Source organism: Streptomyces sp. NPDC056373 (genome assembly GCF_042262425.1).
In the GTDB taxonomy this organism is placed as follows: Bacteria; Actinomycetota; Actinomycetes; order Streptomycetales; family Streptomycetaceae; genus Streptomyces.
In genome coordinates, this window is the sequence record NZ_JBHJPX010000017.1 from 1 (window position 1) to 207,548 (window position 207,548).

The following is a 207,548-nucleotide window of genomic DNA, read 5'->3' on the forward strand; positions in this document are numbered from 1 at the left end:
AAGCTAAGCCTTTCAGCGCCGATGGTACTGCAGGGGGGACCCTGTGGGAGAGTAGGACGCCGCCGAACAATTTTTGGGAAAACCCCCGCATCTTCGGATGCGGGGGTTTTCTGCGTTTCAGGACCTTTACGACGGCTGAACCAGCTTCGCGTCGTACGCCAGAATGACTGCCTGAATGCGGTCACGGGATCCGGTCTTCGCGAGAATGCGGCCCACGTGGGTCTTCACCGTCGACTCGGCGAGATGAAGCCGCGTGGCTATCTCCGTGTTCGTCCAGCCCTGGCCGACGACCGTGAGGATTTCGCGTTCCCGATCGGTGAGGGAGGCCAGGCGGGCGTCCTCCTGTGTGCCGGCCTCCGTGCCGGGGCCGGCCGGGAGGTGATGGACGTAGGCGTCCAGGAGGCGGCGGGTCAGGCTGGGAGCGACGACCGCGTCGCCGGTGGCCACCGCGCGGATACCGGCGAGGAGCTCCTCGGGCTGGGCATCCTTGACGAGGAAACCGGAGGCGCCCGAGCGGAGGCCGGCATAGGCGTACTCGTCCAGATCGAAGGTGGTGACGATCAGGATGCGGGTTCGGTCGCCGGCGGCGGTGATGCGGCGCGTCGCCTCGATGCCGTCCAGGCCGGGCATGCGGACGTCCATGAGGACGACGTCGGGGTGGAGCTCGGCGGCCATGCGCACGGCTTCGCTGCCGTTCGTCGCCTCGCCCACGACCGTCATGTCGTCCTGGCTCTCCAGCAGCATGCGGGAGCCGAAACGCTGAAGGGGCTGGTCGTCGGCGATCAGGACCGTGGTCACTGCGGGGATTCCTCCGGGAGGTGTAGACGGACGCGCCAGCCCCGCTCGGGGTGGGGGCGCGGGCCGGCCTCAAGTGTGCCGCCGTACAGGGCCGTTCGCTCGCGCATTCCGGGAAGTCCCCGGCCACCGCGGTCGCTTTCGGGCCCGTCGGCAGGGTGGCCGTGGCCCGTGTCCGTGATCGTGACGGTGACGGAGGCCCTCTCCTCGTAGGAGAGCTCTATCGAGGCGGTGGCGTCGGGGCCGCCGTGCTTGAGGGTGTTGGTGAGGGCTTCCTGGACGACGCGGTAGACGGTGAGCTGGCGGCCCGGAGGGAGAGTGGGGCTGCCGTCGACGGTGGTGCTGACGGGGAGGCCCGCGGAGCGCACTCCGTCGAGGAGCCCGTCGAGGTCGGTGAGGCCGGGCTGGGGGGACAGGTCGGGCTGGTCCGTCTCCTCCTCGCGCAGGACGTCGAGGAGGCGGCGGAGTTCGGTGAGGGCCTGACGGCTGGTGCCGGCGATGGCGTCGAGAGCCTGGGCGGCGCGTTCCGGTGACTTGGCGGCGGCATAGCGGCCGCCGTCGGCGAGGCCGGTGATGACGGACAGGTTGTGGCCGATGATGTCATGCATCTCGCGGGCGATGCGGGCACGTTCGGCGGCGGTGGCGAGCTGTGCCTGCTGGTCGCGTTCGGTCTCCAGGCGGCGGGCACGGTCCTCCAGCGCCTCCGTGTGGCCGCGGCGGGTGCGGACCGTGACACCGATGAGGACGGCCACCGTGACGGACATCAGGTGGGAGCCGATCTGCTGGTCCCAGGTGCCCTCCCCGTGGCGGGCTGCCGACACCAGGACCGGGGCGAGGACCAGGGCCGTCGCCCACCACAGGTCGCGCAGGGGGCGGCGCAGGGCGAGATGGTAGACGAGGACCAGCTGCAGCAGGGCCGCTTGGAGGGCCGCGCCCGTCCAGGCGTTGGCGACGGCGAAGGGGATCGTGACGGCCAGGGCGGCCCCGGGGTGGGTACGGCGCAGGACGAGAGGGGCCGAGAGGCCGAGGCTCATGGTCAGGAGCAGCCAGCCGGGCACGTCGAGACTGTGGGCGTTGTGGCGCCAGCCGCCGCCGGCGTAGTCGATCAGGGCGGCTGTCACCCAGAAGGCGGTGAAGTGCAGGTCCCACAGCAGCGGGTGGCGTCGGTCGAAGGCGCGCACCCTGCGGGTGAGGCGGTGGGCGTACTCGGTGAGGGGCTCCGGCGCCCGGTTGTCCGTCACGGCATCCATCGTGCGGGATCCGGTGCCGGGCGGCGTCGGACCGGTGGGGTAACCGGGGTGAGGGGGGTCGTACCCGGGTACTACCGTGGCCTGCATGAGCTATGTGATCCGGTCCGTTCGTGCCGATGAGTGGCCTGCGGCGAAGGAGCTGCGGCTCGTGGCGCTGCGGGACCCGGTGGCGCATCTGGCCTTCCTGGAGACGTACGAGGAGGCCGTGGCCCGGCCGGACTCCTTCTGGCAGGAGCGGACGGCGGGGGCCGCCGAGGGGATGGACAGGGCGCAGCAGATCATCGCCGAGGGGCCGGACGGGCAGTGGGTGGGGACGCTGACCGTGCTCGTGGAGGAACCGGGGACGTCCGACTGGGCCGGGTTTCCGGTGGAGCGGAAGCAGGGCCATGTGGTCGGCGTGTTCGTGCGGCCGGAGGAGCGCGGGAGCGGGCTGACGGAGGTGCTGTTCGACGCGGCGCTGGAGTGGTCGTGGGCTCAGGGGCTCGAGCGGGTGCGGCTCATCGTGCACGAGGAGAACGGGCGGGCGCAGCGGTTCTACCGGCGGGCTGGGTTCCTGCCGAGCGGAGTGATCGTGCCGCTCGGGGACGCGGGGGAGCGGGAGCTGGAGTTCGTGCTCGAGCGGGAGTGAGCCTGTTGGGGGGCTTTTTCGGGGTGGGCCTGTTTCGTGGTGCGCCTGTTCGGGTGGGCCGGTTCGTGGTGGGCCTGTTGAGGGTGGGGGCTCAGACCGGGAGTTCGTCGTGCGGCCAGCGGGCGCGGCCCTGTTCGCGGGACCGGAGCAGGGCCAGGGTCGGCATGCCCCGGTCCGCTCCGGTGGCCAGCAGCTCCGGCAGCTGGGGAAGCGGGGCCACGGCCGCGACGTCGTCCAGGACGAGCGTCATTGGTGGGTCGAGGCGACCGGCCGATGACCGTTCGGCCATGTGCCGGCCGCGCTCGACCACGCTCGAGACGAGGGCCGTCAGGAAGGGCATCGCGCCCGGGTTGGTCCTGGGGTCCTCGATGGATTCCCCCACCACATAAAGCGTGCCCCCTTCGTGGACGAAGGAATCCAAGGCGAGGGCATCATTTCGGTTGGGAGTGCAGGCTTCGCGGACGTTGACCGTGGAGAGGGCGGCGAGGGCACGGGTCGTCAGCTGCTGGGCCATGTCACGGCGTTCGGGGTGGGCCGTGAGGGCGCCTTCGAGTTCGCCCGCGGAGCCGGGGGCCGCCTTGGGGTTGGTGCGGAGGATGCGTACGGCGTCCTGGATCTGGGTGCCCTGGGACCAGCGGTGGACGTGGCGGAGGGTGCGGCCGTCGATCGCCGCGGCGTGCAGGTAGCTCCGCAGGAGGGTGGTGGCCGTGTCGCTGAGGGCCTGGTCGAGTTTGGCCGTGGGGCGGACGGGGGTGAGGAGGGCGGTGGCGCGTTGGGCTGCCGTCGCCTTGTCCTCGCAGCCGGTGGTGGGGGACCAGTGGAGCCGGGAGGGGGTGTCGCAGAGGTGGGTGGGGTCGTAGAGGTGGGTGGGGCCCAGTTTGGCTCTGGCGTCTTTGGTTTCCTGCCAGAGGGTGGGGTTCGAGGTGACGACCAGGGCGGGGCCCTCCGCGTCGCGTACGGCCTGGCCGGCGGTGGCTTGGCGGGTTTCCCTCGGGGCCACGAGGATTTTCGCCCACCCGCCCACCCGTTCCTGCCCGAACGGAGACGCCGGGGCCGCGGGGACGATCGCCGACCGGGGGGAGCCGGCCGGGCTGGGCGTGGAGTCCAGGAGGCTTGCCGTGGAGCCGACGGGGCTCGCCGTGGAGTCCTGAAGGCTCGCGGGGTCGTAGGGCGAGCGGCGAGGGGTCGGGACCTCGTGCTGAGCCGAGAGGGATCCGTGGTGCTGTCCCGGTGCCGGGGCCTCGTGTCGGGCCGACGTGAGGCCGTGGTGCTGTCCCTCGCCCGGGACCTCGTGCCGGGTCGGCGTGGGGCCGTGGTGCTGTGTAGGGGCCCGGAGCTCGTGCTGTGCGGGTTCGTGTGCCTCGTACGTGGTGACTCCCCGGGCCGGTGCACCGGACACTGTCGGCTTCTGAGCCGCTGTCGCCCTTCCCTCCCGGTTCCTCGCCCGCACCGCCCGCCAGCGGGCCAGGGTGCCCATCACGAACACCGTCACGACGACGAGGATCATCAGCTGGCCGATGAGCAGGCCCCAGAACAGGCCGTAGCCGGAGAGTTCGGCGGGGGGTGTGCCGGGCCAGGCGCCGGGGATGTCGTGGGGCCGGGCGACGAGGTCGCGCATGGCCAGGGGTGTGCGGGCGAAGGTGACGCCGGACGGCCAGGAGCCGTGGGCGAACCAGGCGGCGAGGCCGGTGGCCGTCCACACCAGCAGGGTCATGCCGAGGAGGAACGCGAGTATGCCGATCAGCAGGCCGTCGGGGATGCCTCCCTGGCCGGCCCGCCGGTCGTGACGGTCGTCCGGTCTCACGCGTCCTCCCCTGCCGTCTACGCCACCGTTGATTCGGAGTCGCCCAGATGGTGCTCCACGAAGGCCGCGGCCCGTTCCTCCGCCTCGAGTTCGGCGGCGTGCAGGGCGTCGTCCGTGAGGTCGTGGGAGGACTCGGTCATCGCGCGGTCGGTGAAGACCAGGGGGCGTTCGGTCTCGGTGATCAGGTGTTTGACGACCTGGACGTTGCCGTTGACGTCCCAGACGGCGATGCCGGGGGTGAGGGTCGGGATGATCTCGACCGCCCACCTGGGCAGCCCGAGCACCCGTCCCGTCGCCCTCGCCTCGTCCGCCTTCTGGGCGTAGATCGTCCTGGTGGAGGCCATCTTGAGGATCGCCGCCGCTTCCTTGGCGGCGGCTCCGTCCACGACGTCCGACAGGTGGTGGACGACCGCCACGAAGGACAGGCCCAGGCGTCGGCCGAACTTCAGCAGGCGCTGGAACAGCTGGGCGACGAAGGGGCTGTTGATGATGTGCCAGGCCTCCTCGACGAGGAAGATGCGCTTCTTCCGGTCGGGGCGGATCCAGGTGTGCTCCAGCCACACGCCGACGATCGCCATGAGGATGGGCATGGCGATGGAGTTGCGGTCGATGTGGGACAGGTCGAAGACGATGAGCGGGGCGTCGAGGTCGATGCCGACGGTGGTGGGGCCGTCGAACATGCCGCGCAGGTCACCGTCGACCAGGCGGTCCAGGACCAGGGCGACGTCGAGGCCCCAGGCCCGTACGTCGTCTATGGCGACGTTCATCGCCTCGGCCGACTCGGGTTCGGGGTGGCGCAGCTGCTCGACGATGTCGGTCAGGACCGGCTGGCGGTCGACGATGGTCTCGTTGACGTAGGCGTGGGCGACCTTGAGGGCGAAGCCGGAGCGTTCGTCCAGGCCGTGCCCCATGGCGACCTCGATGATCGTGCGGAGCAGCGCGAGCTGGCCCGTCGTGGTGATCGCGGGGTCGAGCGGGTTGAGGCGGATGCCCATGTCCAGGGCCGCCGTCGGGTCCAGACGGATGGGGGTTATGCCCAGCTCCTCGGCGATGAGGTTCCACTCGCCGACGCCGTCCTCGCCCTGGGCGTCCAGGACGACGACCTGGCGGTCGCGGAAGCGGAGCTGGCGCAGCACGTACGTCTTCTCCAGCGCCGACTTGCCGTTGCCGGACTCGCCGAGGACGAGCCAGTGGGGGGCCGGGAGCTGTTGGCCGTAGAGCTGGAAGGGGTCGTAGATGTAGCCCTTTCCGGAGTACACCTCGCGGCCGATGATGACGCCGGAGTCGCCGAGGCCGGGGGCGGCGGTCGGGAGGTAGACCGCCTGGGCCTGGCCCGTGGACGTGCGCACCGGGAGCCTGGTCGTCTCGACCTTCCCGAAGAGGAAGGAGGTGAAGGCGTCGGTGAGGACGGACAGCGGGTCCCGCATCAGGTCCTACCTCCGAATGCCGGTGGCGAAGGGAAGGGTGTTCACGAAGGCGCGGTGGTGCTCGCGGTCGCACCATTCCAGCTTGAGGTACGACTTTCCCGCCGAGGCCCTTATCGTCCGCTTGTCGCGGGCGAGGGCGTCGGGGGAGCGGGAGCTGACGGTGATGTAGCCGACGAGGTTGACGCCGGCGGCGCCGCTGGCGAGGTCCTCGCCGCGCTGGTCGAGCCGGGAGTGGGCGGCGACGTCGCGCGGGTCGACGGTGCGGTTCATCTTGGCGGCGCGGGACGCCTCGGCCTCGTCGTTGGTCTTCTCGGTGAGCATGCGCTCGATGGCGACCTCGGTGGGTTCGAGGTCCATGGTGACGGCGACCGTGCGGATGACGTCCGGGGTGTGGACGAGGAGCGGGGCGAGGAAGTTGACGCCGACGGGGGTCATCGGCCACTCCTTCACCCAGGCGGTGGCGTGGCACCAGGGGGCGCGGGTGGAGGACTCGCGGGTCTTGGCCTGGAGGTAGGTGGGCTCCATGGCGTCCAGTTCGGCCGGCCAGGCGTTGCGCTTGGTCATCGCCTGGATGTGGTCGATGGGGTGGTCCGGGTCGTACATGGAGTGGATCAGCGAGGACAGCCGTCCCTGGCCGAGGGGCTGGCGGACACGGATGTCGGCTTCCTGCAGGCGCGAGCAGATGTCGGTGAGCTCGCGGGCCATGACGACGGCGAGTCCGGCGTCCCGGTCGACCTTGCCGCCGTGGGCGCGGGCGGCCCGGGCCATCGCGTTGGCCTCGGCGGCGAGTTCGCGGGTGTAGTGCATGCAGGCGACGAGGTAGGCGCGGTGCTGCTCGCTGCTGGTGGACACCATCGACTGGAGCTGGTCGTAGGAGTCCTGGAGCCACGGCAGGGCCTTGTCGTCGCCGCGGACGGCGACGTCCTTGGCGTGGGCGTCCGGGTCGGCCGGGAGGGTTCGGGCCAGCATCTGGATGCGGGTGACGAAGCCGTCGCCGTTGGCCACGTGCTTGAGGAGGGTGCCGAAGCGGTCGACGAGTGCTTCCTGGTCCTCGCTGTCGCGCAGGCCGACGCCGGGGCCCTCGATCTCGATGGCGGCGGTGACGGTCTTGCGGTCGGCGTGCAGGAGCACGGCGATCTCGTCGGGGCCGAAGGGGGCGGCCAGCCAGGTGATGCGGCCGATGCCCGGGGGCGGGCCGACCTCGATCTCCTTGCCGTCCAGCCGGGTGCCGGCCTCGATCGCGGTGGAGCGGTAGGTGGTGCCCTGCTTGAGGGTCCGCTTGTAGCTGCGGTTGATCTCGAACCACTTGTAGAAGGTGCGGTGCTTGTACGGCACGTACACCGCGGCCAGCGCCAGCATCGGGAACCCGGCGAGCAGCACGATGCGCAGTGACAGGACCGGGACGAGGAGCCCGCACATCATGCCGAGGAACGCGCCCACGACGATCAGGGCGATCTCGCCGGTCTCGCGGTTGCGGCCGATGATCGCGTTCGGCCGGGCACGGCCGATCAGATACGTCCGGCGGGGCGTGACCGGATGGGACACGTGGGACTCGGTCGTCAACGCCCTTCACCTCCCGTGCGGTTGTTGCTGCTGTTGCGGGTGTTGCTGGCGTGGGGAGTGTTGACGGGGCTGCTCGAACGGGGGGCGGGTGCGGCGGAGGGGACAGATCCGCCGCCGCCGTTCGAGGTGCGCGCGCTGTGCGCGGCGACGCCGCCGGAGGCGGGGTTGCTGGGGCGGGGTGCGGAGGACTGGCTGCCTCCGCCGTTGTTGTCGGCGCGGGAGCTGTGGGTCTTGATGCCCTGCGCGACGAGGGACGCCGGGGAGCTGATGACGGCGGCGGCCTTGCCTTCGGCGCCCTGCATGAGGCGGTTGTTGCGGGAGCCGGCGATCTCGTCGCCGAAGCCGGGGACGAAGCGGTAGATCATCGCGCTGGCGAAGATGGCGAGCAGGATGATGGCGAGGCCGGAGACGACGGCGGAGAAGGCGTTCGGGCCGTCGTCGGCGGAGAGCGCGCCGGCGAGGCCGAGGACGATGACGATCACCGGTTTGATGAGGATGACCGCGATCATGATGCCGGCCCAGCGGCGGACGTGGCCCCACAGGTTCTTGTCGACGAGGCCGGCGTAGACGACGGTGCCGAGGAGGGCGCCGACGTAGAGGAGCGCGGCCCTGATGACGAGCTCCAGCCAGAGGACTCCGGCGGCGAGGATGCTGACCAGGGAGACGACGATCAGCATGATCGGGCCGCCTCCGATGTCCTCGCCCTTCTTGAGGGCTTCGGAGAAGGTGCCGAAGAACGCGTCGGTCTGGTCGCCGGTGGCTTTGGCGAGGACCTCGGTGACGCCGTCGGTGGCCGATACGACGGTGTAGAGGATCAGCGGGGTGAAGGCGGAGGCCAGCACCGTGAGCCACAGGAAGCCGATGGCTTCGGACAGGGCGGTGGTCAGGGGGACGCCGCGGACGGCTCGCTTGGCGACGGCCAGGAGCCAGAGCAGGAGCGTGAGGATCGTCGAGGCGGCGAAGACGACGGCGTACTGCTGGAGGAACTTGGGGTTGGTGAAGTCGACGTTGGCGGTCTCCTTCACGGCGTCGCTGAGCTTGTCGACGGTCCAGGAGGCGGCGTCGGCGCAGCCCTTGGCGAGGGAGGAGAGGGGGTCGAGGGTGGAGGTGGGGTTCAGCCGGGAGGTACCGCTGCCGCTTCCGTTGCCGGTGTCGCCTTCGCAGATTTCCAGGGCCCGGCCGGAGAGCAGGGAGCAGTTGTCGTTGCTGGGGCTGGGGGAGGGCGAGGGTGTGGGAGCGGCTGTGGCCCGGGTGGCGAACAGGACCAGGGCGGTCTGCACGGCGGTGAGGGTTGCGGCGACCTTGACTGAGCGGCGCGGGCTACCGGGCATAAGTGAACCCTCCGAACTCCTCGACGGCCTTCGAGATGGCCTCCGACGTCGACACCCTGTTGTCGCCGTTGACCGGCGCGGGGCCTTCCTTCTGGGAGAAGCTGTCGACCTTCCAGTCGCCGTCGGTCCAGCGCAGCTGGAGGGTCATGGTGAACCAGTCGTTGGTGACCGGGTCCTGTGAGCTCTCCCCCGTCATCCCGAACACACCGGTGCACCAGACCTCGATCGTGGCGGTGTTGCCCGAGTAGTCGGTGACCTTGGTGCCGACCGGCATCGTGCGGGAGACGTAGGTGCTGCCCTTGGGTGCCTCGCCGTTCGCGTCGAGGCCGACCTTCTCCAGGAACGCCTTGCTGTAGACCTGGTCGAGGTTTCTCTCCAGCTCGGAGGCCTTGTCGGCGTCGAACACCTGACGGACGATCTCGGGCCGCCGTGCCGGCTTGAGGATGTCGGCCGAGACCAGTGCGACGGCGTAGTTCGCCGCGGCGCTCTCCGCTCCCTCCTGGTCCTGGGCGAAGCCCGAGGGGATGCCGGCGGCCGACTTGGACTTGACGGGGCGCTGGCCGGAGGGGGCCGTCGCCGTCGAGTCCGGTTTGCCCGAGGAGCTGTCCGCCGAAGAGGACGAGTCGCCGTCCCCCCGGTTGGCGAAAGCGATCGCTGCGATCAGGAGGACCACCACGCCGACCACCGTGACCAGGCTGCGGGACGAGGAGCGGCGGCGGGGGTCGGCGAAGGCGTCGCCGGAGTCGGGCAGGCGCGTGCGGGTCTGGCCCGTGCCGGCGTAACCGCCGGAGGACTCGTGGTCGTCACCGAGACTCATGCCGCGTACGCCCCCTCGACGTCGTGCGGAAACACTTCGTACCGGTCGTACTTCTCATACTCCTCGTACGACGGTAGCCGTGCTGGTTCCCGCGCGGGCGCGGTGTGGTGACTCGACATCAGGGAAACGCAACCTCAGCCGGTGGGCACGACGGGCGGGTGGGATGGAGGAGAGGGGGAGCGAACCGGGCGTTCCGGCGGGCGTACGGGTGCGCCCGGGCTACACGGCCATGCCGTACACGATGGTGAAGAGGGTGCCGAGGGAGCCGATGATGAAGACTCCTGTGAGGCCGGCGATGATGAGGCCCTTGCCCTGTTCCGCGCTGAAGGTGTCGCGCAGGGCGGTGGCTCCGATGCGCTGCTTGGCGGCGCCCCAGATGGCGATGCCGAGGCAGAGCAGGATGGCCACCGCCATCACGACCTCGATCATCACCTTCGCCTCGTTGCCCAGGCTGCCGAAGGGGCCCCAGTCCGGAGCGATCCCGCCGATGATGGTGTTGATGTCTCCCTTGTCGGCCGCAAAGAGCATGTAAGTCACCGCCCCTGTTGGGTAGTTCCGCACCCTCTGCGGTCGTGCAGAGGTCAGGCCTCATTGTCGCCGACAATGACGTCGTCGGATGTCGACTTGGCGTCATTGATTGGCGGGTTTCGTACGAATACCTTGCCACCGTTCCGCTCCTGGCCCTAGGGGAGGAGGCGGGCGGTGCCCGAAGGGTCGTATGGTCACTCTGTGTATCACGGCAGGTCACGCCGGGCAATGAGGCCTGAGCGGAACCTGGTGTGTGGTTCCGTCGTTGTGCCCTCTTGCGGCCTTTCCCACCTTTGGGGGCCGTTTCTGACGGCTGGTCGGGTGAGTGGTCGCGCCGGTGTTCCCCGGGTGAAGGCTACCTGGCACGGCGAAGGGGCCGCGGCTGGGATGCCGCGGCCCCTTCGTTTCCCCGCCGTCCAGGGCCCCCACAGCGCCGGGCGGCGTCCCCCGGGGTGACGGTCCGTCACCGGGGGGGGGGAGGTGCGTCAGCCGGTGAAGGCGCCGAGTCCCTCCGGGGTGCCCAGACCGGTCGGGCCGTCGTAGCCCGTCCGGGCGGTGCAGAAGTAGCTGGTGGTGCAGCTGCCGTTGCTGCCGCTGGTGACGTCGTTCAGGGCGGTGGTCTTCGCGTAGGGGAACCTGGCCGGGTAGGAGCCGGTGGACGGGGTGCCCGCGAGGGCGTAGACGCTCGCGATGATCGGGGCGGAGGCGCTGGTGCCGCCGTAGGTGGCCCAGCCCTGGCCGTCGGCGCCGTAGGTGTCGTACACGGAGACGCCGGTCGCCGGGTCGGCGACGGCCGAGACGTCGGCGATCATGCGCTTGGTGCAGCCGGTGTCGGTCTGCCAGGCGGGCTTGGTGTCGTAGGCGGAGCAGCCGGAGCCGGTGCCTTCGGTGCTGCTGGTCCGCCAGACGCTCTCGGTCCAGCCGCGGGTGGTGGAGGACGTGGAGAGCCTGGTGCCGCCCACGGACGTCACGTACCTGGAGGCCGCCGGGTACTCGGCGCCGTAGCCCGCGTCGCCCGCGCTGACGGTGATGGCGACGCCCGGGTGGTTGAAGTAGGCGGAGTCGTAGGAGGCGTCGGAGGAGGACTCGCCGCCGCCGTAGCTGTTGGAGACGTACTTGGCGCCGAGGGCGACGGCCTCGTTGACGGCGGTGCCGAGGTTGGCCATGGATGCCGACTTCGCCTCGACCAGGGTGATGTGGCAGTTCGGGCAGACGGCGCTCGCCATGTCGAGGTCGAGGGATATCTCGCCGGCCCAGCCGCTGTCGGGGGTGGGGAGGGCGGTGGTGGAGCCGGTCTGGCTCACCTTCTTGAAGCAGCCGTTCGCGGTGGTGCAGGCGGGCAGGCCGTACTGGGAGCGGTAGGCGGCGAGGTCGGACTCGGCGTTGGGGTCGTCGTAGGCGTCGACGATGGCGATGGTCCGGCCGGAGCCGTTGCTCGCGGCGGCGGAGGTCAGTCCGTAGGCGCTGCGGAGGTCGGAGGGGCCGTAGCCGGAGGGGGAGGAGGCGTCGGCCGCTTTGGCGGACATGCCGTGCTGCTGCTGGAAGGCGGTGCGGCCGCCGGTGACGCGCAGGGCGTTGCAGGCCATTTCGCCCTGGTGGCGGGGCAGGGCGCAGGAGCGGGTCCAGGTGACCTTCGCGCTGCTCGGGTCCGTGGCCTGGGCGTGGGCGGCGGTGGTGAGGCCGGTGAGGAGGAGTGCGGCGGTGGCGGTGGCGGCGGAGACCACGCGGTGCCATCTGAGACGGGACGTGGGGGAGTTGAGGAGTGTCGTGCGCAAGGTACAGCCTCCTGGCAGTGGTGGGCAGAGGCCTGCGGGTGGGGGTACCGCCGGTGTGTTTCCCGGCGGGGGCGGCGACCCGCGACGACCATCGCTTGTTGAGTACGTGACAACAAGACGGTGATCGGAATCCTGACTTCCGCCTTACTGAAGAGGGTGCTGCGCTTACTTGTCGCTGACGGCTCGATGGCCCTGTGATGGGGGCGGCTTGACTGATGTTCCTCTCACCTTCGTCGGGCACAGTGGCCCGGGTGAAGCGCGTCCTGACCGTCGCCGTGGTCCTCGTCGCCCTCGTCACCGCGTCCACCGCGACCGCCGACGACGGGGCCGGGCCCTTCGGTGTGACCGTCACCGCCAGCGACGCACGGGTCGGGGTGCTCCTGCGGGCCCCGGGGGGAGGGCACTTCTGTACGGCGTCCGTGGTGGACGCGCCGCGCCGGGATCTGATCGTCACCGCGGCGCACTGCCTGGGCGGCGACGGAGGCCTGGTGTTCGTGCCGGGTTACCGGGACGGGCGTGCGCCCTACGGGGAGTGGAAGGTGCGGCGGCGGTTCCTGCCCCGCGGGTGGGTCGAGGGACGGCACGAGGACAGCGACGTGGGATTCGCCGTGCTCGCACCGTGGGGCGGCAGGGAGGTCCAGGACGTCGTCGGCGGGAACCGGTTCGCGACCGGTACGGCGACGGGGGCCACCGGAGTGACCGTCACCGGTTACCCCGACACCCGCGAGACGCCCGTCGGCTGCACCGACAAGCCGTCCGCGCTCGGCCGCACCCAGCAGCGCATCGCGTGCCCCGGCTTCAGCGGGGGCACCAGCGGCAGCCCCTGGGTGAACGGGGACGGAGAGGTCGTCGGGGTCCTCGGCGGGCACGACCAGGGCGGGACGACTCCCGGGGTCTCCTACAGCGCGGTGCTCGGCGCGGAGGCCCGGCGGCTGTACCGGCAAGCGGCGGGGCTCCCGTGACGCGCCGCGACCTCGTGCGCCGGCCGGAGCTGTCGTGCTCTCGCGGTGCTGTCCGTGACGCGCCGAGCCGCGACCCCGTGCGCCGGCCGGAGCCGTCGTGCTCTCGCGGTGCTGTCCGTGACGCGCCGAGCCGCGACCTCGTGCGCCGGCCGGAGCTGTCGTGCTCTCGCGGTGCTGTCCGTGACGCGCCGAGCCGCGACCTCGTGCGCCGGCCGGAGCCGTCGTGCTCTCGCCGTGCGGTCCGTGACGCGCCCGGTTCCCCTGTCCGCTCCGACTCTTCTCTCGTGATCATTCCCGGGCGTACCGGCCGCCTCTACACTGGCTCACGGACTCCTGGGCGGCGAGGGGCGGTTGACGGTGCGTAAGGCGTGGATCGTGGCGAGCGTTGCGATCAGCTCCGCCCTGGCCTTCGTGATGCTGCTCGTCGTGGGGGTCTATCTCGTCGCCGGGAACCTGGTCAACGGCGTGGGCGGCGGGGCGAAATCGCTGGCCAAGGGGTCGGTGCCCGCCGCGTACGCGGCCCTGGTGCAGAAGTGGGGCAACCTCTGCCCCGCCATCAGCCCGGCCCTGCTCGCCGCCCAGCTCTACCAGGAGAGCGGCTTCAACCCCAGAGCCCAGAGCCAGGCCGCCGCGCAGGGCATAGCGCAGTTCATCCCCGGCACCTGGGCCGGTCACGGCATCGACGGTGACGGTGACGGCGACCGTGACGTGTGGGATCCGAAGGACGCGATTCCCTCGGCCGCCTCCTACGACTGCGAACTCGCCTCGTACGTGAAGAAGGTTGGCGGGAATCCGACCGAGAACATGCTGGCCGCCTACAACGCGGGGGCGTATGCGGTGATCAAGTACGGGGGCGTGCCGCCGTACACGGAGACCCGTAACTACGTGAAGCGGATCACGACGCTCTCCGAGAGCTTCGCCGCGCCGGTCGGGCGGGTCGACCCCTCCGAGCAGGCCGCGGCCGCGATCGAGTACGCGCAGAAGAAGCTCGGCACGCCCTATCTGTGGGGCGGCACCGGCACCGCTGAGCAGGGCGGACGCTTCGACTGCTCGGGACTGACCCAGGCCGCCTACGAGACCGTGGGCATCAAGCTGCCGCGTGTGGCCAACGACCAGTACAACGCCGGCCCGCACCCCTCGCGGGACGAACTGCTCCCCGGCGACCTGGTGTTCTTCTCGGACGACCTCACCAATTCCCGCGCCATCCGGCATGTCGGCATTTATGTCGGAGGCGGGTACATGATCGACGCGCCCCGGACCGGTGCCGTCATCCGGTTCGACCCGATCGACACCCCTGACTACTTCGGCGCCACCCGTGTCACCGAAGATGGCGCGAAAGCACTGCCCACGACCGTGTGAACCGTGCGTGAACCCACCCCCTGAGCTGCGAAGACTTGTCTCTCTTCGATAACGTCTGCGTGATCATTCGGTGGAGTGTGGAACGTATCAACGGGGACCATGCGTTCCTGATGACGTAGCCGAGCAGACGTCCATTGGGCACGCGTCACGCACGCGTGCGGCGGAAGCGGATCTACAACCACGGGGGTGGCAGCAGCGGCGCACGCACGGGTGCGCCGGGACAGACGACGAAGGGGCCGCAGCACCATGGCTGGACTCGCCGATTCCGGGTCGAACCCTGACGTCGACCTGCTCTACGACATCAATGGCCTGGCCAAGGACGCGCCGCAGTGGTTCGACCGCGTCATGGAGTACGTCGGTGAGTACGGGCTGCTGCTCGCCATCGTCCTGCTCGTGGTGTGGTGCTGGTGGTCCGTGCGGCGGCGCGGCGACGAGGACGCGGCGTCCACCGTCGCGGCGCTGGTCTGGGCGCCGTTGGCCGCCGGCATCGCCGTCCTGGTCAACGTGCCCATCCGGGGGTTCGTGGAGCGGCCCAGGCCGTTCCTGGACCACCAGGGTCTTGAGGTGCTGGTCCAGGGCAAGACCGACTACTCGTTCGTCAGCGACCACGCGACGATCGTGATGGCCCTGGCGGTCGGCCTGTTCGTCGCCAACCGGAAGTTCGGGCTCGTCGGGCTCGTGCTGGCGCTTTTCGGCGGGTTCATCCGCGTCTACATGGGTGTGCACTACCCCACGGACGTCGTGGGCGGGTTCGCGCTGGGCACCGCCGTGGCGCTGCTGCTGTCGCCGCTCGCCATGGCCCTGCTGACGCCACTGGTGAAGGCCGTCGAGCGCTCGCCCCGGCTGGGATGGCTGGTGCGCGCCAGGGGGCATGCCGAGGGGGAGGACACGGTGATCCCCGAGGCCCGCAGCGAACGGGCCTCGGAGCGGGATCTCGCCGCGTAAGGGCCTTACAGCGCCTGGGGATACGTGAAGAAGCGGTCGGGGTCGTACTGCTTCTTCAGCTTCGCCAGGCGCGTTGCCGCATCCCCGTAGTACGCCTTGCGCCAGTCGGTCAGGGTGGGGTCCGTGTAGTTCTGGTAGGCCGCCCCCGACGCGTGCGGGCGCATGGCCTTGTGGGCCGAGGCCAGCCAGTCGCGGGCCGTCGCACCGCTCGTGCCGGCCCGCCAGGCGCCGATGTACTGGGCCAGCATGCGCGAACGGCGGTGCACGAACGCGGTGGCGGTGGGGGAGACACGGTTCACCGCGCCGCCCAGGGCCGTGAGGGCGATGCTGCCGGTGCCGCCGCGTACCGAGGCGATCTGTGCCAGCAGCGTGCGGATTCCGGCCGTGGACAGGGAGCGGTCGAAGAAGTCCGACGCCGCGGCGTACGTCTCGCGGCCGAGCGCGCCCTTCGGGGAACGGCCCGGGGTCGAGCCGGGCAGATGGCACTGCGCGTCCGTCGGGAACGAGGAGCAGCCCGCGTACACCTCCATCGACTCCTCGTACGAGCGGCGCTTCAGGGAGACACTGCGGGCCGGGGCGCCGACGCGGTCGGCCAGGCGGTCGACGGCGTTCTTCAGCTCGCCGTAGGTGCCCAGGGAGAACGCCGAGACCGAGACGGTCGGGGTGCCGCCCGCGGCGGCGGCCAGGTGCAGCGACGACCAGATCTCGTCGGGCTGCGACGGGCCCCACTCCTGCCAGGCCTTCACCACCGCGGCCGCCTTCGACCAGGGCCAGGACAGGTACGCCGAGACGCCCTGCGGTGCCGGGTGGGTCTTGAAGTGCAGCTCCGTGACGACGCCGAAGTTGCCGTTGCCGGCGCCGCGCAGGGCCCAGAAGAGGTCCTTGTTCTCGCGGGCGTCGGCGGTGAGCTGCTTGCCGTCGGCGGTGATCAGGGTGGCCCGGGTGAGGCTGTCGCAGGTCAGACCGTAGGCACGGGAGACCACGCCGTGGCCGCCGCCGAGGGTGAGGCCCGAGACGCCGACGGTCGGGCAGGACCCGGCCGGGATGGTGACGCCCTTCGCGGCGAGCGCCCGGTAGACGTCGATGAGTTTGGCGCCGGCGCCGACCACGGCGGTGGTGCCGGAGGCCCGGACGCGGTTGAGTTTCGAGACGTCGACGATCAGGCGGCCGTCACCGGAGGACCAGCCGGCGTAGGAGTGGCCGCCGTTGCGGATCGCCACGCGCAGGGTGTGGGCGCGGGCATAGGCCAGGGTGGTGCGGATGTCGTCCGCGTGGGACACGTACGCGACCGCGGCGGGCTTCAGGTTGTCGAAGCGGGTGTTGTAGAGCTGCCGGGCCGCGGCCCAGTCGGCGTCGCCCGGGCGTATCAGGGGGCCGTCGAGGTCGCGGGCCAGGGCGGACCAGTTCGCCGCGGTCGTTCTCGAGGTGGTGGAGGTGCGCACGGCATCGGTGGCCGTGGCCCCGGAGCGGTTGCCCGACTGGGTGCAGGCGGTGGTGAAGGGGGTCGCGGCCGCGGCGATCGCCGTCGTGCCGGCCGTGAGCAGCGTGCGCCGTTCCATGGGGCCTCCCGGTGGTTCCGTCCTGGGAGACGGGGTGACGGGGGTGAGGGTTCCATGGCCCGGCCCCGGCCGGGAAGTGTCCGCCACGGTCTCGGTCCGTGGCGCGGGTCACGCTCTCGGTTCGTGGCGCGGGTCACGGTCTCGGCCCGTGGCGCGGGTCACGGTCTCGGTCCGTAGGGCGGGTCACGGTCTCGGTCCGTGGCGCCCGTCACGGTCTCAGCCCGTCGCGTGCCGCTCCGCGTCCGTGCGCGCCTGGCTTCTCGCTCTTCGTGCCGGGCCACGCCAGCCACAGATGCAGTGGGCCATGCAGAAGCGGCCCTTCTCCATGGTCGTCGTGCGGTGTTCCGGGAGGTTGGGGGGAAGTTCCAGCCCGTCCTGCTGCGCCACGCCGACAACGTTACCCAGCTCAGGTGAACGGTTCGTACGGCGGTCGGCGCGGGCTCGCGTGACGGGGGCACAAACCCGTCGTTAACCGGAACGACGAGGGGGCCCGTGACGGACGTACCGGCTGGGGGTAGGCAGGCGATGACTGGGCGGCAGCGGGAAGGGCGGCACAGGCCGGCGGGTGCGGCGGTCGTCGCCGCCGTGGTCCTGGCCGGAGCGGGGCTGGGGTCCGCGGGATGCTCCGGGGGCGACGCGGCCGCCGGGGACTCCCGCGGCGGGGAAGCGGTCACCGTGCTGCGGCAGTCCGCCGACCGGCTCGTCGGCGCGGGGAGTTCCAAGGCCCGTACGTCGATGGAGATGGCCGCCGGCGGGACCCGGGTGACCATCCGGGGCGCCGGGGTGTACGACTACCGCGAGCGGATGGGGCGGTTGAAGGTGCTGCTGCCGCAGGACCCCGCGGGGGTGGCCGAGCGCCGGCCGATCACCGAACTGCTCGCGCCGGGTGCGCTGTTCATGAAGAACCGGGGCGCCGGGGTGCCCGCGGACAAGTGGGTGCGGGTGGACACCCGGACCCTGTCCGACGGGAACCTCGTCACCGGCGGGGCCACCGACCCGTTCACGGCGGCCGAGGTACTGCTCGGGACGCGGACGGCGACCTATGTGGGCAGGACGGAGGTCGCGGGAACCGCAGTGCGTCACTACCGGGGGACGGCGGACCTCGCCGACGCGGCCCGGCGGGCGTCGAAGGGGAACGAGGAGCCCCTGAGGGCGGCGGCCGAGGGGTTCGCCACCGCCGAAGTGCCCTTCGACGCCTACCTCGACGACGAGGGACGCATCCGCAAGGTCAGGCACCGTTTCAGTTTCCTCAACGGGCGGCAGAAGAGCCCTGTCGCCGTCGCCTCGACGACGCTGCTCTACGATTTCGGGGCCTCGGTGCGCGTACGGTTGCCCCGGACCGAGGACATCTACGCGGGCCGGATCGCCGAGGAGTGACCGGCGTGAACTAGCCCGTCCGTGCCATGCGCGGTGTGTAGGCCGCTCCCTACTCTAGGAAGTCGGCAACGGCAGAGATGAGGTGATGCACGTGGCTCCGGTCGGCGGTACGGCAGTTCAGGACCACGTGGCCCTCGCCGAGATCGAGCTGTGCGGAGAGCTGATCATCGCGGCCTCGGCCGCCCGCGAGCGGCTCAGCCTGGAGAGCATCGACGAGGTGCTGAAAGTGGCCGAGGAGCGGAACTCCTCCAGGGCCTGACCACAGGACGCGGGGCCCGGTTCACGTCCGCAGCATGCGGGCGATCGCCTGGGTCGCCTCCTTCACCTTCGCGTCGATCTCGTCGCCCCCCTTGAGGGCCGCGTCCGCCACGCAGTGCCGCAGGTGCTCCTCCAGCAGCTGCAGGGCGAAGGACTGCAGGGCCTTGGTGGAGGCGGAGACCTGCGTGAGTATGTCGATGCAGTAGACGTCCTCGTCGACCATGCGCTGCAGGCCGCGGATCTGGCCCTCGATGCGGCGCAGGCGTTTGAGGTGCTCGTCCTTCTGCTTGTGGTACCCGTGCACGCCGTGGTCGTGGTCGGTCGTCGCGTCCGCACCGGCGGTCTCGGCGGTGCCGGTGGTGACATGTGCGACATCTGTTGTGTCGGTCACGTCCGTCATCGCTTCCTCCTGGTGGGCAGTGGGCCGACATATACCCCTGGTGGGTATATGGTACCGAAGTTTGCGGGGTATACGGGCCTGGGAACCGCCCCCGTGCTCACCACTGTGCCCGATGGGCGACACTGGTGGGCGGCCCGATAGCCGTGGCCGGATGTTGCGCCTAGCATCAGCCTGACCGAAACCGAAGCACCCCGAGGACCCCACGTGCGCTTTCGTCTGACCCCCAGGGAGACGAGCTTCTACGACATGTTCGCCGCCTCCGCGGACAACATCGTCACGGGCTCGAAGCTCCTGATGGAACTGCTCGGGGCGGACTCATCCGCCCGGGCCGAGATCGCAGAGCGTATGCGGGCAGCGGAACACGCCGGTGACGACGCCACGCACGCGATCTTCCACCAGCTGAACTCCTCGTTCATCACGCCGTTCGACCGCGAGGACATCTACTCCCTCGCCTCGTCCCTCGACGACATCATGGACTTCATGGAGGAGGCCGTCGACCTGGTCGTCCTCTACAACGTCGAGGAACTGCCCAAGGGCGTCGAGCAGCAGATCGAGGTACTGGCGCGCGCTGCCGAACTGACGGCCGAGGCGATGCCGCATCTGCGCACGATGGACAACCTCACCGAGTACTGGATCGAGGTCAACCGGCTGGAGAACCAGGCCGACCAGATCCACCGCAAGCTGCTGGCGCACCTCTTCAACGGCAAGTACGACGCCATGGACGTGCTGAAGCTCAAGCAGATCGTGGATGTGCTGGAGGAAGCGGCGGACGCCTTCGAGCACGTGGCGAACACGGTGGAGACCATCGCCGTCAAGGAGTCCTGAGCCCTTCATGGACACCCTTGCTCTGGTCGTGACCATCGGGGTCGCGCTCTTCTTCACGTACACCAACGGCTTCCACGATTCCGCGAACGCGATCGCCACGTCCGTATCGACGCGGGCGCTGACGCCGAGGGCCGCGCTGGCCATGGCCGCGGTGATGAACCTCGCCGGTGCCTTCATGGGCTCCGGGGTCGCCAAGACCGTCAGTGAGGGCCTGATCCAGACACCGACCGGCTCGAAGGGGATGGGCATCCTCTTCGCCGCGCTGGTGGGCGCGATCGTCTGGAATCTCATCACCTGGTACTTCGGGCTGCCGTCCTCCTCGTCCCATGCGCTGTTCGGTGGCATGGTCGGGGCGGCGCTGGCCGGCGGGACGACCGTCTACTGGAGCGGGGTGCTGGAGAAGGTCGTCATCCCCATGTTCATCTCCCCGGTGGTCGGTCTGCTGGCCGGTTATCTGGTGATGACCGCGATCCTGTGGATATTCCGGAAGGCCAACCCGCACAAGGCCAAGAGGGGTTTCCGCATAGCCCAGACCGTCTCGGCGGCCGGTATGGCGCTGGGGCACGGTCTGCAGGACGCGCAGAAGACGATGGGCATCGTGGTGATGGCCCTCGTCATCGCCGATGTCGAGGACTACGGCGATCCGATCCCGGTGTGGGTCAAGATCGCCTGCGCGGTGATGCTGTCGCTGGGCACCTACGCCGGTGGCTGGCGGATCATGCGGACGCTGGGCCGGAAGATCATCGAGCTGGACCCGCCGCAGGGTTTCGCCGCGGAGACCACGGGTGCGTCGATCATGTTCACGACGGCGTTCCTGTTCAAGGCGCCGATCTCGACGACGCATGTCATCACCTCGGCGATCATGGGTGTGGGTGCGACGAAGCGCGTGAACGCCGTGCGCTGGGGTGTCGCCAAGAACATCATCCTGGGCTGGTTCATCACGATGCCGGCCGCGGCGGTCGTGGCTGCGGCGTCGTTCTGGATCGTGAACCTGGCGTTTCTGTAGGTCGTGAACCCGGCGTTCCTGTAGGTCGTGAACCCGGCGTTCCTGTAGGTCGTGAACCTGGCGTTCGTGTAGGTCGTGAACCCGGCGTTTCCGTAGCTCGGCGGGTCTGTGCCCGTGCAGCTGTGTGCGTGAAAAGGCCCGCCCCTGGGAGAGGGGCGGGCCCTTTTTCGGCCTCGCGGTGGCACCGCCATGCAGCACCGCGAGGAGACTCGGCAGACCGGATGAGGCGGGGGCGGCTCAGCCGAAGCGGCCGGAGATGTAGTCCTCCGTGGCCTGGACCGACGGGTTGGAGAAGATGCGCTCCGTGTCGTCGATCTCGATGAGCTTGCCGGGCTGGCCGACCGCCGCGAGGTTGAAGAACGCCGTGCGGTCGGAGACGCGGGCCGCCTGCTGCATGTTGTGCGTCACGATGACGATCGTGAAGCGCTCCTTGAGCTCCCCGATCAGGTCCTCGATCGCGAGCGTGGAGATCGGGTCGAGCGCCGAGCAGGGCTCGTCCATGAGCAGGACGTTCGGCTCGACCGCGATGGCCCGCGCGATGCACAGACGCTGCTGCTGGCCACCGGACAGGCCCGAGCCGGGCTTGTTCAGACGGTCCTTGACCTCGTTCCAGAGGTTCGCGCCCTTGAGGGAGCGCTCGACGATGTCGGAGAGCTCGCTCTTCTTGTAGTTGCCATTGAGGCGCAGCCCCGCCGCGACGTTGTCGAAGATCGACATCGTGGGGAACGGGTTCGGACGCTGGAACACCATGCCGACCTCGCGGCGGACCGACACCGGGTCGATGCCCGTGCCGTAGAGGTCCTCGTCGTCGAGGAGGACCTTGCCCTCGACGCGGCCGCCCGAGGTCACCTCGTGCATGCGGTTCAGCGTGCGCAGGAACGTCGACTTGCCGCAGCCGGAGGGGCCGATGAACGCCGTCACCGAGCGCGGCTCGACGGTCATCGAGATGTCCTCGATCGCCTTGTGGGAGCCGTAGTAGGCGGTCAGTCCGCTTACGTCGATTCGCTTGGCCATGACTACTTCACTTCCAAAAAGTCCGGGGGGTCGCTGTGGCCCCGCGCGGCGGTAGCCGCAGGTTGTCGCGTCAGCGACCGGTCTTCGGGGCCTTCCAGCGGGCGATCCCGCGGGCCACCAGGTTCAGGAGCATCACGAAGGCGATCAGGGTCAGCGACGCCGCCCAGGCGCGGTCGTACGCCGCACCGGAGCCCGCGCTGTTCGCGTACTGCTGGTAGATGTACAGCGGCAGCGAGGCCTGCGCCCCCTCGAAGGGGTTGGCGTTGATGAACGCGTTGCCCCACACCAGCAGCAGGACCGGGGCGGTCTCACCGGTGATACGGGCGATCGAGAGCATGATGCCCGTGGTGATGCCGCCGATGGAGGTCGGCAGGACCACCTTCAGGATGGTGCGCCACTTGGGGATGCCGAGCGCCAGGGAGGCCTCGCGCAGCTCGTTCGGGACGAGCTTGAGCATCTCCTCCGTGGAGCGCACGACGACCGGCATCATCAGGATGGCCAGGGCCAGCGAGCCGGCGAAGCCGAAGGGCTCCATGTCGAACATCAGCATGAGGCTGAGGATGAACAGACCCGCGACGATCGACGGGATGCCGGTCATGACGTCGACGAAGAACGTGATGGCCTTGGAGAGGTTGCCCCGGCCGTACTCGACGAGGTAGATCGCGGTCAGCACGCCGACCGGCGCGGCGATCACCGTGGCGAGTCCGACCTGCTCCAGGGTGCCGAGGATGGCGTGGTAGATGCCGCCGCCGGGCTCGGTGTCGGCGACGACGCCCATGGAGTGGGTCAGGAAGTAGATGTCGAGGACCTTCACGCCGCGCACGACGGTCGACCAGATCAGCGAGGCCAGCGGGACGACGGCGAGCAGGAAGGCGACCCACACGAAGGAGGTGGCGATGCGGTCCTTGGCCTGCCGCCTGCCCTCGACGCTCGCGGCGATGGCGTAGGTGCCGGCCACGTAGAGGATCGCGGCGATCAGGCCCCACTGGACGTGGCTGTGCAGGCCGCCGACGAGGCCGATGACGATCGCGAGGGCGATGGAGCCGGCGGCGATGGCGTACGGGGACCACTTGGGCAGGCGGGCGCCGCGCAGGGTGCTGGGGCCCTTCGGGGTGACGGTCGCGGTGCTCATGCGTTGGCCCCCGAGTACTCCTTGCGGCGGGCGATGATCGCCCGGGCCGCGCCGTTGACCAGCAGGGTGATGACGAACAGGACCAGACCGGAGGCGATCAGCGCGTCGCGGCCGAACTCGGTGGCCTCACCGAACTTGCTGGCGATGTTCTGGGCGAACGTGCCGCCGCCCGGGTCCAGCAGGCTGGCCTGGATGTCGAAGGTCGGGGAGAGCACCGTGGCGACGGCCATGGTCTCGCCGAGGGCGCGGCCGAGGCCGAGCATCGAGGCGGAGATGACGCCGGAGCGGCCGAAGGGGATGACCGCCATGCGGATCACCTCCCAGCGGGTGGCGCCGAGCGCCAGGGCCGCCTCCTCGTGCATCTGCGGGACCTGGCGGAAGACCTCGCGGCTCACGTTGGTGATGATCGGCAGGATCATGATCGCGAGCAGGATGCCGACGGTCAGCATCGAGCGGGGGGCGCCGCCCTCCCAGGAGAAGACGCCGGTCCAGCCGAAGTAGTCGTTCAGCCAGCCGAAGAGGCCGGTCATGTGCGGCACGAGGACGAGGGCGCCCCACAGGCCGTAGACGATGGACGGCACGGCGGCGAGCAGGTCGATCACGTACGCGATGGGGCCGCGCATCCGGCGCGGGGCGTAGTGCGTGAGGAACAGCGCGATGGCGACGGCGACCGGGACCGCGATGACCATGGCGACGATCGAGGAGACGACCGTGCCGAAGGCCAGGACGGCGATGCCGAAGTTCGGCGGGACGAGGTTGGTGTCCCACTGGAAGGTCGTGAGGAAGTTGCCGTGGTCCTTGCTGATCGCGAGGGAGGCGCGGTAGGTGAGGAAGACCGCGATCGCGGCCATGATCACCAGCAGCAGGATGCCCGAGCCGCGGGAGAGACCGAGGAAGACCCGGTCTCCGGGCCGGGTGGCCCCGCGCGCGGCGCGCTTGTCGACGGTGGGCTGCGGAGCGGGGGGAGGTGCGTCGGTTATCTGTGTGGGTGTGCCCATCGGGTTCTCCGGTCTGCGGAGCCGTACGCGGGGTACGGCCACTGGCGGCGGTGCACCGGACGGTGCGGCCCGGCCCCGGGGAGGGGACCGGGCCGCACTCGGGTCAGCTCAGGCCCTCGATGGTGGTACGGACCTGGGAGATGATGTCGGCGGGGATCGGCGCGTAGTCGTTGTCCGAGAGGATCTTCTGGCCGTCCTCGGAGGCGATGTAGCGCAGGAACGCCTTGGTGCCGGGCAGGGTGTCGGACTTGTTGCCCTTGTCGCAGACGATCTCGTACGTGACGAGGACCATCGGGTAGGCGCCCTCGGCCTTGGTGCCGTAGTTCAGCTGCAGGGAGAGGTCCTTGCCCGTGCCGACGACCTTGGCCTCGGAGATCGCCTTGGTGGCGTTCTCGACGGTGGCCTTGACCGGCTGGGCGGCGCCCGTGTCGAGGTCGACCGTCTTCAGGCCGTCCTTGGCGTACGACAGCTCGAAGTAGCCGATGGCGCCGTTGGTCTGCTTCACCTGCTGGGCGACACCGGAGGAGCCGGAGGCGGACTGGCCGCCCTTGGCCTGCCAGGTCTTGCCGCCGTCGTAGGGCCAGTCGCTCTTGGCGGTGGCGATCAGGTACTTGGTGAAGTTGTCCGTGGTGCCGGAGTCGTCCGAGCGGTGGAAGGCCTGGATCTTGAGGTCCGGGAGCTTCGCGTCGGGGTTCAGCTTCTTGATCGCCGCGTCGTTCCAGTTGGTGATCTTGCCGTTGAAGATCTTCGCCAGGGTCGGGGCGTCGAGGACGAGGTTGTCCACGCCGTCGACGTTGTAGCCGACCGCGATCGGGCCGCCGACCATCGGCAGGTCGATGCCCTGGCCGCCGGTGCAGACCTTCTTGGAGGCGGTGACCTCGTCGGGCTTCAGCGCGGAGTCGGAGCCGGCGAAGGCGACCTGGCCCTGGGTGAACGCGGTGACGCCGGCGCCGGAGCCGCCGCCCTTGTAGTTGATCTGCAGGCCCTGGCAGGCCGCGGTGAACTGCTTCACCCAGGCGTCGATGGCGTTCTTCTGCGCGGAGGAGCCGTCGGCGAGCAGCTGGCCCTTGGCGTCGTCGCACTTGACGTTGCTCGGCGCGGCGGCGTTGGAGGAACCGCCGCCGTTGGAGGCGCCACCGGTGTCGTCGGAGCCGCACGCCGTGAGGGCCAGGGCGCCGGAGACGGCGAGAGCACCGAGAGCGAGGGCCCGCCGGTTCATGCGCTGAAGCTTCACTTGAGTTCCTTCCAGGAGCCGCCGTCCTGAATCGGCGGCGTGCGAAGACGAGGTGTCGCGGACGCGGTCGCACTCAGCGGGACGGCTCGCGTCGGTAAGGCCGAAATTAGGCAGATCAGGTGAAGGCGCCGATGGCCGCAAATGAACGAGGGGTGAACCCCTGCCTAAGGCCTGGTGAGGTAACGGAATGCTCACGGGGAGAGCACGTCAGCATTCCGCTTTTACGGACGAAACGGGAGCATCCGGTCAGCCACCCGCCCGGGGCAGGTGCAGAACGGCGAGCAGCTCCTCGACCAGGGGCCGGTCATGGGGCTGCGTGAGACGGTCGCGGGCGGCGGCAGGCGTCAGCCACAGCACCCGGTCCACCTCGTCCGTCGGCGAGAACGCGCAGCTCACCGCCTCGGCGGCCCAGTAGCGGACCTGCTTGGGGCGGCCGCCCGCCAGGTAACGCAGGGCGGACAGCTCGGGGCCCGGCACGGCCCGGCAGCCCGTCTCCTCCGCCACCTCGCGCAGTGCTCCGGCCAGTGCGTCCTCGCCACGCTTCAGTTTCCCCTTCGGCCACGACCAGTCGTCGTATTTCGGCCGGTGGACGAGACAGAGTTCCGGCTCGCCGGTGAGCGGGGACCGGCGCCACAGGACGCAGCCCGCCGCCTGGACGGTGGTGTCCTTGGGGGTGTTCACCGTGTTTCACCGCCTCCTGGTGCCGGGCGCCCGGTCATGACGCGCCCACGGTCTCCTTCTGCCAGGCCTGCTGGAACGCGAAGCGCGCCGCCTCCACCTCGTGCCGCTGGTCGGCGTGCAGCACGCCGAGGGCGTATGCCGTGGCCGGGGCGATGCGCGGGGTACGGGCCGCCTGGGCCGCCGCTGCCGCCGCCTCCGAGGCGTCGCGGTGCCGGTTCAGGGCCTGGCCCGCGGAGAGCAGGCGCAGATCCACCACGGCGTTGCCCTTCGGGCCGCTGACGGCCTCGCGGGCGTAGCGGTGCAGGCGCAGCAGCAGCCGGACCTGGTGCCACGGGGCGTCCTGCGGGTGCGGGACGGTGTCCGGGGACAGACCGTGGACGAGGGCCGTGGCGTTGTACGGGTTCCCCGCGGTGAGCAGGGGGAGGGCGGTCACCGCGTCGGCGAGGCGGTCCTCGGCGGCACGGGCCAAGGGGCGCAGGTCGGTGGTGGCGGCGGTCTTGGTGAGGGGGACCTCGCTGGCCAGGACGGCGACCTTGTCCGCGACGGCGTGGAAGCGGCTGCTGCCCAGGGCCTCCAGTGCCGTGGAGTGGGCCCGGGTGCGGGCGAGGGTGAGCTGGCGGTCGAGCAGGGCGCCCGCCTTCGCCGCACCCACGGTCAGGTTGCCGCGTTCCGGTGCGGAGGCCGGGGCGGTGCGCGGTCCGGCGTCGCGGGGTGCCGCCCGCTGCGGGGCGGGTGCCGCCCCGGCGGGACGACCGCCCGCAGCGGGGGCGGCCGGCTGGGACGGGAGGGCCGTGGAGCCCGACAACCGGTGCAGGGCCGCCAACAGGCGTTCCAGGCGGGCCGTGTAGGCGTGCTCCATCGCCAGCGTCCCCGACACCCACGCCAGTTCGGGGCGCATCGTCTCGGACCACTCCGCGTCGAGGAGGGACTGGAACGAGTGCAGGCTGGCGCTGATGCGGCGGGCCGAGCGGCGCAGGGCGCGGGCCGCCTCGGCGGACCCCCCGGAGCCGTTCGGCCCCGACCCCGTCTCCCGGTGCAGGCGCAGCGCCCGGAGGAACTCCGTGGCCTGGGCCCGCAGATAGCCCGCGAGGGCGTCTCCGGTGGGGACGGGCCCGTCGTGCCTGGACCGGGGGTCCGTGGGGTCAAGGTGTTGCTGTGCCACGCCGGCGCCTCCGGGCGTCTATGAGCATCTCCTGGACGTTGCGCAGGGGCTGTCCGTCCGCGTCGGTCGCATGCCGGGTCCAGTCGCCGTCCGGGCCGAGGTGCCAGGAGGCGGTGGAGTCGGACATACCGGTCTCCAGCAGCCGGTTCAGGGCCGCCCGGTGGGCCGGGTCGGTGACCCGGACCAGGGCCTCTATCCGGCGGTCGAGGTTGCGGTGCATCATGTCGGCGCTGCCGATCCACACCTCGGGTTCGCCGCCGTTGCCGAAGCCGAACACCCGGGAGTGCTCCAGGAAGCGGCCGAGGATCGAGCGGACCCGGATGTTCTCCGACAGGCCGGCCACGCCCGGGCGCACCGCGCAGATGCCGCGCACCCAGATGTCCACCGGCACGCCCGCCTGGGACGCGCGGTAGCAGGCGTCGATGACGGCCTCGTCGACCATCGAGTTGACCTTGATGCGGACGTGCGCGGGGCGTCCCGCACGGTGGTGCTGGACCTCCTTGGCGATCCGCGAGACCAGGCCGTCGCGCAGCGACTTGGGGGCGACCAGGAGACGGCGGTAGGTCTCCCGGCGCGAGTAGCCGGAGAGGCGGTTGAAGAGGTCCGAGAGGTCCGCGCCGACCTGCGGGTCGGCCGTGAGCAGGCCGAGGTCCTCGTAGAGGCGGGCCGTCTTCGGGTGGTAGTTGCCGGTGCCGACGTGGCTGTAGCGGCGGAGCGTCTCGCCCTCCTGGCGGACCACCAGCGACAGCTTGCAGTGGGTCTTCAGGCCGACCAGGCCGTAGACCACATGGCAGCCGGCCTCCTCCAGCTTGCGCGCCCACTTGATGTTGGCGTGCTCGTCGAAGCGGGCCTTGATCTCGACCAGGACCAGGACCTGCTTTCCGGACTCGGCGGCCTCGATGAGGGCGTCGACTATGGGGGAGTCGCCCGAAGTCCGGTACAGGGTCTGCTTGATCGCGAGGACGTCCGGGTCGCCGGCGGCCTGCTCCAGGAAGGCCTGGACGGAGGTGGAGAACGAGTCGTACGGGTGGTGCAGCAGGACGTCCCGCTCGCGCAGCGCGGCGAAGATGTCCGGCGCGGAGGCCGACTCGACCTCGGCGAGGTCGCGGTGGGTGCCTGCGACGAACTTGCGGTACTTCAGCTCCGGCCGGTCCAGGGAGGCGATGCGGAAGAGGCCCGTGAGGTCCAGGGGACCCGGCAGCGGGTACACCTCTGCCTCGCTGATCTTCAGCTCGCGCACCAGCAGGTCCAGGACCTCACGGTCGATGGACTCCTCGACCTCCAGGCGCACCGGGGGCCCGAAGCGGCGCCGCATGAGCTCCTTCTCCAGGGCCTGGAGCAGGTTCTCCGCGTCGTCCTCCTCGACCTCCAGGTCCTCGTTCCTGGTCAGGCGGAAGGCGTGGTGCTCCAGGACCTCCATGCCCGGGAACAGCTCCTCCAGGTGCGCGGCGATGACGTCCTCGATGGGGACGTAGCGGCCCGGGGAGCTCTCCAGGAAGCGCGACAGCAGCGGCGGCACCTTCACCCGGGCGAAGTGCTTGTGGCCGGTGACCGGGTTGCGCACGACGACGGCCAGGTTCAGGGACAGGCCGGAGATGTACGGGAAGGGGTGCGCCGGGTCGACCGCCAGCGGGGTCAGCACGGGGAAGATCTGGTGCCGGAACAGGGTGAACAGGCGGGCCTGCTCCTTCTCCTGCAGTTCGTTCCAGCGGACCAGGTGGATGCCCTCCTCCGCGAGTGCGGGGGCGACGTCCTCGTGGTAGCAGGCGGCGTGCCGGGCCATGAGCTCGCGCGAGCGGGCCCAGATCATCTCCAGCACCTCGCGCGGCTGGAGGCCGGAGGCGGAGCGGGTGGCCACGCCGGTGGCGATACGGCGCTTCAGGCCTGCCACCCGGACCATGAAGAACTCGTCCAGGTTGCTGGCGAAGATCGCGAGGAAGTTGGCCCGCTCCAGCAGGGGGGTGTCGGGGTCCTCGGCGAGTTCGAGCACGCGCTCGTTGAAGGCGAGCCAGCTGCGCTCCCGGTCGAGGAAACGCCCCTGCGGCAGCTGGGGCCCGTCGTACGGCGACTCCTCGTAGGCGTCGAGGTCGGCGTCGATGTCCGGTTCCAGATCGGAGACGGCCGCGGCCACCGTGTGGGGGCGGTGGGCTGCTATGGAGCCCACGGAGGGCTGCGCGTGCTGGACCTGTGCCTGGGTGTTCGGCTGGCTCATGGACCCATTCTTCCGCGCCGCGAGCATCACGGGCGCGTCGGACAGCGCGGGCGGGAGCGAAGACGTCACGTGAGTGCTCCCGTTTCCCTCGGGGCCCTCGCGGGACGGGGGAGGCTCGGGCACGGCGGGATTCATTGGCCGAGCTTCGCAAGCCCGTCTGAATCGATGGTTACGGAGACATGACGTGCGGGACACCGGGGGGCGGCCCGCGGGCGTCCACAGGGCCGGGAGAGGCGGCCGGGCCGTCTGCCCACAGGCTGTGGACGGTTCTCGGAGCCGGCGCGGGCCGCGAGGTGTCGTGGTGCCGGCGTCGGTGTGCGTCGCGCGGTGTCACGGTGCCCGCGTCGGCCGTGCGGCATGGAGTGTCACGGAGGCCGGGCGGGCGGCACGGAGTGTCCCCGAAGGGCGGGCCGCGCGTCCATCCCCCCGTGGAAGGACGCGCGGACCGGGTTCAGGGGAGGCGGCGGGCCAGCAGCAGGAAGGCGGCGGCCGTCGCGGTGCCGGCCACGGCCAGCAGCAGGCCGCTCTCCACGTACTGGAGCGGCCAGAAGTGGGACTGCGGGTGGAACGTGGCGTGGCTGATCTGGACGCCGTGCGGGGCGGGGGTGTCCCAGGTGACCTGGAAGGCCGAGCGGGGCAGCTCGATGCTGCCGGGCGCGATGCGGCTGACGGTCGGCCAGAGGTCCTCCCGGTACCGTTCCAGGAGGCTGTGGAGGAGCAGGGAGGCGGCGAGGGCCACCCCCGTGGCGGGCAGGGCCCGGCGCCACACCAGTGCGGCGAGGGCGCCGAGGGCGAGTCCGGCCAGGGCGTAGGCCACGGCCACCGGGCCCGTCGACACGAACGCGTCCGGGTAGTACCAGTCGCCGACCAGGTCGGGGTTGCCGTCGCCGCGGGCCCAGACGTTCAGCGGCACGAGCGCGCCGGTGCCGGCGGTGAGCAGCGCGGCCGGGGCGGCCAGTTTCGCGGCCAGCCAGCGCAGGGGGCGCACGGACTGGGTCCAGGCGAGCTGGGCGGTGCCGCTTTCCAGCTCGCGGCCGATGAGGGCGCCGCCCGCCCAGGCGGCCACGGGGAACATCACCCAGGACAGGGCGGTGGCGATCACGGCGATGCCGTTCGCGTACACCTCGTCGACGGTGATCGCCTCGACCGCCGCGCAGGAGGGGAGCCCGTCAGTGGGGGGCGTGGCGCAGGCGCTCACGCCCGCCCGGGCCTCGTCCCCCAGGGAGTGCAGCCAGACCAGGGCGGCGGTCGCGGCGGCCAGGGCCAGCAGCGACAGGACCAGGGCCGTGCGGTGGGTCCGCAGCACCGCCCGCAGCAGGCCGCCCCGGTGGGGGGCGGGGCGGGCGGCGGGGGCGGTCGCCGCGGTGAGGGCGGTCATACGGCGGCTCCCTGACGGCGCGGTCGCAGGGCGAAGGCGGTCATACGGCGGCTCCCTGACGGCGGGGCCGCAGGGCGAAGGCGGTCATACGGCGGCTCCCGTGCGGCGGCGCAGCAGGACGAAGGCGGTCGCGGCCGCCAGGGCGGCGACGGCGAGGAGGAGGCCGGTCTCCATGAGCTGGAGGGGCCAGAAGTGGGAGGCCGGGTGGTAGTCGGTGTAGTAGTGGGTGATGCCGTTTCTGGCGTCACAGCCGGGCTCGCCCGAGCACGACGGGATCGGGACGCGGGCACCGGAGGCGGTGAGGGCGCCGGTCTCGACGATCATGCTGTCGAGGCTGGGGGTGCCGTCTTCCAGGGTGGTCGCGAGGGTCTGCACCGGCCACAGGTGCGGGCGCAGTGCGTCGGCGACGTAGACGAGTGACACGACGGCCAGGACCGCGACGCCGAGGGCGGGCAGCGCCCGGCGCAGCAGCACCCCCGCCAGGGCACCGAGGGCCAGGGCGGCGAGGGCCTGGGCGGCGGCGATGGTGCCGTTGATCTCGAAGATGCCGTCGTCGTGCCACGCGCGCCATTGCATGAAGCTGATCGGGGCACGGTCCGACAACCACAGCATGCGGTGCAGCAGCGTCAGTGTGAGCGCGCCCGTCACGAGCAGCAGGGCCGGGACCGCGAGCTTGGCGGCCAGCCAGCGGGCCGGGCCGGCCGACTGGGTCCAGGCGAGCTGGGCGGTGCCGTTCTCCAGTTCGCGGCCGATGAGGGCGCCGCCCGCCCAGGCCCCGGCGAGCAGCGGGAGGAGCCTGACGAGGCCGATGCCGACCGCCACGGCGGTCTCGTACCGGCTGTTCGCGGCGCCGGGGAAGTCGCAGCCCGGGTCCGGGCGGGCCGGGTCGCAGCCGATGTCCGTGTACTCGGTCCAGGCGGCGTCCGCGCCCGGGCCCATCGCCCACAGCAGTGCCCCGGCGGCCACCACCACCAGCCCCAGCCAGAACAGCAGCGCCGTGCGGTGCAGTCGGAGCATGGCCAGGACCAGGCCGCGCGACGGCGAGGTGCGCCGGGTGACGGCTGGTGTGGTCACGGCGTCGAGGGCGGTCATACGGCGGCCTCCCGCGCGTCGAGCAGGAGCGGCGGGGCGTCCGGGGAGCGCAGGTGGGCCAGGACCACTTCCTCCAGGGACGGGCGATCGCCCTGGAATCCGTCGCCGAGGGGGCCATCGGGGCGGACCAGGGCGGTCAGCTGGCGGCCGGTGGTGCGCGACTCGACCACCGTGTGCGGGTCGAGGTCCTGGCCCGCCCGGCCGGTGACCAGGGTGTGCGCGGCGAGCAGGTCGTCGAGCGGCCCGGCGAGCCGGACGCGGCCCGAGCCGAGCAGCAGCAGGTGGTCGCAGGAGCCCTCCAGCTCCGCGACGACGTGCGAGGACATGACAACCGTGGTGCCGTGTTCGGCGGCGTCGGCCATGAGCGTGGCCGTCAGCTGGTGCCGGGCGAGCGGGTCGAGGTCGGCCATCGGCTCGTCCAGGAGCAGCAGTTCGGGGCGTTTGCCGAGGGCGAGGGCGAGCGCGACGCGGGTGCGCTGGCCGCCGGAGAGTGTCCGGATCTTGGTGTCGGGGTCGAGGTCGCCCTCGGCGACGATCCGCTCGGCGACGCGGGCGTCCCAGCGCCGGGGGTTGAGGTCGCGGCCCAGCCGCAGGGTCCCGGCGATGGTGAGCTGGGGGTACAGCGGCTTGTTCTGCGCGACGTGGGCGAGGCGCTCGCGGGCCGCTGCCGGGGTCGTGCCGAGTACGGAGACGGTGCCCTCGGTGGGGCGGATCAGCCCGGCGGCCAGGGCGAGCAGGGTGGACTTGCCGGCGCCGTTCGGGCCGGTGAGGGCGCAGACGCGGCCCGCGGGGAGCCGGAAGCTGCAGCCGTCCAGGGCCGGGGCGCGGCGGCGCCCGAACCTCCTGCCCAGCCCGGCCGCCTCGATGGCGGTGTCGGTCATGCGTCCCCCTTGAAGTCTGCGAAATGCGCGTCGAGTACGGAAGTGAAGAGGGCGGCCACGTCCTCGCGCTCCAGGCCGGCCTCGCGGGCCCGGACCGCCCAGGCGTCCAGGTCGGCGCGCAGCGGGGAGTCGGCGGGGGCGGTGCTCAGGGCCTTGCGGACGAACGTGCCCAGTCCGCGGCGGGCCTCGACCAGGCCCTCGCGCTCCAGCTCCCGGTAGGCCTTGAGGACCGTGTTCGGGTTGATGGCGGTGGCCTCCACCACCTCACGGGCCGTCGGGAGCTTGTCGCCCGGCTCCAGCAGGCCCAGGCGCAGGGCCTGTTTGGTCTGCTGGACGATCTGGACGTAGGTGGCGACGCCGCTGCGCCGGTCGATGCGGTACTCGACCACTGCTGCACCACCCTTTCACTAATTGAGTAGTGAAAGGGTGGTGCAAGGGGGTGGGAAAAGTCAAGCGTGGTTTTGTGAACCGTTCGGGCCGGGCCGTCCGATGAGGAGACGTGAGCGATACGAGAAGCGACGGGGAGCTGCTGCGGGCCATAGCCGCGGACGCCGACCGGCGAGCCTTCGAGGAGCTGTACCGGCGCTACGCGCCATGGCTCCGGGCCCGGTTGCGGGGGCGGAGCGCCGATCCCGGGGTCGTCGACGACGTGGTGCAGGAGACGTTCCTCGCGGTGTGGAGGGGCACGGCCCGCCACCGGCAGGAGGGCCACTCCCCGGACGCGGCCGGGTGGCTGTGGCGCATCGCCTCGCGGCGGCTGGTGGACGCGCTGCGGGGCGACGGTGCGCGGGGGCGGATGCGGCAGGCCCTGGCCCGACTGCGGCACCGGGACGAGGCGTCGGCGGAGGAACGCGTGCTCGCGGGGGTGGAGCACGGGGACCTCGCCGGGGCGCTGGTCCGGCTGTCGCCGGAGCTGCGGGCGGTGCTGCAGGCGACCGTCATCGACGGGCTGACCACCCGGGAGGCGGCCGTACTGCTCGGAATACCGCCCGGGACGGTCAAGACACGGGCGATGCGGGCCCGGAAGCAGCTGCGGGAGGCGTTGGCATGAGCTGGCACGTGTCCGAAGAGGAACTGCGCGCCTATGCGCGAGGGGAGTTGCAGGCCCCCGCGCTCTGGTCCGCCGACACACATCTGACGTCCTGCGCGGAGTGCCGCGCGGTGCTCGCCGAGGTCAGCGATCCCGTCGCCCTGGACGCCGGATGGGACCGGCTCGACGCCGAACTCGACGCACCCCGCAAGGGGTTGCTGGAGCTGCTGCTCGTACGGGCCGGGGTGGCCGGGCACACCGCGCGGCTGCTGGCGGCGACGCCGGTGCTGCGGCGGTCCTGGCTGGGGGCGGTCGTCGCCGTGCTGCTGCTGAGCGTGGCGGCTTCCGGGCATGCCGTGGACGGCGGGGGGTTCCCCACCCTGTTCCTGGCCCTCGCGCCGCTGCTGCCGCTGGCCGGGGTGGCGCTGTCGTACGGGCCCGTGCTGGATCCGACGTACGAGATGGCGGTCGTCGCGCCGATGCACGGGTTCCGGCTGCTGATGATCCGGACCGTGGCCGTGCTGGCCGTCGTGCTCGGGCTGAACGGGCTCGCGACCCTCGCCCTGCCCGACTACGGGCTGCGGGCGCTGGCCTGGCTGCTGCCCGGGCTGGCGCTGACGGCGACCGGACTCGCGCTGATGCCCCGTCTCGGGCCGGTGCTCGCACCGTCGCTGGTGGGCGGGGCGTGGGCCGGACTGCTGCTGGCGGCCGACGTGCTGCGGGCCGGGGCGGACGTACCGCTCGCGCCGTTCACCGTGGCCGGGCAGGGCGTGGCGGCGGTCGTCGCCGCGCTCGCCGCCGGGCTGCTCTTCCTGCTCCGTGACCGATTCGACCTCTTTCAGGGACGTGCCGTATGACCACGACCGTGTCCGCCTCCGGGCTGAGCCTCCGCTACGGCGGTACCCGGGCCCTCGACGACGTGTCGCTGCGGCTGAGCGCGGGCGTCACCGGGCTGCTCGGCCCCAACGGCGCGGGCAAGACCACCCTGCTGAGGGTGCTCGCCACCGCCCTGCCCGCCGACCGGGGAGCCTTCACCGTGCTCGGGCACGACCCGGGCACGGCCCGCGGCCGCCAGGAGGTGCGGCGCCGGCTGGGCTACCTGCCCCAGACCCCGGGCTTCCACCCGGACTTCACCGCCTTCGAGTTCGTCGACTACGTGGCGATCCTGAAGGAGATGACCGACCGGGCCGCCCGGCACCGGGAGGTGCGGCGCGTGCTCGACGAGGTCGGTCTGGCGGACGTACGCGGCAAGCGGATCCGCAAGCTGTCCGGGGGCATGCGGCAGCGCGTCGCCCTGGGAGCGGCCCTCGTCGGAGATCCAGGATTCCTGGTGCTCGACGAGCCGACCGTCGGGCTGGACCCCGAACAACGCATGCGGTTCAGGGAGTTGATCGCGGAAGCCGGTGAGGGGCGGACGGTGCTGCTGTCCACCCACCAGACGGAGGACGTGGCGATGCTCTGCCACCGCGTGGTGGTCATGGCCGCAGGCCGGGTGCGGTTCGAGGGCACCCCGGCCGAGCTGATGGCACGGGCCGCGGGGCGCGTGTGGAGCAGCACCGAGCGGGCCCCCGGGGCGAGGGCGGGATGGCGCACCGGGACCGGCACCTTCCGCAACGTGGGGGACCCGCCGCCCGGCGCCGAGCTGCTCGAACCCACCCTGGAGGACGGCTACCTGCTCACGCTCGACGGCACCGGAGCGGAGGTGGCGGCATGACCGCGCTGATGGAGAAACCAGCCGTGTCCGGGACGCGGGAGGAGCGGGGCGGGCCCTGGAAGGCCGTGTTCGCCCTGGCCCTGTTCGAGTCGCGCCGGCTGCTGACCCGGATCCCGGTGCTGGTGGCCTTCGCGGTGTACATCGGCTGGACGGTGTGGCGCAGCGGGAGGGCGTGGGGCGACTACCCGGCCCTCCAGGACGCCGACCGGGCCACCCAGGGCGCGCCGATGCTCGTCGGCCTCGCGGTCCTGCTGTCCGTCAACCTCGCCGCGCTGCGCTCCCGGCGGCACGACACGGAACGGCACCTCGCGGTGCTGGTGCTGCCGCGGTGGCGCCGTACGGCCGCCCACGCACTGTCGGTCGTGGCCGTGGCCCTGCTCACCGCCGTGTGCGTGGCCGGGCAGTTCGGCCGGGAGGCACTGCGGCCCGGTGCGATCGGGCACGGATCGGTGGCCGAACTGCTCGTCGGCCCGCTGACCGTGCTGCTGTTCGGGCTGTTCGGGCTGCTCCTGGCAGGGCTGGTGCGGTCCGCTGTGGCCGCGCCGCTGCTGGTGGTGCTCTTCCTGTTCTTCTTCCTCTTCCTCTCCGGCATGGACCACGGGGTGAGGTGGCTGCTCCCGGCGATCGAGGAGGCGTCCCCCAACACCATGCCGTCGGACCTGATGGGCCGGCCGGCCGCCTGGCACGCCCTGTACCTGGCCGGGCTGGGCCTGTGCCTCGGACTGCTGGCGGTGCTCCTGGCCGGTGCCCGCAAGCCGGCCGTGTTCGCCGGTGTCGCCGGGGCGCTCGCCATGACGCTGACCGGCGGAGTGGCCCAGTCGGCGGGCGACTCCCCCGAGCTGGTCAAGGCACGCGAACGCGCCACCGTGCACCCCGAGCAGGTGCGGACCTGCGCCCGCCGGGACGGATCGACGTACTGTGCGTTCCCCGAGTGGGGGCCGCGGGTGGCGGACTGGGCCGGGACCGTGGACCGGGTCCGGTCCCTGGCCGGGGGCGGCGCCCACGAGCAGGACCTCGTCGTACGGCAGCGGATCGAAGCGCGCTACGGCCTCTCCAGTGACTCCGCTCTGGCCCCGCTGGAGCGGCCGCACGAGGTGACGGTGGGCACCGCGTGGGGCGGCAACCGCGTCCCCGAGTTCTCCGCGGCCGTGGCCGGTGTGCTGATCGCGGGTGACGAGAAGGCCGCGACCTCGATCTGCGACGGCCGCATGGTCCCTCTGATGTGGCTGGCCGTGGGCTGGGAGTCCGAGCCGCTCGACGCGCTGCGCCGCGTGCGCCTCGACGACAGTGTCACCGGCTCCGCCTACGTGCTCCAGCCCACCGATGGTCTGTACATGACCGAGGCCCAGACCGAGGTGCTGCGGGCGCTGCTCGACCTGCCCCGCGGTGAGGCCGGGGCGCGGGTCAAGGACCACTGGGACGAACTGACCGCGCCGAAGGTCACCACGGCCCGGGCCGCCCAACTGCTCGACCTGCCCGTGCCCGAGGGGAAGGACAAGTGCTCGTGATCCGGCAGCTGGTGTTCCCCGTCCACCGGACGGTGCCGTGGGCGGCGATCGGCGCGGCCGGGGCGGCGGGGCTGCTGCTCGCCGCGCTGACCCGGACCGGCGAGACGGCGGAAGGCCTCTCCCTGTACCTGCTGCGGGCCGCGATCCTCGCCTTCGCGGTGGGCCTGACCTTCCTCCTGGACGACCCGGCCCGGCACACCACGTCCACCGTGCCGACCCGGCGCCCGGTCCGCGTAGCCCTGCGGACGGCCCTCGTCGCACCGGCCGCGGCGGCCTGGTGGGCGGTGGCCCTGCTGCTCGTGCCGCCGGGGGTACGGCCCCCGGTCGGCGACCTCACGCTGGAGGCGGGGGCGGCCTTCGTCCTGGCGGTGGCCGGAGCCGCGGCAGCGGTGCGCTTCAGCGAGGTCACCCGGCCCGGACTGCCGGTCACGGGCGCGCTGTTGACCACAGCCGTCCTGACCATGCTGTTCTGGCCCGGCCGGTGGGCCCTGTTCGTGCCGGTGGAGGACGAACGGTGGGTGGCGGCGCACGAGCGGTGGGGCCTGGTGCTTGGTGGGGCGGTGCTGACGGGGGCAGTGTGTTTGATGGAGCCACTGCGGCGGCGGGGGTGGGGACGGGGCAGAGCTCGGAGGTGACGATCGCCACGCGAGGCCGCCGGACACGGAAGGGGCCTGAACCTCGCGCGGTCAGTGACCGGTCGTCGCACTCGGGCGGTGAGTGAAGGCGCCTCGGTAGGCAGCCGGGGTCATGCCGATCTGGCGGCTCAGGTGCTGGCGGAGCGATTCGCCGGAGCCGAGGCCGCTGCGGCGAGCCACCTGGTCGACGGTGAGATCGGTGGTCTCCAGCAGCTCGCGGGCCCGCAGCAGTCGCTGCTGGAGCAGCCACTGGAACGGGGTCACGCCCGTCTCGGTGGTGAAGCGGCGGGTCAGGGTCCGCACACTGACCTTGGCCTGACCGGCCAGGACCTGCAGGGAGATCGGCTGGTCGAGATGTTGCAGCGCCCAGACACGGGCCGCATCCAACGAAGAGTCGGTCCGGGCCGGCAGCGGGGTCTGCACGAACTGCGCCTGCCCGCCGTTGCGCACCGGGGTGACCACGGCGGCGCGGGCGGCCGCATTGGCCACGGCCGCGCCGTAGTCGGAGCTGATCAGATGCAGGCACAGGTCGATCCCGGCGGCTGAGCCCGCGCCGGTGACGATCTGTCCCTCCTGCGCGAACAGCCGGTCCGCGTCCACGCGCACCGCGGGGAAGGCGCGCTGCAGTTCCTCGGCCAGCGCCCAGTGGGTGGTGGCGGCACGGCCGTCGAGGAGCCCGGCCTGGGCGAGGACGAAAGCGCCGCTGCAGATCGAGGCGATGCGCCTGCCCGCGGCGGCCGCCTCACGCAGGGCCTCCAGCGTGGCCGGGTCGGCGTCGTGCCGACTGGCAGTGGAGGGGACGATCACCGTGTCCGCCGCCTCGACCACCCGAAGGTCGTGCCGGATCACCACCTCGATGCCGCCGGAGGCGGCGACCGTACCGGGCACGGCGGTGCACACCGTCACCTCGTAGCCGGGGCGTCCCTCCGGTGCGGCGGCGCCGAGCAGCGTCGACGGCATGGACAGGTCGAAGGGCTTGACTGCCGGGACGGCCAGAACGGCGACACGATGCATGGCTGGATCCTTGGACCTCGTGGCATTCAGGCCACTGACCCTATCGCGTGTCCGCACGGCAGAGTTGAGCTCGCGGTCGGCGCCCCGCGAACCACGCTTCCTTTCGGGAAGCTTCCGATTTTCGAGAGATGACGGAGACAAGGTCATGGCTGAATCAGCAGTCATCGGGGCAGGCGCGACAGGGACCGCGACCGCCAGGCAATTGGCCGACAGGGGCAAGCGGGTCCGCCTCATCACCCGCAGCGGCAGTGGCCCTGACCACCCCGGCATCGAACGGATCGCGCTGGACGCGAACCGCACCGACGAGCTGGCCGAGGCCTTGGTCGGCGCGACCACGGTCTTCAACGCCGCCATGACCGCCTACCAGACCTGGCCGGAGACCATGCCGCCGTTGTTCGCCTCGATCCTCGCCGCGACCGAGCGGGCCGGGGCCGACTACGTGATGCTCGGCAACCACTACGGCTATCAGCGCACTTCCGGGCCGGTCACCGAGCGCACCCCGATGGCACCGCACACCCGAAAGGGCCGGGTGCGGGCGGAGCTGTGGCGGCAGGCCAAGAACGCCCACGACGAAGGGCGGCTGCGTGTCACCGAGGTGCGCGCCGGCCAGTACCTGGGCCCAGGCGCTGTCTCGGCGTTCACGGTGCTGGTCGCGCCTCGGGTCCGGGAGGGTGAACTGGTTCTCCTCCACGGCAATCCCGACGCGCTGCATTCGTACGCGTACACCGAGGACGTCGCAGCGGCGCTGGTCGCCGTGAGCGGGGGTGAGCAGGCGTGGGGGCGGGCCTGGCACGCCCCGGTCATCACCACCACGCCGCGCCGGGCCGCGACCGTTCTCGCCGAGCTGCACGGAGCGCCCGAACCGAGGCTGGAGCCGTTCACCGAACGGGATCTGGCGCTGCTGTCCTTCACCGATCCTCTGTGGCGGGAGTTCGCCGAGATGAGCTACATGTCCGAGCGTCCGTTCGTCGTGGACGACGGCGATATCCAGGACACCTTCGGGCTCAAGCCGTCCACGCTCCGCGAAGCGCTGAAGGCTTGATGCCGTGGCGGGCGGGCGGGTGCTGCCGACCCGCCCGCGCCGGACATGAGTGCGCGCCCCGACTTCTGCACACCTTCGAGCATCTGCACTCCGTATGGTTGTGCAACGGGGTCAAGTAGTTCGACATCCGGCCCATAAGGACCGTGAGCACGACCGTCAATGAGCTGATTGAGAACAACTAGCCTCGTGAAACGCACAACCACATGTTGTGCAACTAGGCTGCCCGCGTGGATCTCAAAGCCGTACGTGCCTTCGTCGCGATCGCCGACTCCGGGCAGTTCCAGAAGGCCGCCGTGGACCTGGCCCTCACCCAGCAGGCCGTCTCCAAGCGGATCGCCGCGCTGGAGAAGGACCTCGGGGTGCGGCTGCTCGTCCGCACACCGCGCGGGGCGGAGCTCACCATCGACGGGCAGGCGCTCCTGCCACACGCCCGCGCCCTGCTCCAGGCCGAGGAGCGGGCGGTGGCCGCCGTGCGTCCCGGGGACCGTGCGCTACGCGTGGACGTCGTGGGGCGCCGGGTCGCCACGGCCGGACTGGTACGGGACTTCCACCGGGCGCATCCGGAGATCGCCCTGGACATCGTCACGCTGTTCGGCGCCGCCGATACGGCGGTGGCCGCCGTGCGGGACGGGGCCGTGGACGCCACGTTCCGTGCCGTCACCATGCCCGGGCACCGGCTCCCCGACGGTATCGAGGCCGTCCCGGTCCTGGACGAGCCGATGCGCCTGTGCGTCGGCCCGGGCCACGAGTTCGCCCGCGCCACGTCGGTGACACCCGCGCAACTGGCCGGGCACCGGATCTGGATGCCGGGCAACGCCCCCGGCACGGAGTGGGCCGCGTACTACGACGAACTCGCCGCGACCTTCGGCCCGACCATCGACACCATCGGCCCCAACTTCGGCATCGAAGCCCTCCTCGACACCATCGCGAGCTCTCCGTCGCTGGCGACCTTCCTCAGCGAACGAACTCCACTCGTCTGGCCGACCGACCACGACCTGCGCCTCATCCCGCTGCGTCACCCGACCCCGGTCTACCCGCACTCCCTCCTCTGGCGCACGGACAACCCGCATCCCGGCCTCGCCGCCCTCCGCGACCACCTCCTGGCAACCCGCCCGCGGTCGACCGAGGGGGAGACCTGGCGTCCGTCGTGGGCCGAGCCTGGCGGGTGAGCGGAGGTCAGCCCCGCCCCTGGGTGCGGGGCTGGGACGGACGCCGGGTGGCGTGGAGGGAGCCGAGGAGGCCCAGGGCCTGGGCGCTGGGGCTGCCGGGCTCGGCGTGGTAGATGACGAGCTGCTGGCCGGGCGCGTCCCGTACATCGAACGCCTGATAGATGAGGGTGAGGGCGCCGACGTCCGGGTGGAGGAGGTGCTTGGCGTCCCGGGTCTTGCCGCGCACGGTGTGGGCGTTCCACAGGCGGGTGAAATCCGTGCTGCGCTCGGTGAGGGTGCGGACCAGTGCCCGGAGCCGAGGGTCGTTCGGGTCGAAGCCCGCCGCGTGGCGCAGGTTGGCGACGGTGGTTTGGGCAGCCCGGTCCCAGTCCGTGTAGAAGTGCCGGCCCGCGGGGTCGAGGAACGTCATACGCGCCAGGTTGTCCGCCGGGTCGAACGGCGCGTAGAGGGCGTCGGCCAGGGCGTTGGTGGCGAGGATATCGAGGGCCCGGTCGAGGACGAGGGCCGGTGTGTGCGGGTAGCCGTCCATCAGCTGGCGCAGCGCGGGGCTGACCGAGTCGGCGGTGTGTACGGCGACCTGATCGCCCGGAGCGGCTCCGGCAAGCCGGTACAGGTGCGCGCGGGCATCCGCGTCGAGCCGCAGCGCGCTGCTGAGGGCGTCGAGCACCTGGGGTGAGGGGTTGCGTTCGCGACCCTGCTCCAGGCGCGTGTAGTAGTCGGCGTTCACTCCGGCCAGGACGGCGACCTCCTCACGGCGCAGCCCGGCGACCCTGCGGGTCCCGTAGCTCGCCATGCCGACGTCCTCCGGCCGCTGATCGGCACGGCGTGCGCGGAGGAAGTCGCCCAGGTGGTTGTCAGCCATGCGTCCAGGCTAGGCATGAGGTCCTGGCGCTGCCTGGGTGTGCCGCACCCAGGCAGCGTGCGGCCTGGGCGATGGCCCTTGACCCGCCCAGTCTCGGTGGAGAACGACAGACGCGAAGAACCGCGCTGATCGAAGGAGCCGAGGAGAGGAGCCCACCATGACCGGGACCGCCGACGGCGACCGGCAGACCGCCGAATTCGCCAGGAAGGTCGCTCTCGTCACCGGGAGCGCACGGGGCGTGGGCCGGGAGACGGTGGCGCTGCTGCACGAGCGCGGCGCCCAGGTCGTCGCCGTCGACGTGCGCCCCGAGACCGAAAGCCTGCCGGAAACGTTTCCCGGCGTCCTGGCGGTGACCGGCGACGTGACGCGTGAGGAGACCGCCGTCCAGGCCGTGCGGACCGCCGTGGACGCCTTCGGCGGGCTGGACATCCTCGTGAACAACGCCGGGATCACCCTGAACAAGCCCGTCACCGACACCACCGCCGAGGACTGGGACGCGGTGATGGCGGTCAACGCCCGCGGTTCCTTCTTCTTCGCCCGCGAGGCCTTCCGGGCCATGAAGGTCCAGGGCGGCGGAGCCATCGTCGGCACCGGCTCCTACACGTGCACGGTCGCCTTGCCCGAAGGCGCCGCCTACAGCGCGTCCAAGGGCGCGCTGGCCCAGCTGACCAAGGTGCTCGCCGTGGAGGGCGGACCGCTGGGCATCCGCGCCAACCTCGTCGCCGCGGGCGTCGTCGAGACCGACTTCCTGGATACGTTCCGCTCCGACAGCCGGGCGTACCTGGCGTCCTTCGCCGGTGCGCAGCCCTTGGGACGGGTGGCACAACCCGCGGAGATCGCCGAGGTCCTGTGCTTCCTCGCGTCACCGCGCTCGAGCTTCGTCACGGGGGCCGTGGTCGCCGCGGACGGCGGTTTCACCGCGCTCTGAACCAGCGGACGGCACACCCCAGTACACGCGACACACCGGCACACGAGACAGGGACGCGAGATGAGTGAGATGAGCACCGCCATGACCGGACGACTGGCAGGAAAGACGGCGCTGATCACCGGCGCGACAGGTGGCATCGGCCGGGCCACCGCGGAGTTGTTCGCGCGCGAAGGAGCGCGGTTGATGGTCACCGACGTTGCCGCCGAGGCCGCGGCGGACCTCGCGGCACGGCTGCGGAGCGGCGGCGCCGAGGCCGTGGGCATCGGTCTGGACGTGTCCTCGGCACAGCAGTGGGGCGAGGCCATCGCCCGGGTCGAGCAGCACTTCGGGCGGCTGGACGTGCTGGTGAACATCGCGGGCGTCGTGGACTGGCCCGGTGTCGAAGGCACCGATCGTCAGGCGTGGGACCGGGTGATCGCGGTCAACCAGACAGGGACCTGGCTGGGCATGAAGGCGGCCATGCCGTTGCTGCGCGCCAGCGGCAACGGCTCGGTGATCAATACCTCGTCCGTCCTGGGGCTGATCGGCAGCGGGGCCGCCGCCGCGTACCAGGCGTCCAAGGGCGCGGTACGCCTGCTCACCAAGACCGCCGCAGTGGAGTACGCGACTCGGGGTGTCCGCGTGAACTCCGTGCACCCGGGCGTCATCGCAACCCCGATGATCCAGGAGATCCTCGACGCGGAGGGGGATCAGCAGCCCGATATCGCCCGGACCCCGATGCGGCGGGCCGGCCGCCCCGAGGAGATCGCACCCACGATGCTGTTCCTGGCCGGCGACGAGTCCTCGTTCGTCACCGGGGCGGAGTTCGTCGTCGACGGCGGACTCACCGCGCACTGATCCGCCGGCTCACCAGTCCTGGCCTCGCCCGGAGCCGTCAGGTCTCCGTCCGGTACATCAGATCCACCTCGTGCGTGACGAACCCCAGCCGTTCGTACACCGACACCGCCGCCTTGTTGTCGGCGTCGACGTACAGCATCGCCGTGGGCAGCCCGCGTCCCGCGAGGTGCCGCAGCCCGATGGTGGTCAGGGACTTGCCGAGGCCGCCGCCCTGCGCGCCGGGGCCGACGCCGAGGACGTACACCTCGCCCAGGCCCTCCTCGGCGTGCACCTTGGTCCAGTGGAAGCCGAGGAGTTCGTCGCCGCGGAAGGCGAGGAAGAAGCCCTCGGCGTCGAACCATGGCTCGGCCTTGCGGTCGTCGAGGTCGCGCTGGGTGAGGGAGCCCTGCTCGGGGTGGTGCGCGAAGGCGGCGGCGTTCACCGCGAGCCAGGCCGCGTCGTCCTTGCCCGGGACGAAGGGGCGGACCGTGACGCCCTCGGGGAGCACCGGCTCGCGTGCATCGAAGTCGGTCAACGAGCGCCGCATCTGGCGCAGTTCACGGAAGAGCGTGAGGCCGAGGACCTGGGCGAGGTGCCGGGCGGCGGAGTGCCCGCCGTGCGCCCACACCCGCAGCCGCTTGCCGGAGGCCGCCAGCAACGCCGACCCGAGCGCCCGCCCGTGCCCGTGCCCGCGATGCCCGGGGTGCACCACCAGCTCGGCGGCCGGCGGCTCCACCGGGTCCGTGTCCTCCAGCTGGGCGTAACCGACCAGTTCCCCGCCGGCGGTGAGCAGCAGATGGGACACGCCCTCCCGCTCCCCACCGCGCAACTGCAACCGGCCCTGTTCGGACACCGCCTGCTGCCCGTCGGTCCGGGCCGCCTCGTCGAGCAGTCCGAGCACGGCCTCGGTCTGCTCCGCGGAGAGCGCGGCAAGGGTCTCGATCGAGCGGGGGTGGCCCGGCCTCACGGTGTCGTCGCTGGTCATGCGTACGAGGGTACGGGGCACCACCGGCAAATCGGCGGCAAAGAAGCAACCAGGCCGTAACCATGAAACACCTGTTGCGCTACGCGCGTTGACTCTAGGCTGCGCCGGACGACATCACTGTCCCAGCAGACCCAAAGGGGGGCGTATGCCAGCCACTTCACCGGCGGACCCGGACCGCCGCAGACGTCGTACGAACCGTTTCGCCGCTCTCGCCGCCGGTGTCGTCACCGTCGGCGCGCTGGCCGCTGCCGGGCTGCCGGGCTCGGCCTCCGCCGGGGAGGAGTACGGCAAGGGCGGGTACGGCCACGGGCACGGCCGCTACCAGGACATCCAGCTGCTGTCCTTCAACGACCTGCACGGCAACCTGGAGCCGCCCGCCGGTTCCTCCGGCCGGGTCACCGAGACGCAGCCCGACGGCACGACGAAGACGATCGACGCCGGTGGTGTCGAGTACCTCGCCACGCATCTGCGGCAGGCCCGCAAGGGCGAGAAGTACTCCATCACGGCCGCCGGCGGCGACATGGTGGGCGCCTCCCCGCTGCTGTCCGGGCTGTTCCACGACGAGCCGACCATCGAGGCGCTGAACAAGCTCGACCTCGACGTCACCTCCGTCGGCAACCACGAGTTCGACGAGGGCGCCAAGGAGCTCGGCCGTCTCCAGAACGGCGGCTGCCACCCGAAGGACGGCTGCTACTCGGACAAGAAGTTCAAGGGCGCCGACTTCCCCTACCTCGCGGCCAACGTCCTCGACGAGAAGACCAAGAAGCCGATCCTCAAGCCCTACTGGGTGTGGAAGAAGAACGGCGTCAAGGTCGGCTTCATCGGCGTGACCCTGGAGGGCACCCCGGACATCGTCTCCGCCGACGGCGTCAAGGGCCTGTCCTTCAAGGACGAGGTCGAGACGATCAACAAGTACGCCAAGGTGCTGCAGAAGCAGGGCGTGAAGTCGATCGTCGCGCTCATCCACGAGGGCGGCTTCCCGGCGTCGACGTCGTACAACTACGACTGTGACTCCCCGGGCGCGGGTGACGGCATCTCCGGCCCGATCGTCGACATCGCCAAGAACGTCACGCCGCAGGTGGACGCGCTGGTCACGGGCCACACCCACAACGCGTACGTGTGCAGCATCGCCGACCCGGCGGGCAAGCCCCGCATGGTCACCTCGGCCGCGTCCTTCGGCCGCCTCTACACCGACACGACGCTGACCTACGACCGCAGGACCGGCGACATCGCCCGTACGGCCGTGAAGTCCGCGAACCGCGTGGTCACCCGGGACGTCCCCAAGGCGCCCGACATGACCGAGCTGATCGCCAAGTGGAACACCCTGGCCGCGCCCATCGGCAACCGCGCGATCGGCTACATCTCCGGCGACATCAACAACACCGGCACCGAGTCCCCGCTCGGCGACCTCATCGCCGACGCCCAGCTCGCGCACGGCAAGCAGCTCGACCCGGAGACCGACCTGGCGCTGATGAACCCGGGCGGTATCCGCGCGCCGCTGACCTACACGGCCAAGGGCGCCGAGGGCGACGGTGTCGTCACCTACGCCGAGGGCTTCACGGTCCAGCCGTTCGCGAACACCGTGAACCTGCAGAACTTCACGGGCGCGCAGGTGATCCAGGCGCTCAAGGAGCAGGTGTCCGGCCCGAACGCGGCGGCCCCGAAGATCCTCCAGGTGTCGTCCGGCCTGACCTACACCCTGGACCTCACCAAGTCCGGCGCCGACCGGGTGGTCACGGACAGCATCAGGCTGAACGGCTCGGCCATCGACCCGGCGGCCACCTACCGCGTCGCGACGAACAGTTTCCTCGCGGGTGGCGGTGACGGCTTCCCGACCCTCGGCCAGGGCACGAACGACGTCGTCGGCAGCGACGACCTGACCGCGCTGGAGCAGTACCTGACGGCCAACTCCTCGGCGTCGAACCCGATCGCGCCGCCGAAGGCGGACCGGATCACGATCGTGAAGTAGGTCGCATACCGGGGGTTCGAGTTGCGGGTGGGGGCGGTGCGCATGGTCGGATGGATCGATGCGTACCCCCCACCACCTCGATGCGCATCCCCGTCCGAACCCGTACGAGGAGCTCGCCGCCCTCGACGACGGGCCTCTGGAGGAGACCCCTCTGGAGGAGTTCCTCCCGGAGGAACGCACTGCGGGCGCCGAGGACGCCTGGGCGCCGCCGGACCATCGCCGCGGCGGCAAGCGGCGTCGGAAGAATCGTTTCGCTGGCCTGCCGTTCGCGGTGAAGGCCGTCGTCGGCCTGGTCGTCCTCGCCTCGTTCGCCGCCCTCGGCGACCGCTGGGCGGTGCTGTACGCCGAGCACCGGGCCGCCGACACCCTCAAGGACCGCCTCGACCTGGCCGCCGCGCCCGAGGTGGAGATCGGCGGCTTCCCCTTCCTCACCCAACTCGCCGACAAGCGGCTGGAGTCGGTGAAGCTGACCGTTCCGGACGTCGCCGCCGACCGCGTCTCGCTCGCGAAGGTGTCGGCCACGGCCCATGACGTGACGCTCAACGCCGACGGGCTGACGTCCGTGCGCGGCGCGGACGTCCCCCGGTTCGACGGGGACGTCATGCTGTCCTTCGAGGACCTCAACCGCGAACTCGGCGCCTCCCAGGTGACCTTCACCGGCGAGGGCCGGGACCGGGTACGGGCGCGCGGCACCCTGCCCGTCGCCGGGCACAACCTGAAGCTGCGGGCCGAGGCCCGGATCCAGCGGCAGGGCGAGCGGGGCATCGCCACCGAGATCGGCGGCATGCGCCTGGACATCGGCGACCTGGCGACCTACCGCCCCGGCAAGCGCCCCTCGGAAGGGCTGCACCTGACGCCCAAGGCGAGCGCAGACCTGGCCCGGGAGACCCGGAAGGCCAGGGCGCTGCTGTCGGTCCCGGCCATCGTGCGGCGGATGGGCGTGCCCGAGGCGACCGTGAACCAGGCCCTGGCCGACGACGGCAAGCTCGCCGAGCTGACCGGCTCCCCGCGCTTCGCCCGCCAGGCCGAACGCCTGAACCTCATCGACCTCGCCCTGGACAACCCCGACGTGCTCAGGAGCCTGGGTCTCGACCCCGACCTCCTCGGGGAGTTGTCGCGCCTGACCCGCCCCGTCCTGGCCGACCGGCTCGCCCTGGCCTTCGAACTGCCGAAGCCGGAGCAGGGAGACGTGAAGCTGGAGGACGTACGGGTGGAGGAGGACGGCATCCGGGTGCGGCTGTCCGGCTCGGGGCTGACGGTGGGCGGCTGAGTCACAGCGGCACGGGAGCCACAGCGGTACGGGGCCCACGCGGTACGGGGCCCACGCGGTACGGGAGCCACAGCGGTACGGGGCCCACGTGGCACGGGAGCCGCAGCGGCACGGGGCCCTTCGCGCAGGGAGGTGTGCCCGGAAGTCTGGCCCGCGGGCGCTGTCCGTACCCCGTGAGCCCTCGGAGACTGGGCCGGGCGCACCGGACCGAGACGAGGATGATGCGGATGCACAGGCACGGCAGGGCCCCGGAATCGGAGGCGGACGCGCGGGCCGGACACCCGCACCGGCCCGCGCTCCGGCCGCACGAGGACGACCCCCGGGCGGCCCGGCTGGCGGCCGGCGGGCAGGTGACCCCGGACACGGCGCTGTCCCTCCAGCGCACCGCCGGAAACGCCGCCTTCGTGGCCGTGCAGCGTATGCCCCGGGGCGGCGACAACGGCGAGGGCCCGGCCGAGGAGAAGCCCATGGACGCGCTGAGCCGGTTGCGCAGGGCCAACGAGCGGGCCAGGAAACGCGGCCAGGAGGCGCCCACGTTCGGGCCCGGCCAGAGCCCCTTCGGCCCGTACACGGTGAACAAGGGCCGCGGGGCCGGGCCGTACATCACGTCGAACAAGAAGGACCAGTACCCGGGGAGCGAGGACCTCGGGACCACGTACAACGAGCTGGTCAAGGCGCTGGACGCCGAGCACGAGCCGATGGTCGCGGCCGCCGCACGCGGTGAGGCGCTGGACGAGGAACTCCTCGCCGGGATGAGCGTCACACAGAAGCGGGCCGCCGCCATGCTCTACGGGATCATGAGGGAGTCCGAGGAGCGCAGGTTCCCCGGGGCCGGCAAGGCCATGCGCAGCGCCCTGACCAAGCAGGGCGACCCCTACCACGAGGCGGATCAGTTCGAGGAGGACTTCCCGATGGCCAAGGACAAGGGCGCGCAGTACTACCGGAGAGTGCTGGCGGGGAACGAGCAGCTCTCGGACAAGGCGCGCAAGAACCTCGAGGACATGTCGTCGTCGTCCTCGGACGGGGAGAAGTCCAGCTGAGGTCGGGTTCCCACCTGAGTGAAACTTTATGTGCTGATGTGTTGACCTCTGTTCGAGAACCCTTCTAGTTTCGTGCTCTCATGAACGGTCCCTCCGGCGACCGCTCACCCTTGCACATGCTCAGAAGGGGATGTCGTGTCCGACAAGAACCAGCGTGGGACTGCCGCCGCGGGGGCGCTCCTGGCCTGCGTCACGGCATTCGGTGGAGCGTTCGCCTCCCCCGCGGCCGCCTCTCCCGCCCACCGTCCCACTCCGCCGCCCGTCAGCGACTTCAAGGGCGTCAACTGGGCCGACCCGCGCGACAACTACGCACACGACGCCGTCGTGCCCTCGGGTCTGTCCACCTCCGACAGCTACGCCACCACCTACGCCAAGTCCAAGGCGATCATCGGCGGATTCTCCAAGCTCGGCGCCAACACCGTCCGCCTCCCGGTCAACCCGACCTCGGTGAACGGGCCGTTCTGGAAGTCGTACCGGGGCGCGATCGACGCCGCCACCGCCAAGGGCTTCAAGGTCATCCTGGGCTACTGGGAGGCCGACAACGCCAAGGACGGCAAGATCGACGACCAGGCGTCCTGGGACCGGATGTGGGCGCGGATCACCTCCGCCTACGCCCGCAACTCCAAGGTGTACTTCGAGCCGATGAACGAGCCGTTCGGCTACACCGCGCAGGAGTGGACCGACATCGCCGCGACGTGGGTGCGGACCCACGGCAACGTGCCCCGCGACCGGATCCTCATCGGCGGCTACAAGTACAGCGAGGACGTCAAGCCGGTCTGTGCCGACCCGCGTCTCAAGGGCGTCCGCCTGGCCCTGCACAACTACGGTTTCTGGCACACCGACTGGACCAGCGTCGACCAGTGGAAGGCCGACTTCAAGAGCCGCATCGGCGACTGTGCCTCCCGCACGATCCTCGACGAGTTCGGCGCCTCGATGACCACCGGCCTGGACTACAACGGCCCGGCCGGCACCTCCAACGAGATCGCCTACATACAGGCCGCGACCGACACCATCCGGGAACTGGGCCTCGGCTCGGTCTACTGGCCCGGCCTGCGCAACGGTGACACCTACTCCCTCACCACGCTCCAGGGCACGGGCACGCGGCTCAGCCTGACGGTGAACAACCAGAGCGGCCTGGACCGGCTGCACTACGCCTGGAAGCAGTGAGCACTCTCGATGTGGTGGCCCTTCCGGGTCCGGCGCCGCTCGTCAGCCGGACCCGGAAGGGAGCCGTTCAGGACGCCGAAGGCGTCCAGCCCGCGAGCCAGTCCGCGACCTCCTGGTTCGCGGCCTGCGCGGCGGTCAGATGCGGCCGGTTCGTACTCGCCGGGCCCGCACCGGCGCCGTGGTTGCCGTACTCGGCGAACCGGTCGTCCTTCCAGGAGAACCCGCTCATGTCGGTCCACGGGGTCGACTTGATCGCGTTGCTCAGGCTGGTGTTGCGGACCGTGGCCTGCGGGTCGAGGGACGCGTCCCCGCCGGCGTGCCAGGGCCGTCCGAGGTAGAAGGTCCCGGCGGAGACATCGCCGTTCACCGTGGAGTCGGCGATCAGGAAGCCCCTGCGGTTCGCGGCGGTGCTCGGCGCGGCGATGTATCCGGCCGAGCTGCCGTCCCAGCGCTTCTTCAGCGTGATCACGGACTTGTCGACGACGGCCGTGGCCCGGCCGAAGATGAAGTCGACGTTGCCGATGACGTAGGAGTTGCCGACGTACACCCGGCCCAGCCGGTCCTTCGACGCGGTGTCCAGCAGCAGGGTGTCCTGGTCACCGCTGACGATGATCCCGTCCAGGAAAACCTTGTCGGCGGCGGTCCGCAGGGCGACGGCCTGCTGGTCCTTGATGTGCTGGTTGGCCTTCTCGTCGAAGTCGTTGGAGATGGTCAGGTTGCGCGCCTGGAAGTCGTCGGCCTCGACGGCGACGGTGGCGCTGCCGCCCGTGCCGTAGGTGCCGCCGCCGGGCTTGGGGGTTCCCGACGCGTTGTTGTAGACGATCGTGGTGTCCTTGCGGCTCCCGCCCGTGCCCTGGATGGTGACGTGCGGCTTGTTGGACGGCACCTTCACCAGTTCCCGGTATGTTCCCGGCTTCACGGCGATCACCACGCGCGCGGGGTTGTTCGCCGGTACGGCGTTCACGGCGGCCTGCACGGTCCTGTACTGACCGCTGCCGTCCTTGGCGACGGTGAGGGTGGTGGCGGCGGCCTTGGTGGAGGTGTCCGCGGCCTCGGTGGTTGTGGCGGAGGCCTGCAGTGCGGTGGAGCCCAGGACGCCGAGGTCGGTGCCGTGGGCGAAGGTGCCGGCGGCGGTCAGGGCGAGGGGGATCCCGACCGCCAGGTGGGCGCGGCTTCTGCGGTGACGGCGGGCCTTGCTGAGCGGCTCACTCATGAGGCGATCCGTTCCGTGTGGGGGAATGACCGCTGAGCAGTCGCCGCACCGCGCGGAAAGGTTGCCGTTTGTTCCTTGCCACGCGCGGGGGCCGGGTACTCCGACCGGTGGAACCGACGCCGACAGACCCCCTTGCGGCCGTGGTATCGCTATGGTGAAGCTATGGCAGAACACACGACGATTCAGGTGTCCCGGCAAACTCGCGATCATCTCGCTCAGGTCGCCAAAGAGCGGGGGGTGACCCTTGGCCAGCTCGTCGAGCAGCTTGCCTTGGAGCAGCCCACAGCCGAGCAGGTCGCCGAGCGGGTCGCTGCGGACCGCCGCGTCGTGCGGGAAAAGATCGGCGTGGACATCAGCGATGTCGAGTTCGACGAGGCGCCCGACATCCTCGGCAACATTTATCGCATCGCCGCAGAGAAGGTCCGTGCGGAGAAGACCCGAGCGGCACGGGGTGCCGCCGCGTGATCATTCTGGACACCGGCGCAACCCTGGCTCTCGCGCAGGGGCACAAGACGCTGAACCTCCTCGCCGGCAACATGGCGCGCACCCCGGGAGACCTCCTGCGGATCCCGGCGCTGTGCCTCATGCAGGCGGAGTCGCAGGACGAGGGAGCCGCACAGCGGGTGCTCGGATTCTCGTCGGTCGCCGTCGACAGCCTCAACACGGCCGCCTCCGTCGCGGTCGGCGTTATGATCCGGGACGGCTACGGCGGCCCGGACGACTGCCACGCTCTGTACTGCGCACTGCCGCGCGCTGATTTCACCGGGATGTCGATCCTGCTCACGGACCGCGAACGGCAGTATCCGCCCGGCGTGGTCACCGTGGACATCGACTCGCCGGGCATGCTCGGCTTCCACTGAGCCCGGGCAGGCTGGGCTCAGGCGACTACCGCCCCGCCCATAGCGCCGCCCACGTCGGCTCCGCGATCAGCCACGTCGTCCGAGGCACCCACCGACCCTCTCGTCAGGCCGGGGCAGGAGGGTCCTCCGGGGGCGGCATCGATGCCCCGGGGAGTCGTACCGTCACCGTCGTGCCGCCGCCCTCCGCCGGGGTGAGAAAGACCTCGCCGCCCGACTGCTGCACCGTGCGCGCCACGATCGAAAGGCCCAGGCCCGAGCCCGGCAGGGACCGGGCGCTCGGGGAGCGCCAGAAGCGGTCGAAGACGTGGGGGAGTTCGTCGGCGGGGATGCCCGGGCCGTGGTCGCGGACCGTGAGGGTGCCCGAGGTGAGGCGTACCTCGATCGTGCCGCCCTCCGGGCTGAACTTCACCGCGTTGTCCAGGATGTTGACCATCGCCCGTTCCAGGGCGGAGGGTTCCGCGCGGACGAACCAGGGCTCGAGGTCCGCCGTGATCGTCAGTTCCGGGCCCCGCAGCCGGGCCCGCCGCAGTGCCGACTCGACCGTGTCCTGCCAGGCGACGATCTGGGTCCGGCCCCCGTGCTGGCCCGTGTCGGGGCGGGACAGTTCCTGGAGGTCGCCGATGAGCGCGGCCAGCTCCGTCATCTGCGCCTTCACCGACGCGAGCAGGGCCTTGCGGTCCGCCTCGGGGATGGGCCGGCCCGTCTCCTCGCTGCGGGTGAGGAGTTCGATGTTGGTGCGCAGGGACGTGAGGGGGGTGCGCAGTTCGTGGCCCGCGTCGGCGATCAGCTGCTGTTGCAGTTCCTGGGAGCTGGCCAGTGCCGACGTCATCGAGTTGAAGGACCGGGACAGGCGGGCGATCTCGTCCTCGCTGTCGTCCTCCACAGGGATGCGGATGTTCAGGTCCTCCGTGCGGGCCACGTGCTCGACGGCCTCGGTCAGCTTGTCGACCGGACGCAGACCGGCCCGGGCGACGGCCAGACCGGCGGCTCCGGCACCGAGGACTCCGACGCCGGAGACCAGGAGGAGGATCAGGGCCAGCTCGTTGAGCGTGGACTGGGTGCCCTTGAGCGGCAGCGCGATGACGAGGGAGTAGTCGGTGGCGACGCCCGTGCCCAGGTCCTCGTCCTTGACGACGACCGCAGTCGTCAGGACGCGCAGCTTGTTGCCGTGTTCGTCCGTGCCGTCACGGATGCGGCCCTGGTTCGGGTCGGGGTTCTTGGCCACGGCCTTGTCGTCGCCGGTGACGCGCACCTGGGTCGTGGAGCTCGGGAAGAGACACAGCTTGCCGTCGACGCGGACCAGCTGCCCGTAGGTCTTGGGCCGCGACCCCATGCCCAGCGAGTCGGAGGGGCTCTGGAGGCACTCGTGGGTGAGCGCCTGGAACTCGCCCGGCCGCAGCGGCGCGACGGACGACTTCAGGTCGTTGTCGATCTCGTCGTACAGCTTCCCCTGCACGATGAACCAGCAGGTCACCGACACCGCCGCCACCGCGAACGCCACCGCCGCCGCCACCAGCAGCGCCAGCCGGGAGCGGATCGGCAGGGCGCGGAACCGCCGTACGACCGTGCGTGAACTCACTCGGCGCCGCCCTGCCGCAGTACGTAGCCCACGCCCCGCACCGTGTGCACGAGGCGCGGCTCACCGCCCGCCTCGGTCTTGCGGCGCAGGTACATCACGTACACGTCCAGGGAGTTCGACGACGGCTCGAAGTCGAAGCCCCAGACGGCCTTGAGGATCTGCTCCCGGGTGAGGACCTGGCGCGGGTGCGCCATGAACATCTCCAGGAGCGTGAACTCGGTGCGGGTCAGCTCCACTTGGCGCCCGCTCCGGGTGACCTCGCGCGTGGACAGGTCCATGCGCAGGTCGGCGAAGGTGAGCGCGTCCTCGTCGGCCGGGTCGGCCGCGCCGACGGCCGCGGCGTAGGAGCTGCGGCGCAGGAGGGCGCGGATACGGGCGAAGAGTTCGTCCAGCTCGAAGGGCTTGACCAGGTAGTCGTCGGCGCCCGCGTCGAGGCCGGTGACGCGGTCGCCGACGGTGTCACGGGCCGTGAGCATCAGGATCGGCGTGGTGTCGCCGGTGGCGCGGATACGGCGTGCCGCGGTCAGGCCGTCCATGCGCGGCATCTGGATGTCGAGGACCAGCAGGTCGGGCCGGTAGGCCGCCGCCTTGTCCAGGGCGTCCGCGCCGTCGACGGCGACCTCGGTCCCGTATCCCTCGAACGCGAGGCTGCGCTGGAGTGCTTCGCGTACGGCCGGCTCGTCGTCGACGATCAGGATGCGCTGCGGGTCACGGTCGCCGTCTGCGGGGCTCATGGCTCGGGGGTCCTCGGGGGTGAAGGGGGACGGGGGCGCTGCTGCTCTGACGCTCTCAGCGTCGCACGCCGACGCGCGGTGGCGGGCGGTGCAGGGAAAGCGGGTCAGCCCCGTGCCGCCCCGCGCCGGGCGCGCACCGACCTGCTCGTTCGGCGCGGCGTCGTGGGCGCCGCCACCTCCGCCGCCCGGCCCGTCGGCGCGTGCAGGGCGTACGCCACCGCCAGGGCCGGCCCGATCGCCGCCGGGTCCTCGCCGCCCGGTTCCGTGTGCACAACCTGCTGGATCATCGCCGTACTCCTCGCTGCCGGGTGCTCGGACTCAGTCGGTCGATCCCGCCCGCAGCTTCGCGAGGTCGGCCTTGACGGTGTTGATCGGGATGGCGAAGCCGAGGCCGACGCTGCCCGCGTCGGAGGACGAGGAGGCCTGGCCGGCCGGCGAGTACATCGCGGAGTTGATCCCGATGATGTTGCCGTTCATGTCGATCAGGGCGCCGCCTGAGTTGCCCGGGTTGAGGGACGCGTCGGTCTGGAGCGCCTTGTACGTCGTGGTGTCGTTGCCGGTGTCGCCGTTGAACTGGCGTCCGCCGAACTCGAACGGCCACTGGTCGCCCTGTCCCTGGCCCTGTCCCCACTGCTGCTGGCCCTGGTCCTGGCCCTCCTCGGTCGGGACGGTGACGTCACGGTCGAGCGCCGAGACGATGCCGCTGGTGACGGTGCCGGACAGCCCTTCGGGGGAGCCGATCGCCACGACCTGGTCGCCGACCTGGAGCCCGGCCGAGTCGCCGAGCGTGGCCGCCTTCAGGCCGGAGGCGTTCTCCAGCTTGATCAGCGCCAGGTCCTTCTTGCTGTCGGTGCCGACGACCTTCGCGGTGTACGACTTGCCGTCGCTGGTCGTCGCCTTGATCTGGGAGGCCCCGGCCACGACGTGGTTGTTGGTGACGATCTCGCCGCCGCTCGTGATGATCACGCCGGAGCCGGTGGAGGACCCGGCGTTGGAGTCGGCGCTGATCTCGACGATGCTCGGGCTGACCGCCTTCGCGACCCCGGCGACCGTGCCCCTCTGGCTGGAGGGGACCACCTCGGTGCTGGTGGAGCTGGAGGCGACGGTGTCGTTGCCGGTCAGTTCCTGGATGCCGTAGGCGGTGCCGCCGCCTATCGCCGCCGCGACGATCGCCACGGCGGCGATCAGGGCCAGGGGGCCGCGGTTGCGCTTCTTCGGATGCGGAGCGTGTGCCGGGGCGTACGCCGGCGGGGGCGGCCACTCGGGGTTCACCGGGGCCTGGTGCTGACCCTCGTAAGGGTTCTGGTGTTCGCCACTGCGGTGGAAGCTCTCGGTCATGGAACAGAGCTTGTCGCCCGACCATGAGAGCTTCCTGAGTGCTCCCTGAGAAGCCCGACAGAACCTCGTATGCCCGATATAAAGAGGCCCGCCGGCCCGGAGGCACCGGAGTCAGGGCCTACGGGCAGCCGCAGGACTGCCGGGTGACCAGGCGCGAGGGGAACACCTTCAGCCGCTCCCGCCGGGTACCGGCGACCCGCAGCCCGTCGTCGAGGACGAGGTCCAGCGCCGCCCGGGCCATGGCCGGACGGTCGGAGGCGACCGTCGTCAGGGGCGGGTCCGCGAGGGCCGCCTCCTTGATGTCGTCGAAGCCCGCCACCGCCAGCTCGCCGGGGACGTCGATGCGCAGCTCGCGGGCCGCGCGCAGCAGGCCGATCGCCTGGTCGTCGGTGGAGCAGAAGATGGCCGGCGGGCGCTCGGGTCCGGAGAGGATCTTCAGGGCGGCCTGGTAGGCGTCGTAGCGGTTGTAGAGGGCCTCGAAGAGCCGGCCCTCCGTGGAGATCCCGGCGTCGTCCATCGCGCGGCGCCAGCCCTCGACGTGGTCGGAGACCGGGTCGCCGACCGCCGGGGTCTCCGCTATGCCGCCCATGCAGGCGACGTACTCGTAGCCGTGCTCCAGCAGGTGGCGGACGGCGAGTTCGGCGCCGCCCAGGTCGTCCGTGGTGACGGCGACGTCGTCGATGGCCTCGGGGCGCTCGTGCAGCAGCACGACGCGGGCGTCCCAGGCCTCGATCTCGGCGGCGGCCAGGTCGTTGAGCGCGTGGCTGACGAGGATCAGGCCGGAGACCCGCATCCCGAGGAAGGCGCGCAGGTAGTGGACCTCGCGCTCGGCCACGTAGTCCGTGTTGCCGACGAGGACCATCTTTCCGCGCTCGGAGGCGGCCTGCTCGACCGCGTGCGCCATCTCCCCGAAGAAGGGCTGGCGGGCGTCCGGGATGATCAGGCCTATGAGGTCCGTGCGCCGGGAGGCCATCGCCTGGGCGACCCGGTCGGGCCGGTACCCCAGTTCCTTGATGGCGGCGAGGACACGCTCGCGCGTGGCCGGGGCGACCGGCCGGGGTCCGTTGTTGATGACATAGCTGACCACGGCAGTGGAAGTCCCTGCCAGCCGCGCCACATCATCCCGAGTCACCTTGGCCACGCGCGGAGTCTACGCGGATATACCGGCTCCGGGCAGGGCGTAAAGGAGGTTCCGTACGATATCCCGACCGGTGTCCGGGGCGCCCTGTGCGGGGAGCGATGCCCAGGTCGGCGCCGCATTACGCCTCTTTACGCCTCGGCGCGGGCGTCGGCGGCCTGAGGGGCTGCCGACTTGTCCGCGGTGTCCTGCTTTGACCTGGCCACCTTGGCCTTCGCCTCCTCGGCGGCGCGCTCCATCTTCTCCGGCTTCTCCGGCGTAACGAATCGATAACCGACGTTCCGGACGGTGCCGATCAGCGACTCGTGCTCCGGGCCGAGCTTGGCGCGCAGCCGCCGTACGTGCACGTCGACCGTGCGCGTACCGCCGAAGTAGTCGTAGCCCCAGACCTCCTGGAGCAGCTGGGCGCGGGTGAAGACCCGGCCGGGGTGCTGCGCCAGGTACTTCAGGAGCTCGAACTCCTTGAAGGTGAGGTCGAGGACGCGGCCCTTGAGCTTGGCCGAGTACGTCGCCTCGTCGACGGAGAGGTCGCCGTTGCGGATCTCCATGGGGGAGTCGTCGCTGACGATCTGCTGCCGTCCCATGGCCAGCCGCAGCCGGGCCTCGACCTCCGCCGGGCCGGCGGTGTCGAGCAGGACGTCGTCGATGCCCCAGTCGGCGGTGACGGCGGCGAGGCCGCCCTCGGTGACGACCAGGACGAGCGGGCAGCCCGGTCCGGTGGAGCGCAGCAGCTGACAGAGGCTGCGGACCTGGGGCAGATCACGCCGGCCGTCGACGAGGATGACGTCGGCGCCGGGGGTGTCGACGAGGGCGGGTCCCTCCGCGGGGGCCACACGCACGTTGTGCAGGAGCAGGCCGAGGGCGGGGAGCACCTCCGTCGACGGCTGGAGGGCATTGGTCAGGAGCAGCAGAGAACTCATACGTCTGGTTCCTCCTCGGTCCCTGCGAGGACGTTTGTTGGCACAGCACCGCTCTGCGATCCCGAAGGCCCCGTACACCTGCGGTTTCCCGCGTCGTATACAACGCTTCCGAAAGCACAAAAGGACCCGGGGGCTACGTTGCCCGAGTCCTCTGCCCAGCAGAATAGCCCACATGAGGTCCGGTCCGGCAGGTCATGTGGCGCGTTCCACCGTTCGTCCGCATGCCGAGACGAACGGGGGAAAGCCTGTGCGGATGTCGTCGCGGGTGTTTCTGCGGACGTCCGACGGTGTGGCGATCGACGCCGTGTACGAGCCGGGAGCGGCGGTGCACGACACCTCCCGGACGCCTTCCGATCGTCCGGTGTTCGTCGTCGCCCACGGGTTCACCGGCGCGGTGGACCGCCCGCACGTGCGTCGGATCGCGGAGGCGTTCGCCCGGTACGGGGGCGTGGTCACCTTCTCGTTCCGCGGGCACGGGATGTCCGGCGGGCACTCCACGGTCGGCGACCGGGAGGTGCTCGACCTGGCGGCGGCGGTGGCCTGGGCGCGCGGTCGCGGGCACGCGCGGGTGGTGACCGTGGGCTTCTCCATGGGCGGCTCGGTGGTGCTGCGGCACGCGGCGCTGCACCCGGGGCGGACCGACGCGGTGGTGTCGGTCAGCTCACCGGCCCGCTGGTACTACCGGGGCACCGCGCCCATGCGGCGGCTGCACTGGCTGGTGACCCGGCCCGAGGGGCGGGTGCTGGGCCGGTACGGGTTCCGTACCCGGATCCACCACCGGGACTGGAACCCGGTGCCCCTCTCCCCGGTGGAGGCGGTGCCGAGGATCGCGCCGACCCCGTTGCTGATCGTGCACGGCGACGCCGACGGCTACTTTCCCGTCGACCATCCGCGCATGCTGGCCGCGGCCGCCGGTGACCAGGGCGAACTGTGGCTGGAGGCCGGTATGGGGCATGCCGAGCACGCGGTGGGCGACGAGCTGCTGGCCCGCATCGGGGAATGGGGCCTCGCCCGGGCGGGCTAGCCTGACGGGGTTCACCGTCGAATTCATTGAGGAAGCAGATGCCAAAGGTCACGGTGCGCTACTGGGCCGCCGCCAAGGCCGCGGCCGGTGTGGCCGAGGAGCCGTACGAGGCGGTCACGCTCGCCGAGGCGCTCGACGGGGTGCGCGAGCGGCACCCCGGTGAACTCGAGCGCGTCCTGCGCCGGTGCTCGTTCCTCGTCGACGGCGACCCCGTGGGCACCCGCGGACATGAGACGGTACGGCTGGCCGACGGCGGCACGGTCGAGGTGCTCCCGCCGTTCGCAGGAGGATGACGATGACCGACCAGCCGAACCACCAGCCCCATCAGCCCCACCAGCCGTACGACGGCTACGACCCCTACGGGCAGCGGTCGCAGGTGTGGCCCGGGCAGGGCTACCAGGGGCACCAGGGGCACCAGGGGCATGAGGACCCGCACGCCGCCCAGCAGTACACGCAGCAGTGGCAGGGGCAGACCTGGGAGACGCAGAACCACCAGCCGGTGTCCCCGCAGGCGGCGGATCCGGAGACGGCGATCCTGACACCCCAGTCGCCCGGGCCGGCCCGGAGCCCCCGCACGCCGCAGGGACCCGCCGCCCCGTCCGCGGGGGAGGCCGCAGACCCCTCCGCCCCCGGCTACGGCCCCGCCACCGTCGGCGGGAACGCGCGCCTCACGGACGCCCAGCGGGCCCGGGCGGAGGGACGCTCCCCGATCATCGAGCCCGGGATGCAGCCGGCCGCGCTGACGGCGCTGCTCGGACTGCTGCTGGCCGGTGCCGCGGCGGTCGGGACGTACGCGCTGCTCGTGCCGCTGGTCGTCCTGCAGGCGGTGACGGCGGCGGGCTGGTTCCGGCTGAACGGGATGTGGCCCGCCCGGCAGGGCATCGCCCTGGGCTTCGCGGGCGCGCTGGCCGCCGACGCCGCGCTGCTGGTCTCGGACCGCTCGCCGTCGGCGATCCTCGGCACGATCGGGGTGTGGGTGCTGCTCGCGCTGGTCCTGCAACTGCGGTCGCACGCCGACCCGGACGAGCGGATGTACGGCCTGATGGCGACGGTCGCGGCCTCCGCGCTGGCGATCGTGGCCGGCGGGTACCTCGCGGCCGCGGCCGACGCGGTGACGGTGGGCGCGGTGGCCGTGGCGGTCGCGGTCCCGGCCCGCGCGCTGCCCCTGCCGACCCCGGCCTCGGTGGTGGTGTCCCTCCTCGCCGCCGCGGGCGCGGGCATCGTGGTCGGGCAGGTCACGGGCCTCGGCACCTCGGGGGCCCTCCTCGGTGCGGGAGCCTCCGCCTGCGCGCTGATCGGCCACCGGGTCGCGAGCTACGACTACCCGTCCCGGTTCGTCCACTTCACGGCGGGCGTGGCCCTGCCCCTGGCCGCGGCGGCCCCGGCGGTGTACGTCCTGGGCCGGGCTCTGGCGTAGCGCGGAGGCCCGGATGCCGGGCTTCCGGTCTGTCACAGATGATCAACAATTCGCCGATCCCCCTTCCGCTCGGCGTTACTCTCACGCCAGGGACGGCCACCGGGTCGTCGAAACACCGGACCGGTGGGGGATTCAACGCATGCGCGCACTGCGAATACTGCTGATCTTCGTCGTGATCCTGGGAGGCCTCTTCGTGATCGCCGACCGCGTCGCGGTCAACTTCGCCGAGGGCGAGGCCGCCGATCGGCTGAAGTCCACGGAGAACCTGTCGGCGACGCCCGACGTGTCGATCAAGGGCTTCCCGTTCCTCACCCAGGTCGTCGGCGGCTCCCTGGACGACATCGAGGTCGGCATCAAGGACTACGAGGCCGCCGCGGGCGACGGCGGCCGGAAGATCCGCATCGACGACCTGCAGGCCGACATGAAGGGCGTCGAGTTCTCCGGCGACTACAGTTCCGCCACCGCCACCAGCGCGACCGGCACCGCGACCATCGCCTACGACGAACTGCTGAAGACGGCGAAGTCCGAGCCCACGCAGGTCGCCCCGGGCGTCACCGCCAACGTCGTCGGCCTCTCCGACGGCGGCAACGGCAAGATCAAGGTCACCGTCGAGGCCACGGTGCTGGGCACCAAGCTCCCGGAGCCGGTCTCCGTGCTCAGCTCGGTGAAGGTGGACAACGGCACGGTCCGCGTGCACGCCGACGGCCTGCCCAAGTTCGGCGGCGTCGACATCGCCGAGAACCGCGTCCGAGCGATCACCGACTTCCAGCAGAAGATCGACGGCCTGCCCGGCGGCATCAAGGTGGACACCGTCCAGGCAGCCCCGGACGGCGTCGAGATCACGGTGAAGGGTTCCGGCGTCCGGCTGGCCGGGTAGGCAGGGTGCGAGGCGCGCCGGACCAGGGGTGTCCGGTGGGCGAGACGGCGGCGTCCGCAGCTCAGCCGTGACGGCGGACCCGTCGGGTCACGGCACGCTCCCTCGGGCCTCGCAGAGCCCTCGGGTCCCACATCGCGGATCATCCCGTCTCAGTATGCGACACACCGGTGACATGCCCGCCCGACCGTCCCTACGATCGACGGTATGAAGCGACAGGCGGACCTCACGAAGCGGCGGGCAGTAGACCTGTGCCGCGTCGCCGCCATGCTCTGTCGCACCTTCTGAGCGATCGCGCCGGCAGTCGCGCCGACGCGCGCATCCCCGCAGCCCCGCATCACGGGCACCCGTGCGCCGCCCTGCCTCAAGGGCGCGCCCTGCAGACCTCGCACGCCCCGCCGTAACTGCCCCGGAGGAGAAGAAGCATGAGCCGCAACGACGTCCTGGTTGACGCCGACTGGCTCCAGGAGCACCTGGACGACCCGACCATCGCCATCGTCGAGGTGGACGAGGACACGTCCGCCTACGAGAAGAACCACATCCGCAACGCGATCCGGATCGACTGGACGCAGGACCTGCAGGACCCGGTCCGCCGTGACTTCGTCGACCAGGAGGGCTTCGAGAAGCTCCTGTCCGACAAGGGCATCGGCAACGACCACACCGTGGTCCTCTACGGCGGCAACAACAACTGGTTCGCCTCGTACGCGTACTGGTACTTCAAGCTGTACGGCCACGACAGCGTCAAGCTGCTCGACGGCGGCCGCAAGAAGTGGGAGCTCGACGCCCGCGAGCTGGTCGCCGGCGACGAGGTGCCGGAGCGTCCGAAGACGGACTACAAGGCCAAGGCCCAGGACACGTCCATCCGCGCCTTCCGCGACGACGTCGTGGCCGCGATCGGCTCGCAGAACCTCGTCGACGTGCGCTCGCCCGACGAGTTCTCCGGCAAGCTGCTCGCCCCGGCCCACCTGCCGCAGGAGCAGTCCCAGCGCCCCGGCCACGTGCCGAGCGCCCGCAACATCCCGTGGTCCAAGAACGCCAACGACGACGGCACCTTCAAGTCGGACGAGGAGCTCAAGGAGCTCTACGCCGAGGAGAGCGTCGACCTGGCCAAGGACACCATCGCCTACTGCCGCATCGGTGAGCGCTCCGCGCTGACCTGGTTCGTGCTGCACGAGCTCCTCGGTGTGGAGAACGTCAAGAACTACGACGGCTCCTGGACCGAGTACGGCTCCCTCGTGGGCGTGCCGATCGAGCTCGGCGCCAACAAGTAACCAACCCCCACCGACCTTTCCAGACTTCAGGAGTACGACATGTGCGGTGCGAAGGCCGGCGGCCCCGACGCCTCGACGATCAAGCCCGGTGAGACCACCATCCAGGGTCAGGTGACCAAGGACGGCGAGCCCGTGGTGGGTTACGTCCGTCTGCTGGACTCGACCGGCGAGTTCACGGCCGAGGTGCCGACCTCGGCGACCGGACAGTTCCGCTTCTACGCGGCCGAGGGCACCTGGACCGTCCGTGCCCTCGTGCCCGGCGCCACCGCCGACCGCACGGTCGTCGCCCAGCAGGGCGGCCTGGCGGAGGTCGCGATCGCCGTCTGACGGCGACCGGATTTCGAAGGGCCGCACTCCTCGGGTTGGACGCCTGGGGTGCGGCCCTTCGGCCTGCCCGGACCTACGCTGGACGTATGTACGCACGGCGGCGTCACACGTACTTCGCGATGATGGGCCTCTGTATCGGCCTCTTCGTGCTGGCCTGGGGTGTCGTGCGGCTGTGGTCCGTTCCCGTCGCCGTCGGGATGTGTGTGGTCGCCATGGTCATCCCGCCCGTGGCGGCCATGGTCGCGAACCGGCGCGGTCCCGAGGACCGGTGGTGGGACGACCCCTCCGGGGATCCCCAGTCCGACGAGTGGTGGGACGAGCTGGACGGCAAGAAGCGCCGGCCCTGAACCGGTCGGGGGGACGACCTGGAGCGGGAGACCGAGCGGGCCGTCGCCGCGGGGGCCCGGCTCGCCGGGTTCCAGCCGCAGGACGACGTGCGGGTGCTGCTTGACCCCGCCGGGCATCCGTTCTGCCTGTACACGGACGCCACGGAGCCTCAGTAGACGAGCGCCTGCGTCCCGTCCGCCGTGGCCTCCTGGACGAACACCTGCGCGCCCGCGATGCGGACACCCTTGATGACGTCCTGCTCCGTGATGTCGCGGCGGGCCGCGCACTGCGTGCACAGGGTGACGCGGCCGCCCGCGAGGAGGGAGTCCAGCAGGTCGGGCAGGGGAGCCGCGTGCGGCAGCTCGAACTCGGCGGCCCGGCCGGGCAGGGCGAACCAGGCGGACTCGCCGGTCAGCCACAGGGAGACGTCGACGCCGCTGGCGACGGCCACCGCCGCCACCGTGAACGCCTGGGAGCACCGCTCGGGGGCGTCGGCCCCCGCCGTCACCTTGATCACCAGCTTCTTCGCCATAGCCGGAATCGTAGTGCCGAAACGGCCCGCGTAAGCTGGGCTCGGCCCTGTGCAACCGTTCGCACCCCCGCTCAAGGAGCACCCCGTGGAGATCTTCTTCGAAATCCTGTTGGTCCTGGTCGCCGTCGGCGTCCTCGCCTTCGCCGGACTGACCGTGAAGAAGCTGTACCAGGGCCAGCGCTGACCCACGTCTAGGAAGTTCCCATGATCGAGATCCCGTCCGACCTCCACAAGGACCTCGTCCCGCTCGCCTTCCTGCTCGGCAACTGGGCGGGCGCGGGCGTGCACGACTTCCCCGGTTCCGAGAAGTGCAACTTCGGGCAGGAGGTCACCTTCACCCACGACGGCCGGGACTTCCTGGAGTACCAGTCGCACAGCTGGGTGCTGGACAAGGACGGCAACAAGGTCCGTCCACTGGAGTCCGAGCACGGCTACTGGCGGATCGACGCCGGCCGCAAGGTCGAGGTGACGATGACCCGCGACGACGGCGTCATCGAGATCTGGTACGGCGAGCTGGCCGACAAGAAGCCGCAGATCGACCTCGTGACGGACGCGGTGGCCCGCACGGCCGCCTCGCAGCCCTACACCGGCGGCAAGCGGCTGTACGGCTACGTCAAGAGCGACCTGATGTGGGTCGGCGAGAAGCAGACCCCCGACGTCGAGCTGCGCCCCTACATGTCCGCCCACCTGAAGAAGGTCGTCACCCCGGAGGAGGTCGAGCGCTGGGCCAAGGCCCTGCCCGATGACATGCCGGACGACGGCATCGCCTTCTTCAAGTAGGCCCGGGCGCCTCAGGCTCCTCAGCGGCCCCGACCGGCACGGTCGGGGCCGCTGCGCGCGTTCCCCCTGAAACAGTTGGAAGGGGTTAACAGATTCCGGCAGCAGTGTACTGCGCTTGCGAGTCGGAAGGTCTTGTGGCTACGGTGGAGACCGCAGCGCCGAGTGGCGTGGTCCTCGCGCGGTGTGTGAAAACGCAGAACCCCCGGACGCACTAGGAGTGCGTCCGGGGGCTGGAAAGCCGTGCCCCGGGTGGCGTGCTGAGCAGAGGCGGGCCCGGGGCGTTCGTCTCCCACCGTAACACGGTGGGTTCTGTCCGTACCTGGACCGGGTCGGGCGAAGCCGTGCCCATAGGGGGGATCACCATGACTGATCAGCTGCCGGAGTGGATGCTGCGCGCGTTTTCCCGGTTGCGGCTGGCGCGCTACGTGGCCTCAGCGCGCGGCAATGCGGCGACGGCTGCGCGGCTCTACTGGTGGAACGTCGAGGCTTCCGCCGCGTTGTACGGCTCGCTCCACTGTCTGGAGCTCGCCCTGCGCAACGCTTTGCACCACCAGCTCTCCCTCGCCTACGGCAGAGACGACTGGTGGACCGTGGCACCGCTCAGTCCCAACGGACAGCGACTCGTGGCCAAGGCGCGCAGCAAATGCGAGCGCCGCGGGCTCGCTCCCGCGCCGGCGGACGACATCGTGGCCGAGCTGTCCTTCGGCTTCTGGGCCTCCCTGGTGAGCGGTGGATCGCGTTACGACCGCCTGTTCTGGGTGCCCACCGTGCACAAGGCCTTCGCGCACTACTCCGGTCGGCGTGACGCGCTCTACGACGGCCTGTGGTCGCTGGTCCTGCTGCGCAACCGGATCATGCACCACGAGCCGATCCACCATCGGGACCTCACGGCGGACCATGCCAAGATCTACCGCATGCTGGGCTACCTCGACCCGCGGATCGCCAAGGAGGCGCAGGCCATGGACCGGTTCCCGGCGGTTCTCGCGAGCCGCGGCGACGTGCTGAGCGGTTCCCGGCCGCCCCGCTTCTGACACTTCGGGCAGGCACTGTGAGTGACATCGACGACGTACTCGTCTCACGCTCCGACATCGCGCGGCTGGCGCTCGTGCAGCGACCCGCCGTGACGAACTGGGAGCGCAGGCATCAGGACTTTCCTGGTCCGGCCGTCGTGGACCGGGCCGACGGATCGGGTGAGATCGAGGTCTTCCGAGCCGCCGAGATCCTGGCGTGGCTGGAGCAACGCACGGTTCCGGCGAACGCCCGGCGGCCCGAGGAGCCGGCCGGGACGACGTACGGGGACCGCTTCCGCGCCGGCCTGGGACGGGCGCGGGCAGGCGCGCTGCTCCAGGCCGTGCAGCGCCTGAGCGGCCCGGAGGCGGAACGCTTCCGCGGAGAGCTCTCCGTCGCGGACTACCTCACCGTGCTGCTCGCCCTTGTCTACGTGCGGGGCTGTCTGCCCGACGAATGGGAGAAAGTATCGGCTGAAGCGGACAAGGATCAGTTCCCGCACTCGGGTGAGCTGCTCGTCCGCTTCCTCGCACAGGCCGTCGAAGAGGGCCTCGGACCCGGCCATGGGCAACTGCTCCTAGGCCTTGCCAAGAGGCTCGGCGACTTTCGGGTGGCCGACACCGTGCGGCTGCTCGACGGTACGGAGCCGACGGAGTGGGCGGAGTACGCGCAGGCCTTCGAATGGCTCCTGGCCCGGTACAGCGAACTCGCGGGCAGGACTGCCGGTGACTTCTTCACTCCGCGTGCCGCGGCCGACCTCGTGTCGAAGTTCGTGGCCGGCGACGCTCAAGGCGTGCGGAGCATCCACGATCCCTTCGTACGCGCCGGTGAGCTGCTGGCCGCCGCACTCGACGGTATGGCGGATGCGCGGGAGGGGGGGCGTCCACCCGAGGCCAGCGGGGCGGGCGTCGGGGAGCACCCACTTGCCCTGGCCGGTATGAACCTTGCGCTGCACGGCCTGCCCGACGCCGAGTTGCGGCCCGGGTACACCGCCCCCTCCGCCGGGCCCGGCCCCGGGCGCCGTGTGTTCGACCGTGTCGTCACGAACCCACCGTTCAACTCCAGGCTTCCGGAGTACCCCGTCGACCCCGCGCACTGGCGCTACGGCAAGCCGCCCCGGCACAACGCCAACTTCGACTGGCTTCAGTACATCGTGGCCTCGCTCGCTCCGGGTGGGCGCGCGGCCGTGCTGATGCCCGACATCGCGGCTTTCTCCTCGAACCCCTCCGAACGCCGGATCCGGTCCGCCATGGTGGAAGACGGCGTGGTGGAGGCCCTGATCGCCCTGCCCTCCCAGTTGTTCACCACGACCAGCATCTCGGTCACGATCTGGCTGTTGCGGTCCCCGGAGCCAAGCGGTGACGGGAGCGACGGCGAAGTCCTTTTCGTCGATGCGAGGCGGTTCGGTTCCATGGTCTCCCGGACGCAGAGAGCGCTTGCCCCGGAGGAGACACAGAGCATTTTCCGGGAGTACGAGTCCTGGCAGGCTGCCAGGGCGGCCGGGCGTCCCTACCCCGGCACCGCGGGAGTGAGCAGGGCTGTGCCCGTCACCGAGATCAGGGCGCGGGACCACACGCTCAGCCCTTCCGTCTACCTGTCGAACGACGTACCGACGGACGTGGGGGCCGCGGACCCGCGAGAACTGAACGTGCTGAGCGAGCGGTTGGCGGAGGCGCACAGTCGGGCCCGCGCCGCGGACGCCGCGGTCGACGAACTGCTGAGGAGGTACGGATCGTGAACGCGGACCGTGGCCAAGGCATCCCGGAGGGATGGCGGACAGTCCCCCTCGGCGACCTCTGCGACATCCAGGCGGGCGGCCCGGCCCTGCGCCGGAGCCAGGCAGTTCCCGACGGTGTTCCTCTCGTCCGTCCGGCCGACCTCCGGCACCGGCGGATCTCGCCGGAGCCGGGGATGCCGCGCGTGCCTCCTGAACGAGCGCGTGACCTCTCACGACACCGGCTTGTCGCCGGCGACATGCTGGTGAGCCGCACCGGGACGGTCGGCCGGGTGGCACTTGTCACCGCGGACGAGCAGGAGTGGCTCTACAACAGTCACCTGTTGCGGGTGCGACCGCACGATCCGGAGCAGACGCTGTACCTCGTCGCATATGTGGCCCGTCGGGCGACAGGCGAATGGCTGGAAAGCCGGGCCGTGGGAACCACCGGCATGAGGTCGATCACCGTACGCACTCTGTTGGACCTGCCGGTCCTGCTCCCTCCGGTGGAACAGCAGCGGGACATCGGTGCCGCCCTGGCCTCGGTCGACGAGAAGATCCGGGCCCATGAGGACATCGTCAGGACGACCGGTGCCCTGCGCGACACCCTCTCGGACCTTCTGATGTCGGGTCGGCTACCACCGCGCCCGTGATCGGGCCGACGCTTCTACACTGGGTGCTGTGGTGAGCACCGACTGGAAGAGTGATCTGCGGCAGCGCGGCTACCGGCTGACCCCGCAGCGGCAACTCGTGCTCGAAGCCGTGGACACCCTGGAGCATGCGACCCCCGACGACATCCTCGTGGAAGTGAGGAAGACGGCGTCGGGGGTCAACATTTCCACGGTGTACCGGACGCTGGAGCTCCTGGAGGAGCTCGGCCTGGTCAGTCACGCGCATCTGGGTCATGGGGCGCCGACGTACCACCTCGCGGACCGGCACCACCACATCCACCTGGTGTGCCGGGACTGCCAGAACGTGATCGAGGCGGACGTCTCGGTGGCGGCGGAGTTCACCGACAAGCTGCGGCAGACCTTCGGCTTCGACACCGACATGAAGCACTTCGCGATCTTCGGCCTGTGCAAGGACTGCGCACTCAAGGCTTCAACTACCGAGTCGTAGGCTTACGGATATGAAGAGCCCCCTGCTGACCCTGCCCGGCGCCGTCCCCGCCGAGGGCGTGGACGAAGGCGTCGCCGCCCACTACGGCGACCTGTTCCGTGAGCAGCGCGCCCTCGCCGACGGCACCGGATTCGTGGACCTCTCGCACCGGGGGGTCGTCGCCGTCACCGGCGAGGACCGGCTGGCGTGGCTGCACCTGCTGCTCACCCAGCACGTCAGCGACCTGCCGGTGGGCCGGGCGACCGAGGCGCTGATCCTCTCCGCGAACGGCCACATCGAGCACGCGCTGTACCTCGTCGACGACGGCGCGACGGTCTGGGCCCATGTGGAGCCGGGCACCCAGGAGGCGCTGATCGCCTACCTGGAGTCGATGAAGTTCTTCTACAAGGTCGAGGTCGCCGACCGCACGGACGGCATCGCCGTGGTGCACCTCCCGGCCGGCTCCATCGCCGAGGTCCCCGAGGACGCCGTCGTGCGGGAGACACCGCACGGCCGGGACCTGTTCCTGCCGCGCGCCGACCTGGAGGCCTACGCGGCGCAGGCCGGGCCGCCCGCCGGGATCCTCGCCTACGAGGCGCTGCGCGTGGAGCAGCACCGGCCCCGGCTCGGTTTCGAGACCGACCACCGCACCATCCCGCACGAGCTGGGCTGGATCGGCTCGGCGGTGCATCTGCAGAAGGGCTGCTACCGGGGGCAGGAGACGGTCGCCCGGGTGCAGAACCTGGGCAAGCCGCCGCGCCGCCTGGTCTTCCTGCACCTCGACGGCAGCGAGGTCCATCTGCCCGTGGCCGGGACGGAGCTCCGGCTCGCGGACGACGGTCCCGACGGCCGGAAGATCGGCTTCATCACGACCTCCGCGCGCCATCACGAGCTCGGGCCGGTCGCCCTCGCCCTGGTGAAGCGCAACGTGGCCGTGGACGCCCCGCTGGTGGCCGGGGACACCGCCGCCGCCCAGGAAGTCGTCGTCGAGCCGTAGGACTTGTAGATCTTTCGGGTCAGATTTCGATCTGCACGGTGAACGGGCCGTCGTTCGTCAGCGATACCCTCATCGCCGCTCCGAAACGGCCCGTGGCCACCGTCGCGCCCAGGGAGCGCAGCTGGGCGACGACCTCGTCGACCAGCGGTTCGGCCACGTCGCCGGGGGCGGCGGCGTTCCAGGTGGGGCGGCGGCCCTTGCGGGCGTCGCCGTAGAGGGTGAACTGGCTGATCACCAGCAGGGGTGCGTCGATGTCGCTGCACGACTTCTCGTCGTGCAGCATGCGGATCGACCAGAGCTTGCGGGCCAGCTGGGCCGCCTTCTCCTTGGTGTCCTCATGCGTGACGCCGACGAGGACGCACAGCCCCTCGCCCTCGATCGCACCCACGGTCTCGCCGTCCACGACGACGCTCGCGCCGTCCACCCTCTGCACCACTGCTCGCATACGTCCATCATGCAGGGCGGTGACATCCGCGCCTCGGCCGGACGGCCCATGGCCCGAAAGGGTGGTTTGCGCGGGCGCCAACAGCCCCTGCACGGACGTATTTTGCTGCTATACCGCCCATCTGGGGTCTATCGGGGGCACTCGTTCCCATAGCGGCCACTTGGGGTGGCACGATGCTTGCACACACCGGTCGAGGGGACGGTCGAGGCACATGAGCACATCAAGTACCGGACAGCAGCAGGCGGCTTTCCGGTCGTCGTACACGGGGATCGGCGCGTCGGAGTACCACCGGCCGCCCACACAGCGCACGGACAGCCCGCGGCTGCCCTCGGACACCTCCGATCCGGAACTGCCCGCGCTGAGCCTGCCCGCGCTGCGCACACTGCGCCGCGAGGCCCAGCGCGACGAGGCCGACCTCAGCTATCTGCGGCGGCTGCTCCAGGGACGCATCGACATCCTGCGCGCCGAGGTGACCCGGCGTGCCCCGGTGGGCGCCGCCTCCGTCGCCGTGGCCGAGGAGACCTCGGTGGTGGAGCGGCTGGCGGAGATCCTGCGGGACGCCCCGGCCCGGCACCGCTCCTCGGCCCGCCACGTCACCCTGGGCACCCCGCAGGGCGAGGAGTACCGGCGGCTGGCCGCGGAGATGCTCGCCGAGGTCGAGCTGTCCGACCTGGGTGCGCGCACGGACCTGGAGCTGAACACGGCGATGGGGCGGCTGGAGCGGCACGAGCAGCAGGTCTCCCGGCGCCGGCAGCGGCTCCAGCGCACGGCCGACGAGTGCAGCGCGGAGATCGCGCGCCGCTACCGCGAGGGGGAGGCGCAGGTCGAGGACCTGCTGGTGTGAGCCGTCCCGGGGCCGGGCCCGGGGGCTGAGCCGAGGGGCGGAGTTCCGGGGGCCGGGCTCGTGGACGGGGTTGCGGGGGCGAGATCCGGGGGCCGGGCGCGGGGGCTGAGCCCAGTTCCGGGGGGCCGGGCTCATGGGCGGAGCTGCGCGGGCGAGATCCGGGGCCGAGTTCCGGGACGGGGCTGCGGGGCCGGGCTGCGGGAGCCCGGGCTCCCGGGCCGCGGTGAGGGCCGGGCGGATATTTACGCGACACCGACCGGCCCTCCGCCTAGCGTGAGGTCATGACCCCCCTGACTCGTGCCGACGCCATCGACGTACGCCCGATCACCGATGGCGAGTTCGCCGAGTGGCTGCGTGCCGTGAACACCGGCTTCCTGCGAGCGGCCGCACTCACCGAGGAGGAGGTCGAGGGCCGGCGCGGGCGGTTCGTCGAGGGCCGTTACCTCGGGGCCTTCGACCAGGGGAGGTGTGTGGCGACCTTCCGCTCCTTCGACCAGGAGCTGACGGCCGTCGGCGGGGCCGCCGTCCCGGCCGACGCGATCTCGGGTGTCACCGTCACCGCCACCCACCGCCGGCGCGGACTGCTCAGCCGGATGATGGCGAAGGACCTGGCGGCCGCGAAGGACCGCGGGGACGTCGTCGCGACGCTGATCGCCGCCGAGTACCCGATCTACGGGCGCTACGGCTTCGGGCCGGCGGCCCGGACGGCGGAGTGGACGGTCGACGTGCCGCGCGCGGGTCTCGACGCCCGGTGGGCGGGCCCGGCGGGCGGCGGCCGGATCGATCTGGTGGAGGGCGAGGACGTCCGCAAGCTCGGCCCCGAACTGCACGAGCGGCTGCGGCGCGGCCTGTCCGGCGCGATCGACCGCGACGAGACGTGGTGGAAGATGAACACCGGCGCCCTGCGCTGGGACCCGGCGTGGAAGCAGCCCTTCCACGCCGTGTACCGCTCGGCGTCCGGCGAGGTCGAGGGCATGGCCGCCTACGAGGTGGACGACAACTGGGGTGACGCCAAGCAGCCGTTGAACACGGCGACCGTGCAGTGGCTGCTCGGCACGACACCGGCCGCGGAACGCGCGCTGTGGGAGTACGTCTGCTCCGTCGACTGGGTCGTGACGGTGAAGAGCGGCCGGCGGGCGCCCGACGACCTGCTCCCGCACCTCCTGCCCGACCCGAGGGCGGCCCGGATCACCTCGCTCGCGGACTGGCTGTGGGTGCGGATCCTGGACGTCGGCCGGGCGCTGGAGGCGCGGACGTACGAGGGCCGGGGGGCCCTGGTGCTGGAGGTCGCCGGTGTCGACGGGCTGACCGGCGGGCGCTACCGGCTGGAGGCCTCGCCCGAGGGGGCGTCCTGCACGCCGACCACCGAGAGCGCGGAACTGGAGCTGGGACTCGGTGAGTTGGCGGAGCTGTGGCTCGGGGACTCGTCGGCGGTGCGGCTGGCGGCGCTGGGGCGGGTGCACGAAGGACGAGTGGGCGCCGCCCGGAAGGCCGACGCCCTGCTGCGTACGTCCAGGCTGCCTTGGTGCCCGGACATGTTCTGAGCCGCTCCCTCCTGCCGGGGTGCCGGCGGTGCCGCTGGTGTGCTGGGGCCCGCATCCGTAGCGAGCTGTTCAGTTGTGGTTGTCGTGCGGCCGTTCCGGCCGGGCGGGACTCCCGGCTCCCCTCCGGAGGGGAGTCCCTGGGCGGGTGGCCAACCCCTTGAAGGTCTGACCATGTTCCCCAAGTTGGCTACCAACTTCTCTGTACTTATCTCCGCCTGGAAGCGGCTCATAACCACCTTTCCCTGAACTGCCCAAAGATGGCGGGAAGTTGTACTGTTCGCTTGTGGACCCGGAACATGCCTCCGTCAACGGACGGAACAGGTCAGGACGGCCACAGAGAACACATCACCAGGTGGCCGACGAGCTGCGCGCCCGGATCAGGTCAGGGGCGCTGCGCCCCGGCGAGCGCATGCCCACCCAGGCTCAGCTGGCTCACGAGTTCGGCGTCGAGCGCGGTGCCGTGCGGCAGGCCCTGCGGATCCTGCAGTCCGAGCGGTTGCTCGTCAACGTGTCCAAGGGCAGCCCGGCGACCGTCGCGCCCGACCCGGTCGGTGCGCTGACCGGCCCGCAAGCGCCGCCGCGGCCCACGACGGTGGCTCTCGCCCCCCGGATCGCGGAGGCGTTCGCGGCGGAGCACGTCGAGATCGACGCCGTGTGCCTGACGTCCATCTCCCTCACGCTGGCCATCGGTGAACCGCTGCGGCAGATCCACGCCGGGCGGCTGAAACCGGCCAAGGTCGACGTCCGGGTGCTGCTGCCGAGCCGGGACATCGACCTGGCCTTCCCGGTGCCGGTCGAGGGCAGCGGGGACGACTGGGTGCACGAGCGGTGGCTGGCGATGCGCAACGCCCAGGGGCAGGTGCTCCAGCACAATCTGCTGGCCCTGCGCGCCACTCACGGCATCGACGTGCACGTCACGTTCCGGGCGCTGCCCTTCACCCCGCCGGTGAAGCTGTACCTGCTGAACGGCGCGGAGGCGCTGTTCGCGTACTACACGCTGACGCGCCGGGAGGCCGAGACCGATCACGAGCAGCCGGCGCTGTACGACGCCCAGGGCACCCAGTCCATGCTGTTCGCCTTCCGGCAGGGCGCCGGGCTGCGCGACACGACGTTCGTGGAGCAGTCGCACCTGTGGTTCAACGCACTGTGGGAGACGATCAGTTCTGAGCTGGTGCTCACGAGCTGACGTCCCCCACGGGTCGTTCCGGGGTGGTGCGGTGACTCATCGGGCGGGGCCCGTGATCAGCAGCGCGAGCACGACGGCTCCCGCGGAGCTGACGGCCGGGCTCTTGGCCTTGACGCCGACGGTGAGAAGGATCAGGCCGACGAGGCCGGCCGGACCGTACTTCCACTGGACGAGCTGTTCGATGGCGACGACGAAGGCGGCGGAGAGGAGAGCGAGGGCGGGCATCGGTGTTCCCCCTTCGGAAGTCCGGAAGCAAAACTTCCGCCAACTCCGAGAAGTTGGCAACCAACTCTGATTAAGTTGTCCCCACTTGGCCCCTAGTTATAAACAACTTTCAAGCAACTCCCGCCAGATGGATCAGAGTTGTAGCGTTTGGTCGTGACCCAGGAGAGCGTGGCGGAAGACGTGGCAGGGAACGGCAGCAGAAGGTCATCGCCCCAGGAGATCGCCGACAGCCTGCGGGAACGCATCCGGGCCGGCGAGCTCAGGCCGGGAGACCGCCTGCCCACCCAGGCCGAACTCGCGGAGCAGTTCGGTGTGGAGCGCGGCGCGGTCCGCCAGGCGCTGCGGGTCCTCCAGGAGGACGGTCTCCTCACCGGGGTCAGCAAGGGCAGCCCGCCGCGGATCGCCACCCCGGCGCCCGCCCGTGGCGAACCCCAGCCGACCATGGTGGGCCTGGCTCCGCGGCTGACCGAGGCGTTCTCGGCCCGGCGCGTCCGCGTCGACGTGGTCTGCCACACGGCGGAGACGCTGATGGTCGCCATCGGTGAGCCGCTGCGCCTGATCCACGAGGGCCGTATCCGCCCCGAGTCGATCGACGTCCGCATCCTGGTGCCGTCCCGGGACATCGAGCTGGCGTTCCCCGTGCCGGTCGAGGCCCACGGCGACGACAACCCGGTCCACCAGCGCTGGCTCGCCATGCGCAACGCCCAGGGACAGGTCCTCCAGCACAACCTGCGGGCGCTGCGCTCGACGCACGGCATCGACGTGCACGTGACGTTCCGGGCGCTGCCCTTCACGCCACCGGTGAAGCTGTACCTCCTCAACGAGGAGGAGGCCCTGATCGGCTACTACATGCTGACCAGGCGCGAGGAGGAATGGGGCAGCCAGACCCTGGACATGTACGACGTCCTCGGTTCCCAGTCCCTGCTCTTCTCCTTCGTGCAGCGGACGGGCAGGCGGGACGCGGCGTTCGTGAAGGAATCCCAGAAGTGGTTCAACGCCCTCTGGGAAACCATCACGACGGACCTGACACTCTCCTAGTGACTCCTGATGCGGCGCAGACTGATGCGGTGACAATCGAGACCGAGAACGATCCGTACGAACTTCGCGATCTGACCAGACGCGCGCGTGTCGTGCTCTGGGACTTCGACGGGCCCATCTGCCGCCTGTTCGCCGGGCACTCGGCGGAGCAGGTGGCGACCGACCTGGTCTCCTGGCTCGAGAGCCGGGGCCTGCACGGCCTGCTGACCGATGCCGAGCGTGAGTCCCTCGACCCCCAGGTGGTGCTGCGGGCGGTGGACCGCCGCCACCCGGGCAGCGACCTGGTCGCCGAGCTGGAGGAACGTCTCACCCAGGAGGAGCTGCGGGCCGCTTCCTCGGCATGGCCGACCGCGTACGCGGACCCGCTGATCCGCACCTGGACGGCGGTGGGCTCCCGCCTGGCGATCACCACGAACAACTCCCCGCGAGTGGTCCGCACGTACCTCGCGAGCCGCGGCCTCGTCGACTGCTTCGCACCGCACATCTACGGCCGGACCCGGGAGCTCCGTCACCTCAAGCCCGATCCGCACTGCCTGAACCGGGCGCTGAACGCGATGGGGGTGGCACCGGGCGACGCCCTGATGATCGGGGACACGCCCTCCGACCACGAGGCGGCCGGGCGGGCCGGGGTGCCCTTCCTGGGCTACGCGCGCAACGGATCGAAGGCCAAGCTCCTGAGGTCGGTCGGCGCCGACGTGGTCCTGGAGTCCCTGGAGCCACTGCTGGACCTGCTGCGCACCTAGGCGCCCACCCGCACCCTTGAGGGGCGAAAACGCACTGGTGAGGTAGGAGAGGGGCGAGGGGCGGCTGGGTGTAGCATTCCCGCACCGTGCAGCGATTGAGTCAAACGCTCGTCCTCGTTCGTATGTGAAAGGGCCAACCGGCCTGCCATCGAACAAGTTTGCGACACCTCATGCAGACGGGTGGCAAACCACCCGTATCGGCTCACTCCGCCGTGCGCGGCACCGGCCGCGAACTTACGGTTTGCCTTACCGTCCCCCCTTCTCGTACTTCCGGAGCGGCCAGTGGGCGCACCCCCTCTTCCCCGTCCTCTTCACGGGGAACGCGCCTCGCACGACGCCATCTGCCGGGCCTTCGTGAAACTGGCCGCCGAACGGGGGCAGGCGACCGGCGGCCACCACAACCGGAACTACGTCCTCCCGCTCACGGAGGACATGGCCCCCCTGGCCGGGCGTGAGGCGGGGACGCCGGTGACCGTCCGGATCCGGCGTCCGGACGTCCTGCCCGTCGTCATCCGGACCTGGCAGAACGAGTCGGAGATCCTCGACGCCGTCCGGGGAGTCCTGCCCCACGCGCCGGAGTGCCTGGTCACGGGGGACGGGTTCGCTGTCCACAGCTTTGTGGAAGGTGTTCCGCTCTCCAGCGTCTGCGGCAACGGCAAGCCCGTCGACACCCTGCTCGTCCAGGCCCTGGCGGGTCTGCTCGCCCGGACGACACACGTACGGCGTGCCGCGCTGCCTGCCCTGCCGTCCGTGTGGCCCCGCAACGACACGGACGGTCAGGGCTTCCTCCGGACGCTGGCCCAGCTGGCCGACCGGCAGGTCAAGCGGCCCAACTGGGCGGCCTTCGGCGGTCTGTTCGCCGCGCTCGGCATTTCCGAGGGCGCGCTGGCCGAGCTGGCCGGACGGGTTCCCGCGATGGCCCGGCGGCCCTTCAGCCTGCTCCACGCCGACCTGCACCGCGACAACGTGATCGTGTCGTACGCGGGCGAGCCGCCCCTCGTCTGTGTCGACTGGGAGCTCGCCACCTACGGCGACCCGCTGCACGACCTCGCGACGCACCTCGTCCGTATGCGGTACCCGGCCGACCAGTGGGCCGATGTGGTCGACGCGTGGGCCGGGGCCATGCAGGACGTCCGTCCGGCCGCCGTCAACGGCCTGGCCAGGGACCTCCGGCACTACCTGGCCTTCGAGCGGGCCCAGTCGGTCTTCCCGGACGTCATGCGGGCCGCCCGGTCCCTGGAGGAATCGTTCACCCAGACGAGCCTGGACGAGGCGACCGCGCGGGTGCGCCGGGCCCTCGAGGCGGCGGCGGAACCGTTGCGCCTCACGAAGGTGCCGCGCGGGGGCGAGATCAAGCGGGTCCTGTTCCGCTGGCTGGCGTCACGCATGAACGGGGACGCCGGCGGCCGGGCCTGGATCGCGAAGGCGTTCGCGTGGAGGCCCGACCGGCGCGTTCCGGAGCGCCCCGACTTCCCGCCCACCGCGGTGCGACAGGCCCTGCTGGCCGAGGGAGCCGCTCCCGCGGGCAGGGTGTTCAAGGGGACCGCCCACCTGAACACGGTGGTGACGGTGCCGGGCGTCGACTCACCCGTGGTCGTCCGGCGGAAACTGTCCGAGGTGTGCCGGCGGGAGCGTGGCTTCCTCAGCGAACACGCCGTCCTCAGGGCGATCGAGGAGTCGTCCGCCGACGTCGCGGCGCCGAGGGTGCTCGCACTGGGCGAGACGTCGCAGAGCGACACCATCGCCTTCCACACCTACGTCGGGCCGCGGGACGTCGACCGGCCTCCCAGCCACCCCGTCCACGGCCTGCTGCCGCACGAGGCCGACGGCCTGGTGGACCAGCTGTGCGCCCTGACGCGCGTGCGGTACAAACAGGTCGATCCGACGGCCGGTGACGGCCGGTTCCACCACTGGCTGCGGGAGCAGCTCGTCGCCCTGGTCCGGGATCTGCCGAAGGAGTCGCAGCACCTGGCGCGGCATCTCGGACTGCCCGACGCGGACCGCCTGAAGCTGATCCTGTCCCGGCACGAGGTGACCGAGCGCGAGCCCGCCCTGCTGCACGGGGACCTGAACCCCTGGAACCTCGTACGCCGTGACGACCACCTGGCGCTGACCATCATCGACTGGGAGATGGCCGTCGTCGGCGACCCCCTCTACGACCTCGTCCGGCACCTGCACCTCACGCCGGCCCGGCCGGAGATCAGGGAGCGGATGTTCCGCCGCTGGGAGCGCCGGCTGCCGGCCGAGTACACCCACGACTGGCGCAGGGACTGGCAGGTGTACCGCTGGCTGGAGATCGTGCGTTCCGCCTATGTCGACCTGGACCGCATCGTGACCGGAGCGAGCCGGGACGCCCCGAACGTCCGGCGGGCGGTGGACTCCTACGCGGTGACCCTCGCCGCCGCCACCGCCTCCCTCGGCCTCCCCACGCGCTCCACGGCGAACCCGTATCTCGCCGGAGCCTTCGCCTAGCGTGCCGGCCGCTGCCCGGTACTGCGTAGGCTCCCGGGCATGAGCACCCCTGGCCTGCGTGAGCGCAAGAAGCAGCGGATGTACGAGACCGTGTCGGACATCGCCGTGCGGCTCTTCCTGGAGAAGGGGTTCGACGCGGTGTCCGTCGCGGAGGTGGCGGCGGCGGCCGAGATCTCCAAGCCGACGCTGTTCCGGTACTTCCCGGCCAAGGAGGATCTGGTGCTGTACCGGATCGCCGACCACGAGGGGGAGGCCGCCCGGGTGGTCGCGGAGGGGGCCGGAACCGCGCCCGTGGAGGCGTTGCGGCGGCACTTCGTGGACGGGCTGGAGCGCGGGGATCCGGTGACCGGGCTCAACGACCATCCCGACGTGCTCGCCTTCCACGCCCTGCTGTACGGGACGCCCTCCCTGGTCGCCCGCGCGCACGCGCACCAGGAGCGGTCGGAGGCCGCGCTCGCCGAGGTGCTCGGGGGGGATCTGGACGCGCGGCTGGCGGCCGGGCAGATCATGGCCGTGCTGCGGGTGCTCGCCCTGGAGAACTGGCGGCGGATCGCGGCGGGGGAGCGGGTGGCGGACGTGCGGCCGGAGGCGGTGGCCGCGGCGGAGCGGGCGTTCGGCCGGCTCACGTCCGGGCTGCCTCCGCATCTTTCGCGTGAGGCTAGGTAATTTATTTAACTCGGTTGTGTTTTCGCGTACGCTCGGTGGATGACCTCGACCGAGCCCGCCCTCCAGCACGCCCTCGACACCGAACGCGCCCATCACGAGCGCTGCCGGACCGCCCTCGCCGCGATGGTCGAGGGCGCCGGTGAACAGGTCGTCATCGGGGAGGACGTGTCCGCGTCCGGGGCCGACGCCGAAGTCCTCGGGTACCGGCTGCGCAGCCGGGCCAAGGCGCTGCGGGAACTGCCCGATGGGCCCTTGTTCTTCGGAGCCCTGGAGAGCGGGGACGGGCCGTTGCACATCGGGCGGCTGCGGATCTCCGAGCACCCGGCCGAGCCGCCCCTCGTCGTCGACTGGCGTGCGCCCGTCTCGCGCGCCTTCTACCAGGCCTCGGCCCGCGACCCGCAGGGCGTCGCCGTGCGGCGGCGGTTCGGCTGGGCGCCCGGCAGCCGGGGCGACTCCGCCGACCTCACCGGCCTGGAGGACGAACACCTGGAGCGGGGGGAGACCCGCGACAGCGAGATCGTCACCCGGGAGATCGAACGGCCCCGGGTCGGGCCCATGCGGGACATCGCCGCGACGATCCAGCCCGAGCAGGACGACCTCGTACGGGCGGACCTGGCGGTGTCGGTGTGCGTGCAGGGCGCGCCGGGCACCGGCAAGACCGCCGTCGGGCTGCACCGGGCCGCGTATCTGCTCTACACGCACCCCCAGCGCATCCGGCGCGGCGGCCTGCTGATCCTCGGACCCAACCGCACCTTCCTGTCGTACATCGCGGAGGTGCTGCCCGCCCTCGGCGAGACCGGCGTGCGGCAGTCGACGCTGGCGGAGGAGATCGCCCGGTGCCCGGTCCGGGGCGTGGACGAGGAGCCGGCCGCGGTCGTGAAGCACGACGCCCGGATGGCCGAGGTGCTGCGGCGGGCGCTGTACGCGCGGGTGCGCGCCGACGGCGGCGGGGCGTCGCTCGACGTGCCGGACGGGTCGTACCGGTGGCGGGTCCCGGCGGGGGCGCTGGCGGAGATCGTGGACGGGGTGCGGCAGGAGGAGCCGCCCTACGGGGTCGGCCGGGAGCGGGTGCGGGCGCGGATCGTGCGGTGTCTGCGCGAGCAGGCCGAGCGACGGGCCGGGCCGCCCCCGAACGCCTGGGTGCGGCGGATCGAGCGGGCGCGGCCGGTGTCGGCGTACGTCGACGCCGTGTGGCCGCGGGTGCGGCCCGAGGAGGTCGTGGCCGGACTGCTCGGCGACGAGGAGGAGCTGGCGGCGGCGGCCGAGGGGCTTCTCGACGCCGGTGAGCAGCGGGCGCTGCTGTGGGAGCGGCCGCCCCGGTCCTGGAAGTCGGCCCGCTTCTCGGCCGCCGATCTGGTGCTGCTCGACGAGGTGGCCGGGCTGATCGGGCATCCCGAGGGGTACGGGCACGTCGTCGTCGACGAGGCGCAGGACCTGTCCCCGATGGAGTGCCGGGCCATCGCACGCCGGGCCCGCTTCGGTTCGCTGACGGTACTGGGCGATCTGGCGCAGGGGACGACGCCGTGGGCGGCGCGGTCGTGGCGTACGGTCCTTGCGCACCTGGGGAAACCGGACGCGGCCGTGGTCGCCCTGACCACCGGGTTCCGGGTGCCGAAGGCGGTCGTGGGGCTCGCCAACCGGCTGCTGGAGCGGCTGGACGTGGACGTGCCGCCCGCCCGTTCGCTGCGCGGGGACGGGGAGTTGCGGACGCGGGAGACGACCGTCGACGGCGTGCCCGGGGCGGTCGTGGCGGCCGTACGGGACGCACTCGGGCGGGAGGGCTCGGTCGGGGTCGTCGCGGCGGACGCCGACCTCCCCCGGGTGCGGGCGGCACTGGACGCGGCCGGCATCGATGCGGCGGGCCCGGACGAACTCGGCGCGCGGGTCGCGCTGGTGCCGGCGAGCGTGGTCAAGGGCCTGGAGTACGACCAGGTCGTGGCGGTCGAGCCGGCCGCGATCGCCGAGGCGGAGGAACAAGGGCTGCACCGGCTGTACGTGGTGCTGACCCGGGCGGTGTCACGGCTGGAGGTGGTGCGGGGGAGGCCACTGCCCTTCTAGGGGTGCGGGGGAGGCCACTGCCCTTGCGGGGAAAGGTGGTTAGGGTCCGTGTCATGACTGACGTCGACGCGTTCACGGACATACCCACGACGACCCTGGCCGATCTGCTCGGCCGCGGGCAGGTCATGGACATCGGGATCCGGCCGCTGTGGGAGCCGGTGCCGCGGGTGGCCGGACCGGCCTTCACCGTACGGTGCCCTCCCGGCGACAACCTGATGCTGCACGCCGCGATCCACCGGGCCGGGCCCGGTTCCGTCGTCGTCGTGGAGTCGGGCGACCTGGACTACGCCCTGGCCGGGGGCAACGTGTGCGCCGTCGCCCGGCGCCGGGGCATCACCGCGTTCGTCGCCGACGGGCTGATCCGCGACCTCGCCGAGGTCAGGGACCTGCGCTTCCCGGTGTTCGCCCGCGGCGTCATCCCCATCCCCGGTACCAAGTCGGCCGCACGGCCGCTGAACGAGCGGGTGCGCTGCGGCGGGGTCGAGGTCGAGGCGGGCGACACGGTCGTCGCCGACGAGGAGGGTGTCGTGGTCGTCCCCGGGGCCCGGCGCGAGGAGGTCCTGGCCGCGGCCCGGGCGAAGCTCGCCAAGGAGGCCGCGGAGTCCCTGGACGACTGGGAGTCGGCCCACCGCGCACGCATCGACAAGATCCTCGCGGACCAGGGCTTCGAGGCCTGACCCCTGCCGACCGGTCTGCCCCTGGGCCTGCCCTGCCCGGTCGGCCTGCCCGGCTCGGCCTGCCCTGGCCGGGCTGCCCGGTCGGCCTGCCCTGGCCGGGCTGCCCGGTCGGCCTGCGTCGCTCGGCCTGCCAGGCCGGTCGGTCGCTACGCCGCCTCGAAGGGGCCTCCGTCTCCGAAGGCCAGTGCGTGGAAGCGGTCGCCGATGTGGTGGTGGGTGGCCGCGTCCGGGTGGACGTGGTCGGGCAGGGGGTGGGCGGCGGCGTCCTTCGCGCCGTGGAGGTCGAGGCCGTCCAGGTAGTGGAGGTTCGGGTCCTCGGCGGCGCGCTGTCGGACGATGCGCGACAGCTCCTCGCGGATGACGGTGAGGGTCAGTTTGCCCATCGGCGTCTCCGCCGGGTCGCCCATGGCGGAGAAGACCAGGCGGCCCTTGCCGATCTCGTCGCGGTCCGGGGCGGTGGGGCCGGGCGTGTCCTCGTGGATGGCGCAGTGGAGGGGCGAGACCAGCAGCAGCGGGGTGTCCGGGTGCCCCTCACGGATCGTGTCGAGGAAGCCGTGCACGGCCGGGGAGAACGCGCGCAGCCGCATCGCGTCCGCGTTGACGATGTTGATGCCCATCTTGACGCTGATCAGGTCGGCCGGGGTGTCCCGCATGGCACGAGCGGTGAACGGGTCGAGCATCGCGCTGCCGCCGAAGCCGAGGTTGACCAGCTCCACGCCGCCCCGCAGCGCGGCGATCGCGGGCCAGACGGCCGTGGGGCTCGCGGCGTCGGAGCCGTGGCTGATCGAGCTGCCGTGGTGCAGCCACACCCGGTGTCCCCGGTCCGGCGCGGGCGTCACGGGGGCGTCCGTGCGCAGGGCGACCAGCTCGGTGGTCTCGTTGTGCGGCAGCCAGATCTCGACGTCCTTGTCCCGCGCGGGCAGGCCCGTGAAGCGGACCGTGCCGGCCGGGCCGGACGTGAGCTCGCCCTCCCAGGTGGCCAGGTCGACGGTCAGGACGTTGCCGCCGGTCCCGGCGGCCTGGCCGGCCGGGCGGCCGTCGACGAGCAGGTCGTACAGCCCGTCCGGGCGCGACGGGAAACCGGTGTAGTCGCGTTTGGTGCGCAGGGTGTCCAGCTCGACGGCGGTCGCGGCGGTACGGAACACCAGCCGTACGCCGGAGGGCTGGGCCTCGGCCATCGCCAGCTGCGCGTTGGTGTTCTGCGCGCGGGCCCGGGCGGGCAGGCGGTGGGGGAGCAGGCCGTGCTCGGTGCGCTCCACGTCGAGGGCGCCGCGCAGCAGGTCCGCCGTGAGGGGCGTAGTGATCCAGTCGTGATCGGTGTGCATGGGTGTCAGCCTCGGGGGTCGGTGGGGGCCGCGGGCCAGTTCCGCAGCAGCGTGTCGAGGGCGTCGAGGATCCGGGCCCAGGTCTCCTCGGTGTCCGGGGCGCTGTGGCTGAAACCGCCGCCGAGTTCCAGGCTGACGTAGCCGTGGAAGACGCTGCCGAGCAGCCGGACGGCGTGGGTCTGGTCCGGTTCCGTCAGGTCGTAGCCGCGCAGCAGTGCCCGGGTCATCTGCGCGTGCCGGACGCCGGCGCTCGCGGCCGCCGTCCGCGGGTCGAGTCGCAGCTGGGCGGCGGCGTAGCGGCCGGGGTGTTCCCGGGCGTAGTCGCGGTACACGTTCGCCAGGGCGGACAGGGCGTCCTTGCCTGCCCGTCCGGCCAGGGCGTCGGCGGCCCGGTCGGCGAGTTCGGTGAGGGCGAGCAGGGCGATCCTCGTCTTCAGGTCCTGCGAGTTGCGCACGTGCGAGTACAGGCTCGCGACCTTGACGTCGAACCGCCGGGCGAGTGCCGAGACGGTGACCTGGTCGAAGCCGACCTCGTCGGCGAGTTCCGCGCCTGCTTCGGTCAGCCGCTCCGGCGTCAGTCCCACGCGTGCCATGAGGACTCTCCCTTCTGCCTGAAGAGAGTGTGCCCTTGCCTAAAGCTTATAGGCAAATGGCTGCGCCCTTCTGTGTCCGCGGCGGGTCTTCCCCCAGGGCTTGAGGACGGAGATCACCGTCATGAACACATAGGCGGACAGCGACACGACCGGCCCGAACAGCACGTCACCGGCGTCCGGCAGCGGCCCGCCCGCGGCGACGGCGGTGACGGCGGAGTTCACGGCGGGGCGCAGGACGAACACCGTGGCGGTGGTGGTGGCGAGGGTGAGCCAGAACTTCGTGTACACCCACCGGTACCTGGCCAGGCCCCACACCGTGCCCAGCGACAGCACCAGGCCGCTGAGGAGCGTGAGCAGCGCGACGGGAATCAGGAGCAGGTCGGCGAAGAGCTTCATGGCGCGGACGGACGCCTCCACGGTCACCGCGGATCCGGTGGAGGCGGCGGTGGTCCCGAGCGCGAGCAGCCCGAGCGAGAGCCCGAGCCAGCTCGCGGAGATGACGACGTGCACGACCAGCACGGCCCGGCGGGCGCGACGGCTGAGTTTCCGGTTCGGCTTCACGATGTCACCGTGCCGGGGAAGGGGCGGTACGGGCGTCTGGCGGCGGGAGTAAGCCGGCGTACTGGTGTCGGAGTACGGGGCGTGTCAGTGCCGTTCTGCTACGCCCGAGTCATCCCGGAACCGGCCGAGTTGGACCCGGCCCCCTGCGCCATGGTGGGACCGGCCCGGTGGGGTGGGGTCCTCAGTCGTTCGGTTCACTCTCTTCTGGGGCGTCGCCGACCGGTTGTTCGACGACGAAGGAACCTTTACCTCGCACAGTGACGATCAGGCCGCGCTCGCGGAGTTCCTGTGCGGCCCGTCGCGCGGTGAGTCGCGCTACGCCGTACTCGTCGGCGAGGTGGTTCTCGGAAGGGATGGGCCTGTCCGGCGCCAGCTCGCCGGATGCGATCTTCCCGGCGATGACGTCGGCCAACTGCACGTAGAGCGGCCTCGCGCTCATCGGGTCCAGAGTGGGCTTCGACGCTTCGGTATCGCTCATACGTCCAACGTAGAGCGATGGCGATCTGCCCAATCGTGTGGATCCCTCTGTACTTGTATGTAGAGGGCTGTATTCAGGTGTAGCGTCGAAGATGGAAAGACCCCGGCGAGGTGGACTAGACCTCCCGGGGCACGGCCAACGCTTATCAGGAGCGTCGACATGCACGACTTTATCCCCCGGGCCCTTCAATGGCTGCGTCTCCTCTTTGCCCCCGGCACCGGGAAACGGCGTAGGGGGCGTCCCCGTCGGCACCTCTTCCCCCACGTGCACGTCACCCTCGTCAGCTGCCCCTCCGTGTCGCAGCCGCCGCAGCTGCCCCGCCACCGCTCCCCGTACGGCCTGCACGGTCCTCTCGACGGGGCCGCCTCCCCCCTTGTCCGCCCCTACCTCGCCGCCCACGAGCGGGAAACCGTCCTCCAGGAACGCCGCCGCCTGGCCCTCGTGCTCGCCGCCGACTTCGGGATCGATCTCGACCAGCACCTGATCGGCGCGCGGAAGGTGGCCGCCTGATGGAACGACCCACTGGTCGGGCGCCCCGGCTTCTTCCCTGGCTGTCTCCGGGCGGCAACCCCTGCTACCTCGTCACCGACGACGACGGCAGCTACCTCTCCCGCCTCGCCGACGACCTGGAAGCCGTGCAGCTCGCCACCGGCACCGACGTGCTCCGCCTCGCCCGCAAGGTGCTGGACGACCCGGCCTCGCCGCACACGGAGGTCCGTTTCGCCGGCATCCGTCTGGCCGAGTGCCTGACCGACGCGTTGCGGGTCGCCGAGTCCCGGGGGATGCGCCTGCCCGGGCCGGAACGCTGAGGACGCCTCGGAGGGTTACCCGCCGTGTGTCCACACGCGCAACGGCCCCACCGGCTCGAAGCCGTGGCGAAGTGCGGCTGCCAGATCGTCACCCTGCTCGTAGCCGACCACGGGCAGGGTGGGGAAGAGGCGGCCGAGTGCGTGCAGGACGAGCGGCCAGGCCGCGTCGGGCCCGCCGTCCCGGCGGAAGACGTTGGAGACGCCGACCACGTGCTCACTGCGGCTCGCGACCGCTCCGGCGACCACTGCGCCCTCGGCGTCGTCGGCGGACCGCCCGAGGATCACGAACGTCTCCGGTTCGGTGAGCAGTCCGGGCCGGAACAGGTCCGCGTTTCCCGCCCCGTCGTCCCAGGCCAGTGCCCAGGCACGCAGCGTGTCCGGGTCGCCCGCCACGTCCCAGTCGAGATCCGGTGCCGTCGTTGCCGACCCGGCGGGCCGGTGGATCCACTGCGCCTCGAAAAGCACCCGGAACCTGGCCTCCGCCAGGTCGAGGTCGGCGAAGCTGTCCTTGACCGAGGCGCCGGGCGAGGCCGTGTCGATCCGGGCGGTGAGCGCGTCAGGGTCGGCGTCCGGCCCCAGCGTCACCGCGTCGGGGTAGTAGAGCGGCGTCCGCACCGGGGCGGCCCAGGCGTCGGCCCCGAACTGGCCTGTCACCCCGTGCGCCCGGCACATCGCCGCACACCACTCGGCGTTGTTCCGGGCGGCGGCCAGGACCAGAGCTTGCCGCGAAGTCGTCATGACGTGGATCAAACCGATGGCCGGCCCGGTCCGTCCACCGATTTGATGGTGGCGCCCTTTGATGGTGCCGCCCCGACCGCTGCCGGAAGGACCCCACCCCGTGCCTGCTTCCCCTGCTGAGCCGACCCGCCCGGGCGAACCACCAGGAGGCGTCGGCCGGATGAGGCTGAGCGCGATCACCCTGGACTGCGCCGATCCGCTCGCCCTGGCGGCGTTCTACCAGCAGGCCACCGGACTTGAGCCGCATCCGAAGTCGGACGCCGACTTCGCGGCGCTGGAGGGCGAGAACGGCCTCTCCCTCGCCTTCCAGCGGATCGACGACCACCGGCCTCCCAGCTGGCCCGACCCCGCCGTACCCCAGCAACTGCACTGCTGTTTCCGGGTCGTGGATCTGGACGAGACGGAGACGCGACTGCTGAAGCTGGGTGCCGGCAAGCCGGAGCATCAGCCGAACGCGGCCAGATGGCGGGTGCTCACGGACCCGGCCGGGCATCCCTTCTGCATCGTCAGGGCTCGCCGGGCCTGAATGGCCTGAGCGGCGGGCCGGAGGTGTGCGGTTGCGGTCGGCCTGCTGATTCCTTGACCTCAAGTGAAGTCGAGGTCTTAGCGTGCCGTCACGTGATCACCGGCCGGCGACAGGAAGAGATGACGATGATCCTCGTGACCGGCGCGACCGGGAACATCGGAAGTGCGCTCCTGCGGGAGTTGCAGCTGGCCGGAGCCGCGCCTGTGCGAGGTCTGACTCGGGATGTGCGACGGGCTGCCTTCCCCGAAGGAATAGCAGCCGTCGAAGGAGATCTCGCGCAGGCGGAGTCTGTGAAGGCCGCGTTGGAGGGAGCGCGCTCGCTGTTCCTGCTGTCCGGCATGGGGGCGGAAGCGGAGATCCTGGCGGCTGCCCGGCAGGCAGGCGTGGAGCATGTGGTGCTCGTGTCGTCGATCACCGTGCAGACCCATCCGCATCTGCCCGGGGCCCGCGAGAACCAGATCGTCGAGGGCTTGCTCAAGGACAGCGGCATGGCCTGGACCATCCTGCGGCCGACGCAGTTCGCCTCGAACACCCTGTGGTGGGCACCGTCGATCCGCGATCAGGGCGTGGTCCGAGCGCCGTACGCGGACATCGGTCTGCCCGCCATCCATCCCGCGGACATCGCGGCGGTGGCCCGTGCGGCACTGACCGAGCCGGGCCACCGAGGGCGGACGTATGCGCTGACCGGGCCGGAGCGCGTCACGGTCCGACAGCAAGTCGCGGCCATCGCTGCGGCATTGGGGCGGGAGGTGGCCTGCATCGAGATCAGCCGGGAGGAAGCCCACCGGCAGATGGCTTCCTTCCTGGGGGAGGAAACCGCGGACGCGGTCCTCGACCTGATGGGCGGGGACGTCACTGACGACCTGCTGAAGGTGCACGACACCGTCCCCCGGGTCACCGGGGCCGCGGCCAGGTCGTTCCGGCAATGGGCGTCGGACCATGGCGACGCCTTCCGCTGACGCGACAGCTGTGCCGCGCCAGGAGGACAACCGCCGACGATCCGAGCCAGGCATGCATTCTGCGGATATATAATAGATGTTGTCCTTGAATAAAGGAGTCCAGTATGAGCGTGACGACGATCGACCTCGATGACGATGCGCTGGAGAAGGCCATGCGTGTCGCCGGCGGTGGGACCAAGAAAGACGTGGTCAATGCCGCCCTTCGTGAGTACGCCGAACGCCATGAGCGGGCCGCGCTCGTAGCCAAGCACTTCCACGCCGCCCAGCAGTGGGACTACGAGGGCTGGCAGCAGCGCCGCGTCGAGGACAAGCAAGGTGGCGAGTGATCCACTACCTGCTCGACTCCTCGGGGCTGTGGCGCCTCCTGCGTGAGGAGCAGTTGAGGGACGCATGGCTGGAGACCACCACCCTCCAGGCCATCGGGTCGTGCGTCGCCCAGCGGGCCGAGTTCCGGCGCTCGGCGCGCAACGCCGTGGAGTACGAGGCCATGGGGGACATGTTCACCGATCTGTACCCCGACGTACCTCTTCCGAAGAGGTTGTGGGACTGGGTCGACACAGCCCAGTACGCTCTCGCCGAGAAGGGCGCCCTCGGCGCGGCCGGGCCGCTCGACCTGATGATCTGCGCGACCGCCGTGCATCACGGACTGATCGTCCTGCACGACGACGCAGATTTCGTCACTGTGGCGCGTTTCCTGCCCGAGGTCAGCGAGCGGAATGTGCGCAACGTCCCGGGTTTCTAGCATCCCCGGCGGGAAACCGTACATGGACCGGGACCGGCCAACAGGGCGGACCGCGGTCCCAGTGGCCGGGCTGCATCGATTCCTGTCAGCGAGTGCATGGCCGCCGGGGGAATCCCAGTCGATCCGTACCGACGTCAAAGGCCCTTCAGGACACGATCAAGCGCGGACCGGCCTGCGGGCCCCCAGTTCGGCTTGCCTCCAGGCAGGCCGCGATCCCCGGCCCGGCCCATCGCCATCAGGAACAGGCTCCTCATCGCGGCCAGTCCGCGCGCCCGTCGCACCGCTGCCTCGTCCGCCTGCGCGTAGCTGTCGAAAAACCGTGAAGCGCCCCCCGCGGGGAGGAGCAGCCAGGCGGCCGCGAGGTCCCACGCCGGGTCGCCGGCTACCAGCGCGCCGAAGTCGACGACACCCGCCAGTGTCCCGTTCGCGACGACGACGTTCGCCGGATGCAGGTCGCCGTGCACCCACACCGGTGGGCCCTCCCACCCCGGGGCCGCCACCGCTTCACCCCACACTTCACGGATCTCGTCGGCGAGTTCGGCAGGGGCGACCTCCTGGAAGAAGTGCTCGAAGCCGTCCGTGCAGTCCTTGGGATGAGCGCCGAAGTCCGAAGCGGTCGGCGCGTCGGCGGGCGCCTCCACGTGCAGCGCCCTGAGGAAGCCCGACAGCGCCTCGGCCGCGTGATCGCCGCGAGTGATCGAGCCATGGTCCAGCGGCGTCCCCTCGACCCATGTCATGACGGTCCAGATCTTGGGGAAGCGCTCGGACGGCGCACCGTCCCGTAGGGGGACAGGAATCGGCAACGGCAGGCGCGAGGCCAGAGTCGGCAGCCACCGTCGCTCCTTGAGCTGGAGATCGGGGCTCGTGTCCATCCGCTGCATCCGGACGGCCAACTCGTCACCGAGGCGCCACATCTGGTTGCCCCAGCCGCCCGCGACTTCGCGGATGGGCAGCTCGGCCAGGTCCGGATGCTGCTCCCGAAGCAGGTCGCGGACCAGATCCTCGCTGATCTCGATCTCGGGCTCGATCATGCCGAGTCACCGTACTCGAGGCAGGCGGAGGCCACCGTGCACTTCTCCGAGACGCGGCATGGAACCTGCTCGCTCCGAGGGGCGGCGTGCAGAGCGTCGGCTGGACGTCCGGGGAGCCGGCGGCTGTCAGTGCCGTGGCGCACTTTTGCAAGCAGGTGCTTGCAATAGTTAGCGGAGTGCTGCACTGTGGAGGCATGGCATCGCTCAACGTCGGCAATCTCGGTGACTATCTGCGCGAGCAGCGGCGCACTGCGCAGCTGTCGTTGCGGCAGCTCGCCGACGCCGCCGGGGTGTCCAATCCGTATCTCAGTCAGATCGAGCGCGGGCTGCGCAAGCCGAGCGCGGAGGTGCTGCAGCAGGTCGCCAAGGCGCTGCGGATCTCCGCCGAGACGCTGTACGTCCGGGCCGGCATCCTCGACGCCGAGCGTGATCGGGACGATGTGGAGACGCGGGCCGTCATCCTCGCCGACCCGACGCTGCACGAGCGGCAGAAGCAGGTGCTGCTGCAGATCTACGAGTCCTTCCGCAAGGAGAACGGGTTCGGGACCGGCGACGGCTCGGACGGTGCGGGCGGCTCGGGTGGGGCGGGCGGTGCCGGTGTCGTCGGTGTCGTCACCGCCGACGGTGCGGTGAGCGTCGACGGGGACGCTCCCGGCACCGGGATATCCCCGGCCGGCCCGGCCGACGGCGGCTCCTCCGCCAAGCGCCGCGGCCGCAAGAGCGCCGCTCGGAGCGACAGTACGAACGACGGCGGTACGACCGCCACCCGCCGCACCCGCAAGAGCACCGGCGGCAGCGACACCGATCCGCAGCAGACGGCCGGCTGAGCCGGACCAGGGCATGGGCCGCCCGCCGCGGATCACACAACCCTCAGCCGAACCCTCAAGCGACACAGAATCCGGGAGGACCATCACCATGGCCATCACCGACGACCTGCGCAAGACCCTCAGCAACCCGACCCCGCTCTACTTCGCCGCAGGCACCGCCGACCTCGCCCTTCAGCAGGCCAAGAAGGTGCCGGCCCTGGTGGAGCAGCTGCGCTCCGAGGCTCCCGCGCGGATCGACGCCGTACGCAACACCGACACCAAGGCGGTCCAGGAGAAGGCGTCCGCCCGGGCCAAGGAGGCCTCCGCGCGCGTCAAGGAGACGCAGGAGACCCTGCAGACCAAGGTCACGGAGTTCATCGGCTCCATCGACGTCGACATCAAGAAGCTCGGCAGCACGATCGACTCGGACCTGAAGAAGTTCGGCGAGAGCGCCCAGGACTTCGCGCTGCGCGGCGTCGGCGTGGCCGCCGAGTACGCCGTCAAGGCCCGTGAGACCTACGAGAAGGTCGCCGAGCACGGCGAGCAGACCGTGCGGACCTGGCGCGGCGAGGCCGCCGACAGCATCGAGGACGTCGCCGAGGGCGTCGAGGAGCTGGCCGTGGCCGTCGAGCCGAAGCCGAAGCCGCAGCCGGTCGAGGTCAAGGAGGAGCCGGCGAAGCCGGCCGCCGCCGCCCAGGCGAAGAAGGCCCCCGCCGCCAAGAAGGCCCCGGCGCGCAAGGCCACCACCGCCAAGAAGACCACCCCGCCCGCGAAGTAGTACGGCGGAGCGGCCACAACGGGCCGGGCACCCCGGGGGTGCCCGGCCCGTTGTACGGGTACGGTGACCGCGTAGGACGAGCCGAGTCTGGTGGTGGACGTTGTGCTGTTGCAGGGCTTCGCAGGGTTGATGTGGCTTCTGAGCATGGCCCTGATCGTGTTCAGCGGCTTCGCGTTGTTCGACGCGGCGGTGCGCCGGGAGGACGCCTATCGTGCGGCCGACAAGAAGACCAAGCCCTTCTGGCTGATCATCCTCGGGATCGCCTTCGTGGTGAACCTGCTCTTCCCGATCCTGTCGTTCCTGCCGATCATCGGCCTCATCGCGACGATCGTGTACATGGTCGACGTACGGCCCGCGATCCGGGCCCTCCCGGGTGGCGGCCGCAGCCGGCGCGGCTCCAGCAGCGACGGCCCCTACGGCCCGTGGAACGGCGGCCGCTGAGGGCTCCCGGAGCAGCAGGGCCGGGGGCTACGGCACCCGGTCCAGCAGCAGGACCGCCACGTCGTCCGTCAGCTCGCCGCCGTTGAGGTGGCGTACCTCGTTCACCGCCGCCCGCAGCAGCTGCTCGCCCCGCAGGCCCTCGGCGAACTGGCGGCGGATCATCTCCGTCATGCCGTCCTGGCCGAGCCGCTCCCGGCCCCGGCCTGTGTGGCCCTCGATCAGGCCGTCGGTGTAGAGCATCAGGCTCCACTCGGCGCCCAGCTCCACCTGCATCCGCGGCCAGCGGGCACCGGGGAGCATGCCGAGGGCCGGTCCGTTGTTGTCGTACGGCAGCAGGCGGGCCGGCTTGCCCGGGCGTGCCAGCAGCGGCGACGGGTGACCCGCCAGGCACAGCCCGGCGCGCCGGCCGTCCGGCGCGATGTCCACCGTGCACAGGGTCGCGAAGATCTCGTCGTCGGCCCGCTCGTGCTCCAGGACCTGCTGGAGCGTGCCCAGCAGCTGGTCGCCGCACAGGCCCGCCAGCGTCAGCGCCCGCCACGCGATCCGCAGCTCCACGCCGAGCGCGGCCTCGTCCGGGCCGTGCCCGCAGACGTCGCCGATCATGGCGTGCACCGTGCCGTCCGGTGTGCGCACCACGTCGTAGAAGTCGCCGCCGAGCAGCGCGCGCGAGCGGCCCGGGCGGTAGCGGGCGGCGAACCGCAGCGAGGAGCCCTCCAGCAGCGGTGTCGGCAGCAGACCGCGCTCCAGGCGGCGGTTCTCCTGCGCGCGCAGCCGGCCCTCGGCGAGCCGCCGCTCCGCCGACTCGGAACGCTTGCGCTCCACCGCGTAGCGGATCGCCCGGCTCAGCAGCCTGCCGTCCAGCTCGTCGCGGAAGAGGTAGTCCTGGGCGCCCACCCGCACCGCCTCGATGCCGCGCTCGGCGTCACCGGACGCGGTCAGCGCCAGCACGGCGTGCCGGGGTGCGAGCTCCAGCACGTGCCTGAGCACGGCGAGCTCGTCCGCGGAGTCGCTGTGGCCCGGCGCGGGCAGCGCCAGGTCCAGCAGGATGCAGTGGACGTCGTCGGTCAGCAGCCGCCCGGCCTCCGTCAGGTTGCGGGCCGTGCGGACGCGGATCGGCTTGCCTGCCTGGTCGAGCATGTCCGGCACGATCGGCGAACCGGCCGGGTCGTCCTCGATCAGCAGCAGCGTCAGGTTGGTGTGGGCGGTGTTGTTCTCCACCTTGTCCGTGGTGTTCCCGGCGGTGTCCGGCGTGCGGGCGGCGGGCGAGGCGTCCTTCACGGACTCCTCGGCCGAGCCGCCGCGCGGGGACGCGGCCTGCGCCTGACCACTCTCCGCGGCCGGGATCGCTCTCTGCCGCGGTATGGGTACGGGCATCGTCTTGGGTTCCTTCCCTCCCCCCGAGGGCATGGTGGGGCGAGGGACCTCGACCCACCGAGCGGGACCATAGCGGGTGTCGGCGCCGCATTGGAATGGTGTGAGCCACGCCGTTGTGCCACCGGCCTGTGTCATATGCCGCGATATGCCCCGCAGTTGGACAGCTCGGAGATGCTGTGGGGATGACGAACGTCACGTCAGCGCACGGTTTGCCCGTGGCGGGGCGTGCGGTGGGTCACGTGGGCCAGGTCACCGCGGATGTCCGATATCCGGTGCATGGCGCCCGGCCGTTGGGTGTGCAGCCCTCCGCGGCCCTCCGCAGCCCCGCGCACGCCCCCCGGCCGCCGTCCGCGGTCATTCGGCGTGCGATCCGGCGTCCGCGTTCGGTCGGCGTGCGATCCGGCGTCCTCGGTCAGCCGGCGTCCGGCCGCACCACTCCGAGGATGGGCATGGTTCCGGCGCCCGCGATCGTCACGGTCCGCCCGGGGCGCGGCGCGTGCACGATCGCCCCGTCGCCGATGTACATGGCGACATGGCTGGCGTCGTCGAAGTAGATGATCAGGTCGCCGGGGCGCATGTCCTGGATGTCGATGTGCCGCAGCCGCTTCCACTGCTCCTGCGAGGTGCGCGGGATGCCCTGTCCGGCGGACAGCCACGCCTGTGACGTCAGCCCCGAGCAGTCGTAGGTCCTGGGGCCCTCGGCGCCCCACTGGTACGGCTTGCCGATCTGGGCAGTGGCGTACTTCACGGCCTTCTTGCCCTGCTCGGAGGCCTTGCCGTTGATCTCTTCCAGGATGCCGGAGCCGAGCCAGGCGGTCTGCGCCCTGTTCGCGGCCTCCTTCTCCAGCTCGGCGAGGCGCTCCTGCTCCTCCTTCTGCAACGCGGACTCGAGCTTCTCCGCCTGCGCGATCTGCTTCTCGATCTTCTTCTGCGCGGCGGCCTTGGCCTTGCGGCCCGCTTCGAGCTTCTTCAGCTGTGCGGAGGCGTCCTTGGCGTACTGCTCCAAGTCCTCCTGGGTGCGGGTCAGTTCGCCGAGGAGGCCCTTGGTCGCGTGGTGGCCCTCGCGGACCCGGCCCGCGCCGTCGAGGAAGTCCTGCGGGTCGTCGCTCAGCACCAGATGGGCCTCGGGCGGCAGTCCGCCGCCGCGGTACTGGGCGGCGGCCGCGGCGCCCGCGCGGTCCTTGAGCTTCCTGAGCTTCTCCTGGCCCTTGACGATCTTCTTGGCCAGCTCGACGACTTCGGCGGACTGCTTGTCCGCCTTCTCGTCGGCGGCGTTGTACTCGTCGGTGGCGCGGCCGGCGGCGCGGTAGAGCCCGTCGAGCTTCTTGCGGACGGCCTCGAGGTCCTTGGCGGGTGCGAGTGCCGCGCCCGCGCCGGGGGTGGGGGAGGGGGTGGGGTTCGCGAACGCCGTGCCCGGTGCCGCCAGCACCGTGACCGCGCAGACCACGGCCACCGTGGTCGCCATCAGGCCACGCTTGCCCGTGCCCATACCTCAGCCCCCAAACTGATTAACCATCAGTAACTTGCGGTTCGCCTGGGGATGCTGCCATGTCGGCTGGGAAAGCGACAGAGGTAGTCCTTCCCGCCACTCCAGTGCCGGTATGCACCGGCATGACGATCTCCCCGCCTGTGTGACGAACGACTCACAGAGATCGTTCCATCGGGGTCTGTGAAGGCGGGAGCGATCAGGCGCCCGGGGCCAAGGCCTCCCAGCGCACCGTCACTTCACCCTGCCGCCAGCGCGCCGGTCCGTCCGCCACCGGCCAGTCGGCGGTCAGGTCCCGTACCGCGCGGATCCAGCGCTGCCGGGCGCCGTAGGAGGCGTAGGGCGCGGCGGCCGCCCAGGCGCGGTCGAAGTCGCGCAGGAAGGCGTGCACCGGCTCGCCCGGGACGTTGCGGTGGATGAGCGCCTTCGGCAGGCGCTCCGCCAGGTCGGAGGGGCGCTCCAGGGAGCCCAGCCGGGTCGCGAAGGTGACCGTGCGCGGGCCCTCCGGGCCGAGGGCGACCCAGACGTGCCGGCGCCCGATCTCGTCGCAGGTCCCCTCGACCAGCAGCCCGCCGCGCGCCCCGGTCGCGGGGTCGGCCGGTGCGAGTCGCGCGCACAGCCGCCGCCACACGTCCGCGACCTCGCCCTCGTCGTACTGCCGCAGCACGTTCGCCGCGCGGACGAGCAGGGGCCGCTGCGGGATCGGGATCTCGAAGCCGCCGTGCCGGAAGGCGAGCCCCGCCCGCGCGTAGGGCAGCGCCGCCGCGACCCGCGCCGGGTCGATCTCGACGCCGACCACGCGCGCGCGTGGCGCGACCGTGCGCAGCCGTTGCAGCAGCTCGACGGCGGTCCAGGGGGCGGCGCCGTAGCCGAGGTCGACCGCCACCGGGTCGGCGGCGCGGCGCAGTTCGGCGCCGTGCGTGGCCGCGATCCAGCGGTCCATGCGGCGCAGCCGGTTGGGGTTGGTCGTCCCGCGCGTCACCGTGCCGAGGGGGCGGGTCGCTGCGCGGGACGTCATGCCTACGAGGTTAAGCGGCGTTCGGCACCGGTCAGGGGGTGAGGTGCCGCCGCCAGTACGTGGGACGCCAGTAGTACAGGACCGTGAGGTCGTCGGGCATCGGGTCGTGGGCCGGACCCCGCTCGAACGGGTCCCGGTCCGGGTCGGCCGGCCGGAAGCCCGGGTCCAGCGGCTCGTCGTCCCGTGGCGGCCGTACGCGGCGCCGCATCTCCTCGGTGACCGCGCCGATCCGCCGGTAGTTGGCCTGCGCCTCGATCAGGCTCAGTCCGTGGTTGGGGCCGAAGCCGGCCGTGGGGTGGCGGAGCTGGGAGGGGTCCTCCTCCCAGTAACAGACCGGGCAGATCTCATAGGCCCACAGCTCGCCGAGGGTCCGGTGGCCGCAGCACGGGCAGGGCAGGAGCTCCTCGAGCGGGGGCGGTTCCGGGGCATGCCGTGTGCCTGTCATGTCGGTGAGGGTAGTTCCCCCGGTGAGCCTGCCGCCTCGCCTTTCTCGTACCTCGGCGACTGCGCCCCGCCCTCGTACGTCCCGCAGCCCCGCCCTCGTACGTCCCGCAGCCCCGTGCCTGTGCGTCCCGCACCCCCGTGCCCCGCCGCGAAGAGCCCGGTGGCCCCTCCCCGGCTACGCGGTCTGTCAGTCCTGGCGGACGACGTTCCGGCCCGGGCCGCCGGAGAGCGTGTCCCGGCCGGGGCCGCAGTACAGCTCGTCGTCGCCGCTGTTGCCCCACATCAGGTCGCCGCCGCCGCCCGCGTACGCCGGCGCGCCCGCCGTGTGTCGTCGCCTGCCCGCCGTGGAGTTCACCTGCTGGTCACGCAACTGGAGCAGGGGGACCTACCGTCTCCGCGTATCGAACGGTTGAGCGACGAGCGGTAATGATTCGGTAAAACTCCCGAATCGGGAAATGGAGTGTCTCGCTCCGGTGTTGCACCCCGTCGGAGGGCACCGTGCGCCCTGCGAAGGCATGCCCGGAGCGAGGAGGAACGCCACGTGAGCCAGTACATCGGCAGGCTCGGCCGGCGCTCCGCGTCGTCGCCCGCCCGCCTGCGGCTGCACCGCAGGCCCCGCCGCGTCGCCATGCTCTCCGTGCACACCTCCCCGCTCCACCAGCCGGGCACCGGCGACGCCGGCGGCATGAACGTCTACATCGTGGAGCTCGCCCAGCGCCTCGCCGCGCACGGCGTGGAGGTCGAGATCTTCACGCGCGCGACCGCCGCCGCCCTCCCGCCGACGGTCGAACTGGCCCCCGGCGTCCTCGTCCGGCACGTCGACGCCGGCCCCTACGAGGGCCTCAACAAGGAGGACCTCCCCGCCCAGCTGTGCGCCTTCACCCACGGCGTGATGCAGGCCTGGGCGCACCACCGCCCCGGCCACTACGACCTGGTCCACTCCCACTACTGGCTCTCCGGCCACGTCGGCTGGCTCGCCGCCCAGCGCTGGGGTGTCCCCCTGGTGCACGCCATGCACACCATGGCCAAGGTCAAGAACGCCAATCTGGCCGACGGCGACAGCCCCGAACCGGCCGCCCGCGTCATCGGCGAGACGCAGATCGTCTCCGCCGCCGACCGCCTCATCGCCAACACCACCGAAGAGGCCGACGAACTCGTACGGCACTACGCGGCCGAGACCGACAAGGTCGCCGTGGTCCATCCCGGTGTGAACCTCAGCCGCTTCTCGCCCGCCGACGGCCGCGCCGCCGCCCGGGCCCGCCTCGGTCTGCCGAGGGACGCGCTGATCCCGCTCTTCGCGGGCCGCATCCAGCCCCTGAAGGCCCCCGACGTGCTGCTGCGCGCCGTCGCCGTCCTCCTCGACGAACGCCCCGAACTACGCTCACGCATCCTCGTGCCCGTCGTCGGCGGCCCCTCCGGCAGCGGCCTCGCCAAGCCCGAGGGCCTGCAGAAGCTGGCCGCGCGCCTGGGCATCGCGGACGTCGTACGGTTCCGCCCGCCGGTCGGCCAGGAGCAGCTGGCGGACTGGTTCCGCGCCGCCTCCGTGCTGGTCATGCCCTCCTACAGCGAGTCCTTCGGCCTGGTCGCCATAGAGGCGCAGGCGGCCGGCACCCCGGTGCTCGCGGCGTCGGTCGGCGGCCTGCCGATCGCCGTGCGCGACGGGCACACCGGTTTCCTCGTCCGCGGCCACGACCCGGCCGACTACGCGCGCGTGCTACGCGACTTCGCCGACGACCCGCAGCTGGCGCCCCGGCTGGGCGACCAGGCCGCCCGCCACGCCCAGTCCTTCGGCTGGGACACGGCGGCCGCCGCCACCGCGGACGTCTACACGGCCGCGATGCAGGCACACCGCCGTCGCGTACGCTCGCTGCATGGGTGAAACCGGTCAGGAACAGCGTGCGGCCCAGGTCATCGAGGCAGTGCTCAAGGACGCCGACCTGGAGTGGGAGAGCCCCCGGCCCGGTACTTACGTCGCGCAGCTCCCCGGCACCCGCAAGCTGAAGACGACGCTCTCCCTGCTCGTCGGCCGCCACTCCCTGTCGCTGAACGCCTTCGTCATCCGCCACCCCGACGAGAACGAACAGGGCGTCCACCGCTGGCTCCTGGAGCGCAACCTCAAGCTGTACGGGGTGAGTTACGCCGTCGACCAGCACGGCGACGTCTACGTCACCGGCCGCCTCTCCCTGTCCGCCGTCACCCCCGACGAACTCGACCGTCTGCTCGGCCAGGTCCTGGAGGCCTCCGACGGCGCCTTCAACACCCTGCTGGAGCTGGGCTTCGCCTCCGCGATCCGCAAGGAGTACGAGTGGCGGATCTCGCGCGGTGAGTCGACCCGCAACCTCGACGCGTTCGCCCACCTCACCCAGCGCCCCGAGCGCTAACCGGCCCGGTAACGCCCCGGCGGCACCCCCACCAGTTTCCGGAAGTGCCGGGTGAGGTGCGACTGGTCGTAGAAGCCGGACGCCACCGCCACCTCGCCCGGAGTGCGCCCCTCCAGGAGCAGCCGCCGGGCGCGGCCCACCCGCAGGGACGTCAGGTACTGGTGCGGGGCGATGCCGTAGGCCGTGCTGAACGCCCGCACGAGATGCGCGGGATGGGCGCCGAGCAGCCCCGCGGCCTCGCGCAGGACCACGCCCTCGACGATCCGCTCGTCGAGCAGCTCGCGCAGCCGCCGGGCGAGCACCGGATCGGGCGGCCGAGTGGCGGCGGACTCGTTCCGCAGATGCCCGCGCAACCGCTCCCCGACGAACAACAGCCTGCTCTCGGCCTCCAGTTCCTCACCGGGCCGCCCCAGCGCGCCGTGCACCTGGCCCACCCGCCGCCGCAGCAGCGGATCGCGCAGATCGGGCCGGTCGACGGCGGCCCCGATGAACTCGTCTCCGAGGTACGTCCCGTCGAGGTACAGCACCCGCTTGCGGAAGCCCTCGGCGGTGACGGGGGAGCCGTTGTGCGGCACGTGCGGCGGCAGCAGCGTCACGGTGTCGTGCGGGGTGCCGTGCTCGTGCCGGTCGAGGTCGTACCGCACGGCGCCGGTGTCGACGATCAGCAGCGTCCAGGAGTCGTGGACGTGCATCGGATACGCGTACTCGGTGAACCGCGCGTGGAAGACCTCGACGACACCTTCGACGGCGGGCCGCCAGGCGGAGACGATCCGGGAGGGCTCGGAGGCCATGCAAAGAACGTACAAGACCCCGGCCGGGACCGGCGGGCACGCTCGGAGCATGGACAACGAACCGATCCGCTTCGACACGAAGATCGCCGTACTGCTGCGTGCGGACCTGGAGCCCTGGCAGCGCCTCAATGTGACATCGTTCCTGGTCAGCGGCCTCGGAACGCAGGTCCCCGAGGTGATCGGCGACCCGTACGAGGACGCGGACGGCGTGCCCTACCTCCCCATGTTCCGCCAGCCGGTCATGGTCTTCGAGGCCACGAAGGAAACCCTGACCACCGCCCACACCCGTGCCCTCTCCCGCGCCCTGCCCCGCGCGATCTTCACCTCCGACCTCTTCGCCACGGGCAACGACCGCGACAACCGCGCCGCCGTGCGAGCCGTGCCGACCGCGCAACTGGACCTCGTCGGGCTCGCGGTCCACGGCCCGAAGAACGCGGTGGACAAGGTGGTGAAGGGGGCGCGGATGCATCCGTGAGCGGGGAGCGGGGAGCGGGGAGCGGGGAGCGGGGAGGGGAGAGCGGGGATGTGGGAGGTGGGAGGCGGGCCGGCGAAGCGTGGGGGCCGGGGACGACCAAAGTCGCGAGGGCGTAGACCATCGGCCGACGACAGGGCGGACGGCTGCTGAAGAGACTGGCCGCATGGAGGAAGCCAGGAACGTGCCCATGCGGAAGAGCCCGCGCCAGCCGGAGGGCAGGGCGACAGAGCTCGCCGAATCGGCCTGGGCCATCGTGCTCTTCTGCGTCGCCTGCGGTGCCGTGGCCGGCGCGCTGCTCCCGCTCCTCGCCCGCCTGCTGCTCGCCCTGCCCTGGGCGCCGCTCGAAGGCCCGGCCGAACTGCTGACCTCGGTTTCGGAACCGGCCCTCACCCTCGGCACGGTCGCGGTGGGTGTGCTCGGGGGCCTGCTGCTCGGCTTCACGGCGGTGCACGAGTCACTGTCCGTCCGTGTCACCGACACGCACGTGACCCTGACGATCCGGGACAGCGCCCGGGAGTTCACCCGCGAGGAGATCTCCGTGTTCTTCCGCGACGGCAAGCAGCTCGTCCTGCTCCGCCCGGACGGCCTCGAACTGGCGCGGGAGGACTGCGGCCTGAACTGGCGCCGCCTCGCCGACGCCCTCACCGCACACGGCTGGTCATGGGCGGAGGAGGACCCGCACCGCGCCGCGTTCCGCCGGTGGGTGCCCGGCGCTCCCGGCCTGCCCACGGGTGCGGACGCCATGCTGCGGGCCCGCGCGCAGGCCCGCACGGAGGAGGGCGGCGCCGAGGACGCCAGGGAGTTGCGCGGGGAACTGCTGCGCCTGGGGGTGGTCGTGCGGGACGAGGACCGGCGGCAGTACGTGCGGGTCGTGAGCGGTGAGGGCGGGGGGTGACGTCGTCACGGCCCTGGTGACTCGTGCGGTGGGTGTCAGGGCGGCGTGCGGACCGCGAGGCGGGGGGAGGTCACCCGTGCGGTGGGGGTCGGGGCGGCGTGCGGACCGCGAGGCGGGGGGAGGTCACCCGTGCGGTGGGTGTCAGGGCGTGCAGGCCGCGGCGATCGACACGCTGTTCTCGTACAGGTGGTGCCGGGTGATCCGCCCGTCCTCGACGGTGAGCCGCAGCGCGAAGGGCCCCGCGAAGGACTTGCCGGTCGCCCGTACCGTCCCGGAGAGATGCCCCATCAGCACGGCGTCCGTCCCGTCGACGAGGAACGTGTCGACGGACGCGCGCGCGTCCTCGGGGACGGTGTACCGGGCCAGCTCGTCGGCCTGCGCCGCGCATTCCGCGGCGGTGGACCGTGGCCGGATCCACGGCGCGGCGGGGTTCTCGGCGAGCATCCAGTCGACGGTGTCGGCGAAGAGCGCCGTCAGGCCCTCGGTGTCGCCGGCGAGCCGGAGTTCGAGGAACTTCTGGACGGTGGAGCGGGTGACTTCGGCGGTGGCGGCAGGTGTCATGGAACCCAGCCTGCCGGGGCGCGCGGGGCGCGTCGATTACCCCGGAGGTAACCTCTGCTCACTGCCGACGCCGGGGTGGGGCGCGGTACCCGACGGCCGTGGGGGGGACCGTGAAGACACACCTTGCCGCCATGCATCTGAGCGGAGCGGTGCTGCTCCTCACCTTCCTGGTGCCACCGGCCTGGGCCCTGGACGCCTACGGCGCGGCCCCGGCGCACGATCCGTCGGCGGACGTGCCGCCGTTCATGATCTTCCTGACGATCGCGCTGAGCTGTGTGGGTTACCACGTGGCGGTGCAGATCCCCGCGGGGCTGCTGGGCACCCGGCTCGGCCGGAACCGCGGGGCCGGTACCGCGTACGCGTGCGTCCTGGCCGTGACGGTCGCCCTCACGTCGGCGCTGACCTGGGCGGTTCTCAGGACGGACGACCCCGCCCTGCTGCTCCCCGTCTGGGCCGACTTCATGGCACGCGGCTCGTTGGCCATGGCCGCGTACGTCTGGCTGAGCCGCCGCGTGACGGCCTGAGGGAGGACGTGATGGGGTGCCGTCGCCGGACATGGGGTGGGGTGGGTGCCGAGGGAGAGCCCTGCTCCTAGAATCGAACGCATGAACGATCCAGAGTCGCGGCTCGCGCTGCTCCGCTTCCTGGAGCGCGTGCAGGAGCGCGACCTGGCACGCACTCGCCGATGGATCGCGGACGAGGAACGCCGCCGGGCCGAACACCGACGCGGTGTCCTGGCCCGGCCTCCCGTGCCGGACTGGCTGATCGAGCACGGCCTGTCCGGCCGGGAAGCGGTGTACGTCCATGTCGGCGGCTGCTGGAACGCGGGCCGGCGCAGCAAGGGCGTCGACCGTGACCATGCCCGGCGGGCCCTCGCCGAGGGGGTCAAGGCCTGCCCGCAGTGCAGGCCGGACACGGAGCTCGGGTTCGTGGACGGGTAGTGCGGCCGGTTCCGGAGGGTGTTGTGGACGGCCGTTCCGGCAGGGGCATCGGCCGGTGTGCCCGGTGTGCCGGTGTGACTGACCTGCCCGACCTGCCTGGCGTGGCCGGAGGCCGGGGTGCCGACGCCCGGGGCCGTTGTCAGTGCCCGGCGTTATGGTCATCGGTGCGCGGCCGGCTTCCGGGGGTTCCAGCTCCGTAGGGAATGGTTTGTATCCCCGGCCTGTCCGGGGGCGGCCCGGAGATGTCGTCCGGGACCCAACCGACGGTCGGGCTGTGTCGATCGCCAGGAGGAGACCTGCCAGCGCCGGCCGCGCACCCCTGGATCATCATGCCGGTATGCCTGCGAACCAGCCCGTTGACGCCAACCAGCCCGCGAACGCGAACCAGTCGGCGAACGAGCCCCCCGGGACACCGGCCGTCACCCGGCTCACCCGCTACACGAAGACCGAGCAGGACGAGATCCTCGGCAGCGGCGACGACCCCTTCGGTGTTGCCGCGGCCGGTCTGACCTGGCTCCCCAAGGAGGAGCACTTCGGCGTCCGGCTCGACGGCCGGCTCGTGGCCCACGCCGGTCTGCTGCGACTGCCGGTCTCTGTCGAGAGTGAGGAGACCGAGGTGATGGGCGTCGGCGGAGTGGCCGTGGCGCCCGGCGTACGGGGCCGTGGCCTGGCCCGGCTCGTGCTCACGGCGGCCCTCGACCACGCCCGCACACAGGGTCCCCGGCACGCGCTCCTGTTCTGCCGGCCTCCCCTCGTGCCGCTGTACCGGCGCCTCGGATGGCACCCGCTCGACACGGACGTACTCGTCGAACAACCCGGCTCCGGCGTGGTGACCATGCCGCTGCGCACGATGGTGACGCCCCTGCGCGACGACGCCCACTGGCCTCCCGGGCGGGTGCGGCTGCACTCCCTGCCGATGTGACGGGTCCCTGCGGGGGCCTCTGCCCATGTGACGGGCCGGAGGGTCACGGCGTGGCGCGCCTCACCGCCGCGGGGAGACGGCCGTCCCGGCCGGAAAGCCACGTCCTGCTGTGCACCGAGGGCAGGCAACGCCCCACGCCGCACCGACCGTGCAGCGAGGGCAGGTCCGGTTCACCCCGCACCGGCCGTGCACCGAGGGCAGGTCCGGTTCACCCCGCACCGACCGTGCAGCGAGGGCAGGTCCGGCTCACCCCGCACCGACCTCGGGCTGCGGCCGCACCCCCACCGACGGCTCCGTCACCTTCTCCTCGCCCGGCACGCGCCGCATCAGCACGGCGTACCCCACCCCGGCCACCGTCCCCACCACCGCGCAAAGACCCCACAGCCACGCCGCCCCGAACCGGTCGATGACGAACCCGGACAGCAGCGGGGCGACGAGGGCGGCCACCGACCAGGACATCGTGTACATGCCCTGGTAGCGCCCTCGGCCGTGCACCGGGGACAGCCGTACGACGAGACTGGTCTGCGTCGGCGCGTTGACGATCTCCGCCATGGTCCACACGCACACCGTGAGCGCGATGACGCCCAGGGACCCCGCGAAGGCGGTGAGTGCGAAGCCGTACCCCGCGAGGAGGGACGAGACGACCAGCAGCCGGCGCGGATCCCGGTGTTCGATGAAACGGGTGACCGGGATCTGGAGGACGACGATCATCACACCGTTCACGGCGATGGCCATGCCGTACTCGGCCGGGGAGAAGCCGGCCTCGCCCATGGCCACCGGCAGTCCCACGGCCCCCTGCTGGAAGACCAGCGCGACGAGGAAGGACAGTCCGACGACGCTCATGAACCGCCCGTCGCGCAGGACGGTGCGCAGGCTCACCGAGTCGTCCCGGACGCCCGCCGTCACCACCCGCTGCGCGGGCTTGGACTCCGGCAGCCGCAGGAAGACGAGGATCGCGCAGGCCAGCGTCATCCCGGCCTCGATCAGGAATCCGGCGCGGTAGCTGACCTCGGCGATGAACCCGGCGGCCATGGAGGAGACGGCGAAACCGAGGTTGATGGCCCAGTAGTTGAGGGAGAAGGCGCGGATACGGTCCTCGGGCCGGACGATGTCGGCCATCATCGCCTGCACGGCGGGCCGCGAGGCGTTGCTCGCCATGCCGACGAGGAAGGCGACACCGGCGATCGCGACCGGGTCGCGTACGAAGCCCAGCAGCGCGACGGACACGGCGGTCGAGGACTGCGCGATCAGCAGGGTGGGCCGCCGTCCCAGCCGGTCGGTCATCACCCCGCCGCCCAGTGAGGAGATCACCCCGCCGAGCCCGTGCAGCGCGGCGACCAGACCGGCGTACGTGGCGGAGTAGCCGCGGTCGAGGGTCAGGTACAGCGCCATGAACGTGGCGACGAAGCCACCGAGGCGGTTGACGAGCGTGCTGGTCCACAGCCACCAGAACGCGCGGGGGAGACCGGAGACCGTCTCCCGGACGGCGCGTCTGGCACGCAGGGCGTACGGCATGGGTCCCCCGGAGACAACAGGCACCGATGGTGCATGTAAGTAGTGCTGGCAGTGAGCGCACATTACAAACACGTGGTTGCCGGAGGCCACTCAATTAACAGATCCCGTCAAACGTCCGCCTGCCGGGCAGCCACGCGAACGGGCGAAAGCGTGGATTACGCTCTGAGGCATGGCCGACGCACCGTACAAGCTGATCCTCCTCCGCCACGGCGAGAGCGAGTGGAACGCGAAGAACCTGTTCACCGGCTGGGTGGACGTGAACCTCAACGAGAAGGGCGAGAAGGAGGCAGTCCGCGGTGGCGAGCTCCTGAAGGACGCCGACCTTCTCCCCGACGTGGTCCACACGTCCCTCCAGAAGCGCGCGATCCGCACGGCGCAGCTGGCCCTGGAGGCCGCGGACCGTCACTGGATCCCGGTGCACCGCTCGTGGCGCCTGAACGAGCGCCACTACGGCGCCCTGCAGGGCAAGGACAAGGCGCAGACGCTCGCCGAGTTCGGCGAGGAGCAGTTCATGCTGTGGCGCCGGTCCTACGACACCCCGCCCCCGGCGCTGGACGTCGACGCCGAGTACTCCCAGTTCTCCGACCCGCGCTACGCGACCCTCCCGCCGGAGCTGCGGCCGCGCACGGAGTGCCTGAAGGACGTCGTCGTCCGCATGCTGCCGTACTGGTTCGACGCGATCGTCCCCGACCTGCTGACCGGCCGCACGGTCCTGGTCGCGGCCCACGGCAACTCGCTCCGCGCGCTGGTCAAGCACCTCGACGGCATCTCCGACGCGGACATCGCGGGCCTCAACATCCCCACGGGCATCCCGCTCTCCTACGAGCTGGACGCCGACTTCAAGCCCCTGAACCCGGGCGGCACGTACCTCGACCCCGAGGCGGCGGCAGCGGCGATCGAGGCGGTCAAGAACCAGGGCAAGAAGAAGTAACTCGACGCGATCAAGCCCCCGGACCTGCGGTTCATGCGCGGGCCGGGGGTTTCTCGGTGCCGCAGCCCCGTGTACTCACAGGGCCGGCGTCCTCACGAGTAGAAGCCGGCCCAGTACTCGTCATGACCGCAGGTGAAGTCGTCCGGACGCTCCTCCCTGAGCACCTCGTACCTGGCGAAGAAGACCTTCAGGGCCTCATGGAGTGAGCAGCCCAGATGCTCGCGGAGGGTCTGTATGCCCCGGAGGATCTGGTTGCTGAGGATCTGCTCGTCGGCAATGTCGACTGCGGCGCCATCGGTCACGGTTGCGATCGAATCCGACAGTCGGCTCACCGGGCAACCAAGTTTGCTGCGCCGGGCCCTCAGGACCAGTGCGAGTCCGGCCCCTGCTGTTCCCTCGCCTCTGCGACGGCTCCCGCGGCACGCAGCGCCGAGGCGGCTGCCGTCGCGTCTTCCTCGGGTACGCGGGCGAGAACGACGGCGGGAGTCCGCGTCACCAGGACCTTGCTGTGCCAGAGGCTCAGTCCCGTCAGCCGGCGCACGACCTGGACGACATCCAGCACGCGCGCACCGGGGTCCGTGAGCAGCACGTCATGGGGCGTGTCGTCGCACACCAGCCAGACGTACTCGTCTCCCATCGCTCCCCCGTCGGCACGGTCTCCGGTGTGCAGCTTACGAGCCTTCAGTAGGCATGTCCCCTCGCTTGCAGGGGTGTTGAGGGCAGTCGCCACTGCTTGCGCGTCCGGCTTCGCGTCACCCCCCGTGCTCCGGCACGCACCCTCCGCTTGCACCGGCAAACAGTTACCCGACCGTAACTTGCGATAGTGTTACCAGCGGTAACTACCGGTGCTAGTTTTTCGCGCAATCACGCACCGCAGCAGCAGCACAAGGAGCGAGCTGTGAGCCGTTACCGAAGCCGTCCGCGTTCCACCTTCAACCGTCTGGCCGCCGCCGCGCTCGCCACCGTGGCCTGCGTCTGTGTCGGCGCGAGCACCGCCGACGCCACCGCGACCGACACCGGACCCGTCGTGTCCCGGGGGGTCGACATCCCGGCCTTCTACACCCCGCCCGCCCAACTGCCCGCGACCAACGGCGCCTTGATCCGGCAGGAACCCTTGCCCCTGGGGCTCTCGCTGCCCGGTCTCGACGGCCGGCCCCTGCCGGGCACCGCCACCCGGCTGATGTACAAGTCCACCGACTCCGACGGCCGGGCCGTCGCGGTGACCGGCGCCTACATCGAGCCGTCCGCGAAGTGGGAGGGCTCGGGGCCCCGCCCGCTGGTGGCGGTGGCCTCGGGAACCATGGGCCAGGGCGACCAGTGCGCGCCCTCGTACGCCCTGCAGCACCCGCTCACCGTCAACGGGCAAACGGTGTCCGTCGGTTACGACAACCTCGCGATCTACCGTCTCCTCGCCACCGGAGCCGCCGTCGTCGTCACCGACTACGTCGGCCTGGGCGCCACCGACCGCCTGCACACCTACGTCAACCGCGTGGACGAGGGGCACGCGGTGCTGGACGCCGTCCGTGCCGCGCGCGCTCTGCCCGGCACGTCCCTGGCCTCCGGCTCCCGCGTCGGCCTGTACGGCTACAGCGAGGGCGGCGGTGCCACCGCGTCGGCGGCCGAACTCCAGGCTGCCTACGCGCCCGACGTCCACCTGGCCGGCACCTACGCGGGCGCGCCGCCCGCCGACCTGACCGCCACCATGAAGGGCATCGACGGCAGCGTTCTGGCCGCCGCCCTCGGCTGGGCGATCAACGGCTTCGTCCAGGCGTACCCCGACATGCGGGACGCCGCCGAGGCGAACCTCAACGACGCCGGACGCAAGGCCCTCGCCGACACCTCGACCATGTGCATCGGCGAGGCGATCACCCGCTACGGCTTCGCCCGGAGCAGCGCGTGGACGAAGAGCGGCAAGTCCGTCGCCGAGATCATCGCTTCCGATCCGCGCGCCCAGGCCGTCCTCGACGAGCAGCGCATCGGGACGCTCAAGCCGGCCGGTCCGGTCCGGGTGGCCACCGGCGTCCAGGACGACATCGTTCCGCACGCCCAGGCCCGCCGACTGGCCGTGGACTGGTGCCGCAAGGGCGGCGACGTCACCTACAGGGCCGTCGACCTGCCCAACCTCGGTGACCGGATCCTCACCAACCACCTCGCTCCGCTCGTCACCGACCAGGGAGCGGCGATCTCCTGGCTCACCGACCGCCTGAAGGGCAAGCCGACCACGTCCAACTGCTCGACGATGCCCTTCCAGCGCTGACCGAGCCGCCCCGAGCGGCCCTGCCCGCCGCTACGGAGCCTGCCGGTCGCTGTTCAGGAGCCGGTGGAGTCCGACGGCGGGCGCGGGCCGCCGAAGCCGTGTTCCGAGAGGTCGAACCAGTTGCCCTCCGGGTCCATGGCGCGGTACTCGGCGAAGGGGCGGTCGGTGAAGCGTTCGGCCGGTTTCGGGGTGCCGGCCGCCACCAGGGCCCCGGTGGTGGCCGCCGTGTCCTCGATGTGGAAGCCGAAGTGGTTGAAACCGGCCGGGGTCTCCCCGTCGAGCCGGTGCTTGATCAGGGCGAGGGAGAAGTATCCGTCGGAGAGGAAGCAGCTTCCGTCCGGATCGCGGTGGAAGAGTTCCATCGCGAAGACCGAGGAGTAGAACTCGGCCAGCTTCTCCGGGTCCCGGGCCACGATGGCCAGGTGGCGGACTCTGGGCCGGGCGGCGGTGGGTTCGCCCACGGGGGTTTCCTTCCGGTCCGGGGCGGGGCCCGGCTGCGGCGGGCGGGGCGCGGGGACCATGTTGTGGAACGCGCTGATCGACCAGTGGCCCTGCGCCGTCCGTTCCACGACGGCCAGCGCGTGCGTGGTGATCAGCGGGTTCCCGTCCGGGGCGTTGATGGTCGACTCCGCCTCCACCGTGGCCAGGTCGGGGCGGAGGAAGCGGACGGCCACGACACGTGCGTCGAGGACGGTTCCGGCGTACGGGCCGTGGAAGAGGGCGTCGTGCCCCGCCGCGATGCCGGACCGGCCGAGTGGCTTGTCGCCTCGTACGGTCGTGAAGTCGCAGTCCTCCGCGAAGCTCGCGGCGAAGAGGGCGGCGTCACCCGCCGCCCAGCCGCGGGCCATGTCGGCCCACAGGGCACGGATGGCGCGGGTGTCGTCCTCGGTGCCGTCGTGGGCAGGGGCGTTCGTTTCATCGGGCTGCTGCATCGCTCTCACGCCTTCGTCAGGGAACTCGTACGGATACGCAGGTCGATCTCGGGGCAGTCGGCGCCCTCGGCGGAATGCCGGCACGGCGGGGCCCAGGCGCCCAGGGCGTGGTAGAACTCGCCTCCCCGGCGCTCCAGGTAGCAGATGAGGTTCAGGGGCCACCCGGTCCGGCCGAAGAGGTGACGGTCCATGGGGGTCGGGCGCTCGCTGAGTGTCCGGGTCCGTTCCGACGGCGGGCCCAGGCGGTGCCAGTCCGGGTGCATGTGGATGGAGCCGAGGAGATCAATCCCCAGGGCATCGGCCTCGCGGGACGCCCGCAGGAGGTCGTGGGAATCCACCCACCAGCCGCGGTGCTCGTTCTCGTAGGCCGACCCGAATTTCGGCACGATCTCCTCGCGGAACTCCTGGACGGCCGCCGGGTCCCGGGTGCGGGCGTTGCGGCCGAAGGCGATGCGCCGCACGTGGTACGTCGTCGCCTCCGCACTGCCGAGCAGGAGCGCGAAGCAGGGTAACGGGGCCTCGGGCGTGATGAGTTGGTACTCACTGGCAGCCACGTCGAGGAAGCCGGCGAGTGCCTGGTCGTCCATCAGGACGGTGGGTGGGGTGGGGGTCGTGCGGCCGGTCGGGGAGCAGCCGGGCGAGGTACATCGGGTGTCCGGCGAGCCGGAGTCGGGCGCGTTCGTCACAGCGGACATGGCGTGGGGTCTCCGGGGAAATGGGGGGGGGGTGGGGAGGCCATGAATCGGGGCGCCCGGCGAGATTACTTGAGAGTTCACGCTCACTGGTCGGCGTGCGTGAACTGTCGGGATTTCCCTACGGCTTGATAGCCACTTGCGCCGGCAGGGGCGTGCTGCCATGGCGCCGTCCGAACCGGCGACGCCGTCTCACGGAGTCGGACACCAGGTCGCGTCCATGCCCGGAAATGGCTGCTCATCCCAACAGCGGGGCGGCTACTGTCCCTTGGCATGCGACTGACCGTTCTAGGCGGCTGTGGAGCGTGGCCCACCGCGGTCCAGGCATGCAGCGGCTACCTCGTCGAGCACTCGGGCTTCCGTCTGCTCATCGACCCGGGGTACGCCACGCTGCCACGCCTGCTCGAGCACAGCACCGTCGACGCCGTCGACGCCGTGCTGATCAGCCACGGGCACCCCGACCACTGCGCCGACCTCAACCCTCTCCTGCGTGCCCGGGGCCTGAGTGACACGCCACCGGCGGCGCTGCCCGTGTATGCGCCCCACGGCGCCGCCGACGCCGTTCTCGCGCTCGACAAACCGAGCATGCTCGCAGGGGCGTACCACCTTCGCGAGTTCCGGCCGGGCGACCGGTTCGGCATCGGTCCGTTCAGAACCGACACCTGGCTCCTCCCGCACTTCGTGCCCAACGCAGGCATACGGCTGACCACACCGGAAGCCGTGCTCGCCTACACCGGGGACACGGGGTCGAGCCCCGACATCCTGCGCCTCGCTCAAGGCGCCGACCTGCTGCTGTCGGAAGCCACCTACATCCACGAGGTACCGACCGCCGACGCACCGTACCTGCTGACCGCGCGCCTGGCCGGCCAGTACGCCGACCGGGCGGGCGCTGCCGGACTCATGCTCACCCACCTGTGGCCGGGCACGGACCCGAAAGCCGCACAGGAGACAGCCGCGGAAGCCTTCCGGCACCCGATACGCGTCGCAACCCCCGGGCTCGTCACCGACCTCGCGTCGTCCTAGCGCGGCGTCGGCTCATACGAGGAGCCGGCGACGCGCCCGCACTTCGTCGACCACCACCGCTACTTCACGTTGTGCGCGAAGAAGCCATGGGGGCAGTTGCCGCATTTGCCGTCGTCGCCATGGGTCCATCCCTCGCACGCGCTGCAGGCCAGGCAGTTGAGTACGTCCGTGAACCCCGCGCCCTCCAGGCGGGCTACGGCCCTCGCGTGCACCTCGTCCAGCTGAGGTTCCAGCTTCACGATGTCGTCGGCGTTCTCTTTGAACGCCTGCTCCTGCGCGTCGGTCAAGTACATGTTGAGAGCCACTGTCTTCCCTCATTTCACAGTAGAGAAGCCGTGTATGCATCCATTGTCGTCCAAGCCGGACAAGGGGGCATCCGTACGCAGCCACCCTCACGACGCGAATTCCCGTGCCGCGCGCAGGATGTCGCCGGGAGCCGTCCCGCACTGGGCCCACGCGATGCCGACACCCGCGTGCATGCGCACCGTCTGGTCGCCCAGGGGGATCGGCAGATGGATCCGGGACTGCATCCAGGCCGCGGCGGTGTGCGCGTCGGCGGGGCCCAGGTCGTCGGCCAGGACGACGAACTCGTCACCGCCGTAACGGGCGACCGTGTCGCCGTCGCGTACGGCCTGATGGAGCCGTCGGGCGACCTCGACGAGGACGCCGTCCCCCGCGTCGTGCCCGAAACGGGTGTTGATCGCCTTGAAGTCGCGGAGGGCGAAGAACAACACGGCCAGGCCGTGTGTGTTGCCGTCGCCCACGGGGGCCCGGACATGGGTGTGGGGCATCGCGGTACCGGCGGCGTGGCCGGGGTACAGGTCGACGGCCTCGACGACCCCCTCCACGGCGTCGGGCCCCTGCTCCGGACGCGCGCAGAGCCGGGCCTCGATGCGGGCGTGCAGCTCGGAGGAGTTCGGCAGGCCGGTGAGATCGTCGTGCGAGGCGCGGTGGGTGAGAACGAACTCGCGGCGCTTGCGCTCCTCGATGTCCTCGACGTGGGTGAGGAGGAAGCGCGGGCCGTCGGCGGCTTCCGCGACCACGCTGTTGCGCAGCGAGACCCACAGGTACGTCCCGTCGCGGCGCCCGAGGCGCAGTTCCGCGCGTCCGCCCTCGGCGCCGGTGCGGAGCAGGGTGCCGATGTCCTCGGGGTGGACGAGGTCGGAGAACGAGTAGCGGCGCATGGCGGAGGCCGGGCGGCCCAGCATGCGGCACAGCGCGTCGTTCGTCCGGAGGATGCGGCCGTGACTGTCGCCGCCCATCTCGGCGATCGCCATGCCGCTGGGCGCGTACTCGAACGCCTGCCGGAACGACTCCTCGCTGGCCCGCAGTGTCTGCTGCTCCCTTTCCATCCTGACCAGTGCGCGTTGCATGTTCGTACGCAGACGCGCGTTGCTGATGGCGATGGCGGCCTGGAAGGCGTACTCCTCCAGGTCGCGTCGCTCGTCCGGCCCGGGACGGCGGCGGGTGAGGGGCCGGTCCACGGAGATCACACCGATCAGTTCACCCTGGGATGCGCCGGAAGCACTGCGGGCGTACATCGGCGCGAAGAGGCGGTCGGAGGGGTGCCACTCGTCCGGGAGGCGGGGGGCGGGGCCGTCGGTGTACCACTGCGGGACGTCGTCGTCGTCGAGGACCCAGCCCTCGGTGTGCGGGATGAACACCAGCTCGCCCCAGCGCTCGCCCATGCCGAGGCGGCGGTCCCAGGACTCGCGCGAGCCGACACGGCCGGCGATGAGGGCCTCGGCGGCGGGGTTTCCCGCGAGGGAGGCCACCAGGAGATCGCCGTCCGGGCGGACGAGGTTGACGCACGCCAACTCCCAGCCGAGACCGGTCACGATGCCGTCGGCGACGATCTGCAGGGTGTCCGCGAGGCTGCGGGCGATGTGCAGGTTCAGGACCGCGGCCTGCAGATTGTGGCTCTTGTCGATGGCGAGCGCGCTGCGGGTGGCGAACTCGGCGGCGACCGACAGATCGGCGTCCTGGAAGGCCTGCTCGGCGGGGTGGCGCAGGAGGACGGCGGTGCCGATGACGCGCCTGCGCCCGTGCAGGGGCACGAGGACGGTGTGGCCTCCGCCGGGTGTCTCGTGCCCCGCACCGAGCAGCTCCGGCAGCGCGGCCCCGCCGACGGGCGAGTCGCCACCGACCGGCAGTGCCCCGTTCAGTACGTCGAAGAGCGCGCTGCCGGGGCGTACCTCGCACCGCTCGGCACCCCCGCCGGCGTGGAGGGGGTGCACCTGTTGCAGCCGCAGCACCAGCGGGCCCACGTGTTCTTCGTCGCCCGTCGGGATCGGGTCCCGCAGATAGACCATGACGGCGTCGGCGACGGTGGGGACGACGGCCCGGCACAGCCGCTTCACGATGTCCTCGGGATCCCTGCCCCGGGTGATCCGGTGGGCCGCCTCGGAGATGTCGCCCTGGGGGTCGGCGGCCGGGGGCCGCGGGGATTCGAGCGCGGGGAAGGACGTCTCCTGGCTGGTCGGCGGGCTGGTCGGCGGGTTGTCCGGGGTTGTTCCGGACAACCCGGGGGGCGGTCCTCCCGGGGCCCGCCCGACCCGCCCGGGCACGGACACACCGGTTTCCGGCGGAGCAGCCGAGGCGATGGAGGGAACAGAGAGGCCAGAGGGATCAGAGAGACCAGAGGGGCCAGAGGGGCCAGGGAGACCGGAGAGACCAGAGGGGCCAGGGAGACCGGAGAGACCAGAGGGGCCAGGGAGACCGGAGGGACCAGAGGGGCCAGGGAGACCGGAGGGACCAGAGGGAACCGAGGGCGACGACCAGTAACCCACCTCGTCGGCCGCCTGCTGAACGGCCTCGTGCTCCTCGTCGAGAACGGCGCGTGCCTTGTCCAGCGCACGGTCCACGTCGTCGAGCGCGGCGTCGTCACGACTGAGCGTGTGCAGGTCGGGCTGGGACAGCGGCGGCGCCGCCTCCTGGGTCCCCAGGGGCCCGTCCTCCCCCATGCGGAGCCGCAACTCCGCCAGCTCGTCCTCCAGTTGCTGGATACGGCGTGCCGCGTGGTCGGCGACCTGCTGGGCGATGCCCCGCTCCCGCTCCGCGCGAACCAGCTGTTCGCGCAGGTCGGTCTCCTGCCGTTGGGCCCGGGAGAGAAGCTCCATCACCCCCTGTCCGTCGCCCGGTTCGACCGTCACCGACTCCAGCGCGTCGAGTCGGCGCCGCAGTTCGGCGACCTTCGCCTGGGCCTGTCCGAGCATGACGAACAGCAACGTGGCGATCGACAGGGCCTGTTGCCGCCCGTGTTCGCCTGCCTCGTAGGCCTGGCGGGCGCGCTGCATCTCCTGGAGGACCTCGATGGTGCGGTCCTTGGCCTCCAGTAACTCCCGGGCCGGCACCAGCTCCTGCGTCTCTGCGACCACCGTGGGACTCGTGCCCGCCCTGTCCCACAGCGCCCTCGCCTCCCCGAGGCGTCGCCGGGCGCGATCGGCCGGTTCGTGGGGGAAGCACACGTCGGCCACGGCCTCGACGAGATCCCACTCCAGCGACTCGCCGGCCAGCCGGTCACGCAACCGGCGTAACTCGGGCACGGCCCCGGCGACGAAGTGCTCGGGAGTGAGCCGCGCGTGCAACTCCCGGACGGACACAGCGGATTCGTCGAGCCAGGACCGCACCAGAGCGACCAGCTCGTTGATCTCGACGCACGAGCCGCGGGCCGGTCCCCACGGCCGCCCCGCCCGCTTCCTCTCGCCTGCCACTCGTTCTCCCCCGTGGTTTGTTCGCCGGACAACCCCCTGTTGTCACCGGAGAAACATCCAACCGTCCCACCTGCGGTTCCGCCCGGGGATCGTCGTAATTCCCCGACACCACACGACCCAGGCGGTGCCTCATGAACCACACCTTCCCGGCGTTCCTGCTCCTCGCGCTGGCGGTGGCCGTCCTCTTCTCCGTGGTCGCCGCGGCGATCGCCTTCGCCCTCGCCCGCTGGGAGGGAGCCGCGGTGCCGGCGGCCCTGTCCCGCTGCGGCATCGCCTTCGCCGCGAGCCTCACCCTGTGCCTGGCCGTCTTCGCGGCGTTCGACCGGACGTAGCGGAGGAGAAGGGAGGGGACGGGCGGACGAGAAGGGAGGGGCAGGCGGGCCGGAAGGGAGGGGGCGGGCGGACGACGGACGTGCACGACCCGGCCGGCCCGCTCCGCCTCAGGGGCGTTCGCCGAACTGGAGCAGGCCGCCCACGGCGAAGCACACGGCGCCGAGGAGGGTGCCCCAGTTGGCGACGCCGGCGCTGGCGAGGCCGGCGGTCGCGGGGCGGGTGTAGGCGGCGAGTGCGGAGACCATGAAGAGGACGGAGCCGAGCTGGTTCACGGCGACGATCGACCAGCCGAGACTGCGGAAACCCGGGCAGAGCCGCGGGCCGTGGCAGATCTCGACGAAGGCGAGGTGGCCGGAGATCAGGAACAGCATGCAGCCGATCACGTCCGGGACCCAGATCAGCCGGTTGGTCTGCTGGACGCTCAGCCCCTGGAGGAAGGAGTCCAGCAGGTCGACGCCGAACACCAGCGTCCCGACGAACAGGACGAACGTGCTCAGCCAGTCCACCCGCGTCGGCTCGTAACTCCACCAGCGCCAGCCGCGGGTGACCAGGCGGCCCTCGCCGCCGGGGATGTGGCGCGGCGCGTTGACGACCTGGAGCAGCGAGACGTAGCCGCCGGTGGTGAAGAACAGCCCGCCGGTGAAGTAGATCGAGGCGCAGGTGGTGGCGTCGCCGGAGCCGAACTGGGCGACACCGGCACCGGCCGCGAAGAGCAGGCCGCCGATGACGAAGGCGGCCGCGGCGATGGCGTTGAGCCGGCGAATGCGGCCGAGGGCGAGATCGTCGGCACTGGTGTGCCGGCCGGCCGCTGCGCCGGCCTGCCGGACCGCGAGGACGCCGCGCCGCCGGGCGAGCCGTGACTCCCATACGGCGGTGCCGCCGCCGGGGAGGTGCCAGGTGAGCCGGGTGGTGAACGGCCCCGCGCCCTCGGCGCGCTGCTCGGTGGATGTCACGCGGGCGGGACGGCGGTGCTGTGACCCGGGTCCGTGTGCCGTCCGGAGTCGCTCGGTGCGTCGCTCATGGCATTCCCCGGGTCGCTGGGCGGGCGGGGCACGCGCTTCGCGCCCCTGAACAGGCATCGACTCTGCCAGAGCGGATTGCGCATCACGGTCATTTCGGGAGCTTTTGCCGGAACGCCGTCGGTCCTGCCCGGCCCGGACCGGGTGCCTGAGGTCCTCAGCCCGAACCGGAGATCCCACCGCCGGACGCACAGGCCGGCTGACGTCTCGGAGTCCGGTGGGCCGGCCGGAACCTCGATATTCGGTGGCGGGCCCGCCCCACTGCGTCCACCATGCCCGCATGGTCTCAGGCGAGCACACCGGCGAAGCAGCGACGCCCGCGGCAGCGGACCCGACTCGGTGGACACGGGCGACCGTCTACCCCGACATGTGGGTCGACCCCGACGACGACCCGCGTGAGACCGACGAACAGCCGGTCGACGAACGCGGCATCCTCCTCGACCACCTGCGCAGCTACCGCCTCACCCTGGAGATGAAGTGCGCGGGCCTGGACGCCGAGCAGATGGCCCGGCGATCCGTCCCGCCGTCCACGATGTCCCTGCTCGGACTGGTGCGGCACGTGACCGAGGACGAGCGGCACCTCCGCCGGGTGATGGCCGGCGAGGACGTGCCGAAGCTGTACCGCACGGAGGACGACCGGGACGGTGACTTCAACGGTGCCGTCGCCGACCAGGCGGTCGTGGACGAGGCCTGGCGGCAGTGGCGTGCCGAGACCGAGCGCACCGACCGCTTCCTCGCCGGTGTCACCGACCTCGGCACGCGCAACACGGGCTTCTCCGACTACGGCCCCGAACCCGGCGGGCAGGTCCAGCTGCGCGACATCCTGGTCGCCCAGATCGCGGAGTACGCCCGGCACTGCGGCCACGCCGACCTCCTGCGCGAACGGATCGACGGCCGCGTCGGGCAGTGAGCATCCCCCGGCCGGACTCCTCGCAGAAGCTGCCGGAAAAAAACTTCGGAGGCGATGTCGAGAACCCGCGTCCGGCTCCGTCCCCGGGGTGCAAGCGGCCAGGATGGGCCGCACCGGCACCGAGGAGAACCACCATGGCGAAGTACCTGCTTCTCAAGCACTACCGAGGCGCCCCGTCCCCGGTCAACGACGTACCGATGGACCAGTGGACGCCCGAGGAGATCTCGGCCCACATCCAGTACATGAACGACTTCGCGGCGCGTCTGGAGAAGACCGGCGAATTCGTCGACGGCCAGGCGCTGGCCCCCGAGGGGGCCTGGGTCCGGTACGACGGTGAGGGGCGTCCGCCGGTCACCGACGGGCCGTTCGCCGAGACCAAGGACCTCATCGCCGGCTGGATGATCATCGACGTCGACGGCTACGACCGTGCCGTCGAGCTGGCCGGGGAACTCTCGGCGGCCCCCGGGGCGGGAGGGAAGCCGATCCACGAGTGGCTGGAGGTGCGCCCGTTCCTGACCGCCCCGCCCACCATTCCGGAGTGCTCCGTCCATGGATGAGGCACTGCTGCGCAGCCTCACCCCCGGCGTGCTCACCATCCTCGTCCGCCGCGGAGCCGACTTCGCGGCGGCCGAGGACGCCGTGCAGGACGCGCTGATCGAGGCGCTCCGCGTCTGGCCGGCCGAGCGGCCGCGGGACGCGAAGGGCTGGCTGGTCACCGTGGCCTGGCGCAAGTTCCTCGACCAGGCGCGGGCGGACAGCGCCCGCCGCCGGCGTGAGGACCTCGTCGAGGAGGAACCGGCGCCCGGGCCCACGTCCGACGTGGACGACACGCTCCAGCTGTACTTCCTGTGCGCCCACCCCTCGCTGACACCGTCGTCCGCGGTCGCGCTCACCCTGCGCGCCGTGGGCGGGCTCACCACCCGGCAGATCGCCCAGGCCTACCTGGTGCCGGAGGCGACCATGGCGCAGCGCATCAGCCGCGCCAAGCGCACCGTCTCCGGCATACGGTTCGACCAGCCCGGCGACGTCGCGACCGTGCTGCGCGTCCTCTACCTCGTCTTCAACGAGGGCTACTCCGGCGACCTCGACCTGGCCGCCGAGGCCATCCGGCTCACCCGGCAGCTCGCGGTCGTGATCGACCACCCCGAGGTGTCGGGGCTGCTCGCGCTCATGCTGCTCCACCACGCCCGGCGCGCCGGGCGTACCGCGCCCGACGGCGGCCTGGTGCCGCTCGCCGAGCAGGACCGCGGCCGGTGGGACACGCGCCTGATCGCCGAGGGCGTCCGGATCCTCCAGGCGGCCCTCGCCCGCGACCGGCTGGGCGAGTTCCAGGCCCAGGCCGCCATCGCGGCACTGCACGCCGACGCGCCCACCGCCGGGGAGACCGACTGGGTGCAGATCGTGGAGTGGTACGACGAACTCGCGCGCCTCACCGACAGCCCGGTCGTCCGGCTCAACCGGGCGGTGGCCGTGGGCGAGGCCGACGGACCGCGCGCCGGTCTCGCGGCGCTCGCCGCGCTGGACGATTCGCTGCCCCGCTACGAAGCGGTGGCGGCCTATCTCCACGAACGAGACGGCGATCCGGAAAAGGCGGCGCGGCTGTACGCCGAGGCGGCACACAGGGCCACCGACCTCGCCGAACGCGACTATCTGACCCGCCAGGCGGCCCGCCTCAACACCGGCCGGCGCCGCTGACGAGCCCCTTCCCGCGGCACCCGGCGGGCGGGGACGCGACGCCGGGAACCGCGGGCCGGGCAGGTCACCGCACCGTCAACGGCACGGGGTGCACCTCGTCGGCCTTGTGACCGGCGCGCTCGTGAATGCGCTGGACCGCTTCGGCCGAGGGGGCCTCGGAGAGGCAGTAGACGTGGCCGGACTCCGGATCCGCCCAGGCCATCTCGAAGTGGACCTGCTCATCCTTCTCTATCGCGAGGTCCGCGTTGTGGGCTTCACGCAGCTGCTCCTCCGTGATGCCCTCCATGCCGCGATGGACATCCATGAACTTGGGCATGCCTCGCGCCTCCTTCCTTGCCTACCTCTCATGCTCCGCCCGTACGGCCGGCCGGGCGACCTCACGACGAGGGGCCCCGGCGACACGGCCGGGGCCCCACAGGTCGTACGGAGAACGAAGTGCCGGCGTCAGCCGCACTGGCAGGGGCTGCCCGACTGACACCCGCAGCCGCAGCCCGAGCCGCAGCCGCACGCGGCGATCAGGGGCAGGCTCCTGATCTCGGCGGGCTGCTCGGTCTCACGCTGCCGGGCGGGGTCGGGCGTGGTGCTGGGGGATTCGGCCATGGGTCCCTCCTCGAGGCTGGTGCCTGTGCCCATTGGATGCCCGCCCGGCCGGGCGCATCAACGGCGCACTGAGGCGCCTTCGCGCCCCGGCCGGCCCCGACCCCGCTTCCAGAGGCCACACCCATGCACCGGGGCCCGCGGCCGCCGTCCCTGGCCGAGCACCGGGGCCCGCGGCCGCCGTCCCTGGCCGAGCACCGGGGCCCGCGGCCGCCGTCCCTGGCCGAGCACCGGGGCCCGCGCCCGCCGGCCTCAGCCGAACCCGGGACCCGGGCCGGACCCCCGGCCCGTACCCGTCAGGCGCTCTCCGCCCCCGGGGCCGCCTGGATCTCCGGCTGCACATCCGCCTGGAGCTCGTCGGCGTGCTCGCCCGTCACCAGGTACACCACGCGCTTGGCGACCGACACCGCGTGGTCGGCGAACCGCTCGTAGTAGCGGCCGAGCAGCGTGACGTCCACGGCCGTCTCGATGCCGTGCTTCCAGCGGTCGTCCATCAGGTGCTGGAAGAGCGTGCGGTGCAGCAGGTCCATCTCGTCGTCGTCCTGCTCCAGCTGCAGCGCCAGGTCGACGTCCTTGGTGATGATGACCTCGGCGGCCTTCGCCATCAGACGCTGCGCGAGCTGGCCCATCTCCAGGATGGTGGCGTGCAGGTCGCTCGGGACCGCGCGGTCCGGGTAGCGCAGGCGCGCGAGCTTCGCCACGTGCTGGGCGAGGTCGCCCGAGCGCTCCAGGTCGGCCGACATCCGCAGCGACGTGACGACGATGCGCAGGTCCGTCGCCACCGGCTGCTGCCGCGCCAGCAGGGCTATGGCCCGGGCCTCCAGCTCGTGCTGGAGCTCGTCGACCCGCTGGTCGGCCTCGATGACGTTCTCGGCCAGCTTCAGGTCGGAGTCGAGCATGGCGGTCGTGGCGCGCCCGATCGCCGACCCGACCAGCCGGGCCATCTCCACCAGGCTGTCGCCGATCGAGTCCAGTTCCTCGTGGTACGCGTCCCGCATCAGGCTTTCCCTCTCGTGCGTCTCAGTCGGGGGTCCAAGGGCCGGGGCCCACCGGACGACCGGCGGTACGACCGTCGTATTACCGGCGGTCCGAACCCCACGCTCCCACGTTCCGCCCCGTACGCGTCCGTTTCCGGCATCCCAAATGAACCAATACTGGCTCCAAGGTGAACTCTGGGCGACGAGTGTTCGAGCTCGCACCCCGACGGCTGTGGAGGGTGCCCGAGCCATGCCTAACCTGGGTGCATGGACGTGAACGCGGCGGTCGCCGCAGCGGCAGCGATCGCCGGGGTGCTCACCGGTGTCATCGCCATGCTGGCGTTCCGCTTCAGCGAGCGCGAGCAGAAGCGCCCCACCCGTAGCTCCCTGCACACCGACGCGGTGCTCCCGCCGGGCGTGGACACGGTCCTGTCGGTCCTCAGGTCGTCCGCCGTCGTCCTCGACGAGGCGGACGCCGTGGTCAAGGCCAGCTCGGCGGCGTACGCCCTCGGCCTGGTCCGCGGCGGCAAGCTCGCCGTAGAGCCGATGCTGCAGATGGCCAGGGACACCCGGCGGGACGGCGAGATACGGCAGGTCGAGCTGGACCTGCCACGGCGCGGCACCGGACGCGGAGAGGCCCTGGCCGTCTCCGCGCGGGTCGCGCCGCTCGGTTCCCGGCTGGTGCTGCTGCTCGTGGAGGACCTGACCGAGGCCCGCCGCATCGAAGCGGTCCGCCGCGACTTCGTCGCCAACGTGAGCCACGAGCTGAAGACGCCGGTCGGAGCCCTCTCGCTGCTCTCCGAGGCCGTGATGGACGCCTCCGACGAGCCCGAGGCCGTCCAGCGGTTCGCCGGGCGCATGCAGATCGAGGCCACCCGGCTCACCAGCCTGGTGCAGGAGCTCATCGACCTCTCGCGCGTGCAGAACGACGACCCGCTGGAGGACGCCGAGCCGGTCCGCGTCGACGAACTGGTCGCCGAGGCCATCGACCGCTGCCGGCACCAGGCCGGCGCCAAACAGATCACCATGGCCGCGGGAGGCACCGCCGACCTGCGCGTCTGGGGAAACCGCGGCCAGCTCGCCGCCGCACTCGGCAACCTCGTCGAGAACGCCGTCAACTACTCACCCGCCCGCACCCGCGTCGGCATCGCGGCCCGCGGTGTGAACGCCCCCGGCGGGGACCACATCGAGATCGCCGTCACCGACCAGGGCATCGGCATCTCCGACAAGGACAAGGAGCGCATCTTCGAGCGCTTCTACCGCGTCGACCCGGCCCGCTCCCGTGCCACCGGCGGCACCGGACTCGGGCTGGCCATCGTGAAACACGTGGCCGCCTCGCACGGCGGGGAGGTCACGGTGTGGAGCGCCGAAGGCCAGGGCTCCACCTTCACCCTGCGGCTGCCCGAGGCCGGCGCGGCCCGCGGCGCACATCAGCCCGCCCGAGAGACACGCGCAGGAGGCGCGGGCCTCGACGAGGAGGCCGGGCGGTCCACCCCTGAATCCCCCGAATCGAACGCGTACGAAACGCTTCCCGCCCCGGAGGTCCTTCCGTGACCCGAGTGCTCGTCGTCGAGGACGAGGAGTCCTTCTCCGACGCCCTGTCGTACATGCTCCGCAAGGAGGGCTTCGAGGTCGCGGTCGCGACCACGGGCCCCGACGGACTCGACGAGTTCGAGCGCAACGGCGCCGACCTCGTCCTCCTCGACCTGATGCTGCCCGGCCTGCCGGGCACCGAGGTGTGCCGCCAGCTGCGCGGCCGCTCCAACGTCCCCGTCATCATGGTGACCGCCAAGGACAGTGAGATCGACAAGGTCGTCGGGCTGGAGATAGGAGCCGACGACTACGTCACCAAGCCGTTCTCCTCGCGCGAGCTGGTCGCGCGGATCCGTGCGGTGCTGCGCCGCCGCGGCGAGCCCGAGGAGGTCACCCCGGCGGCCCTGGAGGCCGGTCCGGTCCGCATGGACGTCGACCGGCACGTGGTCACCGTCGGCGGCACCAAGATCGACCTGCCGCTCAAGGAGTTCGACCTGCTGGAGATGCTGCTGCGCAACGCCGGCCGCGTCCTGACCCGCATGCAGCTCATCGACCGCGTCTGGGGCGCCGACTACGTCGGTGACACCAAGACCCTCGACGTCCACGTCAAGCGCCTGCGCGCCAAGATCGAGCCGGACCCGGGCGCCCCGCGCTACCTGGTGACGGTCCGCGGCCTCGGCTACAAGTTCGAGCCGTAAGCCGGCCGCGTACGACGGCGACACGAACGACACGAAGGGCGGGGCCTCTCCCGGGAGAGGCCCCGCCCTTCGTGTCGCGTCTGCTCAGTGCCCGGCTTCGGCGCTCGCGGAGGCCGCGTCGGTCGGCGTGCCGGACGCCTTGTGGCCACCCGGCGTCTCACCGCCCGCGGGGGCGCCCGACTCACCCTCGGCGGGGGAACCGGACGGCGAGCCCGACGGCGAACCGGACGGGGACGACGAGGCGCCCGGCGCGGCCGGCACCTCGGTCGGGCCCCACTCCTTGAAGTAGTGCTCGGCGGGCACGACGAACGCCTGCAGGCTCACGCCACCCGTCTTGCTGAAGGTGAAGGTGACCTTCTGGGCGTTGCCGTCCTGCACGGCCTCACGGCTGCTCGGCAGCATCGCCGTGGCGTTGTCCTTGCCGCCCAGCACCAGCGAACCGCCGGGCGGGATGCTGAGGCTGCCGCCCTTGGCGGGCTTGAGCTCGGCGGTCTTGCCGGTGCCCGGGAGGGTGATGGACTCCAGCGTCTCGGCGGTCCTGCCGGAGTTGAAGAGGGTCGCGGAGATCGCGGCGGGGCCGGTCGACTCGAGGTCGGGCTGCGTGATGACGATCGCGTTCTGGACCTTGATGTCACCGACGCTCGTCGCCGCGTTGTCCGGCTTGATCTCCAGCGTCTGGGCGTCGTTGCCGGCGCCGCACGCGGCGAGCGAGGCGATCGAGAACGCGATGGCGGCCGCGGCGAGAGTGCCGCGTCGAAGGCTGCTGCTCACGGCGGCGGCAACTCCTTGACTCGAGCGGAGCGGCCGATAAAGCCGCTCTAAGTGTCTGTCAGCGGGCCTTAGGTTACCGAGCCGTCCTCGTCCGGCCGCACCCGACCCCCCGGCACCGTTGATCCCACCTGGGTCACACATGGCTCCCGCGCCACATTGGTGTGGTGTCCGTCCGGCATTCACATAAGAGACCCGGACGGCACCGCAAATGTTCCGTGAAGGAATGCGCGCACCGACCCGGAATTGATCACCGGCGGCCGGTCGTGGCACCTCGTGATCAATTTCTGATTCGACCGGAACCCGGCTCGGGCCGCCGAACGGAGTAGCGGAAGTCGATCATACGGAACCGGACATTTCGGGACGTTCGGCTCTCCGGAGGATGCTCCGGATGTGTGTAACGTACGCGTTTCGCTCGCCCCGAAGAGCCGCTCCCACCTGCGAATACCTTCTTCCGATCCCTGTCCGAAGCACGTCCCTGTCGGAGTTGTCAAGCCCCGAGATATGCCCTGACCTGCGAAAACGCCATTCAGAACCCGCAGTTTCCGTGTTACCCTGGATAGCCACGGAAGGGGTACCTGTCACATGACGTTCAAGGTTGGCGACACCGTGGTCTATCCCCATCACGGGGCCGCGCTGATCGAGGCCATCGAAACTCGCCAGATCAAAGGCGTGGACAAGACCTACTTGGTGCTGAAGGTCGCCCAGGGCGACCTGACGGTACGTGTGCCAGCGGACAATGCGGAGTTCGTCGGCGTGCGTGATGTGGTCGGTCAGGACGGGCTGGACCGGGTCTTCGAGGTGCTGCGCGCACCGTACGCCGAGGAGCCCACGAACTGGTCCCGTCGATACAAGGCAAACCTGGAGAAGCTCGCCTCGGGCGATGTCATCAAGGTCGCGGAAGTCGTGCGTGACCTGTGGCGTCGTGAGCGCGAGCGCGGACTCTCCGCAGGTGAGAAGCGCATGCTCGCCAAGGCCCGCCAGATTCTGGTGAGCGAGCTCGCCCTCGCGGAGAACACCAACGAGGACAAGGCCGAGGCTCTGCTCGACGAGGTTCTCGCCTCCTGAGGCGAAGCCCGTCGCTCAGCGCACTGCGCCGATCGAAGCTGCTGATCAAGGCTGCTGGTCGAAGCTGATCAAGCGCGTGCCTGCACATCGAAATGCCGCGGTGCCCGATGACGAAATTCCTGTCGCCGGGCGCTGCGGCATGTTCGTACCCCGGCGCCGATGCGCCGCCACTCCGAGATGTGTTATCACTCACGCCCCGGTGTTCAGGGGTGCCGGGCCCGGGCAGCCGGCTCGACCGGCGTCACGGAAGGGTCCGGTCGAGCGCGTCGCGCCCGGCACTCCTCCAGGCCATACCCACGCCGGGCCGACACACAAACCTGACAGGAACCGATGTCTGACGATTCGCGCCCCTCGCCGTCCGCCGGCCCCTCCGTGGCCCGAACGGCGGCCGTGATCCCGGCCGCCGGACGTGGTGTCCGGCTGGGCCCCGGCGCCCCCAAGGCGCTCCGCGCGCTCGGCGGTACCCCCATGCTGATCCACGCGGTCCGCGCGATGGCCGCATCCCGTGCCGTCGGCCTGGTCGTCGTGGTGGCCCCGCCCGACGGCGCCGCCGAGGTCAGGTCGCTGCTCGACGCCCATGCCCTGCCCGAGCGGACGGACTTCCTCGTCGTCCCTGGCGGACAGACGCGCCAGGAGTCCGTGCGGCTCGGCCTGGACGCGCTGCCGCCCGGCCACGACATCGTGCTGGTCCACGACGCGGCCCGGCCGCTGGTGCCGGTGGACACGGTCGACGCCGTGATCGAGGCCGTACGGGACGGCGCCCCGGCCGTGGTCCCGGCACTGCCGCTCGCCGACACCGTCAAGCAGGTCGAGCCCGCCGGCACCCCCGGCGAGCCGGAGCCGGTCGTCGCCACGCCGGAGCGCGCCCTGCTGCGCGCGGTGCAGACCCCGCAGGGCTTCGAGCGGGCCACGCTGGTCCGGGCGCACGAGACGGTGACCGGCGAGGTCACCGACGACGCAGGCATGGTCGAGCAGCTCGGCCTCACGGTCGTGGCCGTCCCCGGCCACGAAGAGGCCTTCAAGGTCACCCGTCCCCTGGACCTGGTCCTCGCGGAGGCGGTCCTGGCCCGCAGGAGGCTCAACGATGGCTTCTGACCAGCCTGTTCTGCCCCAGGTGGGCATCGGCACCGACATCCACGCCTTCGAGGAGGGCCGTGAGCTGTGGTGCGCCGGCCTGAAGTGGGAGGACGCGGGCCCGGGCCTGGCCGGCCACTCCGACGCGGACGTCGTCGCCCACGCCGCCTGCAACGCCCTCTTCTCCGCCGCCGGCCTCGGCGACCTCGGGCAGCACTTCGGTACCGGCCGCCCCGAGTGGTCGGGCGCCTCCGGGGTCACCCTCCTGACGGAGGCCGCGCGCATCGTGCGCGAGGCCGGTTTCCGGATCGGCAACATCGCCGTGCAGGTCGTGGGTCCCCGCCCGAAGATCGGCAAGCGCCGGGACGAGGCGCAGAAGCTCCTGTCGGAAGCGGCCGGGGCCCCGGTGTCGGTCTCGGGCGCGACGACGGACGGGCTGGGCTTCCCCGGCCGCGAGGAAGGGCTGATGGCGGTGGCCACGGCCCTGGTCGTACGCGGGGGCTGAGAGCGGGTGCTCGGGGCGTTCCCCGTTGTCAATGTCACGAATCCGGACGCCCCGAGGTGAAGTACCCGGGGCACACCCCGGGGCCCACTACCCTGGAGGGGTGACTATTCGCCTGTACGACACCAGCGCCCGGCAGATCCGTGACTTCTCCCCGCTCCAGCCGGGTTGCGTCTCGATCTACCTGTGTGGTGCCACCGTGCAGGCCGCCCCGCACATCGGGCACATCCGCTCCGGGCTGAACTTCGACATCATGCGCCGCTGGTTCGCCTACCGCGGCTACGACGTCACGTTCGTGCGGAACGTGACGGACATCGACGACAAGATCATCACCAAGTCGGCCGACCAGAACCGCCCCTGGTGGGCCATCGGCTACGAGAACGAGCGAGCCTTCAACGACGGCTACACCGTGCTCGGTTGCCTGCCGCCCACCTACGAGCCGCGTGCCACCGGCCACATCACCGAGATGGTCGAGATGATGCGCGGCCTGATCGAGCGCGGGCACGCCTACGAGGCCGACGGCAGCGTCTACTTCGACGTCCGCTCCTGGCCCTCGTACCTGGAGCTGTCCCGGCAGGACCTCGACGAGATGCGGCAGCCCGCCGAGGAGGGCATCACCGGCAAGCGCGACCCGCGCGACTTCGCCATGTGGAAGGCCACCAAGCCCGGCGAGCCCGACTGGGAGACGCCGTGGGGACGCGGCCGGCCCGGCTGGCACCTGGAGTGCTCGGCGATGGCGCACAAGTACCTCGGGGCCGCCTTCGACATCCACGGCGGCGGCCTGGACCTGGTCTTCCCGCACCACGAGAACGAGATCGCCCAGGCCAAGGCCTACGGCGACGAGTTCGCCCGGTACTGGGTGCACAACGCCTGGGTCACCATGAGCGGCGAGAAGATGTCCAAGTCGCTCGGCAACTCGGTCCTGGTCAGCGAGATGGTCAAGCGCTGGCGGCCCATCGTGCTGCGCTACTACCTCGGCACCCCGCACTACCGGTCGATGATCGAGTACAGCGAGGAGGCGCTGCGCGAGGCCGAGTCGGCGTTCGCGCGGATCGAGGGCTTCGTGCAGCGCGTGGTCGAGAAGGCCGGTGTCGTCGAGCCCGCCGCCGAGGTGCCGCTCGCCTTCGCCGAGGCCATGGACGACGACCTGGGCGTGCCGCAGGCCCTCGCCGTGGTGCACACCACCGTCCGGCAGGGCAACAGCGCGCTGGCCGCCGACGACAAGGAAGCGGCCGTGGCCCGGCTCGCCGAGGTCCGCGCGATGCTCGGCGTGCTCGGCCTCGACCCGCTGGACCCCCAGTGGGCCGGGGAGGGCGACCGTGGCGAGGACCTGCACGGCGTGGTCGACACGCTGGTGCGCATGGTCCTCGACCAGCGCGAGGCGGCCCGGGCCCGCAAGGACTGGCCCACCGCGGACGCCATCCGCGACCAGCTCGGCCAGTCCGGCCTGGTCATCGAGGACAGCCCGCAGGGCCCGCGCTGGAGCCTCGGCCCGCGCTAGCCCGGCCGCGGCCGGAAGATCGATTGTGCCGCCCGGGCCTCCGGGCGGCACACTTCACAGACGTACGCACTTCACCGCCTCACGGCGACAGCAGAGACAGGTAGGTCATGGCAGCCAACAACCGCCGCATGTCCGGCAAGAAGGGCGCGCAGGTCGGCAGTGGCGGCCAGCGGCGCCGGGGCCTGGAAGGCAAGGGCCCCACGCCGCCCGCCGAGATGCGCAAGGGACACAAGAAGAACCGCGTCGCCAACGCCAAGGCGAAGCAGGCCGTCCGCCGGCCCACCGTGCGCGGCCGCGGCGGCAAGGGCACGTCCGAGCTGGTCGTCGGACGCAACCCGGTGCTGGAGGCGCTGCGCGAGGGCGTCCCGGCCTCGACCCTCTACGTCCAGCAGTTCATCGACAACGACGAGCGGGTGCGCGAGGCCCTCCAGGTCGCCGCCGAGCGCGGTGGCATCAACCTCATGGAGGCCCCGCGTCCCGAGCTGGACCGGATGACCAACGGCCTCAACCACCAGGGCATGGTCCTGCAGGTCCCGCCGTACGAGTACGCCCACCCCGAGGACCTGGTGGCCGCCGCCCACGACGACGGCGAGGACCCGCTGATCGTCGCCCTGGACGGCGTCACCGACCCGCGCAACCTCGGCGCGGTCGTCCGCTCCGTCTCCGCCTTCGGCGGTCACGGCGTCGTCGTCCCCGAGCGCCGCGCGGCCGGTATGACGGCCGGTGCCTGGAAGACGTCCGCCGGTACGGCGGCCCGCACCCCGGTCGCCCGCGCCACCAACCTGACCCGGGCCCTGGAGGCGTACAAGAAGGCCGGCATCGCGGTCGTCGGCCTGGCCGCCGACGGCGAGTCGGAGCTCGGTGACCTCGCGGCGCTGGACGGACCCGTCGTCATCGTCGTCGGCAGCGAGGGCAAGGGGCTGTCCCGGCTCGTCGGGGAGACCTGCGACTTCCGGGTGCGGATCCCGATGCCGGGTGGCGCCGAGTCGCTCAACGCCGGTGTGGCGGCCGGGATCGTGCTGTACGAGGCGGCTCGCCGACGCCGCTGAACAAGCGTCCGGAACTTCACCCGTACGGGGTAATTCTGGTGTCATCGGGGCGATGAGGACAAGCTTGACGGGGTCCGGACAGATCCGGCGGGTCAAAGCAGTGTCCTAACGCGACATCACTCGGTTAGATGAGTGTGGACACCAGAACACCCCGCACACCCACGGGGGACCGCTCGTCGGGACTCGACGACGCTCCCGCGCTGAGCATGGTGAAGGTGCCGAGCGACCCGGCGCAGGTCATCGTCAATCACGCGAGTTTCCGCGTGCAGTTGGGCGTCTCGACGCGTCGCGTCCAGTCCCCCCGGGTCGCACGGCATCTGACCGCCACCGAGGACACCGCCCGCATCCCCCAGGTGAGGAGCGGGGCGGACGGGGCCGCCGCCCGCCGCCGGCCCGTCGTCTGGAGCGGCAGATCCGCCCCCGACGACACCGGCGCGCACCGGCTCCTGCAGGCCGTCCGGCACGAGAGCGTCCGCCACGCCGACGAGGCCGCCTCCGACACCGGAGCCACCCGCGTCATCTCCCGCGCGGGCCCGGACCACGACGCCCCCGGACACCAGGGCGCGGGCTACGCGGGCGACGGCTACGAGGGCGACCTCGCCCAGACCGTCGAGACCCCGGTCGTCGGCCCGCAGCGCACGCACCGGCCCGCCGACGGCGCCCGGCTGCTGCCGCCCATGCGCACGGTCGGCAGCGCCTACGACGAACCCGACTACACAGACGGCGAGTTCGAGGAGTCCGACCCGGAAGCGGACGGCCTCGGGCGCCGGGGCAAGCGGCAGGGCGACGACCCGGCCCGGCACGCCTACTACCCCGGGCGCCGGATGAACCTCGGCGTCGTCCTGCTCCCGCTGCGCGTCTTCCTCGGCTTCATCTCCATCTACGCCGGCATGGGCAAACTGTGCGACCCCGTCTACTTCGAAGGCGGCAAGCGCGGCTCCATGGTCAAGTGGCTCAACACCCTGCACCCGTGGGAAGTCGCCGAGCCGCTGCGCCAGTTCGCCCTCGAGCACCCCGTCGGCGCCGGCCTGGTCATCGCCTTCGCGCAGGTCGTCGTCGGCGTTCTGACGGTGCTGGGCTGCTGGCAGCGGGTCGCCGCCTGCCTGGGCGCCCTGCTGTCGGCCGCGCTGCTGGTCACGGTCAGCTGGAAGAGCGTCCCCGCCTACGAGACCCCCGACATCATCTACCTCGCCGCCTGGTCCCCGCTGATCATCGCCGGCGCCCCCGTCTACTCCGTCGACGGCCGCCTGGCCGGCAGTGCCTGGCGCCGTCTCGGCCCCCGCGCCGACATCTGGGACCTGCGCCGCTACGTGCTGCGGCGCGGCGCGCTCGTCACCGCCATCGCCACCGGCGTCACCCTGCTCGTCGGGTCGCTGCTCGGCGGCGCCGTCCGGGACGCCGACCGGGTGGTCGTCCCGGGCCCCGGCGAGGCCCCGCGCAACGAGCTGCCGGGCTCCCCGCTCCCGGGTGAGCCCGGCAAGCGCAAGGAGAAGCGGACCCCGGCGGCCTCTTCCTCGCCCACGCAGGGCGCCACGGCCGGCTCGGCGAGCCCCAGCGCGGGCACCACGACCCGGCCCGGGGCCACCCGCGACACGGGCACCGTCACCGGCGGTTCCCCCAGCCAGACCCAGGGCACCGCGGGCCAGGCACCGCCCCAGCAGTCCACCCCGGAGGACCAGGCGCCGAGCACCACGACCGGCCCCACCTCCGGCGGTACGACGACGGGAGGCTCGGGCTCGACCGGCGGCTCCGGCACCGGAGGCTCTTCCTCCACGGGCCGCCCGGGCCTGGTGGGCGGCCTGCTGGGCTGACCCCCGACCAGCACGCCGAAAGGCCCCGCATCACACAGATGCGGGGCCTTCTCACGCTAGGCGGGCGACGTGGGGGTTCCGGCGGCCTCGGCAGGCGCGGCGGCGATGATGGAGTCGAGGATCGCGTGGGACGCCTGCAGGTCCTCGATGGCGCGCGTGATGCGCTCGCCCTCCCGGCGTAGCCGGGCGAGCAGGTCCGGACAGGTGGGCATGAGGCGCTCGTCGTCCGCCCGGATGCACGGCAGAACCTGGGAGATCAGTGCGGTCGGAAGGCCGGCCGCCAGCAGGCAGCGGATGCGGCGCACCGTCTCGACGTCCGACTCGCCGTAGACGCGGTAGCCGCTGGGCAGTCTGCCGGGCGTGAGGAGTCCCTGCTGTTCGTAGTAGCGCAGCAGCCGCTCATGGACGCCGGTGCGCCGCACCATCTCCTTCATGCGCATGCCCGTCGCCTCATTCCCGCTCTCCTCTTCCCGCGCCGTGATTTGACTCTGACACTGATGTCGGAGTTTAGCGTCGGCGCCATGAGCACTGATCACACGCTTCCCACCTCTCCCCTCGACGTTCTCGTGCGGGGGCGCGGTCCCGCGCTGCTGCTGGCGCACGGTGCGGGCGGCAGCATCGAAGGGAACTTCGGCCTCGTCCTCGACGATCTCGCCCAGGACCACACTCTCGTCGGTCCGCACTACCCCGGGGCCGGTGGCTCCGCCGTGGCCGTCGCGCCCCTGAGCCTGGACGACCTCGCCGACCGCCTGGTCGCGGCCGCCGTCGCGGCCGGACAGGAGACGTTCGCCGTCCTCGGGGAGTCCCTCGGCAGCGCCGTCGCCGTCCGGATCGCCACCCGGCACCCCGACCGTGTCCGGGCCCTCGTCCTCACCGCCGGCTTCGCCGCCGCCGACCCCGTACTGGCGCTCGCCGCCCGGCTGATCAAGTCCCTGGCAGCGGCGGGGCAGTGGGAGGACGTGGCACGGCTCGCCCTCCTGTCCTGCATGTCCCCGGCGGACCTGGCGGACCTCGAACCGGCGGCCCTCGACGAGCCGGTCGCCCGGACTCTGGCCGCGATGCCGCCGGGCATGTCGGACCACTTCGACCTGGTGTCCCGTGTGGACGTCCGGGCCGATCTGGCGAAGGTGTCCGCCCCCACCCTGGTGGCGGCGCCGACCGGCGACCGGCTGGTGCTGCCCGAGAGCTCCTACCGTCTGGCGGCCGGCATCCCGGGCGCCCGGCTGATCGAACTGCCCGGCGCCGCGCACATCCTGAACCCGGCGGACCGGGCGACCTGGCTCCGCCACGTACGCGAGTTCCTCGCCACGCTCCCCGACACGTCGGCGTGAGCGCACCACAGCTCACGGACCAGGCCGGTCCGCCCTCGACGTCGCCGCACCGGCGTCGGGCCGGCCTGCTCGTTCTCGCCACCACGACCTTCGTCGTCGTCACCACGGAGTTGCTGCCGGTCGGGTTGCTGACTCCGATCAGCGATGATCTGGGAGTCGCGCGATCACGGGTGGGGCTGCTCGTCACCGTGTACGCCTTCACCGTCGGCCTGACGGCGGCTCCCCTCACTCACCGGGCCGGCGGCTGGCCGCGTAAGCGCCTCTTCATGACCGTGAGCGCGGTCTTCTCGCTCGGCACCGTGCTCTCCGCGGCCGCGGCGAGCTACCCGGTACTGGCGATCGGCCGGTTCCTGTGCGGAACGGCGCACGGCGTGTTCTGGTCGATCGTCGCCGGATACGCGGTCGCGCTGGCCCCGCCCGGCCGCACGGGCCGCACCACGGCTGCCGTCTTCGCCGGGAACTCGGCGGCCCTTGTTCTGGGTGTTCCCCTGGGCACGGTCCTCGGCGGCGTCGTCGGATGGCGCGGTGCCTTCTGCGCCGCGGCGGCGCTCGGTCTCGGGGCGCTCGCCGCCGCCCAGTGGCTCTTGCCCGGCATTCCCCACCGCCCCGCCCCGCCGCGGTCGACAGGACTCGGCGGCGCGCTGCGGCTGCCCGGCCTGCGACGCATGGTGACAGCGACCGCGCTGCTCGTCCTCGGGCACTTCACCGTGTACACCTACGTGACTCCCCTCCTGCACGAGGCCGCCGCCTTCAGCGAGAGCGCCACCGGCATGCTCCTGGCGGTGTACGGGCTGGCGGGCTTCCTGGGGACGTGGCTCGGCGGAGTCCTGGTGGACCGTCGCCCGCACACCGTCCTGCTCGGCACCATCGCCCTGATGGCCGGCTCGTTGGTGCTGCTCGGCGCGAGCATCCGCGTGCAGCCGCTCGCCGTGGCGGCCGTGGCCCTGTGGGGGGTCGCCTTCGCCGCGCTGCCGGTGACGTTGCAGTCGGGCGTTCTGCGCCTGGGAGCCACCGCACCCGACGCCGCGTCCTCCTGGTACGTCTCGGCGTTCAACCTGGGCATCGGGGGAGGAGCCCTGGCCGGGGGGCTGCTGAGCACCTTCCCGGTGGAGGTGCTCCCGTGGACGGCGCTGATCTCCGTCGTACCGGCCTTCGTCGTCGCCTGGAGCACACGGGCAGCCTTCCCGCATCCACCGTCGCGGTAGCCCGGATGCGCTACGGCAGTGCCGGGAGGACGAAGCGGGCAAGGGACGCGGGGAACTGCGCGACGGGCTCGGGAGAGCGAAGCCAAGGGACGCAGGGAAACTGCGCGACGAGCCACGCCGGGCGGTCAGCCGCCGACGGGGTGCAACGGGGTCGGGGGCGTCGGCCCCAAGGGGCGCGGGGAACTGCGCGACGAGCCGCGACGGGCGGTCGGCCGCCGACGGGAAGCAACGGCCCGAGCTCTCGGCGCCGGCCGACTCGGGGGCGCGGGGAACTGCGCGACGAGCCGCGACGGGCCTGCAGCCGGCGTACGCCGCACGGCGCGGCTAACGCCCGGTCGCCGCCAGTTCCTTCGCCGCCTCCGTCAGGTCCTTCGCCGTGTCGATGGCCCGCCAGTACGACCCCTGGGGGATCGTGAACCCGGCCAGCCGGCGCTCACGGGCCAGGTGGGGGAACGTCGTCCGCTCGTGGTCCCCCCGGTGCGGCAGCAGCCCGGCGAACTCGGGGGAGAAGACGTACACGCCGGCGTTGATCTCGAAGGTCGAGGGCGGTGCCTCGATGAAGTCGGTGATGCGTCCGAAGCCGTCGGTCTGCACCGCGCCCCACGGCAGCCGGGGCCGCGCCAGCGCAAGGGTCGCGACGGCGTCCCGCTCGGTGTGGAAATCGGCCATGTCCCGCAGCGAGAACCGCGTCCAGATGTCGCCGTTCGTCGCGTACCAGGGCTGGTCGGGGTGGGGAAGGTGTGCCGCGGCGTACTTGAGGCCGCCGCCGCGTCCGAGTGGCTCCCGCTCGACGACCGTCGTGACGGAGAGGGGCAACTCGGCGGTCTCCAGCCACTTCTGCAGCACCTCGGCGAGGTGGCCGCAGGAGATCACGACGTCCGTCACGCCCTCGTCGGCGAGCCAGGACAGCTGATGGCCGATGATCGGCGTCCCCGTCCCGGGGATCTCGACCATCGGCTTGGGCCGGTCGTCGGTGTACGGACGCAGCCGGGAGCCCTGGCCACCGGCCAGAACGACGGCTTGAACGGGGCGGGACGCGGCGCTCGGATCGCTCATGGACACGAACTGTACGTGGCGTCCCGCCCGGGGTCTGCGGCCGACGATCGTTCCGGCGCCGGCCGTTGTGGACTTCCTACCCGGTGGCAGGGCGGTGGGCTCAGCGGTGCGCGGCGGCGACGCCGGTGGCGAAGGCGGTGTCGCAGACCGGTCGCGCGTACGACTGGGCGCGGGTCGGGCCGTAGACGGCGACGGCGGCCTGGCCGAGGGCGCGGGCGATGGACGCGCAGTGCTTCGCCAGCGTCGGGCGGCCGTTGACGGCCTGCTGGAGGTGGCCGAGGGCGACGCCCGGGTCCTCTTCTTGCAGTTCGGTCAGCAGCTTGTCGCGCAGGACCTCCTGGGGTGCGCGCTTGGCCGCCCGCGGGGTGCCCACGGAGGTGTCCGCGGCGGTGAGCACCGGATCGTTCGAGTTCCCCGACCAGTTGACTCGGGTGACCGCGAGGGTCCCGGAGAGCACCAGGACGACGGGCAGGACGAAAGCGAGGGTGCGGCCGATCCGGCGGGCGTGGCCCCGGCCGCGTCGCGTCTGTTGGTTCATGGAGTGCTTCACGCGTGTGAGGGTAGCGCCCGGTAATGGTTTGTAGACATTTAGTCACCGGTTCGGGGGATGAGAAAGGACCACTTTCCGGGTAGGGCGTTGACGCACAACGCTCGAAACGTCCGGTCTGCCGGGGTATTTGTCGACAACGAGAAGGGCCCCGCGGCATGCCGCGGGGCCCTTCTCGTCAACCTGGGTGATTCACCCGGGGTTGGGCGTTTGCGAGTTGATCAGTCGGACAGGCGCGCACCGGTCGACGTCGAGAAGACGTGGGTCTCGCCGGAGCGGGGCACGACGTGCAGCTGGCTGCCCTTGTCCGGGACGTCACGGCCGCTGACGCGGACGACGAGGTCCTTGCTGTCGTCGCCGACCTTGGCGGTGCCGTAGACGTACGCGTCGGCGCCGAGCTCCTCGACGACGTTGACGGTGACCGCGAGGCCCAGCTCGGCGTCAGCGCCGGCCACCTCGAAGTGCTCGGGGCGGACGCCGACGGTGACGGTCTTGTCGGTGGCGGCCGCGATCGCGTCACGCTGCACCGGCACGACCGACTTGCCGAACTTCACGCCGCCGTCGGTGATCGGCACCTCGACGAGGTTCATCGCCGGGGAGCCGATGAAGCCGGCCACGAAGAGGTTGGCGGGCTTGTCGTACATGTTGCGCGGGGTGTCGATCTGCTGGAGCAGACCGTCCTTGAGGACCGCCACACGGTCGCCCATCGTCATGGCCTCGACCTGGTCGTGGGTGACGTAGACGGTGGTGATGCCCAGACGGCGCTGGAGCGAGGCGATCTGCGTACGCGTCGACACACGGAGCTTGGCGTCCAGGTTGGACAGCGGCTCGTCCATGAGGAAGACCTGGGGCTCACGCACGATGGCGCGGCCCATGGCGACACGCTGGCGCTGACCACCGGAGAGGGCCTTCGGCTTGCGGTCCAGGTACTCGGTGAGGTCGAGGATCTTCGCGGCCTCTTCGACCTTCTGCCGGATCTCCGCCTTGTTGACGCCGGCGATCTTGAGCGCGAAGCCCATGTTGTCGGCGACCGTCATGTGCGGGTAGAGCGCGTAGTTCTGGAACACCATGGCGATGTCCCGGTCCTTGGGCGGCAGGTGCGTGACGTCGCGGTCACCGATGCGGATGGCGCCGGCGTTGACGTCCTCGAGACCCGCGAGCATGCGGAGCGAGGTGGACTTGCCGCAGCCGGAGGGGCCGACGAGGACGAGGAACTCGCCGTCCTCGATGTCGATCTCCAGCGCGTCGACGGCGGGCTTGGTGGAACCCGGGTAGACCCGGGTCGCCTTGTCGAACTGCACAGTGGCCATGGTGAATGAACCCCTTCTACCGGCAGGAACGTGCCGGACGATCCGAGTAGGAAGGCGGTGCCACGACGGTGATTGCCGTTGTGGTGTAGTCCACGCGTGTGAACTGGCTCAGGACGGTACCCGGCGTTCACACGTCTGTCAGTAGTTCCGGACCTGTGAACTTCGCGGAAATTTTCGAAGCGGTACGTTACGGCTGTCCGGACGTGTTGGTTTCCGGTTCCCCGTAACGGTCCGCGAGCACCGCGACCGCCCGGGTCACCGCCTGCCGGAGCCCGGGAGGGCCGAGCACCTCCGCCTCCGTGCCGAGCCGGAGCAGGTCGCCCACGGCCACCGCCTCCGACTCGACGGTCAGCTCCACCTCCACCCAGCCGTCCCCGTCGGGCGGGCCCGCGCCCTCCAGAGCGTGTACACCCGCCGCGCCGAACTGCATCGGCAGCAGCCGCCGCGCGCGGGGCGAGATCCGCAGCCGGGCGGTCTCCTGGCGCAGGGCGGCCTCCAGACGCCGGGAGGACTCGGCCCAGCAGGCGGCCAGGTCGAACCCGGCGGGACGCTCGAACACCTCGCCCGTCTCCTCCACGGCCAGCACGCGCGACACCCGGTAGGTCCGTGCGGCCTCCTCCACCAGGGCGACCAGGTACCAGATGCCGCCCTTCAGGACGAGCCCCAGCGGCCGCACCTCCCGGTGCACCTCACCACGCCAGCGGCGGTAGTGCAGCCGCAGCACCCGCCGCTCCCACACGGCCGCCGCCACGGCCTCCAGACACGGCACCGGGTCGGCCTCCCGGAACCAGGCCGGCGCGTCCAGGTGGAACCGTTCCTGCACCCGCCGCGCCTGCCCGGCCAGCTCCGCGGGCAGCGCCGCCTGCACCTTCAGCTGGGCGCTGGCCAGCACCGCGCCCAGTCCGAGATCCCGCGCGGGCCCGGGCATCCCGGCGAGGAACAGCGAACCGGCCTCGGCGTCGGTCAGTCCGGTCAGCCGCGTCCGGTACCCGTCGACCAGCCGGTAGCCGCCCTCGGGCCCCCGGTCGGCGCACACCGGCACACCGGCCGCGCCCAGCGCCTCGACGTCCCGGTAGACCGTCCGCACCGACACCTCCAGCTCGGCGGCGAGCTCGGGCGCGGTCATCCGCCCGCGGCTCTGGAGCAGCAGGAGCAGGGAGAGGAGCCGGTCGGCGCGCATGGGGCCATTGTCGCGGGGTTCGCCGCCGTACCTGACAGGAGATGTCAGGTACGGCGTCCAGGCTGGTCGTCGAGGACATCCGGAGCCGACCGAGAGGACCACTCATGCCCGGCACCCGCACCACCACCGGCCACTTCACCTTCGCCGACTGGCAGGAACGCGTGATCGCCCCCGGCGAGGACGCGAACCCCCGTCTCGCCCACGCCTCGGTCCGCAACACCTTCACCGGCGGCATCGAGGCGGCCGGGACGACCTGCGAGTACGCGATCGTCTACGTCACCGCGAAGACCGGCTCCTTCAGCGGCATGGAGCTCCTCACCGGCCGCGTCGACGGCCGTGAGGGGAGCTTCGCGGTGGAGGAGCGGGGGTGGTTCGGCGAGGACGGAACCGTGCACTGCACCTTCGAGGTGGTGCCGGGGTCGGGCAGCGGGGAGCTGACCGGCCTCACGGGGGAGGGCGGTTTCACCGCACGGCACGGCGAGACGGCGGTGGCGTATCGGTTCGCCTACGAGGTGGGGCAGGGGGCCGGCCGAACGGAACTTCGTGGCTCGGCGTAACGGGCTCTGTGTACAGTGGTGCCGCCCTCACGCGCGGCAACGCGGTGCACGGCACCCGCCTCCTTAGCTCAGCTGGCCAGAGCAACGCACTTGTAATGCGTAGGTCGTCGGTTCGAATCCGACAGGGGGCTCTGGTGAACCCCAGGTCGGATGGACTCCGACCTGGGGTTTTGTCGTCCCTTCCCCTCGTCTCAACCCTCTGGGTCCCTCTTCGGTGCGAGCGCCTGCGCGCGGTGACCTGCCAGCAGGGCGGCTCCGCCCACGGCAGCAGCCGCCACGAGGGTCACGACGACCCCGCCCGTGACCGAGCCCGCCTCGTGCCAGTCCGCGTGGTCCAGGTTCGCCCGTACGACGCAGGCCTGTCCGCCGAGGAGCGCCACGCCCCCGAACCCCAGCGTCGCACCGGCCCATCCCCGTGTTCCGCCGTTCGACGTGGCGCGGACCCGCCGCCGCGTCAGCAGCACGATCGTCGCCGTCACTGCCCAGATCAGCGCCGGGAAGAGCGATGCCGCCCACAGCGGCATGGAACCGTCGGGCTCCCCGGTGCCGGCGTCCCAATGCGTCGCCAGCCGGTCCGGCAGCCGGCCGGCGGCGACGAGGGGCAGTGCCACCAGCAGCGCCAGGACGCCTGCGCTCCAGCAGACGACGCCCCGCACGGCGGTGGCCTTGCGTCCTGCCTGGTCGTCCGTCATGGAGTTCCTCCTGAACTTCTCTCTTCGGCCAGGTCGCTGTGCGGGGTCCGAGGCGTGCCGTGGTCCCGGCCCCGCCGCGACAGTGTCAGCGCACGGGCCCCCGGAGCCGGCGGGCGATCTCCAGTTGGTCGTCGTCGGTGGGGCGGCCGTCCTCGATGTCCCACAGGGTGTTCTGGAGGAGGCGGGCGAGGGTCCAGGCGCGGGCGCGGGCGCGGTCCAGGGTGAGGATGTCGGTCATGGCTTCGAAGCGCCAGAGGATGTCGTCGGGGTCGTAGCGGTTGTCGAGGGCGGGCCACAGTTCGAAGCCGGGGTCGCCGGCGAGGGGCTTTGGGTCTATCGCGAGCCAGGGGGCGCGGTCGGAGGCCAGGACATTGTCGAAGTGCAGGTCCCAGTGGAGGAGCTGGTCGCCGGGTTCGTCCACGACCTCGCGGACGGCGGCGGCCAGGTCGGCGACGATGCGGCGGGTCTCCGGGTCGGGGATGCGGCCGAGCGCCCAGGGGGTCCGGTCGAGCATCGCCCGGGCGATGTCGCCGAGGCTGCGCATGCCGGGCGGGGCCGGGAAGCTCGTGAGGTGGGCGAGGAGCTCGGCGATGGTGACCACGGCCTGGTGGGTGTCCGGCACGTGGGACAGCATGCGGTTCTCGTCGAGGCGTTCCAGCAGCATGGTGCCGGTGGGCTCGTCGTGGTCGAGGAGACGGACGGCTCCGTCGCCGCCCCAGGCGCGCAGCGCGACCGGTTCGCCCTCGCTCTCCTCGTCGAGGATCTGGAGCTTGAGGACCGCGGGGATTCCGTCGGTGGTCCGGACGACCGGCACGACCAGGGCGGAGACGCCGTGCATCGGGGGGCCGTCGGGCTTCAGGTCCCAGTGGCCGAGGAAGCGTGCCGTCTGCTCCGGCAGTCCGGCGATGAAGGCGCGGCCCGCCTCGCCGTTGAACTTCTCCTGTGATGCCGCCAGTTCACGGGGAATGTCGATCACTCCCGGCACGGTAGTGGGGCGCGCCGGGCCGGGCATGCGAATTTCGCCTGACCTCCTCGCACCGGGCCGTAGCGGCCCCCCCCGGGTCCCCGGCCCTCCGGTCCCCGGCCGCCCCGGCCCTCTGGCCCCCCGGCCCCTCAGACCACCGGTTCCGGCACGGGTGCGTCGGTCGGTGCGCCGTGTTTCGGGGCCTTCGTCGTCACCATCAGGCCCGCGATGAGCCCGGCCAGCAGCATGATGCCGGCGGCCCACCAGATGGCGACGGTGTAGCCGTGGACGACACCCTCGCGGACGACCCGGGTGCGGTCCGAGGGGTTGGTGAGGTGGGCCGTCACGAAGGTGGCGGTGCTGGTCGTCGCGATGGTGTTGAGCAGAGCCGTGCCGATGGAGCCGCCGACCTGCTGCGAGGTGTTGACCGTCGCGGACGTCACGCCCGAGTCGTGCGGGGCGACGCCCGCCGTGGCGGTGGCGAAGACCGGCATGAACGTCAGGCCCATGCCGAGGCCGAGCAGCAGCAGCGCGGGCAGGATCTCGGAGGCGTAGGAGGAGTGCGTCGTGATCTGGGTGAGGAGCACCATTCCGGTCGCGGCCAGGAGCATGCCGGGGACCATCAGCATGCGCGGCGGCACGCGCTGGAGCAGCCGGGCGGAGATCTGCGTGGAGCCGATGATGATCGCGGCCGTCAGGGGCAGGAAGGCCAGGCCCGTCTTGACGGGGGAGTACACCAGCACGGCCTGGAGGTAGTACGTCATGAACAGGAACAGGCCGAACATGCCGATCACGGCCAGTGCCATGGTCAGGAAGCAGCCGGCGCGGTTGCGGTCGCGGATGATGTGCAGCGGCAGCAGCGGCATGGGCGCCCGGGACTGCCACCACACGAACACCGCGAGCAGCACGATGCCGGCGGCGAACAGTGACAGCACCATCGGGTCGGTCCAGCCGCGGGACTCGGCCTCGCTGAAGCCGTAGACGATCGCGACGAGGCCGCCGCAGCCGAGCAGGACGCCGGGGACGTCGAGGCGGGCGCCGGCGTGGCCGGGGCGGTCGTGCAGCAGGGCGAGGGCGCCGAGCACGGCGGCGATCGCGATGGGCACGTTGACGTAGAGGCACCAGCGCCAGCCCAGGTACTCGGTGAGCAGACCGCCGACGATGAAGCCGAGTGCCGCGCCGCTGCCGGCGAGGGCGCCGTAGATGCCGAAGGCCTTGCCCCGCTCCCTGGGGTCGGTGAAGGTCGTGGTCAGCAGCGACAGCGCGGAGGGGGCCAGCAGGGCGGCGAAGACGCCCTGGAGGGCGCGGGCGCCGAAGAGCATGGCCGCTCCGGTGGCGGCGCCGCCGAGTGCGGAGGCGGCGGCGAAGCCGACCAGCCCGATGACGAAGGTCCGCTTGCGTCCCACCAGGTCGGCGACCCGGCCGCCCAGCAGGAGCAGTCCGCCGAAGGCGAGGGTGTAGGCGGTGATGACCCACTGCCGGTTGCCGTCGGACATGCCGAGGTCGCGCTGTGCGGAGGGGAGGGCGATGTTCACGATGGTCGCGTCGAGCACGACCATCAGCTGGGCCAGGGCGATGACGACCAGGCCCCACCAGCGGCGCGGGTCGGTGTCCACGGGTGGGACGTCCTCCCCTGTCCGGGTGACACTCATCTGGTCAGAAGACCACGGATCGGGGCGGCCTGCATCCGCGGATCCGTCGCCGCTGGTGGGGCGTCGGGTCATGGCTCCAGAACCACCTTCCCGGTCGTGCCGCGGTTCTCCAGCGCGCGGTGCGCGGCCGCGGCCTCGGCGAGCGGGAAGCGCTGCACGGCCGGGGTGAGGCGGCCGGCGGCGGCTTCGGTGAGGGCGCGCAGTTCGAGGGTGCGCAGCGGATCGGGTCCGCCGGCCTTCCCCAGCATGACCGGGCCGAGGACCTGTTCGGAGACGCCGTCGACGAGGTAGGGGCCGCCGTCCCGGATGCCCTCGCCGGACCAGCCGAAGACGATGTGCCTGCCGCCCGGGCCGAGGAGGGCGACGGCCTCGCGGGCGATGTCCCCGCCGACGCCGTCGAAGACGACGGTCGCGGTCCGGCCGCCGAGATGGGCGCGGACCTTCGCCGGCCAGGCGGGGTCCTTGTAGTCGACGGCGAGATCCGCACCCGCCGCCGCCACCCGGGCGGTCTTCTCCGGCCCGCCCGCGAGGCCCACGACGGTCGCGCCGGCGTTCCTGGCGTACTGCACGAGGAGGGTGCCGATGCCTCCGGCGGCGGCCGGTACGACGACCACGGAGTCGGGGCCGAGGTCGGTGAACTGCAGGATCCCCATCGCCGTACGGCCCGTGCCGATCATGGCCACGGCCTCGGCGAAGTCGAGGTTCCCGGGGATCTCGTGCAGGCGCTCGGCCTCGGTGACGGCCAGTTCCGCGTAGCCGCCCGGGACGAAGCCGAGGTGGGCGACGACCCGCTTGCCGAGCCACAGCCCGGCGACGCCCTCGCCCAGGGACTCGACGACCCCGGCGACCTCGCGGCCGGGGACGGTGGGCAGGGCCGCCGGTTCCTTGGCCGGGCCGCCCGGCATGCCCTCGCGCAGGGCGGCGTCCAGGAGGTGGACGCCCGCCGCACGTACGGCGACACGCACCTGGCCGGGCCCCGGCCGGGGGTCTTCGACCTGCTCGTAGGTGAGGTTCTCGGCGGGGCCGAAGGCGTGCAGGCGGATGGCGTGCATGACAGCTCCTCTGGGGGCGTTCGCTTCCTCTGACGGGGCGTTCGATGCGACCAGCTTTCGACCTCAAGCTTGCTTGAGGTCAAGCTCGCGTCGGCCGAGGGCCAGGGAGACCGCCGTCAGGGCGCTGTTGAACGACACCTCCGACAGCACCCCGGGGGCCGCGACCTGGTCGCCGGCGAGGTAGACCCCGTCGCCCCGGTCCACGGCCGGCCGGTCGCGCCAGCTGGTGCCGGGCAGGTCGACCGCGCCCGTACGGCCGTCGGCCACCGACTCGCGCCGCCAGGTGAGCCGCTCGCGCCAGCCCGGGAAACCGAGGTCGAGCAGCTGCTCGGCGCGGGCGGTGCCGTCGGCCTTGGACTCGTCCGGGGCGAGGGGGATCTGTCCCTGGATCAGTTGCTCCCCGGCCGGGGCGAGGCTGCGGTCCTGGGCGGTGAACCGCTCCAGCCAGCCCGGTGCGTCCAGGTCGGAGACCGCGAAGGCGTCCCCACGCCGGGTGCGCACGGCCAGGTCGACCAGGGCGGTTCGGCCGCTCGGCCAGCTGAGGGAGTCGTCGCCGAGCAGGCGGCGGGCGGCGTCGAGGGAGGTGGCGACGACGACGGGTGTGTCGGTGGGGAGCGAGTCGACGCGGGAGAGGGTCTCCATCCGGACGCCCAGGTTCCAGGCGCGGGCGGCCATCCGGTCGATGAGGCTCGCCCAGCCGCCGCGCGGGTAGTGCGCCTCGGGAGGCAGTTTGGTGGCCCGGCGCAGCCGCTCCTGCACGAACGCGGCCGACAGCGATCCGGGATCGTGGTGGAACAGGGCGACCGCCGAGTAGTGGGCGGCGGCCCGGGCCCCCTCCTCGCCCGCGATGTCCGTCGCCCAGGTCAGGAAGTCGGCGTCCACGGGCGCCTGCCGGCCCGTCCGGCGCAGCAGCTTCAGCATCGCGAAGGGCGGGGTGCGGCGCAGCACGCCCTGGTGCCGCAACCGGAGCCGGGCCGCCTCCAGGGGCGGCAGCGGGGCGAGCGGGCCGATGAGGTCGCGCTGCTTCAGCCAGACCCAGTGCGGGCCGCCGCTGTAGAGGGCGTGCGGGCCCTCGTTGGTGCGGTACGGGCCGTCGGCGGTGCGTGCCCGGCCGCCGAGGGTGTGGTGGGCCTCGTGGAGGGTGACCTTGGCGCCGGCCTCGGCAGCGGTGATGGCCGCGGTCAGTCCGGCGAAGCCGCCGCCGATGACGGTGATGCGGTGCATGGGTGGATCTCCCTCGGAGTGGGGTCGCCTTGGGGTGTTCGTCCGGTGGTGTCGGTCCGGTGGTGTTCGTTCGGTGGTGTTCGTCCGGTGGTGTCGGTCCGGTGGTGTTCGTTCGGTGTGTTCGGCTGGTGGTGTCCGCCTCGTGGTGTGCCTTCCGTAGTACGACCGATCAGGGCGCCGGAATGTGACATCACCGGTGTCCGCGCAGGTCAGGGCCGTTTGTCAGTGGTGGGGTGCAGCATGGGGGCATGGCGAGGAGAGCGGCGGGCGGTACGGGTGTGAAGGGCGCGCGGCGACCGGAGGTGCGGCTGCCGGTGCTGGAGCCGTACGGGGGCGGGGAGCTGGAGCCGGACGGGGACTACGACGGGCTGGAGTTCCGGGAGGCCGACCTCTGCGGGCAGGACGGATCGGGCGCCCGATTCATGGACTGCGCCCTGACGGGCTGCGCGCTGGACGAGACCCGGCTGCGGCACGCCCGTCTCCTGGACTCGGCCCTCACCGGCGTCCGGGGCGTCGGCACCGACCTCGCCGACGCGACCCTGCGCGACGTGGAGCTGACCGACGCCCGGCTCGGCGGGCCGCAGTTGCACGGGGCGGTGCTGGAGCGGGTGCTGATCCGCGGCGGCAAGTTCGACTATCTGAACCTGCGCACGGCCCGGCTCAGAGACGTCGTCTTCGAGGGCTGCGTCCTGGTCGAGCCGGATTTCGGCGGGGCCCGCCTGGAGCGCGTGGAGTTCGTGGACTGCGCGTTGAAGGGCGCCGACCTGCACGCGGCGACCCTCACGGACGTCGACCTGCGCGGCGCCGCGTCCCTGGAGATCAGCGGGGGCCTGGACCGGCTGTCGGGGGCGGTGATCAGCACGGCGCAGCTGCTGGATCTCGCGCCGGTGCTCGCGGCGCAGTGGGGGATCCGGGTCGAGGGCTGAGGAATCCCCGGCCGCGCCGCGGTTACGGCAGGCGCGGGAAGCGGGCCTGGAGGGTCCAGATCGCCGGGTTGTCGGCCAGGTCGTCGTGCAGGTCGGTGAGGTCGGCGATCAGGTCGTGCAGGAAGTCCCGGGCCTCACGGCGCAGCGCGCTGTGGGAGACGGTGAGCGCGGGCTCCTCCGCGGGCATCCAGTCGGCCTCGATGTCCACCCAGCCGAAGCGGCGCTCGAACAGCATCCGGTCCGTCGACTCGGTGAAGTCCAGCTCCGCCCGCTGCGGCCGGGACGCCCTGGAGCCCGCCGGATCCCGGTCGATCCGCTCCACGATGTCGCACAGCGCCCACGCGAAGTCGAGCACCGGCACCCATCCCCAGGCTGTGGACACCTCGTGGTCCGTCTTGGTGTTCGCCAGATAGACGTCCCCGCAGAACAGGTCGTGCCGCAGCGCGCGGACGTCCGCGCGGCGGTAGTCGGTCTGCGGCGGGTCGGGGAAGCGGTTGGAGAGGGCGTAGCCGATGTCGAGCACGCAGGTGATGGTGTCACGCGCCCGTAGGATCGCGAACGTGGCCCGATCTGTGCGTCTTGTCCCCACGCTGCCCGCAGCCACCCTGCTCGTCTGCGCCCTCACCGCCTGCGGCGGCGGGGTGCACGGCACCCCGGGCGGCTCCGGCGTCCGCGACCCCTACTTCCCGAAGGCCGGCAACGGCGGCTACGACGTAACCCACTACGGCCTGCGCCTCGCCTACGACCCCGGCGCCCACCACCTCACCGGCACGGCCACCCTCACCGCCCGCGCGACGAAGGACCTCTCCGCCTTCGACCTCGACCTGCTCGGCATGGAGGTCGAGCAGATCACCGTCGGCCGCGAGGCCGCCCGCTGGAACCGCGCCGGGCAGGAGCTCACGGTCCGGCCGCGCGGTGACATCGGCCGGGACGACACGTTCCGCGTGACCGTCCGCTACTCCGGAGCGCCCGAGACCGTCACCGACCCGGACGGCTCCGAGGAGGGCTGGCTGCGCACCCCGGACGGGGCGCTCGCGCTGGGCGAGCCGACCGGGTCGATGGCCTGGTTCCCCGGCAACCACCACCCCTCCGACAAGGCGGCGTACGACCTGACGGTGACCGTGCCGAAGGGGCTGCGGGCCGTGTCCAACGGGGAGTTGCGCGGCGAGACGACCGCGCGCGGGCGTACGACGTTCGTGTGGCACACCGGTGAGCCGATGGCGAGCTACCTCGCCACCCTCGCGATCGGCCGCTTCGACATCAGCCGTTCCCGGGCCGGGGACCTGCCCGTGTACACGGCCGTCGACCCGGCCGAGGCGGCGGCGAGCCGGCCCGTGCTGGGGAGGCTTCCCGAGGTGCTGCGGTGGTCGGAGCGGCGGTTCGGGCCGTACCCCTTCTCCACCACCGGCGCGATCGTCGACAGCGCGGGCTTCGTCGGCTACGCCCTGGAGACCCAGAGCCGGCCGGTGTTCCCGGGCGCCCCCGACATCAGGTTCCTCGTCCATGAGTTCGCCCACCAGTGGTACGGCGACTCCGTCACGCCCGAGAGCTGGCGGGACATGTGGCTCAACGAGGGATTCGCGACGTACGCGGAGTGGCTGTGGGAGGAGGACCACGGCGGGCGGAGCGCGCGGGAGACGTTCGACGCGGTGTACTCCGGTGACTACTTCGACACGCAGGAGGCGGGGGAGGAGATCTGGGAGTTTCCGCCGGCGGACCCGCCGAGCGCCGCGCGGATCTCCGACCCGCCGGTGTACTGGCGGGGGGCGATGGTGCTGCAGAAGGTGCGGCAGGCCGTCGGGGACGAGCGGTTCTTCCCGATCCTCGAGGGGTGGGCGGCGAAGCACCGGTACGGGAACGCCGGCACCGCCGACTTCACGGCCTATGTCGGCCAGCAGGCGCCCGGAGCGGACCTGGAGGGCGTCTGGGAGGACTGGCTGTACGGGGAGGGCAAGCCGGAGCGGCCCTGAGGCCCGAGAAGACAACCGCCGCGTGGGGAGGGTTTCAAGTCGCCGTAGGGGCTCGGGTGCTCTGTCCGTGCGGGTTGATCGTGGCTTGTCTCGCCCCCCGGCGGAGCCGCGATCGGCACAGAACCGCGCCCCTGAGGGGGAGTTTCCCCCGGGCCGGTTGTGCGGCCCGGGGGAAACTCCGCTCACGACGCTCGGGCGTCCGTCAGACGTTCACGCCGAAGTCCTGGGCGATGCCGACCAGGCCCGAGGCGTAGCCCTGGCCGACCGCGCGGAACTTCCACTCGGCGCCGTTGCGGTAGAGCTCGCCGAAGACCATGGCCGTCTCCGTCGCCGCGTCCTCCGACAGGTCGTAGCGGGCGATCTCGGCGCCGCCGGCCTGGTTGACGATGCGGATGTAGGCGTTGCGGACCTGGCCGAAGTTCTGGCTGCGGTTCTCGGCGTCGTAGATCGACACCGGGAATACGATCTTGTCGATGTCGGCCGGGAGGGCGGCGAGGTTGACGTTGATCGCCTCGTCGTCGCCGGCGCCCTCGCCCGTGCGGTTGTCGCCGGTGTGCACGATGGAGTTGTCCGGCGTCTGCTTGTTGTTGAAGAAGACGAAGTGGGCGTCCGAGTAGACCTTGCCCTGCGTGTTGACCGCGATCGCCGAGGCGTCGAGGTCGAAGTCCGTGCCGGTGGTGGTGCGGACGTCCCAGCCGAGGCCCACGGTGACGGCGGTCAGGCCCGGAGCCTCCTTGGTGAGCGAGACGTTGCCACCCTTGGACAGGCTTACAGCCATTGTTGGGAGTCCCTTCCCTCGTTTACATGCGGCGAAGAAGCTGCGGCACCGAAGCTACAGCTACCCCCATGAACGTGGAGAGGGGTACGCGAGGTTCCAGGTCCTTTACTTTCTTTACCCGCCGTTATTGGGATGACGTGGACGGGACAGAAGCGGGAACATGGACGGCATGTCCGGTCACCACGTCATCCGCGGCTCCGTCTCCCTGCCCGAGGCCGAGCTCATGTGGCGTTTCTCGCGGTCGTCGGGGCCGGGCGGGCAGCACGTCAACACCAGCGACTCGAAGGTCGAGCTGAGCTTCGACCTGGCGAAGACCGAGGCGCTGCCCGCGGTGTGGAAGCAGCGCGCCCTGGAGCGGCTGGCCGGACGCCTGGTCGACGGGGTCGTCACCGTGCGGTCCTCCGAGCACCGCTCCCAGTGGCGCAACCGCGAGGCCGCCGCCGTACGCCTCACCGCGCTCCTGGCCGAGGCGACGGCGCCCCCGCCCAAGCCCCGCAAGCCGACCCGGATCCCCCGGGGCATCAACGAGCGCAGGCTGCGGGAGAAGAAGCAGCGCTCGGAGACCAAGCAGGGGCGCTCCGCACGGAACTGGGGCTAGGGCAGTTCCAGGACGCCTACCGTCTGGCCTCCGCTGACCTCCCCGTTCGGACGGAAGCCGAGTCCCAGGTAGAAGTCCCCCGGGCCGTCGGGGCCCGGGTGCCAGGTGACGTAGAGCTGTGCGCTGCCGCGCCGGCGCAGTTCGGCCGCCACCGACTCGACGGCGAACCGGCCGTACCCCTTGCCCTGCTCCCCGGCCGCGATGTTCAGCCGCCACAGGCCCGAGCGGTGGACGCTGCCGTCCTCGTGCCAGTCGATGTCGAGGAAGGCCATGAGGAAGCCGACGGGGCGGTCGCCGTCGAGGATCAGGCGGGGCCAGGCCGTGCCGGGATGGACGTAGGCCTCCGCGAGGGATTTCACGACGGGGGCGACCGCGTGTTCCTGGTCGGGGCGGACGTGGATGCCCAGGGCGGCATCGAGGTTCGCGGGGGTGATCTCTTCGAGACGCGGGCCGGGTGTCGACATGCGCGCACCCTAGGAGGGCGGCCCGGCCCCCGGCCAATGGTTTCTGCAGCGCACTCCGCCGGGGGCCGCTCAGCCCAACTGCCGGTACCTGCCCCGGAAGTACGCCAGCGGCCCGCCGTCCGCACTCGGCACCCGGGCGGTCAGGACGCGGCCGATCACCAGCGTGTGGTCACCGGCGGGCACGCGCTGCTCGGTGCGGCACTCCAGGACGGCGAGGGCGCCGCCGACCAGCGGGGCGTCGGTGTACTCGCCGCGGGTGCAGGGGAGGTCGGCGAACAGCAGCCGGTCGCTGACGCGGCCCTTCATCGCGAAGCGGCCCGCGATGTGCCGCTGGCTCTCGGAGAGGACCGAGACCGCCCACAGGTCCCGCTCCTCCAGCAGCTCGTCCATGCGGGAGCCCTCCCGCAGGCTCACCAGCACCAGGGGCGGGTCCAGGGACACCGACATGAAGGCCGTGGCGGTCATGCCCACGTCCTCACCGCCCGGGGCCGTGGGGTCGTCCGGGTCGAGCGGCGGCTCCTGCGCGGTCACCAGGACCACACCCGAGGCCAGCCGGGACATGGCGGCGCGGAACTCGTCGTTGCTCACCCCCTCAGCATGCCCGGAGGCGGGCGACGGAATGATCGCGGACGTGGCGGCGGGAGTGTTCGGCACACCCGGAACGCTAATCTCCGCCCCGCGGGCCCCGCATCGGACTCCCGCCCGATCACGGTCCTAGGACCGCCGACGGACATCCGCGGTCTCGGGACGGTTCCGGGGAAATACATGTGCGCAACCTGACAAAGTTTGCGTTCGGTAGACGCATGTGAAAACGCAGAAACTCCACTCAATTGTTCAGGTTTGCATGTGACTTGAGTCACAAGGGGCAGGAATTGTTGACCCTGTGTACCGAGTGAGCAGCGCGCTGTGATTCAGTGGCGGGGAAGCTGCCAGGGCGGTACGCCGACGAGAACCCTTGAACGCTGCGAGTAATCGGGGGGAGGGCGAGCATGGAGACCGAGTCGGAGCCCTACGTCCGTCTTGCGTCCCTGCGACAACTGCACCAGGTCATGGCCGACATGAACACGGCACGCAGCCTGGCGGACACACTGCAGACCGTCGCGGAGGGCGTCGTCACCGCCCTCGGGTACGAGCTGGCGTGTGTGAACCTCGTCCGCCCGGACGGCGACCTCGTCGTCGCCGCCTTCGCCGGGAACCCCGCCGCCGAGGCCCTCATCACCGGCCGGGTCGGCTCGCGCGAGTCCTGGGAACGCCGCCTCGGCATGGGCGAGCACTGGGGTGACCTGGTGTTCATACCGCACACCGAAGGCTGGGTCCTCGACGACGACGACGTCCCGCAGTGGTACACCGACGGCCCCGCCCCCCGCTTCGAGGACGAGTGGCACCCCGCCGACCGCCTCTTCGCCCCGATGTACGCGCCCGCCCCGAAGGGCAGCGGGACGTGCGGCGAACTGATCGGCGTGCTCTCCGTGGACCGGCCGCGCAACGGCCGCCGGCCCGGAGCCTGGGGCCGCGAGGCGCTCCAGATGTACGCGTTCCAGGCCGCCATCGCCATCAGCAACGCCCGGCTGCGCGCCAACATGCAGCGCGCGCTGGTTCGCCTGGAGCGCGAGCAGCAGGCCCTGCGGGCGAGCGAGGAAAGCTTCCGGCAGGCCTTCGAGTACGCACCGTCCGGCATGGCCATCGCCGAGATGGGCGGCGACCAGCACGGCCGGATCCTGCGCACCAACGACGCGCTGTGCCGGCTGCTGGGCCGCCCCGCCTCCGCGATGCGCCGCTATTCCTTCTCCGACCTGGTCCACCCCGAGGACATAGGCACCCTGCTGCGCACCTCGGCGGAGGGCGGACGCGCGGAGCTGCGCCTCGGCCGCCGGGACGGCACATACGTCTGGGTCAGCCTGCGCAACAGCGTGGTCGCCGACGCCGCCGACGGCCCGCGCTTCCTCCTCACCCACGTCGAGGACATCGAGGAGCGCAAGCGACGCGAGCTCCAGCTTGCCCACCGCGCCTCGCACGACTCGCTGACCGGCCTGCCGAACTCCGCGGAGCTGCGCTCGCGGCTGTCGTCCCGGCTCTGTCAACGCGCGTCGTCCCCGCACACCGTCGTGGAGTCCGTCGACGCGGCCTACGGCCATCCCGACTTCGACCTGGTCGGTCCCGGCTTCGACTTCCGGCAGGGCGCAGAGCCCTACGACGCCTACGACCACCATGTGCACACCATCGCCCCGGACGGGAGCCACGACGACGGCACCAAGGGCCTCGCCGTGCTCTTCTGCGACCTCGACGGCTTCAAGTCGATCAACGACCGGTTCGGGCACAACGCGGGTGACGCGGTTCTCATCGAGGTCGCCCGGCGGCTGAGCAACGGCGTCCGCGACGGTGACACGGTCGCCCGGCTCGGGGGTGACGAATTCGTCATCCTGGCCGACGGGCTCGGCCGCGCCGATGCGCAGGACCTCGCGGTCCGCCTCCGCAACGAGATCATCCAGCCCATCCGCGCCGAGGGACGGGCCGTCCGGGTCGGTGCCAGCTTCGGCATCGGATGGGCACACTGTGGAATGACGGCGGACGAAGTGTTGAAATCCGCTGACGAGCGGATGTACGTCGAGAAACGATCTCGTCCCAAACAACACAGACGCGCCGGGTGAAGCCCTGGTCAGCGAGTTGATGCGGTCTGAGTCACCCGTTTGGGTCTCTGGGAGCGGGTAGGCTCGCTAACTCACCCGTGTACCGCATGCACCGCACCTGACTGAGGAGACCAAGGGATGACGCCCGGCAACAACGGCGCGAGCACGCCCGAGGACGACGACCCGTTCGGCTATCTCTACGCCGACGGGCAGGCCAACGGAGCCCAGCCGCCGTCCGGGGGCTACGGCTACCCGAACTCGGTCAACCGGGTCAGAGCGGTCGGCACTCGCCCCTATGGCCAGCAGCAGTCGCAGAACGCGACGGCGCCGTACGGCCAGGTCCCGCAGCAGCAGGGCGCCTACAGCCAGCCGAACGCGCACTACGCGGCGCCGGAGACACTGCCGGGCGGTGCGCAGACCGCGCAGCAGCAGCTGCCGACAGGTGGCGGCGGCCGGGGTGGCCGCGGCCCGAACCACAAGGGCCTGCTGATCGGCGCGATCGCGGTGGTCGCGGCGGTCGTCGTCGGCATCGGCGTGGCCATGCTGGGCGGCGACAAGGACAAGGACGGCGCGTCCGACGAGGTGGGCACGAGTCCCACCCAGTCCGAGGAGTCGAAGCCGAGCCCTTCGGCGAGCAAGGGTGGTGCGGCCGCACAGGAGGAACTCCCGAAGTCCGACGCAAAGGCGCTGCGTCTCGGTGGCAGCGCGGCCCTCGCCCAGGACGTCGAGGGTGCCCAGTCCGAGGGCGGCATCTACGTCGGGAACCTCAACCAGGTCGGCTCGTCGGTCACCTGGACCGTCAACGGTGTCCCCAAGGACGGCGCGTACACCGTCTTCGCCCGCTACAGCACGGCGGACGAGGACCAGGAGATGACCCTCACCGTCAACGGCAAGCCCTTCGGCAACAAGCTCAACCTGGGCAACTTCGCCCACGCCAAGGACGGCGACTTCACCAAGGGCTGGACGAAGACCTACGCCTGGCCGACCCTCAACAAGGGCACCAACACCATCTCGCTGTCCTGCCAGGACGGCGACAAGTGCAACGTCCTCCTGGACCAGCTGTGGCTGAAGGCGGGCCAGGTCAAGGACTGACCCGCGGCCTATGCCGCGCTGATCTCTCCCGAAACCGTCACCCTCCCCAGCAGCTCCTCGTACACCCCCCGGTCGAACTCCCCCGCCACCGGTGCCTGCACCGTCGCTGCCGCCAGGGCCGTCGCCCGGGTGAGGCGGGTCGGCCAGGGGAGGTGTTCCACCAGGCCCGAGAGCAGGCCTGCCACCGTCGCGTCGCCCGCGCCTGTCGGGTTTCCTCGTAGTGAGGCCGGGGGGAGGGCTCGCCAGCGGCCTTCCCGGGTGACTGCAAGCAGGCCCTCCGGGCCGAGGGAGGCGACCACCGCGGCCGCGCCTCGGCGGCGGGCGTCCTGGGTCGCGCGGAGTGGGTCGTGGGAACCCGTCAGTTCCGCCAGTTCGTCCGCGTTCGGCTTGATGATGTCCGGGCGGGCCGCGACGCCCCGGCGCAGGGGCTCGCCGCTGGTGTCCAGGAGGACCGGGACCGAGAAGGAGCGGGCCGTGCGGACCAGGCCCGCGTACGCGCCCACCGGGACGCCCGGCGGCAGACTGCCGCACAGGGCCACCGCGGAGGCGGAGGGCAGCAGGTCCTCGTAGGCCTCCTGGAAGGACGACCATTCGGACGGCGTGATCGTCGGGCCCGGTTCGTTCAGCTGCGTCGTGTCGCCGGTGCGCTCGTCGACCACGGCGACCGTGCGGCGGGTCGCGCCCGACGCCGGCACCAGCGCGTCCACCACCCCCGGCACCGCCGCGAGTCCCTCCCGCACGACCCGGCCCGTCGCGCCGCCCGTGAATCCCGTCACCGTCACCTCGTGCCCGAGGGCCGCCAGCACCCGGGCCACGTTGACGCCCTTGCCGCCGGGGCGTTCCGTCACCTCGGAGACCCGGTGGGAGGTGTGCGGCCGGAGGGTCCGGACGCGGTAGGTGATGTCGAGAGCGGTGTTCAGCGTGACCGTGAGGATCACCTGGGCCGACCTCCCCCGATGTGCGTGCCGACGTGAACGTGCAGGTAGCCCGATCATGCCAAAGAGACGGCGGTCGGCCCAGTCCTGGAGTCGGCCACCGTCTCCCGACTGCGGGATAGATCAACCCAGTTGGGGAGGGACCACCCATTCGCCCCGCCGCATCACGCCCTTCAACTCGTAGGTGGAGTCCAGGATCAGCAGGTCGGCGAGTTTTCCGGGCTCCAGTGAGCCGATCGTGTCCGCCAGGCCGAGCAGCCGGGCCGGGTTGGCGGACAGGGCCGTCACCGCGTCCTCGACGGAGAGGCCGTCGACCGTGACCGCCCGCTTGAACGCGCGGTCCTGGGTGAGGGTCGAGCCGGCGATCGTGCCGTCCTCCACCAGCCGGGCCACGCCGTCCGCGACCTCCACCTCCAGCGGGCCCAGCCAGTAGCGTCCGTCGCCGAACCCGGCCGCGTCCATCGCGTCCGTGATGAACGCCACCCGGTCCGCCCCCGCGTGGTGGAACGCCAGCCGCAGTGCGGCGGGGTGCAGGTGCGTGCCGTCGTTGATCAGCTCGACCGTGATCCGCTCGTCCTCCAGAAGCGCGGTGATCGGGCCGGGGGAGCGGTGGCCGAGCGGCGGCATCGCGTTGAAGAGGTGGGTGGCGACGGTGGCGCCCGCGTCGATGGCCTCCACCGTCTGCTCGTACGTGGCGTCCGTGTGGCCGATCGCGGCGATCACGCCGTGATCGGTGAGCAGGCGTACGGAGTCCAGGCCGCCGGGGAGTTCGGTGGCCAGCGTGAGCATCCTGGCCCGGCCCCGGGCCGCGTCGATCAGCTTGCGGACGTCCGCGGGGTGCGGGTCACGCAGGAGTGCCTCGGAGTGGGCGCCCTTGCGGCAGGGGGAGATGAAGGGGCCCTCGAAGTGGACACCGGCGATCTCGCCCTGCTCGGCGAGTTCGCTCAGCAGGCCCGCGCGGTGGGCGAGGGAGTCCATGTCGCCGGTGACGGTGGAGGCGACCAGGGTGGTCGTGCCGTGCAGGCGGTGGGTGTGGATGCCCTTGAGGACGTCGTCGGCCGAGCCGGAGGTGAAGGAGGCTCCGCCGCCGCCGTGGTTGTGCAGGTCGACGAAGCCGGGGATGACGTAGTGGCCGGTCGCGTCGATGACGTGGGCGTTTTCGGGGGCGGTGGCGGTGATGCGGGTGCCGTCGATCACCAGACGGCCGTCTTCGACTGTCCCTGTGGGGAGTACGACGGTTGCGCCGGTGAGGACCGTGGGGTGTCCGGCCGTGGCGGGGTGCGGGTGCGTGGGGGCTTGTCGCGCAGTTCCCCGCGCCCCTGGGGCATCGGTCATCAGGGGGTTACCTCCATGCGGTCGGTCGATGCCAGAAGATCCCAGGCCAGCAGGCCCGCGCCGAGACAACCTGCGCTGTCACCCAGCGCCGCCGGGACGAGTGTCGGCTGTTTCTGGAAGGTGGTGCGAGCGCGGATCGCTTCCCGCAGGGGCGCGAAGAGGGTTTCCCCCGCCTCGGCCAGCCCGCCGCCGATGATCAAAATGCGGGGGTCGAGCAACGTCAGGGCCGTGACCAGGCCGTCGGCCAGGGCGTCCACCGCCTGCTGCCAGACCGCCTCGGCCCGCGGGTCGCCGGAGTCCACCGCCTTCGCGCAGTCCGCGGCGTCGGCGCCCGGGTCGCCCGAGGCCGCGGCCCAGGCCTCGCTCACGGCCGCCGCCGAGGCGAAGCGCTCCAGGCAGCCGCGCTGTCCGCACGGGCAGGGCGCTCCACCGGGGCGTACGACGATGTGGCCGATCTCGCCCGCGAAGCCGTGCGCGCCCGCCTCGACCCGGCCGTCGACGCCGATGGCGCCCGCGATGCCGGTGCCCAGTGCCACGAACAGGAACCGGTCCGCGCCCAGGCCCGCGCCGACCCGGCCCTCGGCGAGGCCGCCGGTGCGCACGTCGTGGCCGAGGGCTACGGGGACGCCGAGCCGCTGCGCCAGCAGGTCGCGCAGCGGGACGTCGCGCCAGCCGAGGTTGGCCGCGTAGACGGCGATGCCGTCCGCCTCGTCGACGATGCCCGGGACGGCCACGCCGGCGGCGGACGCGGGCGTGCCGAAGTGCTCGGTGCCGTAGGCGTGGAGCTCGGTGGCGAAGTCGAGGATGCCCGCGACGACGGCGTCCGGCCCCTGGGCGCGTCCGGTGGCCCGGCGGGCCCGGTGCAGCACCTCGCCCCCCGGCCCGGCCAGAGCGGCCTTCATTCCGGTGCCGCCCACGTCGAGGGCGATGACATGTCTCACGGGAACAGTGTGACCCGGGGACCCGCAAGAGGTCTAGTCCACTCACGTGGTGTAGACCTTGTTCCGGATATCGAAATGTTTCGGCGGCGGTGACGCCGGGGTTGGGGAAGAACAGCGGTGCAGCGGCGGATGGCAGGAACGATCGCGGTGGTGTCCGCACTGGGCATGACGGCGGTCCTCGGCGGCTGCGGCCTCACGGGCGGCTCGGCCGACGTGACCCTGAAACTGGTCGCCGCCGACTACGGCGACAACGCGGCCAACAGCTCGAAGAAGTACTGGGCCAAGCTCGCCGACGAGTACGAGGCCGACCACCCCGACGTCGAGGTCGACGTCAGCGTCTACTCCTGGAACGACGTCGACCGCAAGGTCCGGGAGATGGTCGCCGCCGGTGACCCGCCGGACATGGCGCAGATCGGCGCGTACGCCGACTACGCGGCCGAGAACCAGCTCTACAAGGCCGACGACCTGCTCTCCATACCCGTGCAGGCCGACTTCGTCGGGCAGCTGGCCTCCGCGGGCCAGGTGAAGGGCGTGCAGTACGGGATGCCGTTCGCCGCCTCCACGCGCGTGCTCTTCTACAACAAGACCCTGTTCGCCAAGGCCGGCATCAACCCGCCCAAGTCCTGGAACGACCTGGCCGAGGACGCCGGGGCGCTCAAGGCGGAGGGTGTGAAGTACCCGTACGCGCTGCCCCTCGGCCCGGAGGAGGCGCAGGCCGAGACCATGCAGTGGATGCTCAGCGGCGCGGGCGGCTACACCGACAGCGTCGACAGCTACGCCATCGACTCCCCGCAGAACGTCGACACCTTCTCCTGGCTGAAGGAGGACCTGGTCGGCAAGGGCCTGACCGGTCCGGTCGCGCCGGGCGAACTCAACCGGGCCGCGGCGTTCGCCGCCTTCGCCAAGGGTGAGGTCGGCATGCTCGACGGCCACCCGTCGCTGATGAAGATCGCCGCCAAGGGCGGCGTCAAGTACGGGATGGTGCCCACGCCGGGCCACGAGGGCCCGAGCAGGTCCACGCTCGGCGTCTCCGACTGGATGACGGCGTTCCGCAAGAACGGCCACCGCGACCAGGTGGGCGACTTCCTCGACTTCGTCTACAGCGAGAAGAACGTGCTGGCCTTCTCCCGCGAGTACGACCTGCTGCCGGTCACCTCCTCCGCGTCCGGCACCATGGCCGCCTCCGAGGAGGACCGGCACCTCAAGCCGTTCCTGGAAGAGCTGCTGTCCTCCGAGCTCTACCCGGTCGGCAAGACGTCCTGGGCCGACGTGGCCTCCCAGGTCAAGGGCCGGATCGGCAAGGCCGTCGCGCCCGGAGGCAGCCCCTCGGTCGTCCTCGGCAATCTCCAGGCGGCGGCGAGCCGCGCGGAGAGCGCGGAGTAGCTCCGCTGCGCTGTCGGTGGCGGGCGTTACGGTGCCGGGTATGGACGAGGGCACGGGTGAGCAGGGGCTGGGGCGCAGGGAGCGGGACATCCTCGCGCTCGAACGCCGGGGCTTCTCCGGGCCCGGTGCGAAGGAACGGGCCGTACGGGAGGAGCTGGGGCTCGCGCCGGTGCGGTATTACCAGTTGCTCAATGCGCTGCTGGATGATGCGCGGGCGTTGGAGCATGATCCGGTGACGGTGAATCGGCTTCGGCGTGTCCGGGAGCGGCGTCGGTCCGAGCGGTGAGGGTCGTGGGGCTTCCGGCCGTCGTGCGGGTGCGGGTGCGTTGTGGTCGTTCGCGCAGTTCCCCGCGCCCCTATAGGCACGTGCCCCTTCAGCCGATTTGGTGAGCCAGGGCCCTCAGCAGCCCCACCACGCCCTGCGGGCCGTCCACCACCACGTCCGCCCGGTCCCTGAGCTCGGTCACCTCGTCGCTGCCGCTGCACACCAGCAGGCCCGGGGTGCCGGTCGTGCGGAGGGTGTCCACGGCGGTGTAGGCGGGCAGGTCGCCCAGGTCGTCGCCGGCGTAGAGGACGGAGCCGGCGCCGATCTCCCGGGCGAAGCCGGTGAGGGCGACGCCCTTGTCCATGCCGGGAGGACGCAGTTCGAGGACCAGGCGGCCGGGCTCGACGATCAGGCCGTGCCTGCTCGCCAGGTCGGTGAGCGGCTCGCGCAGGGCCTCGAAGGCGGCCTGCGGATCGGCGGCCCGGCGGGTGTGCACGGCCACCGCCCGGCCCTTGTCCTCCACCCAGGTCCCGCTCCCGTCGAGCAGCCCGGGCAGCTCCGCGAGGACCGCGTCGACGCCGGGGTGCGGGTCGGGTGCGGTGACCTCGCCGCTGCGGGCGTCCCACCGCTCGGCGCCGTAGTGCCCGAGGACGACGAGGTGCTCGAGGCCCGGGACGTCCGCGAAGCCGCCGTTGCGCACGGCCACCTCGGCGGGCCGGCCGGTGATCACGGCGATGGCGGCGACCTTCGGGGCGAGCGCCACCAGCGCGCCCAGCGCCTCCGGATGGGCCCGGGCCAGCTCCGGATCGGCCACGATCGGCGCGAGCGTCCCGTCGAAGTCCAGGGCGATCAGCGCCTTGCCGGGCTGCGCGAGGAGAGCGGTGAGCCCGTCCTGTCCGGCAGGCGTGACGGGGGTGAGGCGGGTGTCCGCGTCGGGGCCGTCCGGTGCGGCCGCCGCGTCGGGCCCGGGCAGGCCGCCCTGCCCGCGCCGCGCGGCCGACGAGTCGTTCGCCGGGCCGCTGCCCGAAACGCCCCTCTGACTGCTCATCCCGTCCTCAGCCCCTCAGCGCGTCGAGCTGGTCCAGGAACCACCGGGCCGGTGGCAGGGCCGTCGCCGCGGCGGACAGGCGCTTGGTGCGTTCGGCGCGTTCCTCCGGGCGCATCGACAACGCCTCGTGCAGAGCCGTCGCCGTGCCCGTGATGTCGTAGGGGTTCACCGTGATCGCGTCCTCGCCCAGCTCCTCGTGTGCCCCGGCCTCCCGCGACAGCACCAGCGCGCAGCCCGCGTCGGAGACGACGGGGACCTCCTTGGCGACCAGGTTCATGCCGTCGCGGATGGGGTTGACGAGGGCCACGTCGGCCAGCCGGTAGGCGGCCAGCGAGCGGGCGAAGTCGTCCTTGACGTGCAGCACGACCGGCTTCCAGCCCGGCGTGCCGTACTCGGCGTTGATCTCGTCCGCCAGCCGCTGCACCTCGGCCGTGTAGTCCCGGTACACCGCGAGGTCCTGCCGGGAGGGGTAGGCGAAGGCGACGTGCACCACCTGCTCGCGCCATTCGGCGTGTGCCTCCAGCAGCCGCCGGTAGGCCAGCAGGCCGCGCACGATGTTCTTGGACAGCTCGGTGCGGTCCACCCGGACGATGGTGCGGCGGGCACCGCCGTCCGGAGCCGGGCCGATCTCCTGCCGCAGCGCGGCCATCCGCTCCTCGACGTCCGGCTCGTGGGCCCGCTCGCGCAGGAAGTCCGCGTCGGCGCCGAGGCCGTGCACCCCGACCCGGGTGCCGCCGAGCCCGCCCGCGAACCGCTCGGCGCACGCGGTGAACGCCTCCGCCCACCGCTCGGTGAGGAAGCCGAGGCGGTCCGCGCCGAGCATGCCGCGCAGCACCTGCCCGGCCACGTCGTCCGGCAGCATCCGGAAGTACTCCGGCGGCGCCCACGGCGTGTGCGAGAAGTGCCCGATGCGCAGGTCGGGCCGCAGCTCGCGGAGCATGCCCGGCACCAGCGTCAGGTGGTAGTCCTGCACCACGACCGCCGCGCCCTGCCCGGCCTCCTCGGCCAGCGCCTCCGCGAACGCCCGGTTGTACGCCTCGTAGGACGCCCACTGGCGCCGGAACTCCGCGTCGAAGACCGGCTCCAGCGGTGTCTGGTAGAGCATGTGGTGCACGAACCACAGGACCGAGTTGGCGATGCCGTTGTACGCGTCGGCGTGCACGTCGGCCGGGATGTCCAGCATCCGCACGCCGCCCTCGCCGACGCCGCGCCGCACCGCCTCCCGGTCGCCGTCGGACAGCGCCGAGCAGACCCACAGCGCGTCCGCGCCGGAGCCGATCGCCGAGAGCCCGGAGACCAGCCCGCCGCCGCCCCGTTTGGCCTCCAGCGAACCGTCCTCGCCCACCGTGTACGAGACGGGACCCCGGTTGGAGGCCACCAGCACCTGCGCAGCACCGTTCGTCGAAGCCATAAGCCTCAACCTAGCCCGGCCCCCGAACGCTCAAACGTGCGGATCTGCCGCGCCCGGCCGAAAACGGCCCCGGTCAGGCCGCTCTCCGCTCCTGGTACTCGGCGATCTCCACCATCGGCGGACGCTCCTCGGTGTCCACGGAGTACGTCCGCGGCTCGAAGCCGTCCGTGCCCCGCTCGAACTGCGTCAGGGACGGCCGGATCAGATGCCCGCGCGCCAGCCGCAGCTGGGCCGTGCGGTAGATCGCGGCGGCCATCCGGCCCAGCGCCTGCCCGTCCTGGTGCCGGTGCTTGCGCACCCCCACGTCCACCTGGGCGAGGGCGTCCAGGCCCACCAGGTGCAGGGCGTCCACCAGCATGCCCAGCTCCACGCCGTACCCGACCGGGAACGGCAGCTGCTCCAGCAGCGAGCGGCGGGCCGCGTACTCGCCGCCGAGCGGCTGCACGAAGCCCGCCAGCTGCGGCCAGTGCATGTTGAGCAGCGGGCGCGCCATCAGCTCGGTGACCCGGCCGCCCTGCCCGGCCGCGCCGGCCAGCGGCCGGTCGTACATGGCCTTCACCAGGTCCACGTCCGGGTCCGTGAGCAGCGGGCCCACGATCCCCGTGACGAAGTCGGACGAGAAGTCCTTCAGGTCCGCGTCGACGAAGCAGACGATGTCCCCGCGGGTGACGAGCAGCGAACGCCACAGCACCTCGCCCTTGCCGGGCACGGCGGGCAGGCGCGGGAGTATCCGGTCCCGGTGCACCACCCGCGCGCCCGCGGCGGCGGCCACCTCGGACGTACGGTCGGTCGACCCCGAGTCGACGACGACGAGCTCGTCGACGAGAGGGACCTGCCGCATCAGGTCGTGACGGATGACGGCGGCGATGTCCCCGACCGTCTCCTCCTCGTTGAGCGCGGGCAGCACGACACTGACCGTCCGGCCCGTGCGCTGCTTCGCGGCGAGAATCTGATGGAGCGGGCGGTCGTTCGCGGACCAGGAACGGGCGCTCAGCCAGCGCTCGACTTCTTCCAGCACCGTGGCGGCTCCTTTGCGTGTTCTCTGCGGGACGGACTGCCCGCCGCGGTAGCGGCTGACGGGTACAGTCATCTCGCGGTTCGGACGACTGTCTCAACTGTCCTGGTCGTCGGTTACAGTCTTGAACAAGGCGGATGACCATCGCATGTCCGGGGTCACCCGCCGCCTACAACCACATACAGCTCATCCAGAGGGGCAGAGGGAAACGGCCCGATGAAGCCCCGGCAACCCTCCAGTCGGTACTCGTAGGTCACTGGCGACCACATGCGCGAGGCTCCCGGCTCGGGAAGGTGCCAAATCCGTCTCACGGCGAGATGCGTCGTGAGGAAGATGAGGAGAAAGGGCCTCGCCTCACATGGCTGCGCAGACTGTTGCAAGCACCACAGAATCCACCGTAGACCTCGGCCCCGCCGCCGCGCTCAGCTGCCGCGAGTGCGGCCACCGTGTGCCTCTCGGCCCGGTCTTCGCGTGCGAGGAGTGTTTCGGTCCGCTGGAGATCGCCTACGACTTCTCCGCCTACGACACCGAAGAGCTCCGCAAGCGCATCGAAGCGGGCCCCGCGAACATCTGGCGCTACGCCCCGCTGCTGCCCGTCCCGGCCGACGTGGCGGACAAGCCGAACATCAACCCGGGGTGGACCGCGCTGGTCAAGGCCGACAACCTCGCGCGCGAGCTGGGTGTCGACGCCGGCAAGCTGTTCGTGAAGGACGACTCCGGCAACCCGACGCACTCCTTCAAGGACCGCGTCGTCGCCCAGGCCCTGGAGGCCGCCCGCGCCTTCGGCTTCACCACGCTCTCCTGCTCCTCCACCGGCAACCTCGCCGGTGCGGTGGGTGCCGCGGCGGCCCGCGCCGGCTTCCGCTCGTGCGTGTTCATCCCGCACGACCTGGAGCAGGGCAAGGTCGTCATGGCCGCGATCTACGGCGGCGAGCTCGTCGGCATCGAGGGCAACTACGACGACGTGAACCGTTTCTGCTCCGAGCTGATCGGCGACCCGGCCGGTGAGGGCTGGGGCTTCGTCAACGTCAACCTGCGGCCGTACTACGCCGAGGGTTCCAAGACCCTGGCGTACGAGATCTGCGAGCAGCTCGGCTGGCAGCTCCCGGACCAGCTGGTCGTCCCGATCGCCTCCGGCTCGCAGCTCACGAAGATCGACAAGGGGCTCCAGGAGCTGATCAAGCTCGGGCTCGTCGAGGACAAGCCGTACAAGATCTTCGGTGCGCAGGCGCTCGGGTGCTCGCCGGTGTCGACGGCGTTCAAGGCCGGGCACGACGTGGTGCGGCCGCAGAAGCCGGACACCATCGCCAAGTCCCTCGCGATCGGCAACCCGGCGGACGGGCCGTACGTGCTGGACATCGCGCGGCGGACGGGTGGTGCGGTGGAGGACGTGACGGACGAGCAGGTCGTCGAGGCGATCAAGTTGCTCGCGCGGACCGAGGGTGTGTTCGCGGAGACCGCGGGTGGGGTGACGGTGGGTGTGACGAAGAAGCTGATCGAGAGCGGGGCCCTCGACCCCACCAAGACCACCGTCGTGCTCAACACCGGAGACGGCCTCAAGACGCTGGACGCGGTGGCCGGGACGGGGCTGACCGCGACCATCCGGCCCAACCTGGACTCGTTCCGTGAGGCCGGGCTGGTCTGATCGTTGTTCGCTGCGGGCCGGTGGGGGCTGGTCGCGCAGTTCCCCGCGCCCCTGAGGGCGCGCCCCAGCCGTAGCTCAAGAAGAACCGGAGGACATGTCCGATGAGCGTCACCGTTCGAATCCCCACCATCCTGCGTACCTACACCGGCGGGCAGGCCGAGGTCGCCGCCGAGGGCGGGAACCTCGGTGAGGTCATCGCCGATCTGGAGAAGAACCACACCGGGATCGCCGCCCGTGTGCTGGACGACCAGGGCAAGCTGCGGCGGTTCGTCAACGTCTACGTCAACGACGACGACGTGCGGTTCGAGCAGGGGCTGGAGACGGCGACGCCGGACGGTGCCGGTGTGTCGATCATTCCCGCCGTCGCCGGCGGCTGAACCGGTCGACCGGCTTGATTGTTACCTTCGGTAACGACGGTCACTGAGAGTTTATCGAATTGCCCCCTCCGTGAGAGAAGCGGAGGGGGGCAATTCTGCGTGGTTGAGCGGGGTACAGTTGGGGAACGCGGTCCCGATTCCCTGATCGGAACCCTGAATTCCCGCTACGAGCCCGACAAGATGTAGCCAAAGTGTGTACGTCTTTTGCGGCTTTTGTTCCTTTTGTGTGGCCCGACTTGCCCTGAATTCGGGCGAATTCTCCCCACATTCCGGACCCTGCGCGTCCAGAATTCTCGTCCGATTGACCTGTTGCAGACGGCAGTTGGACAGATACATTCAGCCGCGGTCGACGCGTTCCGGCGCACGCCCCCAACCGTGGGGGGTGAGGTCTGACCCGGGTCCGCGAAGTGTGGATCTGTGCAAGGGCCAGTAATAGGGGAGTTAGGCATGGCTCAGGGCACCGTCAAGTGGTTCAACGCGGAGAAGGGGTACGGCTTCATCGCGGTCGACGGTGGTGCGGATGTTTTCGTCCACTACAGCGCGATCCAGATGGACGGCTACCGCACCCTTGAAGAGGGTCAGCGGGTCGAGTTCGAGATCTCGCAGGGTCAGAAGGGACCGCAGGCCGACATGGTTCGCGTCGCTGCCTGAACGCGCACCACGACCAACGCATCAAGCGACCGGTCTTCTCTGAAGGGCCCGTACCCCCCGGGGTGCGGGCCCTTCGGCCTGCTCGGGCACCTGCCGGGCGGTGTTCGCGGGCGGCTGACGCCCCCGCCCGATCCCCGGGAGGCGCTTGCGCCCGCCCGTCACCCGACCGCCACCCCCCAATGAGCTCCCGCTTCGCGAGAGCGCCTTGCACTCAGCATGCCCGAGTGCTAATCATTGCGTTAGCACTCTGAAGGTGAGAGTGACAACGTAAGGACCGGGTCGGTGAGGCCCGCAGGCCGGGTGGGGAAGGAACCCACGAGGCAAGCGAGCCGTCCGTCGCGGGCGCGGGCGCGGTCCGAAGTAATCACCCCCAGTCCTGGAGGGACCACTTCACATGGCCAAGATCATCGCGTTCGACGAGGAGGCGCGGCGCGGCCTCGAGCGCGGCATGAACCAGCTCGCGGACGCCGTCAAGGTGACGCTCGGCCCCAAGGGCCGCAACGTCGTCCTCGAGAAGAAGTGGGGCGCGCCCACGATCACCAACGACGGTGTCTCCATCGCCAAGGAGATCGAGCTCGAGGACCCGTACGAGAAGATCGGCGCCGAGCTGGTCAAGGAAGTCGCCAAGAAGACGGACGACGTCGCCGGTGACGGTACGACCACCGCGACCGTTCTCGCCCAGGCCCTGGTCAAGGAGGGTCTGCGCAACGTAGCCGCCGGCGCCAACCCGATGGCCCTCAAGCGCGGTATCGAGCGCGCCGTCGAGGCCGTCTCCGCCGCCCTGCTGGAGCAGGCGAAGGACGTCGAGACCAAGGAGCAGATCGCTTCCACGGCCTCCATCTCCGCCGCCGACACCCAGATCGGCGAGCTCATCGCCGAGGCCATGGACAAGGTCGGCAAGGAAGGCGTCATCACCGTCGAGGAGTCCCAGACCTTCGGTCTGGAGCTGGAGCTCACCGAGGGTATGCGCTTCGACAAGGGCTACATCTCGGCGTACTTCGCCACCGACATGGAGCGTATGGAGGCCGTCCTCGACGACCCGTACATCCTGATCGCCAACTCGAAGATCAGCAACGTCAAGGACCTGCTGCCGCTCCTCGAGAAGGTCATGCAGTCGGGCAAGCCGCTGCTGATCATCGCCGAGGACGTCGAGGGCGAGGCCCTGTCGACCCTGGTCGTCAACAAGATCCGCGGCACCTTCAAGTCCGTCGCCGTCAAGGCTCCGGGCTTCGGCGACCGCCGCAAGGCGATGCTGCAGGACATCGGCATCCTCACCGGCGGCGAGGTGATCTCCGAGGAGGTCGGCCTCAAGCTGGAGAACGCCACCGTCGACCTGCTGGGCAAGGCCCGCAAGGTCGTCATCACCAAGGACGAGACCACCATCGTCGACGGTGCCGGCTCGACCGACCAGGTCAACGGCCGCGTCAACCAGATCCGCGCCGAGATCGAGAACAGCGACTCGGACTACGACCGCGAGAAGCTGCAGGAGCGCCTGGCGAAGCTCGCCGGCGGCGTCGCGGTCATCAAGGCCGGTGCCGCCACCGAGGTGGAGCTCAAGGAGCGCAAGCACCGCATCGAGGACGCCGTGCGCAACGCCAAGGCGGCCGTCGAGGAGGGCATCGTCGCCGGTGGTGGCGTGGCCCTGCTGCAGGCCTCCCAGGTCTTCGAGAAGCTGGAGCTCGAGGGTGACGAGGCGACCGGCGCCAACGCCGTGAAGCTCGCGCTGGAGGCCCCGCTGAAGCAGATCGCCGTCAACGGTGGTCTCGAGGGCGGCGTCGTCGTGGAGAAGGTCCGCAACCTCACCGTCGGCCACGGCCTGAACGCCGCGACCGGTGAGTACGTCGACATGATCGCCGAGGGCATCATCGACCCGGCGAAGGTGACCCGCTCTGCCCTGCAGAACGCCGCCTCCATCGCCGCGCTGTTCCTCACCACCGAGGCCGTCATCGCCGACAAGCCGGAGAAGGCCGCCGCGCCCGCCGGCGGCGGCATGCCGGGCGGTGACATGGACTTCTGATCGACCCCCTGGGGATTTCCCGGGTCGATCGGCGTCCTTACCGAGGGCGGCACCCCCTGTTACGGCAGGGGGTGCCGCCCTCGGGCGTGCGCGGGATCACAGTGGGGGCGGGATGGCGGGGCGGGACCGGGTGGTTGAAAACTAGGTCCTATGCGTGTGCACATACTGACCGGTATGCGTGCACTGTCCGGTATCCGAAGGAGCCCCACGTGACCGTCGCCGCCTCCGCCTCCCGCGCCGCCGAAATCCTGTCCCGGCCCGTAACGCTGGGCGGCCTGACCGTTCCGAACCGGATCGCGATGGCGCCGATGACCCGCATGTTCTCCCCGGGCGGTGTACCCGGCGAGGACGTCGTCTCGTACTACGCGCGCCGCGCCGCCGCCGGAGTCGGCCTGATCGTCACCGAGGGCACCTACGTCGGCCACGAGTCGGCCGGGCAGAGCGACAGCGTGCCGCGCTTCCACGGCGACGAGCAGCTCGCGGGCTGGGCGAAGGTCGCCGAGGCGGTGCACGCCGCCGGCGGCACGATCGTGCCGCAGCTGTGGCACATCGGCATGGTCCGCAACCAGGGTGAGCCCCCCTTCGCCGACGCCCCCGCCGTCGGCCCCTCCGGTCTGCGCATCGGCGCCGACGAGCCCACCGGCAAGGCCATGACGCAGGCCGACATCGACGCCGTGATCGGCGCGTTCGCCGAGGCCGCTGCCGCCGCCGAGCGCATCGGCTTCGACGGTGTCGAACTGCACGGCGCCCACGGCTACCTGCTCGACCAGTTCCTCTGGGAGGGCACCAACCGCCGCACCGACGCCTACGGCGGCGACCGGGTCGCCCGCGCCAAGCTCTCCGAGGAGATCGTCGCGGCCGTCCGCGAGACCGTCTCCGCCGACTTCCCCGTCATCTTCCGCTTCTCCCAGTGGAAGCAGGAGGCCTACCGCGCCCGTCTCGCCGAGACGCCGGAGGAGCTGGAGTCCATCCTGGCGCCCCTGGCCGCCGCCGGTGTCGACGCCTTCCACGCCTCCACCCGCCGCTACTGGGTCCCCGAGTTCGACGACTCGGACCTGAACCTGGCCGGCTGGACCAAGAAGCTCACCGGCAAGCCGACCATCACCGTCGGCTCGGTCGGCCTGGACGGCACCGACTTCCTCAAGTCCTTCCAGGGCGAGAGCGCCGAGGTCGGCGACCTCGACAACCTCCTCGACCGCTTCGAGCGAGACGAGTTCGACATGGTCGCCGTCGGCCGTGCCCTGCTCCAGGACCCCGAGTGGGCCCGCAAGGTGCTCGACGGTCGCTTCGAGGAGCTGGCCCCGTACAGCCCGGCGGCGCTGAAGACCCTCAGCTGACCCGCCTCCGCACGGGGTGCCTGGATTCGCTCGCGCCGGTCAAGTCACACTGACCGGACGCTTGTTCACCGGCACCCCGTGAGGAGAACCCAGTGACGACGACCGACTCCCGCCCCTCGGCGGGCGGCGCCTCAGACCGGCCCGGCCCGGTGGTGCGCACCACCGCCGGCTCGGTACGCGGACGGACGGAAGACGGCCTCGCCGTCTTCCGCGGCATCCCCTTCGCCGCGCCCCCGGTCGGCGAGGCCCGTTTCCAGGCCCCCCGCCCCGCCCCCGCGTGGGACGGCATACGCGAGGCGTACGCCTTCGGCCCGCCGCCCCCGCAGGACCTCGGCAGCATGGCCGGCCCGGGCCTGATCGACGTACCCCAGGGCGACGAGTGGCTCACGGTCAACGTCTGGACCCCCGAGCCCGACCCGGCGGCCCGGCGTCCGGTCATGGTGTGGATCTACGGCGGCGCCTACAAGCTCGGCCACGCCGGCAGCCCCGGCTACGACGCCCGCCGCATCGCGGCCGACGGCGACCTCGTCGTCGTGTCCCTCAACTACCGCGTCGGCATGGAGGGCTTCGCCCACATCGAGGGAGCCCCCGCCAACCGCGGACTGCTCGACCAGGTGGCCGCGCTGGAGTGGGTGCGGGACAACATCGAGTCCTTCGGCGGCGACCCCGGCCAGGTCACGGTCTTCGGCGAGTCGGCGGGCGCGGGTTCGGTGGCCTCGCTGCTGGCCATGCCGCGTGCGGCCGGGCTGGTCGGGCGGGCGATCGCGCAGAGCGTGCCGGGGACGTTCTTCTCCGACGCCCTGGCCCGCGACATCGGCACGGCCCTCGCCGCGGAGCTGGGCCTGCGCCCCACGGTCGCCGACCTGTCGACGATCGCCCCGCGCGAGCTGACCTCGGCGGGTGAGACGCTCGGACCGAAGATGCCCCAGCACATCGACCGCTGGGGCCGGGCGGCGCCGACCGTCACGCCGTTCTCGCCGGTGGTCGACGGTGACGTGCTGCCGACGAGCCCCTGGCAGGCGCTGAGGTCGGGCTCCGCGAAGGACGTCGAACTGCTCGTCGGCCACAACCGCGACGAGTACCGCCTGTTCATCGCCATGGCGGGGCAGCTCGGCCAGGTAGCCGACGAGAGGGCGGCCTCGGCCCTGCGCCTCTTCGCGCCGGGCGGTGAACAGGCGTACCGGGACGCCTTCCCCGACGCCTCCCTGTCCGAACTCTACGAACGTGTGCAGACGGACTGGCTGTTCGGCATGCCCTCCCTGCACCTGGCCGAGGCGCAGCGCGCGGGCGGCGGACGCGCGCACGTCTACGAACTGACCTGGCCGGCCCCGGGCAACGGCGGTGCACTGGGCGCCTGCCACGCCCTGGACATCCCGCTGCTGTTCGGCACGTACGCGGCGGACCTGGGGCTGCTCCTGTTCGCGGGCACGGAGCCGTCCGCCGAGGCGCTCGCCCTGTCGTCCCGCTTCCGCGCGTCCTGGACGTCCTTCGCGCGCTCGGGCGACCCGGGCTGGCCGGCGTACGACGACGAGCGGCGGCTGGTGCAGGTACTGGACACGGAGCCGGAGGTGCGGGCGTACCCGGAGGAGGCGTCACGGCGGCTGTGGGAGGGGTACGAGTTCCTGCCGCTTCCGCTGCTGTGAGGAGCGGTAGTTGAGTGCGATCGCGTCGATCACCTGCCGGTGATCACGCCACCGCCCACCCCGCTTCGGAGTCTGATCCGGCAGCGACGGCTCGATCAGGGAAGCAGGCTCCTCGGGCGCCGTCGGCCACCTGCAGGGGGCGCCTGAGGAGCACTACCAAAGAGACGTCGATCGCATCGATCGAAGGATGCCGTCGCGCCGCCCGTGATCCAGAGTGCCGGTCATGATGCGAACAGACACGGCCGCCTCAGGCGGTAGTTGGAAGACGCTTCCTCCGATACGTCACCATGCATGGTTCCCCGGCCGGATCATAGGGGGAGCGGCTCTCGTCCTCGGCCCTGTGGTGTGGTCAGCCGGGCTGCTTCTGCGGTACCTCACCCACGACTCGGTTGTCCTCGCCCCTGGCCGAGCGGGACAGTTCGGCAAGGAGTTCGCCGCTCCGTCGCAGTTGGCTGCCTATGTGCACAACCCCGGGCTGGTCACGGCCGGCTACGCGTGCTTTGCCGCGGGAGCTCTGCTGTTATGGCCCGCCTTCGCCACACTCGCGAGGATCATCGCGGCGCGGTGCCCGGGGCTCGCCGCGTGGGGCGGCACTCTCGTCATCTTCGGTCTGTTCGCGCGCCTGTACTTCGCCGGTGTCGACCAGGCAGCTTTCCAGCTGGCCGAGACACGCGGCCTCGACGAGGCGATCAAGATCGTGGCAGCCACGTATGAGGACATCTCCTACGGGCCATGGCGGATCCCCGTGAGCGCGTCCGCCTGCCAGTACGCCGGGATGGTGCTGCTGACGATCGGAGCATTCCGGTCCGGGACGTTCGGTACGGGGCGCTGCCTGTTGTTCCTCTGGTCGGGGACGCTCTGGGGAGGCGTACTCAAAGAAAGCAGGCTGTTCGACGGCGTCGTCTCGAACGGGGTCTTGTGCCTGGTACTCGTGCCGCTCGGCGTCCAGGTGCTACGGGACAAAGTCCCTGAGCTGCGTGTCGATAGTCGCTCCGCCCGGCACAGCAGGCCCTTGCGATGGCTGAGTTGGTGACATGTCCCGGATGCTGTCTACGGTGATCCGGTGAGTGCACAGCCACTGCGTGACCGTCTGGTGTCCTTCGCGCTTCCCCTCACCGCCTTCTGCGGCGCCTTCGTACCGGCGGCCCTGCCCGGTGTGACACCGCACTCCTCGTTCGGGCCGGCCCCGGTGCCCGCATCCATCCAGGCCGCGGTGGTCGGGCTGCTGGCGGCCGCGGGCGTGTGGATGGCGCCGAGACGATGCTGGCCCCTGTTCGTGATCGCAGCCGTGGACTCGGTGGCACGGTCACCAGGGCTTGTGCTTTCCGTCGCGACCTATGTGGCGGCGACCACGATCCGGCGCCCCCTCCCCCTGACCGTCTTCTCAGCGGCCGCGAGCCTCCTGGCGGTCGTGCCACGATCCGGCGTCGACATCGTCTCCTCGCTCGGTGGAGCACCCCTTTTCGTCTGGCTTCCGCTGGTGACAGGGATGTGGATCAGCGCGCGCAGGAAGGTGGTGGCCGGGCTGCGCGAGCGTGCCGATCGACTGGAGCGGGAGCAGGCCGTGCTCGCTGAGCGGGCGCGCGTGGAGGAGCGCGCCCGCATTGCGAGGGACATGCACGATGTGGTGGCCCACCAGGTGTCGCTCATGGTCCTGCGCGCGGGGGCACTGGAGATCAGTGCTCCGGACGAGAAGACAGCAGCGGAGGCTGAGCTCATCCGCACCACGGGCAAGGAGGCACTCACCCAGCTCAGAGCCGTTCTCGGGATCCTTCGTCATGCAGGCAGAGAGCCAGAGACCTTCCAGCCACAGCCGACCCTGGCCGACATCGACGCACTGCTCGATCAGTCGAGATCGATCGGCGTTCCCATAGAAAGGCGTGACGAGGGAACTGCGAGTGAGCTGCATGCCGTGGTGGAGCACACTGCCTACCGCGTCGTCCAGGAGGCCCTCACCAATATCCACAAGCACGCGGGCCTAGTCCCCACGCAGGTGGTGTTACGACGCCTGCCATCCGCACTGGAGGTTACGGTCAGCAACGTCGTACCGCACGATCGCGTGTCGGAGATGTCCGGTAGCGGCCTCGGCCTGATCTCTCTGCGTGAACGTGTCGAGTTGCTGGGCGGCGAGTTCACTGCTCGGCCGGACGAACACGGCGGATTCACCGTGTCTGCGAGGCTTCCCGCATGATCAAGGTACTCATCGTCGACGACGAGGCGTTGGTACGGACCGGGCTTCGCATGATCTTGGAGGTCCCGGACGACATCGAGGTGGTCGCCGAGGCGGAGAACGGGGCGGAGGCCCTCACCGCCGTGGCCCGCCACCGACCGCACATCGTGCTGATGGACGTGCAGATGCCGGGTATGGACGGAGTGTCCGCGCTGAGGGAGATCCACCGGTCGCCGAATCCGCCGAAGGTTCTCATGCTCACCACCTTCGACCGCGATGAGTACGTCTACAGCGCCCTGCGTTCCAGGGCTGTCGGGTTCCTGTTGAAGGACACCGCGCCGCGCGATCTGATCGCCGCAGTCCGTACGGCGGCTGACGGTAGCGCCGTGCTGTCGCCCACGGTCACCAAGAGGGTGATCGAGGCCTTCGCCGACCGGCAGTCCCCAGATGCCCGAGCCGCGCAGGAAAGGCTGGCTCTCCTCACCGCGCGCGAACAGGATGTCGTCCGCGCGGTGGCCCGCGGGCTGGCCAACGCTGATATCGCCCGAGAGCTCCGCATGAGCGAGACCACGGTGAAGGCCCATGTCAGCCGCTCGCTCGCCAAACTGGGGTTGACCAATCGGGTGCAGATCGCACTCCTCGTCCGTGACGCAGGTGGTGAGGCGGCTTCCTCAGCGGAATGATCCGCAGGGAACGGCACAGCACCCGCGGCGCCCGGCACGCACCCTAGAGGTTCCCCATGGGTTCGATGTCCACCCGCACCGGCGTCCCCCACACCCGCAGCACCTCGTAGTCGGTGAACTCGTGCACCAGCCGGTACGCCATGGCGGCCCGGGGGGCCTTGCGCTGGGCGTTGATGAACAGCTCCGCCTCGCGTCGGTCCCGGCGCGGGGTGCCGCACAGCTGCCAGGCCTGACCGTTCCACAGCTCCGCCAGCCAGCGCTGCTGGGGCTGGGGACGGTCGCCGCGCACGCCGTAGCGGGACGGCGAGGGTTCGGCGGGCTGCTGCTGGGGGGCGGGCCCGTTGAACTCCGCCCTGCGGGCCGCCCTGCGCCGCGTCTCGCACAGCAGGCACAGGTCGGGGGCGGCCTCGTCGACGGGGCCGTTCGGGTGCTCGGGGCAGCGGGTAGTGGGCGCGGCCGTGGTGACACTGTCCTCCAGCAGGTCCAGCGCGCGCTTCAGGTCGGCCCTGACCTCGTGCAGTTTGCCGTCCGGGGTGTCGGAGGTGAGGGCGTCCCCGTGCTCGCCGAGGAGGCGTAGGGCGCGGCCTAGGGCGGTGAGCTGGGCGTGGTTCATGAGTCCATTGTCGTCAGTCGGCGTAGTCCTTGAGCTTCTCGGTGTCCAGGGTGATGTTCACGGGGGCGGGGAGCTCGACGGTGGCGCCCCAGGGGTGTCGGGAGATCTGCTGGTAGCGGCCGTCTTTCGGCTCGCTGTGGACGGTGAGTGTGTTGTTGTCGCGGTCGATGAGGAGGTAGACGGGGATGTCGGCCGCCGCGTAGCCGAGGGGCTTGTCGATGCGGTCGCGCTGGTCGGTGTCGCGGTCGTGGGAGGTGATCTCCACAGCCATCAGGGAGCCGTCGGGGTCGGACCACTCGCCGTCGCCCTTGAACCGATCCACCGCAGCCAGGGTGCCGTCCGTCCGTGCTCGGCCTTTGCGATAGGCCTCCGCCTTGACGCCGGACTCGGGTACGAGATTCAGACCGGGGCGCTGCAGCAAGCACTGGCGCAGCAGCCACATGAAGATCTCGCGGTGGTTGCCGTCCGGCATCGCCTTGACCTCTAGTTTTCCGTTGATGTACTCCAGCCGCACGGTCTCCGGGGCGCGGCGCTCCAGCTCCTCGAAGTCCTCGACGCTGAGCGGGTCCTTCGTGCGGACGCGTCCGTCGACGTATTCGAGCCGGACGTGGTCCGGTGCCACGTCGAGCAGATCCTCGAAGTCCTCGAAGGGCATCAGCGGGCGGTCAGCGGTACCAGGGGTCATGGTGGTGCCTCCTCCCTTCCATCGTGCCCTCAGGGAGTGACGCCGCACCGTAGGAGCCGTCATGTGTGTGCCCTCTCTTGTCGTCTTCGGGACATAGCAGCGCGGATCTGGGCCGCGTGGTCGTGAACCGTGGGGGCGGGCAGGGGTGCGGGGGGTTGCGCGGGGACGCGTTCGCCCCGGCAGGCGCTGCAACGGCCTCCCGGCAGGGATTCCGGGCGGCCCGGGGCGCCGCAGTTCGCGCACTCCAGGACTCGGAGTGGCGGACGTGGGGCGGGTTGGGGTGGCAGTTTGCTGGTCAGGCGGTTGCGAACCAGGGCTGCGGCGTGGTGGACGGGTGTCGGCAAGCCGGCGGTGAGGGCCCGCAGGACGTCCTCCTCCGGAGCGCCCCGCTCGAACCAGTCCGTCACCAGTGGGGCGAGCGACGCGCAGTCCGCCTCGGAGAGGGACAGGACGGGTGCGGTGCGGCCGAGGGCGGCCAGGAGGATGTGGGCGCGGGAGCGGGTGGGGCGTGCCGTCTGTGGCCGTGGTGCGTCGCCTCGGGTGAACGCCGCCCACCAGTCGTCATCCCGGGCCGTGCGGGTGAACCACGTTCGGGTGATCCAGCGGGAGCTGCCGTCGTCGGCCGTCACACACTCCCGGCCGCGGCGCAGGTGGCCTGCCTGCTGGATGCGGTTGAGGGCCGTGCCCAGGGCGCACTGTCCGTAGGGCAGTTGCTTGGCCAGCGTCTTTACGGAGATGTCCGCGCCGTCGGGGAGTCGGTCCAGGTAGGCGGCGATGGCGGCTTCGCGGGGTGGGAGGTGGGCGAAGTCCTGGTTTGTGCGCGGGGGTTGGCCGGGGGTCGTGCGTTTGCCGTAGCCGGGGTTGGCCATGGGGTGCGCGGACGGAGCGGCGGCACTAAAGTTGGCGTCAGCCATGGGATCGCTTGTTCCGATCTCGATGGTTAAGCCCCCGCAGGTGTTGGTAGCACCGGGCGGGGGCTGTTGCTTTTCCAGGAACGTTAGAGGCAGGTGACTGTCCGTGGCAAACCGGATGCGTCGCGTCAACTCGCCGGGTGGGTGGGTGGGTTGAGGCCCTCCACCCATTCCTTGTTAAGAGGGCTCGAAGCCCGGATCCCGAAGCTCAGGCCGTCTCGTCCTTGAGGTTCTCGACGAAAGCGGACCAGGCGGCGGCCCGGAACACGAGCTTCGGGCCTTCGGCGTTCTTGGAGTCGCGAACGGGGATGACGTCAGGGATTGCCCGGGTGACTTCCAGGCAGTCGCCGCCGCTGCCGCCGCTGTAGCTGGACTTGTACCACTCAGGCGTGTTCCTCATGGCCGCAATCCTGCGCGATGTCTTCGATCAGAGCCAGGGATCCGTCTGGGGAGAGGGCGCAGGCGGTGAGGAGCTGGAAGGTGCGCCGCTGGTGGTGGACGGTTGCCGGGTCGTCCTCCAGTCGTCCCGTGCCGACTCCCTCGAAGTAGAGCAACGGCGGGGCGTCCTCGAAATCCATCAGCTTCATGGAGCCCTCCATCGACGCGTGGGCTCCCGCTCCGAATGGCAGCACCTGCACGATGATCCGGTTTCTGCGGATGAGGGCCGTGACATGGCGTAGCGCCCCTGCCATGACCTCTCGCCCACCGGTCTCCCTGCGCAGTGCCGCTTCGTCAACCACGATCCACAACAGAGGGCTTGTTGGATCGTCGAGGATGCGGGCCCTGTCCATTCGGGCGGCCACCAAGTCCTCGATCACCTCCTCCGGCGCCGTGGGCCGATACGCGCGGAACACAGCCCGTGCGTAGGCGGGGGTTTGCAGCAGCCCGGGGATGAGGAGCGGCGCGAACTGCCGGATTTCCGTAGCCGCTGCCTCCGCCTCCGCCGCCTCCGCGAAGTGCTCCGGATACTTCGACTTCGCCGCCGCCCCGCAGTTCCGCTGGAAGAAATCCCCCGTCCCCAACTCCTCGTCCAGCAGGCGGGCATACTCCGCCTGAAGCCTCCGCGTCCCCGCCTCCAGCTGCCCGATGAACGACCCGCTCACGAACAGCCGTTGGCCCAGTTCCTCCTGGCTCAGGCCGGCCTTCTCGCGGGCGTGGCGGAGTTCCGCGCCCAGGAGGGCTCGGGGGGAGGAGGACGGGTCGAGGTCCCTGGAACCGGGCATGGGCAACTCCCTGTCGAACAGATCGGGTTGTTGGACCGCCGTATATGGCCAGGTTAGGGATGCATCGGACACGCTGTGTGGTGATTCGCAAACTCAGCGTGGAGGTAGGGAAAGTGCGCTCGACCGAGAAGATCGTGGAGTCGTTGCGGGACGCGCTCGCCGGAGTCGGGGTCGTGCTGCCGTCGCTGGGCGTCGACCCCGTGACCGGCGCGAGTGACGAGCCGTTCGCTCTGGTCGATCTGGGGCGGTGCAACGTACGGACCGCCGAGCACCTGACCGAGGTGCTGCGTTCGCTGCCCGTGCGGGAGACGCTGCGGGCCCGTGTGCGGCAGGTCAACCGGGAGCCGAAATCGCGGTGACGTAATGGTGACAGTCAGGTGTACAACCATTCGACGGCCAATGCTGTCGAACAGGCGTATCGCGCATACACACCGGCGTACGCCCCACCGCACGCCACTCCGGAAAAACACGTCCTTTCCCAGAGAAAGCACTACCCATGACGTTCCGTTGGCTGTGTGGTGTCCTGCGTGTGCGCGGGAAGACCGACCTTCTGCTCGTGTTCCTGTTCGCCGCCGGATTCGCCGCACTGCCCGTCTTCGCGCTGCTCCCGTCACTGTGGGGCTTCGCCGTAGCCTCGGCCGTGACGTACGCCGCCGACGAGGTGCTGCACACCCGCTCGCCCGCCTTCGTGCGGCGGCTGGCCGCGCTCCAGCTGACCCGTACGCTGCGGTTCGCCGTGCGGACGGTGATGCTGCTGGCCCTGGCCGAGCGCATGGACGCCCCGGACGCGGTGCTGGTGGCCGCGCTGGCCGTGCTCAGCGCCCACTTCACGCTGGTGGTGCTGTACACGGCGGTGCATCACGCCATCCGGCGGCGGCGCACGCTGCCGGTCGTGGTGCGCAACCTCGACATGAGCGGGGCGGGCATCCCGCAGTCGCCGCCCGCGATCCTCTACCGGCGGTTCCTGCGCAAGCTGCTGCACCTGGACCTGCCCGCCCACGCGGGGCTGATCGTGGCCCTCGCGATGGGGGCCTGGCAGCCCGCGGGCACCGGTTTCGCGCTCACCGCAGGCCTCGCGGCCGTGGCCGTGGTGGCGCTGCTGGGGCAGCTGCGCCGGGCCCGCCGCATGCCGTCGGGCGACGAGGTGATCGCCGAGGTCAACCGCCAACTCGCCGGATACCGGCCGGAGGTGGCGCTGTACTTCAGTTTCGCGTCCGTGTCCCGGGACTTCATGTACCAGGTCAACATGTGGATCGAGACGCTGGAGCAGCTCGACCGCCGGCCGCTCATCATCCTGCGGGAGCGGGCCTCGTTCCGCTACCTCGGCCGTACGTCGATCCCGGTCGTGTGCGTGCCGAAGGCCGACGACGTGGCGCAGCTGGAGCTGCCCGAGGTGCGGGTGGTGCTCTACCCGGGCAACGCGGGCAAGAACGTGCACATGCTGCGCGTCGCCGAGGCCAAGCACGTGTTCATCGGGCACGGCGACAGCGACAAGCTCGCCAGCAGCAACCGGGTCAGCAAGGTGTACGACGAGATCTGGGTGGCCGGGCGGGCCGGGCGCGACCGCTACCAGCGGGTGCGGCACGCGATCAGCGACTCGGCGATCGTCGAGGTGGGCCGCCCGCAGCTGTCGTCGATCCGGCTGCACGCCGACCATGTGCCGGGGCCGCTGCCGACCGTGCTGTACGCGCCGACCTGGGAGGGCTGGAGCGACGACGACTGCCACACCTCGCTGATCCCGATGGGCGTGCCGCTGGTCGAGAAGCTGCTCGCCGAGAACGTACGGGTCCTGTACAAGCCGCACCCCCTCACCGGGAAGCGTTCGCGTGCGGCGGCCGAGGCGGACCGGGCCGTCCGTGCGCTGCTGCGCGCCGACAACGAGCGGCGCGACGCCCGGGACACCGAGGCCGCGACGGCCGCTGCCCGGCCGCGGCTCGCCGAGATCCAGACCCGGCTCGCCGAACTGTCCGGGCGGCTCACCGGCGACGACGCGCAGCAGACGCGCGAGGCCCGGGTGACCGGCCTGGCGGGGGAGGCGGAGTGGCACGAGCTGCGTGCCGCGTGGCACCGGATCTTCTGGGAGAGCCGGGGCCCCGTCGGGCACCAGGTGATCACGCGGCAACTGCCCACGCTCTACGAGTGCTTCGACCAGGCCGACATCCTCATCAGTGATGTGTCGTCCGTGGTCGCGGACTTCGTGGCGAGCCTCAAGCCGTACGTGCTGACCAACGCGAACGACCTGCCCGACGAGGACTTCCGGGCGGCGTACACCACGGCCGGGGGCGCCTATCTCCTCGACCGGGACTGCGCCCGGCTGCCGCAGATCCTCGACTCGGTGCGCGAGCCGCGACACGACCCGATGGCACCCGAGCGCCGGATCCTCAAGGAGTACGTCCTCGGCCCGGACCGTCCCACGTCGATGGAGCGCTTCAACGCCGCCGTCAACGCGCTGGCCGAGAAGGCCGCCGCGGAGCAGGGCGAGCACTGCGAGGGGAGGCAGCCGCTGGTCGCCGGGCTTCCGGGCTGACCGGGGCCGGCCCGGTTCCGGTCGGCTGCGGCGCGGACCGCTCGGATATCGTCGCAGGCGCCAACGAACGGTCGAGCGACAGGGGATCGAAAGCATGAGCGCGTCCGGTACGGCGGTGGTGGCCGACGGCACCGGAGGGGCGGGGTCACCGGGGCCCGCCCCTTCCGGCGGGCGCAAGGTCGTGGGTTCCGTGCTGTGGGCCCTGCTGGTGCCCGCCCTGCTGCTCCTCGGCGCCGTGCTCGGGCAGTGGATGACCTGGGCCGGAGTCGTCGTCGCCCTGGCGGTCATCGCGGTCGCCGCCTGTGTCGTCGGCGGCTCCTGGCACCGGGCCGGGGCGGCGACGCTGGTCTCCTTCGGCGGCTTCGCGCTGATGCTGTTCGCCGGGCCCGCCGCGTACGAGGCGTACATGCAGTCCGCCGGAGAGCCCGTCGACGCCGTGGTGACCCAGGTCGCCGACCGGGACCAGCGGCGCGGGCCGGACATGTCCTGCACGGTCCGGGAGCTCGGCGGGAAGCGGACGACGTACGAGGTGTCCCAGCAGGAGAACTGCTTCGGCCAGGCCCGGCCCGGTGACCGCGTCGAGATCCGCAAGGACCCCCTCGGGCTGCTCGGCCCCCGGCTGCCCGACAGCCCCGACCAGCGGAACACCACGGAGATCACCCTCGCGGTCACCGCCGCGCTGACGCTGCTCGTCGCCGGGGGCACCCTCTACGGCGGCCTGCGCCGACGGGGCTGACGCACCGACGGGGCTGACGCACGGACGAGCTTGACCCTTACGCCGCGTGAGGCCGGAGCATGCCGGTAGCGCGGCCGAGTCGTCAGCCGGACGCCGCCAGGGCCGCTCGCAGGTGCCCGCCGGACTCCTCCAGGAGGCGGGCCGCCGTCGGGCCGTCCACGTCGGCCAGGATGCTGAGGATGGCGTTCTTCACCTCGCCGTCGGTGGCGGCCAGCGCGCGGTCGATCTCGTCGTCCGCGGCACCGGTGGCGAGGGCGACGATGCGGTGGGAGCGGGCGCGGAGCTTGTCGTTGGAGGCGCGGACGTCGACCATCAGGTTCCCGTAGGTCTTGCCCAGCCGGATCATCGTGATCGTCGAGATCATGTTGAGGACGAGCTTCTGCGCCGTGCCGGACTTCAGGCGGGTGGAGCCGGTGAGCAGTTCGGGCCCCACCACCACCTCGATGCCGTGGTCGGCCGCCGCAGCGAGCGGGCTGCCGGGATTGCAGGCGAGGCCGACGGTGAGGCAGCCGCGGGCGCGGGCGTGCTCGACCGCGCCGATGGCGTACGGGGTGCGGCCCGAGGCGGAGATGCCGACCACCGTGTCGTCGGGGGTCAGGGCCAGGGCGTCCAGGTCCGCCCGGGCCAGTTCCCGGGAGTCCTCGGCGCCTTCCACCGAGGTGACCACGGCGTCCGGGCCGCCCGCGATCAGGCCGACGACCCTGGCGGGGTCGGTGTTGAACGTGGGTGGGCACTCGGAGGCGTCCAGGACGCCCAGCCGGCCCGCCGTGCCCGCGCCCGCGTAGACCAGACGCCCGCCCCGGGCCATCCGCCGCGCGACGGCGTCGATCGCGGCGGCGATCTGCGGCAGCCGCTCCCCGACCGCCCCGGCCACCGTGGCGTCCTCGCCGTTCATCAGCCGGGCGAGGTCGAGCGTGGGCAGCCGGTCGATGTCCGCGAGCTCCGGCCGGAAGGCCTCGGTGGTCAGGGACTCCAACTCGGTCCTGAGATCACGGGGATGGGAGGTGGAGGTCATGGACGGCTCTTTCCGTGTCTTTCCGGTGCTGGGCGGGGCGGCTGCCTCAGGAACGATGCCGGTGGGCCAGCGCCTCGTACGACGCCGACAGCGCCGGCGCCGCCTTCTCGTACGTCCGCTGCGCCACCCCCACGAACAGGCAGTCCACCACGAGGAGCTGACCGGTCCGGGACGACATGGCCGCCGGGCGCAGCTCGCTCTCCCGTGCGGTGGACGTGGTGAGGACGTGGTCGGCGTACTGCGTGACCGGACCGTCGGGGCGGCCGGTGACCGCCACCGTCGTCGCCCCGCGCTCGAAGGCCGCCCGCAGCGGCTCTATGACGTCCCCCGTCGACCCGGAGTGCGTGATGGCGATCGCGACGTCGCCCGCGCGCAGCTGCACGGCGTTGGTGACGGCCAGGTGCGGGTCGCTGTGCGCGTGCGCCATCAGCCCTATGCGCAGCAGCTTCTGCGTGAGGTCCTGCGCGACCAGGCCGGACGCGCCGACCCCGTAGACGTCGGTACGGCGGGCGGTGGTCAGCGCGGTGACGGCCGCGGCCAGTTGGACCGTGTCGAGCCCGGCGGCCGTGTCGGCGAGGGTCTGCTGCTCGTCGTAGGCGAGCTTGGCGACCACGTCGGCGATCGGGTCGTCCACCGCGATGTCCGTCGTGATGGCCGGGGCGCGGCCCGACTGCTGCTGGGCCGCGAGGCCCGCGAGGGCCAGGCGCAGGTCCCGGTAACCCGGATAGCCCAGCAGGCGGGCCGTGCGTACGACGGTGGCCTCGCTGGTGCCGGTCAGTTCGGCGAGGCCGGTGACCGTGAGGGCCGCGCAGCCGGCCGGGTCGCTCGCGACGGCCTCGGCGACGCGCTGCATGGACCGCGTCATCGACGGGCCCAGCGTGCGGACCTTGGCCGCGAGGGCGGCCGGGGCGGGCGGGGCGCCGCTCGCGCCGGAGGAGCCGCCGCGCTCACGGGCGAAAATTTCCTTCACGTCACGGGTCACGCTTGAAAGATATTTTCGGCGCGGCGGCCCGGTCAAGAGTGCGCACAATGGGTGCATGGAACCCATCAGCCCCCTGGAGCAGGCGCTGCACGCCGCGCGCGCCCTCGTGCTGGCCGACCTCGTCGCGGGACGCGTCGCCGACGCGGATGTCGTCTCGCTGGTCGAGGAGTCCGTCAAGCAGCGCCGATGGTGGGTCGAGCAGTGGCCCGAGGGTGCCCGGTACGTGGCCGGCCTGGTCGCGCAGGACGTCCAGGACGCGCTGCTGGAGCGGTACGGCCGCTGGCCGCTGTGCCCGGTGTGCGGCACCGGCGACCCGCATGCCCTCGACGTGGAACCGGAGTTGGGGCCCGACCCGCACTGGGTGTGCAGCGAGGCGGGCGTGAAGGTCGCCGCGGTGGGGTCGCTGGGCGAGGCCATCGGCGGGCCGGCGTCCTCGTGAGACGTGGTGGTCACGCCGACGCCGGCGTCCTGGTGCAGCTCCCGGTGAGGCCTGGTGGCGATGCTCGTGAGGCCCTGGTGAGGTCCTGGTGACGATCTACATCGACCCGCCGACCTGGCCGGGCCACGGCCGCCTGTGGTCCCACCTCGTCAGCGACGTGTCCTACGACGAACTGCACACCTTCGCCGCCCGCCTCGGCGTCCCGCCCCGGGCCTTCGAACGGGATCACTACGACATCCCCGAGCAGCGGTACGCCGACGCGGTGCGGGCCGGGGCCGTGGAGGTCAGCAGCCGCGAGGTGGTGCGGCTGCTGCACGCGGCGGGGCTGCGGCGGCCCAAGGGGCGCTATCCCTCGCGGGGCTCGCGCAGCTCGTAGGTCAGCTGCTCGGGGTCCTCGGCGACCTGGGCGAACCCGGCGCGCGAGAGCACGTTCTGGGAGGCCGCGTTGTCCCGCTCGACGTTCGCGACGACGGTCCGCGCCTCCGGCCGGCCCAGCGCCCACTGCGACAGCGCGCGCAGCGCCTCGGTGGCGTAGCCGTGGCCGCGGGCACCCTCGACCAGGTCGTAGCCGACCTCCACCCGCCCCTCCTCGTCCGGGACGGTGTGGAAACCCATGGCGCCGATCGCGCGGCCGTCCTCGCGCCGGACCAGCACGTACGTGCCCCACTCCGGCCGGTGGACGCCGTCCTCGTACTGCTTGTACACCAGCCCGGTGCCGACCCGGGTGCCCTCCATCGGGCCGCCCTCGATCCACTCGAAGCCGCCGTCGCCGACCGTGGACAGGTCGGCCGCGGCCGCCGGGGTGACGCCCTCGAGGGTGAGCCGCTCGGTGCCGATCACCAGGTTGTTGTTCCAGCGCCACCGCGTGACCGGGGCGCGGCCGGCCAGTTCCCCGCGGCCGGTGGCCCACAGCAGGGTCGTCCACGGGGTGGGCCCCGGCTGGACGTGCGGGAAGATCCGGGTGAGCACGAAGTCGCACAGCTCGGGCGCCGGTTCGTACGACACGCCCAGCCCGTCGGCGATGTCGTGCGTGTGCAGCAGCACCTCGGCCACGCCCATCGCGGCGAACCCCTCACGGTTCGCGCTGCGGAACGGGTACGGGTGGAAGGCCCGCACGTCACGCGGGGTGGTGCGGACCGCCGCGGCGAGCAGGGCGCCGGTGGTGCGGATCACCTGTACCGCGCCCGCGTTGCCGGTCCCCTCGTCCAGCGAGATCTCGAAGGGCGTGTACCCGTCGGGCTCCCGGCCGGCCAACTGTCCCGCGTACGCGATGAGATCGCTCGCGATGTGCACGGCCGTCCCCCGGCAGTCCCACTCCAGCCGCCCGGCCCGCACCCCTTCCCAGCCCCGGTCGGTGACCGTCCCCAACAGTCCCACGCACTCGGCGACGGCCTGCTCCACCTGTTCCGCACCCGTTGTCCACATGGGGGGCAGGCTACGAGGGGTCGTGGGGCGGCGGCGACAGCATTTCCAGCTCGGCGGTGAGGTTGTAGCGGGCGGTGGCCTCCCACTCGGCGGTGCCGTGGGGCGTTCGGAACAGGCGTGGAAGGTCGAGCAGTTGGCGCAGGATCGCCGCGCGGCCCTCGCGGAATGCGTCGCTGGGGACGAAGTGGTACTCCTCGCGGACGGCGGCGGTGTAGGCGGCGTACGCCGACGGGGGCGAGGCGAGGATCGCGAGGTCGGCGTCGCACAGGACCTGGCCGTCGGGGTCGTCGTCGGCGGGGTCGTGGGTGACGGTGAGCCGGACCAGGCGGGCCACCTCGGCGCTCTTCGCGTCGGGAACGCCGGCCTCCGCGAGGGCGCGTTCGGCGAGGCGGGCCGAGCGTTCCTCGTTCTCGGAGCGGTCGGGCAGGTAGACCGCGTCGTGGAACCAGGCGGCCAGCCGGACCACGTCCGGGTCGTGCGCGTACCGCTGGAGTTCGTCGACGCGGTCGAGGACCGCCGTGAGGTGCTCGACCGTGTGGTAGCGGCGCTGGGGCTCCTGCCAGCGGGCCAGCAGGTTGTCGGCGTACGGCGCGGGGTCCGGGCCGGCGGCCGGGCCCCGGGCCGCTTCCAGGGCGCGGGCGAAGCGGGTGCGCAGGGAGTCGAGATCGGCCATGGGGGCATTCTCCCGCCGAGCGGGGTCGGGCACCTAGCGTGGGGGTATGACGACTCCTGCTGATGTGCATGACGTACGGGACCCCGAGCAGCCCGGCAGGCTGCTGACGATCGAGCGTGACGCGCTGATCCCGCTGTTGCGGGGCCGGGCCGGGGAGGATTTCGCGCGGCCGGTCGCCGCGTGTCCGGGCTGGACGGTGCGGGACGTGCTGGCGCACTGCTCGGCCGCGCTGACCCGGGCGGCGGAGGGCAGGCTCGAGGAGGGCGTGTTCTCACCCGAGTCCAACGACCGGGACATCGCGGAGCGGGCCGGCTGGAGCGACGCGCAGGTCGTCGACGAGCTGGAGCGGGGGATGGGCGAGGCCGGGCCCGTGATCGCCGGGGCGGGCGGGAAGCTGGACGGTCTGGCCCTGGGGGAGTGGGTGCACGCCGGTGACGTGCGCGAGGCCCTGGGCGAGCCGGGGGCGTACGGCGGGGCCGGGCTGCCGGACGCGCTCGCACTGCTCGCGCGGATCACCCGCGAGCGGGGGCACGTACCGGTCCACGCCGACCTCGACGACCTGGACGAGCCGCTGCGGCTCGGCGAGAGCGGCGGGGAGCGGCCCCCGGGCCGTTTCATCGGCGACGGGCCGACCCTCGTACGGCTGTACACGGGGAGGCCGGTCGACGGGGCGCCGGGGTTCGAGCTGGCCGGGGTGGAGGCGAAGGAGCTGAACATCTTCGGCTGAACCCGTTCCTCGGGGCATCGGATGCGGCGCGGACGGGCAGCGTAGTCTTGATTGGACTAGACCTGTCATCAGGCCTGTCATCGAACGCCGACGCATGCCGACGAAGGGGCCCCATGAGCAAGCGTGCAGTCCTGGAGGTGATCGCCCTCGGCGTCGAGGACGCGGTCGCCGCCCAGGCGGGAGGCGCGGACCGCCTCGAGCTGGTCACCGACATGGCGGCCGACGGGCTCACCCCGTCGGCCGCCACCGTCGCCGCCGTCCGGCGCGCGGTCGACATCTCCCTGCGGGTGATGATCCGTCCGGCGGACGGGTTCGCGGCCGGGGACGTCGAACGGCTGGTGCGGGTGGCCGGTGAGCTGCGGGAGGCCGGGGCGTCGGAGTTCGTGCTGGGCTTCCTCGACGGCGGGGGTGCGGTGGATCTCGGTGCCGTGGAGCGGGTGGTGGAAGCTCTGGACGGATGCCCCTGGACGTTCCACCGGGCCATCGACCGGGCCGCCGACCGGGACGCCCTGCGCAAGCAGCTGGACGGGATGCCGGGGCTGGACACGTATCTGACGGCCGGGTCCGCCGACGGGGTCGACGACGGGCTGCCCGTCCTGCTCGCGGAGGCCGGGCGGTCGGGGGAGCCGGGGTACGAGCAGCGGTTGCTGGTGGGGGGCGGGCTGCGGCTGGACCATGTGCCGGTGCTGTCGAAGGCCGGGGTCGACGGGTTCCACATCGGCGGGGCGGCTCGGCCACGGGGGTGGAACGAGCCGGTGTCGGTGGCGGCGGTGACCCGGTGGCGGGCGGCGCTGGACGCCCGTTGACGACGTATTCCGCGGGCTGGTGGCGACCGGGCCTCCGGCCCGTGGATCACGATGGGGCGCCCGGCCCCGCAGCGGCGTCCCCGGCGATGTGGCCAGGGCCGGAGTGAGCGTCCTGCTCGGAATCGTCGGCCCGAGCGAGTCCGGGCAGGTGTCGTGGATACCGCCGCTGTCCGGGCACATGCTGACCGGCGGGAATCGCGTGGACTTCCCGGCCGGCCCGCCGAGGTTCCGTGGCCTGAGCGCGGCGCGTACGTCCGGAAGACCCGGTCAGGTCAACTGCGGGGGCAGCGGCACCGTGTGGGTCACCGTCAGCCCCGACACCGCTCGCGTGAGTGCCACGTACAGGCGGCGCAGGCCCGTTCGTTCGTCCGGTTCGCCGTCCACCACCGCACGGGGTTCGTCCAGGACCACGTAGTCGTACTCCAGGCCCTTCGCGAGGGATGCCGGGACCAGGGTCAGGCGGGTGTCCTGGGTGGTCTCCTCGCCCGGGCCGAGATACGGGATGCCGGACTCGGCGAGGGCCTCGGCCAGTTCGGGCACGCGGGCGTCCGCCGCGATGAGGCCCGTAGAGCCCTCGTGGCGCAGCAACTCGCGGCACGCCTCGACCACGTCCTTCGTGCCGGAGACCTGCCGGACCTCGAAGTGGCCCGGGTTCTCGCGGATCGAGGCCACCGGGGTCAGGCCCGGGGCGATGTGCGGGAGCAGGCGGGAGGCGTAGGTGATGACGTCCGTCGGGACGCGGAAGCCCGCCGTCAGCTCCTCCACCAGGGCGTCCTGCTTGCCGAGATGCGTCAGCGCCTCCTGCCAGCTCCGGGTCGCCCAGGGCGTCGTCCCCTGCGCCAGGTCCCCGAGCACGGTCGCGCTTCCGGTGGTGCAGCGGCGGCCCACCGCCCGGTACTGCATGGGGGACAGGTCCTGCGCCTCGTCGAGGACGACGTGCCCGAGGGAGTGCGTGCGCTGGATCAGATCGGTGGCCTCGTCGATCAGAACGGCATCCGCGGCGGACCACTTCGCCGACTTCACACTGCGCGCCGGCTTCTCCCGGAGGATCGCCTTCTGTTCGTCCTCGTCGAGGATCCCCTCGGCGTGCACGGCGAGGAACTCCGCGTCCGACAGCAGCCGCAGCACCAGCTTCGCCGGGTCGACGGCCGGCCAGACCGCCTTCACCGCCGCCTTGACCGCGCTGTTGCGGGCCACCGCGTCCTGCACCCGGTCGTCGGGCGCCTCACCCGAACGTTCCATCTGCACCAGCACGGCATGCGCGATGCGCTGCGGCAGGGCATCGCGCGCGGCACCGTAGCGGATGTCTCGGTCCAGCAACTCGCGGACGATGTCCTCCAGTTCGTACGCCGGGACCCGCCAGCGGCGGGAGCCGCGCACGACCACCACCGGCTCGGTGGGCAGCGTGACGTGCGCGTAGAGGGCCCGGCGCAGCACCCGCGCGAGCCGGGCGTCGCCCTTGACGACCGCGGCCGTCGCCTCGTCCGTGCCCTTGATCTCGACATGGCCGACCAGGTCGTCCACGGTCGCCTGCTGGACGGTCAACTCGCCCAGCGCGGGCAGCACTTGCTCGATGTAGTGCAGGAAGGACCGGTTCGGCCCGATGACCAGCGTGCCGGTGCGGGCGAGCCGCTCGCGGTGGGCGTAGAGGAGGTAGGCGACCCGGTGCAGGCCGACGGCGGTCTTCCCGGTGCCCGGGCCTCCCTGCACGCACACCGTTCCGGAGAGACCGGAGCGGACGATCTCGTCCTGCTCCGGCTGGATCGTCGCGACGATGTCCCGCATCGGGCCGACACGCGGCCGCTCGATCTCCTGCTGGAGCAGCTTGCTGGTCCGGGAGGCCTCGGCCGGGTCCGACAGGTGCTCGTCCTCGTACGCCGTGATGTCGCCGCGGGTGTAGCCGAAGCGGCGGCGCAGCGCGACGTCCATCGGGTCGTTCTTGGAGGCCCGGTAGAACGGCTGCGAGACCGGCGCGCGCCAGTCGATGACCATGGGGTCGCCGTCGTGGTCGTGCACATGGCGGCGGCCGATGTAGAAGCGCTCGCCTTCCGCGCCCTCCGCCGCTTCGGCGCCGGGGGCGTGCAGGTAGTCGAGCCGGCCGAAGAACAACGGGGTGTCGCTGAGGTCGGCCAGGGCCTTGATGCGCTCCTCGATCTGGCGGGCCAGCACCTCCGCGTTGACCCAGTTCGCGGTGACGTCGCTGATGTCGAGGGCCTCGACGTCCTCGCGCATGGCACGCAGGGCGGATCGGGACGAGGAGAGGTGGGAGCGCTCACGCGCGAGCGGGTCGTCGACGGGCGTGGACAAGGGGGTGCCTCCGAGGGGTACCTGCTGAGGTGACGGCGGTGGGTGCCGGCCGGTTTCCGTCCGGTCGGCGGCACTCCGTGAGGGAGGCGGGCAAGAGCGGAGATCTTAGAGGAGCGGGGGCGGCTGCCGCGAGCGGGTTTTCGCACCGCTGCCCGCTTGTCCCACGAAGGAGGACGTGTGCGATCAAGCACCGATGCGACGGTACTGGCCTACAAAGGACTCGACGGTGTCCCGCTCTGGCTGTTGTCAGGGATCGCCGTCCTGGCTTTCGTCATCCTCGGCGCGACCTGGATCCGCAAGCGCAAGTAGGAGCAGAAAGCCACGGGCGCGAGGCCTCCCCCTAGGGGGAGGCCTCGCCCCCCGGGCGTACGAGGGCCGTCGGAAAGTTCGGTCCGGAGACCGACGCGGGCTTTACGGTCGAAAACGCACCATGGAGACATGAGCGCAGCAACCATCCACCCCGCCCCGGCACCGGGCCGTCCGCCCGGCGCCACCGCCGTGGCAGGCAGCCACCGTCACCGCCTCGGCGATGCCCTGCGCGCCGTCAAGGTCTTCGCGGGCGCCGCCTTCGACGTGGTCGTCCTCGGCCAGTACGGAGAGGAAGTGGGCGTGGTCCGCCGCAAGTGAGCGGACCGGCACCCACCGTCAGCTCTCCGCCAGCAGCTCGTCCGCGTCCACGATCCGGTACGCGTACCCCTGCTCCGCCAGGAAGCGCTGGCGATGCGCGGCGAAGTCCTGGTCGATGGTGTCCCGGGCGACCACCGAGTAGAAGTGCGCCTGGTGGCCGTCCGACTTGGGACGCAGCACCCGGCCGAGGCGCTGCGCCTCCTCCTGCCGGGAGCCGAAGGTGCCCGAGACCTGGATGGCGACCGTCGCCTCCGGCAGGTCGATCGAGAAGTTCGCGACCTTGGACACGACGAGCACGCTGATCTCGCCCTCCCGGAAGGCGTCGAAGAGCTTCTCCCGCTGCGCGTTCGACGTCTCGCCCTTGATCACGGGCGCCCCGAGGTGCTCACCCAGCTCGTCCAGCTGGTCGATGTACTGCCCGATGACGAGGATCTGCTGCCCGGCGAACTTCCGGACCAGCGCCTCCGTGACCTTCCGCTTGGTCGCGGTCGTCGCACAGAAGCGGTACTTCTCCTCCGTCTCGGCCGTGGCGTACGCGAGTCGCTCGGAGTCGGTCAGATTGACCCGGACCTCCACGCAGTCGGCGGGCGCGATGTAGCCTTGCGCCTCGATCTCCTTCCACGGCGCGTCGAACCGCTTGGGCCCGATCAGCGAGAACACGTCCGACTCCCGGCCGTCCTCGCGGACGAGGGTGGCGGTCAGGCCGAGCCGCCGCCGCGCCTGGAGGTCGGCGGTGAACTTGAAGACCGGCGCGGGCAGCAGGTGCACCTCGTCGTAGACGATGAGCCCCCAGTCCCGGGAGTCGAACAGCTCCAGGTGCGGGTAGACGCCCTTCCGCCGGGTGGTCAGCACCTGGTAGGTGGCGATGGTGACGGGCCGGATCTCCTTGCGGGTGCCGCTGTACTCGCCGATCTCGTCCTCGGTCAGCGAGGTCCGCTTCACCAGCTCGTGCTTCCACTGCCGCGCCGAGACGGTGTTCGTGACGAGGATGAGGGTGGTCGACTTCGCCTGGGCCATCGACCCGGCCCCGACCAGCGTCTTCCCGGCACCGCAGGGCAGGACGACGACGCCCGAACCGCCGTGCCAGAAGTTCTCCACGGCCTGCTTCTGGTACGGCCGCAGCGCCCAGCCGTCCTCGGCCAGTTCGATCGCGTGCGCCTCGCCGTCGACGTACCCGGCGAGGTCCTCGGCCGGCCAGCCCAGCTTCAGCAGCGTCTGCTTGATCTGCCCGCGCTCGGAGGGGTGCACGGCGACCGTGTCCGGGTCGATGCGGGCGCCGACCAGGGGCGTGATCCGCTTGGACCGGAGGATCTCCTCCAGCACCGGGCGGTCGGTGGTGGTCAGGACCAGTCCGTGCGCCGGGTGCTTGGACAGGGTGAGACGCCCGTAGCGGTCCATCGTCTCGGCGATGTCGACGAGCAGCGCGTGCGGCACCGGGTAGCGGCTGTACTGCACGAGCGCGTCCACGACCTGCTCGGCGTCATGGCCCGCCGCACGGGCGTTCCACAGGCCGAGCGGGGTCACGCGGTAGGTGTGGATGTGCTCCGGTGCCCGCTCCAGTTCCGCGAACGGGGCGATGGCCCGGCGGCAGCCGTCGGCCTGCTCGTGGTCGACTTCCAGGAGCAGGGTCTTGTCGGACTGGACGATCAGCGGACCATTCACGCGCGGCACCCTTTCTGTGGCCGGAGGGCTTGGACGGCTCGACAGCGCGACGCCTCGGCCAAACGTCCAGTGTGCCTGATCGACCGCGTCAGGTGGTGTGATCTGCGCGTCCGGTCGTACTGAATGCCTATTCATCCCAACGTGTGGTGTGAATTCAGTTTTTCCAGCGCGGCCCCGAAGAATGGCGCACGTGCGCAACCCGACGACCACCACGCTCGGATACGCCCTGTTCGCCACCCGCTGGCTCCAGGCCCCGCTGTACTTCGGGCTGGTCGCCGCCCAGGGCGTCTACGTCTACAAGTTCTTCAAGGAGCTCTGGACCTTAATCCTGATGTGCGTGAGCGGGCACGCCACCGAGACGTACGTGATGCTCGCGGTGCTCAAGCTGGTCGACGTCGTCATGATCGCCAACCTGCTGATCATGGTGATCGTCGGCGGCTACGAGACGTTCGTCTCGCGCATCGGCCTGCAGGGCCACCGTGACCAGCCGGAATGGCTCTCGCACGTCAACTCCAACGTGCTGAAGGTCAAGCTCGCCACGGCGATCGTGGGCATCTCGTCGGTGCATCTGCTGCAGATGTTCGTGGACGTCCACCACACCTCCCACCACGCGCTGCTGTGGGGGACGGTGATCCACATGGCGTTCATCGCCTCGGCGGCGATCCTCGCCTACATGTCGGGGCCGATGGTCGCGCAGGCGGACCGCGGCCACACCGACCGTGCGCAGGCCGGGCACGCGCAGGCCGGGCACGCGCAGGCGGGGCACGCGCAGGCGGGGCAGGCTCAGGCAGGGCACGCGCAGGCGGGGCACGCGCAGGCGGGGCACGCGCAGGCGGGGCAGGCTCAGGCAGGGCAGGCTCAGGCAGGGCAAGGGCAAGGGCAGGAGCACGCACAGCACGGACCCGCCGGGCACGGACCCGCCGGGCACGGACCCGCCGGGCACGGACCCGCCGGGCACGCGCAGGCGGGGCAGGCTCAGGCAGGGCAAGGGCAAGGGCAAGGGCAGGAGCACGCACAGCACGGACCCGCCGGGCACGGACCCGCCGGGCACGGACCCGCCGGGCACGGACCCGCCGGGCACGGGCAGGCCGGGTACGGGCAGTGCGGGCACGGGCAGTGCCGTGACGCGCAGGCCGAGGGCCAGGACGAGGGCGACCGCGGAGACCGGCCCCCGGCCCGGCCGGAGCGCGCGGCCCCGGTGGCCGCACCGGCCGTTCCCCGGCAACCCCGCCCGGACGCCGAAGGCGACGCCGGCGGCGAGGCCCGGATCCGTGCCGCCGGCTTCCCCGCCCGCAAGCTGCTGGAGGACTTCGACCAGCACCACCCCCGGGACTTCGACCGGGAGACCATGGCCCGGCTGGGCAAGGCGGAGTTCGTCGCGGCCCGGCGCAACGTGGTTCTCATCGGGCCGCCCGGCACCGGCAAGACTCATCTCGCCGTCGCCCTGGGCGTCCGATCCTGCCAGGCCGGGCACCGGGTGCTGTTCGGGACGGCCGCCGAGTGGGCGGCCCGGCTCTCGGACGCCCGGGCCGCCGGCCGGCTCGACGCGGAGCTGACCGCTCTCGACGATCACCCCCTCCTGATCGTCGACGAGATCGGCTACACGCCTTTCGACGCGGCGGCCGCGGGTCTGTTCTTCCGGCTCGTCGCCCACCGCTACGAGCGGGCCTCGCTGATCGTGACCAGCGACCGCCCGCTCGGCCGCTGGGACGAGGTCTTCGGCACGTCCGCCCCGGCGATGACGGACCGCCTGGCCCATCACGCCGACGTCGTGCGGCTCGACGGGGACAGCTACCGCTCGCGCCGCGCTACTTCAGCGTGGGCAGACTGATGTTGTTGACCAGCGGGCCCTCGATACCGACCCCCTCGGTGACCAGTGGTTCCACGGCGGCGACCGGCAGGGGCAGCGGCGCCGCGGGGGCCGCTGCGGCCGAGGGCGCGAGCACCCCCACGAGCGCGACGGCACAGAGGGCTACGGCGGCACGGCGAGCGGCGGAGGCACGGAGAGCGGCGGAGGGCGGGTTCTCACGCATGGGGACGGCAGGGCCTTTCGGAGACTGACATCGAGGGACGGACGGCGACAGCGCGCCGCCGCGGGCCGGCCCGAGGACGCCCGGACCGGCCCGCGGAGCGCGCGGGAGCACATCAGACAGTGCGGAACAGACGGGGTGCAGCCGGGAGCGGATCAGACCGCTGCGGATCAGACGGCCACGGATCAGACGGGTGCGCTCAGACCTGCGGTGTCTCCAGGACGAGGCCGGCGACGTCGATGCTCACCGCGGACGCCGGGGTGGCGAGCCCACCGAACGTCATCAGGGCGGCGGTGACGAGGACGGCGGCGACTCGACGGACAGCGCGCATGGGGATTCTTCCTTCCGGACGGCTCACAGGACACCCGGTGGCTGCCCCCGCGCACACGGCGTGATGCGGCACGCCCGGGAAGGTCGCCCGAGCGTGGGAAATCCCCGGCGTGGCGCGCATGAATGCCCGCCCGCACCCGAACGGGTGACGCGGCCCCCTCGACGCCCTCAGCCCGCGTCGTCGGCGAGCTCGGCCACCCCGGTGATCCGGTGCAGCGGATACGTACGGACCTCGTCCGCGGTGTGGTCGTACGCCGTGACGAAGCCGCCCTCGACGCGGATCGGGGCGATGACCCGCTGACTGGCGGCGCCCTCGGCGTTGACGTAGCCGATCCACAGGGCCTCGCCGGTCAGCACGGCGGCCTGCATGGTGGCGAGGGTCTCGGCGGCGCCGGTGCGGGGCAGCTCGCCGTCGCCCGCCGGAGCGGTGCCCGGCTTGCGCGGGGTGGTGGAGGCCAGGTCACCGGCCCGGACGGCCCGCAGCGCGGCCGACAGGAGGGTGTCGTCGGGGACGGGCGGGCCGTCCGGGACCGGCTCGGGCGGGGTGCGGGGCGGGGTGCGGTGGGCCAGGGCGCGGGTGATCAGCACATCGCCCTCCGCGGACTCGGCGGCCGGAGCGAACCCCATCGCCCGCAGGCCCTCCAGGAGCCCTGCCGGGTCGGCCTGGGCGGCCAGCACGGTCGGGGCGAGCCGGCGCAGCCCGAGCCCGGCGGCCCGCTTGTCGGCGAGGATCTCCGCGAGCACCGCGTCGTCGTCGCAGCGCACGTACGCCGAGGCCGCGCCGACCCGCAGATGGCCGTGCCGGCGGGCCACGTCGTCGATCAGGTAGGCGAGCGGCTGCGGCACCGGCGTACGGGAGTGCGCGGCGAGGAAGGCGTGCAGGTCGGAGGCGGCCTGACCGGCGTCCAGCGCCCGCCGCACCGAGCCGGGTGTGAACCGGTACACGGTCGCCCCGCCCTTGGACTCGACGTCCGCCAGCACGCCCAGCATGTCCGCGAGCGGCCGCCGCAACGGCCCGGGCGCCACCGCCGTCAGGTCGGCCTGGAGCAGCACGTGGTCCAGCGGTTCGGGCAGCAGCGGCGAAAGAAGCCGGGCCGCGGCGGCGGAGGCGACGGCCTGGTCGGCGGGGGTGAGGGGAGCGGGCGGGGCGGAGCGGTGGTGGTGGACGGGCAGCTTGTCGCCCGGCCCGGCGGGTTCCGCTTCCGGATCCGGCGCGGGAGCCGCCGCAGCCGCGGGCCCGCCCAGCAGTGCCCGGCCCTGGGCCGACAGCGCGCCCCGGCCCGTGACACCCAGCAGCTCCGCCTCCGACAGCGCCCACTCGGCGAGCCGGCCGCGCGGGTCGTCCTCGCGCCGGTCGCCGCGCAGGGGCCGCTCCCAGCGCAACCGGGCGAGCACCGACTCCGTGGCGGGCGCGGCGCCTTCCGGCAGTCCGGCGAGCAGCGCCAGCACCCGGTGCCGTACCTCGGGCGCGGCCGAGCGGTCCAGGCCCGGGCCGAGCGCCGACAACGTCCGGTCCTTGGCGTCCCGCCCGCCCACGAGACCGGCCGTCCGGGTCGCCGCGAGCCACGCCGTGACCAGCTGCGACCAGCGCTCCGCGGGGGGCTGCTCGACCCACTCGTCGTAGGCGGGGGTCGCCGCGTACCGTTCGTCGGCCTCGCCGTCCGAGGCGATCAGACCGGCCGCGTACGCCAGTTCCACCCAGAACGCGGCCGTCGGCTCGGGCACGTCCAGGGCGACGGCGGTCCGCTTCAGGTCCCGCACGCTCAGCCCGCCGGCCCGCAGTACCGCCGGACCGCCCTCGTCCCAGTCCTTCAGCAGCTCCTCGACGGTCGCCAGCGCGGTGTACGCCTGCCCGGCCGCGGTGCTGTCCACAACCTGTGGACGATGTGCGGCGGCCGCCTCGACCACCGGCGGCACCGGCTCGGCAGCCCGGTGCGCCAGGCCCCGCCGCAGGTGCAGGGCGACCTCGCGCGGCAGGACGACGGTCCCGGGCGCCGTCGGCAGCAGCAGCCCGCGGTCCAGCAGCCAGCGCAGCCGGGGCGCGGGATCGGCGGTGACCTGCCCGTACGGCGGCCCCCACACCAGGCGTTCCAGTACGTCGAGGGAGTCGGCCGGGGCGTCGGCGAGCAGCGCGGCCATCCGGGCCCGGTCCGTGAACAGCCCGGCCAGGGCGGTCACCGCGGAGACCGAGTCGTGTGTCGAGGCCAGTCCGGCGGCCGTGACGATCTCCTGGATCCGGCCCGGGGACATCCCGGCGGTGGCCTCCTGGACCGTCGGGCCGAGCCCGGTCGGCGAGGGGTGCTGCGGCGAGGGGGCCAGCAGCTCACGCGCCGTGCGGACCAGCCGCAGCCGGTCGTCGTCGCCCCACACCAGGGCCTGCTCGCGCAGCAGGCCGACGGCGTGCGGCAGGGCAGCCGTGACGGCCGGGTCGGCGTCGTCCCCGGCCATGAGCCCGAGGAGTTCGCCGTACGGCGCCGGGTCCGCGGCCACGGCCAGCGCCTCCGCCGTCTGCAGCGCGAACCGGTCCAGCCGCTCCAGGGCCCGCGCCACCGAGGCGCGGGTGCCGGCGCGGGTCGCGAGCTGGGTGAGGTCGGTGGGGACGGGCGTGATGAGATCCGGGCGGCTGCGCAGGAGTGCGCCCAGCGAAGCATCGCCCCGCGCGCGGAGCGCTTCCGCGAGGGAGCGGGGGGCCGGGGGCCTGTCCTCGGTGCTCATCCGGTCCACGGTAGCGGGTCGCCCCCGGCGGCCGGGCCGATCGCGGACCGCCCCGCCCCCCGTACGCGGGACGGGCTTTTGGCCGCTGGGAGGGCACTCGCGGTACCGTCGTGCGACGGCGTCACGCAACGCACCCGCCCCGGAGGGGACTTCGTGGGGATTGAGAGCGACCAGGTCGTTTACGAGTATCTGAGCCGCGTCGGCGACGTGGCCCAGCAGCGGCAGTTGTCGTCGGCTACCCGCATGCGTCTGGTCGCCGACCTGCGCAACGAGATCGACAAGCGCCGCTCGAAGGCCACGGTCGACTCGCCCGCCGCAGTCCGCCGCATCCTGTCCCGCCTGGGCAGCCCCGACGACGTCGTGACCGCGGCGGCGGGCGGCACCACCGGTGAGCCGTACGCGGCCGCCCCCGCCTCCGTCCCGGTGCAGCGCGAGACCGAGCCGCAGGAGCGGGGCGAGCGGGCGAAGGGCGTCATGCGGCGCGTCGTACCGCGCCCCCGTCCGGCGCGGCCCGCCGAGGACCCGCACCCCGCGCCCTTCGACGGTGCGGCGCCACCGCATCTGGCCGCCGCGCACGAGCTCGGGGACAGCGCGCTCCAGCCGGACTGGTGGCGGGTGGAGAGCGGCCCCTTCGGCGTGGGCGACGAGGTGCCGGGCTTCGTGGGCGGTGTGGAACTGCCCGACCTGCTGAAGCCACCGGCGCAGCGGAAGGCGGAGCAGGAGAGGCCGGACGCCGAGGGGGCGGCCCCGGCCGTGGAGGCGACCGAGGTGGCCGACACGGCGGACGCGACCGGGAAGGGGCGCCGCCGCCGTCTCGTCCGGCTCCCCGCCGGGAACTGGAGCAACCCGCTCCTGCTGATCGCCGCCGGGCTGCTCGTCGCCGGTGCCGTGCTCGGCAACTGGTTCGTCCTGCTGCTCGGCTGGCTCATCGCCTACGCCTCCCGTCGCCTCACCCAGGCCGAGACCAAGTGGGCGGTCGTGATCCTGCCCGGCCTCTCCCTGACGGGGGGCGTGGTCTGGCTGTGGGGCCGGATGAACGGCCGCTGGGGCGCCCCGATCGCCGAGGGCCACATGAACGCGGCGGTGTCGGAGACCTGGCCGTGGGTGGTCAGGGGCGCGGCGGTGGCCTCGGCCCTGTTCCTGGTGTGGCGCTCACAGCGCTCGCGTTAGCGGCACCACCTGAGCGCGTCCGTCGGGCCGGACGGCTGTCGTGGGTACGTCCGCCGATCACAGCCGGGCGTCTGCCGTTCACACCGGCTGGGCACAATGGCCCATATGGCACTCACCGTCGGCTTCGACCTCGACATGACCCTCATCGACTCCCGGCCCGGCATCCGCGCCTGCTACCAGGCGCTGTCCGAGCGCACGGGCACGTACATCGACGCCGACCTGACGGTCACGCGGCTCGGGCCGCCGCTGGCCGAGGAGCTGATCAACTGGTTCCCGGCCGAGGAGATCCCGGCCATGGCGGACCTGTACCGGGAGATGTACCCGGCGATCGCCATCACCGCGACCCCGGCGCTGACCGGCGCCCGGGAGGCCATCGCCGCCGTACGGGAGGCCGGCGGACGCGCGATAGTCGTCACCGCCAAGTACGAGCCCAACGCCAAACTGCACCTCGCCCACCTGGGCATCGAGCCCGACGCCGTCATCGGCGACCTGTGGGCCGAGCAGAAGGCGGAGGCCCTGCGCGAGCACGAGGCGGGCGTCTACGTCGGCGACCACGTCGGGGACGTCCGCGGTGCCCGGGCCGCCGGGGCCCTCTCGGTCGCGGTGGCCACCGGCCCCTGCCCGCCGGAGGAACTGCGCGCGGCGGGCGCGGACGTCGTCCTCACCGATCTGACCGAATTCCCGCGGTGGCTTTCGGACTACCGTCCCGCACGCGCCTGACGCCGTCCGGCCGCCACGGAACGCAGCACTCCCGCACCGGCCATCAGGAATCCGACGGCCATGAGCATGCTCAATCCGAACATGTACGTCGGAAAGGGAGTCGTCCCGAGCAACAGCGGGGCGACCGTGACCAGTGTGGCCAGGGCGCCGATGAAGAACACGACGGCTCCGGCCCGGACCAGGCGGTCACCGGGAACGGCGGAATTCGTTTGGGTTTTGTCACGCACCCGACCAGGGTAGTTCCCAGCGCGAAGGAACAACCGGGTGACGTCTTGTCACCGGCTGCCTGAGCATTAGCCTTGGTACCGGCGGGTCCGTACGACCCGCCCGAGTGCTATCAAGAGCCGTTTCCAGAAGCAGTTTTCCGACGAGTACGAGGACGAGGACAGACGTGCCCACCGGCAAGGTCAAGTGGTTCAACAGTGAGAAGGGCTTCGGCTTTCTCTCCCGTGACGACGGCGGCGACGTCTTCGTCCATTCCTCGGTCCTCCCCGCCGGAGTCGAGACGCTCAAGCCGGGCCAGCGAGTGGAGTTCGGCGTCGTCGCCGGACAGCGCGGCGACCAGGCGCTGTCCCTGGCGATCCTGGACCCCACCCCGTCCGTCGCCGCCGCTACCCGCAAGAAGCCGGACGAGCTGGCCTCCATCGTCCAGGACCTGACGACGCTGCTGGAGAACATCACGCCCATGCTGGAGCGGGGCCGCTACCCCGAGAAGACCGCCGGCAAGAAGATCGCCGGCCTGCTGCGCGCGGTCGCCGACCAGCTGGACGTGTGACGCCGGTCGGGACGCGTGAGGCCGATCGGGACGGGTGACGCCGGTCGGGACGGGTGACGCCGGTCAGGGAAAGCGCAGCGCGTCCGGGCCGAGGGGCGGTACGAGTCCCTCGGCCGCCGCGCGGGTCAGCAGTCCGCGTACGGCCGCGTAGCCGTCCTCGCCCAGGCCCGCGGTGAACTCGTTGACGTACAGCCCGATGTGCTGGTCGGCGACGGCCGGGTCCATCTCCTGGGCGTGCTCCATGACGTAGGGCCGGGACGCCTCGGGATCGTCCCAGGCGGCGCGCACGGACGTCCGGATGGAGTCGGCCAGCAGCCGCAGCTTCTGCTCCCCCAGCGACCGCTTGGCGATGATCGCGCCCAGCGGGATCGGCAGCCCGGTGGTGTGCTCCCAGTGCTCGCCCATGTCGGCGAGCTTGTGCAGCCCGTAGTTCCGGTACGTGAAGCGTGCCTCGTGGATCACGAGTCCCGCGTCGACCTTGCCGTCCCGCACGGCGGGCATGATCTCGTGGAACGGCATGACGACGATCTCGCCGACCCCGTCGGCCACGGTGTCCGCGGCCCACAGCCGGAACAGCAGATAGGCGGTGGACTTCTCGCTGGGCACCGCGACGGTCCGCCCGGTGAGGTCGGCACCGGCCTCCCGGGTCAGCACCAGCGGCCCGCAGCCCCGCCCCAGCGCGCCCCCGCAGGGCAGCAGGGCGTAGTCGTCGAGGACGTAGGGCAGCACGGCGTACGACACCTTCAGCACGTCGAACTCGCCGCGCTCGGCCATGCCGTTGGTGATGTCGATGTCGGCGAAGGTCACGTCGAGGGCCGGGGCGCCCGGGACCCGGTCGTGGGCCAGGGCGTCGAAGACGAACGTGTCGTTCGGGCAGGGCGAGTACGCGATCTGCAGCTGCTCAGATGTCATGCCGGTTCCAACCCTCCAGTACGGGCGCGAGCTTCCCGAACCCTTCCGTCAAGGCTGCCAGGGCGTCGGGGATCCGCCACGCGGCGCGGTCGCGGGGACCGACGGGGTTGGAGATCGCCCGGATCTCCAGCACGGGCACGCCGTGCGCGGCGGCGGCCTCGGCGACGCCGAAGCCCTCCATGGCCTCGGCGAGGGCGGTGGGGTGCCGTTCCCGCAGCGTGGCGGCCCGGGTGGCGGTCCCGGTCACGGTCGACACGGTGAGGACGGCCCCGGTCCCGGCCCCCAGGGCGTCGGCGGCCCGCCGTACGAGATCCGCGGGCGGCTCATGCCTGACGGTCCCGAAGCCGAGCTCGGTGACCGGCACGAACCCGTCCTCGGTCTCGGCCCCCAGATCGGCCGCGACGATCCCGTCGGCGACGACCAGCGACCCCACGGGCGCCCCGGGCTGGAACCCGCCCCCGATCCCGGCGGACACGACGAGGCCGTAGGGCTCACCGCGCACAGCGGCGGCGGTGAGAGCCGAGGCGACAGAGGCGGCGGCGAGCGCGGGCCCGACACCGCCGGCGATCACTTCGACGCCGCCGTGGTCGGGAAAGGCCCCGGCCACCGCGTCCCTCTCCACAGGAACAGCGGTGGCCACGAGCACCCGGCTCAGCCCAGCGGCAGCGATCAGGCGTCCTTCTTGAGCTTGAAGTTCCAGAGCCCGGACGGGTCCTTGTCGCCCTCCTTGATGGACACCAGCGTCGAGTTGCCCTGCGCGCCGTACTGGGCGTTGAAGAACACGCTGCCCGGAATCGTGCGGTAGGTCTTCGTGCTGGAGTCGGTCAGCGGCTGACCGTTCATCAGGATCGTCCAGCCCTTGTCGGCGATCTCCGGGTCGACCCCGAAGCGCACCGTCTCGTCGGGGTCGACGGAGATGCTCTTGATGCCCTTGTCCTTCAGGCACCCGGCGAGATCGGACGGCTTCAGGGCGTCGCCCTCGCCGCCGCAGGTGGCCTCGGAGTTCACCGAGTCGCTGCCCACGGTGACCGTGGCCATCGGCGTCGGCTTGTCACAGGCCGACAGGACGAGCAGTCCGGCGGATACGACGCCGGCGACGGCGACGGCGCGGCGGCGTCGCACAACGGATTGCAACGTGTTCATGGGCGAAGGCTATCGGGCCCGCGCAATGGACCGCCCACGCGGGGTACGGCTCCCTGGGAGATCCATCGGAAGGCCCCCTGCCCGGCCCCGTGCGGCCCTACGCCACCCGGGCCCGCCCCGTGCTCCCGTGCCGGGCCGAGTCGATCAGCCCCCGCACGGTCGCCAGCCACCCGGTGCCGACGATCGCGGCACCCACCGCCAGCCCGGCCGTCCCGTTGAGCGGCATCGCGATGCCGATCGCGCCGCCCAGCACCCAGGACATCTGCAACAGCGTCTCCGAGCGGGCGAAGGCCGACGTACGGACCAGTTCGGGCACGTCCCGCTGGATCAGCGCGTCCAGGGACAGCTTGGCCAGGGCCTGCGCGAAACCGGCGATCGCCGCCAGACCGGCCACCATGACCGCGCCGAAGAACACCGCCGCCGTGATCGCCGCGCCCGCCACGCACGCCACCACCGTCACGATGATGATCTCCGGCGCGCGGGAGCGCAGCCACGCCCCCACGGCCGTACCGAGCGCGTTGCCCACGCCCGCCGACACGCCCACGATCCCCAGCGACACGGCGGCGCTCTGGCCGGAGACCGGGTGCTCGCGCAGCAGAAACGCCAGGAAGAAGATCAGGAACCCGGTCAGACAGCGGATGGCGGCGTTGGCGGCCAGGGCATGGGTGACGGCCGGGCCGACCGTGCGCAGCCCGGGCCGCTTGACCGGCTGCCGGTGCGGCCCGTGCAGGTGCTGCTCGTCCGCCGCCAGCAGGGCACGGTCCTCGCCCTTGGCGGAGTCGACCTTCGGCGGCAGCGTGAACGACAGGATCGTCCCCGCCACGAAGAGCACGAAGGCACCGAAGAGCGGCCAGCGCGGCCCGATGTGCTGGAGTCCGGCACCGACGGGCGCGGCGATGCCGGTGGCGAGGAGGCCGCCGAGGGTGACCCGCGAGTTGGCCTTCACGAGCGAGAACCGGGGCGGCAGCAGCCGGGGCACGACGGCACTTCTGACCACGCCGTACGCCTTCGACGAGACGAGGACGCCGAGCGCTGCCGGGTACAGCTCCAGGCCGCCGCTGACGACCGCTCCGGACAGCACGATCGCGAGCAGGGCCCGGGCCAGCATCGCGCCCGCCATGGCGGCGCGGCGGCCGTGCGGGAGACGGTCGAGGAGCGGGCCGATGACGGGGGCGAGGAGGGTGAAGGGCGCCATGGTGATGGCGAGGTAGAGCGCGACGCGCCCGCGCGCCTCGTCGGTGGGCACGGAGAAGAAGACGGTGGAGGCGAGGGCGACCGTGATCATGACGTCGCCGGCGCCGTTCACCCCGTGCAGTTCGATCAGCTTGCCGAGGCCGGACTCTCCTGCGCCGTGCGCGTGGGTGGCCTTGCGGATGCCCCGGGCCGTGCCGGTCACCGGGAAGCGCAGGGCACGGCCGAACGAGCGGAAGAAGCCGCCCACACGGCCCGGTCCGCCCGGTCGGATACTTCCCTTGACCCCTTTCGACCCACCGGTCCCGGTGGCGCCCGGGGGTGTCTTCGCGGCTGCCACGACGTCATAGTGCCCCGATAAGGCCGTGGGTAGTGCCATTACCGCTTGTATAGGGCCTGTGGGGTGACTGTCCGGGGCGGCGGCGCGGGGTGCGGTGGACGGCGCAACTGGACCGTCGGTGTACGCGACGTGGGGCGGAAGGGTAGCGTGCGTATCTCAGCCATCCCGCAAAATGGATGAAGGACGTCGACGCGGTCCCCCGGTCCGCTCCGTCCGCCCCCGCGCCGGGAGCGGCGCACTCGTGAGACGGCGTATGGAGAGAAGCGATACCTGTGAGCGCAGCGACAACGCGAAGCCGCACCCCTGACCGTCTGTGCGCCGAGGCCGTCGACCTCGCACGCGCCGCAGCCGAGGAGGCCGCGGCGCCAGGAATCGTGGGCGAGCACGTGGGACTGGTCTCCGAGGGTGACCGCGTTGTCACGCACTTCTTCGAGTGCCGGGAGCTCGGCTACCGGGGCTGGCGCTGGGCGGTGACGGTGGCCCGGGCCTCCCGGGCGAAGATCGTCACGGTGGACGAGGCCGCGCTGCTGCCCGGGCCGGACGCGGTCCTGGCTCCCGAGTGGGTGCCGTGGAGCGAGCGGCTGCGTCCCGGCGACATGGGGCCCGGCGATCTGCTGCCCACCGACGCCGAGGACCTTCGGCTGGAGCCGGGCTACTCGGGCGAGGACGAGCCGGCGCCGAACGTCCCCGTCTCCCACGAGATGGCCGACCTGGTCGAGTCGGAGGACGCGGACCTCACGGCCGGCTCCGCCTCCGGCTTCACGGTGGCTCCGTCGCGTGGGTCGATCCCGGCGGTCGCCCAGGAGCTGGGCATGCGCCGGGCCCGCGTCCTGTCCCGCTACGGCCTGCACAGCGCGGCCGACCGCTGGGAGGAGGCGTTCGGCCCCAAGACCCCCATGGCCCAGTCTGCCCCCGCGGCCTGCGTCAGCTGCGGCTTCCTCGTCCCGATCAGCGGCTCCCTCGGCCAGGCCTTCGGCGCCTGCGCCAACGAGTTCTCCCCGGCCGACGGCCGCCTGGTCTCCCTGGCCTACGGCTGCGGCGGCCACTCCGAGGCCGCGGTCATGCCCCGCCCGCCCCAGCCGCCCGCCCCGGTCATCGACGAGACCCGGGTCGACCCGTTCCCGCTGCGCCCGGCCCCGGACTCGGGCTCGGTGACACCGACGGCGGACGCGGACACGGAGGAACTGGGGCACTCGTAGCGGCCGGCCGCGCACACGTCGGTCACGTCACCGGCCGTGCCGGCCGGCCGACCGGCCGTCCGCGTCGCCGGCCGGTGACCCCCGCTCCCCAACCGGTACGGGCAGGGGCACGTCGTCCGCTCCCCAAGCGGTACGGGCGGGCGCACGCCGTCCGCTCCCCAAGCGGTACCTTCTCCTCACGTCCACGAGGACGTCCACGAGGAGAAGGAACGGAACGTGAGCAGCAAGTTCGTGCGGCCCGCCGCCGAGGGGGCCGATCCGTTCGGTACCGCCCGTCTGCGGCGCGGTGTCCTCGACGCCTGGGCCACCAGCCCCGCCCGGTTCCGTGAGGACGCCAACGCCGAGGAGGACCTGGTCCTCGGCGGCTACCGGGACCGGCTCGTCGTGGAACTCGCCCAGAACGCGGCCGACGCCGCCGCCCGGGCCGGAGTACCGGGGCGGCTGCGGCTCACCCTGCGCGACGACGTGCTCGTCGCCGCCAACACCGGCGCCCCGCTGGACGCGGCCGGGGTCGAGTCGTTGTCCACCCTGCGGGCGTCGGCCAAGCGGGACACCGGGGACACCTCCTCCGTGGGGCGGTTCGGAGTCGGCTTCGCCGCCGTGCTGTCCGTCACCGACGAGCCCGCCGTCGTCGGCCGGCACGGCGGTGTGCGGTGGTCGCTCGCGGAGGCCCGGGCCCTGGCCGCCGAGACCGCCCGGCACAGCCCCGGCCTCGGGGACGAGGTCCGGCGGCGGGACGGCCACGTACCCCTGCTGCGGCTGCCGTACGCCGCCGAGGGCACCGCCCCCGCCCCCTACGACACCGCCGTCATCCTGCCGCTGCGCGACGCCGCCGCGGCCGATCTCACCGAGCGGCTGCTGCGGGCCGTGGACGACGCCCTGCTGCTCACCCTGCCCGGACTCGAAGAGCTGGTCGTCGAGATCAACGGGGAGAGCCCGCGCACCCTCACCCGCCGCACCGACGGCGCCTTCACGGTCGTCGACGACTCCGCCCACGGCGTCACCCACTGGCGCGCCGTCGCCGCCCACGGCCCCCTCCCGCCGGGCCTGCTCGCCGACCGGCCCGTCGAGGAGCGGCTGCGGCCCCACTGGTCCGTCACCTGGGCCGTGCCCGTGGACAGCGACGGCAGCCCGGCCCGGCCCCGCACCGACGCCGTCGTGCACGCCCCCACCCCGAGCGACGAGCCGCTCGGCGTCCCGGCGCTGCTCATCGCCTCGTTCCCGCTGGACTCCACCCGCCGGCACGCCGCCCCCGGCCCGCTGACCGACTTCCTCGTCGAGCGCGCGGCCGACGCCTACGCCGAACTCCTCGGCGACTGGCGGCCGGTGACGTCCGGGATCATCGACCTCGTGCCGGGCCCGCTCGGCAAGGGCGAACTGGACGGCGCCCTGCGCCAGGCGATCCTCCAGCGGCTGCCGCGGACCTCTTTCCTGCCGCCCGCGCTCCCGCCCCGCGAGGACGACGAGCTGCCGGACACCCTGCGGCCGCGGGACGCCGAGGTCGTCGAGAGCGCGGGCGCGGACACCGTGCGCGTGCTCGCCGAGGTGCTCCCCACCCTGCTGCCCGCCGGTCTCGAGCGCCGCGCCGAGCTGCGAACCCTGGGCGTCGCCCGCGTCCCGCTGAGCGAGGCGATCGACCGGCTGGCCGGCCTGGAGAGGGAGCCCGGCTGGTGGTGGCGGCTCTACGACAGCCTGGCCGGGGTCGACCCGGACCGCCTGTCGGGGCTCCCGGTGCCTCTGGCGGACGGCCGGACGACCGTCGGGCCCCGGCAGATCCTGCTGCCCGGCGCGGAGGCCGCCCGGCTCGACCCCGAGGTGCTGGCCCGGCTCGGCCTCAAGGTCGCCCACCCCGATGCCGCCCACCCGATCCTGGAGAAGCTCGGCGCCCTGCCCGCGACACCCCGGGCGATCCTCACCACCCCGCAGGTCCGGGCCGCCGTCGCCGCGTCCCTGGACGACGAGGGCGGCGTGAACTGGGAAGACGACGTCCTCGACGCCGACGAACTGGCCGACACCGTCCTCGCGCTGGTGCGGGACGCCGGTCTCGAGCCCGGCGACGAGCCCTGGCTGGGCGCGCTCGCCCTGCCCGACGAGGACGGCGAACCGGCCCCGGCGTGCGAACTCGTCTTCCCCGGCGGGCCCTTCGCCCGGGTGATGCGCGAGGGCGAACTCGCCGCGGTGGATGCGGAACTGGCCGAGAAGTGGGGCGAGCAGCCGCTCGCCGCCTGCGGTGTCCTGGTGGACTTCGCGATCGTCCGCGCCACCGACGTCGTCCTCGACCCGGACGAACTGGAGCCTCGGGAGGGCGACTTCGCCGAGCCCGACGACGCCGGCCTGCTGGACGCGGTCGACGTGTGGTGCGAGGACGTCCTCGACCGCTTCCCGGACAGCCCGGTGCCGCCGGTCGCCACCGAGATCGTCGCCGTACGGGACCTGGACCTCGTCGACGAGGACAAGTGGGCGCAGGCGCTGGCGCTGCTGTCCCGGCCGCCGCTCAGGGACGCGCTCGTGCAGCCCGTGCGGATCCTGCTGCCCGACGGGACGCACGAGGTCGTCCGGCCGTACACCGCATGGTGGCTGCGCGGGAACCCGGTGCTCGACGGCCGCCGCCCGGCCGGCCTCCGGGCCGCCGGGGGCGATCCGCTGCTGCGCGGGCTGTACGACGAGGCCGACGCGACCGGGTTCGAGGACGAGCAGGTGCTGCGGGCGCTGGGGGTGCGGACGTCCGTCGCCGCGCTGCTGGACGAGCCCGGCGGTGCCGCGGAGCTGCTGGAGCGGCTCGCCGACCCCGAGCGTGAGGTGACGGGTGCTCAACTGCACGCCCTGTACGGGGCGCTGGCCGATCTGGATCCCGAGCAGGTGACCCTGCCGGACGACCTGCGGGCCGTCACCGACGGCCGGGTGGAGGTCGTGGATGCGGCCGACGCCGTGGTGTGCGACTCGCCCGACCTGCTGCCGTTCACCGAGGGCGTGCCGCTGCTTCCCGTACGTCCGTCACGCGCCGCCGAACTGGCCGAACTGTTCCAGGTGCGGCGGCTGAGCGAGTCGGTCACCGGGGAGGTCACCTCCGAGGGCACCGAGCACGACGTGCCGGAGCCGGTGCGGGTGCTGCTCGGCCGGCAGACCCCGGCCTCCTATGTCGAGCACGAGGAACTCGTCGTCGACGGCGTGGAGATCGACTGGCGGCTCACCGACGACGGTGTCCTGCACGCCGCGACCCTGGAGGGCGTCGCCGCGGGGCTCGCCTGGGCGGCGGGGCAGTGGCCGCGGCGGTTCGAGGTGGCGGCGTTGCTGGAGGACCCGTCCCGTACGGACGAGTTGGCGCGGGACCGGTGGTTCGACTGAGCCGGTGGTGAGGTACGGCTGGGGCGGCGCATGTCTGATGTGCCGTCCGGGGGCCGGTGAAAACTTCCGCACATTTTTTTCACCTGTCGTACAACCATACGTATCACTGGGCTATCTGATCACTTGAGTCAACAGACTCCACGATCACTTGGGCCCCGAGAGCCGACGACGAGCGCCGGGGCCCCTCTCCACCTGGAGAACGCATGCGTATCCGAGCCACCGTGGCCGCCGTCACCGGCGCCCTGGCCCTTTCCGCCTTCGCCGTGCCGGCCGCGCAGGCGGACAACCACGCGCCGAACCTGGCGTCGCTGGTCCCGTCCACCTCGAAGGCCACGCCGTTCACCGCCGCCTCTCCGGCGGACGAGTCCCTGGGCGACACCAAGATCACGGGTGTGACCGTCAACAGCGGCAAGAACATCGTGGTCGGCACGACCGTCAAGAAGTCCTTCACCGTCTCCGTGACGGCCACCGACCCCGATGGCGTCCAGGACGCCTTCGCGATGCTGTGGCACGGCCCGGACACCGAGAACGCCGACGGCGCGATCGTGCCGGAGAGCCTGGACCAGGAGCAGGTCGGCAACTGCACCAACTCCAGCGCGACCACCGCCACCTGCAAGGTCACGCTGATCGCCGACCCGAACGAGAACGTCTACAGCAACATCCTGGCCGGTACCTGGAAGGTGTGGGCCGCTGCCGCCGGTAACGACGGCGACTACCAGATCCGCGAGGTCTACAAGACGGCCAAGGTCCAGCGGGCCTCCAAGCTGACGGTCAACGCCTCGCCGGAGCCGGTGCAGAAGGGCAAGACCATCACGGTCACCGGCAAGCTGTCCCGTGCCAACTGGGACGACCACAAGTACCACGGTTACACCGGCCAGTCGGTGAAGCTGCAGTTCCGCAAGAAGGGCAGCGACACCTACACCACCCTCAAGACCATCAAGTCCAACAGCACGGGTGAGCTGAAGACCACCGTCAAGGCCTCGGCCGACGGCTACTTCCGCTACTCCTTCGCGGGCACCACGACCACCCCGGCGATCAACGCCACGGGTGACTTCGTCGACGTGAAGTAACACCGCCGGAGCGACGACACCGCCGGTCCCGGAGCCATGCCGGGGCCGGCGGTGTCGTATTCGCCGTGCATGTGCCACGAGCGCGTCAAACGTTGCGGACGGAACGGCAAAACCCGGTCCGCGCCCTGCAACCCTGCCCGGGGGTCGTGAATCTGATCATCCGAGTCAGTCAGACTCCTAGCTCACTCCTCCCCTTGGGGAACACATGCACATGCGAGCCACCGTGGCCGCCGTCTCCGGCGCCCTGGCCCTTTCCGCCCTCGTCGTTCCGGCCGCGCACGCCGCCGACGCCCCGTCCGGCAAGCAGGCTTTCAGCTCCGCCTCGGCCGACGCGGGCACGGGCACCACCGCTTCGACCCTCGACGTCACCTTCTCCGGCGTGAAGGTCAACAGCGGCAAGAACATCGTCGTCGGCACCACCAACGTGGTGAGCGTGCCGGTCACCTACACCGTGACCCACGCCGCCGACCTCGACACCGGCTCCGACAACTTCGCCACCGGCCCGCTGATCTACCACGGCTCCTCGGTGGACAACGCGGACAACCTCTTCATCAGCGACGACCCGGCCACCTGCACCGCCGCCTCGTCGACGGTCCTCGACTGCAAGGGCGTCATCAGCATCCACCCGGCCGACGGCGACCTGTTCAACTCCGACGCCGGCACCTGGGGTGCCGGTGCCCTCGCCGTCACCAGCGACGACCAGGAGAAGACGCAGGGCGGCCTCGGCACGACCAAGGTGCAGCGCTACTCCAAGCTGACCGTCAACGCCGGCCCCGAGCCGGTCACCAAGGGCAGGACCATCACGTCCACCGGCAAGCTGTCCCGCGCCAACTGGGAGGACAACGCCTACCACGGCTACACGGGCCAGCCGGTCAAGCTCCAGTTCCGCAAGGCGGGCAGCAGCACGTACACCACGGTCAAGACGGTGACCTCCGACAAGTACGGCAACGTGAAGGCCACCGCCACCGCCCAGTACGACGGCTACTGGCGCTTCAGCTTCGCCGGCACGACGACCACCCCGTCCGTCAACGCCACGGGCGACTACGTCGACGTGAAGTAGAGGCGCCCCGTCAGTGCCGACGGGCAGTAGCGCGCCCGTCAGGGGCGCGGGGCTGTATCGATGCGCGGCTCCGCCGCGTGGGCGCGAACGGCCACAGACGGCTCGCGGGCGACATACGGCAGAAGTTCTCACCGCCCGAGCCGAGCGCTAAGCGGGAAAGCGGCGGTCCACCCACCTCCACAGCACCTCAAGGGTGGCCGCCGCGAGCACGGCGATGCCGACGGCAGTCCACGGCATCGTCACCCCCACCAGCTTCAGCGCGAAGAAGTGCTGCAGCCACGGCACGACCAGCACCACCAGGAACGCCCCGCCCATCGAGGCGACCAGGGCGACCCGCCACCAGGTGTACGGGCGGGCGATGATCGCCAGCACCCACATCGAGACGAGGAACAGCGTGAGCGTCGCCGCGCTGGTCTCCGCGTCCAGCGACCCCGGCCCCGTGTAGTGCTCCCGGGCGAGCAGATACGTCGCGAAGGTCGCCAGCGCCGCGACGACCCCGCCCGGGACCGCGTACCGCATGACCCGCCGCACGAAGTTCGGCTTCGCGCGCTCCTTGTTGGGCGCGAGCGCCAGGAAGAACGCCGGGATGCCGATGGTCAGCGTCGACAGCAGGGTCAGGTGGCGCGGCAGGAACGGGTACTCCACCTGCGAGCACACCACCAGCACGGCCAGCAGCACCGAGTACACCGTCTTGACGAGGAACAGCGTCGCCACCCGCGTGATGTTGCCGATGACCCGCCGCCCTTCGGCGACCACCGACGGCAGCGTCGCGAAGCTGTTGTTCAGCAGCACGATCTGCGCGACCGCCCGGGTCGCCTCCGATCCGGAGCCCATCGCCACGCCGATGTCGGCGTCCTTCAGGGCGAGGACGTCGTTCACCCCGTCGCCGGTCATCGCGACCGTGTGCCCGCGGGACTGCAACGCGCCCACCATGGTCCGCTTCTGCTGCGGCGTGACCCGCCCGAACACCGTCCCGCCGTCGAGGGCGTCGGCCATCCCCTCCTGCTCGGCGGGCAGCCGCCGCGCGTCCAGGGTGCTGCCCGACAGCCCGAGCTTGGCGGCGACCGCGCCGACCGACACCGCGTTGTCGCCGGAGATGACCTTGGCCCGGACGTCCTGGTCGGCGAAGTAGCGCAGGGTGTCGGCGGCGTCCGGCCGCAGCCGCTGCTCCAGCACGACCAGGGCGACGGGCTTCGCGCCCCGCGCCACCTCGGGATCCTCCAGGTCGCGCCCGACCCGGGCGAGCAGCAGCACCCTGAGGCCCTGCTCGTTCAGCCGCCCGGTCTCGGCCAGGGCCGGATCGTCCTGTGCCAGCAGCACGTCGGGCGCGCCCAGCAGCCACCGGGCGGACTGTCCGTCGCCCTCGTCGAACGCGGCGCCGCTGTACTTGCGGGCGGAGGAGAACGGCAGGGCCTCGGTGCAGCGCCAGCCCTCCACGGCCGGGTAGGCGTCGATGATGGCCTTCAGTGAGGCGTTCGGCCGCGGGTCCGACGCGCCGAGCGCGCCGAGCACCTTCCGTACGTACGTCTCGTCGGTGCCCTGGAGCGGCCGCAGCTCGGTGACGTCCATGCCGCCCTCGGTGAGGGTGCCGGTCTTGTCGAGGCAGACCGTGTCGACCCTGGCCAGCCCCTCGATCGCGGGCAGCTCCTGCACCAGGCACTGCTTGCGGCCGAGCCGGATCACGCCGATGGCGAAGGCGACCGAGGTGAGCAGGACGAGGCCCTCGGGGACCATCGGGACGATGCCGCCGACCGTGCGGGCGACGGAGTCGTCGAAGCCGTTCTCCTTCACGAACAGCTGGCTGACGACCAGGCCGATCGCGGTCGGGACCATCATCCACGTGACGTACTTGAGGATCGTGGAGATGCCCGAGCGCAGCTCGGACTGCACCAGGGTGAAGCGCGAGGCCTCCTCGGCGAGCTGGGCGGCATACGCCTCACGGCCGACCTTCGTCGCCTGGAAGGCCCCGCCGCCCGCCACCACGAAGCTGCCCGACATGACCTGGTCGCCCGGCTGTTTCACGACCGGGTCGGCCTCGCCCGTGAGCAGCGACTCGTCGATCTCCAGGCCGTCCGCCTCGACACAGACCCCGTCGACGACGACCTTGTCCCCGGGGCCGATCTCGATCAGGTCGTCCAGCACGATCTCCGACGTGCTGACCTGCCCGGCCGCCCCGTCGCGCCGCACGGTCGGCCTGACCTCGCCGATCAGCGCGAGCGAGTCCAGCGTCTTCTTCGCCCGCCACTCCTGGACGATCCCGATGCCGGTGTTCGCGAGGATCACGAACCCGAACAGGCTGTCCTGGATCGGCGCGACCACCAGCATGATCAGCCACAGCACGCCGATGATCGCGTTGAAGCGGGTGAAGACGTTGGCCCGGACGATGTCGACGGTGGACCGGCTGCTGCGCACCGGCACGTCGTTGACCTGGCCGCGCTCCACCCGCTCGGCGACCTGAGCACCGGTCAGGCCGGTCTCGCGGGAGGTGACCGTCGCCGGCCGCGCGGAGTCGGGCCGGGCACCCGCGTCGAGATGCGTCATGCATTCGACGGTACGTGCGGTTTTGCCGCTTCACTCGCTGAATGCGGTGAAGATCCGACCTGGGGAGGACCGACTGCGTGCCGTGGTCGTACGGCAGTTGTGCGCCGTCGGACCACGGTGCCACGGCCCGTCGTCAGCCCGCCCGGCGGGCCGTGAGGAGCAGGTACTCCCACTCCAGGGCCGTCGCGCCCGGGCCCGCTCCCTGGTCCCCGTCGCGGGCGAGGTCCGCCAGGGCGGCGTCGAGGGCGGCGGCGCGTCCGGGGTCGCCGGCGAGGTTCTTGTAGACGCTGATGGTGGGGCCGTAACGCGCCTTGAAGTAGTCGCGGAGCGCCTCGGGCGTCTCGAAGCGGTCGACGCGGACCGTGCGGCGCTCGGCGCGGACGTCCGTGACCCGGTCGCCGAGGAGGGCGCGGACGTGGTCCTCGTCCCCCCACAGTGGCGGCGGCTCGGCGCCGGGCGGGGGCGGTGGCGCGTACGGCTTCATCACGGCGAACATCCGGCCGATGAAGCCCTGGGGTGTCCAGCTCAGCAGCCCGATGGTGCCGCCCGGACGGCAGACCCGGACCAGTTCGTCCGCGGCCTGCCGGTGGTGCGGGGCGAACATGACGCCGACGCAGGACAGCACGGTGTCGAACTCCGCGTCGCCGAACGGCAGCGCCTCGGCGTCGGCCTCCTGCCAGGTGAGCCCCGCCCCCTGCTTCTCCGCCGCCCGCCGGCCTGCGTCGAACAGCTCCGGCGTCAGGTCGGAGGCCACCACGTCCGCACCGGCCAGGGCCGCCGGGATCGCGGCGTTCCCGGAGCCGGCGGCCACGTCCAGCACCCGTGTGCCGGGGCGCACCCCGCACGCCTCGACCAGGACCGCTCCCAGCTCGGGGATGACCTCGGCCGCCAGGGAGGGGTAGTCGCCCTGGGCCCACATCTTGCGGTGCTTGGACTTCAGGGCGCGGTCGGCCTCGGCCGGGCTGTTCTGCGTCGTCATCGCTGCGCTCCTCACCGGTCGGGCGGCCTCGCGCGCCGACGGGTTCGAGCGTTCGCCGCCATCTCCTGAGCGTAGGGAGGGGGCGGGCGGGTGTCTCGTCGGAGAGTGCGGGTGCGTTTGCTTTGCACTGGGTGGGGGTGCGCGTCTATTGCCTTGCGCGGGGTGGGGGGTGCGTTTTTCGCCTTGCGCGGGGTGGGGGTGCGCGTCTTCGCCTTGCGCGGGGTGGGGGTCGGGGCCGCGTCGGGGGGTGTCCGTCCTCGGAACGTCGCGATGGGGTTGCGTGCCGACCGGCTGTTCGTTGACGCGACAACCGCTGCGGGCGGAC

Annotated in this window: 214 protein-coding genes, 1 tRNA gene, 2 pseudogenes and 1 riboswitch; of the genes and pseudogenes, 115 read left to right on the forward strand and 102 right to left on the reverse strand. The window is 71.7% G+C overall.

Translation table 11 applies throughout. From position 1 onward, the window contains the following. Positions 1-126 precede the first annotated feature (126 nt). Complete coding sequence (locus ACFCXS_RS31060) at positions 127-798, reverse strand: response regulator (RefSeq protein ID WP_376646689.1); 672 nt, start codon at positions 796-798, stop codon at positions 127-129. Then, positions 795-2,045: a sensor histidine kinase gene (locus ACFCXS_RS31065; protein ID WP_376646690.1), complete on the reverse strand. Its 1,251-nt coding sequence runs from the start codon at positions 2,043-2,045 to the stop codon at positions 795-797. Before ACFCXS_RS31065 ends, ACFCXS_RS31060 begins: the two co-directional genes overlap by 4 nt. A gap of 85 nt (positions 2,046-2,130) precedes the next feature. Here ACFCXS_RS31065 and ACFCXS_RS31070 point away from each other — a divergent pair, with 85 nt between their 5' ends. Next, a complete protein-coding gene (locus tag ACFCXS_RS31070) occupies positions 2,131-2,673 on the forward strand; it encodes a GNAT family N-acetyltransferase (protein ID WP_376646691.1) in 543 nt (180 codons plus the stop codon). A gap of 91 nt (positions 2,674-2,764) precedes the next feature. On the opposite strand, the gene ACFCXS_RS31075 is transcribed toward ACFCXS_RS31070, so the two are convergent. The 7 genes from ACFCXS_RS31075 to ACFCXS_RS31105 form a co-directional block, all read right to left on the reverse strand. Beyond that, positions 2,765-4,477: a TraM recognition domain-containing protein gene (locus ACFCXS_RS31075; protein ID WP_376646692.1), complete on the reverse strand. Its 1,713-nt coding sequence runs from the start codon at positions 4,475-4,477 to the stop codon at positions 2,765-2,767. Positions 4,478-4,494: 17 nt separating this feature from the next. Next, on the reverse strand, positions 4,495-5,904 hold the full coding sequence (locus tag ACFCXS_RS31080; protein WP_352101620.1) for an ATP-binding protein: 1,410 nt from the start codon (positions 5,902-5,904) through the stop codon (positions 4,495-4,497). A 6-nt stretch (positions 5,905-5,910) separates the two neighbouring features. Next, positions 5,911-7,467, reverse strand: a complete 1,557-nt coding sequence (locus ACFCXS_RS31085; RefSeq protein WP_352101619.1) for an SCO6880 family protein — start codon at positions 7,465-7,467, stop codon at positions 5,911-5,913. After that, positions 7,464-8,798, reverse strand: a complete 1,335-nt coding sequence (locus tag ACFCXS_RS31090; RefSeq protein WP_376646693.1) for a hypothetical protein — start codon at positions 8,796-8,798, stop codon at positions 7,464-7,466. The genes ACFCXS_RS31085 and ACFCXS_RS31090 overlap by 4 nt, the downstream gene beginning before the upstream one ends. Then, complete coding sequence (locus ACFCXS_RS31095; protein ID WP_376646694.1) at positions 8,788-9,615, reverse strand: hypothetical protein; 828 nt, start codon at positions 9,613-9,615, stop codon at positions 8,788-8,790. Before ACFCXS_RS31095 ends, ACFCXS_RS31090 begins: the two co-directional genes overlap by 11 nt. A 219-nt stretch (positions 9,616-9,834) precedes the next feature. Continuing rightward, the gene (locus ACFCXS_RS31100) at positions 9,835-10,143 is read right to left on the reverse strand and encodes a hypothetical protein (protein ID WP_003991275.1); all 309 of its coding nucleotides are present in this window, start codon (positions 10,141-10,143) and stop codon (positions 9,835-9,837) included. 485 nt (positions 10,144-10,628) lie between these two features. After that, entirely contained in the window at positions 10,629-11,918 is a 1,290-nt protein-coding gene (locus tag ACFCXS_RS31105; RefSeq protein ID WP_376646695.1) for a peptidase S8, read from the reverse strand. Positions 11,919-12,133: 215 nt separating this feature from the next. Here ACFCXS_RS31105 and ACFCXS_RS31110 point away from each other — a divergent pair, with 215 nt between their 5' ends. The 3 genes from ACFCXS_RS31110 to ACFCXS_RS31120 all read left to right on the forward strand — a co-directional run bounded on the left by ACFCXS_RS31110 (position 12,134) and on the right by ACFCXS_RS31120 (position 15,184). Then, positions 12,134-12,880 (forward strand): trypsin-like serine peptidase, encoded by a 747-nt coding sequence (locus ACFCXS_RS31110; RefSeq protein ID WP_376646696.1) that lies wholly within the window; start codon positions 12,134-12,136, stop codon positions 12,878-12,880. 414 nt (positions 12,881-13,294) lie between these two features. Next, complete coding sequence (locus ACFCXS_RS31115) at positions 13,295-14,239, forward strand: NlpC/P60 family protein (RefSeq protein WP_376646867.1); 945 nt, start codon at positions 13,295-13,297, stop codon at positions 14,237-14,239. Between the two features lie 246 nt (positions 14,240-14,485). After that, positions 14,486-15,184, forward strand: a complete 699-nt coding sequence (locus ACFCXS_RS31120; RefSeq protein ID WP_376646697.1) for a phosphatase PAP2 family protein — start codon at positions 14,486-14,488, stop codon at positions 15,182-15,184. 5 nt (positions 15,185-15,189) lie between these two features. On the opposite strand, the gene ACFCXS_RS31125 is transcribed toward ACFCXS_RS31120, so the two are convergent. Then, on the reverse strand, positions 15,190-16,743 hold the full coding sequence (locus ACFCXS_RS31125; protein WP_376646698.1) for an FAD-binding oxidoreductase: 1,554 nt from the start codon (positions 16,741-16,743) through the stop codon (positions 15,190-15,192). Between the two features lie 216 nt (positions 16,744-16,959). Continuing rightward, positions 16,960-17,130: a hypothetical protein gene (locus ACFCXS_RS31130; protein ID WP_344466539.1), complete on the reverse strand. Its 171-nt coding sequence runs from the start codon at positions 17,128-17,130 to the stop codon at positions 16,960-16,962. A 138-nt stretch (positions 17,131-17,268) separates the two neighbouring features. On the opposite strand from ACFCXS_RS31130, the gene ACFCXS_RS31135 reads away from it, so the two are divergent. Together ACFCXS_RS31135 and ACFCXS_RS31140 are read left to right on the forward strand one after the other, a co-directional pair. Further along, a complete protein-coding gene (locus ACFCXS_RS31135; RefSeq protein WP_376646699.1) occupies positions 17,269-18,120 on the forward strand; it encodes a hypothetical protein in 852 nt (283 codons plus the stop codon). Between the two features lie 91 nt (positions 18,121-18,211). Further along, complete coding sequence (locus ACFCXS_RS31140) at positions 18,212-18,379, forward strand: hypothetical protein (RefSeq protein WP_376646873.1); 168 nt, start codon at positions 18,212-18,214, stop codon at positions 18,377-18,379. A 21-nt stretch (positions 18,380-18,400) separates the two neighbouring features. Here the strand turns inward: ACFCXS_RS31140 and ACFCXS_RS31145 are convergent, their stop codons facing one another. Further along, positions 18,401-18,778 carry a metal-sensitive transcriptional regulator gene (locus tag ACFCXS_RS31145; RefSeq protein ID WP_376646700.1) on the reverse strand — a complete coding sequence of 126 codons (378 nt, stop codon included), beginning with the start codon at positions 18,776-18,778 and terminating at the stop codon, positions 18,401-18,403. A gap of 204 nt (positions 18,779-18,982) precedes the next feature. On the opposite strand from ACFCXS_RS31145, the gene ACFCXS_RS31150 reads away from it, so the two are divergent. Next, complete coding sequence (locus tag ACFCXS_RS31150) at positions 18,983-19,603, forward strand: DUF47 domain-containing protein (protein ID WP_104787713.1); 621 nt, start codon at positions 18,983-18,985, stop codon at positions 19,601-19,603. Positions 19,604-19,610: 7 nt separating this feature from the next. Continuing rightward, positions 19,611-20,609: an anion permease gene (locus tag ACFCXS_RS31155; protein WP_376646701.1), complete on the forward strand. Its 999-nt coding sequence runs from the start codon at positions 19,611-19,613 to the stop codon at positions 20,607-20,609. Positions 20,610-20,846: 237 nt separating this feature from the next. Here the strand turns inward: ACFCXS_RS31155 and pstB are convergent, their stop codons facing one another. The 11 genes from pstB to ACFCXS_RS31210 all read right to left on the reverse strand — a co-directional run bounded on the left by pstB (position 20,847) and on the right by ACFCXS_RS31210 (position 32,782). Next, entirely contained in the window at positions 20,847-21,623 is a 777-nt protein-coding gene (gene pstB, locus ACFCXS_RS31160; protein ID WP_020269923.1) for a phosphate ABC transporter ATP-binding protein PstB, read from the reverse strand. 70 nt (positions 21,624-21,693) lie between these two features. Next, positions 21,694-22,755: a phosphate ABC transporter permease PstA gene (gene pstA / locus ACFCXS_RS31165; RefSeq protein ID WP_376646702.1), complete on the reverse strand. Its 1,062-nt coding sequence runs from the start codon at positions 22,753-22,755 to the stop codon at positions 21,694-21,696. Further along, positions 22,752-23,753: a phosphate ABC transporter permease subunit PstC gene (gene pstC / locus ACFCXS_RS31170; protein WP_376646703.1), complete on the reverse strand. Its 1,002-nt coding sequence runs from the start codon at positions 23,751-23,753 to the stop codon at positions 22,752-22,754. The genes pstA and pstC overlap by 4 nt, the downstream gene beginning before the upstream one ends. 103 nt (positions 23,754-23,856) lie before the next feature. Beyond that, positions 23,857-24,987, reverse strand: a complete 1,131-nt coding sequence (gene pstS / locus ACFCXS_RS31175) for a phosphate ABC transporter substrate-binding protein PstS (RefSeq protein ID WP_376646704.1) — start codon at positions 24,985-24,987, stop codon at positions 23,857-23,859. A 246-nt stretch (positions 24,988-25,233) separates the two neighbouring features. Next, positions 25,234-25,668: an NUDIX hydrolase gene (locus tag ACFCXS_RS31180; protein WP_376646705.1), complete on the reverse strand. Its 435-nt coding sequence runs from the start codon at positions 25,666-25,668 to the stop codon at positions 25,234-25,236. Between the two features lie 34 nt (positions 25,669-25,702). Further along, positions 25,703-26,830 (reverse strand): CHAD domain-containing protein, encoded by a 1,128-nt coding sequence (locus ACFCXS_RS31185; protein WP_376646706.1) that lies wholly within the window; start codon positions 26,828-26,830, stop codon positions 25,703-25,705. Continuing rightward, complete coding sequence (locus ACFCXS_RS31190; protein ID WP_376646707.1) at positions 26,811-29,042, reverse strand: RNA degradosome polyphosphate kinase; 2,232 nt, start codon at positions 29,040-29,042, stop codon at positions 26,811-26,813. The genes ACFCXS_RS31185 and ACFCXS_RS31190 overlap by 20 nt, the downstream gene beginning before the upstream one ends. Positions 29,043-29,493: 451 nt before the next feature. Further along, positions 29,494-30,420, reverse strand: a complete 927-nt coding sequence (locus ACFCXS_RS31195; RefSeq protein ID WP_376646708.1) for a hypothetical protein — start codon at positions 30,418-30,420, stop codon at positions 29,494-29,496. Positions 30,421-30,504: 84 nt separating this feature from the next. Beyond that, positions 30,505-31,512, reverse strand: coding sequence for an ABC transporter permease (locus tag ACFCXS_RS31200; RefSeq protein WP_376646709.1), 1,008 nt, complete (start codon positions 31,510-31,512; stop codon positions 30,505-30,507). After that, the gene (locus tag ACFCXS_RS31205) at positions 31,509-32,393 is read right to left on the reverse strand and encodes an ABC transporter ATP-binding protein (protein ID WP_376646710.1); all 885 of its coding nucleotides are present in this window, start codon (positions 32,391-32,393) and stop codon (positions 31,509-31,511) included. Before ACFCXS_RS31205 ends, ACFCXS_RS31200 begins: the two co-directional genes overlap by 4 nt. Beyond that, the gene (locus ACFCXS_RS31210; RefSeq protein WP_104787686.1) at positions 32,390-32,782 is read right to left on the reverse strand and encodes a GntR family transcriptional regulator; all 393 of its coding nucleotides are present in this window, start codon (positions 32,780-32,782) and stop codon (positions 32,390-32,392) included. Before ACFCXS_RS31210 ends, ACFCXS_RS31205 begins: the two co-directional genes overlap by 4 nt. Positions 32,783-32,892: 110 nt before the next feature. Here ACFCXS_RS31210 and ACFCXS_RS31215 point away from each other — a divergent pair, with 110 nt between their 5' ends. The 5 genes from ACFCXS_RS31215 to ACFCXS_RS31235 are packed head-to-tail and all read left to right on the forward strand — an operon-like array spanning position 32,893 to position 37,280. Then, positions 32,893-33,444: an RNA polymerase sigma factor gene (locus ACFCXS_RS31215; RefSeq protein WP_376646711.1), complete on the forward strand. Its 552-nt coding sequence runs from the start codon at positions 32,893-32,895 to the stop codon at positions 33,442-33,444. Next, a complete protein-coding gene (locus ACFCXS_RS31220; RefSeq protein WP_376646712.1) occupies positions 33,441-34,280 on the forward strand; it encodes a zf-HC2 domain-containing protein in 840 nt (279 codons plus the stop codon). Before ACFCXS_RS31215 ends, ACFCXS_RS31220 begins: the two co-directional genes overlap by 4 nt. Continuing rightward, entirely contained in the window at positions 34,277-35,137 is an 861-nt protein-coding gene (locus ACFCXS_RS31225) for an ABC transporter ATP-binding protein (protein ID WP_376646713.1), read from the forward strand. The genes ACFCXS_RS31220 and ACFCXS_RS31225 overlap by 4 nt, the downstream gene beginning before the upstream one ends. Further along, positions 35,134-36,645, forward strand: a complete 1,512-nt coding sequence (locus tag ACFCXS_RS31230; RefSeq protein WP_376646714.1) for an ABC transporter permease — start codon at positions 35,134-35,136, stop codon at positions 36,643-36,645. The genes ACFCXS_RS31225 and ACFCXS_RS31230 overlap by 4 nt, the downstream gene beginning before the upstream one ends. Further along, positions 36,642-37,280 (forward strand): ABC transporter, encoded by a 639-nt coding sequence (locus tag ACFCXS_RS31235; protein WP_376646715.1) that lies wholly within the window; start codon positions 36,642-36,644, stop codon positions 37,278-37,280. The genes ACFCXS_RS31230 and ACFCXS_RS31235 overlap by 4 nt, the downstream gene beginning before the upstream one ends. A 51-nt stretch (positions 37,281-37,331) precedes the next feature. Here the strand turns inward: ACFCXS_RS31235 and ACFCXS_RS31240 are convergent, their stop codons facing one another. Beyond that, positions 37,332-38,294 carry a GlxA family transcriptional regulator gene (locus tag ACFCXS_RS31240; protein ID WP_376646716.1) on the reverse strand — a complete coding sequence of 321 codons (963 nt, stop codon included), beginning with the start codon at positions 38,292-38,294 and terminating at the stop codon, positions 37,332-37,334. A 145-nt stretch (positions 38,295-38,439) separates the two neighbouring features. On the opposite strand from ACFCXS_RS31240, the gene ACFCXS_RS31245 reads away from it, so the two are divergent. Beyond that, positions 38,440-39,336, forward strand: a complete 897-nt coding sequence (locus ACFCXS_RS31245; protein WP_376646717.1) for an NAD-dependent epimerase/dehydratase family protein — start codon at positions 38,440-38,442, stop codon at positions 39,334-39,336. Positions 39,337-39,563: 227 nt separating this feature from the next. After that, the gene (locus ACFCXS_RS31250; RefSeq protein ID WP_376646718.1) at positions 39,564-40,505 is read left to right on the forward strand and encodes a LysR family transcriptional regulator; all 942 of its coding nucleotides are present in this window, start codon (positions 39,564-39,566) and stop codon (positions 40,503-40,505) included. Positions 40,506-40,512: 7 nt separating this feature from the next. Here ACFCXS_RS31250 and ACFCXS_RS31255 read toward each other — a convergent pair whose 3' ends face one another. Continuing rightward, the gene (locus ACFCXS_RS31255) at positions 40,513-41,367 is read right to left on the reverse strand and encodes a helix-turn-helix transcriptional regulator (protein WP_376646719.1); all 855 of its coding nucleotides are present in this window, start codon (positions 41,365-41,367) and stop codon (positions 40,513-40,515) included. 157 nt (positions 41,368-41,524) lie between these two features. Here ACFCXS_RS31255 and ACFCXS_RS31260 point away from each other — a divergent pair, with 157 nt between their 5' ends. Both ACFCXS_RS31260 and ACFCXS_RS31265 read left to right on the forward strand, forming a co-directional pair. Beyond that, positions 41,525-42,295 carry an SDR family NAD(P)-dependent oxidoreductase gene (locus tag ACFCXS_RS31260; RefSeq protein ID WP_376646720.1) on the forward strand — a complete coding sequence of 257 codons (771 nt, stop codon included), beginning with the start codon at positions 41,525-41,527 and terminating at the stop codon, positions 42,293-42,295. Between the two features lie 81 nt (positions 42,296-42,376). Further along, positions 42,377-43,132, forward strand: coding sequence for an SDR family NAD(P)-dependent oxidoreductase (locus ACFCXS_RS31265; protein WP_376646868.1), 756 nt, complete (start codon positions 42,377-42,379; stop codon positions 43,130-43,132). A 37-nt stretch (positions 43,133-43,169) separates the two neighbouring features. Here the strand turns inward: ACFCXS_RS31265 and mshD are convergent, their stop codons facing one another. Further along, positions 43,170-44,096 carry a mycothiol synthase gene (gene mshD / locus ACFCXS_RS31270; protein ID WP_376646721.1) on the reverse strand — a complete coding sequence of 309 codons (927 nt, stop codon included), beginning with the start codon at positions 44,094-44,096 and terminating at the stop codon, positions 43,170-43,172. Positions 44,097-44,241: 145 nt separating this feature from the next. On the opposite strand from mshD, the gene ACFCXS_RS31275 reads away from it, so the two are divergent. From ACFCXS_RS31275 to ACFCXS_RS31290, 4 genes are all read left to right on the forward strand, one after another. Next, complete coding sequence (locus ACFCXS_RS31275) at positions 44,242-46,065, forward strand: bifunctional metallophosphatase/5'-nucleotidase (protein ID WP_376646722.1); 1,824 nt, start codon at positions 44,242-44,244, stop codon at positions 46,063-46,065. Between the two features lie 58 nt (positions 46,066-46,123). Then, positions 46,124-47,335: a DUF2993 domain-containing protein gene (locus tag ACFCXS_RS31280; protein WP_376646723.1), complete on the forward strand. Its 1,212-nt coding sequence runs from the start codon at positions 46,124-46,126 to the stop codon at positions 47,333-47,335. Between the two features lie 227 nt (positions 47,336-47,562). After that, positions 47,563-48,375, forward strand: a complete 813-nt coding sequence (locus tag ACFCXS_RS31285; RefSeq protein WP_376646724.1) for a hypothetical protein — start codon at positions 47,563-47,565, stop codon at positions 48,373-48,375. 135 nt (positions 48,376-48,510) lie between these two features. Then, the gene (locus tag ACFCXS_RS31290; RefSeq protein WP_376646725.1) at positions 48,511-49,542 is read left to right on the forward strand and encodes a glycoside hydrolase family 5 protein; all 1,032 of its coding nucleotides are present in this window, start codon (positions 48,511-48,513) and stop codon (positions 49,540-49,542) included. 67 nt (positions 49,543-49,609) lie between these two features. On the opposite strand, the pseudogene ACFCXS_RS31295 reads toward ACFCXS_RS31290, so the two are convergent. Then, positions 49,610-50,584: pseudogene (locus ACFCXS_RS31295) on the reverse strand (pectinesterase family protein); the annotation flags it as partial. A gap of 333 nt (positions 50,585-50,917) precedes the next feature. Here ACFCXS_RS31295 and ACFCXS_RS31300 point away from each other — a divergent pair. Further along, positions 50,918-51,220, forward strand: coding sequence for a hypothetical protein (locus tag ACFCXS_RS31300; protein ID WP_376646726.1), 303 nt, complete (start codon positions 50,918-50,920; stop codon positions 51,218-51,220). After that, entirely contained in the window at positions 51,217-51,615 is a 399-nt protein-coding gene (locus ACFCXS_RS31305; RefSeq protein ID WP_376646727.1) for a hypothetical protein, read from the forward strand. Before ACFCXS_RS31300 ends, ACFCXS_RS31305 begins: the two co-directional genes overlap by 4 nt. 103 nt (positions 51,616-51,718) lie before the next feature. Here ACFCXS_RS31305 and ACFCXS_RS31310 read toward each other — a convergent pair whose 3' ends face one another. From ACFCXS_RS31310 to ACFCXS_RS31335, 6 genes are all read right to left on the reverse strand, one after another. After that, positions 51,719-53,194 carry a sensor histidine kinase gene (locus ACFCXS_RS31310; RefSeq protein WP_376646728.1) on the reverse strand — a complete coding sequence of 492 codons (1,476 nt, stop codon included), beginning with the start codon at positions 53,192-53,194 and terminating at the stop codon, positions 51,719-51,721. Further along, positions 53,191-53,928: a response regulator transcription factor gene (locus ACFCXS_RS31315; RefSeq protein ID WP_376646729.1), complete on the reverse strand. Its 738-nt coding sequence runs from the start codon at positions 53,926-53,928 to the stop codon at positions 53,191-53,193. The genes ACFCXS_RS31310 and ACFCXS_RS31315 overlap by 4 nt, the downstream gene beginning before the upstream one ends. 104 nt (positions 53,929-54,032) lie before the next feature. After that, a complete protein-coding gene (locus ACFCXS_RS31320; protein ID WP_376646730.1) occupies positions 54,033-54,215 on the reverse strand; it encodes a hypothetical protein in 183 nt (60 codons plus the stop codon). A gap of 31 nt (positions 54,216-54,246) precedes the next feature. Then, positions 54,247-55,266 (reverse strand): S1C family serine protease, encoded by a 1,020-nt coding sequence (locus tag ACFCXS_RS31325; RefSeq protein WP_376646731.1) that lies wholly within the window; start codon positions 55,264-55,266, stop codon positions 54,247-54,249. Positions 55,267-55,384: 118 nt separating this feature from the next. Then, positions 55,385-56,407, reverse strand: coding sequence for a LacI family DNA-binding transcriptional regulator (locus tag ACFCXS_RS31330; RefSeq protein ID WP_376646732.1), 1,023 nt, complete (start codon positions 56,405-56,407; stop codon positions 55,385-55,387). 128 nt (positions 56,408-56,535) lie between these two features. Next, a complete protein-coding gene (locus ACFCXS_RS31335) occupies positions 56,536-57,324 on the reverse strand; it encodes a response regulator transcription factor (RefSeq protein ID WP_376646733.1) in 789 nt (262 codons plus the stop codon). A 172-nt stretch (positions 57,325-57,496) separates the two neighbouring features. Here ACFCXS_RS31335 and ACFCXS_RS31340 point away from each other — a divergent pair, with 172 nt between their 5' ends. From ACFCXS_RS31340 to ACFCXS_RS31380, 9 genes and pseudogenes are all read left to right on the forward strand, one after another. Continuing rightward, positions 57,497-58,348: an alpha/beta hydrolase gene (locus tag ACFCXS_RS31340; RefSeq protein ID WP_376646734.1), complete on the forward strand. Its 852-nt coding sequence runs from the start codon at positions 57,497-57,499 to the stop codon at positions 58,346-58,348. A 38-nt stretch (positions 58,349-58,386) separates the two neighbouring features. Continuing rightward, positions 58,387-58,641: a MoaD/ThiS family protein gene (locus ACFCXS_RS31345; RefSeq protein ID WP_234845559.1), complete on the forward strand. Its 255-nt coding sequence runs from the start codon at positions 58,387-58,389 to the stop codon at positions 58,639-58,641. Positions 58,642-58,643: 2 nt separating this feature from the next. Beyond that, positions 58,644-59,765, forward strand: coding sequence for a hypothetical protein (locus ACFCXS_RS31350; RefSeq protein ID WP_376646735.1), 1,122 nt, complete (start codon positions 58,644-58,646; stop codon positions 59,763-59,765). Between the two features lie 139 nt (positions 59,766-59,904). Beyond that, entirely contained in the window at positions 59,905-60,642 is a 738-nt protein-coding gene (locus ACFCXS_RS31355; RefSeq protein WP_376646736.1) for a DUF2993 domain-containing protein, read from the forward strand. A 204-nt stretch (positions 60,643-60,846) separates the two neighbouring features. Beyond that, positions 60,847-60,927 carry a putative leader peptide gene (locus tag ACFCXS_RS31360; RefSeq protein WP_350310325.1) on the forward strand — a complete coding sequence of 27 codons (81 nt, stop codon included), beginning with the start codon at positions 60,847-60,849 and terminating at the stop codon, positions 60,925-60,927. 137 nt (positions 60,928-61,064) lie between these two features. Beyond that, positions 61,065-61,910, forward strand: a complete 846-nt coding sequence (locus tag ACFCXS_RS31365) for a sulfurtransferase (RefSeq protein ID WP_351628197.1) — start codon at positions 61,065-61,067, stop codon at positions 61,908-61,910. Between the two features lie 39 nt (positions 61,911-61,949). Next, complete coding sequence (locus tag ACFCXS_RS31370; protein WP_003991226.1) at positions 61,950-62,237, forward strand: DUF1416 domain-containing protein; 288 nt, start codon at positions 61,950-61,952, stop codon at positions 62,235-62,237. Positions 62,238-62,323: 86 nt separating this feature from the next. Beyond that, positions 62,324-62,584, forward strand: coding sequence for a DUF3099 domain-containing protein (locus ACFCXS_RS31375; RefSeq protein ID WP_376646737.1), 261 nt, complete (start codon positions 62,324-62,326; stop codon positions 62,582-62,584). Between the two features lie 12 nt (positions 62,585-62,596). After that, positions 62,597-62,740: pseudogene (locus tag ACFCXS_RS31380) on the forward strand (VOC family protein); the annotation flags it as partial. On the opposite strand, the gene ACFCXS_RS31385 reads toward ACFCXS_RS31380, so the two are convergent. Next, positions 62,734-63,096, reverse strand: coding sequence for a DsrE family protein (locus ACFCXS_RS31385; protein ID WP_376646738.1), 363 nt, complete (start codon positions 63,094-63,096; stop codon positions 62,734-62,736). The pseudogene ACFCXS_RS31380 and the gene ACFCXS_RS31385 sit on opposite strands and share 7 nt — an antisense overlap. Before the next feature lie 204 nt (positions 63,097-63,300). Between ACFCXS_RS31385 and ACFCXS_RS31390 the strand changes: the two genes are divergently transcribed. The 6 genes from ACFCXS_RS31390 (at position 63,301) to ACFCXS_RS31415 (ending at position 68,693) form a co-directional block, all read left to right on the forward strand. Next, a complete protein-coding gene (locus ACFCXS_RS31390; RefSeq protein ID WP_376646739.1) occupies positions 63,301-63,876 on the forward strand; it encodes an FABP family protein in 576 nt (191 codons plus the stop codon). Positions 63,877-64,238: 362 nt separating this feature from the next. Further along, positions 64,239-64,907, forward strand: coding sequence for a hypothetical protein (locus ACFCXS_RS31395; RefSeq protein WP_376646740.1), 669 nt, complete (start codon positions 64,239-64,241; stop codon positions 64,905-64,907). Between the two features lie 17 nt (positions 64,908-64,924). Then, positions 64,925-66,622 (forward strand): N-6 DNA methylase, encoded by a 1,698-nt coding sequence (locus tag ACFCXS_RS31400; protein WP_376646741.1) that lies wholly within the window; start codon positions 64,925-64,927, stop codon positions 66,620-66,622. Then, positions 66,619-67,251, forward strand: a complete 633-nt coding sequence (locus tag ACFCXS_RS31405) for a restriction endonuclease subunit S (protein WP_376646742.1) — start codon at positions 66,619-66,621, stop codon at positions 67,249-67,251. Before ACFCXS_RS31400 ends, ACFCXS_RS31405 begins: the two co-directional genes overlap by 4 nt. A gap of 28 nt (positions 67,252-67,279) precedes the next feature. Beyond that, positions 67,280-67,717, forward strand: a complete 438-nt coding sequence (locus ACFCXS_RS31410; protein ID WP_376646743.1) for a Fur family transcriptional regulator — start codon at positions 67,280-67,282, stop codon at positions 67,715-67,717. 10 nt (positions 67,718-67,727) lie between these two features. Then, positions 67,728-68,693 (forward strand): YgfZ/GcvT domain-containing protein, encoded by a 966-nt coding sequence (locus ACFCXS_RS31415; protein WP_376646744.1) that lies wholly within the window; start codon positions 67,728-67,730, stop codon positions 68,691-68,693. Positions 68,694-68,712: 19 nt separating this feature from the next. Here the strand turns inward: ACFCXS_RS31415 and dtd are convergent, their stop codons facing one another. After that, positions 68,713-69,138, reverse strand: a complete 426-nt coding sequence (gene dtd, locus ACFCXS_RS31420) for a D-aminoacyl-tRNA deacylase (protein ID WP_030242984.1) — start codon at positions 69,136-69,138, stop codon at positions 68,713-68,715. 211 nt (positions 69,139-69,349) lie between these two features. Between dtd and ACFCXS_RS31425 the strand changes: the two genes are divergently transcribed. The 3 genes from ACFCXS_RS31425 (at position 69,350) to ACFCXS_RS31435 (ending at position 72,712) form a co-directional block, all read left to right on the forward strand. After that, positions 69,350-69,982, forward strand: a complete 633-nt coding sequence (locus ACFCXS_RS31425; protein ID WP_376646745.1) for an aerial mycelium formation protein — start codon at positions 69,350-69,352, stop codon at positions 69,980-69,982. A 281-nt stretch (positions 69,983-70,263) separates the two neighbouring features. Further along, positions 70,264-71,526 (forward strand): GNAT family N-acetyltransferase, encoded by a 1,263-nt coding sequence (locus tag ACFCXS_RS31430; RefSeq protein ID WP_376646746.1) that lies wholly within the window; start codon positions 70,264-70,266, stop codon positions 71,524-71,526. Between the two features lie 268 nt (positions 71,527-71,794). Continuing rightward, a complete protein-coding gene (locus ACFCXS_RS31435; protein ID WP_376646747.1) occupies positions 71,795-72,712 on the forward strand; it encodes a winged helix-turn-helix domain-containing protein in 918 nt (305 codons plus the stop codon). 36 nt (positions 72,713-72,748) lie between these two features. On the opposite strand, the gene ACFCXS_RS31440 is transcribed toward ACFCXS_RS31435, so the two are convergent. Next, positions 72,749-72,937 carry a hypothetical protein gene (locus ACFCXS_RS31440; protein WP_376646748.1) on the reverse strand — a complete coding sequence of 63 codons (189 nt, stop codon included), beginning with the start codon at positions 72,935-72,937 and terminating at the stop codon, positions 72,749-72,751. A 147-nt stretch (positions 72,938-73,084) separates the two neighbouring features. Here ACFCXS_RS31440 and ACFCXS_RS31445 point away from each other — a divergent pair, with 147 nt between their 5' ends. The 6 genes from ACFCXS_RS31445 (at position 73,085) to ACFCXS_RS31470 (ending at position 80,591) form a co-directional block, all read left to right on the forward strand. Continuing rightward, positions 73,085-73,975 carry a FadR/GntR family transcriptional regulator gene (locus tag ACFCXS_RS31445; RefSeq protein ID WP_376646749.1) on the forward strand — a complete coding sequence of 297 codons (891 nt, stop codon included), beginning with the start codon at positions 73,085-73,087 and terminating at the stop codon, positions 73,973-73,975. A 29-nt stretch (positions 73,976-74,004) separates the two neighbouring features. Further along, positions 74,005-74,718: an HAD family hydrolase gene (locus tag ACFCXS_RS31450; RefSeq protein WP_376646750.1), complete on the forward strand. Its 714-nt coding sequence runs from the start codon at positions 74,005-74,007 to the stop codon at positions 74,716-74,718. A 282-nt stretch (positions 74,719-75,000) separates the two neighbouring features. Beyond that, the gene (locus tag ACFCXS_RS31455) at positions 75,001-77,190 is read left to right on the forward strand and encodes a phosphotransferase family protein (protein ID WP_376646751.1); all 2,190 of its coding nucleotides are present in this window, start codon (positions 75,001-75,003) and stop codon (positions 77,188-77,190) included. Positions 77,191-77,229: 39 nt separating this feature from the next. After that, positions 77,230-77,856: a TetR family transcriptional regulator gene (locus ACFCXS_RS31460; RefSeq protein ID WP_376646752.1), complete on the forward strand. Its 627-nt coding sequence runs from the start codon at positions 77,230-77,232 to the stop codon at positions 77,854-77,856. Positions 77,857-77,895: 39 nt separating this feature from the next. After that, complete coding sequence (locus ACFCXS_RS31465) at positions 77,896-79,914, forward strand: HelD family protein (protein WP_376646753.1); 2,019 nt, start codon at positions 77,896-77,898, stop codon at positions 79,912-79,914. A 53-nt stretch (positions 79,915-79,967) separates the two neighbouring features. After that, a complete protein-coding gene (locus ACFCXS_RS31470; RefSeq protein WP_376646754.1) occupies positions 79,968-80,591 on the forward strand; it encodes an RraA family protein in 624 nt (207 codons plus the stop codon). A gap of 146 nt (positions 80,592-80,737) precedes the next feature. Here ACFCXS_RS31470 and ACFCXS_RS31475 read toward each other — a convergent pair whose 3' ends face one another. The 4 genes from ACFCXS_RS31475 to ACFCXS_RS31490 all read right to left on the reverse strand — a co-directional run bounded on the left by ACFCXS_RS31475 (position 80,738) and on the right by ACFCXS_RS31490 (position 83,548). Next, the gene (locus tag ACFCXS_RS31475) at positions 80,738-81,916 is read right to left on the reverse strand and encodes a GDSL-type esterase/lipase family protein (protein ID WP_376646755.1); all 1,179 of its coding nucleotides are present in this window, start codon (positions 81,914-81,916) and stop codon (positions 80,738-80,740) included. Between the two features lie 5 nt (positions 81,917-81,921). Further along, positions 81,922-82,509 (reverse strand): TetR/AcrR family transcriptional regulator, encoded by a 588-nt coding sequence (locus ACFCXS_RS31480; RefSeq protein WP_376646756.1) that lies wholly within the window; start codon positions 82,507-82,509, stop codon positions 81,922-81,924. Positions 82,510-82,548: 39 nt separating this feature from the next. Then, complete coding sequence (locus tag ACFCXS_RS31485) at positions 82,549-83,070, reverse strand: DUF2269 domain-containing protein (RefSeq protein WP_376646757.1); 522 nt, start codon at positions 83,068-83,070, stop codon at positions 82,549-82,551. 181 nt (positions 83,071-83,251) lie between these two features. Then, positions 83,252-83,548, reverse strand: coding sequence for a GntR family transcriptional regulator (locus ACFCXS_RS31490; protein WP_376646758.1), 297 nt, complete (start codon positions 83,546-83,548; stop codon positions 83,252-83,254). Between the two features lie 159 nt (positions 83,549-83,707). Between ACFCXS_RS31490 and ACFCXS_RS31495 the strand changes: the two genes are divergently transcribed. Continuing rightward, a complete protein-coding gene (locus tag ACFCXS_RS31495; protein WP_376646759.1) occupies positions 83,708-84,058 on the forward strand; it encodes a hypothetical protein in 351 nt (116 codons plus the stop codon). Further along, a complete protein-coding gene (locus ACFCXS_RS31500) occupies positions 84,058-84,357 on the forward strand; it encodes a hypothetical protein (RefSeq protein ID WP_376646760.1) in 300 nt (99 codons plus the stop codon). The genes ACFCXS_RS31495 and ACFCXS_RS31500 overlap by 1 nt, the downstream gene beginning before the upstream one ends. Positions 84,358-84,372: 15 nt before the next feature. Here ACFCXS_RS31500 and ACFCXS_RS31505 read toward each other — a convergent pair whose 3' ends face one another. Further along, entirely contained in the window at positions 84,373-85,095 is a 723-nt protein-coding gene (locus ACFCXS_RS31505; protein WP_376646761.1) for a hypothetical protein, read from the reverse strand. A 160-nt stretch (positions 85,096-85,255) separates the two neighbouring features. Here ACFCXS_RS31505 and ACFCXS_RS31510 point away from each other — a divergent pair, with 160 nt between their 5' ends. The 4 genes from ACFCXS_RS31510 to ACFCXS_RS31525 all read left to right on the forward strand — a co-directional run bounded on the left by ACFCXS_RS31510 (position 85,256) and on the right by ACFCXS_RS31525 (position 87,322). After that, on the forward strand, positions 85,256-85,621 hold the full coding sequence (locus tag ACFCXS_RS31510; protein ID WP_376646762.1) for a VOC family protein: 366 nt from the start codon (positions 85,256-85,258) through the stop codon (positions 85,619-85,621). Between the two features lie 125 nt (positions 85,622-85,746). After that, entirely contained in the window at positions 85,747-86,580 is an 834-nt protein-coding gene (locus ACFCXS_RS31515; RefSeq protein ID WP_376646869.1) for an NAD(P)H-binding protein, read from the forward strand. A 104-nt stretch (positions 86,581-86,684) separates the two neighbouring features. Continuing rightward, a complete protein-coding gene (locus tag ACFCXS_RS31520) occupies positions 86,685-86,906 on the forward strand; it encodes a type II toxin-antitoxin system VapB family antitoxin (protein ID WP_376646763.1) in 222 nt (73 codons plus the stop codon). After that, positions 86,903-87,322, forward strand: coding sequence for a PIN domain-containing protein (locus ACFCXS_RS31525; protein WP_376646764.1), 420 nt, complete (start codon positions 86,903-86,905; stop codon positions 87,320-87,322). The genes ACFCXS_RS31520 and ACFCXS_RS31525 overlap by 4 nt, the downstream gene beginning before the upstream one ends. A 134-nt stretch (positions 87,323-87,456) precedes the next feature. Here the strand turns inward: ACFCXS_RS31525 and ACFCXS_RS31530 are convergent, their stop codons facing one another. Further along, positions 87,457-88,353: an aminoglycoside phosphotransferase family protein gene (locus tag ACFCXS_RS31530; RefSeq protein WP_376646765.1), complete on the reverse strand. Its 897-nt coding sequence runs from the start codon at positions 88,351-88,353 to the stop codon at positions 87,457-87,459. Positions 88,354-88,547: 194 nt separating this feature from the next. Between ACFCXS_RS31530 and ACFCXS_RS31535 the strand changes: the two genes are divergently transcribed. The 3 genes from ACFCXS_RS31535 (at position 88,548) to ACFCXS_RS31545 (ending at position 90,378) form a co-directional block, all read left to right on the forward strand. Beyond that, positions 88,548-89,180: a helix-turn-helix domain-containing protein gene (locus ACFCXS_RS31535; protein ID WP_376646766.1), complete on the forward strand. Its 633-nt coding sequence runs from the start codon at positions 88,548-88,550 to the stop codon at positions 89,178-89,180. A gap of 88 nt (positions 89,181-89,268) precedes the next feature. After that, positions 89,269-89,937, forward strand: a complete 669-nt coding sequence (locus tag ACFCXS_RS31540) for a hypothetical protein (protein WP_376646767.1) — start codon at positions 89,269-89,271, stop codon at positions 89,935-89,937. Positions 89,938-90,039: 102 nt separating this feature from the next. Beyond that, entirely contained in the window at positions 90,040-90,378 is a 339-nt protein-coding gene (locus ACFCXS_RS31545) for a DUF2516 family protein (protein WP_376646870.1), read from the forward strand. Between the two features lie 27 nt (positions 90,379-90,405). Here the strand turns inward: ACFCXS_RS31545 and ACFCXS_RS31550 are convergent, their stop codons facing one another. From ACFCXS_RS31550 to ACFCXS_RS31570, 5 genes are all read right to left on the reverse strand, one after another. Continuing rightward, positions 90,406-91,752 (reverse strand): PP2C family protein-serine/threonine phosphatase, encoded by a 1,347-nt coding sequence (locus ACFCXS_RS31550; RefSeq protein WP_376646768.1) that lies wholly within the window; start codon positions 91,750-91,752, stop codon positions 90,406-90,408. 412 nt (positions 91,753-92,164) lie between these two features. Then, entirely contained in the window at positions 92,165-93,241 is a 1,077-nt protein-coding gene (locus ACFCXS_RS31555) for an NlpC/P60 family protein (RefSeq protein ID WP_376646769.1), read from the reverse strand. A gap of 196 nt (positions 93,242-93,437) precedes the next feature. Further along, complete coding sequence (locus ACFCXS_RS31560; protein WP_376646770.1) at positions 93,438-94,256, reverse strand: class I SAM-dependent methyltransferase; 819 nt, start codon at positions 94,254-94,256, stop codon at positions 93,438-93,440. 31 nt (positions 94,257-94,287) lie between these two features. Then, the gene (locus ACFCXS_RS31565; RefSeq protein WP_376646771.1) at positions 94,288-94,701 is read right to left on the reverse strand and encodes a CPCC family cysteine-rich protein; all 414 of its coding nucleotides are present in this window, start codon (positions 94,699-94,701) and stop codon (positions 94,288-94,290) included. A gap of 186 nt (positions 94,702-94,887) precedes the next feature. After that, positions 94,888-95,070: a hypothetical protein gene (locus ACFCXS_RS31570; protein WP_376646772.1), complete on the reverse strand. Its 183-nt coding sequence runs from the start codon at positions 95,068-95,070 to the stop codon at positions 94,888-94,890. Positions 95,071-95,241: 171 nt separating this feature from the next. Here ACFCXS_RS31570 and mshA point away from each other — a divergent pair, with 171 nt between their 5' ends. After that, positions 95,242-96,579 carry a D-inositol-3-phosphate glycosyltransferase gene (gene mshA / locus ACFCXS_RS31575; protein ID WP_376646773.1) on the forward strand — a complete coding sequence of 446 codons (1,338 nt, stop codon included), beginning with the start codon at positions 95,242-95,244 and terminating at the stop codon, positions 96,577-96,579. Continuing rightward, positions 96,572-97,081, forward strand: coding sequence for a YbjN domain-containing protein (locus ACFCXS_RS31580; RefSeq protein WP_376646774.1), 510 nt, complete (start codon positions 96,572-96,574; stop codon positions 97,079-97,081). Before mshA ends, ACFCXS_RS31580 begins: the two co-directional genes overlap by 8 nt. Here the strand turns inward: ACFCXS_RS31580 and ACFCXS_RS31585 are convergent. Next, positions 97,078-97,872: an AraC family transcriptional regulator gene (locus ACFCXS_RS31585; protein WP_376646775.1), complete on the reverse strand. Its 795-nt coding sequence runs from the start codon at positions 97,870-97,872 to the stop codon at positions 97,078-97,080. The two genes, ACFCXS_RS31580 and ACFCXS_RS31585, sit on opposite strands and share 4 nt — an antisense overlap. Between ACFCXS_RS31585 and ACFCXS_RS31590 the strand changes: the two genes are divergently transcribed. Both ACFCXS_RS31590 and ACFCXS_RS31595 read left to right on the forward strand, forming a co-directional pair. Further along, entirely contained in the window at positions 97,871-98,347 is a 477-nt protein-coding gene (locus ACFCXS_RS31590; protein ID WP_376646776.1) for a DUF2000 family protein, read from the forward strand. The two genes, ACFCXS_RS31585 and ACFCXS_RS31590, sit on opposite strands and share 2 nt — an antisense overlap. Before the next feature lie 163 nt (positions 98,348-98,510). After that, the gene (locus ACFCXS_RS31595; protein WP_376646777.1) at positions 98,511-99,242 is read left to right on the forward strand and encodes a hypothetical protein; all 732 of its coding nucleotides are present in this window, start codon (positions 98,511-98,513) and stop codon (positions 99,240-99,242) included. Positions 99,243-99,383: 141 nt separating this feature from the next. Here the strand turns inward: ACFCXS_RS31595 and ACFCXS_RS31600 are convergent, their stop codons facing one another. After that, positions 99,384-99,803 (reverse strand): nuclear transport factor 2 family protein, encoded by a 420-nt coding sequence (locus ACFCXS_RS31600; RefSeq protein ID WP_376646778.1) that lies wholly within the window; start codon positions 99,801-99,803, stop codon positions 99,384-99,386. A gap of 110 nt (positions 99,804-99,913) precedes the next feature. Between ACFCXS_RS31600 and ACFCXS_RS31605 the strand changes: the two genes are divergently transcribed. The 3 genes from ACFCXS_RS31605 (at position 99,914) to ACFCXS_RS31615 (ending at position 101,666) form a co-directional block, all read left to right on the forward strand. Next, entirely contained in the window at positions 99,914-100,327 is a 414-nt protein-coding gene (locus tag ACFCXS_RS31605; protein WP_376646779.1) for a hypothetical protein, read from the forward strand. A gap of 81 nt (positions 100,328-100,408) precedes the next feature. Beyond that, complete coding sequence (locus tag ACFCXS_RS31610; protein ID WP_376646780.1) at positions 100,409-100,744, forward strand: DUF6233 domain-containing protein; 336 nt, start codon at positions 100,409-100,411, stop codon at positions 100,742-100,744. A 337-nt stretch (positions 100,745-101,081) separates the two neighbouring features. After that, positions 101,082-101,666 carry a GNAT family N-acetyltransferase gene (locus ACFCXS_RS31615; protein ID WP_376646781.1) on the forward strand — a complete coding sequence of 195 codons (585 nt, stop codon included), beginning with the start codon at positions 101,082-101,084 and terminating at the stop codon, positions 101,664-101,666. Between the two features lie 246 nt (positions 101,667-101,912). Here the strand turns inward: ACFCXS_RS31615 and ACFCXS_RS31620 are convergent, their stop codons facing one another. Next, positions 101,913-103,181 carry an MDR family MFS transporter gene (locus ACFCXS_RS31620; RefSeq protein WP_376646782.1) on the reverse strand — a complete coding sequence of 423 codons (1,269 nt, stop codon included), beginning with the start codon at positions 103,179-103,181 and terminating at the stop codon, positions 101,913-101,915. Between the two features lie 169 nt (positions 103,182-103,350). Here ACFCXS_RS31620 and ACFCXS_RS31625 point away from each other — a divergent pair, with 169 nt between their 5' ends. Beyond that, complete coding sequence (locus ACFCXS_RS31625) at positions 103,351-104,112, forward strand: phosphoglyceromutase (RefSeq protein WP_031105925.1); 762 nt, start codon at positions 103,351-103,353, stop codon at positions 104,110-104,112. Positions 104,113-104,204: 92 nt separating this feature from the next. Here ACFCXS_RS31625 and ACFCXS_RS31630 read toward each other — a convergent pair whose 3' ends face one another. Both ACFCXS_RS31630 and ACFCXS_RS31635 read right to left on the reverse strand, forming a co-directional pair. Continuing rightward, on the reverse strand, positions 104,205-104,414 hold the full coding sequence (locus ACFCXS_RS31630) for a hypothetical protein (RefSeq protein ID WP_376646783.1): 210 nt from the start codon (positions 104,412-104,414) through the stop codon (positions 104,205-104,207). A 59-nt stretch (positions 104,415-104,473) separates the two neighbouring features. Next, positions 104,474-104,749, reverse strand: coding sequence for a ribosomal protein L7/L12 (locus ACFCXS_RS31635; RefSeq protein ID WP_376646784.1), 276 nt, complete (start codon positions 104,747-104,749; stop codon positions 104,474-104,476). Between the two features lie 261 nt (positions 104,750-105,010). On the opposite strand from ACFCXS_RS31635, the gene ACFCXS_RS31640 reads away from it, so the two are divergent. Then, the gene (locus ACFCXS_RS31640) at positions 105,011-106,369 is read left to right on the forward strand and encodes a lipase family protein (RefSeq protein WP_376646785.1); all 1,359 of its coding nucleotides are present in this window, start codon (positions 105,011-105,013) and stop codon (positions 106,367-106,369) included. Between the two features lie 53 nt (positions 106,370-106,422). Here ACFCXS_RS31640 and ACFCXS_RS31645 read toward each other — a convergent pair whose 3' ends face one another. Both ACFCXS_RS31645 and ACFCXS_RS31650 read right to left on the reverse strand, forming a co-directional pair. Continuing rightward, on the reverse strand, positions 106,423-107,301 hold the full coding sequence (locus ACFCXS_RS31645; RefSeq protein ID WP_376646786.1) for an SgcJ/EcaC family oxidoreductase: 879 nt from the start codon (positions 107,299-107,301) through the stop codon (positions 106,423-106,425). 5 nt (positions 107,302-107,306) lie between these two features. After that, positions 107,307-107,996 (reverse strand): hypothetical protein, encoded by a 690-nt coding sequence (locus tag ACFCXS_RS31650; protein ID WP_376646787.1) that lies wholly within the window; start codon positions 107,994-107,996, stop codon positions 107,307-107,309. 270 nt (positions 107,997-108,266) lie between these two features. On the opposite strand from ACFCXS_RS31650, the gene ACFCXS_RS31655 reads away from it, so the two are divergent. Then, positions 108,267-109,016 (forward strand): MBL fold metallo-hydrolase, encoded by a 750-nt coding sequence (locus tag ACFCXS_RS31655; protein WP_376646788.1) that lies wholly within the window; start codon positions 108,267-108,269, stop codon positions 109,014-109,016. A gap of 59 nt (positions 109,017-109,075) precedes the next feature. Here the strand turns inward: ACFCXS_RS31655 and ACFCXS_RS31660 are convergent, their stop codons facing one another. Beyond that, positions 109,076-109,309: a hypothetical protein gene (locus tag ACFCXS_RS31660; RefSeq protein WP_376646789.1), complete on the reverse strand. Its 234-nt coding sequence runs from the start codon at positions 109,307-109,309 to the stop codon at positions 109,076-109,078. A gap of 99 nt (positions 109,310-109,408) precedes the next feature. Continuing rightward, positions 109,409-110,947 carry a diguanylate cyclase CdgB gene (cdgB, locus tag ACFCXS_RS31665; protein ID WP_376646871.1) on the reverse strand — a complete coding sequence of 513 codons (1,539 nt, stop codon included), beginning with the start codon at positions 110,945-110,947 and terminating at the stop codon, positions 109,409-109,411. A gap of 1,913 nt (positions 110,948-112,860) precedes the next feature. Between cdgB (ACFCXS_RS31665) and ACFCXS_RS31670 the strand changes: the two genes are divergently transcribed. Then, positions 112,861-113,061 carry a hypothetical protein gene (locus ACFCXS_RS31670; RefSeq protein ID WP_376646790.1) on the forward strand — a complete coding sequence of 67 codons (201 nt, stop codon included), beginning with the start codon at positions 112,861-112,863 and terminating at the stop codon, positions 113,059-113,061. Positions 113,062-113,169: 108 nt separating this feature from the next. Here ACFCXS_RS31670 and ACFCXS_RS31675 read toward each other — a convergent pair whose 3' ends face one another. Continuing rightward, positions 113,170-114,015 carry a hypothetical protein gene (locus ACFCXS_RS31675; RefSeq protein ID WP_376646791.1) on the reverse strand — a complete coding sequence of 282 codons (846 nt, stop codon included), beginning with the start codon at positions 114,013-114,015 and terminating at the stop codon, positions 113,170-113,172. 346 nt (positions 114,016-114,361) lie between these two features. Between ACFCXS_RS31675 and ACFCXS_RS31680 the strand changes: the two genes are divergently transcribed. The 3 genes from ACFCXS_RS31680 to ACFCXS_RS31690 all read left to right on the forward strand — a co-directional run bounded on the left by ACFCXS_RS31680 (position 114,362) and on the right by ACFCXS_RS31690 (position 116,686). Then, a complete protein-coding gene (locus tag ACFCXS_RS31680; protein ID WP_376646792.1) occupies positions 114,362-114,991 on the forward strand; it encodes a DinB family protein in 630 nt (209 codons plus the stop codon). Between the two features lie 134 nt (positions 114,992-115,125). Continuing rightward, positions 115,126-115,548 (forward strand): YciI family protein, encoded by a 423-nt coding sequence (locus ACFCXS_RS31685; RefSeq protein WP_053670840.1) that lies wholly within the window; start codon positions 115,126-115,128, stop codon positions 115,546-115,548. Continuing rightward, positions 115,541-116,686, forward strand: coding sequence for an RNA polymerase sigma factor (locus tag ACFCXS_RS31690; protein WP_376646793.1), 1,146 nt, complete (start codon positions 115,541-115,543; stop codon positions 116,684-116,686). Before ACFCXS_RS31685 ends, ACFCXS_RS31690 begins: the two co-directional genes overlap by 8 nt. Positions 116,687-116,750: 64 nt before the next feature. Here ACFCXS_RS31690 and ACFCXS_RS31695 read toward each other — a convergent pair whose 3' ends face one another. The 3 genes from ACFCXS_RS31695 to phoU all read right to left on the reverse strand — a co-directional run bounded on the left by ACFCXS_RS31695 (position 116,751) and on the right by phoU (position 118,281). Continuing rightward, positions 116,751-117,002: an SCO4226 family nickel-binding protein gene (locus tag ACFCXS_RS31695; RefSeq protein WP_053670838.1), complete on the reverse strand. Its 252-nt coding sequence runs from the start codon at positions 117,000-117,002 to the stop codon at positions 116,751-116,753. Between the two features lie 128 nt (positions 117,003-117,130). Then, positions 117,131-117,286 (reverse strand): hypothetical protein, encoded by a 156-nt coding sequence (locus ACFCXS_RS31700; protein WP_167345925.1) that lies wholly within the window; start codon positions 117,284-117,286, stop codon positions 117,131-117,133. 293 nt (positions 117,287-117,579) lie between these two features. Further along, the gene (gene phoU / locus ACFCXS_RS31705; protein ID WP_362236027.1) at positions 117,580-118,281 is read right to left on the reverse strand and encodes a phosphate signaling complex protein PhoU; all 702 of its coding nucleotides are present in this window, start codon (positions 118,279-118,281) and stop codon (positions 117,580-117,582) included. A 246-nt stretch (positions 118,282-118,527) separates the two neighbouring features. Here phoU and ACFCXS_RS31710 point away from each other — a divergent pair, with 246 nt between their 5' ends. Further along, on the forward strand, positions 118,528-119,814 hold the full coding sequence (locus ACFCXS_RS31710; protein WP_376646794.1) for a sensor histidine kinase: 1,287 nt from the start codon (positions 118,528-118,530) through the stop codon (positions 119,812-119,814). Next, on the forward strand, positions 119,811-120,491 hold the full coding sequence (locus ACFCXS_RS31715; protein WP_030243122.1) for a response regulator transcription factor: 681 nt from the start codon (positions 119,811-119,813) through the stop codon (positions 120,489-120,491). The genes ACFCXS_RS31710 and ACFCXS_RS31715 overlap by 4 nt, the downstream gene beginning before the upstream one ends. A gap of 84 nt (positions 120,492-120,575) precedes the next feature. Here ACFCXS_RS31715 and ACFCXS_RS31720 read toward each other — a convergent pair whose 3' ends face one another. Further along, positions 120,576-121,262 carry a DUF461 domain-containing protein gene (locus ACFCXS_RS31720; RefSeq protein WP_376646795.1) on the reverse strand — a complete coding sequence of 229 codons (687 nt, stop codon included), beginning with the start codon at positions 121,260-121,262 and terminating at the stop codon, positions 120,576-120,578. A gap of 582 nt (positions 121,263-121,844) precedes the next feature. Here ACFCXS_RS31720 and ACFCXS_RS31725 point away from each other — a divergent pair. The 6 genes from ACFCXS_RS31725 (at position 121,845) to ACFCXS_RS31750 (ending at position 128,264) form a co-directional block, all read left to right on the forward strand. Next, the gene (locus ACFCXS_RS31725; protein ID WP_003953493.1) at positions 121,845-122,327 is read left to right on the forward strand and encodes a CarD family transcriptional regulator; all 483 of its coding nucleotides are present in this window, start codon (positions 121,845-121,847) and stop codon (positions 122,325-122,327) included. Between the two features lie 330 nt (positions 122,328-122,657). Further along, positions 122,658-123,422, forward strand: a complete 765-nt coding sequence (ispD, locus tag ACFCXS_RS31730) for a 2-C-methyl-D-erythritol 4-phosphate cytidylyltransferase (RefSeq protein WP_376646796.1) — start codon at positions 122,658-122,660, stop codon at positions 123,420-123,422. Next, complete coding sequence (gene ispF / locus ACFCXS_RS31735; RefSeq protein ID WP_376646797.1) at positions 123,412-123,906, forward strand: 2-C-methyl-D-erythritol 2,4-cyclodiphosphate synthase; 495 nt, start codon at positions 123,412-123,414, stop codon at positions 123,904-123,906. The genes ispD and ispF overlap by 11 nt, the downstream gene beginning before the upstream one ends. 100 nt (positions 123,907-124,006) lie before the next feature. After that, positions 124,007-125,404: a cysteine--tRNA ligase gene (cysS, locus tag ACFCXS_RS31740; protein WP_376646798.1), complete on the forward strand. Its 1,398-nt coding sequence runs from the start codon at positions 124,007-124,009 to the stop codon at positions 125,402-125,404. Positions 125,405-125,511: 107 nt separating this feature from the next. Then, a complete protein-coding gene (gene rlmB, locus ACFCXS_RS31745) occupies positions 125,512-126,453 on the forward strand; it encodes a 23S rRNA (guanosine(2251)-2'-O)-methyltransferase RlmB (protein ID WP_376646799.1) in 942 nt (313 codons plus the stop codon). A 128-nt stretch (positions 126,454-126,581) separates the two neighbouring features. Further along, a complete protein-coding gene (locus ACFCXS_RS31750; RefSeq protein WP_376646800.1) occupies positions 126,582-128,264 on the forward strand; it encodes a DoxX family membrane protein in 1,683 nt (560 codons plus the stop codon). Positions 128,265-128,320: 56 nt separating this feature from the next. Here the strand turns inward: ACFCXS_RS31750 and ACFCXS_RS31755 are convergent, their stop codons facing one another. Further along, a complete protein-coding gene (locus ACFCXS_RS31755; RefSeq protein WP_376646801.1) occupies positions 128,321-128,704 on the reverse strand; it encodes a MerR family transcriptional regulator in 384 nt (127 codons plus the stop codon). 81 nt (positions 128,705-128,785) lie between these two features. Here ACFCXS_RS31755 and ACFCXS_RS31760 point away from each other — a divergent pair, with 81 nt between their 5' ends. Together ACFCXS_RS31760 and ACFCXS_RS31765 are read left to right on the forward strand one after the other, a co-directional pair. After that, entirely contained in the window at positions 128,786-129,595 is an 810-nt protein-coding gene (locus ACFCXS_RS31760; protein ID WP_376646802.1) for an alpha/beta fold hydrolase, read from the forward strand. Continuing rightward, positions 129,592-130,800, forward strand: coding sequence for an MFS transporter (locus tag ACFCXS_RS31765; protein ID WP_376646803.1), 1,209 nt, complete (start codon positions 129,592-129,594; stop codon positions 130,798-130,800). The genes ACFCXS_RS31760 and ACFCXS_RS31765 overlap by 4 nt, the downstream gene beginning before the upstream one ends. Before the next feature lie 324 nt (positions 130,801-131,124). On the opposite strand, the gene ACFCXS_RS31770 is transcribed toward ACFCXS_RS31765, so the two are convergent. From ACFCXS_RS31770 to ACFCXS_RS31785, 4 genes are all read right to left on the reverse strand, one after another. Next, positions 131,125-131,856 (reverse strand): NDP-sugar synthase, encoded by a 732-nt coding sequence (locus ACFCXS_RS31770; RefSeq protein ID WP_376646804.1) that lies wholly within the window; start codon positions 131,854-131,856, stop codon positions 131,125-131,127. Positions 131,857-131,956: 100 nt separating this feature from the next. After that, positions 131,957-132,406, reverse strand: coding sequence for a hypothetical protein (locus ACFCXS_RS31775; RefSeq protein ID WP_376646805.1), 450 nt, complete (start codon positions 132,404-132,406; stop codon positions 131,957-131,959). A 218-nt stretch (positions 132,407-132,624) separates the two neighbouring features. Further along, positions 132,625-133,713, reverse strand: coding sequence for an ABC transporter ATP-binding protein (locus ACFCXS_RS31780; RefSeq protein ID WP_376646806.1), 1,089 nt, complete (start codon positions 133,711-133,713; stop codon positions 132,625-132,627). A 187-nt stretch (positions 133,714-133,900) separates the two neighbouring features. After that, on the reverse strand, positions 133,901-134,893 hold the full coding sequence (locus tag ACFCXS_RS31785) for a helix-turn-helix transcriptional regulator (protein WP_376646807.1): 993 nt from the start codon (positions 134,891-134,893) through the stop codon (positions 133,901-133,903). Between the two features lie 104 nt (positions 134,894-134,997). Between ACFCXS_RS31785 and ACFCXS_RS31790 the strand changes: the two genes are divergently transcribed. Together ACFCXS_RS31790 and ACFCXS_RS31795 are read left to right on the forward strand one after the other, a co-directional pair. Continuing rightward, entirely contained in the window at positions 134,998-135,450 is a 453-nt protein-coding gene (locus ACFCXS_RS31790; RefSeq protein WP_376646808.1) for a DUF3224 domain-containing protein, read from the forward strand. A gap of 57 nt (positions 135,451-135,507) precedes the next feature. After that, a tRNA-Thr gene (locus ACFCXS_RS31795) sits at positions 135,508-135,581 on the forward strand. A 60-nt stretch (positions 135,582-135,641) separates the two neighbouring features. Here the strand turns inward: ACFCXS_RS31795 and ACFCXS_RS31800 are convergent. The 5 genes from ACFCXS_RS31800 to ACFCXS_RS31820 all read right to left on the reverse strand — a co-directional run bounded on the left by ACFCXS_RS31800 (position 135,642) and on the right by ACFCXS_RS31820 (position 141,034). Then, positions 135,642-136,142, reverse strand: a complete 501-nt coding sequence (locus tag ACFCXS_RS31800; RefSeq protein WP_376646809.1) for a DUF1648 domain-containing protein — start codon at positions 136,140-136,142, stop codon at positions 135,642-135,644. A gap of 85 nt (positions 136,143-136,227) precedes the next feature. Further along, positions 136,228-137,154 carry an aminoglycoside phosphotransferase family protein gene (locus tag ACFCXS_RS31805; RefSeq protein ID WP_376646810.1) on the reverse strand — a complete coding sequence of 309 codons (927 nt, stop codon included), beginning with the start codon at positions 137,152-137,154 and terminating at the stop codon, positions 136,228-136,230. A 101-nt stretch (positions 137,155-137,255) separates the two neighbouring features. Then, complete coding sequence (locus ACFCXS_RS31810; RefSeq protein ID WP_376646811.1) at positions 137,256-138,758, reverse strand: MFS transporter; 1,503 nt, start codon at positions 138,756-138,758, stop codon at positions 137,256-137,258. A 68-nt stretch (positions 138,759-138,826) separates the two neighbouring features. Continuing rightward, a complete protein-coding gene (locus ACFCXS_RS31815; protein WP_376646812.1) occupies positions 138,827-139,810 on the reverse strand; it encodes a zinc-binding dehydrogenase in 984 nt (327 codons plus the stop codon). 63 nt (positions 139,811-139,873) lie between these two features. Next, positions 139,874-141,034, reverse strand: coding sequence for an FAD-dependent oxidoreductase (locus tag ACFCXS_RS31820; RefSeq protein WP_376646813.1), 1,161 nt, complete (start codon positions 141,032-141,034; stop codon positions 139,874-139,876). A gap of 248 nt (positions 141,035-141,282) precedes the next feature. On the opposite strand from ACFCXS_RS31820, the gene ACFCXS_RS31825 reads away from it, so the two are divergent. Then, complete coding sequence (locus ACFCXS_RS31825; RefSeq protein WP_376646814.1) at positions 141,283-141,960, forward strand: pentapeptide repeat-containing protein; 678 nt, start codon at positions 141,283-141,285, stop codon at positions 141,958-141,960. 22 nt (positions 141,961-141,982) lie between these two features. Here the strand turns inward: ACFCXS_RS31825 and ACFCXS_RS31830 are convergent, their stop codons facing one another. Further along, complete coding sequence (locus ACFCXS_RS31830; protein ID WP_376646815.1) at positions 141,983-142,483, reverse strand: hypothetical protein; 501 nt, start codon at positions 142,481-142,483, stop codon at positions 141,983-141,985. Between the two features lie 37 nt (positions 142,484-142,520). Here ACFCXS_RS31830 and ACFCXS_RS31835 point away from each other — a divergent pair, with 37 nt between their 5' ends. Then, positions 142,521-143,930 carry a M1 family metallopeptidase gene (locus ACFCXS_RS31835; protein ID WP_376646816.1) on the forward strand — a complete coding sequence of 470 codons (1,410 nt, stop codon included), beginning with the start codon at positions 142,521-142,523 and terminating at the stop codon, positions 143,928-143,930. A gap of 202 nt (positions 143,931-144,132) precedes the next feature. On the opposite strand, the gene ACFCXS_RS31840 is transcribed toward ACFCXS_RS31835, so the two are convergent. Continuing rightward, a complete protein-coding gene (locus tag ACFCXS_RS31840; RefSeq protein WP_010035999.1) occupies positions 144,133-144,708 on the reverse strand; it encodes a TerD family protein in 576 nt (191 codons plus the stop codon). Between the two features lie 160 nt (positions 144,709-144,868). Here ACFCXS_RS31840 and arfB point away from each other — a divergent pair, with 160 nt between their 5' ends. Beyond that, positions 144,869-145,306 (forward strand): alternative ribosome rescue aminoacyl-tRNA hydrolase ArfB, encoded by a 438-nt coding sequence (gene arfB, locus ACFCXS_RS31845; RefSeq protein WP_352100080.1) that lies wholly within the window; start codon positions 144,869-144,871, stop codon positions 145,304-145,306. On the opposite strand, the gene ACFCXS_RS31850 is transcribed toward arfB, so the two are convergent. Beyond that, complete coding sequence (locus tag ACFCXS_RS31850) at positions 145,303-145,770, reverse strand: GNAT family N-acetyltransferase (RefSeq protein WP_376646817.1); 468 nt, start codon at positions 145,768-145,770, stop codon at positions 145,303-145,305. The genes arfB and ACFCXS_RS31850 overlap by 4 nt on opposite strands. Positions 145,771-145,839: 69 nt before the next feature. Then, positions 145,840-146,424, reverse strand: a complete 585-nt coding sequence (locus tag ACFCXS_RS31855; RefSeq protein ID WP_376646818.1) for a flavin reductase family protein — start codon at positions 146,422-146,424, stop codon at positions 145,840-145,842. A 335-nt stretch (positions 146,425-146,759) separates the two neighbouring features. Between ACFCXS_RS31855 and cdgB (ACFCXS_RS31860) the strand changes: the two genes are divergently transcribed. After that, complete coding sequence (cdgB, locus tag ACFCXS_RS31860; protein ID WP_376646819.1) at positions 146,760-148,418, forward strand: diguanylate cyclase CdgB; 1,659 nt, start codon at positions 146,760-146,762, stop codon at positions 148,416-148,418. 117 nt (positions 148,419-148,535) lie between these two features. Beyond that, positions 148,536-149,489 (forward strand): carbohydrate-binding protein, encoded by a 954-nt coding sequence (locus ACFCXS_RS31865; protein ID WP_376646820.1) that lies wholly within the window; start codon positions 148,536-148,538, stop codon positions 149,487-149,489. Between the two features lie 8 nt (positions 149,490-149,497). Here the strand turns inward: ACFCXS_RS31865 and ACFCXS_RS31870 are convergent, their stop codons facing one another. The 3 genes from ACFCXS_RS31870 to ACFCXS_RS31880 all read right to left on the reverse strand — a co-directional run bounded on the left by ACFCXS_RS31870 (position 149,498) and on the right by ACFCXS_RS31880 (position 152,700). Then, on the reverse strand, positions 149,498-150,427 hold the full coding sequence (locus ACFCXS_RS31870) for a 1-phosphofructokinase family hexose kinase (protein ID WP_376646821.1): 930 nt from the start codon (positions 150,425-150,427) through the stop codon (positions 149,498-149,500). A gap of 120 nt (positions 150,428-150,547) precedes the next feature. Further along, complete coding sequence (nagA, locus tag ACFCXS_RS31875) at positions 150,548-151,759, reverse strand: N-acetylglucosamine-6-phosphate deacetylase (protein WP_376646822.1); 1,212 nt, start codon at positions 151,757-151,759, stop codon at positions 150,548-150,550. Then, positions 151,759-152,700, reverse strand: coding sequence for an ROK family protein (locus tag ACFCXS_RS31880; RefSeq protein ID WP_376646823.1), 942 nt, complete (start codon positions 152,698-152,700; stop codon positions 151,759-151,761). Before ACFCXS_RS31880 ends, nagA begins: the two co-directional genes overlap by 1 nt. Before the next feature lie 129 nt (positions 152,701-152,829). Here ACFCXS_RS31880 and ACFCXS_RS31885 point away from each other — a divergent pair, with 129 nt between their 5' ends. Further along, a complete protein-coding gene (locus ACFCXS_RS31885) occupies positions 152,830-154,083 on the forward strand; it encodes an ABC transporter substrate-binding protein (RefSeq protein ID WP_376646824.1) in 1,254 nt (417 codons plus the stop codon). 40 nt (positions 154,084-154,123) lie between these two features. Next, entirely contained in the window at positions 154,124-154,369 is a 246-nt protein-coding gene (locus ACFCXS_RS31890; RefSeq protein WP_376646825.1) for a DUF3263 domain-containing protein, read from the forward strand. A gap of 88 nt (positions 154,370-154,457) precedes the next feature. On the opposite strand, the gene otsB is transcribed toward ACFCXS_RS31890, so the two are convergent. The 3 genes from otsB to ACFCXS_RS31905 form a co-directional block, all read right to left on the reverse strand. After that, the gene (gene otsB / locus ACFCXS_RS31895) at positions 154,458-155,396 is read right to left on the reverse strand and encodes a trehalose-phosphatase (protein ID WP_376646826.1); all 939 of its coding nucleotides are present in this window, start codon (positions 155,394-155,396) and stop codon (positions 154,458-154,460) included. Positions 155,397-155,403: 7 nt separating this feature from the next. Next, positions 155,404-156,807, reverse strand: coding sequence for a trehalose-6-phosphate synthase (locus tag ACFCXS_RS31900; RefSeq protein WP_376646827.1), 1,404 nt, complete (start codon positions 156,805-156,807; stop codon positions 155,404-155,406). Positions 156,808-156,880: 73 nt separating this feature from the next. Further along, entirely contained in the window at positions 156,881-157,825 is a 945-nt protein-coding gene (locus ACFCXS_RS31905; RefSeq protein WP_376646828.1) for a glucosyl-3-phosphoglycerate synthase, read from the reverse strand. A 180-nt stretch (positions 157,826-158,005) separates the two neighbouring features. Next, a riboswitch (SAM riboswitch) is annotated at positions 158,006-158,162 on the forward strand. Between the two features lie 18 nt (positions 158,163-158,180). Here ACFCXS_RS31905 and thrC point away from each other — a divergent pair. The 9 genes from thrC (at position 158,181) to ACFCXS_RS31950 (ending at position 168,345) form a co-directional block, all read left to right on the forward strand. After that, positions 158,181-159,467: a threonine synthase gene (gene thrC / locus ACFCXS_RS31910; RefSeq protein ID WP_376646829.1), complete on the forward strand. Its 1,287-nt coding sequence runs from the start codon at positions 158,181-158,183 to the stop codon at positions 159,465-159,467. A 101-nt stretch (positions 159,468-159,568) separates the two neighbouring features. Next, positions 159,569-159,844 (forward strand): MoaD/ThiS family protein, encoded by a 276-nt coding sequence (locus tag ACFCXS_RS31915; protein WP_215120661.1) that lies wholly within the window; start codon positions 159,569-159,571, stop codon positions 159,842-159,844. Between the two features lie 447 nt (positions 159,845-160,291). Further along, positions 160,292-160,495 carry a cold-shock protein gene (locus ACFCXS_RS31920; protein ID WP_003949956.1) on the forward strand — a complete coding sequence of 68 codons (204 nt, stop codon included), beginning with the start codon at positions 160,292-160,294 and terminating at the stop codon, positions 160,493-160,495. 394 nt (positions 160,496-160,889) lie between these two features. Further along, a complete protein-coding gene (groL, locus tag ACFCXS_RS31925) occupies positions 160,890-162,512 on the forward strand; it encodes a chaperonin GroEL (protein WP_376646830.1) in 1,623 nt (540 codons plus the stop codon). A gap of 209 nt (positions 162,513-162,721) precedes the next feature. Continuing rightward, positions 162,722-163,849 (forward strand): NADH:flavin oxidoreductase, encoded by a 1,128-nt coding sequence (locus ACFCXS_RS31930; RefSeq protein ID WP_376646831.1) that lies wholly within the window; start codon positions 162,722-162,724, stop codon positions 163,847-163,849. A gap of 92 nt (positions 163,850-163,941) precedes the next feature. After that, positions 163,942-165,492, forward strand: a complete 1,551-nt coding sequence (locus ACFCXS_RS31935) for a carboxylesterase/lipase family protein (RefSeq protein ID WP_376646832.1) — start codon at positions 163,942-163,944, stop codon at positions 165,490-165,492. Between the two features lie 340 nt (positions 165,493-165,832). Then, on the forward strand, positions 165,833-166,525 hold the full coding sequence (locus ACFCXS_RS31940) for a hypothetical protein (RefSeq protein ID WP_376646833.1): 693 nt from the start codon (positions 165,833-165,835) through the stop codon (positions 166,523-166,525). Between the two features lie 30 nt (positions 166,526-166,555). After that, positions 166,556-167,683, forward strand: a complete 1,128-nt coding sequence (locus ACFCXS_RS31945) for a sensor histidine kinase (protein ID WP_376646834.1) — start codon at positions 166,556-166,558, stop codon at positions 167,681-167,683. Next, complete coding sequence (locus tag ACFCXS_RS31950; RefSeq protein WP_376646835.1) at positions 167,680-168,345, forward strand: response regulator; 666 nt, start codon at positions 167,680-167,682, stop codon at positions 168,343-168,345. Before ACFCXS_RS31945 ends, ACFCXS_RS31950 begins: the two co-directional genes overlap by 4 nt. Before the next feature lie 43 nt (positions 168,346-168,388). On the opposite strand, the gene ACFCXS_RS31955 is transcribed toward ACFCXS_RS31950, so the two are convergent. The 5 genes from ACFCXS_RS31955 to ACFCXS_RS31975 form a co-directional block, all read right to left on the reverse strand. After that, positions 168,389-168,958, reverse strand: a complete 570-nt coding sequence (locus tag ACFCXS_RS31955; protein WP_376646836.1) for a hypothetical protein — start codon at positions 168,956-168,958, stop codon at positions 168,389-168,391. A gap of 13 nt (positions 168,959-168,971) precedes the next feature. Next, complete coding sequence (locus tag ACFCXS_RS31960; RefSeq protein ID WP_376646837.1) at positions 168,972-169,643, reverse strand: Uma2 family endonuclease; 672 nt, start codon at positions 169,641-169,643, stop codon at positions 168,972-168,974. Between the two features lie 59 nt (positions 169,644-169,702). Continuing rightward, positions 169,703-170,557, reverse strand: a complete 855-nt coding sequence (locus ACFCXS_RS31965; RefSeq protein WP_376646838.1) for a hypothetical protein — start codon at positions 170,555-170,557, stop codon at positions 169,703-169,705. A gap of 205 nt (positions 170,558-170,762) precedes the next feature. Then, positions 170,763-170,954: a DUF397 domain-containing protein gene (locus ACFCXS_RS31970; protein WP_376646839.1), complete on the reverse strand. Its 192-nt coding sequence runs from the start codon at positions 170,952-170,954 to the stop codon at positions 170,763-170,765. Then, positions 170,938-171,777 (reverse strand): Scr1 family TA system antitoxin-like transcriptional regulator, encoded by an 840-nt coding sequence (locus ACFCXS_RS31975; protein WP_376646840.1) that lies wholly within the window; start codon positions 171,775-171,777, stop codon positions 170,938-170,940. Before ACFCXS_RS31975 ends, ACFCXS_RS31970 begins: the two co-directional genes overlap by 17 nt. A 113-nt stretch (positions 171,778-171,890) precedes the next feature. Between ACFCXS_RS31975 and ACFCXS_RS31980 the strand changes: the two genes are divergently transcribed. The 3 genes from ACFCXS_RS31980 to ACFCXS_RS31990 all read left to right on the forward strand — a co-directional run bounded on the left by ACFCXS_RS31980 (position 171,891) and on the right by ACFCXS_RS31990 (position 175,040). Next, positions 171,891-172,136 (forward strand): hypothetical protein, encoded by a 246-nt coding sequence (locus ACFCXS_RS31980; RefSeq protein ID WP_376646874.1) that lies wholly within the window; start codon positions 171,891-171,893, stop codon positions 172,134-172,136. Between the two features lie 137 nt (positions 172,137-172,273). Further along, complete coding sequence (locus tag ACFCXS_RS31985; RefSeq protein WP_376646841.1) at positions 172,274-174,304, forward strand: hypothetical protein; 2,031 nt, start codon at positions 172,274-172,276, stop codon at positions 174,302-174,304. Between the two features lie 94 nt (positions 174,305-174,398). Further along, positions 174,399-175,040, forward strand: a complete 642-nt coding sequence (locus tag ACFCXS_RS31990) for a hypothetical protein (RefSeq protein ID WP_376646842.1) — start codon at positions 174,399-174,401, stop codon at positions 175,038-175,040. 82 nt (positions 175,041-175,122) lie between these two features. Here ACFCXS_RS31990 and murQ read toward each other — a convergent pair whose 3' ends face one another. Then, positions 175,123-176,055: an N-acetylmuramic acid 6-phosphate etherase gene (gene murQ / locus ACFCXS_RS31995; protein ID WP_376646843.1), complete on the reverse strand. Its 933-nt coding sequence runs from the start codon at positions 176,053-176,055 to the stop codon at positions 175,123-175,125. Positions 176,056-176,101: 46 nt separating this feature from the next. After that, a complete protein-coding gene (locus tag ACFCXS_RS32000; protein WP_376646844.1) occupies positions 176,102-177,037 on the reverse strand; it encodes a MurR/RpiR family transcriptional regulator in 936 nt (311 codons plus the stop codon). A gap of 55 nt (positions 177,038-177,092) precedes the next feature. On the opposite strand from ACFCXS_RS32000, the gene ACFCXS_RS32005 reads away from it, so the two are divergent. Beyond that, entirely contained in the window at positions 177,093-177,476 is a 384-nt protein-coding gene (locus ACFCXS_RS32005; RefSeq protein WP_362236221.1) for a hypothetical protein, read from the forward strand. Between the two features lie 88 nt (positions 177,477-177,564). Beyond that, positions 177,565-177,852: a DUF4031 domain-containing protein gene (locus tag ACFCXS_RS32010; protein ID WP_376646845.1), complete on the forward strand. Its 288-nt coding sequence runs from the start codon at positions 177,565-177,567 to the stop codon at positions 177,850-177,852. Here the strand turns inward: ACFCXS_RS32010 and ACFCXS_RS32015 are convergent. Together ACFCXS_RS32015 and ACFCXS_RS32020 are read right to left on the reverse strand one after the other, a co-directional pair. After that, on the reverse strand, positions 177,822-178,901 hold the full coding sequence (locus ACFCXS_RS32015; RefSeq protein ID WP_376646846.1) for a GNAT family N-acetyltransferase: 1,080 nt from the start codon (positions 178,899-178,901) through the stop codon (positions 177,822-177,824). The two genes, ACFCXS_RS32010 and ACFCXS_RS32015, sit on opposite strands and share 31 nt — an antisense overlap. Before the next feature lie 10 nt (positions 178,902-178,911). Further along, a complete protein-coding gene (locus tag ACFCXS_RS32020) occupies positions 178,912-179,574 on the reverse strand; it encodes a hypothetical protein (RefSeq protein ID WP_376646847.1) in 663 nt (220 codons plus the stop codon). Between the two features lie 46 nt (positions 179,575-179,620). On the opposite strand from ACFCXS_RS32020, the gene ACFCXS_RS32025 reads away from it, so the two are divergent. Both ACFCXS_RS32025 and ACFCXS_RS32030 read left to right on the forward strand, forming a co-directional pair. Further along, positions 179,621-180,301: a maleylpyruvate isomerase family mycothiol-dependent enzyme gene (locus ACFCXS_RS32025; protein ID WP_376646848.1), complete on the forward strand. Its 681-nt coding sequence runs from the start codon at positions 179,621-179,623 to the stop codon at positions 180,299-180,301. A gap of 113 nt (positions 180,302-180,414) precedes the next feature. Then, entirely contained in the window at positions 180,415-181,107 is a 693-nt protein-coding gene (locus ACFCXS_RS32030; RefSeq protein WP_376646849.1) for a copper homeostasis protein CutC, read from the forward strand. A 267-nt stretch (positions 181,108-181,374) separates the two neighbouring features. Here ACFCXS_RS32030 and ACFCXS_RS32035 read toward each other — a convergent pair whose 3' ends face one another. After that, the gene (locus ACFCXS_RS32035) at positions 181,375-183,414 is read right to left on the reverse strand and encodes a HelD family protein (protein ID WP_376646850.1); all 2,040 of its coding nucleotides are present in this window, start codon (positions 183,412-183,414) and stop codon (positions 181,375-181,377) included. Between the two features lie 177 nt (positions 183,415-183,591). Between ACFCXS_RS32035 and ACFCXS_RS32040 the strand changes: the two genes are divergently transcribed. Both ACFCXS_RS32040 and ACFCXS_RS32045 read left to right on the forward strand, forming a co-directional pair. Next, positions 183,592-183,723 carry a hypothetical protein gene (locus ACFCXS_RS32040; protein ID WP_376646851.1) on the forward strand — a complete coding sequence of 44 codons (132 nt, stop codon included), beginning with the start codon at positions 183,592-183,594 and terminating at the stop codon, positions 183,721-183,723. Positions 183,724-183,852: 129 nt separating this feature from the next. Beyond that, positions 183,853-184,041, forward strand: coding sequence for a hypothetical protein (locus tag ACFCXS_RS32045; protein WP_062927558.1), 189 nt, complete (start codon positions 183,853-183,855; stop codon positions 184,039-184,041). 18 nt (positions 184,042-184,059) lie between these two features. Here the strand turns inward: ACFCXS_RS32045 and ACFCXS_RS32050 are convergent, their stop codons facing one another. Next, complete coding sequence (locus ACFCXS_RS32050; protein ID WP_362236247.1) at positions 184,060-185,703, reverse strand: DNA repair helicase XPB; 1,644 nt, start codon at positions 185,701-185,703, stop codon at positions 184,060-184,062. A 190-nt stretch (positions 185,704-185,893) separates the two neighbouring features. Here ACFCXS_RS32050 and istB point away from each other — a divergent pair, with 190 nt between their 5' ends. Continuing rightward, positions 185,894-187,534: an IS21-like element helper ATPase IstB gene (gene istB / locus ACFCXS_RS32055; protein WP_376646852.1), complete on the forward strand. Its 1,641-nt coding sequence runs from the start codon at positions 185,894-185,896 to the stop codon at positions 187,532-187,534. Here the strand turns inward: istB and ACFCXS_RS32060 are convergent. The 3 genes from ACFCXS_RS32060 to ACFCXS_RS32070 all read right to left on the reverse strand — a co-directional run bounded on the left by ACFCXS_RS32060 (position 187,512) and on the right by ACFCXS_RS32070 (position 190,778). Further along, entirely contained in the window at positions 187,512-187,736 is a 225-nt protein-coding gene (locus ACFCXS_RS32060; RefSeq protein WP_376646853.1) for a hypothetical protein, read from the reverse strand. The two genes, istB and ACFCXS_RS32060, sit on opposite strands and share 23 nt — an antisense overlap. Before the next feature lie 196 nt (positions 187,737-187,932). Continuing rightward, positions 187,933-188,064 (reverse strand): hypothetical protein, encoded by a 132-nt coding sequence (locus tag ACFCXS_RS32065; protein ID WP_267896267.1) that lies wholly within the window; start codon positions 188,062-188,064, stop codon positions 187,933-187,935. 167 nt (positions 188,065-188,231) lie between these two features. Further along, the gene (locus tag ACFCXS_RS32070; protein ID WP_376646854.1) at positions 188,232-190,778 is read right to left on the reverse strand and encodes a helicase-associated domain-containing protein; all 2,547 of its coding nucleotides are present in this window, start codon (positions 190,776-190,778) and stop codon (positions 188,232-188,234) included. A gap of 153 nt (positions 190,779-190,931) precedes the next feature. Between ACFCXS_RS32070 and ACFCXS_RS32075 the strand changes: the two genes are divergently transcribed. Together ACFCXS_RS32075 and ACFCXS_RS32080 are read left to right on the forward strand one after the other, a co-directional pair. Continuing rightward, positions 190,932-191,948 (forward strand): hypothetical protein, encoded by a 1,017-nt coding sequence (locus ACFCXS_RS32075; protein WP_376646855.1) that lies wholly within the window; start codon positions 190,932-190,934, stop codon positions 191,946-191,948. A 96-nt stretch (positions 191,949-192,044) separates the two neighbouring features. Next, positions 192,045-192,668 (forward strand): HAD family hydrolase, encoded by a 624-nt coding sequence (locus ACFCXS_RS32080; RefSeq protein ID WP_376646856.1) that lies wholly within the window; start codon positions 192,045-192,047, stop codon positions 192,666-192,668. Here ACFCXS_RS32080 and ACFCXS_RS32085 read toward each other — a convergent pair. Then, on the reverse strand, positions 192,647-192,895 hold the full coding sequence (locus tag ACFCXS_RS32085) for a hypothetical protein (protein WP_376646857.1): 249 nt from the start codon (positions 192,893-192,895) through the stop codon (positions 192,647-192,649). The two genes, ACFCXS_RS32080 and ACFCXS_RS32085, sit on opposite strands and share 22 nt — an antisense overlap. 164 nt (positions 192,896-193,059) lie before the next feature. Here ACFCXS_RS32085 and ACFCXS_RS32090 point away from each other — a divergent pair, with 164 nt between their 5' ends. Next, positions 193,060-193,443, forward strand: coding sequence for a cold-shock protein (locus ACFCXS_RS32090; protein ID WP_003991106.1), 384 nt, complete (start codon positions 193,060-193,062; stop codon positions 193,441-193,443). A 63-nt stretch (positions 193,444-193,506) separates the two neighbouring features. Here the strand turns inward: ACFCXS_RS32090 and ACFCXS_RS32095 are convergent, their stop codons facing one another. The 4 genes from ACFCXS_RS32095 to ACFCXS_RS32110 form a co-directional block, all read right to left on the reverse strand. Continuing rightward, positions 193,507-194,355, reverse strand: coding sequence for a 1,4-dihydroxy-6-naphthoate synthase (locus ACFCXS_RS32095; RefSeq protein WP_376646858.1), 849 nt, complete (start codon positions 194,353-194,355; stop codon positions 193,507-193,509). Beyond that, the gene (locus ACFCXS_RS32100; protein ID WP_376646872.1) at positions 194,345-195,055 is read right to left on the reverse strand and encodes a futalosine hydrolase; all 711 of its coding nucleotides are present in this window, start codon (positions 195,053-195,055) and stop codon (positions 194,345-194,347) included. Before ACFCXS_RS32100 ends, ACFCXS_RS32095 begins: the two co-directional genes overlap by 11 nt. Further along, the gene (locus tag ACFCXS_RS32105) at positions 195,025-195,498 is read right to left on the reverse strand and encodes a DUF2771 domain-containing protein (RefSeq protein ID WP_376646859.1); all 474 of its coding nucleotides are present in this window, start codon (positions 195,496-195,498) and stop codon (positions 195,025-195,027) included. Before ACFCXS_RS32105 ends, ACFCXS_RS32100 begins: the two co-directional genes overlap by 31 nt. A gap of 97 nt (positions 195,499-195,595) precedes the next feature. Further along, entirely contained in the window at positions 195,596-197,029 is a 1,434-nt protein-coding gene (locus tag ACFCXS_RS32110) for an MFS transporter (RefSeq protein WP_376646860.1), read from the reverse strand. Between the two features lie 272 nt (positions 197,030-197,301). Between ACFCXS_RS32110 and ACFCXS_RS32115 the strand changes: the two genes are divergently transcribed. The 4 genes from ACFCXS_RS32115 (at position 197,302) to ACFCXS_RS32130 (ending at position 203,703) form a co-directional block, all read left to right on the forward strand. Then, on the forward strand, positions 197,302-198,228 hold the full coding sequence (locus tag ACFCXS_RS32115) for a DUF3027 domain-containing protein (protein ID WP_376646861.1): 927 nt from the start codon (positions 197,302-197,304) through the stop codon (positions 198,226-198,228). 216 nt (positions 198,229-198,444) lie between these two features. After that, positions 198,445-201,573, forward strand: a complete 3,129-nt coding sequence (locus ACFCXS_RS32120) for a sacsin N-terminal ATP-binding-like domain-containing protein (protein ID WP_376646862.1) — start codon at positions 198,445-198,447, stop codon at positions 201,571-201,573. A gap of 203 nt (positions 201,574-201,776) precedes the next feature. Further along, the gene (locus tag ACFCXS_RS32125) at positions 201,777-202,643 is read left to right on the forward strand and encodes a DUF5707 domain-containing protein (protein ID WP_376646863.1); all 867 of its coding nucleotides are present in this window, start codon (positions 201,777-201,779) and stop codon (positions 202,641-202,643) included. 205 nt (positions 202,644-202,848) lie between these two features. Continuing rightward, positions 202,849-203,703, forward strand: coding sequence for a hypothetical protein (locus ACFCXS_RS32130; protein WP_376646864.1), 855 nt, complete (start codon positions 202,849-202,851; stop codon positions 203,701-203,703). 147 nt (positions 203,704-203,850) lie between these two features. Here the strand turns inward: ACFCXS_RS32130 and ACFCXS_RS32135 are convergent, their stop codons facing one another. Both ACFCXS_RS32135 and ACFCXS_RS32140 read right to left on the reverse strand, forming a co-directional pair. Beyond that, entirely contained in the window at positions 203,851-206,244 is a 2,394-nt protein-coding gene (locus ACFCXS_RS32135; protein WP_376646865.1) for an HAD-IC family P-type ATPase, read from the reverse strand. Positions 206,245-206,377: 133 nt separating this feature from the next. Continuing rightward, positions 206,378-207,223, reverse strand: coding sequence for a class I SAM-dependent methyltransferase (locus tag ACFCXS_RS32140; RefSeq protein ID WP_376646866.1), 846 nt, complete (start codon positions 207,221-207,223; stop codon positions 206,378-206,380). Positions 207,224-207,548 lie beyond the last annotated feature (325 nt).

Coding starts and splice junctions, on each gene's coding strand:
- ACFCXS_RS31375 (WP_376646737.1), top strand. CDS start 62,324: ATGTACGCACGGCGGCGTCACACGTACTTCGCGATGATGGGCCTCTGT.
- ACFCXS_RS31080 (WP_352101620.1), bottom strand. CDS start 5,904: ATGCGGGACCCGCTGTCCGTCCTCACCGACGCCTTCACCTCCTTCCTC.
- ACFCXS_RS31245 (WP_376646717.1), top strand. CDS start 38,440: ATGGCTGAATCAGCAGTCATCGGGGCAGGCGCGACAGGGACCGCGACC.
- ACFCXS_RS31205 (WP_376646710.1), bottom strand. CDS start 32,393: ATGACCGACACCGCCATCGAGGCGGCCGGGCTGGGCAGGAGGTTCGGG.
- ACFCXS_RS31650 (WP_376646787.1), bottom strand. CDS start 107,996: ATGTCCGCTGTGACGAACGCGCCCGACTCCGGCTCGCCGGACACCCGA.
- ACFCXS_RS31340 (WP_376646734.1), top strand. CDS start 57,497: ATGAGGTCCGGTCCGGCAGGTCATGTGGCGCGTTCCACCGTTCGTCCG.
- ACFCXS_RS31700 (WP_167345925.1), bottom strand. CDS start 117,286: ATGGCCGAATCCCCCAGCACCACGCCCGACCCCGCCCGGCAGCGTGAG.
- ACFCXS_RS31095 (WP_376646694.1), bottom strand. CDS start 9,615: ATGAGTCTCGGTGACGACCACGAGTCCTCCGGCGGTTACGCCGGCACG.
- ACFCXS_RS31335 (WP_376646733.1), bottom strand. CDS start 57,324: ATGAGTTCTCTGCTGCTCCTGACCAATGCCCTCCAGCCGTCGACGGAG.
- ACFCXS_RS31280 (WP_376646723.1), top strand. CDS start 46,124: ATGCGTACCCCCCACCACCTCGATGCGCATCCCCGTCCGAACCCGTAC.
- ACFCXS_RS31580 (WP_376646774.1), top strand. CDS start 96,572: ATGGGTGAAACCGGTCAGGAACAGCGTGCGGCCCAGGTCATCGAGGCA.
- thrC (WP_376646829.1), top strand. CDS start 158,181: ATGGCTGCGCAGACTGTTGCAAGCACCACAGAATCCACCGTAGACCTC.
- ACFCXS_RS31155 (WP_376646701.1), top strand. CDS start 19,611: ATGGACACCCTTGCTCTGGTCGTGACCATCGGGGTCGCGCTCTTCTTC.
- ACFCXS_RS31440 (WP_376646748.1), bottom strand. CDS start 72,937: ATGCCCGCCCTCGCTCTCCTCTCCGCCGCCTTCGTCGTCGCCATCGAA.
- ACFCXS_RS31660 (WP_376646789.1), bottom strand. CDS start 109,309: ATGTACTTGACCGACGCGCAGGAGCAGGCGTTCAAAGAGAACGCCGAC.
- ACFCXS_RS32080 (WP_376646856.1), top strand. CDS start 192,045: ATGGCCCATATGGCACTCACCGTCGGCTTCGACCTCGACATGACCCTC.
- pstA (WP_376646702.1), bottom strand. CDS start 22,755: ATGAGCACCGCGACCGTCACCCCGAAGGGCCCCAGCACCCTGCGCGGC.
- ACFCXS_RS31960 (WP_376646837.1), bottom strand. CDS start 169,643: ATGACCCCTGGTACCGCTGACCGCCCGCTGATGCCCTTCGAGGACTTC.
- ACFCXS_RS31950 (WP_376646835.1), top strand. CDS start 167,680: ATGATCAAGGTACTCATCGTCGACGACGAGGCGTTGGTACGGACCGGG.
- ACFCXS_RS31195 (WP_376646708.1), bottom strand. CDS start 30,420: ATGACCGCCCTCACCGCGGCGACCGCCCCCGCCGCCCGCCCCGCCCCC.
- ACFCXS_RS32005 (WP_362236221.1), top strand. CDS start 177,093: ATGGAACCCATCAGCCCCCTGGAGCAGGCGCTGCACGCCGCGCGCGCC.
- ACFCXS_RS31190 (WP_376646707.1), bottom strand. CDS start 29,042: ATGAGCCAGCCGAACACCCAGGCACAGGTCCAGCACGCGCAGCCCTCC.
- ACFCXS_RS31900 (WP_376646827.1), bottom strand. CDS start 156,807: ATGGCTTCGACGAACGGTGCTGCGCAGGTGCTGGTGGCCTCCAACCGG.
- ACFCXS_RS31760 (WP_376646802.1), top strand. CDS start 128,786: ATGAGCACTGATCACACGCTTCCCACCTCTCCCCTCGACGTTCTCGTG.
- ACFCXS_RS32125 (WP_376646863.1), top strand. CDS start 201,777: ATGCGTATCCGAGCCACCGTGGCCGCCGTCACCGGCGCCCTGGCCCTT.
- ACFCXS_RS32025 (WP_376646848.1), top strand. CDS start 179,621: ATGACGACTCCTGCTGATGTGCATGACGTACGGGACCCCGAGCAGCCC.
- ACFCXS_RS31480 (WP_376646756.1), bottom strand. CDS start 82,509: ATGGCACGCGTGGGACTGACGCCGGAGCGGCTGACCGAAGCAGGCGCG.
- ACFCXS_RS31225 (WP_376646713.1), top strand. CDS start 34,277: ATGACCACGACCGTGTCCGCCTCCGGGCTGAGCCTCCGCTACGGCGGT.
- ACFCXS_RS31145 (WP_376646700.1), bottom strand. CDS start 18,778: ATGACGGACGTGACCGACACAACAGATGTCGCACATGTCACCACCGGC.
- ACFCXS_RS31265 (WP_376646868.1), top strand. CDS start 42,377: ATGACCGGACGACTGGCAGGAAAGACGGCGCTGATCACCGGCGCGACA.
- ACFCXS_RS31065 (WP_376646690.1), bottom strand. CDS start 2,045: ATGGATGCCGTGACGGACAACCGGGCGCCGGAGCCCCTCACCGAGTAC.
- ACFCXS_RS32045 (WP_062927558.1), top strand. CDS start 183,853: ATGAGCGCAGCAACCATCCACCCCGCCCCGGCACCGGGCCGTCCGCCC.
- ACFCXS_RS32030 (WP_376646849.1), top strand. CDS start 180,415: ATGAGCAAGCGTGCAGTCCTGGAGGTGATCGCCCTCGGCGTCGAGGAC.
- ACFCXS_RS31785 (WP_376646807.1), bottom strand. CDS start 134,893: ATGCGCGCCGACCGGCTCCTCTCCCTGCTCCTGCTGCTCCAGAGCCGC.
- ACFCXS_RS31755 (WP_376646801.1), bottom strand. CDS start 128,704: ATGCGCATGAAGGAGATGGTGCGGCGCACCGGCGTCCATGAGCGGCTG.
- ACFCXS_RS32020 (WP_376646847.1), bottom strand. CDS start 179,574: ATGGCCGATCTCGACTCCCTGCGCACCCGCTTCGCCCGCGCCCTGGAA.
- ACFCXS_RS31990 (WP_376646842.1), top strand. CDS start 174,399: ATGAGCGCGTCCGGTACGGCGGTGGTGGCCGACGGCACCGGAGGGGCG.
- ACFCXS_RS31645 (WP_376646786.1), bottom strand. CDS start 107,301: ATGCAGCAGCCCGATGAAACGAACGCCCCTGCCCACGACGGCACCGAG.
- ACFCXS_RS31255 (WP_376646719.1), bottom strand. CDS start 41,367: ATGGCTGACAACCACCTGGGCGACTTCCTCCGCGCACGCCGTGCCGAT.
- ACFCXS_RS31615 (WP_376646781.1), top strand. CDS start 101,082: ATGCCTGCGAACCAGCCCGTTGACGCCAACCAGCCCGCGAACGCGAAC.
- ACFCXS_RS31790 (WP_376646808.1), top strand. CDS start 134,998: ATGCCCGGCACCCGCACCACCACCGGCCACTTCACCTTCGCCGACTGG.
- ACFCXS_RS31585 (WP_376646775.1), bottom strand. CDS start 97,872: ATGGCCTCCGAGCCCTCCCGGATCGTCTCCGCCTGGCGGCCCGCCGTC.
- ACFCXS_RS31460 (WP_376646752.1), top strand. CDS start 77,230: ATGAGCACCCCTGGCCTGCGTGAGCGCAAGAAGCAGCGGATGTACGAG.
- ACFCXS_RS31495 (WP_376646759.1), top strand. CDS start 83,708: ATGCACGACTTTATCCCCCGGGCCCTTCAATGGCTGCGTCTCCTCTTT.
- ACFCXS_RS31540 (WP_376646767.1), top strand. CDS start 89,269: ATGGCCATCACCGACGACCTGCGCAAGACCCTCAGCAACCCGACCCCG.
- ACFCXS_RS31315 (WP_376646729.1), bottom strand. CDS start 53,928: ATGAGCCCCGCAGACGGCGACCGTGACCCGCAGCGCATCCTGATCGTC.
- ACFCXS_RS31670 (WP_376646790.1), top strand. CDS start 112,861: ATGAACCACACCTTCCCGGCGTTCCTGCTCCTCGCGCTGGCGGTGGCC.
- ACFCXS_RS31690 (WP_376646793.1), top strand. CDS start 115,541: ATGGATGAGGCACTGCTGCGCAGCCTCACCCCCGGCGTGCTCACCATC.
- ACFCXS_RS31865 (WP_376646820.1), top strand. CDS start 148,536: ATGACGCCCGGCAACAACGGCGCGAGCACGCCCGAGGACGACGACCCG.
- ACFCXS_RS32140 (WP_376646866.1), bottom strand. CDS start 207,223: ATGACGACGCAGAACAGCCCGGCCGAGGCCGACCGCGCCCTGAAGTCC.
- phoU (WP_362236027.1), bottom strand. CDS start 118,281: ATGCGGGACGCGTACCACGAGGAACTGGACTCGATCGGCGACAGCCTG.
- ACFCXS_RS31625 (WP_031105925.1), top strand. CDS start 103,351: ATGGCCGACGCACCGTACAAGCTGATCCTCCTCCGCCACGGCGAGAGC.
- cdgB (WP_376646819.1), top strand. CDS start 146,760: ATGGAGACCGAGTCGGAGCCCTACGTCCGTCTTGCGTCCCTGCGACAA.
- ACFCXS_RS31345 (WP_234845559.1), top strand. CDS start 58,387: ATGCCAAAGGTCACGGTGCGCTACTGGGCCGCCGCCAAGGCCGCGGCC.
- ACFCXS_RS31465 (WP_376646753.1), top strand. CDS start 77,896: ATGACCTCGACCGAGCCCGCCCTCCAGCACGCCCTCGACACCGAACGC.
- ACFCXS_RS31635 (WP_376646784.1), bottom strand. CDS start 104,749: ATGGGAGACGAGTACGTCTGGCTGGTGTGCGACGACACGCCCCATGAC.
- ACFCXS_RS31505 (WP_376646761.1), bottom strand. CDS start 85,095: ATGACGACTTCGCGGCAAGCTCTGGTCCTGGCCGCCGCCCGGAACAAC.
- ACFCXS_RS31300 (WP_376646726.1), top strand. CDS start 50,918: ATGGCAGAACACACGACGATTCAGGTGTCCCGGCAAACTCGCGATCAT.
- otsB (WP_376646826.1), bottom strand. CDS start 155,396: ATGAGCAGTCAGAGGGGCGTTTCGGGCAGCGGCCCGGCGAACGACTCG.
- ACFCXS_RS31750 (WP_376646800.1), top strand. CDS start 126,582: ATGAGTGTGGACACCAGAACACCCCGCACACCCACGGGGGACCGCTCG.
- ACFCXS_RS31805 (WP_376646810.1), bottom strand. CDS start 137,154: ATGCCCGGCCCGGCGCGCCCCACTACCGTGCCGGGAGTGATCGACATT.
- ACFCXS_RS31710 (WP_376646794.1), top strand. CDS start 118,528: ATGGACGTGAACGCGGCGGTCGCCGCAGCGGCAGCGATCGCCGGGGTG.
- ispD (WP_376646796.1), top strand. CDS start 122,658: ATGTCTGACGATTCGCGCCCCTCGCCGTCCGCCGGCCCCTCCGTGGCC.
- ACFCXS_RS31385 (WP_376646738.1), bottom strand. CDS start 63,096: ATGGCGAAGAAGCTGGTGATCAAGGTGACGGCGGGGGCCGACGCCCCC.
- ACFCXS_RS31955 (WP_376646836.1), bottom strand. CDS start 168,958: ATGAACCACGCCCAGCTCACCGCCCTAGGCCGCGCCCTACGCCTCCTC.
- ACFCXS_RS31595 (WP_376646777.1), top strand. CDS start 98,511: ATGGAGGAAGCCAGGAACGTGCCCATGCGGAAGAGCCCGCGCCAGCCG.
- ACFCXS_RS32015 (WP_376646846.1), bottom strand. CDS start 178,901: ATGTGGACAACGGGTGCGGAACAGGTGGAGCAGGCCGTCGCCGAGTGC.
- ACFCXS_RS31560 (WP_376646770.1), bottom strand. CDS start 94,256: ATGACGTCCCGCGCAGCGACCCGCCCCCTCGGCACGGTGACGCGCGGG.
- ACFCXS_RS31430 (WP_376646746.1), top strand. CDS start 70,264: ATGACCCCCCTGACTCGTGCCGACGCCATCGACGTACGCCCGATCACC.
- ACFCXS_RS31820 (WP_376646813.1), bottom strand. CDS start 141,034: ATGCACCGCATCACCGTCATCGGCGGCGGCTTCGCCGGACTGACCGCG.
- mshD (WP_376646721.1), bottom strand. CDS start 44,096: ATGACCAGCGACGACACCGTGAGGCCGGGCCACCCCCGCTCGATCGAG.
- arfB (WP_352100080.1), top strand. CDS start 144,869: ATGGACGGCATGTCCGGTCACCACGTCATCCGCGGCTCCGTCTCCCTG.
- ACFCXS_RS31890 (WP_376646825.1), top strand. CDS start 154,124: ATGGACGAGGGCACGGGTGAGCAGGGGCTGGGGCGCAGGGAGCGGGAC.
- ACFCXS_RS31655 (WP_376646788.1), top strand. CDS start 108,267: ATGCGACTGACCGTTCTAGGCGGCTGTGGAGCGTGGCCCACCGCGGTC.
- dtd (WP_030242984.1), bottom strand. CDS start 69,138: ATGCGAGCAGTGGTGCAGAGGGTGGACGGCGCGAGCGTCGTCGTGGAC.
- ACFCXS_RS31365 (WP_351628197.1), top strand. CDS start 61,065: ATGAGCCGCAACGACGTCCTGGTTGACGCCGACTGGCTCCAGGAGCAC.
- ACFCXS_RS31090 (WP_376646693.1), bottom strand. CDS start 8,798: ATGCCCGGTAGCCCGCGCCGCTCAGTCAAGGTCGCCGCAACCCTCACC.
- ACFCXS_RS31135 (WP_376646699.1), top strand. CDS start 17,269: ATGACTGGGCGGCAGCGGGAAGGGCGGCACAGGCCGGCGGGTGCGGCG.
- ACFCXS_RS31770 (WP_376646804.1), bottom strand. CDS start 131,856: ATGAGCGATCCGAGCGCCGCGTCCCGCCCCGTTCAAGCCGTCGTTCTG.
- ACFCXS_RS31220 (WP_376646712.1), top strand. CDS start 33,441: ATGAGCTGGCACGTGTCCGAAGAGGAACTGCGCGCCTATGCGCGAGGG.
- pstC (WP_376646703.1), bottom strand. CDS start 23,753: ATGGGCACACCCACACAGATAACCGACGCACCTCCCCCCGCTCCGCAG.
- ACFCXS_RS31985 (WP_376646841.1), top strand. CDS start 172,274: ATGACGTTCCGTTGGCTGTGTGGTGTCCTGCGTGTGCGCGGGAAGACC.
- ACFCXS_RS31360 (WP_350310325.1), top strand. CDS start 60,847: ATGAAGCGACAGGCGGACCTCACGAAGCGGCGGGCAGTAGACCTGTGC.
- ACFCXS_RS31320 (WP_376646730.1), bottom strand. CDS start 54,215: ATGATCCAGCAGGTTGTGCACACGGAACCGGGCGGCGAGGACCCGGCG.
- ispF (WP_376646797.1), top strand. CDS start 123,412: ATGGCTTCTGACCAGCCTGTTCTGCCCCAGGTGGGCATCGGCACCGAC.
- ACFCXS_RS31390 (WP_376646739.1), top strand. CDS start 63,301: ATGATCGAGATCCCGTCCGACCTCCACAAGGACCTCGTCCCGCTCGCC.
- ACFCXS_RS31260 (WP_376646720.1), top strand. CDS start 41,525: ATGACCGGGACCGCCGACGGCGACCGGCAGACCGCCGAATTCGCCAGG.
- ACFCXS_RS31415 (WP_376646744.1), top strand. CDS start 67,728: ATGAAGAGCCCCCTGCTGACCCTGCCCGGCGCCGTCCCCGCCGAGGGC.
- pstB (WP_020269923.1), bottom strand. CDS start 21,623: ATGGCCAAGCGAATCGACGTAAGCGGACTGACCGCCTACTACGGCTCC.
- ACFCXS_RS31725 (WP_003953493.1), top strand. CDS start 121,845: ATGACGTTCAAGGTTGGCGACACCGTGGTCTATCCCCATCACGGGGCC.
- ACFCXS_RS31520 (WP_376646763.1), top strand. CDS start 86,685: ATGAGCGTGACGACGATCGACCTCGATGACGATGCGCTGGAGAAGGCC.
- ACFCXS_RS31555 (WP_376646769.1), bottom strand. CDS start 93,241: ATGGGCACGGGCAAGCGTGGCCTGATGGCGACCACGGTGGCCGTGGTC.
- ACFCXS_RS31285 (WP_376646724.1), top strand. CDS start 47,563: ATGCACAGGCACGGCAGGGCCCCGGAATCGGAGGCGGACGCGCGGGCC.
- ACFCXS_RS31425 (WP_376646745.1), top strand. CDS start 69,350: ATGAGCACATCAAGTACCGGACAGCAGCAGGCGGCTTTCCGGTCGTCG.
- ACFCXS_RS31815 (WP_376646812.1), bottom strand. CDS start 139,810: ATGCACGCCATCCGCCTGCACGCCTTCGGCCCCGCCGAGAACCTCACC.
- ACFCXS_RS31550 (WP_376646768.1), bottom strand. CDS start 91,752: ATGCCCGTACCCATACCGCGGCAGAGAGCGATCCCGGCCGCGGAGAGT.
- ACFCXS_RS31915 (WP_215120661.1), top strand. CDS start 159,569: ATGAGCGTCACCGTTCGAATCCCCACCATCCTGCGTACCTACACCGGC.
- ACFCXS_RS31325 (WP_376646731.1), bottom strand. CDS start 55,266: ATGACCGAGAGCTTCCACCGCAGTGGCGAACACCAGAACCCTTACGAG.
- ACFCXS_RS31920 (WP_003949956.1), top strand. CDS start 160,292: ATGGCTCAGGGCACCGTCAAGTGGTTCAACGCGGAGAAGGGGTACGGC.
- ACFCXS_RS31810 (WP_376646811.1), bottom strand. CDS start 138,758: ATGAGTGTCACCCGGACAGGGGAGGACGTCCCACCCGTGGACACCGAC.
- ACFCXS_RS31200 (WP_376646709.1), bottom strand. CDS start 31,512: ATGACCGCCCTCGACGCCGTGACCACACCAGCCGTCACCCGGCGCACC.
- ACFCXS_RS31535 (WP_376646766.1), top strand. CDS start 88,548: ATGGCATCGCTCAACGTCGGCAATCTCGGTGACTATCTGCGCGAGCAG.
- ACFCXS_RS31230 (WP_376646714.1), top strand. CDS start 35,134: ATGACCGCGCTGATGGAGAAACCAGCCGTGTCCGGGACGCGGGAGGAG.
- ACFCXS_RS31490 (WP_376646758.1), bottom strand. CDS start 83,548: ATGAGCGATACCGAAGCGTCGAAGCCCACTCTGGACCCGATGAGCGCG.
- ACFCXS_RS31370 (WP_003991226.1), top strand. CDS start 61,950: ATGTGCGGTGCGAAGGCCGGCGGCCCCGACGCCTCGACGATCAAGCCC.
- ACFCXS_RS31565 (WP_376646771.1), bottom strand. CDS start 94,701: ATGACAGGCACACGGCATGCCCCGGAACCGCCCCCGCTCGAGGAGCTC.
- ACFCXS_RS31515 (WP_376646869.1), top strand. CDS start 85,747: ATGATCCTCGTGACCGGCGCGACCGGGAACATCGGAAGTGCGCTCCTG.
- nagA (WP_376646822.1), bottom strand. CDS start 151,759: ATGACCGATGCCCCAGGGGCGCGGGGAACTGCGCGACAAGCCCCCACG.
- ACFCXS_RS32105 (WP_376646859.1), bottom strand. CDS start 195,498: ATGAACACGTTGCAATCCGTTGTGCGACGCCGCCGCGCCGTCGCCGTC.
- ACFCXS_RS31840 (WP_010035999.1), bottom strand. CDS start 144,708: ATGGCTGTAAGCCTGTCCAAGGGTGGCAACGTCTCGCTCACCAAGGAG.
- ACFCXS_RS31070 (WP_376646691.1), top strand. CDS start 2,131: ATGAGCTATGTGATCCGGTCCGTTCGTGCCGATGAGTGGCCTGCGGCG.
- ACFCXS_RS31530 (WP_376646765.1), bottom strand. CDS start 88,353: ATGATCGAGCCCGAGATCGAGATCAGCGAGGATCTGGTCCGCGACCTG.
- ACFCXS_RS31475 (WP_376646755.1), bottom strand. CDS start 81,916: ATGCACACCGATCACGACTGGATCACTACGCCCCTCACGGCGGACCTG.
- ACFCXS_RS31470 (WP_376646754.1), top strand. CDS start 79,968: ATGACTGACGTCGACGCGTTCACGGACATACCCACGACGACCCTGGCC.
- ACFCXS_RS32095 (WP_376646858.1), bottom strand. CDS start 194,355: ATGACATCTGAGCAGCTGCAGATCGCGTACTCGCCCTGCCCGAACGAC.
- ACFCXS_RS31885 (WP_376646824.1), top strand. CDS start 152,830: ATGGCAGGAACGATCGCGGTGGTGTCCGCACTGGGCATGACGGCGGTC.
- ACFCXS_RS31590 (WP_376646776.1), top strand. CDS start 97,871: ATGCAAAGAACGTACAAGACCCCGGCCGGGACCGGCGGGCACGCTCGG.
- ACFCXS_RS31850 (WP_376646817.1), bottom strand. CDS start 145,770: ATGTCGACACCCGGCCCGCGTCTCGAAGAGATCACCCCCGCGAACCTC.
- ACFCXS_RS31350 (WP_376646735.1), top strand. CDS start 58,644: ATGACCGACCAGCCGAACCACCAGCCCCATCAGCCCCACCAGCCGTAC.
- ACFCXS_RS32060 (WP_376646853.1), bottom strand. CDS start 187,736: ATGCGTGAGAACCCGCCCTCCGCCGCTCTCCGTGCCTCCGCCGCTCGC.
- ACFCXS_RS31240 (WP_376646716.1), bottom strand. CDS start 38,294: ATGCATCGTGTCGCCGTTCTGGCCGTCCCGGCAGTCAAGCCCTTCGAC.
- ACFCXS_RS31500 (WP_376646760.1), top strand. CDS start 84,058: ATGGAACGACCCACTGGTCGGGCGCCCCGGCTTCTTCCCTGGCTGTCT.
- rlmB (WP_376646799.1), top strand. CDS start 125,512: ATGGCAGCCAACAACCGCCGCATGTCCGGCAAGAAGGGCGCGCAGGTC.
- ACFCXS_RS31115 (WP_376646867.1), top strand. CDS start 13,295: ATGCTGCTCGTCGTGGGGGTCTATCTCGTCGCCGGGAACCTGGTCAAC.
- ACFCXS_RS31685 (WP_053670840.1), top strand. CDS start 115,126: ATGGCGAAGTACCTGCTTCTCAAGCACTACCGAGGCGCCCCGTCCCCG.
- ACFCXS_RS31275 (WP_376646722.1), top strand. CDS start 44,242: ATGCCAGCCACTTCACCGGCGGACCCGGACCGCCGCAGACGTCGTACG.
- ACFCXS_RS31825 (WP_376646814.1), top strand. CDS start 141,283: ATGGCGAGGAGAGCGGCGGGCGGTACGGGTGTGAAGGGCGCGCGGCGA.
- ACFCXS_RS31120 (WP_376646697.1), top strand. CDS start 14,486: ATGGCTGGACTCGCCGATTCCGGGTCGAACCCTGACGTCGACCTGCTC.
- ACFCXS_RS32130 (WP_376646864.1), top strand. CDS start 202,849: ATGCACATGCGAGCCACCGTGGCCGCCGTCTCCGGCGCCCTGGCCCTT.
- ACFCXS_RS31780 (WP_376646806.1), bottom strand. CDS start 133,713: ATGGCCACTGTGCAGTTCGACAAGGCGACCCGGGTCTACCCGGGTTCC.
- ACFCXS_RS31355 (WP_376646736.1), top strand. CDS start 59,905: ATGCGCGCACTGCGAATACTGCTGATCTTCGTCGTGATCCTGGGAGGC.
- ACFCXS_RS31600 (WP_376646778.1), bottom strand. CDS start 99,803: ATGACACCTGCCGCCACCGCCGAAGTCACCCGCTCCACCGTCCAGAAG.
- ACFCXS_RS31965 (WP_376646838.1), bottom strand. CDS start 170,557: ATGGCTGACGCCAACTTTAGTGCCGCCGCTCCGTCCGCGCACCCCATG.
- ACFCXS_RS31125 (WP_376646698.1), bottom strand. CDS start 16,743: ATGGAACGGCGCACGCTGCTCACGGCCGGCACGACGGCGATCGCCGCG.
- ACFCXS_RS31100 (WP_003991275.1), bottom strand. CDS start 10,143: ATGCTCTTTGCGGCCGACAAGGGAGACATCAACACCATCATCGGCGGG.
- ACFCXS_RS31680 (WP_376646792.1), top strand. CDS start 114,362: ATGGTCTCAGGCGAGCACACCGGCGAAGCAGCGACGCCCGCGGCAGCG.
- ACFCXS_RS31620 (WP_376646782.1), bottom strand. CDS start 103,181: ATGCCGTACGCCCTGCGTGCCAGACGCGCCGTCCGGGAGACGGTCTCC.
- ACFCXS_RS31695 (WP_053670838.1), bottom strand. CDS start 117,002: ATGCCCAAGTTCATGGATGTCCATCGCGGCATGGAGGGCATCACGGAG.
- groL (WP_376646830.1), top strand. CDS start 160,890: ATGGCCAAGATCATCGCGTTCGACGAGGAGGCGCGGCGCGGCCTCGAG.
- ACFCXS_RS31610 (WP_376646780.1), top strand. CDS start 100,409: ATGAACGATCCAGAGTCGCGGCTCGCGCTGCTCCGCTTCCTGGAGCGC.
- ACFCXS_RS31975 (WP_376646840.1), bottom strand. CDS start 171,777: ATGCCCGGTTCCAGGGACCTCGACCCGTCCTCCTCCCCCCGAGCCCTC.
- ACFCXS_RS31970 (WP_376646839.1), bottom strand. CDS start 170,954: ATGAGGAACACGCCTGAGTGGTACAAGTCCAGCTACAGCGGCGGCAGC.
- ACFCXS_RS32135 (WP_376646865.1), bottom strand. CDS start 206,244: ATGACGCATCTCGACGCGGGTGCCCGGCCCGACTCCGCGCGGCCGGCG.
- murQ (WP_376646843.1), bottom strand. CDS start 176,055: ATGACCTCCACCTCCCATCCCCGTGATCTCAGGACCGAGTTGGAGTCC.
- ACFCXS_RS32070 (WP_376646854.1), bottom strand. CDS start 190,778: ATGAGCACCGAGGACAGGCCCCCGGCCCCCCGCTCCCTCGCGGAAGCG.
- ACFCXS_RS31110 (WP_376646696.1), top strand. CDS start 12,134: ATGTTCCTCTCACCTTCGTCGGGCACAGTGGCCCGGGTGAAGCGCGTC.
- ACFCXS_RS31395 (WP_376646740.1), top strand. CDS start 64,239: ATGACTGATCAGCTGCCGGAGTGGATGCTGCGCGCGTTTTCCCGGTTG.
- ACFCXS_RS31510 (WP_376646762.1), top strand. CDS start 85,256: ATGAGGCTGAGCGCGATCACCCTGGACTGCGCCGATCCGCTCGCCCTG.
- ACFCXS_RS32065 (WP_267896267.1), bottom strand. CDS start 188,064: ATGCGCGCTGTCCGTCGAGTCGCCGCCGTCCTCGTCACCGCCGCCCTG.
- ACFCXS_RS31800 (WP_376646809.1), bottom strand. CDS start 136,142: ATGACGGACGACCAGGCAGGACGCAAGGCCACCGCCGTGCGGGGCGTC.